202 protein-coding genes, 3 tRNA genes and 1 pseudogene (2 of these 206 cut by a window edge) are annotated in these 230,686 nt (G+C 32.3%); 82 read left to right on the plus strand and 124 right to left on the minus strand.

The features are described from left to right. The 3 genes in view from AC3IF2_RS00555 to mce are tightly spaced (at most 33 nt apart) and all read right to left on the minus strand, a layout consistent with a single transcriptional unit that may run on beyond the window. Positions 1-215, minus strand: partial view of a DUF3098 domain-containing protein gene (locus AC3IF2_RS00555; protein ID WP_489165057.1) — the 5' portion only. It extends 43 nt beyond the left edge of the window; the window shows 215 of its 258 coding nt (coding positions 1-215); the start codon lies at positions 213-215; its stop codon lies off the left edge, out of view. 4 nt (positions 216-219) lie between these two features. Beyond that, on the minus strand, positions 220-1,098 hold the full coding sequence (locus AC3IF2_RS00560; protein ID WP_489165058.1) for a cell division protein FtsX: 879 nt from the start codon (positions 1,096-1,098) through the stop codon (positions 220-222). Between the two features lie 33 nt (positions 1,099-1,131). Next, complete coding sequence (mce, locus tag AC3IF2_RS00565; RefSeq protein ID WP_489165059.1) at positions 1,132-1,539, minus strand: methylmalonyl-CoA epimerase; 408 nt, start codon at positions 1,537-1,539, stop codon at positions 1,132-1,134. Between the two features lie 98 nt (positions 1,540-1,637). Between mce and rbfA the strand changes: the two genes are divergently transcribed. The 3 genes from rbfA (at position 1,638) to AC3IF2_RS00580 (ending at position 5,717) form a co-directional block, all read left to right on the plus strand. Continuing rightward, positions 1,638-2,030, plus strand: coding sequence for a 30S ribosome-binding factor RbfA (gene rbfA / locus AC3IF2_RS00570; RefSeq protein WP_489165060.1), 393 nt, complete (start codon positions 1,638-1,640; stop codon positions 2,028-2,030). Beyond that, positions 2,031-3,230 (plus strand): ABC transporter permease, encoded by a 1,200-nt coding sequence (locus AC3IF2_RS00575; protein WP_489165061.1) that lies wholly within the window; start codon positions 2,031-2,033, stop codon positions 3,228-3,230. A gap of 99 nt (positions 3,231-3,329) precedes the next feature. Beyond that, positions 3,330-5,717, plus strand: coding sequence for a GAF domain-containing protein (locus AC3IF2_RS00580; protein WP_489165062.1), 2,388 nt, complete (start codon positions 3,330-3,332; stop codon positions 5,715-5,717). A 51-nt stretch (positions 5,718-5,768) separates the two neighbouring features. Here the strand turns inward: AC3IF2_RS00580 and AC3IF2_RS00585 are convergent, their stop codons facing one another. Continuing rightward, on the minus strand, positions 5,769-6,974 hold the full coding sequence (locus AC3IF2_RS00585; RefSeq protein WP_489165063.1) for a Pycsar system effector family protein: 1,206 nt from the start codon (positions 6,972-6,974) through the stop codon (positions 5,769-5,771). Positions 6,975-7,112: 138 nt separating this feature from the next. On the opposite strand from AC3IF2_RS00585, the gene AC3IF2_RS00590 reads away from it, so the two are divergent. The 4 genes from AC3IF2_RS00590 to AC3IF2_RS00605 are packed head-to-tail and all read left to right on the plus strand — an operon-like array spanning position 7,113 to position 13,196. Then, positions 7,113-7,295 carry a hypothetical protein gene (locus AC3IF2_RS00590; RefSeq protein WP_489165064.1) on the plus strand — a complete coding sequence of 61 codons (183 nt, stop codon included), beginning with the start codon at positions 7,113-7,115 and terminating at the stop codon, positions 7,293-7,295. A 57-nt stretch (positions 7,296-7,352) separates the two neighbouring features. Further along, positions 7,353-11,057, plus strand: a complete 3,705-nt coding sequence (locus AC3IF2_RS00595) for a metallophosphoesterase (RefSeq protein ID WP_489165065.1) — start codon at positions 7,353-7,355, stop codon at positions 11,055-11,057. A 31-nt stretch (positions 11,058-11,088) separates the two neighbouring features. Beyond that, positions 11,089-12,333 carry a cation:proton antiporter gene (locus tag AC3IF2_RS00600; protein WP_489165066.1) on the plus strand — a complete coding sequence of 415 codons (1,245 nt, stop codon included), beginning with the start codon at positions 11,089-11,091 and terminating at the stop codon, positions 12,331-12,333. Beyond that, complete coding sequence (locus AC3IF2_RS00605) at positions 12,333-13,196, plus strand: acyl-CoA thioesterase (RefSeq protein ID WP_489165067.1); 864 nt, start codon at positions 12,333-12,335, stop codon at positions 13,194-13,196. Before AC3IF2_RS00600 ends, AC3IF2_RS00605 begins: the two co-directional genes overlap by 1 nt. Here AC3IF2_RS00605 and AC3IF2_RS00610 read toward each other — a convergent pair. Genes AC3IF2_RS00610 through AC3IF2_RS00620 form a run of 3 tightly spaced genes read right to left on the minus strand, consistent with a single transcriptional unit; the run spans position 13,193 to position 15,533 of the window. Next, the gene (locus tag AC3IF2_RS00610; protein ID WP_489165068.1) at positions 13,193-14,044 is read right to left on the minus strand and encodes a hypothetical protein; all 852 of its coding nucleotides are present in this window, start codon (positions 14,042-14,044) and stop codon (positions 13,193-13,195) included. The genes AC3IF2_RS00605 and AC3IF2_RS00610 overlap by 4 nt on opposite strands. A gap of 1 nt (position 14,045) precedes the next feature. Continuing rightward, complete coding sequence (gene dusB / locus AC3IF2_RS00615) at positions 14,046-15,038, minus strand: tRNA dihydrouridine synthase DusB (RefSeq protein WP_489165069.1); 993 nt, start codon at positions 15,036-15,038, stop codon at positions 14,046-14,048. Positions 15,039-15,059: 21 nt separating this feature from the next. Next, on the minus strand, positions 15,060-15,533 hold the full coding sequence (locus AC3IF2_RS00620; protein WP_489165070.1) for a hypothetical protein: 474 nt from the start codon (positions 15,531-15,533) through the stop codon (positions 15,060-15,062). Between the two features lie 84 nt (positions 15,534-15,617). On the opposite strand from AC3IF2_RS00620, the gene AC3IF2_RS00625 reads away from it, so the two are divergent. Both AC3IF2_RS00625 and AC3IF2_RS00630 read left to right on the plus strand, forming a co-directional pair. After that, the gene (locus tag AC3IF2_RS00625; protein ID WP_489165071.1) at positions 15,618-16,535 is read left to right on the plus strand and encodes a cation diffusion facilitator family transporter; all 918 of its coding nucleotides are present in this window, start codon (positions 15,618-15,620) and stop codon (positions 16,533-16,535) included. 36 nt (positions 16,536-16,571) lie between these two features. Then, a complete protein-coding gene (locus AC3IF2_RS00630; protein WP_489165072.1) occupies positions 16,572-17,645 on the plus strand; it encodes a 2Fe-2S iron-sulfur cluster-binding protein in 1,074 nt (357 codons plus the stop codon). Here AC3IF2_RS00630 and AC3IF2_RS00635 read toward each other — a convergent pair whose 3' ends face one another. Then, positions 17,646-18,872: a M28 family peptidase gene (locus tag AC3IF2_RS00635; protein ID WP_489165073.1), complete on the minus strand. Its 1,227-nt coding sequence runs from the start codon at positions 18,870-18,872 to the stop codon at positions 17,646-17,648. It lies immediately after the preceding gene. A 36-nt stretch (positions 18,873-18,908) separates the two neighbouring features. Between AC3IF2_RS00635 and AC3IF2_RS00640 the strand changes: the two genes are divergently transcribed. Further along, the gene (locus AC3IF2_RS00640) at positions 18,909-20,015 is read left to right on the plus strand and encodes a TolB family protein (protein WP_489165074.1); all 1,107 of its coding nucleotides are present in this window, start codon (positions 18,909-18,911) and stop codon (positions 20,013-20,015) included. A 60-nt stretch (positions 20,016-20,075) separates the two neighbouring features. Here AC3IF2_RS00640 and metK read toward each other — a convergent pair whose 3' ends face one another. Further along, entirely contained in the window at positions 20,076-21,329 is a 1,254-nt protein-coding gene (metK, locus tag AC3IF2_RS00645; RefSeq protein ID WP_489165075.1) for a methionine adenosyltransferase, read from the minus strand. A gap of 285 nt (positions 21,330-21,614) precedes the next feature. On the opposite strand from metK, the gene trxA reads away from it, so the two are divergent. The 3 genes from trxA to AC3IF2_RS00660 all read left to right on the plus strand — a co-directional run bounded on the left by trxA (position 21,615) and on the right by AC3IF2_RS00660 (position 23,067). Then, positions 21,615-21,932, plus strand: coding sequence for a thioredoxin (gene trxA / locus AC3IF2_RS00650; RefSeq protein WP_489165076.1), 318 nt, complete (start codon positions 21,615-21,617; stop codon positions 21,930-21,932). 70 nt (positions 21,933-22,002) lie between these two features. Continuing rightward, positions 22,003-22,926: a DUF58 domain-containing protein gene (locus AC3IF2_RS00655; protein WP_489165077.1), complete on the plus strand. Its 924-nt coding sequence runs from the start codon at positions 22,003-22,005 to the stop codon at positions 22,924-22,926. Positions 22,927-22,993: 67 nt separating this feature from the next. Further along, a tRNA-Asp gene (locus AC3IF2_RS00660) sits at positions 22,994-23,067 on the plus strand. A gap of 445 nt (positions 23,068-23,512) precedes the next feature. On the opposite strand, the gene AC3IF2_RS00665 is transcribed toward AC3IF2_RS00660, so the two are convergent. The 19 genes from AC3IF2_RS00665 to AC3IF2_RS00755 all read right to left on the minus strand — a co-directional run bounded on the left by AC3IF2_RS00665 (position 23,513) and on the right by AC3IF2_RS00755 (position 40,949). Further along, positions 23,513-24,025 carry a RusA family crossover junction endodeoxyribonuclease gene (locus tag AC3IF2_RS00665; RefSeq protein ID WP_489165078.1) on the minus strand — a complete coding sequence of 171 codons (513 nt, stop codon included), beginning with the start codon at positions 24,023-24,025 and terminating at the stop codon, positions 23,513-23,515. 10 nt (positions 24,026-24,035) lie between these two features. Then, positions 24,036-24,914, minus strand: a complete 879-nt coding sequence (locus AC3IF2_RS00670) for a reverse transcriptase family protein (protein ID WP_489165079.1) — start codon at positions 24,912-24,914, stop codon at positions 24,036-24,038. Continuing rightward, entirely contained in the window at positions 24,895-25,185 is a 291-nt protein-coding gene (locus tag AC3IF2_RS00675) for a helix-turn-helix domain-containing protein (RefSeq protein ID WP_489165080.1), read from the minus strand. The genes AC3IF2_RS00670 and AC3IF2_RS00675 overlap by 20 nt, the downstream gene beginning before the upstream one ends. A gap of 750 nt (positions 25,186-25,935) precedes the next feature. Continuing rightward, positions 25,936-27,705, minus strand: a complete 1,770-nt coding sequence (locus AC3IF2_RS00680; RefSeq protein WP_489165081.1) for a hypothetical protein — start codon at positions 27,703-27,705, stop codon at positions 25,936-25,938. A 169-nt stretch (positions 27,706-27,874) separates the two neighbouring features. Then, on the minus strand, positions 27,875-28,186 hold the full coding sequence (locus tag AC3IF2_RS00685; protein ID WP_489165082.1) for a hypothetical protein: 312 nt from the start codon (positions 28,184-28,186) through the stop codon (positions 27,875-27,877). A gap of 14 nt (positions 28,187-28,200) precedes the next feature. Next, the gene (locus tag AC3IF2_RS00690; RefSeq protein ID WP_489165083.1) at positions 28,201-28,776 is read right to left on the minus strand and encodes a hypothetical protein; all 576 of its coding nucleotides are present in this window, start codon (positions 28,774-28,776) and stop codon (positions 28,201-28,203) included. A 162-nt stretch (positions 28,777-28,938) separates the two neighbouring features. Beyond that, positions 28,939-30,102: an RES domain-containing protein gene (locus AC3IF2_RS00695; protein WP_489165084.1), complete on the minus strand. Its 1,164-nt coding sequence runs from the start codon at positions 30,100-30,102 to the stop codon at positions 28,939-28,941. 135 nt (positions 30,103-30,237) lie between these two features. After that, positions 30,238-31,146 (minus strand): hypothetical protein, encoded by a 909-nt coding sequence (locus AC3IF2_RS00700; RefSeq protein ID WP_489165085.1) that lies wholly within the window; start codon positions 31,144-31,146, stop codon positions 30,238-30,240. Between the two features lie 82 nt (positions 31,147-31,228). Further along, a complete protein-coding gene (locus AC3IF2_RS00705) occupies positions 31,229-31,615 on the minus strand; it encodes a hypothetical protein (protein WP_489165086.1) in 387 nt (128 codons plus the stop codon). Further along, positions 31,596-31,901 carry a helix-turn-helix domain-containing protein gene (locus AC3IF2_RS00710; RefSeq protein WP_489165087.1) on the minus strand — a complete coding sequence of 102 codons (306 nt, stop codon included), beginning with the start codon at positions 31,899-31,901 and terminating at the stop codon, positions 31,596-31,598. The genes AC3IF2_RS00705 and AC3IF2_RS00710 overlap by 20 nt, the downstream gene beginning before the upstream one ends. Positions 31,902-31,976: 75 nt before the next feature. After that, a complete protein-coding gene (locus tag AC3IF2_RS00715; RefSeq protein WP_489165088.1) occupies positions 31,977-32,567 on the minus strand; it encodes an RteC domain-containing protein in 591 nt (196 codons plus the stop codon). 61 nt (positions 32,568-32,628) lie between these two features. Beyond that, a complete protein-coding gene (locus AC3IF2_RS00720; RefSeq protein WP_489165089.1) occupies positions 32,629-33,942 on the minus strand; it encodes a tyrosine-type recombinase/integrase in 1,314 nt (437 codons plus the stop codon). A gap of 35 nt (positions 33,943-33,977) precedes the next feature. Further along, a complete protein-coding gene (locus AC3IF2_RS00725; RefSeq protein ID WP_489165090.1) occupies positions 33,978-34,412 on the minus strand; it encodes a hypothetical protein in 435 nt (144 codons plus the stop codon). A gap of 434 nt (positions 34,413-34,846) precedes the next feature. Next, a complete protein-coding gene (locus AC3IF2_RS00730) occupies positions 34,847-35,365 on the minus strand; it encodes a hypothetical protein (protein ID WP_489165091.1) in 519 nt (172 codons plus the stop codon). Continuing rightward, entirely contained in the window at positions 35,362-36,540 is a 1,179-nt protein-coding gene (locus tag AC3IF2_RS00735; RefSeq protein WP_489165092.1) for a hypothetical protein, read from the minus strand. The genes AC3IF2_RS00730 and AC3IF2_RS00735 overlap by 4 nt, the downstream gene beginning before the upstream one ends. A gap of 2 nt (positions 36,541-36,542) precedes the next feature. Next, positions 36,543-38,633 carry a type II secretion system protein GspD gene (locus tag AC3IF2_RS00740; protein WP_489165093.1) on the minus strand — a complete coding sequence of 697 codons (2,091 nt, stop codon included), beginning with the start codon at positions 38,631-38,633 and terminating at the stop codon, positions 36,543-36,545. Between the two features lies 1 nt (position 38,634). Continuing rightward, positions 38,635-40,044: a GspE/PulE family protein gene (locus tag AC3IF2_RS00745; protein ID WP_489165094.1), complete on the minus strand. Its 1,410-nt coding sequence runs from the start codon at positions 40,042-40,044 to the stop codon at positions 38,635-38,637. Positions 40,045-40,046: 2 nt separating this feature from the next. Next, entirely contained in the window at positions 40,047-40,526 is a 480-nt protein-coding gene (locus AC3IF2_RS00750) for a prepilin peptidase (protein WP_489165095.1), read from the minus strand. Positions 40,527-40,538: 12 nt separating this feature from the next. Next, positions 40,539-40,949, minus strand: a complete 411-nt coding sequence (locus AC3IF2_RS00755) for a prepilin-type N-terminal cleavage/methylation domain-containing protein (protein ID WP_489165096.1) — start codon at positions 40,947-40,949, stop codon at positions 40,539-40,541. A gap of 242 nt (positions 40,950-41,191) precedes the next feature. Between AC3IF2_RS00755 and AC3IF2_RS00760 the strand changes: the two genes are divergently transcribed. From AC3IF2_RS00760 to AC3IF2_RS00850, 19 genes and pseudogenes are all read left to right on the plus strand, one after another. Beyond that, a complete protein-coding gene (locus AC3IF2_RS00760; protein WP_489165097.1) occupies positions 41,192-44,599 on the plus strand; it encodes an RHS repeat domain-containing protein in 3,408 nt (1,135 codons plus the stop codon). A 7-nt stretch (positions 44,600-44,606) separates the two neighbouring features. Next, positions 44,607-48,488 carry a DUF6443 domain-containing protein gene (locus tag AC3IF2_RS00765; RefSeq protein WP_489165098.1) on the plus strand — a complete coding sequence of 1,294 codons (3,882 nt, stop codon included), beginning with the start codon at positions 44,607-44,609 and terminating at the stop codon, positions 48,486-48,488. 3 nt (positions 48,489-48,491) lie between these two features. Further along, complete coding sequence (locus AC3IF2_RS00770) at positions 48,492-48,956, plus strand: hypothetical protein (RefSeq protein ID WP_489165099.1); 465 nt, start codon at positions 48,492-48,494, stop codon at positions 48,954-48,956. Between the two features lie 6 nt (positions 48,957-48,962). After that, positions 48,963-49,877: a hypothetical protein gene (locus AC3IF2_RS00775; protein WP_489165100.1), complete on the plus strand. Its 915-nt coding sequence runs from the start codon at positions 48,963-48,965 to the stop codon at positions 49,875-49,877. Positions 49,878-50,335: 458 nt separating this feature from the next. Continuing rightward, positions 50,336-51,046, plus strand: coding sequence for an IS1 family transposase (locus tag AC3IF2_RS00780; protein WP_489165101.1), 711 nt, complete (start codon positions 50,336-50,338; stop codon positions 51,044-51,046). 55 nt (positions 51,047-51,101) lie between these two features. Further along, positions 51,102-51,467: a hypothetical protein gene (locus AC3IF2_RS00785; protein WP_489165102.1), complete on the plus strand. Its 366-nt coding sequence runs from the start codon at positions 51,102-51,104 to the stop codon at positions 51,465-51,467. A 6-nt stretch (positions 51,468-51,473) separates the two neighbouring features. Next, entirely contained in the window at positions 51,474-51,938 is a 465-nt protein-coding gene (locus AC3IF2_RS00790) for a hypothetical protein (protein WP_489165103.1), read from the plus strand. A 16-nt stretch (positions 51,939-51,954) separates the two neighbouring features. Then, positions 51,955-53,223 (plus strand): hypothetical protein, encoded by a 1,269-nt coding sequence (locus AC3IF2_RS00795; protein WP_489165104.1) that lies wholly within the window; start codon positions 51,955-51,957, stop codon positions 53,221-53,223. Then, a complete protein-coding gene (locus AC3IF2_RS00800; RefSeq protein ID WP_489165105.1) occupies positions 53,208-53,555 on the plus strand; it encodes a hypothetical protein in 348 nt (115 codons plus the stop codon). Before AC3IF2_RS00795 ends, AC3IF2_RS00800 begins: the two co-directional genes overlap by 16 nt. Continuing rightward, positions 53,539-54,015: a PulJ/GspJ family protein gene (locus tag AC3IF2_RS00805; RefSeq protein WP_489165106.1), complete on the plus strand. Its 477-nt coding sequence runs from the start codon at positions 53,539-53,541 to the stop codon at positions 54,013-54,015. Before AC3IF2_RS00800 ends, AC3IF2_RS00805 begins: the two co-directional genes overlap by 17 nt. Further along, the gene (locus AC3IF2_RS00810; protein WP_489165107.1) at positions 54,005-55,132 is read left to right on the plus strand and encodes a type II secretion system F family protein; all 1,128 of its coding nucleotides are present in this window, start codon (positions 54,005-54,007) and stop codon (positions 55,130-55,132) included. The genes AC3IF2_RS00805 and AC3IF2_RS00810 overlap by 11 nt, the downstream gene beginning before the upstream one ends. 76 nt (positions 55,133-55,208) lie before the next feature. Further along, entirely contained in the window at positions 55,209-55,754 is a 546-nt protein-coding gene (locus AC3IF2_RS00815; RefSeq protein WP_489165108.1) for a GNAT family N-acetyltransferase, read from the plus strand. A gap of 34 nt (positions 55,755-55,788) precedes the next feature. Continuing rightward, entirely contained in the window at positions 55,789-56,730 is a 942-nt protein-coding gene (locus AC3IF2_RS00820; protein WP_489165109.1) for a helix-turn-helix domain-containing protein, read from the plus strand. 301 nt (positions 56,731-57,031) lie between these two features. Beyond that, on the plus strand, positions 57,032-57,394 hold the full coding sequence (locus AC3IF2_RS00825; RefSeq protein ID WP_489165110.1) for a hypothetical protein: 363 nt from the start codon (positions 57,032-57,034) through the stop codon (positions 57,392-57,394). Positions 57,395-57,559: 165 nt separating this feature from the next. Then, positions 57,560-60,865 carry an RHS repeat domain-containing protein gene (locus AC3IF2_RS00830; protein WP_489165111.1) on the plus strand — a complete coding sequence of 1,102 codons (3,306 nt, stop codon included), beginning with the start codon at positions 57,560-57,562 and terminating at the stop codon, positions 60,863-60,865. A 7-nt stretch (positions 60,866-60,872) separates the two neighbouring features. Next, positions 60,873-64,832, plus strand: a complete 3,960-nt coding sequence (locus tag AC3IF2_RS00835) for a DUF6443 domain-containing protein (protein WP_489165112.1) — start codon at positions 60,873-60,875, stop codon at positions 64,830-64,832. Continuing rightward, on the plus strand, positions 64,819-65,409 hold the full coding sequence (locus AC3IF2_RS00840; protein ID WP_489165113.1) for a hypothetical protein: 591 nt from the start codon (positions 64,819-64,821) through the stop codon (positions 65,407-65,409). Before AC3IF2_RS00835 ends, AC3IF2_RS00840 begins: the two co-directional genes overlap by 14 nt. Positions 65,410-65,661: 252 nt before the next feature. Beyond that, positions 65,662-66,120 carry a nucleoid-associated protein gene (locus AC3IF2_RS00845; RefSeq protein ID WP_489165114.1) on the plus strand — a complete coding sequence of 153 codons (459 nt, stop codon included), beginning with the start codon at positions 65,662-65,664 and terminating at the stop codon, positions 66,118-66,120. Positions 66,121-66,131: 11 nt separating this feature from the next. Beyond that, positions 66,132-66,368, plus strand: a pseudogene (locus tag AC3IF2_RS00850) (T9SS type A sorting domain-containing protein); the annotation flags it as partial. A gap of 100 nt (positions 66,369-66,468) precedes the next feature. Here AC3IF2_RS00850 and murI read toward each other — a convergent pair. The 8 genes from murI to AC3IF2_RS00890 all read right to left on the minus strand — a co-directional run bounded on the left by murI (position 66,469) and on the right by AC3IF2_RS00890 (position 74,617). Then, entirely contained in the window at positions 66,469-67,254 is a 786-nt protein-coding gene (gene murI / locus AC3IF2_RS00855; protein WP_489165116.1) for a glutamate racemase, read from the minus strand. 66 nt (positions 67,255-67,320) lie between these two features. Further along, the gene (locus AC3IF2_RS00860; protein ID WP_489165117.1) at positions 67,321-67,827 is read right to left on the minus strand and encodes an OmpH/Skp family outer membrane protein; all 507 of its coding nucleotides are present in this window, start codon (positions 67,825-67,827) and stop codon (positions 67,321-67,323) included. A 24-nt stretch (positions 67,828-67,851) separates the two neighbouring features. Then, positions 67,852-68,892, minus strand: coding sequence for an OmpH/Skp family outer membrane protein (locus AC3IF2_RS00865; RefSeq protein WP_489165118.1), 1,041 nt, complete (start codon positions 68,890-68,892; stop codon positions 67,852-67,854). A 61-nt stretch (positions 68,893-68,953) separates the two neighbouring features. Then, positions 68,954-71,545 (minus strand): outer membrane protein assembly factor BamA, encoded by a 2,592-nt coding sequence (gene bamA, locus AC3IF2_RS00870; RefSeq protein WP_489165119.1) that lies wholly within the window; start codon positions 71,543-71,545, stop codon positions 68,954-68,956. Continuing rightward, positions 71,538-72,290, minus strand: coding sequence for an undecaprenyl pyrophosphate synthase (uppS, locus tag AC3IF2_RS00875; RefSeq protein WP_489165120.1), 753 nt, complete (start codon positions 72,288-72,290; stop codon positions 71,538-71,540). Before uppS ends, bamA begins: the two co-directional genes overlap by 8 nt. A 7-nt stretch (positions 72,291-72,297) precedes the next feature. Next, positions 72,298-72,966 (minus strand): type IX secretion system protein PorG, encoded by a 669-nt coding sequence (gene porG, locus AC3IF2_RS00880; protein ID WP_489165121.1) that lies wholly within the window; start codon positions 72,964-72,966, stop codon positions 72,298-72,300. A gap of 115 nt (positions 72,967-73,081) precedes the next feature. Next, positions 73,082-73,954, minus strand: a complete 873-nt coding sequence (locus AC3IF2_RS00885; protein ID WP_489165122.1) for an NAD kinase — start codon at positions 73,952-73,954, stop codon at positions 73,082-73,084. Positions 73,955-73,957: 3 nt separating this feature from the next. Continuing rightward, positions 73,958-74,617, minus strand: a complete 660-nt coding sequence (locus tag AC3IF2_RS00890; RefSeq protein WP_489165123.1) for a CBS domain-containing protein — start codon at positions 74,615-74,617, stop codon at positions 73,958-73,960. A 78-nt stretch (positions 74,618-74,695) separates the two neighbouring features. Here AC3IF2_RS00890 and AC3IF2_RS00895 point away from each other — a divergent pair, with 78 nt between their 5' ends. The 7 genes from AC3IF2_RS00895 (at position 74,696) to dnaG (ending at position 82,098) form a co-directional block, all read left to right on the plus strand. Next, positions 74,696-75,409 (plus strand): pyridoxine 5'-phosphate synthase, encoded by a 714-nt coding sequence (locus tag AC3IF2_RS00895; protein WP_489165124.1) that lies wholly within the window; start codon positions 74,696-74,698, stop codon positions 75,407-75,409. Then, entirely contained in the window at positions 75,409-76,176 is a 768-nt protein-coding gene (locus AC3IF2_RS00900; protein WP_489165125.1) for an alpha/beta fold hydrolase, read from the plus strand. Before AC3IF2_RS00895 ends, AC3IF2_RS00900 begins: the two co-directional genes overlap by 1 nt. Before the next feature lie 50 nt (positions 76,177-76,226). Continuing rightward, positions 76,227-76,580 carry a phage holin family protein gene (locus AC3IF2_RS00905; RefSeq protein WP_489165126.1) on the plus strand — a complete coding sequence of 118 codons (354 nt, stop codon included), beginning with the start codon at positions 76,227-76,229 and terminating at the stop codon, positions 76,578-76,580. A gap of 83 nt (positions 76,581-76,663) precedes the next feature. Continuing rightward, the gene (gene tig / locus AC3IF2_RS00910; protein ID WP_489165127.1) at positions 76,664-77,989 is read left to right on the plus strand and encodes a trigger factor; all 1,326 of its coding nucleotides are present in this window, start codon (positions 76,664-76,666) and stop codon (positions 77,987-77,989) included. 163 nt (positions 77,990-78,152) lie between these two features. Then, positions 78,153-78,827, plus strand: a complete 675-nt coding sequence (clpP, locus tag AC3IF2_RS00915; protein WP_489165128.1) for an ATP-dependent Clp endopeptidase proteolytic subunit ClpP — start codon at positions 78,153-78,155, stop codon at positions 78,825-78,827. A gap of 60 nt (positions 78,828-78,887) precedes the next feature. Continuing rightward, the gene (clpX, locus tag AC3IF2_RS00920; protein WP_489165129.1) at positions 78,888-80,129 is read left to right on the plus strand and encodes an ATP-dependent Clp protease ATP-binding subunit ClpX; all 1,242 of its coding nucleotides are present in this window, start codon (positions 78,888-78,890) and stop codon (positions 80,127-80,129) included. A gap of 7 nt (positions 80,130-80,136) precedes the next feature. Further along, complete coding sequence (dnaG, locus tag AC3IF2_RS00925; RefSeq protein ID WP_489165130.1) at positions 80,137-82,098, plus strand: DNA primase; 1,962 nt, start codon at positions 80,137-80,139, stop codon at positions 82,096-82,098. Here the strand turns inward: dnaG and nadE are convergent. Then, the gene (nadE, locus tag AC3IF2_RS00930; RefSeq protein ID WP_489165131.1) at positions 82,095-82,892 is read right to left on the minus strand and encodes an NAD(+) synthase; all 798 of its coding nucleotides are present in this window, start codon (positions 82,890-82,892) and stop codon (positions 82,095-82,097) included. The genes dnaG and nadE overlap by 4 nt on opposite strands. 182 nt (positions 82,893-83,074) lie before the next feature. On the opposite strand from nadE, the gene gldB reads away from it, so the two are divergent. Together gldB and gldC are read left to right on the plus strand one after the other, a co-directional pair. Then, positions 83,075-84,034, plus strand: a complete 960-nt coding sequence (gldB, locus tag AC3IF2_RS00935) for a gliding motility lipoprotein GldB (RefSeq protein WP_489165132.1) — start codon at positions 83,075-83,077, stop codon at positions 84,032-84,034. 73 nt (positions 84,035-84,107) lie between these two features. Further along, a complete protein-coding gene (gene gldC, locus AC3IF2_RS00940) occupies positions 84,108-84,443 on the plus strand; it encodes a gliding motility protein GldC (protein ID WP_489165133.1) in 336 nt (111 codons plus the stop codon). Between the two features lie 86 nt (positions 84,444-84,529). On the opposite strand, the gene folK is transcribed toward gldC, so the two are convergent. Next, positions 84,530-85,663 carry a 2-amino-4-hydroxy-6-hydroxymethyldihydropteridine diphosphokinase gene (gene folK, locus AC3IF2_RS00945; RefSeq protein WP_489165134.1) on the minus strand — a complete coding sequence of 378 codons (1,134 nt, stop codon included), beginning with the start codon at positions 85,661-85,663 and terminating at the stop codon, positions 84,530-84,532. A gap of 140 nt (positions 85,664-85,803) precedes the next feature. Between folK and sppA the strand changes: the two genes are divergently transcribed. Then, a complete protein-coding gene (gene sppA, locus AC3IF2_RS00950; RefSeq protein WP_489165135.1) occupies positions 85,804-87,564 on the plus strand; it encodes a signal peptide peptidase SppA in 1,761 nt (586 codons plus the stop codon). A 4-nt stretch (positions 87,565-87,568) separates the two neighbouring features. Here sppA and AC3IF2_RS00955 read toward each other — a convergent pair whose 3' ends face one another. From AC3IF2_RS00955 to AC3IF2_RS01000, 10 genes are all read right to left on the minus strand, one after another. Then, positions 87,569-88,051 carry a dihydrofolate reductase gene (locus AC3IF2_RS00955; RefSeq protein ID WP_489165136.1) on the minus strand — a complete coding sequence of 161 codons (483 nt, stop codon included), beginning with the start codon at positions 88,049-88,051 and terminating at the stop codon, positions 87,569-87,571. Then, positions 88,048-88,434, minus strand: a complete 387-nt coding sequence (locus tag AC3IF2_RS00960) for a 2TM domain-containing protein (protein WP_489165137.1) — start codon at positions 88,432-88,434, stop codon at positions 88,048-88,050. Before AC3IF2_RS00960 ends, AC3IF2_RS00955 begins: the two co-directional genes overlap by 4 nt. A gap of 65 nt (positions 88,435-88,499) precedes the next feature. Next, positions 88,500-88,691: a hypothetical protein gene (locus AC3IF2_RS00965; RefSeq protein ID WP_489165138.1), complete on the minus strand. Its 192-nt coding sequence runs from the start codon at positions 88,689-88,691 to the stop codon at positions 88,500-88,502. Positions 88,692-88,783: 92 nt separating this feature from the next. Further along, on the minus strand, positions 88,784-89,236 hold the full coding sequence (locus tag AC3IF2_RS00970; protein WP_489165139.1) for a DinB family protein: 453 nt from the start codon (positions 89,234-89,236) through the stop codon (positions 88,784-88,786). 1 nt (position 89,237) lies between these two features. After that, positions 89,238-90,062 carry a thymidylate synthase gene (locus AC3IF2_RS00975; RefSeq protein WP_489165140.1) on the minus strand — a complete coding sequence of 275 codons (825 nt, stop codon included), beginning with the start codon at positions 90,060-90,062 and terminating at the stop codon, positions 89,238-89,240. A gap of 89 nt (positions 90,063-90,151) precedes the next feature. After that, positions 90,152-91,516 carry a NupC/NupG family nucleoside CNT transporter gene (locus AC3IF2_RS00980; protein WP_489166897.1) on the minus strand — a complete coding sequence of 455 codons (1,365 nt, stop codon included), beginning with the start codon at positions 91,514-91,516 and terminating at the stop codon, positions 90,152-90,154. A 674-nt stretch (positions 91,517-92,190) separates the two neighbouring features. Further along, on the minus strand, positions 92,191-92,802 hold the full coding sequence (locus AC3IF2_RS00985; RefSeq protein ID WP_489165141.1) for a bifunctional nuclease family protein: 612 nt from the start codon (positions 92,800-92,802) through the stop codon (positions 92,191-92,193). 83 nt (positions 92,803-92,885) lie between these two features. Beyond that, on the minus strand, positions 92,886-93,854 hold the full coding sequence (locus AC3IF2_RS00990; RefSeq protein WP_489165142.1) for an electron transfer flavoprotein subunit alpha/FixB family protein: 969 nt from the start codon (positions 93,852-93,854) through the stop codon (positions 92,886-92,888). Positions 93,855-93,880: 26 nt separating this feature from the next. After that, positions 93,881-94,627, minus strand: coding sequence for an electron transfer flavoprotein subunit beta/FixA family protein (locus AC3IF2_RS00995; RefSeq protein ID WP_489165143.1), 747 nt, complete (start codon positions 94,625-94,627; stop codon positions 93,881-93,883). A gap of 51 nt (positions 94,628-94,678) precedes the next feature. Next, entirely contained in the window at positions 94,679-95,623 is a 945-nt protein-coding gene (locus AC3IF2_RS01000) for a hypothetical protein (RefSeq protein WP_489165144.1), read from the minus strand. Positions 95,624-95,949: 326 nt separating this feature from the next. Between AC3IF2_RS01000 and AC3IF2_RS01005 the strand changes: the two genes are divergently transcribed. Then, positions 95,950-96,930, plus strand: a complete 981-nt coding sequence (locus tag AC3IF2_RS01005; RefSeq protein WP_489165145.1) for a pyruvate dehydrogenase complex E1 component subunit beta — start codon at positions 95,950-95,952, stop codon at positions 96,928-96,930. A 72-nt stretch (positions 96,931-97,002) separates the two neighbouring features. Beyond that, positions 97,003-99,516 carry a DUF5686 and carboxypeptidase-like regulatory domain-containing protein gene (locus AC3IF2_RS01010; protein ID WP_489165146.1) on the plus strand — a complete coding sequence of 838 codons (2,514 nt, stop codon included), beginning with the start codon at positions 97,003-97,005 and terminating at the stop codon, positions 99,514-99,516. On the opposite strand, the gene AC3IF2_RS01015 is transcribed toward AC3IF2_RS01010, so the two are convergent. From AC3IF2_RS01015 to AC3IF2_RS01175, 33 genes are all read right to left on the minus strand, one after another. Continuing rightward, a complete protein-coding gene (locus tag AC3IF2_RS01015; RefSeq protein WP_489165147.1) occupies positions 99,513-100,259 on the minus strand; it encodes a head GIN domain-containing protein in 747 nt (248 codons plus the stop codon). The genes AC3IF2_RS01010 and AC3IF2_RS01015 overlap by 4 nt on opposite strands. After that, on the minus strand, positions 100,259-101,356 hold the full coding sequence (locus tag AC3IF2_RS01020) for an acyloxyacyl hydrolase (RefSeq protein WP_489165148.1): 1,098 nt from the start codon (positions 101,354-101,356) through the stop codon (positions 100,259-100,261). The genes AC3IF2_RS01015 and AC3IF2_RS01020 overlap by 1 nt, the downstream gene beginning before the upstream one ends. Positions 101,357-101,389: 33 nt before the next feature. Further along, positions 101,390-103,474 carry a gliding motility protein RemB gene (locus tag AC3IF2_RS01025; RefSeq protein WP_489165149.1) on the minus strand — a complete coding sequence of 695 codons (2,085 nt, stop codon included), beginning with the start codon at positions 103,472-103,474 and terminating at the stop codon, positions 101,390-101,392. 35 nt (positions 103,475-103,509) lie between these two features. Next, entirely contained in the window at positions 103,510-104,085 is a 576-nt protein-coding gene (locus tag AC3IF2_RS01030; RefSeq protein WP_489165150.1) for an acyltransferase, read from the minus strand. A gap of 116 nt (positions 104,086-104,201) precedes the next feature. Continuing rightward, positions 104,202-104,945: an energy transducer TonB gene (locus AC3IF2_RS01035; RefSeq protein WP_489165151.1), complete on the minus strand. Its 744-nt coding sequence runs from the start codon at positions 104,943-104,945 to the stop codon at positions 104,202-104,204. A 105-nt stretch (positions 104,946-105,050) separates the two neighbouring features. Further along, entirely contained in the window at positions 105,051-105,770 is a 720-nt protein-coding gene (locus AC3IF2_RS01040; protein ID WP_489165152.1) for an energy transducer TonB, read from the minus strand. A gap of 54 nt (positions 105,771-105,824) precedes the next feature. Further along, a complete protein-coding gene (locus AC3IF2_RS01045; RefSeq protein WP_489165153.1) occupies positions 105,825-106,226 on the minus strand; it encodes a VanZ family protein in 402 nt (133 codons plus the stop codon). Further along, positions 106,192-106,572 carry a glycine cleavage system protein GcvH gene (gene gcvH, locus AC3IF2_RS01050; protein WP_489165154.1) on the minus strand — a complete coding sequence of 127 codons (381 nt, stop codon included), beginning with the start codon at positions 106,570-106,572 and terminating at the stop codon, positions 106,192-106,194. Before gcvH ends, AC3IF2_RS01045 begins: the two co-directional genes overlap by 35 nt. Before the next feature lie 40 nt (positions 106,573-106,612). Then, positions 106,613-113,869, minus strand: a complete 7,257-nt coding sequence (sov, locus tag AC3IF2_RS01055) for a T9SS outer membrane translocon Sov/SprA (RefSeq protein ID WP_489165155.1) — start codon at positions 113,867-113,869, stop codon at positions 106,613-106,615. Positions 113,870-113,873: 4 nt separating this feature from the next. Beyond that, complete coding sequence (gene ruvA / locus AC3IF2_RS01060) at positions 113,874-114,455, minus strand: Holliday junction branch migration protein RuvA (protein ID WP_489165156.1); 582 nt, start codon at positions 114,453-114,455, stop codon at positions 113,874-113,876. 122 nt (positions 114,456-114,577) lie between these two features. Next, positions 114,578-116,851 (minus strand): NADP-dependent malic enzyme, encoded by a 2,274-nt coding sequence (locus AC3IF2_RS01065; protein ID WP_489165157.1) that lies wholly within the window; start codon positions 116,849-116,851, stop codon positions 114,578-114,580. A gap of 66 nt (positions 116,852-116,917) precedes the next feature. After that, a complete protein-coding gene (locus AC3IF2_RS01070; protein ID WP_489165158.1) occupies positions 116,918-118,630 on the minus strand; it encodes a carboxypeptidase-like regulatory domain-containing protein in 1,713 nt (570 codons plus the stop codon). Positions 118,631-118,681: 51 nt separating this feature from the next. Next, a complete protein-coding gene (gene queG, locus AC3IF2_RS01075) occupies positions 118,682-119,605 on the minus strand; it encodes a tRNA epoxyqueuosine(34) reductase QueG (protein ID WP_489165159.1) in 924 nt (307 codons plus the stop codon). A 25-nt stretch (positions 119,606-119,630) separates the two neighbouring features. Beyond that, positions 119,631-121,043, minus strand: a complete 1,413-nt coding sequence (locus tag AC3IF2_RS01080) for a cytochrome P450 (RefSeq protein ID WP_489165160.1) — start codon at positions 121,041-121,043, stop codon at positions 119,631-119,633. Between the two features lie 3 nt (positions 121,044-121,046). After that, positions 121,047-122,120: a hypothetical protein gene (locus tag AC3IF2_RS01085; protein WP_489165161.1), complete on the minus strand. Its 1,074-nt coding sequence runs from the start codon at positions 122,118-122,120 to the stop codon at positions 121,047-121,049. Between the two features lie 5 nt (positions 122,121-122,125). Continuing rightward, the gene (locus AC3IF2_RS01090; protein ID WP_489165162.1) at positions 122,126-122,821 is read right to left on the minus strand and encodes a redoxin domain-containing protein; all 696 of its coding nucleotides are present in this window, start codon (positions 122,819-122,821) and stop codon (positions 122,126-122,128) included. A 12-nt stretch (positions 122,822-122,833) separates the two neighbouring features. Beyond that, complete coding sequence (locus AC3IF2_RS01095; protein WP_489165163.1) at positions 122,834-123,571, minus strand: ferritin-like domain-containing protein; 738 nt, start codon at positions 123,569-123,571, stop codon at positions 122,834-122,836. Between the two features lie 25 nt (positions 123,572-123,596). Next, complete coding sequence (locus AC3IF2_RS01100; RefSeq protein ID WP_489165164.1) at positions 123,597-124,649, minus strand: GNAT family N-acetyltransferase; 1,053 nt, start codon at positions 124,647-124,649, stop codon at positions 123,597-123,599. Between the two features lie 313 nt (positions 124,650-124,962). After that, positions 124,963-125,451 (minus strand): hypothetical protein, encoded by a 489-nt coding sequence (locus AC3IF2_RS01105; RefSeq protein ID WP_489165165.1) that lies wholly within the window; start codon positions 125,449-125,451, stop codon positions 124,963-124,965. 28 nt (positions 125,452-125,479) lie between these two features. Further along, positions 125,480-125,941, minus strand: coding sequence for a cupin domain-containing protein (locus AC3IF2_RS01110; protein WP_489165166.1), 462 nt, complete (start codon positions 125,939-125,941; stop codon positions 125,480-125,482). Positions 125,942-125,951: 10 nt separating this feature from the next. After that, the gene (locus AC3IF2_RS01115; RefSeq protein WP_489165167.1) at positions 125,952-126,422 is read right to left on the minus strand and encodes a hypothetical protein; all 471 of its coding nucleotides are present in this window, start codon (positions 126,420-126,422) and stop codon (positions 125,952-125,954) included. A gap of 10 nt (positions 126,423-126,432) precedes the next feature. Then, positions 126,433-126,891, minus strand: coding sequence for a lipocalin-like domain-containing protein (locus AC3IF2_RS01120; RefSeq protein ID WP_489165168.1), 459 nt, complete (start codon positions 126,889-126,891; stop codon positions 126,433-126,435). Between the two features lie 56 nt (positions 126,892-126,947). Then, on the minus strand, positions 126,948-127,607 hold the full coding sequence (locus AC3IF2_RS01125; protein ID WP_489165169.1) for a hypothetical protein: 660 nt from the start codon (positions 127,605-127,607) through the stop codon (positions 126,948-126,950). Between the two features lie 67 nt (positions 127,608-127,674). Continuing rightward, positions 127,675-128,643 carry an alpha/beta fold hydrolase gene (locus tag AC3IF2_RS01130; RefSeq protein ID WP_489165170.1) on the minus strand — a complete coding sequence of 323 codons (969 nt, stop codon included), beginning with the start codon at positions 128,641-128,643 and terminating at the stop codon, positions 127,675-127,677. Positions 128,644-128,661: 18 nt separating this feature from the next. After that, a complete protein-coding gene (locus AC3IF2_RS01135) occupies positions 128,662-129,705 on the minus strand; it encodes an alpha/beta hydrolase (protein WP_489165171.1) in 1,044 nt (347 codons plus the stop codon). A gap of 24 nt (positions 129,706-129,729) precedes the next feature. Further along, positions 129,730-130,794, minus strand: coding sequence for a class I SAM-dependent methyltransferase (locus AC3IF2_RS01140; RefSeq protein ID WP_489165172.1), 1,065 nt, complete (start codon positions 130,792-130,794; stop codon positions 129,730-129,732). Between the two features lie 65 nt (positions 130,795-130,859). Continuing rightward, complete coding sequence (locus AC3IF2_RS01145; protein ID WP_489165173.1) at positions 130,860-131,651, minus strand: alpha/beta fold hydrolase; 792 nt, start codon at positions 131,649-131,651, stop codon at positions 130,860-130,862. A gap of 245 nt (positions 131,652-131,896) precedes the next feature. Beyond that, positions 131,897-135,988 carry a hybrid sensor histidine kinase/response regulator transcription factor gene (locus tag AC3IF2_RS01150; RefSeq protein ID WP_489165174.1) on the minus strand — a complete coding sequence of 1,364 codons (4,092 nt, stop codon included), beginning with the start codon at positions 135,986-135,988 and terminating at the stop codon, positions 131,897-131,899. A gap of 166 nt (positions 135,989-136,154) precedes the next feature. Beyond that, complete coding sequence (locus tag AC3IF2_RS01155; RefSeq protein ID WP_489165175.1) at positions 136,155-136,832, minus strand: hypothetical protein; 678 nt, start codon at positions 136,830-136,832, stop codon at positions 136,155-136,157. 186 nt (positions 136,833-137,018) lie between these two features. Further along, positions 137,019-138,119 (minus strand): nickel-binding protein, encoded by a 1,101-nt coding sequence (locus tag AC3IF2_RS01160; protein ID WP_489165176.1) that lies wholly within the window; start codon positions 138,117-138,119, stop codon positions 137,019-137,021. Between the two features lie 248 nt (positions 138,120-138,367). Further along, positions 138,368-138,994, minus strand: coding sequence for a hypothetical protein (locus AC3IF2_RS01165; protein WP_489165177.1), 627 nt, complete (start codon positions 138,992-138,994; stop codon positions 138,368-138,370). A 133-nt stretch (positions 138,995-139,127) separates the two neighbouring features. Continuing rightward, positions 139,128-140,150, minus strand: coding sequence for a Holliday junction branch migration DNA helicase RuvB (gene ruvB, locus AC3IF2_RS01170; RefSeq protein ID WP_489165178.1), 1,023 nt, complete (start codon positions 140,148-140,150; stop codon positions 139,128-139,130). A gap of 73 nt (positions 140,151-140,223) precedes the next feature. Continuing rightward, on the minus strand, positions 140,224-140,622 hold the full coding sequence (locus tag AC3IF2_RS01175) for an SPOR domain-containing protein (protein ID WP_489165179.1): 399 nt from the start codon (positions 140,620-140,622) through the stop codon (positions 140,224-140,226). Positions 140,623-140,845: 223 nt separating this feature from the next. Here AC3IF2_RS01175 and AC3IF2_RS01180 point away from each other — a divergent pair, with 223 nt between their 5' ends. The 9 genes from AC3IF2_RS01180 to AC3IF2_RS01220 all read left to right on the plus strand — a co-directional run bounded on the left by AC3IF2_RS01180 (position 140,846) and on the right by AC3IF2_RS01220 (position 155,070). Next, positions 140,846-142,054: a c-type cytochrome gene (locus tag AC3IF2_RS01180; RefSeq protein WP_489165180.1), complete on the plus strand. Its 1,209-nt coding sequence runs from the start codon at positions 140,846-140,848 to the stop codon at positions 142,052-142,054. Positions 142,055-142,102: 48 nt separating this feature from the next. Further along, a complete protein-coding gene (locus AC3IF2_RS01185; RefSeq protein ID WP_489165182.1) occupies positions 142,103-145,168 on the plus strand; it encodes a TAT-variant-translocated molybdopterin oxidoreductase in 3,066 nt (1,021 codons plus the stop codon). A 22-nt stretch (positions 145,169-145,190) separates the two neighbouring features. Continuing rightward, a complete protein-coding gene (gene nrfD / locus AC3IF2_RS01190) occupies positions 145,191-146,936 on the plus strand; it encodes an NrfD/PsrC family molybdoenzyme membrane anchor subunit (RefSeq protein ID WP_489166898.1) in 1,746 nt (581 codons plus the stop codon). 2 nt (positions 146,937-146,938) lie between these two features. After that, positions 146,939-147,463 carry a DUF3341 domain-containing protein gene (locus AC3IF2_RS01195; RefSeq protein WP_489165184.1) on the plus strand — a complete coding sequence of 175 codons (525 nt, stop codon included), beginning with the start codon at positions 146,939-146,941 and terminating at the stop codon, positions 147,461-147,463. Between the two features lie 6 nt (positions 147,464-147,469). Then, positions 147,470-148,027, plus strand: coding sequence for a c-type cytochrome (locus AC3IF2_RS01200; protein ID WP_489165185.1), 558 nt, complete (start codon positions 147,470-147,472; stop codon positions 148,025-148,027). Between the two features lie 35 nt (positions 148,028-148,062). After that, positions 148,063-149,613, plus strand: coding sequence for a quinol:cytochrome C oxidoreductase (locus AC3IF2_RS01205; RefSeq protein WP_489165186.1), 1,551 nt, complete (start codon positions 148,063-148,065; stop codon positions 149,611-149,613). Between the two features lie 22 nt (positions 149,614-149,635). Next, on the plus strand, positions 149,636-150,679 hold the full coding sequence (locus tag AC3IF2_RS01210; RefSeq protein ID WP_489165187.1) for a cytochrome c oxidase subunit II: 1,044 nt from the start codon (positions 149,636-149,638) through the stop codon (positions 150,677-150,679). A 21-nt stretch (positions 150,680-150,700) separates the two neighbouring features. After that, the gene (locus AC3IF2_RS01215) at positions 150,701-152,473 is read left to right on the plus strand and encodes a cytochrome c oxidase subunit I (protein ID WP_489165188.1); all 1,773 of its coding nucleotides are present in this window, start codon (positions 150,701-150,703) and stop codon (positions 152,471-152,473) included. Between the two features lie 263 nt (positions 152,474-152,736). Continuing rightward, positions 152,737-155,070 (plus strand): penicillin acylase family protein, encoded by a 2,334-nt coding sequence (locus tag AC3IF2_RS01220; protein WP_489165189.1) that lies wholly within the window; start codon positions 152,737-152,739, stop codon positions 155,068-155,070. A 49-nt stretch (positions 155,071-155,119) separates the two neighbouring features. On the opposite strand, the gene katG is transcribed toward AC3IF2_RS01220, so the two are convergent. From katG to AC3IF2_RS01255, 7 genes are all read right to left on the minus strand, one after another. Next, positions 155,120-157,318 (minus strand): catalase/peroxidase HPI, encoded by a 2,199-nt coding sequence (gene katG, locus AC3IF2_RS01225; protein WP_489165190.1) that lies wholly within the window; start codon positions 157,316-157,318, stop codon positions 155,120-155,122. Between the two features lie 137 nt (positions 157,319-157,455). Further along, positions 157,456-158,193 (minus strand): nitroreductase family protein, encoded by a 738-nt coding sequence (locus AC3IF2_RS01230; protein WP_489165191.1) that lies wholly within the window; start codon positions 158,191-158,193, stop codon positions 157,456-157,458. A 12-nt stretch (positions 158,194-158,205) separates the two neighbouring features. Next, a complete protein-coding gene (locus tag AC3IF2_RS01235) occupies positions 158,206-159,246 on the minus strand; it encodes an alkane 1-monooxygenase (protein WP_489165192.1) in 1,041 nt (346 codons plus the stop codon). A gap of 5 nt (positions 159,247-159,251) precedes the next feature. Further along, positions 159,252-159,776, minus strand: coding sequence for a DUF4252 domain-containing protein (locus AC3IF2_RS01240; protein ID WP_489165193.1), 525 nt, complete (start codon positions 159,774-159,776; stop codon positions 159,252-159,254). Between the two features lie 209 nt (positions 159,777-159,985). Further along, a complete protein-coding gene (locus AC3IF2_RS01245; RefSeq protein WP_489165194.1) occupies positions 159,986-160,672 on the minus strand; it encodes an RluA family pseudouridine synthase in 687 nt (228 codons plus the stop codon). A gap of 1 nt (position 160,673) precedes the next feature. Next, on the minus strand, positions 160,674-161,279 hold the full coding sequence (yihA, locus tag AC3IF2_RS01250; protein WP_489165195.1) for a ribosome biogenesis GTP-binding protein YihA/YsxC: 606 nt from the start codon (positions 161,277-161,279) through the stop codon (positions 160,674-160,676). Positions 161,280-161,284: 5 nt separating this feature from the next. Further along, positions 161,285-162,049 (minus strand): alpha/beta fold hydrolase, encoded by a 765-nt coding sequence (locus tag AC3IF2_RS01255; RefSeq protein ID WP_489165196.1) that lies wholly within the window; start codon positions 162,047-162,049, stop codon positions 161,285-161,287. Positions 162,050-162,283: 234 nt separating this feature from the next. Between AC3IF2_RS01255 and AC3IF2_RS01260 the strand changes: the two genes are divergently transcribed. The 16 genes from AC3IF2_RS01260 (at position 162,284) to AC3IF2_RS01335 (ending at position 179,546) form a co-directional block, all read left to right on the plus strand. Next, a complete protein-coding gene (locus AC3IF2_RS01260; protein WP_489165197.1) occupies positions 162,284-162,757 on the plus strand; it encodes a division/cell wall cluster transcriptional repressor MraZ in 474 nt (157 codons plus the stop codon). Continuing rightward, positions 162,744-163,637 carry a 16S rRNA (cytosine(1402)-N(4))-methyltransferase RsmH gene (rsmH, locus tag AC3IF2_RS01265; RefSeq protein WP_489166899.1) on the plus strand — a complete coding sequence of 298 codons (894 nt, stop codon included), beginning with the start codon at positions 162,744-162,746 and terminating at the stop codon, positions 163,635-163,637. The genes AC3IF2_RS01260 and rsmH overlap by 14 nt, the downstream gene beginning before the upstream one ends. After that, complete coding sequence (locus AC3IF2_RS01270; protein WP_489165198.1) at positions 163,637-163,957, plus strand: FtsL-like putative cell division protein; 321 nt, start codon at positions 163,637-163,639, stop codon at positions 163,955-163,957. The genes rsmH and AC3IF2_RS01270 overlap by 1 nt, the downstream gene beginning before the upstream one ends. 5 nt (positions 163,958-163,962) lie before the next feature. Continuing rightward, positions 163,963-165,942, plus strand: coding sequence for a penicillin-binding protein (locus AC3IF2_RS01275; protein ID WP_489165199.1), 1,980 nt, complete (start codon positions 163,963-163,965; stop codon positions 165,940-165,942). A 3-nt stretch (positions 165,943-165,945) separates the two neighbouring features. Continuing rightward, positions 165,946-167,409, plus strand: a complete 1,464-nt coding sequence (locus AC3IF2_RS01280; protein WP_489165200.1) for a UDP-N-acetylmuramoyl-L-alanyl-D-glutamate--2,6-diaminopimelate ligase — start codon at positions 165,946-165,948, stop codon at positions 167,407-167,409. A 13-nt stretch (positions 167,410-167,422) separates the two neighbouring features. After that, positions 167,423-168,658: a phospho-N-acetylmuramoyl-pentapeptide-transferase gene (mraY, locus tag AC3IF2_RS01285; protein WP_489165201.1), complete on the plus strand. Its 1,236-nt coding sequence runs from the start codon at positions 167,423-167,425 to the stop codon at positions 168,656-168,658. Position 168,659: 1 nt separating this feature from the next. Beyond that, the gene (murD, locus tag AC3IF2_RS01290) at positions 168,660-169,994 is read left to right on the plus strand and encodes a UDP-N-acetylmuramoyl-L-alanine--D-glutamate ligase (RefSeq protein ID WP_489165202.1); all 1,335 of its coding nucleotides are present in this window, start codon (positions 168,660-168,662) and stop codon (positions 169,992-169,994) included. Continuing rightward, positions 169,995-171,200, plus strand: coding sequence for an FtsW/RodA/SpoVE family cell cycle protein (locus AC3IF2_RS01295; protein WP_489165203.1), 1,206 nt, complete (start codon positions 169,995-169,997; stop codon positions 171,198-171,200). Further along, positions 171,184-172,275, plus strand: a complete 1,092-nt coding sequence (murG, locus tag AC3IF2_RS01300) for an undecaprenyldiphospho-muramoylpentapeptide beta-N-acetylglucosaminyltransferase (protein ID WP_489165204.1) — start codon at positions 171,184-171,186, stop codon at positions 172,273-172,275. The genes AC3IF2_RS01295 and murG overlap by 17 nt, the downstream gene beginning before the upstream one ends. Then, the gene (gene murC, locus AC3IF2_RS01305; protein WP_489165205.1) at positions 172,272-173,621 is read left to right on the plus strand and encodes a UDP-N-acetylmuramate--L-alanine ligase; all 1,350 of its coding nucleotides are present in this window, start codon (positions 172,272-172,274) and stop codon (positions 173,619-173,621) included. The genes murG and murC overlap by 4 nt, the downstream gene beginning before the upstream one ends. Next, a complete protein-coding gene (locus tag AC3IF2_RS01310) occupies positions 173,618-174,337 on the plus strand; it encodes a cell division protein FtsQ/DivIB (protein WP_489165206.1) in 720 nt (239 codons plus the stop codon). Before murC ends, AC3IF2_RS01310 begins: the two co-directional genes overlap by 4 nt. Before the next feature lie 3 nt (positions 174,338-174,340). Continuing rightward, positions 174,341-175,645, plus strand: a complete 1,305-nt coding sequence (ftsA, locus tag AC3IF2_RS01315) for a cell division protein FtsA (RefSeq protein WP_489165207.1) — start codon at positions 174,341-174,343, stop codon at positions 175,643-175,645. 49 nt (positions 175,646-175,694) lie between these two features. Next, a complete protein-coding gene (gene ftsZ, locus AC3IF2_RS01320; protein WP_489165208.1) occupies positions 175,695-177,578 on the plus strand; it encodes a cell division protein FtsZ in 1,884 nt (627 codons plus the stop codon). A gap of 133 nt (positions 177,579-177,711) precedes the next feature. Further along, positions 177,712-178,161, plus strand: coding sequence for a GatB/YqeY domain-containing protein (locus AC3IF2_RS01325; RefSeq protein WP_489165209.1), 450 nt, complete (start codon positions 177,712-177,714; stop codon positions 178,159-178,161). 23 nt (positions 178,162-178,184) lie between these two features. Then, a tRNA-Arg gene (locus AC3IF2_RS01330) sits at positions 178,185-178,258 on the plus strand. Between the two features lie 502 nt (positions 178,259-178,760). Further along, positions 178,761-179,546 (plus strand): zinc-dependent peptidase, encoded by a 786-nt coding sequence (locus AC3IF2_RS01335; RefSeq protein WP_489165210.1) that lies wholly within the window; start codon positions 178,761-178,763, stop codon positions 179,544-179,546. Between the two features lie 7 nt (positions 179,547-179,553). On the opposite strand, the gene AC3IF2_RS01340 is transcribed toward AC3IF2_RS01335, so the two are convergent. The 17 genes from AC3IF2_RS01340 to AC3IF2_RS01420 form a co-directional block, all read right to left on the minus strand. Beyond that, positions 179,554-179,940, minus strand: a complete 387-nt coding sequence (locus AC3IF2_RS01340) for a VOC family protein (RefSeq protein WP_489165211.1) — start codon at positions 179,938-179,940, stop codon at positions 179,554-179,556. 4 nt (positions 179,941-179,944) lie between these two features. Further along, positions 179,945-180,409 carry a DUF1801 domain-containing protein gene (locus AC3IF2_RS01345; protein WP_489165212.1) on the minus strand — a complete coding sequence of 155 codons (465 nt, stop codon included), beginning with the start codon at positions 180,407-180,409 and terminating at the stop codon, positions 179,945-179,947. 5 nt (positions 180,410-180,414) lie between these two features. Next, a complete protein-coding gene (locus AC3IF2_RS01350) occupies positions 180,415-180,888 on the minus strand; it encodes a DUF4199 domain-containing protein (RefSeq protein ID WP_489165213.1) in 474 nt (157 codons plus the stop codon). Positions 180,889-180,993: 105 nt separating this feature from the next. Next, positions 180,994-181,404 (minus strand): response regulator transcription factor, encoded by a 411-nt coding sequence (locus tag AC3IF2_RS01355; RefSeq protein WP_489165214.1) that lies wholly within the window; start codon positions 181,402-181,404, stop codon positions 180,994-180,996. 9 nt (positions 181,405-181,413) lie between these two features. Continuing rightward, a complete protein-coding gene (locus AC3IF2_RS01360; protein ID WP_489165215.1) occupies positions 181,414-182,352 on the minus strand; it encodes a 2-hydroxyacid dehydrogenase in 939 nt (312 codons plus the stop codon). 96 nt (positions 182,353-182,448) lie between these two features. Then, positions 182,449-183,309 carry an ATP synthase F1 subunit gamma gene (gene atpG, locus AC3IF2_RS01365; RefSeq protein ID WP_489165216.1) on the minus strand — a complete coding sequence of 287 codons (861 nt, stop codon included), beginning with the start codon at positions 183,307-183,309 and terminating at the stop codon, positions 182,449-182,451. A 48-nt stretch (positions 183,310-183,357) separates the two neighbouring features. Then, positions 183,358-184,935, minus strand: coding sequence for a F0F1 ATP synthase subunit alpha (gene atpA, locus AC3IF2_RS01370; protein WP_489165217.1), 1,578 nt, complete (start codon positions 184,933-184,935; stop codon positions 183,358-183,360). 24 nt (positions 184,936-184,959) lie between these two features. After that, on the minus strand, positions 184,960-185,514 hold the full coding sequence (gene atpH / locus AC3IF2_RS01375; RefSeq protein ID WP_489165218.1) for an ATP synthase F1 subunit delta: 555 nt from the start codon (positions 185,512-185,514) through the stop codon (positions 184,960-184,962). A gap of 23 nt (positions 185,515-185,537) precedes the next feature. Further along, the gene (locus AC3IF2_RS01380; RefSeq protein WP_489165219.1) at positions 185,538-186,032 is read right to left on the minus strand and encodes a F0F1 ATP synthase subunit B; all 495 of its coding nucleotides are present in this window, start codon (positions 186,030-186,032) and stop codon (positions 185,538-185,540) included. A 78-nt stretch (positions 186,033-186,110) separates the two neighbouring features. Continuing rightward, on the minus strand, positions 186,111-186,350 hold the full coding sequence (atpE, locus tag AC3IF2_RS01385; RefSeq protein WP_489165220.1) for an ATP synthase F0 subunit C: 240 nt from the start codon (positions 186,348-186,350) through the stop codon (positions 186,111-186,113). A gap of 24 nt (positions 186,351-186,374) precedes the next feature. After that, positions 186,375-187,442, minus strand: a complete 1,068-nt coding sequence (gene atpB / locus AC3IF2_RS01390; RefSeq protein WP_489165221.1) for a F0F1 ATP synthase subunit A — start codon at positions 187,440-187,442, stop codon at positions 186,375-186,377. Between the two features lie 87 nt (positions 187,443-187,529). Next, a complete protein-coding gene (locus AC3IF2_RS01395; protein WP_489165222.1) occupies positions 187,530-187,913 on the minus strand; it encodes a hypothetical protein in 384 nt (127 codons plus the stop codon). Further along, positions 187,914-188,171: an AtpZ/AtpI family protein gene (locus AC3IF2_RS01400; RefSeq protein ID WP_489165223.1), complete on the minus strand. Its 258-nt coding sequence runs from the start codon at positions 188,169-188,171 to the stop codon at positions 187,914-187,916. It lies immediately after the preceding gene. Continuing rightward, complete coding sequence (locus AC3IF2_RS01405) at positions 188,116-188,541, minus strand: bactofilin family protein (protein WP_489165224.1); 426 nt, start codon at positions 188,539-188,541, stop codon at positions 188,116-188,118. Before AC3IF2_RS01405 ends, AC3IF2_RS01400 begins: the two co-directional genes overlap by 56 nt. Positions 188,542-188,582: 41 nt before the next feature. Beyond that, entirely contained in the window at positions 188,583-190,865 is a 2,283-nt protein-coding gene (gene porW / locus AC3IF2_RS01410; protein ID WP_489165225.1) for a type IX secretion system periplasmic lipoprotein PorW/SprE, read from the minus strand. Between the two features lie 109 nt (positions 190,866-190,974). Then, the gene (locus AC3IF2_RS01415; RefSeq protein WP_489165226.1) at positions 190,975-191,670 is read right to left on the minus strand and encodes an ABC transporter ATP-binding protein; all 696 of its coding nucleotides are present in this window, start codon (positions 191,668-191,670) and stop codon (positions 190,975-190,977) included. 17 nt (positions 191,671-191,687) lie between these two features. Continuing rightward, complete coding sequence (locus AC3IF2_RS01420) at positions 191,688-193,157, minus strand: DUF5687 family protein (protein ID WP_489165227.1); 1,470 nt, start codon at positions 193,155-193,157, stop codon at positions 191,688-191,690. Positions 193,158-193,305: 148 nt separating this feature from the next. Here AC3IF2_RS01420 and AC3IF2_RS01425 point away from each other — a divergent pair, with 148 nt between their 5' ends. Further along, the gene (locus tag AC3IF2_RS01425; protein WP_489165228.1) at positions 193,306-194,034 is read left to right on the plus strand and encodes a hypothetical protein; all 729 of its coding nucleotides are present in this window, start codon (positions 193,306-193,308) and stop codon (positions 194,032-194,034) included. 6 nt (positions 194,035-194,040) lie between these two features. Here the strand turns inward: AC3IF2_RS01425 and AC3IF2_RS01430 are convergent, their stop codons facing one another. From AC3IF2_RS01430 to pheS, 3 genes are read right to left on the minus strand one after another with little or no spacing between them, the layout of a single operon-like run. After that, entirely contained in the window at positions 194,041-195,219 is a 1,179-nt protein-coding gene (locus tag AC3IF2_RS01430) for an AIR synthase related protein (RefSeq protein WP_489165229.1), read from the minus strand. Next, the gene (locus AC3IF2_RS01435; RefSeq protein WP_489165230.1) at positions 195,219-195,656 is read right to left on the minus strand and encodes a retropepsin-like aspartic protease; all 438 of its coding nucleotides are present in this window, start codon (positions 195,654-195,656) and stop codon (positions 195,219-195,221) included. Before AC3IF2_RS01435 ends, AC3IF2_RS01430 begins: the two co-directional genes overlap by 1 nt. 5 nt (positions 195,657-195,661) lie before the next feature. Next, positions 195,662-196,681: a phenylalanine--tRNA ligase subunit alpha gene (gene pheS, locus AC3IF2_RS01440; RefSeq protein ID WP_489165231.1), complete on the minus strand. Its 1,020-nt coding sequence runs from the start codon at positions 196,679-196,681 to the stop codon at positions 195,662-195,664. Between the two features lie 210 nt (positions 196,682-196,891). Between pheS and gdhA the strand changes: the two genes are divergently transcribed. The 4 genes from gdhA (at position 196,892) to AC3IF2_RS01460 (ending at position 200,306) form a co-directional block, all read left to right on the plus strand. Further along, on the plus strand, positions 196,892-198,235 hold the full coding sequence (gene gdhA, locus AC3IF2_RS01445) for an NADP-specific glutamate dehydrogenase (protein WP_489165232.1): 1,344 nt from the start codon (positions 196,892-196,894) through the stop codon (positions 198,233-198,235). Between the two features lie 87 nt (positions 198,236-198,322). Then, complete coding sequence (locus AC3IF2_RS01450) at positions 198,323-198,721, plus strand: ACT domain-containing protein (RefSeq protein ID WP_489165233.1); 399 nt, start codon at positions 198,323-198,325, stop codon at positions 198,719-198,721. A 5-nt stretch (positions 198,722-198,726) separates the two neighbouring features. Beyond that, positions 198,727-199,821 carry a DNA polymerase IV gene (gene dinB, locus AC3IF2_RS01455; protein WP_489165234.1) on the plus strand — a complete coding sequence of 365 codons (1,095 nt, stop codon included), beginning with the start codon at positions 198,727-198,729 and terminating at the stop codon, positions 199,819-199,821. A 50-nt stretch (positions 199,822-199,871) separates the two neighbouring features. After that, entirely contained in the window at positions 199,872-200,306 is a 435-nt protein-coding gene (locus tag AC3IF2_RS01460) for a DUF6146 family protein (RefSeq protein WP_489165235.1), read from the plus strand. Between the two features lie 57 nt (positions 200,307-200,363). On the opposite strand, the gene pckA is transcribed toward AC3IF2_RS01460, so the two are convergent. Then, complete coding sequence (gene pckA, locus AC3IF2_RS01465) at positions 200,364-201,977, minus strand: phosphoenolpyruvate carboxykinase (ATP) (RefSeq protein ID WP_489165236.1); 1,614 nt, start codon at positions 201,975-201,977, stop codon at positions 200,364-200,366. An 82-nt stretch (positions 201,978-202,059) separates the two neighbouring features. Next, positions 202,060-202,434: a DUF423 domain-containing protein gene (locus AC3IF2_RS01470; RefSeq protein WP_489165237.1), complete on the minus strand. Its 375-nt coding sequence runs from the start codon at positions 202,432-202,434 to the stop codon at positions 202,060-202,062. Positions 202,435-202,508: 74 nt separating this feature from the next. On the opposite strand from AC3IF2_RS01470, the gene AC3IF2_RS01475 reads away from it, so the two are divergent. Together AC3IF2_RS01475 and AC3IF2_RS01480 are read left to right on the plus strand one after the other, a co-directional pair. After that, positions 202,509-202,730 carry a putative signal transducing protein gene (locus AC3IF2_RS01475; protein ID WP_489165238.1) on the plus strand — a complete coding sequence of 74 codons (222 nt, stop codon included), beginning with the start codon at positions 202,509-202,511 and terminating at the stop codon, positions 202,728-202,730. 64 nt (positions 202,731-202,794) lie between these two features. Next, the gene (locus AC3IF2_RS01480; RefSeq protein WP_489165239.1) at positions 202,795-204,165 is read left to right on the plus strand and encodes a saccharopine dehydrogenase family protein; all 1,371 of its coding nucleotides are present in this window, start codon (positions 202,795-202,797) and stop codon (positions 204,163-204,165) included. On the opposite strand, the gene AC3IF2_RS01485 is transcribed toward AC3IF2_RS01480, so the two are convergent. The 3 genes from AC3IF2_RS01485 to AC3IF2_RS01495 all read right to left on the minus strand — a co-directional run bounded on the left by AC3IF2_RS01485 (position 204,166) and on the right by AC3IF2_RS01495 (position 205,970). Then, complete coding sequence (locus AC3IF2_RS01485) at positions 204,166-204,879, minus strand: tRNA1(Val) (adenine(37)-N6)-methyltransferase (protein WP_489165240.1); 714 nt, start codon at positions 204,877-204,879, stop codon at positions 204,166-204,168. Further along, a complete protein-coding gene (gene rimM / locus AC3IF2_RS01490) occupies positions 204,872-205,402 on the minus strand; it encodes a ribosome maturation factor RimM (RefSeq protein WP_489165241.1) in 531 nt (176 codons plus the stop codon). Before rimM ends, AC3IF2_RS01485 begins: the two co-directional genes overlap by 8 nt. 61 nt (positions 205,403-205,463) lie before the next feature. Further along, positions 205,464-205,970 carry a 30S ribosomal protein S16 gene (locus tag AC3IF2_RS01495; RefSeq protein ID WP_489165242.1) on the minus strand — a complete coding sequence of 169 codons (507 nt, stop codon included), beginning with the start codon at positions 205,968-205,970 and terminating at the stop codon, positions 205,464-205,466. A 160-nt stretch (positions 205,971-206,130) separates the two neighbouring features. Here AC3IF2_RS01495 and kdsB point away from each other — a divergent pair, with 160 nt between their 5' ends. The 3 genes from kdsB to AC3IF2_RS01510 all read left to right on the plus strand — a co-directional run bounded on the left by kdsB (position 206,131) and on the right by AC3IF2_RS01510 (position 212,003). Further along, on the plus strand, positions 206,131-206,877 hold the full coding sequence (gene kdsB / locus AC3IF2_RS01500) for a 3-deoxy-manno-octulosonate cytidylyltransferase (protein ID WP_489165243.1): 747 nt from the start codon (positions 206,131-206,133) through the stop codon (positions 206,875-206,877). 102 nt (positions 206,878-206,979) lie between these two features. Next, on the plus strand, positions 206,980-211,290 hold the full coding sequence (dnaE, locus tag AC3IF2_RS01505) for a DNA polymerase III subunit alpha (RefSeq protein WP_489165244.1): 4,311 nt from the start codon (positions 206,980-206,982) through the stop codon (positions 211,288-211,290). Further along, positions 211,290-212,003 (plus strand): ion transporter, encoded by a 714-nt coding sequence (locus tag AC3IF2_RS01510; RefSeq protein ID WP_489165245.1) that lies wholly within the window; start codon positions 211,290-211,292, stop codon positions 212,001-212,003. The genes dnaE and AC3IF2_RS01510 overlap by 1 nt, the downstream gene beginning before the upstream one ends. 1 nt (position 212,004) lies before the next feature. On the opposite strand, the gene AC3IF2_RS01515 is transcribed toward AC3IF2_RS01510, so the two are convergent. Beyond that, the gene (locus AC3IF2_RS01515) at positions 212,005-213,084 is read right to left on the minus strand and encodes an SRPBCC family protein (protein WP_489165246.1); all 1,080 of its coding nucleotides are present in this window, start codon (positions 213,082-213,084) and stop codon (positions 212,005-212,007) included. A gap of 76 nt (positions 213,085-213,160) precedes the next feature. Between AC3IF2_RS01515 and AC3IF2_RS01520 the strand changes: the two genes are divergently transcribed. Further along, a complete protein-coding gene (locus tag AC3IF2_RS01520; RefSeq protein WP_489165247.1) occupies positions 213,161-214,471 on the plus strand; it encodes an amino acid permease in 1,311 nt (436 codons plus the stop codon). After that, the gene (locus AC3IF2_RS01525) at positions 214,468-215,346 is read left to right on the plus strand and encodes a dimethylarginine dimethylaminohydrolase family protein (RefSeq protein ID WP_489165248.1); all 879 of its coding nucleotides are present in this window, start codon (positions 214,468-214,470) and stop codon (positions 215,344-215,346) included. The genes AC3IF2_RS01520 and AC3IF2_RS01525 overlap by 4 nt, the downstream gene beginning before the upstream one ends. A gap of 59 nt (positions 215,347-215,405) precedes the next feature. Here AC3IF2_RS01525 and AC3IF2_RS01530 read toward each other — a convergent pair whose 3' ends face one another. The 4 genes from AC3IF2_RS01530 to AC3IF2_RS01545 all read right to left on the minus strand — a co-directional run bounded on the left by AC3IF2_RS01530 (position 215,406) and on the right by AC3IF2_RS01545 (position 223,415). Beyond that, a complete protein-coding gene (locus AC3IF2_RS01530) occupies positions 215,406-215,597 on the minus strand; it encodes a cold-shock protein (protein ID WP_480196770.1) in 192 nt (63 codons plus the stop codon). Positions 215,598-215,735: 138 nt separating this feature from the next. After that, positions 215,736-216,311 (minus strand): DUF1287 domain-containing protein, encoded by a 576-nt coding sequence (locus tag AC3IF2_RS01535; protein WP_489165249.1) that lies wholly within the window; start codon positions 216,309-216,311, stop codon positions 215,736-215,738. A gap of 6 nt (positions 216,312-216,317) precedes the next feature. Then, positions 216,318-216,950, minus strand: coding sequence for an endonuclease/exonuclease/phosphatase family protein (locus AC3IF2_RS01540; RefSeq protein ID WP_489165250.1), 633 nt, complete (start codon positions 216,948-216,950; stop codon positions 216,318-216,320). Positions 216,951-217,262: 312 nt separating this feature from the next. Further along, positions 217,263-223,415 carry an alpha-2-macroglobulin family protein gene (locus AC3IF2_RS01545; RefSeq protein ID WP_489165251.1) on the minus strand — a complete coding sequence of 2,051 codons (6,153 nt, stop codon included), beginning with the start codon at positions 223,413-223,415 and terminating at the stop codon, positions 217,263-217,265. 310 nt (positions 223,416-223,725) lie between these two features. Between AC3IF2_RS01545 and AC3IF2_RS01550 the strand changes: the two genes are divergently transcribed. Further along, complete coding sequence (locus tag AC3IF2_RS01550; protein WP_489165252.1) at positions 223,726-225,081, plus strand: UDP-N-acetylmuramate--L-alanine ligase; 1,356 nt, start codon at positions 223,726-223,728, stop codon at positions 225,079-225,081. 236 nt (positions 225,082-225,317) lie between these two features. On the opposite strand, the gene AC3IF2_RS01555 is transcribed toward AC3IF2_RS01550, so the two are convergent. The 6 genes from AC3IF2_RS01555 to rho all read right to left on the minus strand — a co-directional run. Beyond that, a complete protein-coding gene (locus tag AC3IF2_RS01555) occupies positions 225,318-226,325 on the minus strand; it encodes an NADP-dependent oxidoreductase (RefSeq protein ID WP_489165253.1) in 1,008 nt (335 codons plus the stop codon). Positions 226,326-226,337: 12 nt separating this feature from the next. After that, on the minus strand, positions 226,338-226,781 hold the full coding sequence (locus AC3IF2_RS01560; RefSeq protein ID WP_489165254.1) for a DUF1569 domain-containing protein: 444 nt from the start codon (positions 226,779-226,781) through the stop codon (positions 226,338-226,340). A gap of 12 nt (positions 226,782-226,793) precedes the next feature. Then, on the minus strand, positions 226,794-227,675 hold the full coding sequence (gene era, locus AC3IF2_RS01565) for a GTPase Era (RefSeq protein ID WP_489165255.1): 882 nt from the start codon (positions 227,673-227,675) through the stop codon (positions 226,794-226,796). A 17-nt stretch (positions 227,676-227,692) separates the two neighbouring features. After that, positions 227,693-229,174 carry a Na+/H+ antiporter NhaC family protein gene (locus tag AC3IF2_RS01570; protein WP_489165256.1) on the minus strand — a complete coding sequence of 494 codons (1,482 nt, stop codon included), beginning with the start codon at positions 229,172-229,174 and terminating at the stop codon, positions 227,693-227,695. An 87-nt stretch (positions 229,175-229,261) separates the two neighbouring features. Continuing rightward, positions 229,262-229,334, minus strand: a tRNA-Met gene (locus AC3IF2_RS01575). A gap of 118 nt (positions 229,335-229,452) precedes the next feature. Next, positions 229,453-230,686, minus strand: the 3' portion of a protein-coding gene (rho, locus tag AC3IF2_RS01580; protein ID WP_489165257.1) for a transcription termination factor Rho. It continues 323 nt past the right edge of the window; the window shows 1,234 of its 1,557 coding nt (coding positions 324-1,557); its start codon lies beyond the right edge, outside the window; its stop codon occupies positions 229,453-229,455.

Here is a 230,686-nt window from a genome sequence, read left to right on the forward strand (position 1 = left end):
ACAATAAGACCTATAATCACTAAAGTTGGAGCTAAGCGTATACGTCTAAAACTATAGATTTCTTCATTAAACACGTTTGGGTCATCACTACCGCCGCCGGCCATAAGAATAAAACCTAAAGCAATTATTAATAATCCGATAAGCATAATAATATAATTACGCTTTCCGAAAAGAAATTCACCTTGTGTTTTTTTTTGTTTTTTATCTTTTGCCATTGTTTTAATAGTAAAGTTCGTCTGTTCTTAAATTTAAGAATCGTTGGGTTGCAAAAAAGGCACTAATCCATGTAATAAGTAATCCAGCTAAAAGGACTGACCCAAATAAAATTGCCAGTGAAATTTTATCATCTAAGAGATTAAACTCCGGGAAATAATTATTGATATAATATACCGCTATAGCTAATGCAATTAAGGCTACCAATGCTCCAATAAGGCCAAGTTGAATACTACTCCAAACAAAAGGTCTTCTTATAAATCTTTTTGTAGCCCCTACCATTTGCATAGTTTTAATGGTAAAGCGTTTTGCATAAACGGATAATCTAATTGAATTATTGATTAATAACATGGCAATTAGTCCAAAAATACCACTAAAAACTAGTACCCAAAGGCTGATTTTTTTTACATTCTCAGTTAAAAGACCAATTAAAGGTTTATCATAAGAAACCTCAAAAACAGCATCATTTTTACTTAATTCTGCTTCAATTTCGCTCATTTTTTCAGGAGTTACATAATCTGCTTTCACAAATAAATCAAACGAATTTTTAAGAGGATTATAACCTAGAAACTCCATAAAATCTTCACCATTTTCTTGTTTAGCAATTTCTGCAGCTTTTTCTTTAGATATAAATGCCAAAGACTTAGTGTACTCTTTTTCTTTTATTGAGTTTTCAAAGCTTAAGCGCTCATCTTTTTTTACTTCATCTTTTAAGAAAACAGTTATAGAAGCTTGCTCTTTAAAATAGTCTGAAATTTTTTTAGTATTTAATACCAAAAGACCTAATAAACCGATTAAAAACAATACGAAAGCGATACTCATTATTACTGAAATGTAAGAAGATCTTAATCGTCGTTTTTGATATTTTTCAAAAGAAGTACTCATTAAAATTGCTATGAAAAAGTTGGTGCAATATACTTATTTATCATCAATATCTTGACACAATTCTATCAGTACACCATTAGTGCTTTTTGGATGTAAAAAAGCGACCAATTTATTATCAGCTCCTTTTTTTGGAGTTTCATTAAGAACTGTAAATCCTTCAGATTTTAAACGTTTAATTTCATGTTTTATATTCTTAACAGCAAAAGCTATATGGTGAATGCCTTCGCCTTTTTTTTCGATAAATTTTGCGATCGGGCTATCAGGATTTGTTGCTTCTAACAGTTCAATTTTGTTTGGACCTGATTTAAAAAAAGATGTTTTTACTCCCTCGCTAACCACTTCTTCAATTTTATAGTGTTTTTTACCTAAAAGTTGACGAAACAAATCATTCGAAACTTCTAAATCTTTTACAGCTATACCAATATGCTCTATTTTTTTCATCATCATCTAAATAAAAAATGATATTCCGCGAAAGCGAAACAATAAATAATCGTCAAAAATATAGAATTTATAATGGTTTTATAGCGTATTTTTGCCAAATGGAAACGAATAGACAGAAAAAGATAGCTGGGGTTTTACAAAAAGATCTGGTTGATGTGTTGCAAAGTGCAGCTAGGGGAGGCATGAAAGGTGTGATAATATCTGTAACAAAAGTGAATGTTACCTCAGATTTATCTCAGGCAAAAGTGTATTTGAGTGTTTTTCCTAATGATAAAAGAGATAAACTATTAGAAGGAATAAAATCGAACACTCCTTTAATTCGTCATGAATTGGCACAGAGAACAAGAGATCAGTTACGTAGAGTACCAAATTTATCTTTTTTTATAGATGACTCTTTAGATTATATAGAAAATATAGATAATTCTTTACGAGGTAAGGATGTTGATCCGATAAAAAATCCTGATGTTTTAGATAAAAGAAAGAAAATCTAATTGAACTTTCCTTTTTACATAGCTAAGAGATATTTATTTTCTAAAAGCAGTAATAATGCTATAAATATTATAACCATAATAGCAACTTTAGGTGTTATAGTTGGTGCTGCTGCACTATTTATTGTCTTGTCAGTTTTTTCTGGTTTAAAAAATTTCAGTTTAGATTTTATTCGAGTTTCGGACCCTGATTTAAAAATATCTTCTGTAAAGGGAAAATCATTTTTCTTTACTGACTCTATTGCTGATATTTTAAAAGATGAAGGTGTAGCTTCTTACTCAAAGGTTTTAGAAGAAAAAGCATTCTTTAATTATCAAGAAAAACAACATATTGCAAATATTAAAGGAGTTGATGATAATTTTTTAACTGTAAATAATATTGATACAGCTATTTATGTAGGGCAATGGATCGATAAAGAATTGTCTAATTCTGCAGTGATTGGTAATGGAATATCATCTTCACTTTCGCTTGGTACTTACGATGTGTTAGAATCATTAAAAGTTTATGTACCTAAGCCAGGTAAAGGTTATATTAATAATCCTCAAAATGCTTTTAATCAAATTAATCTGCAAACAGTAGGAGTTTTTAAATTAACAGAAGAATTAGATAAAAAATATGTATTTGCTAATTTAGAATTAACTCAAGTCTTACTTAATTATAAACCCAATCAAATATCAGCTGTAGAATTAAAGTTAAATACCAGTTTTGATAAGCACAAAGTAAAAGATAAGCTACAAACAGCTTTAGGGAACAATTTTAAGATTCAAACAAGAGAAGAACTAAATGCTGTTTTCTACAGGATGATTAATACAGAAAATATAGTATCGTACCTAATATTTACTTTAATCTTAATAATAGCACTTTTTAATGTAGTTGGGGCTATAGTAATGATGATACTAGACAAACGTGAAAATCTTAAAACATTATTTAGTGTTGGAGCAACAATAAAAGAGATAAGAAATATTTTTGTACTACAAGGGTTTCTATTAACAATTTTTGGTTTGTTTGTAGGTTTAAGTCTTGCTATAATTTTTGTATTACTTCAAAAACAATTTGGCCTTATTATGATCACCTATGATCTGGCTTATCCTGTTGAGTTTAAATTAATAAACGTATTCGTTGTTGTCTTAACTATAACTTTATTAGGGTTTTTAGCTGCGAAAATTGCAAGCTCACGTATTTCTAAAAAAATAATTCAGTAAAATTTAACATTTATAATTGTTACAAAATCAGTTAGGAAACGTCTGATTTTACGACATATATGTAATATTAACTAACTTTGCAATTCAAACCGAACGGTTATGAAAATAATAGAATCAGATATAACAAAAAATTTAGAGCTTCCATTACAGCTATTTATTAGCTTTAAACAGGTATTTGAATTTTATAAAAAATATGCAGAAGATAAAGATCATCCTTATTATAAATCTGCAAAGCAAGTAACAAAGCATTTAAGTCAGTTTCCTGAGTTAATAGATGGGTTTACAGATCATTCTTTACTAAGAAAATATGAAGATGAGGTTGATTTAATGTTAGAAGGGTTATTCCCTGAAATTTTAACACTTAATGAAATAAAAGCAGCTAGTGTTCCTTTTTCTTTTACTTCATTTAAATTCACTAAGCGATTCGAAAATATATTAGAAAATGCTGGTGATGATTATGAGTTTAAAATTCGAAATTTTGAAGAAGATCAAATGTACATTTTAGCATGTACAATGATTCTAACATTTTATTATCAAAGGCCAATCGACCTTAAAAGACCTTTCTTTTTCGATATACCTGATAAAAAAACAGGTGTAATGAAACATTATCGTGTGGCTTTTAATGGTGATTTTATGGACATTACACCTTCTGAGGATGCACCAAAGATTACAGATGAGGATATTAAGCTTTTACTTGATAATTTTGATAATATCGAAGTTTGGAAAGAAAAGTTTCCGCCAAACAGCTATATATTTAAAGGGTTTGGCTTAATGAGTTTGTTTGATGTTACAGCTGATGAAACTTTATCATCTATTAAAGAGAATCTTCTTAGAACTGATAATAACGTTGTAGCAGATTTACAGCAAAACCTTAGAGAATTCTACAACATTAAAGATTTAACATTAGGCTATTCTATTTTTGATGCTTTAAATGTTAAATTATGTGAGACTTCGGCAAAAAAATCTGAAAGTATCATATTAGGGGAAATAAATGGTGAAATTTCATGTAGTGAGGATTATTTCTGTAAAGGAGTTTTAGACACTGTATTTAACAAACATGAAATTTTAACTATTTCTGATGTAGAAGCCTATGGACGAGCAACAAATCAAAATCCTTTTTACTGGAATTTAAAATCGAAAGGTATTGGTAGTATTATTTTGGTGCCAATAAAAGCAACTTCTAACGAAGATTTAGCTCTGTTAGAGATTGCTTCTCCAAGACCATATGAGTTAAATTCTGTGAATCAACAAAAGCTCCGAGATATTATTCCAGTATTTAAGATGGCTGTAGAAAGAGCTGCAGAAGAAAATCAAAATGTATTAGAAGCTACAATACAAGAATATTATACTTCTATACATCCTACAGTAAAATGGCGTTTTTATGAAGCTGCAGAAAAATATCAGAATGAAGTATTTAATGGGGTGGAAGTTCCGCAATTAGATGATATTATTTTTCATGATGTAGTGCCATTATTCGGCCAGTTAGATATTAAGGGATCCTCTTTAGCTAGAAATACAGCCATTAAACACGATTTGACCACTCAATTGACCTTAGCTATTAATGTGCTTAAAGAGGCTAATATTAATGAGCCATTACCAATTTACGAAGAGTTAAAATTCCGCGTAAGCGAATATTTAGATGAAGTAAAAGATGGTTTAAAAGCAGGTGATGAGGTTAATATTTTAGATTTTCTAAAACGTGATATTTATCCTGTATTTAACCATGTTAAAAAAGTAAACACCAAATTAGCTAAACTGGTTAAAGTTTACATGGATCGTTTAGATAAGCATTTGCAGGTTGTTTATGAAGAGCGTAAATATTATGAGAATAGTGTTACACTATTAAACGAAAAACTAGCTAATTATATCGATAAGAAGCAAGAAGAGGCTCAGTTAATGTTTCCTCATTATTTCGAAAGATATAAGACTGATGGAGTAGAATATAATATGTATATCGGTGATTCGCTAGTTAAAAGAGAAGAATATGATCCTTTATACTTATATAATCTGCGCTTATGGCAACTACAGCTAACATGTGAAATGGAAAACTTAGCTTATAAGCTGAAAGACGAAATGGACCATGAGCTAAGAGTCGCCTCATTGATTTTAGTACATAGCAATCCAATGGCGATTAAGTTTAGAATGGATGAAAAACAATTTGATGTAGACGGTGCTTATAATATTCGTTATGAAATTATTAAGAAACGTATAGATAAGGCAAATATTAAAGGAACAAATGATCGTTTAACGGTGCCTGGTAAGATTGCTATTGTTTATTCACAAGATAAGGATGCCCAAGAATATTTAAAGTATATTAAATATTTACAATCTAAGAACTTATTAGGTGAAGTTGAACAGTTAGTGTTAGAAGATTTACAAGGAGTTTCTGGATTGAAAGCTTTACGTGTAGAAGTAATCTATCAAAAAGATTTTAATGAAAAATCAACTATTACAATAGATGAATTAATAGAAGATATTAAAGCATAATTTAATTACACTAAATAAACATAAAGCAATCTCAAAAAGAGGTTGCTTTTTTTATGGAGTAACGGGAGTTTGCATTTGAAAAGAAACTGCAAAGGCAATAACACTAACTACAATGCCTATTATAAATACTGTATAAGTTGTTCTAAGCAAATTATATTTTCTATTTAAGACTAGACCTAAAAAGTAAAGATCTTTAGTTAAAGAACTGTAGAGATAATCGCGATCTTTCATCATTTCATCCATTGCCCACTCAAAATCATCTAGCTTCATCTGATGGAAATTACCAAAGAACAATAAATTCACTTTTTTATTTTCAACATCTTCTTTAGTGAATTGCCCTTTGGTTACATTAGGCCTTGTAGCTAAAACAGATAATACAATGGAGGCTACAGTAAAAAGAACAAAAATTATGGTAGGTATAATCAAATATTGATTTGAAGGATTGTCTAGTTTCGATAATAAATTTGATAAAACTAACGATATAATAATAGCGTTGACCGAAAGCAAAATATTGGCCTTGGTATCTGCAATATCACTTAAAGTAATATGATTTCTTAAAGCTACGCGGAACATAGTTTCTATACCTCTTTCGGGCAATACTATCTTACTTTTCTTAAAGGCTAGTTCATCCTTTTTTTGTTTGAGCTTGGTGTTTTCTTGTTTTAACTTGTTTTGTGACTTTAATAACCGAGCTAGATTTTTCCCTTTCTGCTTATCCCATTTTGCGGAAGCAATATCAGAGTAAAATCGATGGTCATTTGTAAGAAAATCTATGTTTTCTTGAAGCCAATCACTTTCTTTAATTTCTTTATTTCTGGTAACTTCCCATTCTTTTTTAAGTAATTCACTATAGTCATTGTAATTTTTGCTCCCTAGATGAGAGCAGTCGGCATCGCAAATAATCTTTTCAAGCTCTGTTTGAGGCTTATATCCGACCTTTGTTGCAAGTATGAGCTTATTTATACTAGCTATATCTTCTTCAGAGACATTCTGAGTCTTTAAAAAAGCCGAAGCAATTTTTGTGCTTTCTTCTTCATGGCCATTTATCGTTTTTGAAAAACCTGTATCATGAAACCAACCTGCCGTAATCAATTGAAACTTCTCACCTTCAGTTAATTCACCTACTTCAATAATTTCTTTTAGTTTTTCTACAACGCGTTGTGTATGCGCTAAATTATGATATACAAACTTTGATTCTAGATTGTCGTTTAAATAATTAACAACAAAAGCTTCGGTAGCTTTTAATATGTTTTCCATGAAAAGGATTTTAACAAAAATAAAGATAAAAACAATATGGTATTGATTAAACAATAACTATGTAATTTTCAAAACGTTTTGTCGTACTAAACTTAGTTTAATTGCAATTGTAAATTTATCTTTACTTTTTTTAAATCAATGTATCCTTATCATAATAAAATAAAACAACGAATTAAAAATGGAGAACTCATTAAATATGAATATGTAGACAATTATAAAAGTATTTCTCCATGCTTACTACTCTATTTTAATACAGAACCATTTATACGCCCTATAAGAGAGCATCGATTTAAGGAATACGAACAAATTTTAAACTCATAATTTAGGTTTTTAAAAAAGCCTTAAATTTACTAGACATATTAATTAACTCTAAACCTCATGAAGCAGATTTTACAAATTTCCGCTTTGACTATTATATTTTTTGTATTAGCCTCTTGTGCTACCTACAATACCCATATTAAACAAGGAACAAATAATTTCAATTTTCCTAATAAAGAAATTGAACATTCTTTTTATTTGATAGGTGACGCTGGTAATTCAGATCTAGGAAATAAAACTGAGGCACTACATGAATTTCAGAAAGCTTTAAATAATGCATCAAAAAATAGTACTGCCTTATTTTTAGGAGATAATATTTATGAAAAAGGATTGTCTGGAAAGAATGCCCAAGATAGAAATTTAACAGAGCATCGTTTAAAAGTACAGGTTGAGTCCGTAAAAGAATTTAAAGGCAAAACCATTTTTATTCCTGGTAATCATGATTGGTATTCAGGCCTTAAAGGATTAAAACGACAAGAAAAATTTGTAGAGGATGCCTTAGGTAAGAATACTTTTCTGCCAGAAAATGGTTGCCCACTAGAACGTGTTACCATTTCTGATGATATAGAATTAATTATTATCGATTCAGAATGGTATATCACCAATTGGGATCACCACCCAACTATTAATGATGACTGCCAAATTAAAACCCGTAATAAGTTTTATCAAGAATTTAGAGGTTTAATTAAAAAAACCAGAGGCAAAACAACTGTTATAGCGATGCACCACCCGATGTATACAAACGGACCTCATGGTGGCCAGTTTTCATTGGGTAGTCATATGACCCCAGTTCCAATTTTAGGTACATTTAAAAATGTATTACGTAAAACAACTGGTGTATCACCTGCTGACCTTCAAAATAAACGATATAATGAATTCAAAAGACAAGTTGTAGCATTAGCGCAGCAAAATGATAAGGTGATTTTTGTTTCAGGTCACGAACATAGTTTACAATATATAGTTGAAGACAATTTGCCTCAAATTATTAGCGGATCTGGCTCTAAACTAACAGCAGTTAGAAATGTGGGGGGCGGACAATTTGCTGCTGGCAAAAATGGTTATGCTAGACTAGATATATTTAAAGATGGTTCTTCGAATGTTCGCTTTTATGAAGTCGGTAATACCAAACCAATTTTTAGCACGCAAGTTTTAAAGGCAGATGCCAAATTAGTGACAACTGAATTTGATACAAATATTCCAGCAACTGTTAAAGCTTCAGTTTACACTGACGACCAAACAAATAAGGGGGGCTTTCATAAATTTCTATGGGGAGATCGCTACCGTAAATATTTTAGTACTAAAGTAGAAGTGCCAACAGTAAATTTAGACACATTATTTGGTGGATTATCACCTGTGCGTAGAGGCGGGGGTAATCAATCAAAGTCTTTAAGGATGAAAAATTCTAAAGGTCAAGAATATGTAATTAGAGCATTAAAGAAAAACCCATCTCAATATTTACAGGCTATTTTATTTAAAGATCAATACGTAGAAGGTCAATTTGACAATACATTCACCGAGAATTTATTGTATGATGTATTTGCAGGTTCACATCCTTATGCTCCGTTAGCTATTGGTGATTTGTCTGACGCGGTTGGAGTATATCATACAAATTCTAAACTGTATTACATTCCAAAACAGAAAGCTCTAGGAGTTTATAATGATGAATATGGAGATGAATTATACATGGTTGAAGAACGTGCAGCCAACAATCATGGTGACAAAGCTAGTTTTGGCTTTTCTAATAAACTAATTAGTACTGATGATGTCTTAGAAAAATTACATAAAGATGAAGATTTTGTATTAGATGAGGTTTCTTATATAAGGGCACGCTTGTTTGATATGTTGATTGGTGATTGGGATCGCCATGATGACCAATGGCGCTGGATTGCATTTAAAGAAAATGGGAAAACAGTTTATAGACCAATGCCAAGAGATCGTGATCAAGCATTTTCTATCATGTCTGATGGATTTTTATTAGGGTCAGCTGTTACTTTAATACCAAGTGCTAGATTACTCCGTAACTATGGTGAAGATTTAAAAGATGTAAAAGGGGTTAATGTAGAACCTTATCCCTTAGATATGGCATTGATAAATCAATCAGATAAGACTATTTGGGATGCTCAAGTAAAACATATCCAAAGAGGGTTAACAGATGACGTGATTGAAAAAGCATTTCTAAATTTTCCTAAAGAAGTTAGAGATGAAACTGTAGATGAAATCAAAAGAAAATTAAAAGGAAGACGGAAGAATCTGCAAGCTATCTCAGATAGATATTATAATGTTATGAATAAATCTGTTGTTGTAAAAGGCACAGATAAAGATGATTATTTTACTATTGAATGTTCTACTAATCATCAAGTAACTATTACAGCCCAACGTATTAAAAAAGGAGAAAAAGCAGATGTTTTTCATAAAAGAACATATAATCCCGACGAAACAAAAGAAATCTGGATCTATGGTTTAGATGATGACGATGTGTTTGAGACTTCAGGTAAGAATAATAAAATAAAGATTAGACTTATTGGAGGTCAGAATAATGATACATATATTATTCCAAACGGAGGTAAAATATATGTGTATGACTATAAAAGTAAAAAGAATGATGTTTCACAAGCTAAAAAAGCCAATTTGCATTTAAGAGATGATTATGAAACAAATATTTATGATTTTAAGAAATTAAAAAATAATACAAATCAGTTTATTCCTAGCATAGGTTCGAACCCAGATGATGGATTAAGAATAGGTGTTAGTAATACATATACAGCATATGGTTTTGAACGTAATCCTTTTACCTCTAAACATACAATAGCTGCAGCATATTATTTCGCAACTAATGGATTTGATCTAAATTATAGTGGTGAGTTTGCTAATATTTTTCATAATGTTAATCTTGGCGTTGATGCTCATTTTAATAGTCCCAATTACGCAGTTAACTTTTTTGGTTTTGGTAATAGCACTCCTAATCCAGAAGCAGACGAAGATGATGGTTTTGATACAGACTTAGATTACAATCGAGTAAAGATTAGAACATTTAAAGGTGCACTGTCATTAGTTTTTAGAGGGCAGCAAGGATCTACTTTTAAGCTATCACCATTTTATGAGAGCAATGAAGTTGATAGAACAGCAGGTAGATTTATTGCTATACTTGCTCCAGACAATGTAGTTTTCGATAAGCAAGATTTTTATGGAGGCGAAGTTGAATATAAATTCGCTAATGCTGATGTAGAAGCATTTCCAACCTTAGGGATGCAAGTTTCTGTATTGGCCGGTTATAAAAATAATGTAGACACTTCTAAAGGATTTGGATATCTAATTCCAGAATTAGGTTTCGATTATAAATTAATTCCGAGTGGTCAACTAGTACTTGCTACAAAAGTTAGAGGTCATGTAAATTTAGGGGATGACTTCGAATTTTATCAAGCAGCGACTTTAGGTGCAAATACTGGTTTGCGAGGCTACAGAAATCAACGATTTACAGGTAAATCCGCATTTGTTCAATCTACAGATATCCGTTGGAATTTTGGCAATCTTAAAACCGGGTTTATGCCAATACATATTGGTATTTATGGGGGTGTAGACTATGGTAAAGTTTGGATTGATGATAGTATGGTTAATAACCCAGCTTTAAATAATATGAATGATTGGAATACTTCTTTTGGAGGTGGATTTTTTATTAACGTCGCAAACATGATGACGGGTAATATTTCTGCTTTTAATAGTGATGATAGTTTGAGATTAGCCTTTAAGTTAGGGTTTGGATTTTAAGCTAACTACATTTGCACATTAACAAAGAACAATGGATTATTACTTAATATTTACAGCATTAATTACTTTATCTGCCATTTTTGGCTACATTAATGTACGTTTTCTTAAACTGCCCAATACTATTGGTTTAATGCTCATTACTATTGTCTACACTTTAGTAGTGCTTGGATTGAGTTATTTTGATGATACATTATTAAAAGTTGAAGTTGAGTTTATACGGCAAATCGATTTTAAAGATTTGCTATTAGATCACATGCTAAGTTTCTTACTTTTTGCAGGAGCCATGCATACCAATTTTCAACAATTAAAAGTACAACGTTGGCCGATACTTCTATTTTCTACTTTAGGGGTTTTAACTTCAACATTTTTAGTTGGTGGCGCGGTATTTTTTCTTTTAAATGCTTTTGGGTTAGATGTGGCATTTATTTATTGTTTACTATTTGGTGCTCTAATTTCTCCTACAGATCCAATAGCAGTGCTTGGTATTTTAAAGAAAGCAGGAGTTCCTAAAAAATTAGAAACGAAAATTGTTGGTGAATCATTATTTAATGATGGTGTAGGTGTTGTTGTTTTTTTAACTATTTATCAGATTGCATCTGGTAGTGGAAATATATCATTTTCTGAAGTTGCTAAGCTTTTTGGTGTTGAGGTATTTGGTGGTGTTTTGTTGGGGTTAGCTTTAGGATGGATTACTTTTAGAATGCTACGTTCTATTGATGATTTTGATATTGAAGTGATCATTACACTAGCTATGGTAATGGGCGGAACCATAATTGCTCAAAAATTCCATCTGTCTGCTCCTTTAGCAATGGTAGCCGCTGGGTTAGTGGTTGGTAACGACACGGTTAGAGATTCGTCAATGTCTGAGACTACCGAACTCTATGTCGATAAGTTCTGGGAATTAATAGATATTTTATTGAATGCCATTTTGTTTGTGTTAATTGGTATGGAAATGCTAATTTTAGTATACGATGGTAAGTTTATTACTGCCGGACTCATAGCTATTCCGATTATTTTAGTATGTAGATATATATCCTTATTACTTCCTGTAAATCTATTTAAAAAGAAACTCGATTTTGTACCAAATACAAATTTGATTATGACATGGGGTGGATTGCGAGGAGGAATTTCAATTGCATTAGCTCTTGGTTTATCACAAGAAATGCATCGCGATTTGTTTTTAATAATTACTTATATAGTAGTAGTATTCTCAATACTTGTACAAGGGCTTACCATAGAAAAACTAGTAAAAAAACTACAAGTCAAAAATTCATAATGCAAAAAACTAAAGATTTAATTCAACTCTTAGAGCTTGAAAAAATTGATGATGTTACCTATTTGGGTAAAAGCAAAACTGTAGGTAGTCTGAATGTGTTTGGCGGTCAGGTATTAGCGCAAGCCATTAATGCAGCTCAAAAAACTATAACAAATAGTCGCATTTTGCACTCAATGCATAGCTATTTTTTAGAACCAGGTGATTTAACCTCACCGATTACATATCATGTAGAAATTATTAGAGATGGGGGAAGTTTCTCTACGAGAAGGATTACTGCGAAACAAAATGATATCACGATTTTTATTTTGGCCGCATCATTCCATAAAAGAGAGGAAGGGTATGAGCATCATATCAAAATAAAAGAAAATGTAAAACAGCCTGAAGAATTGAAAAGTTGGAATGATATGTTAGCTAATTATGGAGGATTTTTATCTAAAAGAGCTAAGACATTTTTAGAAATTCCTAGGCCTGTTGAATTTAAGCCAATTGAATTTTTAAATCCTTTTGACAAAAAGAACTTACCACCATATACTGATGTTTGGTTCAAATTAAAGGGAGATGTTTCCAATTTAAACTTAACTTTAAAACAGCAAATATTAACTTACATATCTGACTATAATATTTTATCAATTGCATTACATCCTCATGCAAGCAAAGCCAATTGGGGTAATACACAAACAGCTAGTTTAGATCACTCTATGTGGTATTTTAGAGATTTTGATCTTGATGATTGGTTATTGTATTCATTAGATTCACCAAGCACATCGAACGCACGTGGTTTTGCCAGAGGGAATATTTTTACTAGAGATGGAAAATTAATAGCTTCTGTAACTCAAGAAGGATTAATGCGACCTAAGGATTAATCAATTTTAAATTGATATAGATTCCCACCTGACCCATGAGAATTTTCATCGGTAATGTATAGAGTGGTGTCATTTTTAAAGCATACGCCTTCTTTTTGAGAAAGATCGGCTTCAAAAGATAATTCAGTTGCTTTTCCATTAAAGAAATCGTCATTTTTAAAATCAGTAAATAACCATGCTGATTTATGATTAATTAAAACAACTTTTTTGCCGTCATTTGAAATATCTGCAGCAGTAATCCAACACTCCATAGCAGAGCAAAATTCGAATGAATCAACATAAATAGCCGTATGATTTCCACTTTTAGCAGGCACTTTGTATAAGTTGGTTCTGCCAAATTTATTTTTAACACGGCTTTTAGTGAAAATGTACAAACTGTCATTATAAAAGAAAAAAGCTTCACTATCAAAATGCATTTGTTTCTTTTTTGGAGGAAATTTATTTTGATTTGGATATTTAAAATTGATACGTTCAATAGCAATTTTTTTATCAGAAACTAAATCAGAAGCCTTTACCTTTAATATCGTAAGATTCGTTCGCTTGTTAGCATTATTGCCAAAATCACCTATATATAAATTCCCCTCTTTGTCTGAAGTTAGATCTTCCCAGTCATGGTTTTTAGCATTAATTTTCATTACTTTTTGGATCTTTCCTTTAGTATTTACACTGTAAATTTCAGGAGCATTACCAGAATCATTTAACATCCAGATCAAATCGGGATCAGAAGTTGTTTCGATTCCAGAGACTTCTTTCAGTGTTATTGGTAAGTCGGCCAAGACTTTTAGTTGTCCAAAATTTGTACAACTATTTAATAAAAAAAGTATTAGAATAAAATAAAGGCTTCTCATTTTATACAAATTGATGATCGGCAAATTTCTCTAAAACTTCATCGAATACAGCATAAACATCTTGAGGGTCATCTGAAGTAACCATTTTTAAACGATACTCTTTAAAGTGCGGAATACCTTTAAAGTAATTTGTATAATGACGTCTAGTTTCAACAACTCCTAATCTTTCACCTTTCCAGTCTATAGACATTTCTAAATGACGACGAGCAACAGCAACACGTTCTGTAATAGTTGGTTTAGGTAAATGCTCACCAGTTTTAAAATAATGTTTTACTTCATTAAAAAACCAAGGATAACCTATGGTAGCACGACCTATCATTGCACCATCTAATCCATAATCATCTCGCATTTCTTTTGCTCGTTCTGGCGAAGAAATATCACCATTGCCAAAAACAGGAATATGCATTCTAGGGTTATTCTTTACTTTGGCAATAGGTCGCCAATCGGCTTCACCTTTATACATTTGAGCTCGAGTGCGCCCATGGATTGAAATAGCTTTACACCCTACATCTTGTAAGCGCTCTGCCACTTCTACTATTTTAATCGAATCATGATCCCAACCCAAACGAGTTTTCACGGTAACTGGCAAATGAGTTCTCTTAACCATCTCTGCAGTTAACTTTTCCATTAGACATATATCTTTTAATATGCCGGCACCAGCCCCTTTACTTACTACTTTTTTTACTGGGCAACCAAAATTGATATCGATAATGTCAGGATTTGTTTTTTCAACAATTTCTACTGAGCATAACATTGCATCTAAATCCGCACCAAAAATTTGAATTCCTACAGGGCGTTCTTTTTCGTAGATGTCTAATTTCATAACACTTTTGGCCGCATCGCGAATCAATCCTTCACTAGAAATAAATTCTGTATATACCACATCGGCACCTTGTTCTTTACATAAAGCACGAAAAGGTGGATCGGAAACATCTTCCATTGGTGCCAAAAGCAACGGGAAATCAGGTAGCTCTATATTGTCTATTTTTACCAAGACACAAATTTAATTTTTAAATTATTGAGATTGTTCTACACTAGTTACAAAATAATTAGTGTCTCCTTGCCATGGCATTGATTTATTAATTTCTTTGTAATGTAATATTACTTTTGTTCCTTGTAATTTTTCAAGTTGATCTACTACTTCTTCATTGGTTACAGAGAAACTCCAGGTATCACTCAAACCCTCATCTTCATTTTCCAAATCAATTCCTCCCAATTTTAATTGACCTTCATAGGTTTTAAAAATATACCCTTTTTTAGATATCTTAATTAAATTTCCGGCACGAGTACCTTCGCTATATGTATAATTAGCGTATAGAAAATAAGCCGCTACAGCAAGTAGGGCTAACAAGAGAATACCTTTGAATAATTTACCAAAGAAAGATTTCGTTTTTCTTACTCCAGAATCGATACTTTCTTTTATGGTGTCATCTATTTTTTCAATAGAGTCTCTCAAATTTTCTTCTTTTTTAATTGGCTCATTCTCCATAAAGGAACTTATTTTTGATTATTTTTAATAACTGCAAAGATAGTTAATTAGAGTTTTAGCTTTAACAGATTCAAACTGTAAAACATGTCAGAACACAATCATGAGGGTCATAATCATGGAGTATCTGATCTTTCAAAGATCAATAGAGCTTTTTACATAGGCATTTTCCTAAATGCTGCTTTCACAGCGGTTGAATTTGTTTATGGTTATATACATAATTCATTGGCACTTATTGCAGATGCTACTCATAATTTGAGTGATGTAGCTAGTCTAATAATTTCTTTAATTGGGTTAAAATTGACTCAAAAATCTGCTACAAGACTATATACTTATGGGTATAAAAAGGCTTCGATACTTGCTTCTTTAATTAATGCAATATTATTAATAATAGTAGTTTTTAATATTGCTAAAGAGGCCATTGAACGTTTTGACACTCCGCCAGAAGTTTCAGGAAAAGTTATAATAATGATAGCGCTAATTGGAGTTGCGATTAATACCATTTCAGCTTTTTTATTTTACAAAGGACAAAAAGAAGACATTAACATAAAAGGTGCTTTTTTACACCTTTTAGTTGATGCTTTAGTGTCAGTGGGAGTAGTGATTTCTGGAATTATGATTCATTATACAGGTTGGAATGAAATAGATTTGATTGTTAGTGTTGTAATTGCAATAGTTATTTTAGTTACTACTTGGGGTCTATTAAAAGAAAGTATTAAATTAACGTTAGATGGAGTTCCTAAAGGAATAGATATGAAGAAAGTCGAAGAACTTATACTTGCTAAAAAAGCAGTTCAGAAAGTACACCATACACATATTTGGGCTTTAAGCACAAATACAAATGCTATGACCACTCATGTTATTTTAGATAAAGACTATACGATAGATGAAATTTCAAAACTTAAAAGAGGCATTAAACATGATTTAGAGCATGAAAATATTCAACATGTCACTATCGAGTTTGAAACAGAAGAGGATCATTGTAAAAAACAGGATTGTGATTAAAAACACTTGTGTATTTTTGCGCTTTAAAATAAAATAATGAATAGATTTTTTCAGCTAGAAGTTGTTGAGGTAATAAAGGAAACAGACGATGCTGTTTCAATAGTATTTGCAATTCCACATGGTATGGAAAGTACCTTTAGTTATAAAGCAGGTCAATATCTTACATTAAAATTTAGTCTAAATGGAGAGGAAGTTAGACGTTCTTATTCATTAAGTAGTTCGCCTGTAAATGAAGAAACTTTACGGGTAGGGGTAAAACGAGTAAAAGGAGGTTTAGTTTCTAATCATATTAACGATAACATTAAAAAAGGAGATTTAGTTGATGTAATGCCGCCAGAAGGTCGCTTTATTGTCAACGTTAAAAAGGACAACAAAAAGGCCTATTATCTATTTGCTGCTGGTAGCGGAATTACGCCTATACTATCTATTTTAAAGACCATTTTATTAACTGAAGAAAAAAGTCTTATCTATATGATTTATGGTAATCACAATCAAGATTCCATAATGTTTAAAGAAGAGTTAGGCAAGCTTCAAGATGAATATAAAGGTAGATTTATTTTAGTACATTCTTTAAGTAAACCTAAAAGTAGTCTCTGGTCTAAAAAAGATAAGATAAAATATAATAAAGGGCGGGTAGATTTCGATGTTGTAAAACGGTTTATTAATGAGTATTCACAAAATGAGCTTAAAGCAGAATATTACATCTGTGGACCAGGAACAATGATTGAAGATACCAGGAAAACTTTATTAGATTTAGAGATATCAGAAGAAAGTATTTTTATAGAAAGTTTTGGAGATGGAAAAGAAGCAGAAGATAATACAGAAGGTATTTCTGAAGCTAAGCTAATTGCGTATCTAGATGATGAAAAGGTAGAGTTAACCATTTCAAAAGATAAAACAATTTTAAGAGCATTGTTAGATGAAGGATATGACCCACCGTATTCTTGTGAAGGAGGTGTATGTTCAACGTGTATTTGTAAAATAAAACAGGGATCGGCTCATATGCGTAACAATGTCGCTTTAACAGATCAAGAAGTAGAAGAAGGCTATATCTTAAGTTGTCAAGCTATACCAACATCCGAAATTATAGAAGTCGATTACGATGAGTAATTAAAAAGTAACTTGCTTTTCTACCTCTTTACCATTTCTATCCACCTTAACTTTAGTGGTATTTCCCTTTTCAAATGTAGAAAGAGCTTTCATATAATCCATCATATTTTTAATTTCAGTATCGCCGATTTGAATAACAATATCTCCTTTTTGTAGTCCAGCTTTTTGAGCTGGTTTATCTTGGCTTATGCCATCAATACGCATACCAACACCATCAAATAAATAATCAGGAATTACTCCTAAACCAACTTTAAAACGCGGTGTAGATTCACTTTCGTTTTTAGTTTTTCTAAAAGGTAATTTACCATTATCATCTAAATCCGAAATAATTGTATAGATATAATTAGATATAATTTCCATCCCTTTATAATTCAATTTTTCTGAATCATCTGATGGTTTATGATAATCACTATGTTGGCCTGTAAAAAAATGAAGCACGGGAATATCTGCGTTATAAAAACTAGTATGATCACTAGGGCCGACACCAGATTCTTTTTGTATCAATTTAAACTTGTCATTATTAGCTTTTAAAGTTTGTTTTAATATTGGTGAAGTACCAGTTCCATACACAGCTAATGTGCTATCAGCCTTTAAACGCCCAACCATATCCATATTAATCATATAATTTGCTTTTTTAATATCTATGGTCGGGTTTTTCACAAAATAATTGGAACCCAATAAACCCATTTCTTCACCAGAAAAAGCAATAAATAAATAGTTATTATTAGTGTTACTATTTTTTAATTTATTGACTAAATCGAGCATTACAGCAACTCCACTAGCATTATCGTCTGCGCCATTATGAATGGCTGCGATACTATCTCTATATAATGAACCATCACCACCTAAACCTAAATGGTCATAGTGAGCACCAATTATTATCGTTTTATCAGCTTTGTTGTCAATATAGCCAATCACATTTCTTCCAGTAATAGAACCATCTTCATTTTCGGTAAACTTGATTGATTCGTGTGGGTTGGTCTTTGGTTTAAAATTAAAATCTTGATAAAATTCATTAGTGCCTTTTGCTAATAACGAAAGATTTTCAAATCGTTTAGCAATATATTCAGCAGCTTTCACTTCTCCTTCGGTGCCTGTTGCACGACCTTTTAATGAGTCGTCAGCCAAAAAACTGACATCATCTTTAAGTGTTATACTATTATTTGAGACATCTTTTTTACATGCGAGTACGGAAATAAAAATCAAAAAGGCTATGAATCTTCTCATGTGAACTTTATTTTTGCACAAATTTAGCTAATTAACATGAAGCATTTATATATTTTTCTGGTTGTAAGTATTTTTATAAGTTGTAAAAAAGAAAAAACCAAAAGAGCCAATGAGCAGCAAAATTCTACTGAGGTTGTATCTAAAAAAGATAGCTTAATACATCCTGAAGAAGTGCATTTTAAATCTTTACGTCAAGTAACTTTTGGTGGTGATAATGCCGAAGCATATTGGAGCTTTGATGATAACCAGTTAATTTTTCAATCGAATAATACAAAATGGGGAGTTGATTGTGATCAGATGTTTTTAATGAATGTTGATCAGACTTTTGATAGTATTCCGCCGCCAATGATCAGTACTGGAAAAGGGCGTACTACTTGTGCATATTTTTTACCAGGCAATAAACATTTTGTATACGGATCTACACACTTAGCTCAAGAAAAATGCCCTGAAGCACCATTACGAAAAAATGGCAAGTATGTCTGGCCTATCTACGACAGTTATGACATTTTTGTGGCTGATCTTAATGGGAATATTGTAAAGCAATTAACGAATGAAAAAGGATATGATGCTGAAGCAACGGTATCACCTAAAGGGGATAAGATTGTATTTACATCTACGCGTAGTGGTGACTTAGAATTATACACAATGAATTTAGATGGTAGTGACGTAAAACAAATTACTAATGAATTGGGTTATGACGGAGGAGCTTTCTTTTCGCCTGATGGTTCGAAGCTTATCTTCCGTTCATCGCGCCCAAAAACTGAGTCAGCAATTAAAGCCTATAAAGATTTATTAGCGCAAGGTTTGGTAGAGCCTACCGAAATGGAACTCTACATTTGTAATGCAGATGGCTCAGATATGCGACAACTGACCGATTTAGGAAATGCAAATTGGAGCCCGTTTTTCCATCCATCTGGTAAGAAAATTTTATTTTCATCTAATTTTGAAGCTGAAAGAGGGTTTCCGTTCAATTTATACATGATCGATTTAGATGGTAAAAATTTAAAACGTATTACGCATGGAGAAACCTTTGATGCTTTTCCAGTATTTTCTAATGATGGTAAATATTTAGCGTTTTCATCTAATAGAAATAATGGCGGAGGTAGAGACACTAATTTATTTATTGCTGAATGGCAAGATTAGTTTCAATACTATTGATGATGAATAAATTTGTATAAGTGTTTTACTCAATTAAAAAATAAACTATAAGCTAAAAGCTTTTTTCACTTTATCTAAGTAATCTAGTTTTTCCCAAGTAAATAGTTCTACATCTAAAGTTTTAGATTCTCCATTGGGAGTGTAAAATGTTTTAGAAACAATTTCATTTTTTCGTCCCATATGCCCATAAGCTGCTGTTTCACTATACATAGGTTGACGTAATTTTAGACGTTCTTCTATAGAAGCAGGACGCATATCAAATAATTCAGCTACTTTTTGAGCGATTTCTCCATCAGATAAATCAACTTTAGAAGTACCATAGGTATCTACAAAAATTCCCATAGGTTCTACAACACCAATCGCGTAAGAAACTTGTACTAAAATTTCATCGGCGACACCTGCAGCTACTAAATTTTTGGCTACATGCCTAGTAGCATAAGCTGCACTTCTATCTACTTTACTTGGATCTTTACCGGAAAATGCACCACCGCCGTGAGCTCCTTTTCCTCCATAAGTATCTACAATGATTTTTCTTCCTGTTAACCCAGTATCTCCATGAGGGCCACCTATGACAAACTTTCCTGTTGGATTAATATGGTATTTAATATTATTGTTAAATAACTCTTGAATTTCTGGTTTTAATTTAACTTTAAGTCTAGGGATTAAAATTTCAACGATATCCTTTCTGATTTTAGCTAACATGGCATCATCAGAAGCAAAATCATCATGTTGAGTAGATACCACAATAGCTTCGATACGTTGTGGCTTATTATCATCAGAATATTCTATAGTAACCTGACTTTTAGCATCTGGCCTCAAGTATGTTATCAAATCATTTTCTCTACGTAGAGTAGCTAATTCGATAAGTATTTGATGCGAAAGATCTAAAGCTAAAGGCATATAATTATCAGTTTCTTTAGTAGCATAACCGAACATCATTCCTTGATCTCCGGCACCTTGTTCTTCTTTTGAATCTCTGTCTACACCTCTATTTATATCATCAGATTGTTCATGAATGGCTGAAAGAACACCACAAGAATTACCATCAAACATATATTCTCCTTTAGTGTACCCTATCTTATTGATAACATCTCTTGCTATCTTCTGTACATCTAAATAAGTATTAGATTTTACCTCGCCAGCAAGAACAACCTGCCCAGTTGTAACCAACGTTTCACAAGCAACTTTTGATTCAGGGTCAAAAGCTAAAAAATTATCAATTAAAGCATCAGAAATTTGATCAGCTACTTTATCAGGGTGGCCTTCAGAAACACTTTCAGAAGTAAATAAATATGACATAAATGTTCTTTTAATAATTGAAATTTGAGCTAATCGGTCGACTAAAGTAGTAGAAAATTACTGCTTTAGCATTTTTAACGAGGTCGCAATCAGTCAAATTTTTCCTCAAAATTCGGCTACAAAAGTACTGATAAAATTGTAACAAAAAAACACTAAGAATACTTATTGTAAGGAAATAACGTTTATAGATACTATTATAAACAAAAGTAATTGATCGCCAATTAAAAAGGTGAAATATTTGTTTACTTTTGTAACGAGAAATTTTAGAATTATAAATAAAAAAATATGGCATTAGAAATAACAGATGCTACTTTTGATGAAGTAGTATTAAAATCAGACAAACCTGTTTTGGTAGATTTTTGGGCAGCTTGGTGTGGACCATGTAGAATGTTAGCTCCTACAGTAGAAGAATTGAGTAATGACTTTGATGGGAAAGCTGTTGTAGGAAAATTAGATGTAGATTCTAATCAAGAATTTGCTGCTAAATATGGTGTTAGAAATATACCTACTGTGTTAATTTTTAAAAATGGAGAAGTAGTAGATAAACAAGTTGGTGTTGCACCAAAAGCTACTTATACTGAAAAATTAGAAGCTTTAGTTTAAACTCTGTTAAGTAATAATAAGTTAAAAGGTTTGGCAAATTGTCAAACCTTTTTTACTTTGTAAGAAGTATATGAAGCTGTCTGAAATTAGTAATATAAAAGAATTAGGTAATTTAGAATTACTAGCAAATCAAGTTGTAGAAGGATTTATTACTGGCATGCATAAAAGCCCTTTTCACGGGTTTTCTGTTGAATTCGCAGAGCACAGATTATATAATAAAGGCGAAAGCACTAAACATATAGACTGGAAACTATATGCTAAAACAGATAAACTTTTCGTAAAGCGATACGAAGAAGAAACTAATTTAAGATGTCATTTAATTGTTGATAATTCTGCTTCGATGCACTATCCTAAAATCAAGGATTTTTCAATTGAAAATTTGAATAAAATTAGTTTTTCTGTTGTTGCATCAGCAGCTTTGCTTGAAATGTTGAAGCGACAAAGAGATGCTTTTGGTCTAAGTGTTTACTCAGACCAAAACGATTATTTTGCTCCAGCTAAAGGAAGTGATAAGCATCGATATATGTTGCTAAATATCTTAGAAGGTATTTTAAAAAAAGATTCTCAGAAAGATACTTCAACTTATGATGTTTTGCACCAAATAGCAGATAAAGTACATAGACGGTCAATGATTTTTCTTTTTACAGATATGTTTCAGGCAGATAAAAAAGAAGCTGAATTGTTTGAAGCATTACGTCATTTAAAACATAATAAACATGAAGTTATATTATTTCATACAAATGATGGCAAGCACGAAATAAATTTTGATTTTGACAATCGCCCTAAGCGATTTATAGATGTAGAAACTGGGGAGCATATTAATTTATATGCCGATACAATCAAAGAGAATTACAAAGATGCTGTTAATTTGTACTTTAATAATTTAAAAATGAGGTGTATGCAGTATAAGATAGATTATGTGCCAGTTGACATCAATAATGGGTTTGATCAGATTCTGACGACATATCTAGTGAGTCGTAAACGTTTTTTGTAAAAAAGTGAAAAAAGGTGTTGCAGATTAGAAAAAACGCACTTATATTTGCAACCGCTAATTAAGCAACGGTTTGGTAGTTCAGCTGGTTAGAATACCTGCCTGTCACGCAGGGGGTCGCGGGTTCGAGTCCCGTCCAGACCGCTAAAAGAAAGTTGTGTTGTTTTTAGTAGTTTTTTATAAACTACTCTAACTGTTAAAGTTAGTCAATGGAAAGCTTCCCAAAATTGGGATGCTTTTTTTGTTTTAAAGAGATTTTTACTAAACATTTACTAGACATTTTAAATAAAAGGGAGCAAACAGTCAAAGGTGTTTTAGTGATATTATTTTGTGCCTAAGAAGTTTTTAAAATCACTATACTGCTTCGCGCGCGCGTAGAGACCCGAGAAAAACCTTCAATACCTTATCCTTTTATATCTACTAACTGAAAAAACGACGAGAGTTTTATCTTTTTTTAATTGCTTTTATAAAATAACGTATCGTTTTCATACCGTTTTTTTAATGTTAAAACGGTTAAGTTTGATGTTGCGCTTACTATGTAAGTATAAGACCCAAGCAATTAATTATACATGTTGTTACCTGCGGGCTTTTATTCATCCCATTTATACTGTAATCCTTTTCTTGTTTTGGTCAATTTAGTAATCGCAATTAAAATTCCATTTACTTTCATTTTATGAATGTGTTTGTCAACTATTAATGAGGTTACTTGACAGTCATCGTCAAAAGCAATTCCGTTTAGCGAGTCCAATACAGTTTTAGTTAAATTATCGACATCAACTTCCAAAAATCTTTTCTCCGTTAGTGAAAATGATAAGCTAACTTGAACCTTATCTGGCATTTTAATTCTGTCACTTTCTTTAAACTTACCAGCGGTTAATTCCTTAATAAATTTTTTAAAGTTTTGAATTGAAGCTTTTTCTGGTTTTCTTTGATAAAAATCTTTTAAAATTGTTTCAGCTCCATTTTTATCTATTGCGATTACATCAATCGGTTTAAAAGCATCTTGTTTAGTTGGTACTTGCATACCATCAAAATAGCCAAACAGAAAGTCAATATTCGGGTTTTGTCTATAAGTTACAAGTTTCTTTTTATCTTCTTCCATTCTTATTAGCTCAATTAATCTTGTTGGCTTTTTTCACCTTTGATTTGTTTACTTTCTGTATGCTATTCAAATAAATTGAATAAGGTCTTTTTTCCGTATCATTTTCTATTTCAAATTGTGACTTTTCTTTAATATGTTCGGGGGCTTCTATTTTGTTAAGAAATATATTAATACCTGTTACCGTTTGATTTCCTTTATACTTGGTTTTCCGATAACTTAAGTTAAAGTTGTTATTTCTAATAATATTCAAAATTTCATTTAATAGATGCTTGAAATCAAATGGCGAAGAAAATGTTAAATCATCAACATATCTGGTGTAAGTTATATTGTTTTCATTGCATAGTTGTATTAATTCGTAATCCGTTTTTAGGAATACTAAATTTGAAATATGAGTGCTTGTTGGTGTTCCTTGAGGGAGAGCATATTTCCAGGTAGTTAGTTTAGTCAATGTGTTTGAAAAGTGATGTGAAAAACCTAAACTTAAATAAGTCTCATGCACATAACTATGACTAATATTTGGATAAAAATTCTGTAAATCAGTAGTAAAAATATATTTATTTCCCTTATGAGGTTTAGCATTAGTAATATTGCTTCTCTTTTTAACTCCTCCGTGAACCTCATTAGGAAGTGGAATAGGAGCAAGAATATTTTTCTTAATTGATTTTTGAATTGCTTTCAATTCTTTAATAGAAGGATGGATTATCCTTTTTTTGATAGTTCCATCCTTATACTTTTTAACTTCTCCTGTTTTTTTATTTTTTTTTATTTCAACCTTTTCGTAGTAGTATTTATCAATATTTGAAATGACTTCAGTAATTATCGCTGGTTTAAAACCAATAAAAGCACATAATTTTTTGAATTCATTTTTTTTAAACTGCAAAGAATTCATTCACAAGAGATTTTACTGAAGGACTAATGATTTCAAAAGCCTCTCTCTTATTTTGTTGAACATCATCTTGGTCAAGTGATAAAAAAAATAAAATTGGCAATGGAACATTAAGTTCATTACTAATTAGCTTCAAAGTTGAAAGATTAGGTTCTCTTTGATTGCTTTCTATTTGAGAAAGATAAGTTTGAGTAATACCACAAGCAGAAGCAAACTCGCTTTGAGTTTGCTTTTTTTGCTTTCTAATATTTTTTATTGTTATACCTAAATCCATTTCTTTATTGTAAAAAATTAAGGAGTGTTCGGATTGTTAATTTACATTGTACTTTCATAACATTTAGTTTAAAGGAAAAATTTGGATAATAATTTAACGATTTTTACAATTTCCGTTAGGACTTGTTCATTCGTTCTACCCTTTTTTCTCTTAAGAATTGTTAGAATTTCTAATGCTTCATTTAAGACTTTTAAGTCTTCGTCCGAAAGAGAACACTGGCTCTTTCTAATAGTCTCAATACTCTGTATTAAGCTATCAATGTTTCGATTTTGTTTTAATCTAGACATAATAAAAAATATTTAGTTACAGGACAACACTATTGTTGGCCCTGCTCCTTCGCCTAAATCTTGCCTGTTACTAAATGTGTAAACAATGTTCTCTTACACTCACTTAAAATTCCTTGCTCCTCATAAAATGAAAAAACAATGATAACAGCATTAATAATCCTCTCTTATTGTATCAGTTTGATATATAGAGCGGGATATGTGTGCCGTTAAAATACCCAATTGGGTTGCCCTTACAGGCTGTCAAGTGAACTCCATTTAGTAATTTGACATCAAAACATCTTTTCAAAGAACTATTTAATGATGCAAATATATATAAAATATAACTGATAGTTAATAAAAAATACAATTATTTTTATTATCAGCGGTAAAAAAATTGCAATTAATTGAATATGAGTGTATTAAATATTTATAGTGTTTTGTTCAGCTTGCAGGTAATAGAGCGCTATGCGTAGTTCTGTATTTTTTATTTTTCTGTTTTCAGGTTTGTCCAATTCTTAAGTATGCTCAATATCACATGTAAATTGTCCACACAAGTAAAAAGCATTTGATAGCCTTGTATAACTGCTGGCTGATTTCTATCTATTTTAATAAGCTTGAATGATTCTTCAATTTCACTACTTGGTAAATGGGCATCTCCATGCCTCAATTCATATATGCCTACAAATGGACTCATTATTTTACGAGCTTCATTCTTAGGTATTTTTGATGCAAGTAGGTTTTCAATGCTCTTTAGTGAACCCCATTTCGTTTTCTTAGGCGGTGTAACAATTTTCTGAATAGAATCAATATCAATATCGTCAACAATAATTCTTGCCAAGTCTTTTGAAAGCGAGTAAAGACCATTGGTATCTATTGCTCTGAATCTGTGAATTGATGATGCTATTTCCTTAATTGAGCTATGACCTCTGAAAAATTGGATTTGTAAGTTTTCATTAGAAGCTTCATTTATTTCTTTGATTACTTTCTCAAGGAAAGCTTCTGGTGCAACGGTAGATGCTGGTTCAGCCTTAACTTGTGAAGCGTGAAGCTCTTTGGATATTCCACCATCTGGGGCGACATTATAACTCGCCCAAATTTGTTGTTGCCATAAAGGTAATTGTCCAATATCCTTTCCATAAACGGTAATCAAACCTAAACCATTAACGCCAAAATGAACTCCCCAAGCTGGTGCACATGCAACATTACCTGTGTCTTTAGTATACCAATTCAAAAAACTACCTCGCTTAGACAACAGGGCTGATATCAATTCAGGCTTAAACCAAAGCCATTTCCCGCCATTTGTTAGTTCCTTTCCACTTTCCTTATTTCCTGTGGCATCAACAATGTAGAAAATGTCAATTTTTTCTTCGTGACCTAATGTTATTGGGCTTGAATTCGCAGGATTAATCCATTCGTATTTCCAAAGTTCCGCCATAATTCTAAACAACTTCTTTCCTTCGAAACCCTTCTCATAGAATTCAGACTTCACATTATCGTCTGTTGGAAAAGATGTCATGTCTGGAACATCCTCATCTTCATCAACATCAATTCTACTAACATGTGAAACGGCTATCTTTTCTCCAAAAGGAAAACCACCTTCATGTATTTCTAAAACTCTGCACTCCCAAATATCTTTTCCATCTTCAGATTGTTTTGATTCTTCATTCCAAGAAAGAACTGAGCGGTCTTCGAATATTTCATCTCGACTAAAAAATGAAGTCATGTAGAGACCGCAATCTCTTGCGTTCAAATAGTCTTTTAGAAATTGATTCTTTATTTCGAGAACAACAGGACTGTCATCTTTGTCTTTTTCAAGTCTTGCTACTATTTCATATCCTCTTCTTGGACAAACCCAATTATCGCCTTCCCTTTTTAAGCCTAAACTGATAACTAAATCCTGGTGTAAATGCCACACATGATTATCATAGTTATTATCAAAGGTTTGGTCTAAGACCAAATGAATGCCTTTAAAGTCATCGGTTTCGAATAAATCAGCCTGTGAATATTCTTCAAAAACAAAATTTAGTCCTTGTGAGTGGCTTATTCCAATGTCAGACCAACTCAAGTTTTCTGTTACTTCTTTTTTGTCAATGGGAATCATTATCGAACCATGACCCAAGAATTCTTCTTGATAACCAACCTTTCCGTGCGGAATTTGATTCCGAATAGTCTTTTGAGAACGAAGAGGAATCCATACGGATTTATCTAACTTCTTTTTCCTCAAATCGAGCATTTCAAACCATTCTTGAGTCATATTCTATTTCGTCATTTTTATATTGAGCCCAACGTGTTTGTATATGGTTTGTTGCGTGGTTAAGCAACTAAGTTAACAAATAAAAATCGAATATAAAATCCGCGAGGATTTTCGTAAGTAGACTAGAACCAAGCAATAAATTATATACGTTGTTGTAGTGCGTTATTTTTTAAATTTCTCTTGATAAAACAAAAATATAATTGCTTAAAGGGTCTCTTGAGTTAAATCCCTCGTGTGAGTCAAATAAAGTTTGTTCTAATTTCCAACCAAGTTTGATACAATAATTTAACGCTGCTACTTGTGAAACAAATTGGATGATTTTTCCATCTTCATTTCTGATTAAATCTTCGACTGTTTTGTCAGGTCTCCTATGTGATGAATTATGTTTTCCAATATTCAATCGAGCAGGACCAGATTCATTCGGTGCTGTTCCAAAAGATATTCCGTTTGCAGTGTAAGTTAAAATAGCGTATTCTTTCATATTTTTTAATTTTATTATTCAATCATTTTAGTAACTTGTTCAAAACCTTCACTTAGTTGATTGTAGATTTCATGAACTATAGTTTTGTCTAATACTTTTTTAAAAGTCAAATCAATAACTTTCCCTTTTAAAAGTTGAAACCAATTTTTCTTTCCGAGATTGAAATGATTTTTTAAATCTTCAATTTCCTCAAAAATAATTTGTTGTCCGAAACCTTGTTTTTCCAATTTTTCAAGGATGTCATTTAGTTTATTATGTAATTCGGACTCTTGTTCAACGCTAAATTTATCATTGCTTCTAGGTTCATATGTGTAAAATCGATTTAAATCATCAATTTCTTGGTCGATAGCGAAAATTCCAAAATCCCTTTCTTCTCCATAAGGACATCCCGAACAGGATTTCATATGTTCTTCTTTGTCTAGAACTGTTTTTTGTCTGATTATTTTAAGAAAATCAAGTTTATCTCTATCTCGATTAAAGTCATATAGTTTTGTTGTAATATGGTTTTTTAAATTTTCAAGATTATTAATTTTACCATTATTGTAAAGTCGTTTATAAAATCTTTCAGCTTCTTTTTCTACTATATTCATTTTAATTCCTGATTTCGGTAATGCACTACAACGGTTTGTGTATGATTAGTTGCGGGATGGTTCGTGAGAAACATTCCGCTGTTGGCTAAGATAATTAATGCGTGTGATTTTCCGAAGTGAAAATCCGCAGCAATTAATTATACACGTTGTTACCTGCCGTTATTAATATTTTGTTATTTTACATTTTCCTTGGTCAATATCAGCTTTAACTTTCTTGTATTTAACATTGTTAATTCGTTCTCCATTTTGGTAAACTACATTTATTCTGTCATTTCTTCCGAGTTTTCTTCTAATTGTGACTTGTTTTTCTTTTTTGAAATCAGGTGGTGTACAATTAAAGACTATATTTTTCGGCATTCCTTCGTGTTCATATCTTACTTGTTTTCCTCCTCCAGTTTGTAGTCTTCTAAATAACTCAAATGCCGTATTTGCTTTATCTGTGTCATATAAAATCTTACCTGTTTCAAAATCAAAAGCTTCTGTTCCAAATGAGCCAATTAATTGGTCTGTTGTAACTTCTTCTGTTGTATGATCTAGTTCGGCATATTCGTCTAGTATAAATCTAGTTTCAACTTCAATTAAATTATAACGCTCTAAAATTAATTCATTACGAATGGCAAAATTCCAACCAAATTTTTTTCTTTGGACGCTCGGATATAAAATCGCTTCAAAATTTAAATCTGAAACTACAGGATAGAACAATTGGTCGGAGGTAATTTGTCCGCTAAAAAGATAGTCTCTCGGTCTATCTCTAAAAACTCTCAAACTATAAATCTCTTCGAAAAATTCTTCCAGTAAGTAATAAATTTCTTGAAGTTTATTTTCGATTTTAGGATTTTTAGTTTTCTCTTTCCGAACTATAAAAGTATTTACTTCAGTGTTTGGTTTTAATTCAAAATGCGATATCGTTATAACATCTCCGTTTTGTGGTCTAGTTTCCCAATATGCACCAGCTTCAGTAGTCGCACAATACAAAACTTGTTGCTTTGGAATATTACATCTTCCGAAATTGCAATATTCGATAGGTGGTGCTAGTAATTGAGAAATATCAGTAAAATAGCTTAATTCCTTTCCTTGTGCTTCCAGAATTCTATTATTATTGGATATTCTAATTAGTCTTTTAGGGGGCTCATTTGTAATTGAGCCTACTTTCAATGTAAAGAACTTCGAAATGTCTTGTCTTAATATTTCAAATTCTTCGTCTGATAGGTCTTGAATTTTTCCAAAATGAGAACGATAGTAATCTAATTTTTCGACAATTTTTTTAATTGGATGTAAATCGGGGTCTCCTAAATTGTCTTTGTTTTTAGTTATTTTCTCTATCATTCTTTGGTTGCTCCTAATGGCAGGTAACGTAGATATATAGTTATTGACTATATATCCATTATAGGACTAAGATAATAAATAGATAGTTTAAAGAGTGTTATTGTAGCATATTTAACTCTATACTAGAACTGTTAATTATGCTACAATTAGAGTTTTAGAAAGGCTGTTAATTATACTACACTTTTCAATAATTTCATGCCTTATTTTTAAGTGTAAATTATCTGAATTTTTTAGAGTAATTTCAAGAAGTCTTTGTTTGTGTCTATATCTTAAATTAGGTTGTAAATCATTAACCCAAAATCTAGGGTTTGAATAATTGCTTTTCCATTGCTTTTGACGTTTGCTAAGACTTTTTTTGCGAATAGAATAGTCAAAGTGCATCACCTCATCAAACCGCTTTAGAAGCATAACTTTAGCCTTATTAAGCGTGATTGCATTTATATCGTTAAAGGTGATTATTCCTATTTTTTTAAGTTCAACAGTCTTGTTAATTTTAAGTTCCAAACGTAATACATTATTTTTCATTTTATATTGTTTTGATTTATTATAAATCTTTAGTGAGAATCGCTGGTGTTGTGCCTGTGCAAGATTGCCTTTAAATCTATATTCAAATAGAGTTCCATTATGGTAGAGCAGCCCTTTTAAATATAATTTAGGGTCAAATTCAAGTATTGTATTAACTCCAAACTCTATATTTTGAAATATCATTTGTTGAGGTGAGCAATCAAATAGGTTCTGTAAATTTGTTCTAACTTCCAAAATATTATTGATTGTAAACTGATTACCATTAAACCCTTTGTATTTCTTTACTTCTTTATAGTTTGGTGCTTTTATTTGATTTAGTGAATTCCAAAGTTTATGAACGCTGCCAGTAAATAATACTATACCACTATCGTATATTGTAATTTTACAAAAGTGATATTCTGCAATTTTTTTAGTCGATAATTCACCTGTCTTTTCTGATACTTCAGTCTTAAACTCAAGTTTATTTAAAAGGGTTGAAATATCAATCTCAAACAGCAATATTTTAATATAGTCTATCAACTTTATTGTTATATTTGCTGTGGTATTGCGTTGCCGCTTACCACATTTGAACAAATAAAGAGGGCTTTGAACACCCTCTTTTTTATTTCTTAGTGAAAGGTAAAATCTTGCTTAAATCTTTGGTGTAGTAGTTCTCAAAGTAAAGGATAGTTAATATACTTGCATTACTTGAGAATTTGAATATTATTAGATGTTGTTTTCGATTAATATCGCCTTTGAAACAATCACCAATATGTGTTTTAAAAAGCCCTGTAAGGCATTCACTCCACTTCTTACCCTGTTTTATCTTTAACCAATAATCTGGCATTGATAAAGCGCAGTTTTGATTTTTACTAATGTTAATTTGATTTGATAGTAAAGTAGTTCCGTTTAGAACTTCTTGAAGTTCATAGTGTCGTGTAGTCTTATATTTACCCTCGTTTATTTCCTTGAACACGTGAATAACTGGGTTAGGTATTTGCGTTGCCATTACTTTGATTATTAAGTTGAACAATCGCTTTTTCCACCTCATCGCGTATATACAATACACGACCGCCAATCGCATATTTTGTAAGTATGCCCTTAACTGTTAGATTATGTACTGTGCTTACATCACAATGAAGCATTTCGTCTGCAACATAAATACGAGTAACATACTTCGTTGGCTCTTTAGGTTGAAACTCTTTTTTTAGGTTATCTAAACGTTTTTTAACTGCTTCGTCTATTAAGTTGACTAATGCCTTGGGACTGGTTGAAATAAATTGTACTGTTTCCATTTGCTGAAATATTTTAAATTAATACTTCGCAAAAATCCTTTACTTTAAATTTATTTGGGGGTTACTAACGTACGCCTAACGTATCTTTTCTTTTGTCATGTAGTTTAATAAACTAGTTTCTAATTTATTAATAAAAAGTGTTTCACTTCCGTTATTACGTTTTTTAATATCACTTATTAACTTGTTAGGATTTTTAATTTTGATATTAAAGAATTTTGAAAATTCTTTAATAATATCTTTTTGCACACCTTTTATACTTTGATTTTCAATTAACGCTTTAATAAGCTCTATTAATTCGGTTTGAGTTCCTATCCAATTTATTGGTGTTATTTTTTTTTCAGTATCGACATCTATTGGAATATTTAGCAACTTTTTATATTCAATATAGTAGTGTAAATGTTCCAAAAACAAAGGCTGATTTTTTAAAATATAAGTATCATTTCTTTTGGAGTTTTCCAATCCTCTTAAAACACGATTTCTAAAGTATGATACTGCTTCTTTTATTGTATTATTTAAATTTTCTTTTTCTATTTCAAATTCAACATTTAAAAGTCTTCTTTTTATTTTGATAAATTTAATCTTACAACCTCCAGTATTATTATTTTTTATATCCTCGGAAATATATTTTGAATATTTTTTAACTAAAGTGTCTATTTCCTTTTCCATTTGAACATTTATTTTACGTTGCCTTGTTAATTATTTTAATTGCATCACAATTTGTGATAGCCTATTCGTTTGATGCTTTTAATACTTTTAGTTTTGCTTTCTTTTCTGTCTTTTCTTTTGCTTTGTAGAAGTCTAAGAACGTATCTATATGACTATTGTCTGTTTGGTTGATATATGTTAAAAAGGTTGATTCTTTAGAGTGTCCCGTTACTCTCATAATTATTGGAGTAGGTATTTTTCCGTAGTGGTTAGATGCAAATGTACGCCGTCCTATATGGGTGCTAATATATTTATATTTAGGACGTAATTTTTTAATGCCTCTTTTTCCTTTTGTATTGGATGCTTCAATAATTCGACCCATTGTAGGGACGTTTATTTTTGCTAGTTCTCCAATGGTTTTAAAATGTTTGTTTAGTTTTTGAGTAGAAACGATATAAGGCATTCCGTTATCGTAAATCTCTTTTACTTTGGGTAATACAGGTATAATTACGGCTTTATTACCTTTTTTCTGTCTAATTTTTATGATGAGGTCGTTACCGTATTGCTCAAAATTACTTTCTTTTATTCTTGTGGTTAATGCTTCGCCTCTTTGCCCAGTATAACAGGCTAATATTAACCATTTACGAGCGTTAATAAGTGCTTGTGTTGATAGTTCGGTTTTCTCTATCTTTTCTATCTCATTGGGTGTTAAGATAATAACATCCATATCATCATCATAAGCAGAAATTTGCCTTGTTTTTATGTCGTTTATTTGAGTTGAGGTTTCAATACCGTTTTTTCTAGCATCTTTACAAACTGTTTTTAAATCGGATAATTTTTTTAATGCGTAGGTAGGTGCATAATTCTTTTTGTCAAGAAGCCACGTTTTAAAATTATCGAACAAAGTTGTATCTAATTCTTTTATCTTATAATTACTCTTGCCTTGAAATTCATTAAAGAGTGTTTTAAGGCGTTTGTAAGCGTTTATTCTACATTCGGTAAGACCAATACCTTTTTTTCCGTTATCCCTTGTGTGTGCTGTATCAATAATGTATTGAATGTTATCTGTAACTAACTCACTTTTGTTATTATCAGCAATTCGACCAAAATACAAATCTATATTATAACTTAACCAGTCTCCTGTAACCTCAACGCCTTGACTATTCGAATTATTCAGTTTATCAAAGATAAAAGTTTCTAATTTTTTTAATTTGGTAGTTAGGTTTTTATTAGATGGATTGTTTTGTAATGGCAATCCTGTTCTACTGCTCCAATCTTTGGAATTAATAGATAGACCAGTTTTTCTAAACAAAGTTTTCCCTCTACCTGCTGAAAGTATAATGTGAATTGATGAGTTTTTTGATGTGCTTTGAAGTTTGAAATTAATAGTTGCCATAAGTTGAACATTTGAACTAGTAGTAAATTTAAATATTACTTTTTCTTTTTCTTACCGAATACTTTTAATACTTGCTTTTTTGTTAAATATCTTGTTAGTCCAGCAACCTCTGTTTTTTTGTTAAGGTGAATAATTTGGACAGAACGAACTCCCATCATTTTCACAAACTTAATAGACAGCATAAAAGTATCGTTTTCAATTTCAATATTCTCTTTAGGTATTTCGCTCATTCCCTTTTGAATAATTTCAAAAAGCTGGGTAAATTCTTCTTTATTTAAAATAAAGCTTTTAAAGTCGGTTATCTGGGTAAATTTTAAATCATTATAAGCGATTATATATCTATTATTACTTTCGGTAATTTTAAAATGTTGAACTTTTCCTATTAAATTCTCTTTTTCAACTTTTTTAAATTGAGAAAAGGAATAGGATGATAGTAGTAACGTGATAAAAAGAACTGTAATTTTTCTCATAGTAATTTATAGGTTTTATATTATTAATGTTTAAAACACCCAAATATAGCAACATTTTATATTTTACTAAACATTTACTAAACATTTTTTAATACTTATTCTATTTTATTCTATTTCATTAAAACGTTAATATGCTTCTGTGCGCACTATAAATATTGAGTTTATAAGAGTTATATCATGTTTTATAGCAATTAGAGGAGTTTTAAAAATTGATAGTTTCAAGTCCCGTCCAGACCGATAAAAGAAAGTTGTGTTGTTTTTGGCAGTTTCATATAAACTGCTCTAACTGTTAAAGTTAGTCAATGGAAAGCTTCCCAAATTGGGATGCTTTTTTTGTTTTTGGATAAATTGTGACTCAATTGTGACTCATTTTTAAATAGAACTTACTTAAGGATTTTGAGTCAATGTAAGTGAATAGATCAAAATAAATCACTTTAAGAATTTATCCGTTGGAGTAAAATGGTACATTCTAAATAATCAGAACGTCTGTGATAATCTCGTTTTTTAAGGTAGTTAACTGAGATGATCTTCCCCAATTTAAACTGTTCTTCTAGCTGATAAATGAGTTGCGTGATTTGATTAAAAGGCCCTCTCAAAGTAAACGAGTAGTTGAGAATTTCTGCATCATCCTGCTGAAAAACATGCGGATTCTGAAAGGAGACCACCTTGATATTTGTAGAGTCCGCATATGTATTGATCGTTGACAATAAATTATTCTGAAAGGATTTATCCGTAGAAATTCGTTTTGATTTTAAAATCGAATCATAGTACCGATTCTCTTTTTGTAATTGCAGTAGCTTTTGCGAGCTGTTTTCAAACAATAAGACTTCTCCTTTAAGATTGGCATGTTGCTTTTTAAGGTTTAGGGTTTTGGAAAAAGACAGCTGATAGGCGATCCATAGAAATAAGATGAACCCAACAAGCAATGCGATATTTTTTTGTTTGGGACTCATGACTTAAAGGTAATTTCCAATTCAAAAAATGTCTTTATTTTTTTACCCGACCCATAATCATTGATAGCTACTTTTTCTACCCAATCCAATTGCTCTAAAAAGGATAACCAGTTTGAGAAATCGTCGCCTTTCGTGGAGACACCTTTGATCAATACGATTTGCTGTTTCGTTTCAATGGGCTTATCTTCTTTAATACTTTTTGTTAGTGGCTGCCACTGAATTTCTGAAAGAGTGATTGTAGAAGGCACTGCCTTCCCGATTTGATCTAAATACCAGGAGGCTTTGGAAGAAGCCAGGGAAAAGTCTTTGATCAATTTTTCTTTTTTCTGAACTTCATTCGTTAATTTTAACAAGGAAGTTTTCTGAGTTTTATTTAATGCCAACGTTGTAGTTAACTCTTCTATTTTTGTAGTATAGTTGGTAAATACTAAAAAACTAAAAAGCAGCAACACAAAAATTGTTGCTAGACTAATCTTTAACCCATGGTTAAATATGTGCTGCTGCTTATATTGTTCTTTCAAATCAGTGAGTACCTGACTGAAGTTTGAGACTGTTTTTGAGGAATTGGTATAATAATTCAAAATACCTGCTAAGGGTAGTATAGAATTATTCGTTAGTTCCAATCCATTGATGTTGAATTTCTCTTTAAGAGACTTGCTTATGGAAATATCAGCTACTTTTTGGTTTTTAAACTGAATCGTGGCATTAGAAGAGATTAATTCATCTTGATTTACAAAGTTTTCAAGTGTAGAAATTGAGAGATTTCCTAAGGAGAATCGAATAACGGAATATTGCTTTTCTCGATAATTGTCTAATAGCTTTTGGGCATCTTCTTTTCTACAAATTACTACAAAAGTCTTCTCATGAGATGTATATGTTTCATAATAAAAATCATCGAGTGTTAGATTGGGGAATGCCTGTTGTACCGCTTGTCGAGATTCTAGGACATTATCTATACTTTTAAAAAGGACTTTATTCGTATTGATGACCAAAAATAAGTGTTGCTTTTGTAAGATGTGATCACTTAATTTCTCAAGAGTGTCAATTTCAAATGAACCGTTGAGAATGAGTTCTTGTTGTTTTTTTGTTAAGATCAATCCATTGATGTGCTCCTGACCATCAACAGTAACATGCTCAATTGCACAGAATGTTTTACCATATGTAAGTCTATCCAACACTATTTGATGATGGTAGGTTTGATTAAAATAGTTAATTTTTTCTTGGTGTCTTCTCGTTTCTTCTTACTAAAGAGCCATTTGATTACAGGTATTCTAGCTAATAAAGGCACTCCTGTCCCAGAATCATTCTTGATCTTTTCTTCCAAACCTCCTAACACTACAACATCCTGATCTTTCACACGTATAATGGAATTAAACTCTCTGGAGTTGACTCCTGGAGGGGCATCTTCAGCCACACGAGACCCATTAAAAGTGGATTGAATCACATTAATGTCTAAGGTAATTTGTCCATCCCCAGAAACCAATGGTTTGATATTAATAGCAAATTCTGCATCGATGGGTTGGTAATTGGTAATGGTGGATGTTTGCGGGTTTTGACTTCCGATGATATCTCGTTGCGTAACGGCATAGTAGGTGGTCTCACCTATGGATAAATTGGCTCGGTGTCCGTTCAGCGCAGAAAGCTTTGGTGTCGATCTAATCTTCACATTTCCATTGACCTCCATCGCTTTGATTTTGGCAAAGAAATTTGGTACGACTTGCCCTATATTAAAAGACCCGAAATTGTTAAAGTTGCCAATAACCCGGTTTACCGTATGCGCCCCTAAGGTTAAATCTGTAGTTGGATAAATATCTCCCCGAGTTTCGACAGGTTGATCACCTAAACCCCATTCTACACCTGTCTCAACCGTAGCGGTTTTATTTACTTCCAAGAGCATCACTTCGATTAAAATAACAGGAACTGGTTTGTCGATGTATTGGATAAACTTTTTAAAACGTTCAATGTTTTGACTGGGGCCACTGACAACGAAACTATTGAGCTCAACATCAACACTTACTTTGAGGTCTTTTATGACATCTTCAGGCAACATATTGATCAAGGACTCCGCTTTACTATCACGTTGTGAAAAAGTGTCAGTTCTATTGGTATTCAGGTTTTGGCGATTGTTGTTAAAGGTATTTGCTCTATTGTTGGGTGTATTAACCCCAAAGTTTTGGTTATTGATGGTTGACGTCCTTCCTGCTCTTCTACCTGAGCCACCATTACTGGTCATAAACTCTATGGAACGATGCATTAAGGGCACTAAAACGGCATCTCGTAAAGACACTTGATCTTTCTTCCCGAAATAATAGATCAAATCCGTTTTTTTATAAGTGAACTCTGTGTTTTCTAGAATTTTATCCAAAAGATGGTCATAGGTAACATTCTGGGCTTTTACTGAAGTTGTGCCTGCTTGATCCAAGGGATTGGCGGTAAACATACTTTTATCCAATTCATGGCCTATGTCATAAATAAGACTTGAAATAGAAGTGTTTTCAAAGTCGACTGTAATGTTCTTGGTTATAGAATCAATCTCAAAAAAGAAATTAGAACTACGTCTTCGTTGTGGGCGTTGCTGTCTTTTTTCTCCGCTTTTTGGTTGTGAATTATCAAAAGCAACGATGTTGCCACTTTCAAAGAGGTAATAATTATCTCGTGTTTTTGTAATGGTTAAGTTGTTAGCAAAGGCCAGTTTGTCTAAGGCTGAATCAAATGGCATATTTTGGATATACCCAGAAAGGAGTTGCTTTCCCATTCCGGGTGCGAACACCAGATTCTTACCTGTTTGTTGCATGAGTTGCTTAAAAGCTACATATAGTGTGTCGTTTTTTAGGTCAACAGTCAGAAGATCATTTTCGTTATTATATGTGATTGGAATAATACGATGCAGAACAATTTGTTTTGGCCTGATGGTTTTATGGATAGAAAGAATGTTTCCCGTAAAATCTATAGCTAAATCATATTGCTTGCAGACAAATACCAATACATCAGCAACAGTAGCGTTGGAGAAATTGTTATTGATGGTGATGGATTGTAAATCAGGATGGATATTCAAATTGACTTGATTGGCTGTTGCTAATGCCTGTAAGAAATCAGCTAATGAGGTATTGTTGACATTAATGTTTGCCTTTTTGGACAAGCCAGGAGCAGTAGATTTGATACTATCAAGTTTAGATCTGATTTGATCTATATTATTTTGAGCAACTAGTAAGGAAGAAGTCAAAAATAATATTGAAACCAAGAGATATTGAATAGTTTTTCTTTTCATCTTATTCTAGTAATAATGGATAGACTTCTTCCACAGAAGTCACTCCTGATTTAACTAATGCTATGGCGTTCATTTTTAAGGTTGCAATTCCTTTTTCTTCCAGATACTTGTCAATTTCTAGTTGATTGTTTTTAATGGCTTCAGTTAATTCTCGAGTAACTGGTAAGATTTCATAAATGGCTTTTCTTCCTGAGTATCCCGTATGGTAACAATCTTCACATCCGACCGGAATGGAATGCTCTTTAAAATCCTTTGAAACATCAATATGTTCAGGAAAAGTGTCATTTGAAATTTCTTGGGATGCTTTACAGTTATCACATAATTTCCGTACCAAACGCTGTGCAACACTTAGCTTTAAAGTACTTGCAATCAAAAATGGAGGTACACCCATATCAATTAATCTTGAAATCGTCGCCCAGGCAGAATTGGTATGTATGGTAGATAAAACCAAATGCCCAGTTAACGAAGCTCTAATAGCCATATTCGCCGTATCCACATCCCGAATTTCACCTACCATAATAATGTTAGGATCTTGGCGCAAAAAAGTGCGTAAAGACTTTGAAAAATCAAGCCCTATATTTTCCTTGAGCTGTACTTGATTGATACCTTCTAAGGTGTATTCAATGGGGTCTTCAATAGTTAAAATATTGACATCATCAGTATTCAATAATTTTAATGTGGCATAGAGCGTTGTGGTTTTTCCTGATCCTGTAGGCCCTGAAATTAGGACAATGCCTTGTTCGTTTTTGATGCTTTGATTGTAACGTATGAGTTCTTCATCGGTAAACCCTAAGGAACTCAAATGAATATTGGTGGCATCTTTAGATAATAATCGCATTACTAGCTTTTCACCATGCAATGTTGGTAAAGAGGATACACGGATGTCATATTCTTCGTGCTGAGTGCTTATTTTAATGCGTCCATCTTGAGGCAGGCGTTTTTCTGCGATATCTAACCCTGCTTTTACTTTTATCTGATTGATAATTTTTGGATACTCCTGTTGTGGAATGGTATATCGTTCTAATAATTTCCCATCAATTCTGAACCGTACACGTCGAACGTGTTCAAAGACTTCAAAATGAATATCGCTGCTGCCTAAAGATTTGGCTTCATGAATAATATTTAAAAGTAAATCTGTTGAATCGGTGAGTCGTGTTTGTCTTTTGGATTCTTGCTTTCGATAATTTAATGCTAATGTTTTTTGAATGACTTCAGTTGATTCATTTACCAAAGAAATTTCTTTTCCAAAAATAATTTGGAGCTCTTGAGATAATATATCTTTATTTGAACTATCAGTTTTAAAAGTAATACTTCCATTATGTTGTTCACTCGGAATAATACGATAATGGTATGCTTGCTCAGCACTGATTAATTGCTGTAATTCTGTAGGAATGTTGAACTGTCCTTGCATAATTATTGATAGAGATTTACAATATCCAACATCCAGTTCACACACAAAACCATTACTAAAAACAAAGCCTGAAAGCCAGCTAATGGAACCGTTTTGTTTTTCAATTTTGACTTAATTATTAAGAATAAAATCAATGAAAAAACTAAAGAGCTGACAAAGAACACTACAAATGTACTTGTTGGGAAACCGATAGCTAAAACCAAAAAGAACAATACATCACCTAGACCAAACACTTCGAATAATGGTTGCTTTAATTTAAACCAAGTATAGCCAATTAAAATTCCAATGATTATTGAAACTAATGCAAGATTTGTAATAATGTTTACTAAGAACTCAGATGAGCTTGTTATTCTGTAATATAGTATTGATGTAAATACCCAGGCAAACAAAAAAAGGTACAGAGACACTTTACGTTCCTTAAGATCTTGATACGTAATGGCTAGTAAGCTTAAAAGACTGCCTATTTTTAATGTTAATTCCATAGTGAAATAGCTTTAGTCTTTAATAACTTCTTTCGGTAAACCGTTTTGATCTATTTCCCAAACATTAAAAATTCCATCTGCGTCAAAATCAGTTATAGCTATTGCTTTGGCCTTAAAGCCAATATTAGAAGCTTCAATGATTTCATATGAGTAATTGGCACTGCCATTTTGTTGTACAGTTTTTGGAGCTTCGAAATCAATGCTGTTGAAATCAGCACTATACTTTGAGTACATAAAAAAATACTGCTTTTCTAGGTTAGCAATATGTTTTAATTGTGTTTGTGCCTCTAGACTTTTGGTTTTAGATATAAGCGGCATGAGATTAGGCAAGGCCAATAAAAGCAGGATGCCGATAATGACCAATACGATCAATAACTCTTGAAGATTGAAAGCTGAAACTTTCTTAAAGATTAGTTTTTTCATGTCTATGAATTTTAGCAACAATTCAATCCAAAACTAATTTTTCTCTCCAATTCGCGACATCACATTTATAGTAATAAGTTGACAAAAATCTATCATTTTTTACCGTTTGTTAGAAATTTTGAACTGTTTATGTCTAAAAGTATCACTCAAATTTTTTTCGAAAATATAGCTTGAAAGATTGAAATACTTTTAAGCTTTATTAGTAAAAACTGAATATAAATTCAAATACTTTGAGACAAACTATGAGATTTAAAATTAAACTAATACTACTTCTTTTTCTAGGAGTTTTATGTGCATTTTCACAATCTGATGACCTAAAATTACCGCAGGTAATCCCACCTTCGCCAAATACTGCTGCGTTGGGTAAGTATGGCGACATTCCTATTGGTTTATTTACCGGGTCACCACAAATTAATATTCCATTACATGAGTTTAAAACCATCAACTTGTCAGTGCCTATTACGCTTCGCTATAGCTCGAATGGTGTGCGGGTAGACGAATACTCATCAAATGTGGGTATGGGTTGGGATCTCAGTACCGGAGGGGTTATTACCCGTCAGATTCATGATGATCCGGATGAAAACCCGCAAGTAGTTATGCCTGACGTTCAGACGCAGCTAATAACTCCGGTAATGGAAGGTTTTTTAATGTCACAAACCACAGGCGGAGGCAATGGAGAACCGGGGAGTGGTGATTATCAACCCGATATTTATTCATTTAATTTCAATGGCTTCTCAGGTAGTTTTTATCTGGATACGAATAGCACATCAATCGTAAATAGAACACCCATTTTTCTAGAACCCTCTCCGCTCAAAATTGAAATCATGTCTGGATTATCGGGCTTTACTATTAAAGATGCCAATGGCATTGTCTACACATTTAATAAAAAAGAAGAAAGTATGAGTCGATCTTCATGTGTTGCATTGCCATCAGCGTTATTAAATTATAGAACTACCAAGGCCTGGCATTTGACAAACATAAGTCATCCAAATGGAGATAGTATAACGTTCGTTTATGAAACAAAAATGACCTATTATGATAATGGTGTTGCACAAAGTATTACTAGAGAAAGTGCTTTTAATACGGGTACCTGTAATATTCCCGGAGACCAGATTTGTTTGTACGGTTCATCAAATAACACTCCGTATTTAAAAGAAATTCAGACCGCTGGTTTTGGAAAAGTAACATTTACGTATTCGCACAAAGCCGGAATGCCTGCAAACATGGATAAGTTAGATAAAGTTTCTGTATATGATAAGAGTAATAGTTTGCAGAAAGAATATCTTTTTGAATATCTGTCTTATGGAGGAGGTAGTTCAAATTTAATACCAACTTTACTTCAACAAAATTATCACGGTAAGCGCTACTTTTTGTCTAAAGTCACCGAGAAGAGTAAAACAGGTGTTTTAAAACCCGCGCATCAATTTGAATATTATAATCCAGAGCAGTTACCACCCAGATTTTCTGCATCTCAAGATTATTGGGGGTATTATAATGGAAAGCCCAACATTAACTTAATCGATGAAAAAACAATTGAAACCGCCACGGGTGGAAATGGTGTTTTGGCGAACGGACTAAATAGCTTTCAGGCGGCCAACCGAGACCCTAATTTCTTCTATGGTATTAAAGGCTTACTAAAGGAAGTTACCTATCCAACAGGAGGTAAGAATGAATTATTTTACGATCCACATTCTTATGCAGGTTCAACTACTGTATTACCTGCCATCACGACAAAAACAGCATCAGTTTTTAATCCAAGCACCTCAGGGTCATCGACATATACAAGCCAGGTAAGTATACAAAATATTCCATTTACCCAAGATGTTGATCTACAATTTATTGTTGATATGGATGAAATGCTTGGTGGAGGCGGTCCCGGAGGCCCAACAACAAATCCCCTTACCTTTTTGGTAGAGGTTAAAGATAATACCACGGGCCAATCAGCTTACATTTATGAAAAAATAAATAGTACCACATACCCAAGACCAAATCCGTTTACGGTAACCACCAGTAACTTTAGTAAAGACTATTATGTGCAATTAGTAGGGGGGCATTCGTATACTCTAAAGGTGATGGTAAGTAGGCCACAGACTACAGGTACAGCCAAAATTCATTATTATGCAACAGCACCAACGACTACAACGACAAATATAGAAGTAGGCGGTTTACGTATTGCCAAAGTTGAAACTGATAATGGTAATGGAAACGTACAAACTAAAAATTATCATTATGGTACCTTAGATGATCTCACTTTATCATCGGGTAAAGTAGTGAATCGTAATTCTGACCCCACAATAACGCATTATGAAACACTTACTCCTGGAGGCGGTGGAGCAGGCGTCTATTTTTGTAAAACAGCAACGCTATCGGCTAATTCAGCATTTTCGATTTATGGGGTCTATCATATAGGCTATGGCTCTATCATTGAAGAATATGGAGACAATTTTGAAGGCGGTGGTGTTATAAATCTATACAAAACTTCCTATACCGGCTTCATACCAAACGAGGCATCAGGAATTTATATACCGGGTACTCCACTCGCAAATATCTTTGGTTTTGGTAGAGAATTAGAAAAATCTATCTTCAAAAAGATAGGGAATAATTATGTTACTTTAAATAGGACAGAAAGTTTTTACAATTACGATCATCAACTTGACAAAGAAATTCAGGCCTATAATGTTCGAGTGAACTCAAAATTAGAGGGGGCTCTGATCATGGAAAACCTGGCCACTAGAATTGGGCGCTATGACATCACCGGTTATATAAAAAGTCGGCAATGGCATTATTTAGACAAGACCATATATACCCAATATGATCAAGATGGTTTAAACCCGGTAATGACCACAAAAGAATATTTTTATGATAATCCGGGTCATTTGCAAGTCACACGAACCAAAACTACGGTTAGTGATGATGATCCTATAATAACAAAGACATATTATCCCGACGATGTAACATCTACAAGTTCATTGGGCTACGACGCACTGACGTCTTCAGAAAAATCTGCGATTGATCAATTAAGGACAAAACATCGTATTTCAGAACCTATTCAAACGGAAAGTTATAAAGATTTGGATGATGATGGTGTAGCTGAAACTAATGAATTATTAAATGTACAGCGTACCAATTATAATAATAATACTAACCCTTTACCCAAAGACATCCAAACTTTAAAAGGAGTTTATAATAGCAGTACGAATAAATTGCAAGACCGAGTACAATTTCATAGTTATTATACAAATGGTAATATAAAAGAGATCAGTAAAAAAGATGGCAGTAAGATAGTTTATATCTGGGGTTATAATGAGCAATTCCCCATAGCAAAGATCGAAAATGCTACCTACTCAGAGGTATCGAGTCAGGTTTCGAATTTACAGACAAAATCAAACAATGATAATGACAGAACCTTTGGTACTTCAGGAAATGAAGGTGCTTTGCGGGCGGCATTAACTACGTTGAGAAATACTTCAGCACTTTCTGATGCTTTAGTTACTACTTATACCTATGATCCATTAGTAGGGGTTACTAGTATGACAGACCCTACAGGTCAGACGGTCTATTATCATTATGATGATTTTAATCGATTAGAAATGGTAATAGATAAAGACAATAAGGTATTGAGTAAGAATGCATATAACTATAAAAACTAACAGAGCCATGAGAAAGTTACTATACATTTTAATAGCCTTGCCTTTATTTGCAATCGCTCAGACACCGAGTCAAAATCAAAATTATATTCTAACGACTACTTATCAAAAAGGTTATGTAAAAGGTCAAGAGCAAAATGCTACAGATATAGAGAAGATTTCTTCAATACAATATTTAGATGGCTTAGGAAGGCCTATACAAATGGTTGGTGTAAAAGCCGGAGGCCAATCACAAGACATCATTAATTTTATAGAGTATGATGTTTTGGGTAGACAGGCTAAAGACTATTTGCCTTATACGGCAACGAGTAATGGTGGCGCTTATAGAACCAATGGCTTAAGTGCTACCAATAGTTTTTATAATATTGCTAAGTATGGTAATACTTCAAATCCATATTCAGAGAAACATTTTGAGAACTCACCTTTAAACAGAATAATTGAGCAAGCAGCACCTGGCGGCACTTGGTTATTAAATAAGAGTAGCAATTCAGACCATACCATAAAGTTTGACTATAAAACTAATACAAGTTCAGATGTAAAGAAGTATTCAGTTGGTTTAGTATATTCAAGTACAAATAAAATCTATACACCAACTTTAAATGGAGGTTCATTAAATTATGGAGTAGGTGAATTGTATAAAATGATCACTAAGGATGAAAATTGGGTAAGTGGTACAGATAGAACAACCGAAGAGTTTAAAGATAAGCAAGGTAGAGTTGTATTAAAAAGAACTTATAATAGTGGTGCCCATGACACCTATTATGTCTATGATGATTATGGTAATTTAACTTATGTGTTACCACCTAAAGTTATACATGATAGTAGCATCTCAAGTACAGAGATGTCAGAATTATGTTATCAGTATAGATATGATGATAGAAACAGGTTAGTAGAAAAAAAGATACCCGGTAAAGGTTGGGAAAATATAGTTTATGATAAACTAGACAGGCCGGTAGTAACTCAAGATGTTAAGCAATCGCAAAATAATGAATGGTTGTTTACCAAATATGATGCTTTTGGACGAGTTGTAATGACTGGTAAGAGTTGGGATAATGCGACAAGAAATGCTGTTCAAAGTTGGATAGCGAGCAGTTACCCAAAAAACACTAATACACGGCAAAGTTCAGCATATAATGTGAATGGAGTTAGTGTTTATTATGACTATAATCAAACCTATCCTGGTGGGGGTTCCGAAGAATTACATACAATAAATTATTACGATACCTATACTGATGTATTACCTACAGGATTATCAAATACAGTTACAACATATTACGGTTTAACAAGTAGTTCAAATGTTAAAGGATTAGCTACGGTATCAAAAACCAGAGTTTTAGATGTTTCACCAACAAAGTGGATTATTACAGTAACTTATTATGATGACAAAGCACAACCAATTTATGTTTATACCAATAATGAATATTTAAATACTATAGATATAGTAGAGAATAAATTAGGTTTTGACGGTAGAGTATTAGAAACCAAGACAACTCATAAGAAAACGGGCAAAGCAGATATAGTCACTATTGATCGATTTGAGTATGATCATGCTGGTAGATTGTTAGTTCAAACACAAGATATAAGCAATGCTGTATCTAGACGATTAGCAAAAAATAATTATGACGATCTTGGTCAATTAGAAAGTAAATTAGTAGACAATGGTACTCAAGATGGGTATAAAGATATTGTAGGGGTTTCGGTAAGCAATGATATAATTACCAAAACAGCTGGTAATGGTTGGGGAAGTGGTGGCTTGGCAACCAAAGGTAATTTCTCTGGAGACGGTTACATAGAGTATCAAGTTACTTCTACAAACGCAAGATTGATGGTTGGTTTGTCAAATACCAATAGTAATGCTCATTATAATTCGATAAGGTATGCTATTTATAATACAGGGAGTAGCACAGTTTATGTCTATGAATCTGGAAGTTATAAAGGTAATTTTGGGTCATTTACTACAAACGATGTTTTTAAAGTGGAGCGTATAGGTAGTACAGTAAACTATAAAAAGAATGGCGAGGTTTTTTATACTTCTACAATATCTTCAACAGGTACTTTATACGGAGATGCATCTATTTATTATACCAATAAACAGATAAAAGATCTAAAAATAGTAGATAATACTAAAGGCTTACAAAAAGTAGATTATAAGTACAATGTTAGAGGTTGGTTGACTAAAATTAATAATACCGCTAGTTTAGGTACAGATTTATTTGCATTAAAAATAAATTATGATGATGTAGATCATGGAGCTACAGAGCTTTATAATGGTAACATCTCAGAAATTGAATGGCGTACCAATAATGTAGATGATAATAGTCTACACTGGTATAAATTTCAATACGACGCATTAAATAGAATCACCAATGCTACAGATAATCTAAATAGATATAGTGTAAATACAATAAGCTATGATAAAAATGGTAACCTACAAACTTTAAAACGTTTAGGGCATAAAGTTGCTAATCCCAATAGACTTTATAGTTCGCATTTTGGGATAATGGATAACTTAGATTATAATTATTATCCAAATAGTAATAAGTTACAAAATGTACAAGAAGTATCTGGAGGAAATACGACCTATGGTTTTAAAAATGGTGCTTATAACTCAATAGAATTTGGCTATGACGCTAATGGCAATATGACCCAAGATTTAAATAAGGGCATCTCAGCTAATGGTATTACATATAACCATCTAAATTTACCAACACAGGTTACTATAGATGGTCAAAATATTTCGTATGTTTACGATGCTTTAGGAGGTAAATTACAAAAAACAGTTGGCAGTACTACTACAGATTACGCAGGTAATTATGTGTATGAAAATGGTAATCTGCAGTTTTTTAATCACCCAGAAGGGTATATAACCCCAAGCGGAAGTTCTTTTAAATATATACACCAATACAAAGATCATTTAGGTAATGTACGCTTAAGTTATAATGATGCTGATGGTAGCGGCACAATGAGTTCTTCTGAAATTATAGAAGAGAACAACTACTATCCTTTTGGCTTAAAACATAAAGGGTATAATACAGTTGTTGGTGCTGGTGGGAATAGTGTGGCACAGAGATGGAAATTTGGGGGTAATGAACTGCAGGAAGAATTAGATTTAAACTGGTATGATATTACAGCTCGTAATTATGATCCTGCTTTAGGTAGATGGATGAATTTAGATCCATTGGCAGAGCAAATGCGTAGACATTCGCCGTATAATTATGCGTTTGATAATCCTGTGTATTTTATTGATCCTGATGGGATGGCACCCGAAGGACCTGAAAGTGTAATTTTACCTATTGAATATGAAAAACCAGATTGGTTGAAAGGTATAGACCTCAGTTCTTTTACCATGCCATCAGCTAAGGAAGAACCAGATAGTGAAGAGAAATCAGAAAAGAAAGATGTAAGCGAATTATCTACAAGTGATAAGGGAGTCGACTTTATTAAAAGTTTTGAAGGATTTGAAAGCGAGTTATATAATGATGCAGCTGGTCATGCTACGATTGGGTATGGACACCTATTGCATAAGGGTAAAATAACAAAAGAAGATAAAGAGGGAGAATACGGAGACGGAATAACAAAAGATGAAGCTACAGAACTTCTAAAAAAAGATATCAGTAGAGTCTCTGAGTCAGCTATTAAATCTAATGTTACTGAAAAATTATCTCAAAATGAGTTTGATGCACTATCTGCTTTTGTTTTTAACGTTGGTGGTGGAGCATTTAAGAAATCCACACTATTAAAGAAAGTTAATTCAGGTAATGCCACAAGTCAAGAAATAACAAAGCAGTTTGTTAGATGGAATAAAGCTGGAGGAAAGGAATTAAAGGGTTTAACTAAAAGGAGAAAAGCTGAAGCGAAAATTTATACTACTGGAGAATATAATAACAATTAGAAAATGATTAAAATATTAAATAAAGTTTCATTTATGATTTTGATGCTAGTCGTAATAGCATGTTCGTCAATGAAAGAAAGTAATAAAGAAAAATCAATTTATGGAAATTGGTATGTTTATAAGCATAAAGCAGGGTTTATTACTGAGTTAACAACAAAGGAAGCTGACAAATTCGTTGGAAAAGAGGTTAGAATTGATGCTAGCGGTCATATTTCCGTATTTAACGAAACAGCAAAAGGATGTCAGTTCAATGAAAAGAGGATATCATCTGAAGATTATTTTGACACATTTAAAGTTGATTATAAAGCAATGGGTATAAGCGATAATGAAACTATTTTATATTCATTTATATGCCCAAAATCAGAAGTAAACAATGAAACTGCATCTTTTGATTTTGTAAAAAATGGTGATGAGCTTATTTATAACACAGGAGGTTTCTTTTTCTATTTTAGAAGAAAAACAAGTTAAGATGTTATGAAAAAAACTTTTCTTCTTTTTATTACGGCTGCATTTTATTTTAATTGTTTTGCTCAAAGTTCTTACAATTTTATTTCTGATTCAACGATAAATGTTACCCCTTTTTGGAAGAAAGGATTAACCAAAAAATTTAGCTATTCTAAGAGTAAATATTCATTACCTTACGGAGCTGAAGAATTAAGAAAAATAGATTCAATAAATTATTTAGCAAAGTTTGAAGTTCTTTCTTCCGACAAAAAAGAATATAAAATAAAATGGTCACCATTAAAAAAAGGCTTAAAACCTGATAAAATAGAGATGTTAAAATCTTTAATTTATAAAACTGATAACTATGGTGAAATTGTGGAGTATGAGAATATTGAAGAAGTTAAAACTTTTTGGCACAATTCAATAAACTCTTTTTTTAATGAGCATTATAACAACAATATTGAAAGAAACCTTAAAAAAGTATTAACTTCAGATCAAGTTGTTGAATCATATTTTTTACCTCCAATTAATATGTTACATCAAATTATAGGATTTCAATATAAAAGACAGGGAGATAAATTTAATGATATTGACCTTATTGATTTGGGTATTATTAAAGATACTTTAAATACAAATGAACATTATTTTTTTACAGATGTTGATAAAGAAACAATGAGTTTTGTTTATCATCATAATACAAGTTATGATAATGAAAGTTCATTGAAGTTTTTCAAAAATTTAAATAGAGGCATTTTTCAAAATAAAAACGCAGATTCTTTTTATTTAGATAAAAAAACTGACGTTAAGCTTTCTACAATAATCTTTTTTGATCTAAAGAATTGTTTACCCAGAAAAATAATTTTTACAAAAGACATTAAGTTGTTTGATAGTAATGATACAATAATTTTAAATTACTTAGAAAAGCATTATATTAAAGAGATTTAAATTTGTCTAAACTCTCAACAGCAATCTTCACCGATTGCTGTTTTTTTTATTCAATAATAGAAATACTATTTTTTCACTTGTTTTTTGATACTGTACTTTTTTGAAGTGCTTGTTGTTATTTTGGTTATTTGATAAAAAGTAATTGTGAATCATTATGTTGGTACTGGGCTAAATTAGGGGTTAATTAATTTTTATAATCTAAAACGTTAACAATAAGCAATTTATAAATTTTACTTTTTGTTTTTCGTCTAAAATTTATCCATGCTTGCTTAGTTAAAAGTTTCTTAAGGTACTTTATTTAAGCTTTGTCAAAAGTAGCTGGTACAGAATAGTGGTTGCGAAATCTAAGCTATTCATTAGAAAAATAAAGCCATTTATTTTTAAAAAGTACGCTCAAATTAAATGAGCTCTTCACTAATTGTCTCATTTAGTTTATTTGTTGTTTAATTTTTAAAACAATGAACTGTAAAAGGTGCAATAATAGATGTATTAAAAATGGTTTTCAGTACAATGATCGTCAAAGGTATTATTGTAACAACTGTGGTTTACATCAACAGAAAGAATACAGCTATAAAGCATATCTGCCAAAAACAAATACTAAGATTGTAAAACTGTTGGTAAATAGTTGCGGTATAAGAGATATTTCTAGAATTCTATCTATTTCAAAAACCACTGTATTAGATAGAATACTAAAAATTGCTAAAGACTTTCGTTGGCCAGTGATCTATGAGTATGATCAGGTTTATGAGGCAGATGAAATGAATGTAAAAATGAAAGGATATGATCGTTACGCTATTTCTTATATTATTAACAGAAGAACCAAGAAAGTAATTGGTTTTAGTATTGGTAATAAAACAGCAAATAATTTACACTCAATGATTCATAATGTACTTAGCCTAAAGCCTAAACGTATTTATACTGATAAATTAAAAACATATCAAAGTTTAATACCTAAGCAAATTCACAGTACAAGAAATTACCAGACCAATACAATAGAAAGGTTTCATTTAAGTATTAGAACTCATTTAAAAAGATGTTCTAGAAAGACAATTTGTAGTTCTAAAAGCAACAAAGTTTTAAAGGCAATTCTAAAGATTTATTTCATTGCTTTTAATGCAAATTATTTTAGTAAAACTCAAGATTTTTCAGTAAATTTAACCTGTTGCTAAATTTATTAATTACCTAATCTTTACCCATATTTTTTAGAATTTAAATCTTATAAAAATGAAAAAATTTATATTCATTTTTCTATGGGTGTTTTTTGTGCTTGCTTGTGAAGAAATTATTAATGAAGAAAATATTTCAAACAATGTGGTTATTGCTGTTGCACCTATCGAAAATACAGCACTTAAAACAGGTGAACAAATAAATTATAACTGGCAGAGTGTAGTAGGTGCAAGTAATTATAAGCTACAGATTGCAAGCCCTAACTTTGGTAGTACTACGCAAGTACAATTAGATACTCTAATTCCAACTACCTCTTTTTCAATTGATTCTTTAAAGTCTGGCAGTTACGAATGGCGTGTAAGAGCGTTAAATAGCGCTTTTTCAACATCTTTTACAACAAATGGTTTTACTGTAGAAAAATAGTAGGGTATGAAGAACAAAAAGAACATTTATTTTTTACTACCAGCTGTTTTAATCATTTGGGGATTGTTAGGTTACCGCATTTTTTCAACAGTACAACCCAATAATACCAGTAATAATCTAACAACTTCTCAAGTAGTATTTAAACCAAATGAGTTTAAAGAGTCTAAACCATTTATCGTTAATTTAGATTATAGAGACCCATTTCTGGGAACTACAGCAACGGTTAAAAAAACTAAAAACAAGCTTAAAATAAAAGCAAAGCCCCAACCGAAAAAGCCATTTCCTCAAATAGTATATAAAGGAGTTGTATCTGGTACTACTAACCAAGTGTTCATTATTAGTATTGATGGGAAGCAGTATTTTTTTAAGAAAAATCAAATGCAAAACGAAATCAAGTTAATTAGTGGAACTTCAAAATCAGTTTCATTGAAGTTTCAAGGGCAACAACAGATATTTCAGATAGCTAAGTGATTTAACAACAAACAACATGACAAAACTCTTTGACATAAAATTAAAAGCGGGGGCATTACAATACGTCATTTTTATTTCTGTAGTGATTGCTTTATTAGTTTTTACTTTTATAGGGTTAACTTTTGTAAATCAAAAACTGAAATTAAAAAATGTTGTTTTTGCAGAAGTTGTATCACACAATGATTTCACGTTTCAAAAACTAAAAAGTGAATCTAATCTAGATTTAAAAGAGCCCTTAACTGAAAATGGAATTTCCACTAGTTTTAGAAAAAAACAATGGGGTGTCTTTGATGTACTTTCAATTACCACTAAAAAAGGAAAAGAAGAAGTAACCAAAACAGCATTTATAGGGGGCAATCAAAAAGAAAAACCAGCACTCTATCTGCAGGATATGAATCAACCTTTAGTAGTTGTTGGAACTACCAAAATAGAGGGTACTACTTTTCTACCTGAACAAGGCGTGAAGCAAGGTTCAATCGCTGGGCATTCTTATATAAATAATAAGTTGATATTTGGCAATATCCTTAAGAGTAATGCTCAATTAATAAAATCACACACCCTAGAAAAGTTACAGCAATTTAAAGATTCTATTCTAGCTCAATCTGATACTAACTTTTTAGAATTACAAGAAAACCTAAAAATTATAAACGCATTTAGCAAACCCGCTTTAACACTAAGTGTTACATATCCGCTTGATTTGAGATCAATAAATATTACTGGAAATGTTATTATTCAATCAACCACCAAAATAACAATCCATAAATCAGCGAAATTAAATGATGTTATTTTAATAGCGCCAGAAATAGAAATAAAGGATAAAGTAATAGGCAGTTTTCAAGCTTTTGCTCATGAAAAATTAATAGTTGGTAAAGATGTAAAATTAAATTACCCAACAGCACTAGTTCTTTTAGAAAAGAAAGAATCAATTATAACTCATAATCAAAATAGAGAAAATTTCAATCAAATAATGATGGGAGAAAAATCAATAATAAAAGGAATAATAGCTTTTTTATCAGAGAATATCGAAGGAAACTATAAACCACAAATTGTAATTGCAGAAAATGCTGAAATTTTAGGAGAAGTTTATTGCAATCAAAATATTGAACTAAAAGGAACTGTAAAAGGCAGTGTTTATACCAGAGCTTTTATTACAAATCAATATGGTTCAACATATATGAATCATATTTATAATGGACAAATTTTAAATTCAGAATTACCTGAACAATATGTGGGCTTAGGCTTTAAAGACTCAAAACGAAACGTGGCAAAATGGGTGTATTATTAAAACATATTTCAAAGAAAATAAAAGGATCTACTATGGTAGAAGTGTTGATAGCTTCTATACTTATTATTATAATTTTTGCGATAGCTTCTTTGTCATTAAACAATGTTTTTAAATCAACTATTAAAAATAACAGTAGAGCAATAGAAGCAGAACTAAATAAAATTCAATACCTGTATCAACATCAAAAAATTACAGATAAATATCAAGATGACTTGGGGGAATGGGAGTTTTCAATTAGTAGGCAAAAAGAGAATCGGGCTTTTTTGCAAGCAAAAAACGCACAAACCAATAGAACAATAACCAGAGAATTGATAAATGAAACCCTTCAATAAAAAAATAAAAGCATTTACTATTTCAGAAATGCTAGTTGTGCTTATCATTTCTAGTATAGTGGTTGGTTTATCATTAACAGTTTTGAATTTGGTTCAGAAACAGATGAATACTATAAAGAACACTTATGTAAGTAATACAGAAGTACGCTTATTAGAAAGGACTTTGCTGCAAGATTTCAATAGATATAACTTGTTTTACAATAATTATACTAATGAGTTAATAGGGTTTTCCATAAAGGACACTGTTGTTTATAGATTTACCCAGACACAGGTAATAAGAAATCAAGATACATTAGGTGTATATATTTTTAAAAGTAATTTTTATTTAGATGGAAATAAAGTTGACAGAAAATCAATTGATGCGGTCGAATTACAATTATCAAAACAATTTCCTGGGAAAAAATTATTTATTTCAAAAAATAAGGATGCATCTTTTTATATGAATACAAATGGCATTTAATTTAGAGAACATACAAGAGCAAATTAGTACGTCTAAAAGTTTTGATCTTGATAAACTTTTAAAAACAGAGATATCTTTTGGTAAATCATTTACTAATAAAAAGAAAGAAGCTTTTTATACAGAATTGAGTGTGCTTTTAAATGCAGGGATTAGTTTAAAAGAAGCTCTATCATTAATTGCTAACGAACAAAAAAAGAAAAAAGAGAAACAATTATTTCAAGGTATCATAGATGCAATTTTAATAGGTAGTAGTTTTTCTGATAGTATTAAAAAGAACAAAGACTTTACAGAATATGAGTATTACTCATTAAAAATAGGTGAAGAAACGGGGACATTACAAAAGGTAACGAAGGAGCTAGGATTATTTTTTAAAAGAAGAAATGAGCAAAAAAGAACAGTACTTAGTGCACTATCTTATCCTATTGTGGTGCTAATTACTGCTTTATTAGCGGTTTTATTTATGTTGCGGTATGTAGTACCCATGTTTGCAGACATTTTTAACCAAAATCAGGTTGAGCTGCCTTGGCTTACTAAAATGATTATAAAAAGTTCAGCGATCTTTCAACAATATTTCTGGCTTTTAACTTTATTTATGGTAATACTTTTCATTCTTAGAAAACTGGTATCAAAAAAAATATGGTATAAGAGTTTTAGTTCTAGATTTCTACTTAAAATTCCATTTGTAGGTGAATTATTACGCAAAATGTATGTGGGTCAATTTACCCAAGCTGTTGCACTATTGACTTCAGCCAAGGTACCAGTATTAAACAGTGTCCAGCTCACTAAGAAGATGATTGATTTTTATCCACTTCAAAATGCCCTTTATGATGTCGAAGATGATATTTTAAGAGGTAAAAATTTGAGTGAAAGTTTAAAAAAGCATGACGTATTTGATAGAAAAATGATTTCTCTTATAAAAGTTGCAGAAGAGACAAATCAAAATGAATTCATATTTGAGCGATTAACATCTCAGTATAATGAAGAAATACAATATAAGTCTAAAATGCTAAGTACAGTTCTAGAACCAGTGATTATCATTTTCTTAGGAGCTCTAGTGGCTGTTATTTTGATTGCTATGTACTTGCCAATGTTCACGCTGAGTTCAGTTTTGGGATAGAAGTCGAAATAAATTTGTTATTTTTTCAATTTTTCCTAACCTTTATAGTCATATAGGAGTTTCTTACTGTTACATTATGCTTAAAGCAACCTTAGCTGATAAAGGTATTGTTATTGATATTCTTTTAAAATCATTTAACAATAATCAATCCATCAATTTTGTTGTAAAACAAGATAGTAAAAGAGAAGACCGTATTCGCTTTTTAATGGATTATTCCTTTTATTATGCTACTCATTTCGGTAACGTTTTCTTATCTGAAGATAAAAAAGCTTGTTGTTTGCTATTATATTCAGACAAAAAAGAAACTACTCTTCAATCATTGAAGTGGGATATTAGACTTTTCGTTAAATCCATTGGACTAAGAAAACTTAGACAAGTACTAAAGAGAGAGAACGAGCTAAAAAAGTATCATCCTAAAGAACCATTTATCCATCTTTGGTTTATAGGGGTAGACCCTGATTTTCAAGGCGAAGGTATAGGGAGTGAATTACTAAAGCAGGTTTTAAACTATTACAAGTTGTCTAAAAAATCTATTTATTTAGAGACTTCGACATTAAAAAATATTCCTTTCTATAAAGAATTTGGTTTTATTGAAATAGGTAAAGTTTCTAATCTGGGCTAAACACTATATGTAATGGAAAAGAAAAATTGAAAATATGGTTTTTGGAACAGAAATGCATTGGATAACATTTGTGATTATTGTATGCCAAATTTTAATTTTGTTTTATCAGTTTATTCATTATTTAACTAAACCTCAAGATAAGTCGAGATTACGATTTTTACTTTTTACTATTGTATTTCTACAGTATAATTTTTTTTCAGGCGTTTTGCCTGATTCACAGATTAACATCAATCTTATATTACAAAATGTTATAGCATACCTAGCTGGTGTTATATTAGCCTTATATTTTTTGTATTACATCTATAAAGAGTTTCATATAGTGCCATATAAATATTATGATTTAAAATTTTTAGCAGGGCTATTGCTCTTTCTACTAATTTTTGCATTTGCATTACCATACTATGTTACTAACGATTTAAACTTTTCGAGAATAGTATTTATGGTACTTCCATTATTATTAAGTATTGCATATGTACTGAGAACTTTTATAGAACTCCTTAATAAGTATGATGGAGTATCGTTAGGCGACGAAATTAAATCACATTTTAAATCTAGAATATTGGCCTCGCATATAGGGTTGTTGTCATTTTTTGCGTTGCCAATTATGGTTTTCATCGGTGATTATCAAATCATAGAACAACCATTGGTAAATTTTGGTTTTTTTTGGATGGCTGCTACTTATGTTAAAAATTCAATTTTTCAGGATAGAATGGAACACCAACTTCTTATTAGGTATAAGAAAGAATTAGAAAAGGATACTATTTCAGAATTTTTTATCAACTATAACCTTACTAATAAAGAAATAGAAATAGCGAGCTTAGTATTAAAAGGGTATAAGTATAAAGAAATTGCAGACGTAATTTTTATAACAGAAAAAACGGTTGGTAAACATGCGTCTAATATTTTCAAAAAAGTTAATGTTAAGAATAAAGAATCTTTTATAGATATCTTTAACGATAAGAGTAAAAATGATTAATACGTATTAAAATACGTACTATTTTTTAAAAGATTACCTTTTAATTTTTCATATTTGGCTTAATGAAAATTTAAAAATTGCTATGAGATAGAATTACCTTTTTTAAGAGTATGAGTTCATTTTCTTCTCTCCTTTATATAACTCATTTAAATAATTTTATTTTTCTATTTACACTTATTAATTAGTATAACTTAAAATACTTTTTAGTTTGTATATAGTTTTTCTGGTATTTCAGTGAAAATATTCTCCCCCTTTTTCACTTCGTAGCATTTCATTTTAGTATTAATTTAAAACTAAATGAATGACGGAAGAATATTTTCGTAAGGGGAGAAATTACGAAGTTTTAATACGTAGAGCATTTAATTGTGAAAAAGGAAGAAAATACGGAGCTGATTCAGAATTATATCTTCAATTGGTAAAGTTAGAGTTTGAAGATCGTAAATCTATCACGTATCGTTATCGTTTCCAAAAGTTAAAAAATTATTTAGCCAAAGCTTTGAGTAAATTGAGAAAGAGAAAGCGATACTTTAATTCAGATGATGAGTTTTCAGTAATACTTTTTAAACTAAATAAGGCTGAAAACGTAAACGATTTAGCCAAAATTGCAAGCCTAGGTTTAGCTAAGATCATTGAGTGTGAGAATCGTTTGAGAGAGAGTGGATAGGCACTCAAAATATTAATAATTTTTCACCATTTATTAGAAAAACTTAACTGTTTATTTCAAAAAGTATCACTCAGATTTTTTTCAAAAAAATAACCTATTAGAATCTTTTAATTTCGGTGACTTGTAAATCAATTTACTCAACAACCACAACTTAAAATTTCTATAATGAAAAAATTATTTACTACTCTTTTTTTGGTTTTTAGCTTATTAGTTCATTCACAAGAAGTTCCAAAAATTATACCCGCAAACCCAGAAGTTGCAGCTTTTGGAAAACACATGGATATGCCAGTAGGAGTTGAAACAGGTGTTCCTAATATTTCTATTCCTTTAGTAGAACTCAAAGGAAAAGATATCAATGTGCCGGTTTCACTAAGCTATCATTCAGGGGGTATTCGCGTTAATGAAATAGCTTCGCGTGTTGGCCTTGGATGGAATTTAAATGTAGGAGGAGCAGTAACTAGAAGTGTTCGAGGTAATCCTGATGATAGTAGTGTTGGGTATTTTAACCCATTGTTTACTGTACAAGAGTTTAAAGACATGAATCATCAACAGAGAACAGATACGGTATTTTCATATAAGGTTGAAAATTTTGATTTAGAATCAGATATATATTCTTTTAATTTTTTAGGGCAAAGTGGCAAATTTTTTTTTAGACAGATACCCGGAGGAAACAAAGAGTTAGTTATGGTTCACAAAAAAGATGTGAAGATTGAAATTATTGGGAGTCAAAAAATTCTGGGCTGGATTATTACTGATGCAAATGGAATAAAATATTATTTAGGGAAGTCTAAAGATAACTCTAGGGAGTCCATTAATACATCTACAACGTATTATCGATCCAATGGAACTTTTACAAATCTTCCAACTCTAGCAATGAATAATTATACTTCTGCATGGCAGTTAATGGAGATAGAAACTCCCAATGGAGAATTAATTACATATAATTATTCTTCACCTACGGGAGCATTCTACACAAATTTAGCTAGCCAAGATAGGTATTTGACTACTGGGACTATTGGAGAGCCTGTCAAGTATGTACGTAATGAAGATTATTCTAGAAGACTAACATCAATTTCTAGTTTACTTGGAAGGATAGAATTTGTTTATGATAATATTCAAAGACAAGATTTAAAATTAGATTATGCACTAAAAGAAGTAAAACTACTAGATGATCATAATACATTAATTGATGCCTACAAATTAACACATGGTTATTTTATATCAACTACAAACAATAATCCTGTTACTCTTTTTGGAGATTTAGATCAACGAAGAAAACGACTGTATTTACAAACTGTTAAGCAAACTATAAATAATGTTACTAATAAAGAATATGCTTTTGAATATAATACCACAAATATTTTACCAGATAGGTTTTCGTACGCTCAAGATTTTTGGGGTTTTTATAATGGCGAAAATAATAGTGTTTTTTATCCTACTGTAAAATGGAGAACTGGGTCTGGGGTTTTAACATATATAAGTGGTGCAGAAAGAAGAGTAAATGAAAGTTATGCCAAAGCATGTATGCTTAAAAAAATAATATATCCTACTGGTGGTTCAGTGGAATTTGAATTTGAATCTAATAGAGTCTTTAATTTACCTTTCTTTGGTACTACAGATATGGTAAGTCAAGTAATCGAATCCTTAAGTTCAGTTGGACTTCCTGACAATATTTATCAAAAAATATTCACTGTAAACCTAGATAATTATCCAGGTGGCCTTGCATGGTTTGCAAATCTTACTTCGAACTGTACCAACCCTAATGGTTTTGATTGTCCAAAAGCTAAAATATATGAATATGATAATTCAACTTCTCAATATGTTTTATTATCACAAACAAATGGTCAAGATTTACAACAGGATATAGCTTTATATAAAACTAGTGGCACAGTACAACTGAAAATAGAAATAATTGACTTTTCCAGTATGGGAGGTGGTGGATTCGGTGGAGGAACACCAAATGATGTAGTAATAACTGTCTCTGGTTATACCTTGCCACCTAACTCTGGTGTCGGTTCGTATACAGGTGGTTTAAGAGTGAGTAATATAAAAACTAAAGATAGTGACGGTACAATTGTTCTAGAGAAAGATTATGAGTATACCAAATTTTCAAATACTAATGAGTCAAGTGGCTTTGCGTTAAACCCACCAACATTTATATATAAAAATGTACCTAATTGTCATAATTCCCTTATTGGAGATAAATTAAGCTCAAATAGTATTTTTGCATTAACAAGTGGTAGCCCCTATACTACTTTTTATACTAATGTTACAGAATTATTAGATAGTGGTAACGGTGGGAAAACTGAGCACACGAATAAGTTTGAATTTGATGGTCAAGAGGTTCAAACTAATGTTTTTGTGAATGGTGGCGATGGAGGAGATGAAGGGGTCAATACCCCAGCACATGATTTTGCACATCGTAGAGGGTTGCCGCTAGGAGTTAAGCATTTTAATTACGATTCAGGAATTTTTAACCCAAAGCAAGAAAACGCCAGTATATATAATCATGGAGGCAAGGAATATGGCAAAAATTTTGTTTTTATGCAAGGAGAATGCCATAAACCTGCTTGGGCTGAATATACAACTCATGGCGAACGATATTTTAAAACTCAAGATGTACAAAAAGTGTATGATGGTTCCAATACTTTAACCCAAACGACAACTTATACCTATGATGTAGGTTACTTTGGTCGTTCTTTTCCTATAGAAACCAAAACTACGGTTAGTGATGATGATCCTATAATAACAAAGACATATTATCCCGACGATGTAACATCTACAAGTTCATTGGGCTACGACGCACTGACGTCTTCAGAAAAATCTGCGATTGATCAATTAAGGACAAAACATCGTATTTCAGAACCTATTCAAACGGAAAGTTATAAAGATTTGGATGATGATGGTGTAGCTGAAACTAATGAATTATTAAATGTACAGCGTACCAATTATAATAATAATACTAACCCTTTACCCAAAGACATCCAAACTTTAAAAGGAGTTTATAATAGCAGTACGAATAAATTGCAAGACCGAGTACAATTTCATAGTTATTATACAAATGGTAATATAAAAGAGATCAGTAAAAAAGATGGCAGTAAGATAGTTTATATCTGGGGTTATAATGAGCAATTCCCCATAGCAAAGATCGAAAATGCTACCTACTCAGAGGTATCGAGTCAGGTTTCGAATTTACAGACAAAATCAAACAATGATAATGACAGAACCTTTGGTACTTCAGGAAATGAAGGTGCTTTGCGGGCGGCATTAACTACGTTGAGAAATACTTCAGCACTTTCTGATGCTTTAGTTACTACTTATACCTATGATCCATTAGTAGGGGTTACTAGTATGACAGACCCTACAGGTCAGACGGTCTATTATCATTATGATGATTTTAATCGATTAGAAATGGTAATAGATAAAGACAATAAGGTATTGAGTAAGAATGCATATAACTATAAAAACTAACAGAGCCATGAGAAAGTTACTATACATTTTAATAGCCTTGCCTTTATTTGCAATCGCTCAGACACCGAGTCAAAATCAAAATTATATTCTAACGACTACTTATCAAAAAGGTTATGTAAAAGGTCAAGAGCAAAATGCTACAGATATAGAGAAGATTTCTTCAATACAATATTTAGATGGCTTAGGAAGGCCTATACAAATGGTTGGTGTAAAAGCCGGAGGCCAATCACAAGACATCATTAATTTTATAGAGTATGATGTTTTGGGTAGACAGGCTAAAGACTATTTGCCTTATACGGCAACGAGTAATGGTGGCGCTTATAGAACCAATGGCTTAAGTGCTACCAATAGTTTTTATAATATTGCTAAGTATGGTAATACTTCAAATCCATATTCAGAGAAACATTTTGAGAACTCACCTTTAAACAGAATAATTGAGCAAGCAGCACCTGGCGGCACTTGGTTATTAAATAAGAGTAGCAATTCAGACCATACCATAAAGTTTGACTATAAAACTAATACAAGTTCAGATGTAAAGAAGTATTCAGTTGGTTTAGTATATTCAAGTACAAATAAAATCTATACACCAACTTTAAATGGAGGTTCATTAAATTATGGAGTAGGTGAATTGTATAAAATGATCACTAAGGATGAAAATTGGGTAAGTGGTACAGATAGAACAACCGAAGAGTTTAAAGATAAGCAAGGTAGAGTTGTATTAAAAAGAACTTATAATAGTGGTGCCCATGACACCTATTATGTCTATGATGATTATGGTAATTTAACTTATGTGTTACCACCTAAAGTTATACATGATAGTAGCATCTCAAGTACAGAGATGTCAGAATTATGTTATCAGTATAGATATGATGATAGAAACAGGTTAGTAGAAAAAAAGATACCCGGTAAAGGTTGGGAAAATATAGTTTATGATAAACTAGACAGGCCGGTAGTAACTCAAGATGTTAAGCAATCGCAAAATAATGAATGGTTGTTTACCAAATATGATGCTTTTGGACGAGTTGTAATGACTGGTAAGAGTTGGGATAATGCGACAAGAAATGCTGTTCAAAGTTGGATAGCGAGCAGTTACCCAAAAAACACTAATACACGGCAAAGTTCAGCATATAATGTGAATGGAGTTAGTGTTTATTATGACTATAATCAAACCTATCCTGGTGGGGGTTCCGAAGAATTACATACAATAAATTATTACGATACCTATACTGATGTATTACCTACAGGATTATCAAATACAGTTACAACATATTACGGTTTAACAAGTAGTTCAAATGTTAAAGGATTAGCTACGGTATCAAAAACCAGAGTTTTAGATGTTTCACCAACAAAGTGGATTATTACAGTAACTTATTATGATGACAAAGCACAACCAATTTATGTTTATACCAATAATGAATATTTAAATACTATAGATATAGTAGAGAATAAATTAGGTTTTGACGGTAGAGTATTAGAAACCAAGACAACTCATAAGAAAACGGGCAAAGCAGATATAGTCACTATTGATCGATTTGAGTATGATCATGCTGGTAGATTGTTAGTTCAAACACAAGATATAAGCAATGCTGTATCTAGACGATTAGCAAAAAATAATTATGACGATCTTGGTCAATTAGAAAGTAAATTAGTAGACAATGGTACTCAAGATGGGTATAAAGATATTGTAGGGGTTTCGGTAAGCAATGATATAATTACCAAAACAGCTGGTAATGGTTGGGGAAGTGGTGGCTTGGCAACCAAAGGTAATTTCTCTGGAGACGGTTACATAGAGTATCAAGTTACTTCTACAAACGCAAGATTGATGGTTGGTTTGTCAAATACCAATAGTAATGCTCATTATAATTCGATAAGGTATGCTATTTATAATACAGGGAGTAGCACAGTTTATGTCTATGAATCTGGAAGTTATAAAGGTAATTTTGGGTCATTTACTACAAACGATGTTTTTAAAGTGGAGCGTATAGGTAGTACAGTAAACTATAAAAAGAATGGCGAGGTTTTTTATACTTCTACAATATCTTCAACAGGTACTTTATACGGAGATGCATCTATTTATTATACCAATAAACAGATAAAAGATCTAAAAATAGTAGATAATACTAAAGGCTTACAAAAAGTAGATTATAAGTACAATGTTAGAGGTTGGCTAACTGATATTAATAATGTAAACAGTTTAGGTAATGATCTATTCACTTTTAACATACGCTATGATAATCCAAATTCTGGTACAGCTTTATACAATGGTAGTATTAGCCAGACCTACTGGAGGACTAAGAATACAGACCAAAGTTTACGAAATTACCGTTATACTTATGATGCATTAAATAGAATTGTTAAGGCTCAGGGTAATGTAAGTAGTTATAACTTATTTAATATTCTATATGATAAAAATGGTAATTTAACTAGACTATATAGAAATGGACATTTGAATGCCAACGCTACCTCATTTGGGTTAATGGATGCTATTTTGTATACATATGAGACTAATAGCAATAAGTTGAAGAAAGCTCAAGATTTTGGCAACGATGATTATGGATTTAAAGATGATCATGCCTATAGTACTGAGTATACATATGATGCTAATGGTAATATGAAAATTGATAGAAACAAAGGGATTACTAATATTAACTACAACCATCTAAATTTACCTACTCAAGTGACAATAAATGGTCAAAATATTAATTATATTTACGACGCAATAGGAGGCAAAATTAGAAAAACAGTTGGCAGTACTACCACAGATTACGCAGGTAATTATGTGTACGAAAATGGTAATCTGCAGTTTTTTAATCACCCAGAAGGATATGTAACCCCTAACGGAAGTTCTTTTAAATATATTTACCAGTATAAAGATCATTTAGGTAATGTACGTTTAAGTTATAATGATGCAGATGGCAATGGTACTATTAGTACTTCAGAAATTATAGAAGAAAACAACTACTATCCTTTTGGCTTAAAACATAAAGGGTATAATACCGTTGTAAATAGTGGTGGGAATAGTGTGGCGAACAAGTTTAAGTATAATGGGAAGGAGTTGGAGGAAGACTTGAATTTCAACGTGATGGATTATGGCATGAGAAGATATATGCCAGACTTAGGACGTTGGATGAGTACGGATGCATTAGCTGAAAAATATGAATCAGTAAGTCCGTACAATTATGTACTTAATAACCCTATCAATGCAATTGATCCTGATGGTAGGCTTGTCATTTTTGTAAATGGACTTTTATTTGATGAAGCATTGGGTTATAAAACTATCGGCTTTTCTGGGGGCAAATATGTTGGACATTATGCATATCCTCCTCCAAGAAACTTCTTTTATGATCAAGAACCCACAATGTTTGGACAAAGGGTTCAATATTGGGGGGCAACAAGAACCATAATAAATGAGCATTATGATGATTATAATAATATTTTCATAAATGCTACAGATGATTTTACTTCTCAAGCGTCTGATAGATATGCACAAGGTAAGACAAGTGGTTTAGAATTAGTAAGTAAATTACAAAACGGTGAAATAGAATTAGCTAATGAAGAAACTATAAAAATTGTTGGGCATAGTCAAGGAGCTGCATTTGCTGCAGGAATGTTGTCAGCCTTAGCAGATAGTGAATATGCATCTAGAGTAGAATTAGGGTTGTATTTATCCCCACATCAACCAGGAGATTTTGAACATCCAGAAGGTATTGCGGGTGCTCAATTCTCAACACGCTCAGATTGGGTTTCTTCTGGAGCACCAATTGGAAAAGCAGATGGTAAGCATATTTTAAAAGAGTTAATGAATGTATTTAATGGAAGTTCAGAGTTAAAAGAAATAAAAGGAGTAGATTTTCTGTTTATAAGACCAAACCATAAAGGTGGTAAAGGAGGTCATAATATTGAAACTTGGAATGATATTTTAAATAGAATATCCGATTTCTTAAAGAAAGATAATGAAAAAAATTAAGAACATATTTAAGGCGCTAGTTTTAATGTCTTTACTATATAACTTAAGTTGTGTTAAAGATCTTACTAATGTTGAGAAAGGTTGGAATCCATATAATAAAGACGAAATTTTAATTTTTAAGTCATCTGAAAATGAATTAGATTCAATTAGAATAAATGAAATAGTAGATGACGCGATTTCTTCTGGACCTACCCCAAAATTATACAGAAATACTCATTTAATTGTTTATGGGAAGAAATTAAAACTTAAGAATAGTAAATTCTCCACAAAAAGTATTTTAGAAATATCATCAAAAACTCCTGAAAAACCTTCAGAGGTAAATTTTACGTTAGGGTTTTATAATGCAAGATTTGCAGGCTGGGGCTTAAAAATTGAGGATTTAATCAATTACCCAACTATTTCTATTTCAACTAAGGCAGGAAAATTTGATGATGTTATAAAAGTTAAACCTGTTATATTTCGACCAGAAAGAGAGAATGCTGTTGAGACTTTATATTGGAGTAAAAATGAGGGTTACATAAAGTACGAAAGAAAAGATGGTTTGACATGGGAGTTAATTGAAAAAATTTCTCCATAAAATAAGTTCTACAATAATATATCAAACAGTAATCTTTACCGGTTGCTGTTTTTTTATTAAATAGTGTAAATAATCTTTTTTCACTTTATTTTTGATAGGGTGCTTTTTTGAAGTGCTTGTTGATATTTTGGTTATTCGAAAAAACAGGAAAAACACTCCATCAGAAACAGGGTTTTTCCTGTTGACTAATATGTATTCGTGAACATACCTTAGTTGATTATCTAAAATACCCTACTAACCTAAACTCTTTTTATGAAAGTCAATTATGATTTAACCTCTTTAGAAATTAATGAAGCTATTGTCCACGATATACCAAGAAGAAAAAAAGATGACTTTAGTGTAGAGCCCACTTTTAGTGAACAAACGAGCCTATTAAACGATGAACTTAAAATTTTCTTTAAGGAGAATATTATTAAAGCTTTAGGACGAGACAAGTCTTTCAAAATAGTGTATAATGAAGAAAGAGAATCTCCAGTTCATAATTGCATCAATAATATTTTAAATGGGAATGAAAAATTTGTAGAAGAATCTAAAAAAATAGGACGTCACTTATTTAGTATACAGAAAGGGTATAATTCTGCAGGTATATTATTTATACTTAGATGCTTACTTTCAAATCATAGAGTGTGCATTATTATGAAGTTAGAGAGAGATGATGGAGCGATGATAATAATGAAGAAGGAGAAGAAAGAGATTATAAAACAACAGTAAAAGTTTATCCTAACCCTGTTCGAGAAAGAGGTGTTATTGAGTTTAATAATGACAATTTCAAAGGCGAAAGAATAGTTGAGTTATATAACCATATGGGGCAAAGAGTTGGTATCCTTTCTAAAAAGAGGTCAGTTAATTCTTATGGCCAGTTAGAGTATAATGTTGATGAATATAAAAACGGATTATATTACCTTGTGATTTATGAAGGTAAAAATATTTATAGGAAAAAGATATTTATTAAAAAATAAAATTAATCTATATCCACAAATAAAAATCCTAATTGTATAAATAGTCACCAAAAGCATCTCATATCCGAGATGTTTTTTTGTTTTTGAGTATAATTAAGTGCTAAAAATTCAAATAACGTAGTTTTGAATTCAAGTTTTTGTTTACATATTGATCCAATACTTTTATGTCTGAGTTTGTAAATAATTGATGGTTGTTTTTATTTATTAAATTATTTAGTAATTTATTTTTTTGAAGAATAGCTTTTGTTTGTTTGGCAACGGCTAAACCAGAATCTATAATTGTTACTTGCTTACCTATTATCTTTTTTATTTTAGAAACTAAGAAAGGATAATGACTGCACCCCAACACCAAATAATCAATATTTTCTTCTAACATTGGGTGCAGATATTTTTTTAATAATAAATGCATTTCACGACTATCCAATTTCCCTTTTTCAATTAATGGCACCAAACCTTCTCCAACCTGTTCAATAACAGTAATATTAGATGCAAACTTACTTGAAGTATAATTAAATAATTCGCTAGATAATGTTCCCTTTGTAGCTAAGATTCCGATGGCGTTTGATGTTGTTTTTAAAGCTGCTGGTTTAATTGCAGGTTCAATTCCTATAAAAGGCACATTATAATTATCACGTAAATAAGATATAGCATTAGTAGTGGCTGTATTGCAAGCAACAACAATAACCTTACATCCTTTTTGTAGAAGTAATTCAGTATTTTTAATACAAAGGTTGATAATCTCTTGTTTAGATTTTTGACCATAAGGAGCATTCTTGCTATCAGCTAAATAGATAGTATTCTCGTATGGTAAAACAGAAATAATTTCTTTCCAAATAGTAATACCACCAACTCCAGAGTCAAAAATACCTATAGGTTGATTATTCATAGATAGCAAAAATAAAAAATCCCGCTTTTTAAAACGGGATTTAGTAATAAGTTTTAAAAGCTTCTATTAGATACCTAACTTAGCTTTTACAGCAGACATTAAATCTTCACCTTGGTAAACTATTAACCCTTTACCAGGAGAGGCGTCGAAGACATATTGAACTCCTTTTTCAGCAGCAACATCAGCAATTGCTTTTTGAGCTTTTTCTGCTATTGGTTTATACAGATCAAATTCTTTTTTCTGTAACTCTTGCTGAGCTGTTTGTGCATAAACTTGTAGTTTCTTTTGAAGATCTTGAACTTCCTTACCTCTTTTGGCATTTTCAGTGTCAGTTTGCGTTGAAGCTTCTGCATCATACTTCTGTAACTTTGCTTGTAAAGCACTACCTTGAGATTTATATTCTGTATCGTAAGTCTGTGCAATTTTTTTAAGTTCCTCTTGCATTTGCTTAGTTTCTGGCATTGCAGCAACTAAAGCTTCAGTATTAATATGTGCTATTTTAGACTGTGCATTCACTGCCGTAAATCCTAAAAATAATACACCTGCTAATAATAGTGTTTTTAATGATTTCATTTGTTTTAAGTAAATTTATTAATATTAATTTTTGTTATTGTTTTCTTTTTCTTTTTTACGTTTTTCTAACTCTTCAAGCCTTTTTTTTCTTTTCTCTTCTCTAGCTTTAATAAGCTCTTGACGTTTTTTCTCTTTAGCTTCCTTAGCTAATCTAGCGCGTTCTAAAAGAGCAGCGCGTTTAGCCACTTTAGCACTGTCTAACTTCTTTAAAGCGACAGTATCTTTAACTCTACTTGGAGTAGTAATTGCTGTTTTCTTTATTTCAGTTATATCTCCACTCTTTTCAGAGGTAGTTATACCTTTTACTTTAGCCTCACGTTCTTTTCTACGACGTTCAATTTCTTCTAGTCGTTTTTTCCTTCTTTCGTCTGCAGCTTTTTTTAATGCTTCTCTTTTTTGAGTTTTAGCTTCTTGCTGCTGTTTTATTCTAGCCTGTAAAGCATCATTCTTGGCTTCTTTTATTTCTGCTTTAGTTTCTAAGGTTTCTTCTAATTCAGATTTAGACTGTAAACGTCCATTTCTTTTTTCTTCAATAGCTTTTACTTTTCTACCTTTTACTATTCTATTCAGAACTTGCTCACTAACATCAAATTTGCTGTTTGTATATAACATGATCAAATCACTAGATTTATCAAGGATCATATCATATTTTCTTCTAACAGCTATCTCTTGAACTGCATTATAAATCTGATCTTGAACAGGTTTTACGAGTTGTTTCCTTAATAAATACAAATCGCCAGTAGGGCCAAAATATGCTGTTTGTAAATTTTTTAGGTCTAATTCTTTAATCTTAATATCTTCTTCACGTTCTTCAATCAAATCTGATGTTAATAGAGCTTTTTCATTAGTCAAATCTGTTTTTAAAACTTCAATTTCACGTTTAATATCATCTAGTTTTTTTTGCCAGTCTTGTACTTTAAGATTTAGTCTTGATTGTGCATCGGCATATTCAGGAACATTCTCTAATATATATTCCATATCTATATAAGCAATCCGTTGAGGCTTTTGAGCTGAAACGGTAAGACCCATTAATAAAACAGAAATAATTAGAATATTACGAATCATGATATTGAATTGAGAAAAAACCATGCCAAAGTGCTAATTGTCTGCAAATGTACTAATTTAGTTAGAATTGCTGTCCTATAATAAAATGTGTTTGCCAACCAGATTTTATACCCGGCTGACCAGGTATATCATCAAACCCGTGACCAAAGTCTATACCTAATAGACCAAAAGCAGGCATGAAAATTCGAACACCTAAACCTGCAGATCTTTTTAACTTAAATGGTTCAAAATTACTGAAATTATTAGCGGTGTTACCCCCTTCTAAAAAGCCTAGGGCATAAATAGATGCTGATGGTTTTAATGTTAAGGGATATCTTAATTCGAATGAAAATTTATTATAAATGGCACTTCCAACGGATTGACCAGTAGTTTCATCTACCGACAAACTTGAATTTGGATATCCTCTAAGACCTATAGTTTGTCTTCCGTCAAATTGTCCTTGACCTAACCCATCACCTCCCAAGAAAAAACGTTCAAAAGGCGATACACCTTTGTCCTGATTATAAGCTCCTAAAAAGCCAAACTCTGCACTAGACAATAATACTAGTTGACTTCCTGGTTTTCCAGTAATAGTGTTATACCATTTTCCTGAAAAATTAAACTTATAGAATTCTAAAAGTTTAATTTTTTCTTCTTGAGTTTCGTTTGAGAAATCCTTACCGCTTAATAAAGAATATGGAGGAGTAAACTTTGCGCCAAAATTAAACTGGGAACCTATTGTTGGGAATATAGGGTTTGGTCCAGCTGAATTTCTTCCAAAATTTATTGATAAGGCCAAATTATTTGAAATCCCGTTGCCATCTTCGATATCCAATAATGGACCACCTATTCGATAATTTTTTAATGTAAAACGCTGATAACTTAAAACAGTAGATAAAGTAAAGAAATCATCAGGCCATTTTAACCTTTGACTTAACCCAATAGTTGCACCAAGTATACTTAATCTTTGATCCTTATCTACATCGCGTGTTAAAGGATTGAAACTAAATTGATTAGAATTAAATATTGAAAATGAAAAGCCTCTGGGCTTTTTACCACCCAGCCAAGGTTCTGAAAAGGATATACTATATGTGCTTGAAAAACGACTTGCTTGAGCACGTAGTGAAACACTTTGCCCATCACCTCTAGGTACAGGCTTATACTCACTGCCATTGAATATATTTTTAATGGAGAAGTTATTAAATGATAAGCCTAAAGTACCAACAAAAGAACCGCCGCCAAATCCACCTTGTAATTCTATTTGGCTTGAACCTTTTTCTGCTATACTATATTCAATATCAACAGTTTTATCGTTATAATTAGGTTGTACATCTGGAACAATATTCTCTGCATCTATATATGGTAATTGCCCTAGCTCTCGAATAGTTCTAATTATATTTTCTCTACTAAATAATTGACCAGGACGAGTTCTCATTTCTCGATACAAAACATGGTCATTTGTAACTTCGTTACCGACTAATCCAATTTTTCTTATCGTAGCTGGATCATCTTCACGGATTCTGATTTCAATGTCAATCGTATCATTTTCAACCTTAGTTTCAACAGGAACAACTGAACTAAATAGATAACCATTGTTAAGATAAGTATTGGTAATATCTTGAGAATCTGGGGTACCATCACCTTTAACACGCTCATTTAATAATTTACCATTATAAACATTACCTTTTTCTAAACCTAAAAAACTTGATAGTTGGTCATCACTATAAACACTATTTCCTAAAAAACGAATATCGCCAAAATAGTACCTGTTACCTTCATTCAATGTAATATCTAAATTGATAGTGTTGTCATCATTCCAAGAAATAGAATCTTTTATAATTTGAGCATCACGATATCCTTTTTCACGATATTTTTCAACTAATCGTTCTAGATCCTCTGTGTATTTTTCTTCAATATACTTTGATGGAGTGAATATATGTAATGGATTTTTCTGCTTAGTTTTTTTAAGTAATTTTCTTAATCTCTTATCCTTAAAAGCTTCATTTCCATGGAAGCGTAAATTTTTAATTTTGATTTTATCACCTTTATCAACTATTACTAGTGCTTTTTCTGTATTATTATTTGAAGTATCAATTTTGGTAGTTATAGCTGCCTTTGCTTTTAAAAATCCTTTATCAACATATTTTTTTTCAATATAGTTTTTAGTAGTCGTTAACAAGTTTTCAGTTAACATTGCGCCTTTTGTAAATTCAGTTTCTTTTTGAAGGTCACTAGCTTTACTCTTCTTTATTCCTCTCCATTCCACGTCAGATAACTTAGATAATTCTTTAACTTCGAATTCTAAGTAAATAGTTTCGCCATTTAATTTTGTAACAAAATATTCTACATCACTAAACAATTTAGAGTTCCATAATTTTTTTAATGCAGATGTTAATTTGTCTCCAGGGATTTTAATAGGCTGACCGACTTGTAACTCAGAAAAAGTTGTAATAGATTGATCACTAAATTGTTGATTTCCTTTTACAGATATTCCACCTAAAATATATGTTTTAGGTGTACTAAACATTTCTTTAGAAAGTGGTTGAGGTTTTTGTGGAAGTGTATCGGTTATAACAGTATTAGCTGAATCTTTGACTATGTTAGTTTCTTGAGCTTTGGCTTGTATTATAAAAGCAAAACCTAAAAGTAATAGACAGATTTTAAATTTATTCATTCTTATCTTCTAATTGTTCACTTGTTTTCCCAAAGCGTCGTTCTCTTTTCTGATAATCTAATATTGCTTCGAAAAAATGTTCTTTTCTAAAATCGGGCCATAGTACTTCGGTAAAGTACAATTCTGCATAAGCAATCTGCCATAATAAGAAGTTACTTATGCGTTTTTCGCCACTGGTACGTATCAAAAAATCAACGTCGGGCAAAGTAAATGTATATAAATGATTATTTATAATTTTTTCATCAATTTCTTCTGTTAAAAGCTGCTTATTAACAACTTTTTTAGAAATTTTTTTAAAAGCATTAACAATTTCTTCACGAGATCCATAGCTTAATGCCAAATTGAGTATCATGTGATCATTATTATTGGTTTTTTCAATTACTTCCTTTAATTCTTTTTGAGCTCTTTTAGGAAGACTTTCGATATTACCAACACACTGAAGCCTAATTTCATTTTTTTGAAGAGTCTTTAATTCATTCTTTAAAGAACTTACTAATAAGCTCATTAAAGTATCGACTTCTTTTTTTGGGCGATTCCAGTTTTCAGTAGAAAAAGCATATAAGGTAAGGACTTGAACATTAATTTCTGCCGCCGCTTCTACAGTTTCTCTAACAGCTTTTACACCATTTTTATGACCAAATACTCTCGCTAAACCTTTTTTCTTTGCCCAACGACCATTGCCATCCATAATTACGGCAACATGTTTTGGGGTATTTTGGGGAGTTATTTGAGTTTTTATAGCCATTGATCAATTAAAAGAAACCTTTGTAACAGCCAGGACGACCAAAGCCATATGTTATCGTAAAGCCTGTAAAAACATACCAATCATCACTATTAGTATTACCAGCACCGATGTTTATAGTTGAGGTTTCATCAATATCATCTTTTAAAGTATATCTAAAACTTGACTCTAATGCTAATGCCAAATTTTCAGTCAATCTCATTTTATAGCCAAGACCTAATGATGGCATTACGGCAAATTTTCTTTTACTAAAAATACTATTATCTCTTATAAAATATGTTCTGTAATTTACTACTGTGCCTTGTATAAGTATATATGGTGTTTGGCTAAACCCTATCTGATTCATACTATACTTAAAGAAATTAAATTCTAGACCACCCGAAGCTTCCAGAATAGCATTACTCATATTAAGCCCTCTTTGAACTCTAAACTCAGAATCTGACTTTGAGTCTTGAGCTCTTAATTGTGTATAAATTAATGAACCTCTAAAATTTATTCTTGGTGTAAAATTGAATTTAGCAATACCTCCAATGGCAATTCTATTAGGGTTAATATAATTGGTTGAACCTATGTCACCAATATAATTACTACCACCAGCAAAAATACCAATTTCATAAAGCTGAGCAGTTAATGTGCTAGTAGCTAGTATAAATATGTAAACTAAAAACTGTTTTTTCATCTTAAAAAAGGGTTTGCAAATATAAATAAATCTATTTGTTTGGAGAGTTGAAATAAAGGTCTTTTTTGATAAACAGTTTTTAAAGTAAAATATTGTTGGAAAGTAGCTTAACTTATTAATTTCTTTTGTCTTCCCCCCAAAGTAATTTTTCTCTTAAGGTCTTTAAAAAGGTCTGATTTTCTAGTTGGATAGTTTTTATAGTATAAGACGCTTTTTTTATAGTAACCTCAGTTTCATTATCAATGGTGAATATTCTAGAATCTAATGAAATCAAGGCTTGCTTTTCTCTACTTGTCACCTTAAGTTTAATTATCATGTCATCAGGTATAATTAAAGGTCGAGCATTTAAGTTATGTGGTGCAATAGGTGTCAATACTAAACTCTTGGCTTGAGGTGTAATTACTGGGCCGTCACAACTTAAGGAATATCCTGTAGAACCGGTTGGTGTTGCAACTATTAATCCATCAGCCCAATACGAAGTAAGATACTCATTATCTAGATGGGTATCTATAGTGATCATCGAAGTTGTATTTCTCCTAGCTACAGTTACTTCATTCAAGGCAAAATTCAATTCTTCAATTTCAGAATGTTTAGAAGATGTTTCAACAGTTAGAAGAGAGCGTTCTTTTATAGAATATTTTTTATTTAGAATATCTTTAATAGAGGCTTCAATATTTTCTTTTTGAATAGTAGCTAAAAAACCTAAGCGACCTGTATTAATACCAACAATAGGAATATTTAAATCTCTAACAAAGGTTACAGCTCTTAGAAAAGTACCATCACCACCTACAGTAAATAGTACATCAAAAGAAGAATTTAGGTCATTATAATGCGAAAAAGTATGGTATTGTTTTTTAGAATTAATGAGTTTAAAAAACTGTTCTTCAATATAGATTTCTGCATGATTATTTTCTAGAACAGAAAGTAATGTTTTAACATAATCTACTGCTTCACTTTTATAATATTGACCATAGACAGCTACTTTCATTACCTATATATTTAAGTATTTTTGAAGATATTCAGAGCGCTCTTTCAAACTCTTTAAATACTCATCTTCATGAATCCCTGTTAAGATTGTATACTCATATCTGCGAAAAGATTGTATAGTATTATTAAGGTCTTGGCCGTTTAACTTTATAGTAATTTCGGCGATTTCATCTTCTATATTAGAAATAAAAGCTCCTAATAATTTTCCATTATTAGACTCGATTATCTGAGCAATTTCACTAAAAGAATAATCTTTTAAAGCTTTAGATACGACTAAAATTGCTCCTGCTTCGTTTAAAAAAGGAGTATGATTAAAAACATTTAGAATATCAGATAACTCAAAATAGCCTACATATTTTTTTTGCTGATTGATAGCAGGAATAATACTTGTTTCGTTAGCGGCAAAATCCTTTAATAGATCAAACCAATTAGCATTCTCATCTGCAAAAAAAGTGTCGAATAGATATTTATAATCAGCAATTTTTTGCTGATTATCATCAATAGTTTGAATATCAGACTCTGAAACTGAACCCAAATAAATACCATTTTCTACTACAGGTAAATGTGTAAATGTCAATTGCTTAAATAGCTTTTGAGCTTCAATAACAAGGTCGTTTGGCGATAATGCTTTTACGTCTTTAGATATGTAATCTGATGTCTGCATAATAAGTTGCAAAATAGTTAAAATACAAATACAAATACATTAATTTTGTCACCAAAGATGGTTAGATAAAACTGATTTATGACTAAACTAAGTGTAAATATTAACAAGATTGCTACCTTAAGAAATGCTCGTGGAGGAGATACACCAAGCTTAGTGCAGATGGCTATAGATATTCAGGAATTCGGTAGTCAAGGAATAACTGTACACCCTAGGCCAGACGAACGACATATTAGATACCAAGATGTTTATGATCTAAAACCAATTGTTATCACAGAATATAATATAGAAGGTAATCCGATCAAAAAATTTGTTGACTTGGTAATAGAAAATAAACCAACCCAAGTTACTTTGGTACCAGATGCTGTTGATGCTATTACCTCTAATGCTGGTTGGGATACCGTTGCCAACGAAAGTTTTTTAACAGAAGTAATTTCTGAATTTAAAAATAACGGAATTAGAACTTCCATTTTCATGGAAAACATTCCAGAATTTATTGAAGGAGCTAAGAAAGTAGGAGCTGATAGAATAGAATTGTATACCGAAGAATATGCAACACAATATGGTTTAGGAAATAAGGACACTATTAAACCTTATATTGAGTCTGCAAAATTAGCCAGTGAATTAGGTTTAGGTGTAAACGCTGGTCATGACTTAAGTCTTGATAACATCAAATTCTTTGCAGAAAATATTCCTAATCTTTTAGAGGTTTCAATTGGTCATGCGTTGATTTCAGAATCTTTGTATTTAGGACTGCAAAATGTGGTTAATATGTACCTTCACAAATTGAGTTAATGGGAGTGCTTCATTCAAAAATATTAGGCAAAGGTGAACCCTTATTAATTCTTCATGGTTTTTTAGGGATGAGTGACAACTGGAAAACACTTGGTAATAAATTTGCCGAAGATTATGAAGTTCACCTCATAGATCAACGAAACCACGGGCGCAGTTTTCATTCAGAAGAATTTAATTATGAAGTTTTAGCTGATGATTTACTAAACTATATTGAGCATTATCAGTTAGAAAAAGTTAATCTTATTGGACATTCAATGGGAGGTAAGACGGCGATGTTTTTTACTGTTTCTCATCCCGAAAAGGTAAATAAATTGATGGTTGCAGATATAGGTCCTCGTTATTACTCTGCACATCATGAAGATATTTTAAATGGATTAAATGCTATAGATTTTTCTAAAGTTAATTCTAGAAAAGAAATTGAAGACCAACTGAGTAATTATGTTTCTGAACTGGGCGTTCGTCAATTCTTATTAAAAAATGTATATCGAGTTTCAAAAGATGAGTTTGGATTTCGTTTTAACTTAAAATCACTCACCGAAAATTATGATGAAGTAGGTGTCGCGTTACCTTCCTTAACTCATTTTAACGGTGAAACATTATTTTTAAGAGGAGGTAATTCGGGTTATATTGATGATAACGATCGAAATTTGATTGAAGCTCACTTTCCAAATTCAGAAATTGTAACTGTCAAAAATGCAGGACATTGGCTGCATGCCGAAAATCCTACCGATTTTTACAACGAAGTTGTCAGTTTTTTAGCCAAATAATCATTTGGCATACTTATAGATAGAATTTTACCAACTATAAGTTATTGTACATGAAATTAATTTTAAAAATGCTGTTAACCGCCATTGCGGTGGTTATTTTAGCTCAAATATTACCAGGAGTTCAAGTAGACGGTTATACATCTGCAATTATCGTTGCTATTGTATTAGGTTTATTGAGAATTTTTGTGAGACCATTATTGATACTTTTTACTTTACCTATTACCATCCTAACATTAGGGCTGTTCCTTTTTGTTATTAATGCAGGTATTATATTATTAGCCGACAAATTAATAGATGGTTTTTCCGTTTCCGGATTTTGGTATGCGTTACTATTTAGTTTGTTACTATCCTTTTTTCAATCAATACTATATTCCTTCTTAAAAGAGAAAAAAACAAAAGCATAGTTAAATTGTTTTATAACAGAAATTTACTAATTTTGCGCCCTCAAAAGTCAACAGAGTTTACGAAAGAAATAATAGTTTAGAAAATGAATATTACAAAAGAAAAGATTGACGATTTAAATGCAGTTGTAAAAATTGATATTACTCAAGACGATTATCAAGATAAAGTAACTGAGATTTTACAAGATTACCGTAAAAAAGCAAATATACCTGGTTTTAGAAAAGGACATGTGCCGATGAGTTTGGTAAAAAAGCAATATGGTAAGCCTGTAATGATCGATGAGGTAAACAAATTGTTACAAGATTCTTTAAGTAAGTTTTTGGTAGAAGAGAAGTTAGATATTTTAGGTAATCCGTTACCTAAAGCACAATCTGATGATTTTTCTTGGGATGCTGATAAATTTTCTTTCGAGTTCGAATTAGGCTTAGCGCCAGAATTTGAGGTAAACTTAAAGCCGAAAAAAGCAATTACACGCTATAAGATCGTAGCTGATAAAAAGATGATTGACGACCAGATCAAGAATATTCAAGATCGATATGGTAAAATGATCACTCAAGCTGAAGTTGCTGAAAATTCTAATGTTACAGGAATTTTTGTAAATGAGGAGAAAGAGATTGAAAAGAAATCGACTTTTAAACTTGATAAAGTAAAAGGTAAGCCAAACTTAAAAAAGTTTGTAGGCGCTAAAGTTGGTGATGTAATTGAGTTGAAAACAAAAGGATTATTTACAGATGATCATTTACTACAGAATCATTTAGGTGTTTCACATGATGATGCTCACGGATTAGATATCGTTGTAAAATTTACTGTTGAAGAAATTACTGAAACTGAACCAGCTGAATTAAATCAAGAATTATTTGATAAATTATTTGGTGAAGGTGCAGTAAAGAATAAAAAAGAATTTGAAGCTAAGTTGAAAGAAGATGCAGAAAAGCAATTCGAGCAACAATCAGATCAGCAATTATTAAATGCGGTTACAGAAAGCCTAATTGAAAACACAAAGTTCGAATTACCAGCTGAATTCTTACAAAAATGGTTAGCTGTTGCTGGAGAAAAACAATTATCTACAGAGGAAGCGACTGAAGAATATAATCGTTCTGAAAAAGGCTTGCGTTATCAATTAATTGAAGGTAAGATCGCAAAAGAGAACAACTTGCAGGTAACATTTGATGAACTTAAAGAATTTGCTAAAGGATTTATTAAAGGTCAAATGGCTCAGTTTGGTAATACAAATCCAGAAGAAAAAGAATTAGACGAAATTGCAGGTAGAATTTTAGGTAATCAAGACGAGGTAAAGCGTTTATCAGAACAATTAATGAGTCAGAAATTATTAGACTTCTTTAAAGAAAATGTAAAATTAAAAGAGAAAGAAATTTCTTTTGATGATTTTGTAAAAGAGGTTTACAAATAATACATAAAAATTGTCACCCTGAGCGCTGTCGAAGGGTCATAAATAGTTAAAACCCGAAAATTACTTTTCGGTTTTTTTTGTTAAATATTTAGTAAATTACTCAAATACAACATTAGAATAATGTTAGTATATTTACTGCTTAAACATATATTAAAAACTACCAATGAATTACGGAGACGAATTTAAAAAATACGCAACCAAACATCACGGTATCAATAGCATGTATTATGATAAAATGATCAGTGCTATGTATCCTGTTGGATTAACGCCAAACATTATAGAGGAACGTCAAATGAACATCGCTGTTTTCGATGTTTTTTCACGTTTAATGATGGATCGTATCATTTTCTTAGGGACAGCTATTGATGATTATGTAGCAAATGTTGTACAAGCGCAATTATTGTTTTTAGAAAGTACAGATAATTCAAAAGATATTTCTATTTATATTAATTCTCCAGGTGGAAGTGTATATGCTGGTTTGGGTATGTATGACACTATGCAATTCATTAAACCAGATGTAGCTACTATCTGTACGGGTATGGCAGCTTCTATGGCGGCGGTATTAATGTGTGCTGGAACGAAGGGAAAACGTTCCGCATTACCACATTCACGTATTATGATTCATCAACCATTAGGAGGTGCGCAAGGTCAAGCTTCAGATATTGAAATTACCGCTCGTGAGATCTTAAAATTAAAGGATGAATTGTATCAGATTATTGCGAAGCATTCCGGGCAAACCGTTAAAAAAGTGCATGATGATTCTGATAGAGATTACTGGATGAAAGCTGAAGAAGCGAAAGCATACGGGATGGTAGATGAAATTTTAACTAGAAGTTAATAAAATATAGCAAGGTATTTTGAGTTAAGAATAAAGTAACTTAGTACCTACAAGTAGATTATGGCAAAGAAGGAAGAATTAGAATGTTCGTTTTGCGCTCGTAAAAAAGCTGAAACTAACTTATTGATTGCAGGTTTAGATGCACATATATGTGACAGATGTATCGAGCAGGCTCATGGCATTGTTTTAGAAGAAATTTCAGAAACAGATTCAACTGGCTTGTCTGGTGAATTGGTTTTAAAGAAGCCGCTGGAGATCAAGAATTTTTTAGATGAATATATTATTGGTCAGCATCAAGCTAAAAAAGTATTGGCTGTTGCTGTATATAATCACTATAAAAGATTATTACAAAAACCCAGCAAGAAAGAAGATGATATAGAGATCGAAAAATCTAATATCATGTTGGTGGGAGAAACAGGTACTGGTAAAACCTTATTAGCGCGCACAATTGCTAAGATGTTGAATGTGCCTTTTGCTATTGTCGATGCAACTGTTTTAACCGAGGCAGGTTATGTTGGGGAAGATGTTGAAACAATCCTTACACGCTTATTACAAGCAGCTGATTATAACACCCAAAAAGCCGAAAAAGGAATTGTTTTTATTGACGAGATCGATAAGATTGCGCGTAAAAGTGATAACCCATCAATTACACGAGATGTTTCTGGTGAAGGTGTGCAACAAGCACTACTAAAACTATTAGAAGGAACTACAGTAAATGTACCACCCAAAGGAGGTCGCAAGCATCCAGACCAAAAATTTGTTGAGGTAGATACACGCAATATTTTATTTATTGCTGGTGGCGCTTTTGATGGTATCGATCGAGTAATTAGCAGACGATTAAACATGCAGGCAGTAGGTTATAGTGCATCAAAGAGCGATGAAAGAGTAGATGAAGGTAACTTGTTACAATATATTGTGCCAAAAGATCTAAAAGATTTCGGATTAATTCCAGAAATTATAGGCCGTTTGCCAGTATTGACATATATGAATCCTCTTGATGCAGGTACACTTAGAGCTATATTAACTGAGCCAAAGAATGCTATTATCAAGCAATACGAAAAGTTGTTTGAAATGGATGGTATTGATTTTAGTATAGACGAAAAAGCACTACACTATATTGTAGATAAAGCAGTAGAGTATAAACTAGGTGCACGTGGTTTACGCTCGTTATGTGAGGCAATTCTTACTGATGCTATGTTCGAATTACCTGGTTCTGAAGAAAAATCATTAAAGGTTACTAAAAAATACGCTGAATCTAAACTTACAAACTCTACATTAAGTAAGCTAAAAGCGGTATCATAAATTATCTATGATTACCAGAAACACCATAGACAAAGTTTTTGAAACGGCTCGTGTAGAAGAGGTTATTGGTGATTTTGTGCAGCTTAAAAAAGCAGGCAGTAATTTTAAAGGATTAAGCCCATTTGCAGAAGAGAAGACACCTTCTTTTATGGTGTCACCCGTTAAGCAAATTTGGAAAGATTTTAGTTCGGGCAAAGGTGGTAATGCCATTTCATTTTTAATGGAACATGAGCACTACACATATCCTGAAGCGATTCGTTATCTCGCTAAAAAGTACAATATAGAAATTGAGGAAACCGAGCAGTCTGATGAGCAAAAAGAACAGGCTAACGAGCGCGAAAGCATGTATTTGGTTTCTGAATATGCTCGTAATTACTTTCATGATATTTTACTGAACACCGAAAAAGGCAAGTCAATTGGCTTAAGCTATTTTAAAGAACGTGGTTTTACTGACGAAACCATCAAAACCTTCGAATTAGGATATGGCTTAGATGATTGGAATGCTTTTACGGAAACTGCACTAAAAAAAGGATATCAGCTAGAGTTTTTAGAAAAAACCGGATTAACCATAGTTAAAGAAGAAAAACAATTCGATCGTTTTAAAGGCCGTGTATTGTTTCCTATCCATTCTATGAGTGGTCGTGTATTAGGTTTTGGTGGTCGTATTTTATCTAACGAGAAGAAAGCAGCTAAATACCTAAACTCCCCAGAAAGTGAAATTTATCATAAGAGTAAGATTCTATACGGTATTTACCATGCCAAACAAACTATTGCCAAAGAAGATAATTGTTATTTGGTAGAGGGTTATACTGATGTAATTTCGTTTTACCAATCTGGTGTTAAAAATGTGGTGGCGTCTTCAGGTACCGCATTAACACCCGAACAAATCCGTTTGGTAAGTCGACTAACCCAAAATATTACGGTATTGTTTGATGGTGACGCTGCTGGTATTAGAGCTTCGCTTCGCGGAATTGATTTAATTCTTGAACAAGGCATGAATGTAAAGGTAGTCGCTTTCGCGGAAGGAGAAGACCCAGATAGTTTTGCTAAAGCACATACTGAAGAAGAACTGAAAGAATATCTTAATGCCAATGCGCAGGATTTTATTCAGTTTAAGGTATCGCTGTTAATGGAAGAAGCGCAGAATGATCCTGTAAAAAAAGCAGGATTAATTCGTGATATAGTAGTGAGCATTTCTAAAATACCTAATAATATTCAGCGCGAGATCTATGTGCAAGAGTGCGCTAAGATCATGGAAATTTCAGAAAAAGTACTGTTTAGTGAATTAGCACAATTAGCAAAGCGAGAATTACGAGATGTTTCTAAGCGACCACAACAACAAGGTTCATCTTTCGAAGTAGTAAAAGCCAAACCACAGCAACAACAATTAGAGAAAGTAGATCAGTTAAATCGACTAGAAAAAAAACTGATCGAAATTTTATTACTCTATGGCAACCAAACAGTTGACTTTGTAGATTATGTAGAGCAAGAAGATGAAGAAGGCAATATAAAAATTGTAAAAGAAGAATATAAAAATACGGTATCAAACGAAATCTATTTGCACCTACAAGATGACGAAATAGAATTTAGTAACGAGATATTCAAAAAGATCTATTACGAAGCGATTCATCAACTAAATCAAGATGAGCAAATAAATATTGATGCTTTTGTAAACCATGAAGATGTAGAAGTTGGTAAAGCCGTTACAGATATTTTAATGGATGATGAAAAATACGTCTTAAGTGATTGGATACGAAAAGAAATCTATGTAAGACAAAAAGACAAGAATCTTACCAAATTGGTAATGGATGCCATTTTAAATTTACGCCGTATTTTAATTGAGCTCAAAATTAAAGAATTGCTAGACGAATCTACAGAGGAAAAGGAAAAACAAGTTATGTTAGAGATGGTGGTAAATTATACTTCACTTAAAAAACTGTTATACGAAAAATTATATAGAGTGGTTTAGCTCATTAACTCTTTCGGTATCTCACATACCGGTATAGCTACCATTTTATGTTTATTGGCTTTATTACGCCATAGATAAATTTCTAGAACTCGTTTTTCTCTACCTTCAAAATCATTGGCAGTTTTACCATTATCGACTTGTACCATAGCCCATTCTAACTCATCATAGCTAGCACCAATCTGGTCTTCGTCAGTTCTGGCATCACCAAACAATCCATCAGTTGGTTTAGCTACTAAAATAGACTCTGGCACTTTTAAGTAGTTGCCTACTTGGTAAACTTCAGATTTTAAAAGGTCTGCTATTGGGCTTAAGTCTACACCACCGTCTCCATATTTTGTAAAGAAACCTACACCAAAATCTTCTACTTTGTTACCAGTGCCGCAAACCAAGTATCCATTTATACCTGCATGGTAATATAAGGTTGTCATTCGTAAGCGTGCGCGTGTATTTCCTAAAGAAAGATCAATCTTATCTTGGGCAACATTGTTGTCTTTAGTTAAAACAGATTTCATTTCATCAAATGTTGAGGTTAAATCTACATTCAGTGAACTAACATTGTTATAACGCTTTTTTAATTGAGCAATATGCTCTTGAGCTCTGTTCACTTGATTTATCCCTTGATGAATAGGCATTTCTAGGCAGAGCACATCAAAACCTGTTTCTGCGCAAAGCGTAGAAGTAACAGCAGAGTCAATTCCGCCAGAAACACCTACTACAAAACCATTTACCTTGGCATTTGTAGCATATTCTTTTAACCATTTAACAATATGTTTTGTGACTTTTTCGGTTTGCATTGAGAAACAATTTAGTAGTTTTGTCGCATTATTAATTCAAAGAAATTTAGTTAATATTTAATTCTATTTTAAGAATGTCATGCTGAACTTGTCGAAGCATCTTTTAGATTCTTCACTGTGTTCAGAATGACACTAACTAATTTGTTTTTTGAATAAAACGAAAGTACAAAAATTACAATAAAGTGTATAGAGACCTTATCCTTTTTATAGTTGCATTACTAAGTTTAAATTGCGTAAAAAAAGACAAAGAAGCAATAGATATTTCTAATATAGAAGCTGAAGTTTTAGTAAAACGCTTTGAGCAAGATTTTTACACTGCCGATAGTTCAGATCTAGACGGGTTAAAACAAAAATATCCTAATTTATTTCCTGCAAATGTACCTGATAGTGTCTGGGTAGCCAAGATGCAAGACAAAGATGAACAAGAATTGTTTAGAGAAGTAAATACCAGATATGTAGATTTTCATAAACAATCGAAACAGTTATCAGACCTATTTAAACATGTAAAATATTATTACGATGGCTTTAAAGAACCTACGGTTTACACAGTAATGTCTAATGTAGACTATCAGAATAGTGTTATTTATGCTGATAGTTTGTTGTTTATTTCTTTAGATGTTTTCTTAGGTAAGGATAGTAAAGTTTATCAAGATTTTCCAGATTATATCAAACAGAATTTTACTAGAGATTATATGGTCGTTGAGGTTGCCAAAAAATTTGCTGAAAGAGAATTACCTAGGCCAAAAAGCAGAACATTTATTTCCAAAATGATTCAGCATGGTAAGTTGCTTTATTTGGTAGATTCATTTTTACCTAAAACGAAAGATGCACACAAAATTGGCTATACACAAGAGCAACTAGATTGGGCATCATTTAATGATGAGGGGGTTTGGAAGTACTTTGTAGAAAACAAGTTATTGTTTAGTAATGACCAAGAATTAAATAGAAGATTTATTGATAATGCACCGTTTTCTAAATTCTACCAAGCAAATGATAATGAAAGCCCAGGGAGGATAGGAGTGTGGTTAGGTTGGCAGATAGTAAAGGCTTATATGCAAAATAATGATGTGTCTTTACAAAAAATGTTGCAAACTGATAACGAAGAAATTTTTAAACAATCAAAATATAAACCAACAAAATAGCTGTCATTCAGAGCTAAGCGAAGAATCTAATTGAGATATTTCGACTGTACTCAATATGATATAAAATTATACTATGTCAACACACACTTCAGAAATAAAATTTACCGTAGAGTTAGATGAAAATAAAATACCAGAAAAGTTATCTTGGGATGCTCAAGATGGAGGTATTTCTAACGAAGACACCAAAGCTTTTTTAATCTCGGTTTGGGATCAAAAAAAGAAAGAAACACTTAAAATGGATTTGTGGACTAAAGACATGCCTTTAGAAGAAATGAAACATTTCTTTCATCAAACATTACTATCCATGTCAGATACTTTTTATCGTGCTACGAACGATGAAAAAATGACGGCTACCATGCGTGATTTTTGTGATTATTTTGCTGAAAAGCTTGAGTTGTTAAACAAGTAGTTTTGTCATTCCGCACCCGAAGCAGAATCCAGAAACCTTGCAAAAACACTTTGGATTCCTGCCTACGCAGGAAGGACATTGAGGTGTTATTTCAACTCAAAATCATTGATTTGTTTAATGATTTGATTATAGTCTTCAGATTTATTTACAAAGTCAAGCTCAGAAACATCAATAATTAACGTATTTAATTCTTGTTCTGTTTTTATAAATCCAGAATAGCCTTGATGGATCTTTTCAAGATAATTAGCCCCTATATTTTGTTCGTAATCACGACCACGTTTTTTAATATTTTCAAGTAATCGCTCCGTATTTTGATACAGATATATATAGAGATCTGGCTTGGTAATTTCTTTGTACATAATATCAAACATACGTCTGTATAAAACATATTCTTCTTTTGCTAAGGTGACCTGAGCGAAAATGAGTGATTTAAAAATATAATAATCAGAAACTATAAAATTTTTAAAGAGATCAAACTGAGCTAAATCATCAGAAAGTTGTGAGTATCGGTCAGCTAAAAAACTCATTTCTAGCGGAAAAGCATATCTGTCATTATCCTCGTAAAATTTTGGTAAAAAAGGATTGTCAGCAAAACGTTCTAATACCAATTTTGCATTAAAATCATCACCTATTTTATGTGCTAAAGTTGTTTTGCCAGCACCAATATTACCTTCAATCGCTATATAATTATACTTTTCTACTAAAGATGTAGGCCGATTCAAAACTAAATCTGTTTTATCAATTTCAGTCGCATCGTCACAACCTTGTAAACAAATTAGAATTGTCTTTTTAGCTATTGGATGTTGTGTATTTGGAGCAATCTCCGCTAAAGGAACTAGTACAAATTTGCGATCCAACATTCTAGGATGTGGAACTTTTAGATCTTTATAAAAAATAACCTCGTCTTCAAAAAGTAAGACATCAATGTCTATAATACGAGATTGATATTCGTCTGAATTATTTCGCTCTCTACCTAATTTCTTTTCAATTTCTAGAGCGTTTTTTAATAATATTTCAGGATTTAGATTTGTAGCAACCTCGACACAAATATTCAAGAAATGTTCACTTTCAAACCCCCAAGAAGCAGTTTTATAAACGGAAGAAATTTTTAGAACATGTCCTACTTTTTCGGCAATAAGATCAATAGCTTTTTGTAGATTTTCGAGCTTATTTCCTTGGTTACTGCCTAAAGATAAATATGTGATTCTTTGTATCTTCATAAAGGATTACAAAGAAACTAAAAACAGGGCATAAAAAGTTATATTTGTAAACGCAATTTATGAACATTTTGCGTGTCGGTTGTAACTTATTGCAGTAAGCAGAGACTGATAGAATAACAAAAAAATAAAACAACAACAAAATGACATTTTTAAGAGAACTATTAGCGGCAATACTAGGGTTTTTTATAGCCTTTGGCATTATGTTTCTAATGTTTATGATTATTGGCTCGGCATTTGGCGATGCTGATAAAGTAGTGGTTAAAAAAGATTCTGTTTTAGAATTGAATTTAGCTGAAAAAGTAAAAGATGATTATAGTGTAACCGATCCATTTGCTGATCTAATTGGCGAAGGAGATTCTGACGTATTAGAATTACACGAAATTATAAACGCTATAGAGAATGCCAAGACTGATGATAATATTAAAGGAATTAGTATTAAAACTACCGGTGTTAATGCTGGTTTGGCACAAACCCAAGCTATTCGCGATAAGTTGTTAGATTTTAAAGAATCTGGTAAGTTTATTACTGCGTATGCCGATTATTATACTCAGAAAAATTACTATGTAAGTTCAGTAGCAGATTCTTTGTATTTGAACCCTGTAGGGATGATCGATTTTAAAGGATTGTCTAGTGAGGTCTTATACTTTAAAGATTTTGAGGATAAATATGGTATTAAAATGGAAGTTATCCGTCATGGTAAATACAAAAGTGCAGTAGAACCATTTTTAACTAATAAAATGAGCGATGCCAATCGTGAACAAATGGAATCGTTCTTAAAATCTATTTGGAGTAAAATGACAACTGACATAGCTACAAGTAGAAATAAATCTGAAGCAGAAATTAATACTATTGCAGATGATCTATTAGCTAGAAATCCTGAATTGGCTATTGAAAACAATATGATTGATGATCAATTATATGCTGATGAGTATACAGCCAAATTAAAATCCGAAATTGGAGTTAAAGAAGATGGAAAGTTGAATGTTATATCGTTAAAAGATTATGTTTCTTCGGGTAAGGGTCGTATAAAATCTACATCTAAAAATAAAGTCGCTGTAATCTATGCGCTAGGCGAAATTATGTATGGCGAAGGCGATGAAAATTATATTGGTCAAGAATCTATTATAAAAGCACTTAAAAAGGTTAGAAAAGACAAAAATGTAAAAGCAATAGTTTTACGTGTAAATTCTCCAGGAGGTAGTGCTTTAGCTTCAGAATTAATCTGGAGAGAATTAGAATTAACTAAAGCAGAAAAGCCGCTAGTGGTTTCTATGGGTAATCTAGCTGCTTCTGGAGGCTATTATATTGCTTGTAATGCAAATAAGATTTTTGCTGAACCATCAACAATAACTGGGTCCATTGGTGTTTTTGGAGCTATACCGAATATTAAAGGATTTGCAGATAATATTGGTATTAATGCAGAACAGGTAGGCACCAATAGACAATCGAGCGGATATAGTGTTTTTGAACCTATGAGTGAAGAATTTCATGGTTTTGTAAAAGAAGGTATCGAAGATATCTATAAGACCTTTGTAACTAGAGTTGCAGATGGTAGAAATATGACTTTTGCTGAGGTTGATAGTATCGCACAAGGTAGAGTTTGGTCTGGTAAAGAAGCAGTAGGTAACGGATTGGTAGATGAGCTTGGCGGATTGGATGATGCCATTAAAGCTGCTGCTGAATTAGCTGAAATTTCAGATTATAAAACCACCAATTACCCGAGATTTAAAAAGAATTTTGAAGATGCTTTTCAACCATTTTCCTTTGCAAAAGCAAGCAAAGAAAATATCTTAAAAGAAGAGCTAGGTATAGAAAATTATAAAGTTTATCAATCAGTAAAAAGAATTTCTAAATTAAAAGGGATACAAGCCAGAATGCCTTTCGAAATTGAAATAAAGTAATTGATTACTTTCTAATATAGGTTACAAAACTATAATTGTATTGATGCTTCTCGTCAGCTTTAAAATCTTGGCGAGAAACTTCTTTCCATATAGACATATCTACAGTAGGGAAAAAAGCATCAGCTTCTAGTTCTGCATCTACCAAAGTAAGATCTAATACATCAGCAACTTCTATAGCTTGTTTGTAGATTTGTGCTCCACCTAAAATATAAGGATTGTCATCAGCCCTAGCAGCTTCAATCGCAGCCTCTAAAGAATTTACAACAACACAACTTTCTGCAGTATAATCTTTATTTCTGGTAATAATAATATTGGTACGCTTAGGTAATGGTTTGCCTAAAGATTCAAAAGTTTTTCTACCCATAATCACATGATGACCAGAAGTAACTTTTTTAAAACGCTTTAGATCATTTGGCAAGTGCCATATAAGATCATTGTCTTTACCCAATTCACCATTTTTACCAATAGCAGCAATTAAAGTAATCACTGATCTAGATTTTTTTTTTCTGAATCGGGTAATTCATCTTCAGGGGTAATAATCCCTTTTTTGATGAGATTGTCTTCTAATTTCTCAAGCTTCCTGTTGTGTTTTTCTATCAAACTCTCAGTTTGAATTCGTTCCCAATCCTTTCCAAAAAAACGTTTTGTAAAAAACACATTAATAAAGTGCAATAACCATAAAAAGAACCATATAGCTACAGCATATTTAAACCATTCACCAAAATTTTCACCAACTTTAAAGAAAAGGTTTAGTACAATTAAAAATACAGAACCTAATAAAAATATTATAAAATGATAGTATAAACGCTTTTTTTGTTGAACGCGTTTTCTGGCTTTTTCATAAACCTCATGTTGATCTTTAGAGTCCATTAGTTGATTATATTTCTAATGATAACGAAAGTACTATTTTTTAGAAATTTTTTTAATGAAAAGGATTACATATTCTTAACCCATTCTTTAATATAGTCGTTAAAATCTTCCTTTTCTAAGGCTTCATTTACATCGCTAAAATCGATTTGTTCGTTTTCTAAAGAGTTTAAAATAGACTGTATTGCATTGAGTACATTAACATCATCAATTCGCTCAATTCTTTCTGTTAAGTGAAGTTTTAGCTGTTCTTTTTCCATTATTTTCCCAATTTTGTTTTTTTGATTGCTCTAAATTACTGCGTTAATAAGTAATATCAAAGTTATTTGGGTTAAAAGAGCGTTAAATAAAATTAAGTAGTTAGTATTTGTGAAGCATGATGATCAAAATGTTTTATAAAGTCATCAGCAAGAAAAACAAAACTATAGACTTCTTTTTCTTTTTTAGAAACATTTACTTTTGCATCTAGTTTATTTTTTGGAAAACGCTTCCAAATATTTAAAATTTGAGTATTAACAACTCGCCAGAGATCTAAAATATCTTCGACTCGTGTGTCTTGCCAATTTTGAGCTCTAACCCACTCATTTTGCTCATAAGCTATATGCGGTATGTCTTCATATTGTACCCTAATATACCGCTGTAGATTATTAAGTGCAGAATCAACCAAATGCCCTAAAATCTCTTTCTTACTCCATTTTAGAGCTGAAGGTTTGTGCTCTAATTGTTCAAGATTAATCTTTCTAACTTTTTCTGGAAAGTTATTGATGAGTAATTCTAAATCGAGTATGTTGCTTTGCAAACTCATACTATACTGCCACCACACCTTTAATATGTGGGTGAGGATTATAATCTACCAATGTAAAATCTTCGAAAGTAAAATCTTCTATATTTTTTATTTGGGGATTGATTATCATTTTTGGTAACGGACGAGGATCACGAGACAATTGCAAATCTAACTGCTCTATATGATTATTATAGATGTGCGCATCACCTAAGACATGAATAAATTCTCCAGCTTCATAACCACAAACTTGAGCCATCATCATAGTAAATAAGGCGTAGGAAGCAATATTAAAAGGAACGCCTAAAAAGATATCTGCGCTTCTTTGATATAATTGACAGGATAGTTTACCATCTGCAACATAAAATTGAAAAAAAGCATGACAAGGGGGTAATGCTGCTTTTCCATTTGCAACATTTTCACCAAAAGAAATAGAAGTATCGGGTAGCACAGAAGGGTTCCAAGCTGAGACCAACATTCTGCGACTATTAGGATTATTTTTTAAAGTATTAATTACTTCTTTTAATTGATCGATATCATCACTATTCCAATTGCGCCACTGGTGTCCATAAACAGGTCCTAAATCACCATTTTCATCTGCCCACTCATTCCAGATGCGTACTCCATTCTCTTGCAAGTATTTTACATTAGTATCCCCTTTTATAAACCACAATAACTCATAAATAATGGACTTTAAATGTAATTTTTTAGTAGTCACCATAGGGAAACCTTCACTTAGATCAAATCGCATTTGATGACCAAATACACTCTTAGCACCAGTGCCGGTTCTATCTCCTTTTTGATTTCCGTTTTCTAAAACATGCTTTACTAAGTCTAAATACTGCTTCACTTTAATTCATTTTCGTGGAAATAAAAGTAAAAAAAAGCTTCAAATCATATCGATCGAAGCTATAAATTGTATAAAAAGTTATTAACTGCTTATCCGATAATCATACCAGCAATAGTAGCAGAAATCAAAGAGGCAATCGAACCTCCAATTAAGGCTTTCATACCAAATTCTGATAATGTTTTACGTTGCCCTGGAGCCAAAGAACCAATACCACCAATTTGAATACCAATAGAAGCAAAATTTGCAAAGCCACAAAGCATATAAGTAGCCATTATAATTGATTTATTGTAAGTTAAATGTGTAGCATTTGCAACTTCTTTTAAGTCAGCTAATTGAATATAGCCTACAAATTCACTAGCAGCCAATTTAATACCTAATAATTGTCCCATTAGCATCATATCCTCTCGAGCAACGCCAATCAACCACATTAAAGGAGCAAAAATGGTTCCGAGAACGGATTCCAATGATAGTTTTGGATACGGTGTATTTGCCGCCATCCAAGTGTTTAACGTTGTAAAATCTCCTAACCAGCCAAATATTCCATTAATCATTGCTATAAAGGCCATAAAGACAAGTAGCATGGCACCAACATTTATAGCAAGACGCAAGCCTTCAGTAGTACCGTTTGCAATTGCATCTAAAATATTAGAACCAATTTTTTCCTGCGAAACTTTTACATCTGTATTTACAGCTTCAGTTTGAGGGTATAAAATTTTAGAAATTACAATAGCACCAGGCGCTGCCATTACAGATGCCGCTAATAAATGCTTTGCATATACCAATCTTAATACAGGATCATCACCTCCTAAAAAACCTATGTAAGCTGCCAATACCGCACCAGCTACGGTAGCCATACCACCAATCATAACTAATAGCATTTCAGATTTATTCATTTTTTCTAAATACGCTTTTATTAATAATGGTGCTTCTGTTTGACCTAAAAATATATTACCAGCAACAGATAAACTTTCTGCTCCAGAAATACCTAGTATTCTTGTCAATACCTTGGCCATGAATTTAACTACCTTCTGTATAATTCCTAAATAAAACAATACAGAAGTAAGAGCAGAAAAGAAAATTATTGTAGGTAAAACTTGAAATGCGAAAATGAATCCAAATGAATTAATGTCCATAACGCCACTAAATAAGAATTCACTACCCGATCTAGTAAAGTCTAAAATGTTTACAAAAATTTGCCCAACAAAATCAAATGCCTTTTGGATAAAAGAAACTTTTAAAACTCCAATAGCAATAAGTAATTGAAAGGCAAGCCCTAAACCTACAGTTTTCCAGTTAATGGCTTTACGATTACTGCTAAACAAAAATGCAATAAATAGAAGTGTTAGCATTCCTAAAACTCCTCTCCAAAGGCTGTTCAATGTAAATCCTTTACTAGGAATAATTACATCTTTACTTTTTTCTTTATGAAAATAATTAGGATGATTATCTGAAATATAAACTAGCACCTCGTTTCCATTCTTTAATTTTAAATGGTTGTCCGACTTTTCGATAACTTGATAATAAATATCAACAGCTAGAGGAATTTTTTGTTTAAAAATAATCAGGTTATTATTTTGCAACCAATAACCTTTGTTGAAAAGGTTTTTATTTATAGAAGTATATTCTCCATTAAGATCAAGAGATAGAAATTCTTTTCCCTTTTCAAAATCTAATTTAGTTTTTATGCTATCAGGATAGCTTTCATAAATTATATGCTCATAAAGTTGCCAATAATTAATTTTTGAATCATTTGATTTCTGTAAAATTTTTTGCGTGCTTTTAAATTGATAATTAACGTTGTTTTCATTAAAACTTAGGGTAGAATCAGTTAATTGAGAAATTGTATAAGTCCTAATAGTATCTTTAGGTTCTTTATAATAAAATACTAAAACATCATCTCTATGGATATAATCTCCTGATGCGTTTAAGTTATTTTTCGAAGCAAGTTGATATTTAAACTTTCCCTTATCAATAGATAAGACATCAGAGTCAATAATTTTAAAGAGTGATTCATTGTTTTGGTTAGTAATAGCCTCAAATTGCCATTTTTTTTCAATTTCTTGAGCAGAAATACTCAAAGCTATAAAAGCAAATACAATACAAAGTAAATTTCGCATATTGATAGGGGTTATTTTTGACGTTTAGAAATTTCGTCTCGTAATTTTGCTGCTAATTCGTAGTCTTCGTTAGCAACGGCTTCGTCTAATTTGTTGTTGAGTTCTACTAAGGTAAAATCACTATAAGAAGTCGTAGAAGTATCTTCTGATATATCTGTAACTAATTCTTCTACTTCTATATTTGCAGGATCTAAATCAGGTTCTTCTTTAGATTTTAGGAAAATACCAGCTTTATCTAAGATGTTTTCGTAAGTAAAGATAGGTGCATTAAAACGAGTAGCCAATGCAATTGCATCTGAGGTTCTGGCGTCGATAATTTCTTCAATACGATCGCGTTCACAAATTAAACTAGAATAAAATACACCATCTACCAATTTATGAATGATAACCTGTTTCACTTTTATCTGAAAACGATCTGAAAACGTTTTGAATAAATCGTGTGTTAAAGGTCTTGGTGGCTTAATCTCTTTTTCTAAGGCTATTGCTATAGATTGCGCTTCGAAGGCACCAATAATAATAGGCAATGTACGTTCGCCTTCAACTTCATTTAAAACCAAAGCGTAAGCACCACTTTGGGTTTGACTATAAGATATTCCTTTAATATTAAGGCGCACTAAGCTCATAAAACTAATATATAAAAAACTGTCTGACTAAGGACTTTTATGTACAAAATTAGACAGCCTTTAGAGGCACAATTTATAAAAAATTATGCGTTCTGAGCTTTAAACTCTTTTAATTTTTCTATTAGTTGAGGCACTACCTCAAAAGCATCTCCAACGATACCATAATCAGCTGCTTTAAAGAAAGGAGCCTCAGGATCAGTATTGATAACTACTTTTACTTTAGAAGAATTAATACCTGCTAAATGTTGAATAGCTCCCGAAATACCGATAGCAATATATAAATTAGATGCAACAGGTTTACCTGTTTGTCCAACATGTTCACTATGAGGTCTCCATCCTAAATCTGAAACAGGCTTAGAGCATGCTGTAGCTGCACCCAAAATTTCTGCTAATTCTTCTACCATTCCCCAATTTTCTGGGCCTTTTAATCCTCTGCCTCCAGAAACTACAATATCAGCATCAGCAATGGTAACTTTGCCAGTGGCTCGATCGACAGATTTAGAGTTTACCCCGAAATCACCTTCCGCGAAAGCTGGAGAAAAATCTTCTTCTGAGGCAGAAACATTATTTTCTATAATTCCGAAAGAATTTTTTGCCAATCCTAAAACCTTGTTAGTAGTTTTTATTTCTGTATGATTAAATCCTTTATTAGAAAAAGCTTTACGTTTTACAACAAATGGTGAAGTTGAACTCGGTAAAGCAACTACATTAGATGCATAACCAGCTTGCAAGTTAATTGCTACCATAGGAGCTAAATACAAGCCATCTGTACTTGAGTTAATTATAACCACATCTGCACTTTCTTTTTCAGCAACCTGTTTAAGAACATTTGCATAAGCCTTAGCGTTAAAAGTGCTTAGCTGAGTATCTGATACTTTTACAACTTTTTCGGCGCCATAGTTTCCTAATTCAGAAACATTGTCAGCATTTATAGTTAGAGCAACTAGATTTGTACCTAATTGTTCCGCTACTTTTTTTCCGTATGAGACCGCTTCGAAAGCGATTTTTTTAAATTTTCCATCCGTTGATTCGGCAAAAACTAAAACAGACATATATATTTTTTAAGTTTTATTATTAATTAGATAACCTTAGCTTCATTATGCAATAAATTAACAAGCTCGCCAACATTAGAGGCATCTACCAATTTAACAGCGCCTTTAGCTTCAGGTTTTTCAAAAGAAGATGTATTTGTAGCAGCATCAACACTAACTGGCTCTACAACCGAAAGAGGTTTTTTGCGAGCCATCATAATACCTCTCATATTTGGTATTCTTAGATCACTTTCTTCTACAATTCCTTTTTGCCCACCAATTACTAAAGGTAGATTTGTCTCTAAAGTTTCTTTACCACCATCTATCTCTCTAGTTGCTGTAGCATTATTTCCATCTACTTCTAAACCAATACATGCATTTACAAAATTGTAGTCTAAAGTTGCAGCTAACATGCCAGGTACCATTCCGCCATTATAATCTATTGATTCTTTACCCGCAAGAACAAGGTTGTAATCACCATTTTTTACAACTTCTGCTAATTGTTTTGCAACAAAAAAACCATCAGTTGCTTCTGCATTTACACGGATAGCATCGTCAGCGCCAATAGCTAAAGCTTTGCGTAAAGTAGGTTCTGTAGTTGCATTACCTACATTTACTACGGTTACTGAGGCTCCTTGCTTTTCTTTAAACCACATCGCGCGAGTTAAAGAGAACTCATCATAGGGATTGATTACAAACTGTACACCATTAGTGTCAAATTTGGTGTTATTATCTGTAAAATTGATTTTTGAAGTTGTATCTGGCACATGACTTATACAAACTAATATCTTCATTTTTATTATATTTTTTCTTTAGAATTTATATGCTAAAAAGCGAGAGCGAAGTTACCACTTTTTTTTGAAAATACTATGCGCGCATAGTATTTTTTTATTACTTATTGCTAGAGTTAAGATAGCAAAAGGTAAGATCATTCCTAAATAAGAAATATCAAAAAGATTACCATACAAACTCGGTTTAAACCCCTCTTCATAAATGTTTAAAACAAAAGTAATCATTAGAAAACTAGAAAAAAGGTAGAAAGAAAAAATAATTACTGAATTAATATTTTTTACTTTGAATGATAAAAAAAATGGAAGTATTAGTACTAATATTTGTAATAGTTTAGGAGCATACCTTGTTTGATGATTAAATGGGTTGTGCTCAAGTATAGTTTCAAGGTTGGGAAATGTGATCAGGATTGGTAACGATATTAAAATTAATGAAATAAGAGCACCTACAATAAAGAATAACTTCGTTTTTAAATCAGTAAAAATAAAATCTTTAAAAAGTAATATGGCTAGTGGAATTAAAACTACACCTCTAGTTAAAACAAAGAATGAGCAAAAAAATGCCAGAAGTATGGGGTTTTTAAAATAACCCCCTTTGTATTTATTATGCCAGTAATAGATAAAAAGTAACAGTATTAAAATGTTACTCATTAGATCGCTTTTAGCAAATATTTCCCAATGATAAGAAGGAGATAGAAGAAATAAGGTTAAAATAGTTAGTTTATCAGTTTGACTAATACTTTGTCTTAAGAGAAATAATCCTCCCAAAAGAAAAACAAAGGGTTGTAACAATCCGATATTTCCAAGTAAGTAAAATGGTAATCCTAAATAAAAAAGTGCCGGTAAATTTGATGAGGTTTTACCTAGATGATCTTTTACATTGTAAGGATAAACTTCATTAAGCGTACTTTCTACTGTAATCTGTAAAGCAGACCACCTATCTGTATTAAGAGAATTGCCATCAATTAAATAATTTACTACTATAAAAACAATAAAAAACAATAATATAATTATGAGATAAAAGAGCTTAAATTTTTTAAAATTATCAATTACAATTCTATTTTTATTGATAATATATAATATTATAAAAGTTGATATAATATAAATTAGAAGTAAAATATATTTAGAAATATATTCTTGTCTAGCCCCATATTTTAATACAAAAAGTATATTAATTAACAGGTAAACTACTAAAGCCAAACCTCTAATCGATTTAAAATAATTATAGTAGCTAAACATTAATATCTCATATTGATTAAAGCACGTTAAAAGTACATTTTTTTACTAGTAATTTTCTTACTTTTGCTATTCATTTTTAAATAACTCAAATGAGAACAATTCAGTTTAGAGAAGCTATCTGCGAAGCCATGAGTGAAGAAATGCGTAGAGATGAGAGCATTTATTTAATGGGTGAAGAAGTTGCAGAATATAATGGTGCTTACAAAGCTTCTAAAGGAATGTTAGACGAATTTGGCGAAAAGAGGGTAATAGATACGCCTATTTCTGAACTAGGTTTTGCAGGTATTGCAGTTGGTTCTGCAATGAATGGTAACAGACCTATTGTTGAATTTATGACATTTAATTTCTCTTTAGTTGGTATTGATCAAATTATAAATAATGCTGCCAAAATGCGTCAGATGTCTGGTGGGCAATTTAATATACCAATTGTTTTTAGAGGCCCTACAGCTTCTGCTGGACAGCTAGGAGCAACGCATTCACAAGCTTTTGAAAGTTGGTATGCAAATACTCCTGGATTAAAAGTAATTGTTCCATCTAATCCTTATGATGCGAAAGGTTTATTGAAAGCAGCTATTCGAGATGAAGATCCTGTAATTTTTATGGAGTCTGAGCAAATGTATGGTGATAAGGGTGAAGTGCCAGATGGTGAGTATATTTTACCTATTGGAGTTGCAGACATAAAAAGAGAGGGTAATGATGTAACCATTGTATCTTTTGGTAAAATTATCAAAGAAGCTTATAAAGCTGCAGACGAATTAGAAAAAGACGGTATATCGGTTGAAATTATTGATTTACGTACAGTGCGTCCGATGGATCACGATGCGATATTAAAATCAGTTAAAAAGACTAATAGATTGGTAATTTTAGAGGAAGCTTGGCCGTTTGGTAGTGTAGCTTCTGAAATCACTTATCAAGTACAAGAACAAGCTTTCGATTATTTAGACGCACCTATACAACGTATCACAACTGCTGATACTCCTGCACCATATTCGCCGGTTTTATTACAAGAATGGATACCCAATGCTGATGATGTAGTTAAGGTAGTAAAATCTGTGATGTACGTTAAATAATTGGCACTAAAATTGTATTAAAGGTTCCTTTCATTCGTTATATGAAAGGAATTTTATTTTTCAAAGAAATTTATGTCGAATAAAAATATCTTCTCATTATTACTTTTCTTCTTTACGGTAATAATGACTGCCCAAGTAAAGGTTAGTGGAATTGTAGTGGATGATAGTGATCAACCTGTGCCTTTTGCAAATATTGTATTCAAAGGATCAACTACTGGTACAGTTTCTAATGAAAATGGGAAGTTCTATTTAGAATCAGATAAGACTTATAAAGAATTGGTTGTTTCATTTTTAGGATTTGAAACTAAGACCATTCAGCTTAAAGCGAGAAATTTTGATTTACGTATTGTTTTATCTGAAGGAACAACCCTTAAAGAGGTTGTAATTTATTCTGGTAAGCAAAAGAAAAAAGGAAATCCTGCCATAACTATTTTACGAAAAATCTGGGCTAAAAAGCGCCAGAATGGTGTCTATTTGCATCCTCAATATGAGTATGATAAATACGAAAAAATAGAATTTGACCTCAACAATATTGATGAAAAGTTTAAAAAGAAAAAACTATTCAAAGGGATGGAGTTTATCTTTGATAAGGTCGATACTTCAAACATTACTGGTAAGCCATACTTGCCAATTTTCATCAATGAAGCTGTTTACAAGTCTTATGGTAAAAATAGGCCAAATAAAAAATTCAGAGAAGAGCTGGTTGCTAATAAAAATTCTGGTTTTGATAGTAATCAAGAGCTGATAGAATTTATTAAACAGCTATATGTAGATTATAATATTTACGATAATTATCTAAAATTTTTCGATAAAAGTTTTACGAGCCCTTTATCAAGAACTGGTGTGTCTGTTTATAACTATGTACTTACAGATAGTGCTTACTTAGATAATAAATGGTGTTATAATATTTTGTTTTATCCTCGGAGGAAAAATGAACTCACTTTTAAAGGAGACTTTTGGGTAAACGATACCACATTTGCAGTTAAGCAAATAGAAATGGATGCCACAAAAAGCGCAAATATCAATTGGGTAAAAGAAATCCATATCGAGCAAGAATTCAATGTTTTAAATGATTCTGTGTTCCTGTTAAAGAGAGATCATATGATGTCTGATTTTGCTTTTAGAAAAAAGGATAAATCTAAAGGTGTTTATGGTAGAAGAACAACTTTGTTTAACAATTATGAATTTGAAAAAGAGCATGATGAAAAATTCTATGCTGTTAGAGTAGAGGGCTATAAGGAAGAGATTTTTAATAGGCCTGATGATTTTTGGAAAGAAAACAGGATGGAAAAGCTGAATGATGATGAAGTAGGTATCTACAAAATGCTCGATACATTAAAAACAGTTCGAAAATTTAAGCAACTCTATAATATAGGTACCATACTTGCTTCTGGTTATTGGGAAATGTTTGAAGGCTTTGATTATGGACCTATTTTCTCAACTTTTGGCAACAATGATGTTGAAGGAACTCGGGTAAGAATAGGAGGGAGAACTTATTTCAATCAGAATGATCCATGGAGAATTCAGGGGTTTATGGCTTATGGTTTCGATGATAAAAAAGTAAAATATGGCATAGGTGGTAAGTGGATGATTAATAAAAAGAATCGTATTATTATTTCTGCTGGTAATCGACGAGATGTAGAACAAACAGGAGTAAGCCTTACAACTGCAAATGATGTTTTAAATAGAAGCTTTGCTTCGGCAGCCTTTTTTACAAGAGGCGAAAATTTTAGATTAACAAATCTAAATCTAACCAATGTAGCTTTTGATATCGAACCCGCTCGAAATTTAAATTTTAGATTAGGAGCTACTTATAAAACATTACGTGCTGCTGCACCAGATTTATTTGATCTCACTTATTTAGATTCTAATGGTGAATTACAGTCAGAGGTAAAACAAACTGAAGTTGATTTTGCCATCAACTATACTCCTGGAAGAAAGACTGCTGGATTTGGTGTTGAACGTGCCGTAAGTAATGCAGGACGTTACCCAACAGTATATCTGAGTTACACTAGAGGACTAAAAGATGTTCTTAATAGTGATTTTGATTATGATAAATTACAATTCTTTTATCGCCATCGCATCTTAATGGGAGGTTTTGGTAAGTTGCGATATACTTTTGAAGCTGGTAAAACCTTTGGCAATGTACCACTTAGCTTATTAGACGTTGTACCAGGTAATCAAACGCCATTCACAGCTCCGCGTGTTTTTGATTTGTTAGATTATTATGAGTTCGTTACGGACGAGTATGCGTCGTTACATTTAGAACACAATTTTAATGGACGGATTTTTTCAAGGATACCGCTATTGCGGAAGTTAAATCTTCGTGAAATTATTGGCGTAAGAGGGATAGTTGGATCATTATCTGCAGAAAATAGAACAATGAGTAATTTCTTTTCAAGGGAAATTGATGCAGACGGTAACTTACCAGCAGGAGCTCCCACAAAACCTTATTATGAATATAGTTTTGGTGTAGATAATATTTTTAAAATTCTACGTATTGATTTTGTATTTAGAGGTAACTATTTAGATTTACCTGGAGCAACAAAATTCGCTATTAAAGGAGGATTTGGATTCTATTTTTAATTCCTAAAAATTAGCTTACCAGTATAATACTCTTCAACATCTATAATTGGAGGCTTATTGATTGAAATCACATTACCAGTTCCACGAATTTCACCTTTAATTTCATTAACTGGGTTTACATATAAATCATTTGTACCTCTATGGAATACAAATATATTTTGAGCAACTAACTTATCTGCTACTAATTTACCTTGACCAGAGGCAAAATTAATATTGAAGTTTTCAGTTTTTCCAGAAATTGAAAAGTTAGATACATTGTTCGTAATAATAGATAAATTTTGATTATTCATTAGCAGCTCAAAATCACCAACGTTTACTTCTTTTTCATTAAAATCTTCTGAAATAATAGTTAATGACTCATATCGTAAAGTGTCTTTACTTCTAATTGTATATTGAGAAGCATTTCTAATTTCTGTAATATTATTTGCAGTTAGTGTAATCTTGGCAGGCTTAAAGCCATTAAAATATTCACAATTATTATTATTGTCAATATTTAATCTACCATCAACAATATTGGTTGAAATATTATCGATGTAGTTTTCACCATACGTTATTTCTAAACTATTTTCTAATCCTTGTTTTATTTCTAATTCGATTCCTTCTCTAACAATTACTCTAGAAAAAGAATCTAAATTGATTGTTTTTGTTATTTCATTTCCTGAGCTTTCAAAACAATCAGAGACATCAGATATTGCGCAACTGCTAATCAATACTATTATTAATATGTAAGTTAATTGTTTCATTATAACCTAATTCCGATGCCTAAATCGATAGATTCTGCTAAAAATAAATGAGCTTTTATAGATGCACTAGCAAACCATTTATCACCAAAATATTTCTTAACACCTATACGTTCATAATAGCGTTTGTCTAATTCGTAAGGATAATATACATAGTATCCTACCTGAGTTAAAATTGAAAAATTATTTATATCTAATTCGTGACCTATAATCAAACTTACACGCTTATAATCAGCATCGCCACTTTCTCCTTTTTCAGGAAAAGCAATAGCATTAAATTTGATTAACTCCTTTAAATAATTAGAAAAGAAAACCTCGCTACCAAATTGTAGAATACTTTTACTACTAATTCTTTTATCGGCATACACAGTTCCAACATAATAAGGAAATTGTTTACCTCCAATATTTGTTGAGCTATTGATGCCTCCGCTAAACTGTAAATTGAATTTCATAGGCTCTTTTTCAACAACTTCAACACCGTCATCAACAGGAGTTCCTGTATAATCGATAGGATTTTCGTAATCAAAATTATAGCTAATACCTGTGTTAAATGAAAACAAATTTAAACCCACGTTTGGCGATTTAATTGAACCATTCGAGTAATGATTTAATAGCAAGCCCAAATTTGCATCAAGCCCTTGTGTTAGCCTCCTTTTATAATTAAACCCTATAGTTGTGTTTGCTAATAAATGAGACCCTAGAGAAACATTTTTATTATTTGTTTCATGATTAAAAGGGTCAGTGTTATAAGCAATACCTTGCCCCAATCTCAAATAAAATAAATTCTTATTCGATTTCTTTCCAAAATAAAAAGTATAGTTAATATTAAGCGCGTATGCTTTTCCTAAAATAGGATTCTGAAAATCATGGTATATAAATGAGAAGCCATATTCTGGATAATTATAACTACGCATCGTTGTAGTATTTTCACTTTTTTTATTCCAGTTAAGTATAAATCCTCGCGGGAACGAAACAGCCAAATGCGAAATCTTATCTTTATGTTTTATAACATTTCCATAAAAATAATCTAGCTGCAGCGAATAATGGTTCTTTTTCTCTTGTTGAGAAAATAAGGTAAGACAGAAAAGTAAGGGGAGCATAAAAAGTATTTTTTTTATACAATTCATGCCATTTTAAAAATCAAAATACCAGTTAAACAAATCTGTTTTTAAACCAACGGTAAACCAAGTGGTATTGTTATTATTGAAATTAGTTGTTTCTAATAAAGGGTCAAAATTTCTAAAAGTAAAACCCGCAAATAGTTTTAGATTGGTAGTTGGATTTATGGTATAGCCCACTTGAAAGTCTCCAATAAAAATATCTGTTTTATTTCCTTGGCCAATTTCTACACCAGTATTACCAGTTCTATTATCATTAGATGCATAAATATCACCACCATAACTAGTCGATAGATTTTCTATGTCAAATCCTTTTTGTCCTAAAATTAATTTTGCATTAGCAAACCAGCGATCTTTTCTGTATTGAGCAATACCAATGGCCTCCCAAAAGTTACTACCCCACAAATGTCCTAAAGGTTGATTAAAGTGTCCATAATTTAATGTACCGTTATCAAAATGACTGAAAGTATATGGGCGTGCTAAATTAAATTCACCTTGTAAGAAAAGATTATCTACTTTAAAAGCATTGTAATATTTAGCACCTAGCTGTACTGCAAACTTATTACCCCAATAACCATCACCATCAAAGAAACGCCCAACAGTTAACTCATCTAAAATAAATTGCCCATATAACGATATATTATCGGTTAATTTATATTTAGAATTTAGACCAATCAATGCATTGCCACTTTCAGAACCTCTGGTAAATTCTACTGCTCTATAAAAAATAATTGGGTTAAAAAAGTTAATATCGAAACCATTGCCACCTTCGTTATTAGTAATAACTGCTTCAAATAATCCTAGATTTAAGCGTTTATTTACATTCCAACTTAAATGGTGAATGGCAATATATTTGCGAAGTCGTGCATTATTTACACTAACCTCAGGACGAACATCATCAGTCCACATCCATAAATTTGTATATTTTATTTTCCAAAATTTGGTATTAACTTTTAAAAAAGTGTAAGGGGCAGCGACATCAGATACCATAAAAGAACGATACCCATCACCTATAAAATTCTTGCCATTACCAAACTGAAAATTAAATATTTTGTTAGGGGTATACGATAAGTATGCTTCTGCTATTGGGTAATCAAAACCTCTAGTTTTAAATCTTTTACCCTTTCCCCTACCTGGTACAGTTCCAGAAGAACCCAATGGTCTATTTTCGTTTGCAAAACGATTGACATAACCTGCAAAACGTCCTTGACTTTCGTAAAAAGAAGTATTAAAGCTTAGTTTCTTGCCAATACTACCTTGTATTTGAATTCCTCTAGTGTTGTTATATGTGTAATCAATATTATCAGAATTATCTTTACCTATTTGTAAATCAAAAATTGGGTTTACAGTAAACCAAAAATCTTTTTCTTGAACAGAAAATAAATGTTCATTCCAAACCTTCTTACCAGCCCATGAACTTTTATTCTTAAATAAAGGTTCTTTTAGATTATCTAAATTAAGATATTCACTTGCATCAGTATAAATATAGGGTTTAGATGCTGTATGAGAATTATTGTTTTTATGATAATAATAATCTAATTCGTTATAAGTACTATGAACTAATGGAATATTGAGACTACTTCTATGTTCAGGAAATAAACTCTTTTCAACGGCTTGAGAAATATCTTGCTTAGGCTCTTCTTTTATTTCTGGAGTTACTGTGGCAACAACTTTAGTTTCTTTTGGAATGGCTTTAGGTATAGAATTTGAACCTAGAGGAATATTTATTGGCATACCAAATCGCATGTCAATCGCTCTGCCATTGTAAGTAGCAGGTTTTATTTTTGGAAGATTTGAAAAAACACGTCTTATCTCGTTTTCTAATTCTTTATAAACAGAACGTACATAAATTACATCAAAACCACCCTCTTTAGTCACTAAAAATACAACATTAAGAGTGCCTCTATAATTATCAGAAATTACTTTTTTGGGAACTTTTAACTCAGACAATACTCGTTCTGTTAATTTTTGATTGAAACAATTTTCTAATTCAACACTAGATGTGTTTTCACAACCACTGTAAACAGGGTAAATATCTTGTTGAGCAAAAAAAGTAGTTGAAACAAATAGAAAAAGGATAAATACCGAAAGTTTTTTCATTGAGATGAGCTACAAATTATTTGGCAAAAATAGAACTATATTTTAGTTACTTTATTATTTTTTAATTGATATTTTTCTTGACTCTCTGGGCAGGTAGCTAACCCGTTTTCATCGAATTCTAATCGATGTCCATATTCGCTAATCCAACCGATTTGTTTTGAAGGATTACCAACAACTAAAGCATATGAAAGAACTTCTTTAGTGACTACACTTCCAGCACCGATAAGAGCAAACTCACCGATATCATTTCCGCAAATAATAGTAGCATTAGCGCCTATACTTGCACCTTTTTTTACAACAGTCTTTTTATATTCGTCTTTACGAATTACGGCACTTCTAGGATTGATAACGTTGGTAAACACCATTGATGGTCCTAAAAAAACATCATCTTCACAAATCACGCCTGTATAAATAGACACATTATTCTGAACCTTTACATTATTACCTAAAACAACATCTGGAGACACCACTACATTTTGACCAATATTACATTTATTACCAATAGTACAATTAGGCATTATATGGCTAAAATGCCAAATTTTAGTACCTTGTCCGATAACACAACCATTATCTATCACAGCTGTTTCGTGTGCAAAATAATCAGTATTCATAGCTTAATATTTTGAGCTTCCGTTTAAAAGCCCAAGATAATCATTTTTGTAGCATTTTATTAATCTTGCCCAAAATGATTAGCTAAAAAAACCTGCCAGTCTGCAGGTTTTTTTTATTAGTGTATCTCAAAACTAATGGGTAATGTATATTTGACAGGTACAGGTCTTTTACGTTGCTTGCCAGGCGTCATTTTCGGAAGTTTATTCATTACTCTTTTTGCCTCTTTTTCTAAACCTTTATAAGACGAATTTGTTATAATATTACTTACGTTACCTTCCTTATCTATTATAAATTGCACAAAAATTTTCTGTTTACCACTTAAACCTAAATCTTCGGCGATACCTGTATTGAATTTTTTATTGACAAATTTTGAAATTTGCATTGTAAAGCAAGCTTTAGAGGCTTTTTCATCTAAATTTTCACAACCAGGGAAAATGGGTGCTTGTTCTATAAGTACAAATGGCTGAGGTTCGTCTTCAGGTTCTTCTGTAGTATTAGGTAAACCCTCTATGGCTTTATTTAATTCATTTTTGGTTGGGTTTTCTGGTTCCAAAGCTTTAGGAGTAACTTTAGTCTCATTTTTAACCTTCTTAAATACCTCTGTAGACGGTTTTTGAACTTTTGGTTTTATAACCTGTATTGGTGTTTTTCGCTTAATTTTAATTTCATTTGGAACATTAGGTATTATAAATACGTCTGGATCTGTATATACATTATCTAACATTGATAAAGTTTTCTTTTCAAATCGTAATTCTAAGACCCCATAGGTGAATAATAATGCAAGGATTAAACCTAATTGCATAAAGAGAATTGAACTTTTTTGTAACTTGTCATTTCGGTGATGTTTTTTTTTGTTCATAATATTAAAGTTAAGATGTTAAAATTATGTTAACAACCACAAGAAACATACCAAAAAAAATCCCAGCCAACTGGCTGGGATTTTGAAATTATATATAAAATATATCTATTCTACTAATAAAGTTACAGGTAGAGTATATTTAACACCTACTGGTCTACCTCTTTGTTTACCAGGTATCATTTTTGGTAATAAGTTAACCACTCTAATTGCTTCTTTTTCTAAACGTTTATGTGGTCCACGTGCTCTTACATCTGTAATTGTACCCGTTTTACTAATCTTAAACTGAACATATACTCTTTTCTTACCAGGGTCTAATCCTAGATCACCCGCTAAGCCAGTATTGTACTTTTTGTTTACGTGTTTTTTTATCTTGTCTTGTAAACACTGTTTCTTTTGTGCTTTAGTTCCTTTACAACCAGGAAATACTGGAGCATCCTCAATAATCGCAAATGGCACATCTTCAGCAACTTCTTCTTCTTCTACAGCTTCTTCAATCTCTTCGATTTCAATTACTTCATCCTCATCAGTTTCAGTTGATTCTAAAACAGTTTCTTCAACTTCTTTTTCATCCTCTACAACTTCAATTTTTTCAGGAGCAGGAGGAGGAGGAGGAGGAGGCTTAATCTGTTCAATACGTTCTGTAATTGGAATTTCTTCTTCAATTTCTTCTTCGCCAGCAATACCAGCTAGATCAGAAAGACTTCTATCAAACGTCTTGTATTCGATGCCTAAATAGATAATTAATAAAGCTAAAACTAAGCCAAGTTGTAAGAATAACTTACTATAGTTTTCTAGATTTGCTTTTGGATTTTTTTTAACTTCCATTTGTAAAAGAGATTTATTTGTTCGCTAATTTAATAAATAAAAAATTACAAGCAACTATTTTAACATAGAATTAAACCAATTATTGAGAGGTTTAAATAAAATTGTTGCGAGTAAAACTCCTAAAGAATTTGCCAAAGCATCATTTAAATCGGCTTGTCTATAGGTTGTCAATCCTTCTTGTAATACCTCAAGAATTATGCCGTAAATAATAAGTAAAATAGCTAAAAAAGCCTTTTGATTAAAAGACTTATACCGTTCTTGTGTGGCATAAAACCAACTTAAACTAAGTATAAAATATGAAATAATATGAGCATACTTATCTGAGTTTTTAACCTTTATTAGGCTAATGCCCAGACCAGAAATCGAAATTAAACTAGAAACAGCCACTAAAATTGTAAGCGCAATGGCAATAGCATATGCATTACGCTCCAACAAGTTCTTTATAAGCATCTGCATCTAACAATGAATCTATTTGCGAAGAGTCACTAATATTAATTTTAATCATCCAACCATCTCCATATGGATCTTGATTAATACTTTCTGGACTATCTTCTAGATTTTCGTTAAATTCTACAACTTCGCCTGTTAATGGCATAAAAAGATCAGAAACTGTTTTAACGGCTTCTACTGTACCAAAAACTTCATCTTTATCAACTGTTTCATCTATAGTGTCTACATCAACATAAACAATATCACCTAATTCTCCTTGAGCAAAATCAGTGATGCCAATTGTAGCAATGTCACCATCAATCTTAATCCATTCGTGATCTTTAGTGTACTTTAATTCGGAAGGAATATTCATTTTTAATTTTGTTTAGTATTGCGAATTTAATTGTTTTGAATTAATTTCCAATAGTATATCGCAAACTTATTCCAGCACTAATAGAATTTCTTGGGAATGTATTTGATATTAAGAAACGCGAAGAGTTTTGATCGTAAAAGAAGGATGCTAACAAATTGCTATTTAATGCCCAATCTGCATTAAACTTAATAGATAGTAATTTTTGACCACCAGTTACTTGATTATTTTCAATATCAATTGACCGAATTACAGTTGAATTATCTCTAATACCGATATCTGCTTTTAGGTTAATATCACCCTTAAAACGTGTAGTGGTTGGCCCTGTTTTTATTTTAAGCTTAACATCTTTAAAGCGATATCCTAAACCAAAAACATATTCTTTTCCTCTAACTTCGGTAATAGTGTTGTTATTTAAGTTGAGACTTAATGCTTTATCTCGTTTAATTTCTGCTCTAAGTGAGAAATTATTACGCATTTTCATATCAACTTTAATCAATGGCGAAAATTCTTCTATTAGATTAACACCGGTAAACAATTTTTCTGGCTGATAGTTGCCATTTAAATCCTCATTTGCTGTAATATCGACAGGACTATAAAGGAGGTTGTTGGTGAAACCTAAGATAGAATAAGTAGACCGATAACGATGTTCTACATTAAAACTTCTAAAATGCTTTTTAAACCATTTAAATTGCATTAAACCTTTGTAATTGAGCCTCCAATTAGGGATAGGAATGTTTCTAAAAGCTCCAGTCTTTACTTTAGTTGCACTTTGCCCAGAATATGCCGATAAAAACGCAGGTAAGAGAACTTGTGAACTATTTGGGCCATAACCTGTTGAAAAATTACCATTGGGGTTAATAGGATCACCACCTAAACGCTGAGAAATAATGATTCGATTTTCTTTAAATTTTTCAAAAGTTGCATTGCCATTACCATCAAAAGCGGTTGTTAACATAAAATAGCTAATACTGAAATTACCTGATTCGCTCAAAGGAGATTCATTAAAAGTACCCGGTATTGGTCCAATACTATCAATATCTATAACATCAATTAATTGAGAACGACTTCTAGTAAAAATTTTGTTTGCAGATAGTTCAATACTTAAATTTTTAAAGGGTTTCACATCAGCATTGATATCTAGTTTTTTGAAATGTGTATTACTAAAAGTACGACTATAATAAGCAGAAGAAGAATCTCTTCTTGAAATTAACCAATTATTAGTTAAAGCAATATCTTTTATATCACTTTGATTTCCAAAGACAAAACCAAATGTTGGTGCAAGTGCACCATTAAAATTGTCTCTACCTAAAAAACCTATTTCTGGCCTATATCCAGGTAAAATAGTACCATTATTCTCAGCATAAGCTATTTTAATATTTTTTACAGATGTAACAACATCTACTAAACCTTGTACTACTTTTCTACCTGTAGACATGTTCTTTTTATTACGCTGTTGTGTGGCTCTATTACTAGAAATAGATGGTGCATTGTTTGCTTGAACAGTCTTAGTTCCTTTAGAATTTTTTGTTCTTTTCTTCTTCTTTTTTGCCAAATCTAATATGCCTGTTTTTCTGTAGAATTTAGTCATATTTAAAGTTGCATTCAGTGAATGAGTATTGGCATTTTGGATGATATTACCTATATCACTAACATAACTTTTTGATGGAGCTTGCCAGTCGAAATCTGCAGTGTAACCATAAGTTGCATCAATAAAATCTAAAATAGGGATCTTATTAAAAGGTATTTTATAATTGACATCTAGTGTTTGATGATAATTATTAGGACGACCAGCATTAAAAAAATTACTAAATAATGTTGTGCTTAAAAATTCTTCTCTATTTTCTGTAAAATCATCGTAGATATAATTGTTAGCAGCTCTAAAAGTAAATTGTAAAGATTTGGTAAGATTGTAGGCAATATTATAATCCCAATCAAAGAAAAATCTGTGCTGTATTAATTCAGGTAGTTCAGGTAGTCCAGAAACTAGTGATCTTGATTTTTGAAAGTTATAACTCCTATTAATATTAGAATTAACCGATATTGAAGTTGGTAATAGATTAATGTTAAAGTCTTTTAGAAATTTCAAGTAACGTCCTTTATCTAAAAACTTCCAATTCTTTAAAGGTTCTAAAGAAAAAGGTTTAAAATTGTAATTATAAGTTGCACCAGCTCTAACATTTTGGTCTAAAAACTGTTCTACATTATAATCACGATGATATGTTTCGTTAAAAGAATACGAAACAGAGAGATTTTCTACATCATAAAATTTCTGTTTCTTTTCAGGGTTAGTCCTTTCTTTACGAACATTTATTAAATTAATACTCTTCCTCTTAGTATAATCTCTCGAGTTTTTACTATTATCGTTAGCTTCAGTAGCATCTTCAAATAATACATCTTGAAATTGAGGATCCCATTTTGGATCTCTAAACTCTTCAGAAAAACTATAATTAAAAGGTATTTTAATTCCTATTTTTTTAGGCAATAGTTGCCCTAAGTTCACATTAGTAACAATATCATATTGTTTTACATCTTCTTGGCTACGTTCATTTACACGTTGATCAACAGAACCAAAACCTTGAGAGTTGGCTCTACCAGCAATTGAGATATCTGCAAAATCAGCAAAGTTTGCATCAGCGTTTACGACTGCTGCCCAGCCACCTTCATTATCGAAATCAGTTACTCTTAATTCGTTAAACCAGAGCTCTGAAGTCTTATCCGTATTTGCGTCATTTCTAACACCGATCATTAAAGTACGAATGTTCGAAAGATTTGGCATTCCTTTAATTCGGATTTTTGCATTAGGATCGGATGCAACACTAGGATAGATTTCGTTACGAGCTAAACTATTAGATTCTCTCTCTAATTTTAGTTGTCCTAATTGTTTTAAGCTAGTGTCTAAATTATTTTTCCAAATACTATCGGCAGATGATTCACCAGATTGAGTAATATTTAAAGGTAATTCTATTTGATAAAAATTATCATTTGTATCGCTACCTAAACGTAAAACAGCAGTTAACTCACCATTATTGGTAACTGGTTGAGCAGGGATATTTGCAGCATGAATAAACATTTTAATGTTGTTAAACATACGCATATCAAAAGAGGTGTTCTTAAACACTGCACGAGTTTGTCCTGGTTCTAAATTGTTAATCTTTACTAATAACGATTGTTCATTTTGCTCTTGCACAGAAGTACTACCTTGTAAACGTTCTCTGCGTACACCTGGTGGTAAAACATAGGGGAATGGCGATTTATTTTCGTTCTCTTGAATATTAACAACACCTACTTCAAAGTCTCTATCTTCCTCAGGTGTTAAAGGTTGAGGAGGAGTAACAGTATTTGAATCATCTATTGTAAATAAGTAACGACGCCAATCACCTCGAACTAATTCTAATTCACCAAAACGTAAAACTACAGGTACTTTAAACTTAGTTAAAAACATCCGCATAAAGCGAATAGAATTAAAACCTGAAATATTATTAATTGGAGTTCCAGTAGTGATAGGAATTCTGAATTGATACCAAGTTACATCTTCTGTTTGACCATTTGCTAATGTTACTGTAACATTTTTCTCGTCGACAATATTGTTTTGACCTTTAACTAGGTCAGCAGGATTTAAAGATACTTTATACTGATAATAACTTTCAACATCACTCATGGTTTGATCTTGATTGATATCTTCTATATCAGGAAAAGAAGTTGCAGATGTAGGAAAAGATTCTGTCGAATTATTTATAGTGGGTGAATTTCCTTGGGTATTATTGAAGCGCTTGTAACGCTCTAAAATACTGGCATTAGCTGCATCAAGTTCACCACCTCTAAAGAAGGAATAATCATCATTAGCAGGATCATCACCAAAGTCTGACCCAAACTGTGTGAGCTCCTCTTGATTATTTCTACCATCTAATCCAACATCTTGATTCGGGCGCTCACCATCTTCTTCAGTAAAGGCATAAATTAATGATTGATTTTTTGGGATAATTGAATAGGCTAAATCCTCTGTATTGTTATTATTCTTAATACCATCTCCAGGTAGCCCATTTTCGAACATTCTACGATTGTCATCCAAAATGTCTTCTGAAATATTTCCTAAATTAAAATATAACTCACCACCAAAATCTGTAGGATTTACATTTTGAGCACCTTCACTTTGAGTTATGGAATAATTCTCATAAGGATTCATTAACCAGAACTGAATATATTCAATATTTGCTTGTTGAAAATCGGTAGTTGTTAAAGATCGCATAATTCCCGCCCATTTTTCCTCAGGCTTGCTATCATAAGGTATAATACTATTTTCTGTTGCTTCAGAATTAAAATTATAAGGCCCTCTTTCTTCAGGATAATAAGCAAGATCAAACGTATTTATAATATTAGTCTGTGTAATATCTAGCTGTAGTTGAGGAAATAACTCTTCAAAACCAACGCGACGAACTTCAGCTCTAGAAATTTCATTATCATCAATATTACTAGGTTTTAATGTAGAGCCATAAAAGAGTCGATCGATCGTATACCAAGCTAATTGTGAACGTTCGGCACCTATACTTAATTGATCTCTTTCTTCAGAAGTTTTCCCTATATTTCCAGGTACAGATTCATTAGTAAAATCAAGATCAGGATCAGTTTGATTTTTAGGCACACTTGCCAAAAACCACTGTCTTGGTGAGCTAATATCTAATGGTATTTGAGAACCTTCAAAATCATCAATATATGAAGCTGCTTCACCATTTAAGTTAATTCCTTTTGGAGAACCAGGAAAAAGGTAAGCCGCTTCTGCACGTATTGAAAAATTAGATTCAACATCAGTATCTATATTTGGTAATTTATTTACCCATTTGGTAAACTTAGGAACTTCAGTTTGATAGTTTAAATTAAAACCAACTATGGTATTATTGACAGGCTCAGCACCAAATTGTGGTTTTTGTGTAAAAGGACGTTCATTTAAATTTACAACGGTTCCACCAATGGCAAAATTGTCATTGAAAATATGCTGAATGTCTAGCCCAAGAAAACGACGACGTTGCTGGTTAAAACCATTGTTGTTTTCGACAGAAACGTTAATAGGAGCATTTGAGGCTATTAAATTGGGATTAATGATTTGCACATTACCAATTTGATAATCAACAACATAGTCTACACCTTCAATCAATTCTCTACCGCCTGAAGTTACCTTTACAGAACCACGAGGTACATTAAAAGCTCCCAATGGAATACCGTTTCTCGATTCAGATTTAAAATACCCTTTCAAAAAATATTTGTCCTTATTTTGAAACAGATTTTGGGCAATTGCTTTAGTGTTGGTATATAATTCATTAAATACAAATTTATCATCCGCTGGATATGTAAGTATCTTATCTAGCTCACCTGATTCAAGAGGATTAGAACTTGGAGGCGTATTTTCTCCACCAAAAGGCTCTACCGTAGGAAAAATCACATATCCATTTTGTGAATCAATAGTAATGCCTTCTACAAAATCAAAATAACCATCACCACCAGTAATTGTGGTATTTGTTCCGTCTAAAATGTCTAGACGTAAAAGGTTTAATAGTGGTTTTTCATTTATTGCGTCGGGAGTTCCAAAACCAGTTTGCGCATTTTGTAAGAAATTAATGGGTACACCTGTTTCATCATCTTGATACAGAACTTCAAGCCTAAATCCGTCTTGCTGTAATTGAAAAGCTCCTGGCAAAGCATATACATTTTTCATCATTAGGTCCCATATAGGTATAGCTGGATTTAAAATCTCACTTCGCAATAATTTTACTACTAAATTATCTGGTGCGGTAATACCATCACCACTTAATTCACCTACTCTAAACACAGATGGATTACTTGTATTATCAGGATTAGAATTATTAGTGTCTGTATACTCGAAAGCAACTGCTAAAATATCGCTGTCTGCAAGGCGTCTATTTAAAGTAATATAACCTAGTTGAGGATTTAAGGTGAAATCAACACCCAAAGTTAATTTTCGAGCATTTTCTAAAATAGAATAACCACTGCCTTGATCTAAGTTATAAGTAGATTTTAATAAACCATCAACTCCCGAAATATTGCGTATTGGGCTCGAATCAGTTAATTCATTAACCAAATTATTAGCGCCATTTCTTGGGCCTGGACCGCCATTAGTTGTAACCAAACCAGTAGGGCCCAAAATGTATTTATTTTCATCTGTTTCGCCAAGATCAGACAATGCTACTATATTTCTAACGTCTTCTGTTGTAGAGTTTCTATTAGTAATCCAAACTTCTACTCGAGTAACATATTTAGAACTATTAATAAGAGGCAAGCGTGATAGAGCATTGTTATAATCATCTCTAAATTGTTGCGCTAAAAAGAAGTGTCTATTGTCGTCATAATTACTGGCACGTAAATCAAATTCATTAATGGTGGCGCCACCTTGGGCTGCTACAGATCTTGTTTGTGAATTTTGTTGAGAAAAAACACCTGTAATAGTTGTTTTACCAAATTGCAATTGCGTTTTAACACCAAATAAATTTTGAGCTCCAGAAATTAAAGAACTCTGCACGGGCATACTTACATTACCAACTTCAATCTTTCTAATAATATCGTCTTCTGTTGGTGTATACTCTAATTTTATTTGATTTTGAAAGTTAAAAGTCGATTGTGTATCGAATGCTGCCGAAACACGTAAACGCTTACCAACTTTTGCATTTAAACTGGCTGTTATTTCTTGGTCAAAATCAAATGTTGTACTAGTTCTATTACGTTCAGAAAGTTGAGGGTTATCAACTTTTTGATAAAGAATACCCATTTTAACCAATACAGAACCTTGAGGGTTTACTTCGATTTCATTTCCGCCAAATATATTTTCAAAGAATTCAGATTTTACATAATACCTTGGTAATAAATTTTTTTGAGCTGCGTCCTTGTTTTTTTGTAAGCTAAAAGCACTAGATTTCTCTTTAAAATACTCCGCCATATCTTTTTGTAAGCGGTACTTTTTATATTGCTCTTGAGTCATATAAAAAGGATGCTCTATGTAATAATTTCCTACTTTTTCAAGAAAAATATATTGCTTTCTATCAGGATCATATATTACTTCTAAATTCTTAAGTTCGTTTAGAAATAAACTACCATTTTGTTTAGCGTTGAAAGGATATCTTAAAGTTGGCTTTACCGTATCTCTTTTAACTGAGTCTAATTTTGATACAATAACTTTAGTAGAATCAGTTTTCTCAGGAGTTTTTGGAGGTACTTGTGCATGTATTGTAGAAATAAAAAACAATACAATTACAAAAAGGGAGTAATATGTTCTAGATAAATTGAATTTCAATTAGTTACAAGTTTTTAAGTGCTTGCTTAATAATAGCTTCAAGACTTATACTTGGTGATTCTTGAATAATCTTTTGAACTATCCTATCTACTTGTTTTCTAGAGAACCCAAGAACCTCTAAAGCAGATAACGCTTCTTCCTTTATAGTATTGTTAGATTTAACATCATTTTCAGAGATTTCGTATGTTTTTAAGATTTTATCTTTTAGATCTACAATTACACGTTGCGCTGTTTTAGCACCAATACCTTTAACAGATTGAATTACAGCAACATCTTCTGATGCTATAGCTTGTTGAATTTGTTCTGAAGTCATCGATGACAACATGGTTCTTGCTATACTAGGGCCTACACCAGAAACGGACACCAGTAATTTAAAGATTTCACGCTCGGTTTTATCTGCAAAACCAAACAGGGTATGGGCATCTTCTCTAATCGATAAATGCGTGTAAAGCATTACTGCTTCACTATCGGGAATATTCGAATAAGTATTTAGTGATATATTAAGAAAGTAACCAACTCCATTACATTCAACAATAGCATAAGTAGGATTTTTTTCAACTAGCTTTCCTCTTAAATGAGTAATCATTAATCAGTAAAATTTAGCAACCAAAAATTGTTTAATTAAATTTTTAGTTAATTAGAAAAGTAGTTTTATGCCATATATGAGTTTTGAATAAGTTTATGCGTTACAAATAAAACAAATTTAAATTAAAGTTTAGCCTTTTCTTGAGCATCAATTACTGCAACTGCAGTCATATTTACCATTTCGTCAACACTAGCACCCAATTGCAAGATATGAGCAGGCTTTTTTAACCCCAGCATAATAGGTCCAATTGACTCAGCTTCATACAATTCTTTCATCATTTTATAGGTGATGTTTGCCGAATCTAAATTAGGAAATATCAACACATTAGCTTTTTTGCCGACTAGCTTTGAAAATGGAAATTCTTTCTTTAAAAGTTCAGAATTTAATGCAAAATCTGCTTGGACTTCTCCATCAACAACAACATTAGGGAAATTCTTATGAATATATTTAATTGCTTCTGCAATTTTTATAGAATTTTCAGTCTGTGAAGCGCCAAAATTAGAATAAGATAACATTGCTATGTTTGGTTTAATGTTAAATAATTTTGCAAGAGATGCTGTCAACTGAGATATTTTTGCTAGCTGCTCAGATGTTGGATTAATATTTATTGTTGTATCTGCTAAAAAAATTGGTCCTTTTTTTGTCAGCATTAAGTTAGAAGCTGCTATTCTAGTAACCCCTTTAACCATGCCAATTAATTCTAACATAGGCTTTACAACTGTAGCATAATTACGGGTATAACCAGTTATCAATGCATCAGCCTCTCCTTCATTCACCATCATAGCTGCAAAATAATTACGCTCTCGCATCCATTTTTGAGCATCTAATAACTTAATGCCTTTTCGTTGACGTGAAGCCCAGTATTTATCTGCAAAACGATTTCTTCTATCTTTTTCTTCTGATGTTTTAGGGTCGATAATTTCTACTTCACCACTAAAACTAATTTCTTCTTTTAGCTCTAAGATTGTCTCTCGATCACCTAATAAAATAGGAATGCCTATGCCTTCATCGTATACAATTTGTGCAGCTTTAAGCACATCTAAATGATCAGCTTCAGCAAAAACTACTTTTTTAGGATTAGCTTTTGCTCTATTATGTAATAAGCGAACCACTTTACTACCAGTGCCTAGACGCTCCATAAGCTCATCTTGGTACGCAGTCCAATCTTCTATTGGTTCAGTAGCTACTCCAGATTCCATTGCTGCTTTAGCTATAGCTGGAGGAATTTCGTAGATCAATCGTGGGTCAAATGGTTTAGGGATTATGTATTCTTTACCAAAAGCCAGACTTACTTCATCATATACAATATTTACTTGTTCTGGTACAGGGTGTTTCGCAAGATCAGCTAATGCATGTACTGCGGCTAACTTCATTTCTTCGTTAATTGCTGTTGCACGTACATCTAAAGCTCCTCTAAATATAAATGGAAAACCTAAAACATTATTTACCTGATTAGGATGATCAGATCTACCAGTTGCCATAATGATATCATCTCTTGTATTGATGGCCAAATCATAGGCAATTTCAGGATCAGGATTTGCCATAGCAAATACAATAGGGTTCTTTGCCATAGATATTATCATCTCTTGAGTTACAATATTTCCTTGCGACAAGCCGATAAAAACATCAGTACCTTTCATAGCTTCATCCAGGGTGTCTACATTTTTGTCGGTTGCAAATTCTGCTTTTGACGGAGGTAGATTTTCTCTATTGGTTCTAATTACCCCTTTGCTATCAAGCATCACAATATTCTTAGGGTCAGCACCAATACTAATATATAATCTAGAACATGAAATTGCAGCCGCACCAGCGCCACTAACAACAATTTGTACTTTAGAAATATCCTTTTTAGCAATTTCACAAGCATTTTTTAAAGCAGCAGCAGAAATAATTGCTGTGCCATGCTGATCATCATGCATTACAGGAATATCTAATTCTTCCTTTAAACGCCGTTCAATTTCAAAAGCCTCAGGAGCTTTTATGTCTTCAAGATTTATTCCACCAAAAGTAGGAGCAATGGCTTTAACAGTTTCAACAAACTTATCTACATCAGTCGCATCAACTTCAATATCAAAAACATCTATATCGGCAAAAATTTTAAAAAGCAACCCTTTACCTTCCATTACTGGTTTTGAAGCTTCAGGGCCAATATTCCCTAAACCTAATACAGCTGTTCCGTTAGAAATTACAGCTACTAAATTACCTTTAGATGTATATTTGTATACATCTTTTTTATTATCGGCAATGGCTAAGCAAGGTTCAGCAACTCCAGGAGAATATGCTAGGGATAAATCACGTTGGGTAGCATATTTTTTTGTTGGTAATACCTGAATTTTTCCTGGTTTTGGTTTAGCATGATATTCTAAAGCCTCACGTTTCTGCTTGCTATTGCTCATTGAAAAGTATTAGAGTTAGTAATACAAAGGTAAAAGGTTTGTTGAAAATAAATATTGATTTCTAATTTATTCTACAGTAATAGATTTACTTGATATATTAAAAAGATGCACTTTTTCGTATTCACCAACTATTAGGAAAGTCTTTGTTTCGTTATGTTGATTTTCTTTTCCCCAGTTATAATAGCAGGTTGCTCTAAAATATGTAGCTTTCTTTTTATCTCCAAAATAGGTCAAATTTATATTCCAATCTTCTTTACCAATCTTAGAAATTAAAAATTCTTCAATTGTAAAAATTTCTTTTTCAAAAGATTCATTATTGTTACGTTGGTAAACCATAGGACCTTCTTCTTTATTATCGAATTCTACATTAAATGAAATATATGGATTGTTCCATTCTAAAATTAACCTCACATCTTTTCTAAACTCTCCTCTAGATTTATTATAAGGAATAAAATTATATTTGGAGAAAAAGTCATTTTTTTTATTAAAGTATATCCATTCTAGTTCATTATAAATTATTTTATCTATATTTTTTTCAGAAAAAGAATTACTAGTTTTTAGATAATCTAAATATAAGCTTGAAGCATTTTTAAATTCTTTGTTTTCACTAAAAGCATTTGCTAAATCTCTATATGATTGAGCTTCTTTACCTATTTTATTAAATATAGCTTTATATACTTTTATAGACTCATTTTTCATTTTTTGTGCTTGTAATTCAAATGCCAATGCCTTGAGAGCATTTGTACTTTGATTATACTTCTTTAAATAAATTTCTAATAAATCCTTAAAAAGATTAATTTGTTGATAACGCTTTAAAAAAACAACTATTAATTGTAAATCATCATAATAAACATTCTTTTTCTTATTTAATATTTTATTACAATAATTAAATGCTTTTTTTGTATCATCTATTTTTCTAATTGTTTTAAGATAGAGACTATTGTATTTTTCTGTTTGATTAGTATTTTTAATACTACTTAATATCTTATTAATTCTATTTTTTCCTTCTTGATCAGACTTTCTTTCATCTGCTTTTTTCATTTTTATGACTATTATTCCTCCACAACCTGCTAAACTACCTATTCCTCCAGTACCTTTACATTTCATTCCATAATTAACAGCTGCTGAGGGACCAAGAATACGAATATCTTTTATGTTGGCTAAAATCAAGGGAGGTTCAGTATCAGTTACAAACCCATCAATTTCCCAAAGCACCGGCAATCCTCTGATAAAGCCCTGTTTAACCCCATCACTATTTGTTTTTACTTTATAACTAGGAGCTCGAGCTAGTATGGCATCTACTATTGATGTATATGAGTTGACTTCATTGTTTTTTACATAAGAAATATTATAGCTAGCAGACCGGGGGTCTATATTTTCTTTAGAGGTTTGAAATGGCTTGTCAGCTTCTCTTAAATTTTCTGATTTCCTTTTTACTTCTTTTAGCACAGTTTCTTCAAGCACATAGGTCTCAGGAGTCATTTCAATATTTATTTTACTATCGTTCTTTATCTTTATACTAATTGTTGAGTAGCCTATATGACTAAATTGTAATACATCATCTTTGCGAACTTTTAAAGAAAAGTTTCCATTCTTGTCTGTTTTAGTACCAGTATTTCGACTCTTAATTATAACATTAACATTTTCCAAAGGAATACTTTTATGAGTTACTATACCACTTATTTTTACTTGTTTGTTGTTACTTTCTTGTGCGTTTGTAGAAATTGGAATAAGAAATAGTAATGAAAAGTATATGAACAAAAGTGAGAAATACTTCATTATATGATAATTTGATTAAAGTTACAAAAAAGACTTGTTATTGTTTTTTGGCTATTTCAAAAATTGAATATTTCGTTTTAAACCAGAAAATTTTGTTCGCTTTACTGCGGATTTTTTGAAAACTTTTTTAAACACATCTTCTGTTATTTCTTCCCAGTCATTTTTAGACATAGAAAGTAATTCTGGATGCGGATTGAATAGAGGCTCATTGTGAGGTTTTGAAAAACGATTCCAAGGACAAACATCCTGGCAAACATCACAGCCGAACATCCAGTTATCAAATTTATCTTTATAGGATGTAGGTAATTCTTCTTTTAATTCAATGGTGAAGTAGGAGATGCATTTAGACCCATCCACTACAAAAGGTTCTACAATTGCTTGTGTTGGGCAAGCATCTATACAAGCTGTGCAAGTGCCGCAATGATCTGTAGTTGGTGTGTCATACTCTAACTCTAGATCAATAATTAACTCTGCAATAAAGTAAAAAGAACCTACTTGTTGCGTAAGCAGATTACTATGTTTACCGATCCATCCTAAACCAGATTTTGCTGCCCAAGCTTTGTCTAAGACAGGTGCAGAATCTACAAAAGCCCTACCGTGTACTTTACCAATTTTTTCTTGAATAAAATTGAGTAGATTTTTTAATTTGTCTTTGATGACAAAATGATAATCAGTTCCATAAGCATATTTTGAAATTTTAGGTGCAGCTTTATCTTGCTGTTCTTGAGAAGAATAATAATTGTATAGTAAAGAAATAACCGACCTTGAACCATTAACCAATTTAGTAGGGTCAAGTCGTTTATCAAAGTGATTTTCCATGTAGCGCATTTCGCCATGCATATTTTGACTCAACCATTTTTCTAAGCGAGGAGCTTCCTCTTCTAAAAACTCGGCCTTGCTTATACCGCAAGACAAAAACCCGAGGCGTTTGGCTTCGGATTTTATGATTTTTGTGTTTTTAGTTTTAATGCTCAAATTTTGTTAGTTGATATATGCTAATTTATGATTTTTGGTTTACCTTTCGCATAATTAACATAATTCCATCCTTAGGTTTAATAGTAATGTTCGGCACAATTATAGGCTTATATCCTTTTGGAACATCAAATTCAAAATCTTTAAAAATGTGACTTATTACAGCTTGTATAACGATTGTTGCAAAATTGCTTCCTATGCATCGTCTTGGGCCACCTCCAAAAGGAAGATATACAAATGATGGTCGCTGTTTTATAGCTTCAGCTGTGAATCTTTCGGGATTAAATATTTCAGGATTTTCCCAATATTTGGGATGATGGTGCATGCCATAGATATTGATTAAAAGATGTGTTGATTTCTTAAATTTTAATCCTTTAATTAAATCTTCTTTGTATGGTCTACGCTGTATCGCACTTATAGAAGGATAGTGCCTCATCCCTTCTTTTATAACTTTATTTGTATAATTTAATTTAGATATGATGTTAAGATTAAGTGATTTTTGGTTTAATAATTCTGTTAACTCTGTTCTTAGTTTTCTGCTAATTTCCTTATTTTTAGCGAGTTCATAGAATATCCAACTTAATGTTTGTGCAGTGGTGTCATGACCAGCCATAAACATTGTAGTTATATCGTCTCGCAATTTCCTGTTTGCTTTTTCTTGAGGAGTATCGTTGTCAATATCATCCAAAAGCATATCTAATAAATCATGATGTGGTTGGAGCCCGCTGTTCTTTCTATAAGTTCTTCTTCTTTCGATTATTGTAAAAACTAATTGATCATACCTTTTACAGTTCTTATGGAATCTTTTGTTTGAAGATGTAGGCCAGCTTATAGGTATTTTAATGGGGCGCTTCATCCATTGAGTAGCATAGTCGGTAAGGTCTTCTAATACTGATACCATAGTTTCCATCTCTTCCTTATTATTATGGCTGAACAGAGCCCTATTAACTATGGAAACATTTAATTTTAGCATTTCTCGACTTATATCTATTTCGCTACCAGATGGTAATTTATGAAAGAGTTGAATAAGATCAGTTGTTTCCTGATTAATGATATCAAGAATGTGTACTATTCTTTGATGATGAAAAGCTGGTTGAATAAGCCGCCTTTTTCTTACCCATTTTTCTCCATTACTAGTTACCAATCCCTCACCAAAAAAAAGTCGAAGTATCTTAGTTATCCCAAATTTATTATAGATTTTTTGATGATCTAATAAGACATGCTTAATAAAATCTGGATCTTGTAGAATCACATATTTTTTTCCGATAATATTTATTTGAACTACAGGACCGTATTGCTTTACGATAGTTCCTAAAAAATTGACAGGGTTTTTCAAAATAAGACGCGTGTTACTAAAAAAACCTCTTTCTCTTAGGCGCTCAATCCTAGGATGTTCATTTTTTTCAGATATCATTGGGGTGTCGATATTAGAAATTTTCATAATTTATTTCCATAGTCCTTTTGAATTATAGAAAGGAGCTATTCTCAACCCATGTTTTATGCTCATGGCATAAATTTTATCAATTTTCTGATTGGTTATTTTGCCTTTCCCGCTCGAATAGTTTTCAAATTTTTCTTCAAATGCTAATACAATAGCTTCTAATATGCAACCATGCCCAATATGTGGTGAAGGATATTTGTAAAAGTATTTCGTATAATCAGGAATGAAATCATAACCATAACCTATTTGTCCCATTCCCCCATGAAATAGATAAATTCCCGACTCATTATTAATTATTAATTCTAAATTCTTTGGGTAACCAGCATCACAAATTAGTACAGGGTTTTTATAATTTTTAATTTTAATATTGTTTGAACTTGCCACACTAATAATTATATCAGCATTAGATGCTAATTGATTTATATCTGTGTTGTATTCTACTGAGTAACCTTCTTTTGAAATTTCATTTGAGAAATTTTTCAATCGTCGCTTATTTCTTGCGCATAACAACAGTCGTTTTATATTTCCTTTCAAATAATTTGTACAGGCAATTCCAATATCTCCAGTTGCACCAATGATTAAAACATTACTATTTTCTAATTCAATATTGATTTTTTTAGAAGCTTTTAGAATTCCCTTTAATATATAAGCGCATGTGAGAGAATTTCCTGTTGTGATTTTTGCCTCTGATGTATTGAAAGCATTTAAATTACCCTCTAATACAATAGACGTAAAACCTCCTAGAGCAATAATTTTTGCTTTAAGTTTTTGAGCAACTGCTATTGCATCATTAACTTTATTGATATTAGCTCTTAAATAGCGGATATCTAATTTATCGGGTTCGATAAAAGTCTCAATGTATATGCCATTTATTATTGCGCCAGTCTTTGATTGTACTTTCATTCTAAAAACACCTCTTGGAGGTATATAACCAAAGGTGCTTTTTATTTTTTCAAGAGATAGAGATTCTGCTTCAATATGTCTTATGCCATTAATAAAAGATTCTATAGTAGACCAACTATCTTGATGACCAATAACAGCGAAATCTAATTGTTCAGTATTTTGAAGCTCAGACATTAAATTTATAATAATTTGTGGCCATATTCTAATAAAGTACTGCTGCCTAAAAATCGTTGCCCAGGAAGAATACTATTAACTTTACGTATATCATTAAATACTAAAACACCATTTTTATCAAAGAGGAAAACGGATTCATGTGGTAAATTACGCCCCCAAGTATGTTCAATCCATGAATCAATCTGTACTCCAAATTTTTTAAATATCTCTCCTTTTGAATCTACATACATCGGTATCTCAATACCTTTAGAATGCCACCATTTTTGATCTGAATAAGCTGTAATAGCTAATAATTTAATGCCCGCATCATCAAACTTATTTTTATTAGACATAAAATCAGCTAGATGCAGTCGTGAATAAGAACACCAGCTACCACGAACAAAAATTATTAAAAGCGGTAGACCTATATATTCTTTGAGTAGATACGTTCTTCCATTTAAAAAATTTAATTCCACGGAGGGTATTATATCTCCCTCTTTTAATTTTGACTTAACATCTAATCGATGAATACTATCCGGTTTTTCTGTTAAAGGCAATACAGCTCTGTTTATTGATGAGTCTAATTTTGTTAGAAATTTAGAGTTTATACCAATTGCCTTTACTATATAAAGAAAAGGTGAAATAATAAATTTTATAATGATATAAATAGCACTTATACCTAAATGTAAAGGCAACTCTAAAACGTTATGTTTATAGATCATCTTAGATTTATTTTAGGCTGGTAAGTTAGCAATCCATTGAATTGATTTTTCACCGGGAATACCAATGTTATCTAAAGCCCTGGCATATAGTGCAAGAGCATTACCGCGCATGTTAGTGACATCTAGATCTATATGATTTAAAGAAGTTTTTAAACAATCTCCCTGGCAGACACCGCAGCTAGTTTCGCATTTAGAAGTTGCAGAAAATTCTGCCAAAATAGTCATACAATCATAATGAATTTCTTCAAACTTATTTAAGAATTCTTGAGGGTTCTTTTCTAACTCTTCACGTAGTATTTCTGTAGAATGATCCATGTGCTCTTTTTCTTCATCAGCAATTGATCGAAATAATTTCCCGGCATCTTCTTTTAAGGCATTCCCAACATCAGAATACATAGCAACGGCGTATGCTTCTAACATTACTTCCTGAATTATAAGGCAAGCTATGAAATCATTCTGTTGGGCATATTTTAAAAACACTTTTCTAACGCGTCCCCAATATTCACCTTTTAAATTAATCTTAACGTTTAAACCTAATTTATTTGCATATGCTAGAAACCCTTCTGCATGTTGTCGTTCACTATCGGCATGTTCAACTGCTTCCATTTTTTCATGAGGATCATCTATTGTTCCGGATAAGGATGCAAAATTGGACATACCAATAAGTTCTCCAGTTATTGCTTGTGAAAAAACATCTGAAATTACATTAAATTCTTCAATGCTTTTAAAATGATTATTAATTGTTTCCATAGTTATTAATTTAAAAATTTTGTTATTAGACTGAAGAATAATCTCGAAATATCATTCCCTTTTTTATTAAGCTCATTAGTTTATTGCTGTCTTTCATACTTACTAGCATTCCTACAGATTGAAATTTGAACCTTATAAACTTGGGTAATTTTTGAAGTAAGATGTCGTTTTTATGTGCACTTATTGAAATAAACGAATAAGACTTATCATAAGTGAGTTGTTTTGTAAATGAAAAAATAGTTGATAGTAGGTTTTTATCATATTCTTTCAATGCAAGATATTTTATGTACAACATTTTTATAGGCTCATTTTCTCTCGGAAGCTCTGATAGTTTAAGAAATTTACAAAATATATTAATGCATGCAACAGTCCATTTTAAATGCCATGGCATTTTTAGTACCACATTTTGCTTCAAATTCATAGTGTCAATAATAGATATTACTGCAAGTATTCGGTTTTGTTCTTTAACAATATATAAATCTGTGTCTTTAATTTTATTATTTGTTATGACATCAGCCAATTCGTATTGTGAATAATAATCATTTAAAAATTCAATAATCTCGCTCGTTATTTTAGTTAGTTCAATCTTAAATTTTTTATTGCGAGGTTTCCTGTTAGATCCGATATATTGATAAGTTGTGAATGTTCCTATATTTTGAAAATCAGGATAATGGCCTCTGTTACTAAAAAACACAAAAGGTCTTTTATTTCCTTTTGATACATTCAAAAAAGCGAAATCGGCATTTTGAGTTTCTAGATACTTAACAACCATGTTGGTTAACTCTAACCCAATACCAAGATTTCTGTGCGATTTTGCAACTTTAAAATCACTTATATAGTAAAGCGGATACTTTTCTTTACTTATAAATGTTCTTTGAGCCGAAACACAAATAGAGCCAACTATATTGTTGCCTTCGAGAGCTATATAAACTTTGGTTTCTCCTCTTAGGTTATTTAGTTTAAAAAAATCTGGATGACGATCAATACGCAACGTCATTTTTCCTGCCATACCAGTCGAACTAGTTAAATTTAATAGTTGCTCATTATCTTCAAATGTTGCTAGTCTATATTCTATCATAAAAGTGATAATTTTTCATTGGATAGTTCTTGTAGCATTACAATATTCATCTCCAACTTCATAACTATCGCTTGTAATAGTATCATACCTAACTGAGCCATCACTAAGTTCTACTGTTAGATGGTAAGAAATTATAGTACTAATTTGACTATAACTAATAGAAATATCCGTTATAGTTCCACAAGGAATATCAGAATCTTTTGAGCATCCGAAGCATATAATTATGCAAAAAAATATTCCAGATATAGATATTATTTTAGTTTTCATAATAGATGACTGTAAAAGAGTGTAATCAATAAATGCTTTTTTTAAACTAAAAACCAACATTTACTCCAATATTAATAGAAGAGGCATTATACCAGCTATCACTAAAATTAATATAAGAAGCAGTAAGGGCCAACTTTCTTCTTACAAAATACAATATTATAGGTTTAAAATAAAAAGCACCACTACCAGCTACATCTGTTGAGTAACCAATATCAGCACCCAATAAAACTTTTTCACTAAGGTCAATTCTTCCTGCCAAGGCGAAAGGAATATACACATCTGGAATTTCTGAAAATAAACCTACTTCTTCAGTTCCTACTCCGGTGAAGATTGCAGCGCCTGTAGTTAAACCTAAATCTAGGTGCTCTGAAATCCTCCATAAATAATAAATACTACCTTGAATATTCAAACTAAATAATTCGCGGGTTTCACCAATGGTTGGCCCTATGCTTACCTCTACACTAAATCCTTTTTGAGCGTTTATAGTAGTGGTAAATAGTAAAAATATAATGGCAAAACTTTGGATACTTTTCATAATAATTGTTTTGTTAATTGAGGAAAATTCAATCTTTAGACTCTGAAATTATTTTATTAATGTCCTTAACTAATTTTACCATTTCTTTTTCTGGGCTAAAGTCAATAATACGAATGTCTTCTAACGCAATGCCCGTGTGTCCTGGAGGTAAATAAAACACTTCACCTGCAACAATAGTTTTTTCGGATTTGTCTTTAAGAATTATTTTTAATTTTCCTTTTTCGAGATAACCCCAATGTGGTACTTGACATAAACCGTCTTTTTGACTTTTAAGCAATGGGGTGAAATCTGTATCTGCAGGAATATTATTAATGGCTACAGCCATACCATTCCAGCCCTGCAAAAGATTGATTACATTATCTTTTGGAAAATCTTGCTTTGAAACATTAATAACTTTTGAATTCTCTTTTATTTCACTCTGAGCACCTACAGTAGTGTAAATAAAAATGAAAAATATTGCTATACTAAAATTTTTTATGATTGTTTTCATGGTTCAATTATTAGTTTAAGTTGTTATATAATTTTTTAAATTCATTCCATCTATCAATTTCCCCATTAATAGAATAATGATTTGATTTCTTAAAGAGAGAACTTATTCCACCAACGGCTGCTCCAATGCCACTGCCAAGAATTCCAGAAACTAGAGGGAGTTGTCTTTTAATTAAAAATACATCATCTTTATTACTTTCAGCTAACCCTACAACTACTCCAATTACAGCTCCGCTAGAAGCACCAATAAGAATATTATTGCCAGTTGAACGTTTCGTTTTGATGTAGTTTATTTTATCTACTGTAATTTCTAATATGTTTTTACCTTTTTTAAGTTTTAAAATACTATCTGAAAGCGATAGTATTTTTCCTTTTGCTATTTTCTTTCCTTGAAAATCATATACCCTTAAAAACTTACTTTTTTCTTGAGTGAAACAGCTAAAACTAATTAAAAGACTACTTATAAAAATGGCTATCTTCATAATATTGATTTTAATTGATCTTAATATATTCTTTATAAAAATAAGATGATGTGTTATCACTTCCACAACTAAGGTCATTATCAAATTGACCAACTTTTAAAGAATTCTCATTAATTTCAAAAAAAGTTATTTCTACTTCTCCAAATCCACTATCTTCAACAAATAACTTTCCATTTTCTATTCTCCACGTACCATTATCGGTACCATCTTCTTCACATTCATTATTAAAATTCTCATAAAAATAAGTTTCGTTCCAAGTACCGTTAGGATTAATAGTTAATCTTCCAGTTTGTTCACATGCTGTATAATTTTCAGTTTCGCTACCAACATTGGTGCATACTACTACAAATTTTAAAGGTTGCCAGACACCTACAATGGGTTCTACCATAACTTGAGAATCATCATCTGAATTACAACTAATTATCAATGCTAATAATGCAAGAACTGCTAGTTTTTTAAATTTTTTCATAATTAAGTTTTTTAAAGAGAACCCAAGAAGGGTTCTCTTTATTAAAATTATCTAACTTAAAGGACACGATGCAATGCAGCTTCAAAATCTACACAATCTCCTACAGATTCGAAATCACCACTAAAAGGCGGTATTGCTGTTGAACCTGGTGTACAACCACCTAAGTAGGTATTGATTTGGTCATTAATAATACCCGGAATTGCAGGGCCGTGGTCTCGTAACACTGCATGAATTTCTGCGTCAAAAGTATTGCCTTTCAATAATCCGCCAGCGCTAGGGAGGCCAAAAACATCTTCGTTTACTGAGCCTGAAGTATCCCCGGCTTTCAAGTGTGCTGAGAAGTTGCCTTTACCACTATTACCGACTACATGGCCAGAACCATAAATTACCTCTAAACCTACATTAACAAAATTTGGAAAATCTTGATCAATACAAGATCCTGGTGTTATACAATTTTCAGGGTTATTCCAAACTACCAGCCATAACGTATAAGCATTTCCTGGCTTTAACCCAGTAGTTTTATAATTTACTGTTACACCATTATTACTACGGTGAATTGTAGAAGTACCTCTTATGGCACCATCATACCTAAAAATATCTTCGGCAGATTTGTTTGCCTTTTTAAGGCTAGGAGAAGTGTCAATTACGTCTTCTTGAGTACAAGAAAAGAACAATAAGGCCATTATTAGTGTACCTAGTTTCATTAAATTTTTCATAATAATAAGTTTAAGATTATATTAGTTTAAGGGTCTTATCAAGAAACATAAAGTTCCAGGTAAAAGATCAATTTTTAATTATTGGGTGTTTATTGATAAAGTCAAGAACTATTCTGTTAAACTCGGCGGGATTCTCATACTCCAAACCATGCGAAGCGTTTGATAGAATTTTTAATTCACCATTGTTTACACAGGATGCTAGTACATCAGTTATAGCAGTTAAAAATTTTGGAGATCTATCGCCTTTTATAAGTAATGTTGGAATCTTTAGTTTTTCAATGCCTTCACAACTTAATGGGGGAAAAGGATTTTCGGTTAAGATGACACCTTTAAGACCAAAAGCATTATCCATCATTAAATCTTTTTGTTTTTGAGACGCTTTTGAAAAATAAAGGCTATCATTTAAAACACCGCCTATGAATAGTTCTACAGCCTTTTCGTCATGATTATTCTTAAAGGCTTCAGCAGTTGGTATTAGAGTATTCGCAATAAAATTATTTCCAATTTTTTCTCCATCAGGAACATTTTGCAAGAGAGACATAACTGGGGGTTCGCCAAGGGTAAGACTACGTATCAATTCTGGATGCTCAAGAGCTGTCATTAAAGACGTGAAAGCTCCATATGAATGTCCGACTAGATGAACAGGGCCAATATTAAGTGTTTTTAAAAACTTTGTAAGATCTTTTGAATGAGGAGTAACACTATAATCATTAAAATCACTGGCTTCTTGTTTGTTCGGATGGGCGTAACGTCTGCTATAAGCAATAACACGATGCTTTTTAGAGAAATCCTCCATCTGTGCCTCCCAAGTGCGATAATCTCCTACGCCACCATGCACAAAAACTACAGGTTCGCTTTTCCCAATATCTAAATAGTTAAGAGTGTAATCGTTAATTAGAACAGATTTTAGTTCTTGTGTAGTTGTTGTTTTCTCTATCTGCGTGTCTTTTTCAACAGCACTTTCTTGCTTTTTTTTGCAACCAACCATAAGTACTAATAGCCCAAGTATCAATGTAGCAATCAATTTTGTTTTCATAATTGAATAGTTTGAGTTTTAAAATTTTAAATAGGTATCAAAAAAAGGAAGCATGTCATTTAAAATTCTTCCGTCATCTGTCGATAGTTTATTTCCATGGGCGCCGATGTATTCTTCTGCATAATGATTGACACCTAAGTTCTCCAATTTTTGACTTAATTCTCGACAACCAAGTTTGACAAAATCAAACTCATCATTCCTTCCCCAATCAATTTTTATAGCTGTTAATTTTTTAAGATTTTCAGTATATTCATCCGCTAGGTTAACTAGAAAATTCTTATTCCATAATTCCATTACTTTAGAATTTACAATCAAACTGTCTGATTTATAAGAATATGGTAAGCCAGCATAAAAAGGCGGTTTGTTTTTATTCGGTGAAAATGCTTGCCCTAGAGCGACTAAGAAATTCTCTAAAAAATGATCATAACCTTTAGTTAGTTTTTCTCTTGAATCAATTTTTTGCAAGTTTTTATATACTCTTGATTTAACTCCTAGTTCTTTATAAAAACCAATTCCTCCAGATAGTGAATATGTAGTGCTAAAAGTTTCAGGAAACAACATAGACAATTTTACAGCACCATAACCACCCATTGAATGTCCGGCAATTCCACGACTTTTACTGTTTTTAATTGTTCTATAATTAGTATCTATGTATCTAACCAAATCTTTGGCAGTAAAATCGGCCCAATTTCCTGTAAAAGTTGAATTGGAATACAAACTACCCCTATAAAGAGTGTACTGATTAGGAACGACTACTATTACAGGTTTTATTTTTCGAGTGGCTATGGCCTTGTCTAATAGCTTATGAAAACCTTTGTATTCAAACTGACTTTTGTCTGTTCCTCCAAAACCATGTAAATAGTAAATAACCGGATAGCTCTTGCTACTCTTTTTATAATCTGGAGGAAGGTATATGTGGATGCTCCTTGTGGGATTTTCACCAGCAGTATTCTCCAATGATTTTGAATATAAGCTATCTACTTTTACTAATCCTTCAGGGTATTGAGCATAAGCTATAGGTTCTATAAAAAATAACAGGATGATTAAAACAAATTTTTTCATGATATTTCTATAATAAATTTGTTATTATGGTTTTGCTTCCAAAATCAAATTAAATGGCGTTTCTGTAGCTCTTCTAAAATGATTGAAGCCACCGGTTATAGCCACTTCTCTTAATCTTTTTTCGCCTGCTTGAGCACCGAGTGCTAAACCTACTTCTTGACTCATTGAGCTAGGTGTACATAGCAATGTTGAGAATGAATAGAATGCTCTTCCAACAGGATTTATATTTTCCTTTAAAGTGTCATTTGCAAAAGGTTCAACAATCATACACGTACCATCTGGTTTCAAGGCATTTTTAACATGTCTGCAAGCTCCTTCAGGATCTCCCATATCATGTAAGCAATCAAAAAAGCATACTAAATCGTAGTCATTACCAGGAAAGTCTTTGGCAGTAGCTACTTGAAAAGAAATATTTTTTAAGCCTGATTCTCTAGCGTGGGCCGTAGCATGATCTATAGAGCCTTGATGAAAGTCGAAACCTATAAATTCTGAATTAGGAAAGGCTCTTGCCATAATCATAGTAGAAGCAGCATGACCACAACCTACATCAGCTACTTTTGCGCCTCTCTCTAATTTTTCGATAACACCATCTAAAGCAGGCAGCCAGGTTTGGACTAAATTAGAAGCATAAGATGGTCTAAAGAATTTTTCTGTACCACAGAATAAACAGCTATGATGATCACCCCAAGAAACTCCATTGCCAACTTTAAAATCTTTTTCCATAGTCGGTACATCGTGGTACATAGAAGAAATAGCATAATATGCTCCAGTCATTAAAACAGGGCTGTCTGAGTTACTAAACACAAAAGCTTGCTCGGGTGAAAGTGAGAACATTTCATTAGCTTCATCGTATTCAACATAACCAGATGCAGCATGAGCTGACAACCATTCTCTTAAATATCTTTCATTAACACCAGATGCAGCCGCTAATTCGGTAGAGGTAGCCTTGCCCTCTTTTTCCATAATTTTATAAATACCCAATTTATCTCCAATAATAATTAGTGGGCCGATAGCAGCGGCTCCCATCTCAGTAACCATTTTACCTAATAAGGTGTTTAACTTGTTTTCGTTTAGTTCTAATGTTTCCATATCGTTTTGTATTTAATTAGTTGCATGATGTTTTGTAAATAACACTCTGCTATTGGTTAAAATAGTTAATCTTCTTTATTCCATTTTCCAGTTAGAAATTCGAGTGATACCCTTATAAATTCAAATTGAAAATCGGAATTTAAGTGTGGTGTATGCCCACCTTTAGGAACAATCCAAAGCCGACTATTGAGTATGCCTTGATGCATTTCAATTCCAAGTCGTAACGGAACAAAAGGGTCGTCATCACCCAGTACCACCAACCAATTAGCCTTGATAGTGTTCAACTTATCTGGAGTAAAGGATGGGTCACTTTCGGAAAGTTTTAGTGTATTCCAGAACGCTTTTACCAAATAATCCTGCCTTTCAGGACCATGATATTTAGTCTCTTTCATAAATTTGTCCTTTCCAATTTTTGCTATCAACTCTCGGGCTTGCGTACTGTAATAAATATGTCCCCCAATTGTAATAGCCGATTTAAATCTATTGGGCTGCATTACATTGAGATAATGTAGTGTAGTACCGCCACTGCTTGCTCCAATAGCATTAACTTGCTCCAACTTTAAAGAGTCGAGCAATGCAAGTATCATCTTTGCGTACTCCTCATGTTTAAAATCTAAATCGTCTTTATTATAAATATCAGAGCGGCCATGCCCCATCATGTCTATCGCAATTGTCCTGAATCGCTTTGAATAAACTTCCACATAAGGTTTCCAGTTATTCGCAGTACCAAAAAACTTATGCAGTAATAAGAGTGGTTCTCCGTCACCAGTGTCTTCATAATAAATTTTGGTACCGTTATAGTTAAAAAACTTCCCGTTAGAATTAACTTTTACTTGCCCATATGTGGTGAGGCACACGACGAAAACTAATATTAAAATTGCGAATTGTTTCATGTTCCTTATTTTTTTAAGTCAGTGTTGGATTGATGTTAGCAATAGGATTAACAGATTAATGTTAAATTTTACTGCAAGCTATATATGGTAGCTAAGAAGCGCTTTTACCTATTTATTAATTTGTAGAAGTATTTGTGCAAGAGATATAAATGTCTAGCACTATTTTGTCATGATAACAAAGGAGGTGTATTTAACTATCTGATTGATAATTATTTGTGTATTGCACTTGGTGAGTGGCCATATTCTTCTTTAAAAGCTCTGCTGAACCATGAAGGATCATTAAAACCTACCTCATAAGCGACTTCTGAGATGGTTTTATCTGTAGACTGAATGATTTCTTTGGCTTTTTCAAGTCGAACAGAACGAATAAATACGGCTGTAGATTTGTCTGTTACAGCTTTTAGTTTCCTATAAATTTGAGATTCGCTTAATCTTAGCTTTTGAGCTAAATGACGAGAGCCAAAATCAGGATTTTCAATTTCAGAATATATGCTTTCAATTACTTTTTGTAAAAACTTGGTTTCGGGTTTGTCTGACTCTGTATGCAATAATTGAGAGAAATTATTGGAAGCTAATGACTGCTTCATTCGTTTACGAACCAGTATCAGTTGATCTAATCTAGTTAATAATTCAGCTTTTAAGAATGGTTTTGTTAAATAAGCATCAGCACCGTGCTTAAGTCCTTTAATTCGATCTTTTTTATTTGCTTTTGCGGTCAATAAAATAATAGGGATGTGATCTGTTCTATGATCATTTTTTAACATGTTACAGACTTCATAACCATCTTTTTTAGGCATCATAACATCACTTATTATAATGTCAGGTATTTTGTCAAAAGCTTTTGCAATTCCCTCCTCTCCATCATTAGCAACAAGACATTGGTATTTATCGAGTAGGCAAATCTTTAAATAATAGATTACATCTTTATTGTCCTCAATAATAAGTGCTTGAGGAAGATTTTGGTTATTATTTAATGAAGGAAGTGACCAACTGGAATCATTCCAATTTGAATTTATAGTTTTTTCCTCTTCAGGGTATACCTTTGATAAAGTTGCTGCTTTTTTAGTAATGGGTAATGTTAAAATAAACGATGAACCTTTATTTACTTTACTTTTAGCCGTTAAAGAACCGTTCATTAATTCTGCAAGTTCTTTAGAAAGTGCTAAGCCGATTCCAGTACCTTTACCTGTTTTTGAAAATGAATTTCTTACTTGATAGAAGCGATCAAAAATATGGGGCAACGCTTTTTGCGGGATACCAATACCATGATCTTTAATTTTAATTTGCAAAACATTATTATCATTAATATTTTCTTCATTAATGTGTACTATTATTTTTTCTTCGGGAGGAGAAAATTTAATAGCATTAGACAGTAAATTGTTCATTATAGTTTGTAGTTTTCCATCATCAAAATCCATAATTAATTCGTCAACCTCAGAATAAATCATTACATCTATATTAGCAGTTTTGGCTAAAGATTCGGCACTTTCACATATATACCTAAGGAATGGTATAACATCTGCCTGAATCATATTCAATTCCGTTGAACCACTTTCCATTTTGCTTAATCCGAGTAATTGATTAACCAACTGTAGTAATCCTTTACCATTACGTTCAATGATTTCCATGGCATCTTTTGCTTTTCTGTATTGATGTTGGCTGAGGTCGGTTTTAACCGTATCGGCCAAGCCTAAAATAACTGTTAGAGGAGTTCTGAATTCATGTGTGATATTGGTATATAGGTTGCTTTTAAGAATATTCAATTCTTTTAGTTTATTACTTTCTGCAATTGCTAATTTCTTTGACAATTGAAAGCGATAAAAGGAATACCCTAATACTAACAATGCAGCAGCATAAAAAGTATAAGCCCATCTAGTAGCCCACCAAGGTGGTAAAACTTTAATACTCATTTCAAGAGGTGGCTGGTTCCATTTTTTGCCACGAGAAAAACCATTTACCTGTAGTTTGTGGGTACCGTTCGGTAAATTTAAAAATTGGATTTCACGATCTTTAAGGGCCACCCAATCATCATTCCCGGGGAGTAAACGGTATGCAAGTTGAACGTTTTTGTGAATGCGATAATCTATAGAAGACACTTCTAAATAAAAAGGGAGCTGTTTATGATTAAGCTTAAGCTCTTTAGATACAGATAAAGGGTTATTTAATATACCTTTTGAAGCATTGGTATATTTTATTTTTTGATTTTTAACTCTTAATTGCGAAAAGTAAAGTGGCTTGGGTTTGTCAATTTCATTAAAATTATTAGGATTAAAATAAGTGAGCCCTTTAATACCACCTAAGTAAACAGTTCCATTATTATCACGGTACCTAGCATGAATATCAAATTCTTTACTTTGTATACCGTCTTTAACGTCATAGTGAGAAAATACATTTTGTTTTGTGTCGAACTTTACTAAACCATCATTAGTGCCAAGCCATAAGTTACCATATTCATCATCTTGTACAGCATAAACAACAGCGTTAGGAAATTGTTTTTGTTGAGCCCAAGATTCAAATTGGTTGTGCCCTAAGAATAAATTTAAACCATTTCTTGTGCCTAGCCAAACACGATTTTCTTTATCAATTAAAATATCATAAACAGAGTTATGTGAAAGAGGTTTCTCGGTATTAGAATCACGGTAGTAATTTTTGAATACCGCTACCTCATTATCCGTAAAATTTAAACTTGATAGTCCACCTTGAGTGCCGATCCACACCGTATTTTTAGTATCTATTTCTATACAATGTACATAGTCATTTCTAAGCGAGTTTTGGTTATTGATTTCATTCTTATATCTGACAATATCTACATCACCATTTTCTAAATATTTAAGTTTAAAAATTCCGTGGCCATAAGTAGATCCCCATACATTCATGTCTTTATCAAAGGCTAGATCTTTAATAAAATCACCACTGATAGAATTTAAGTTGTTAGGATCGTGTTTAAATAATAAAAATTTTGGATGATCAGGATCAAAGGTTTTTAGGTTAATCAGGTAAAGACCTCGTGTTGTAGCTAGCCATAAACGTTCATTTTTTTCATCTTTTAAAATTGATCGTACTACTCCCGAAATATTGGCTTCTTTTTTAGATTTTCTGTCAAAAAAATATGATTTATTATTTCGTAGAAGATTTAAACCACCATCAGATGTGCCAATCCAAAGATCATTTTTGTCTTTTAAAACTGAAAAAATCACATTGTCATTAAGTAGGTGGGCACCACGTTGATCTTTTGAAATATTGTTAAAGTAATTATCATTAAAGTCTAAAAGGTTTAAATAATTGGCAGTTCCAACAAGTAACTGTTGGTTAGGCAGTTTAAGAAGTGATTGAACAGTTCCGTTACTTAATCCATTTTTATCTTCTGCAGATATACTTATTAGTACTTTTTTCTTTGACCAATCGAATAGGTAAAGTCCATTGCCAGTAGGTACCCAAACAGTTGAATCATTTTCTTTTAAAAAATCTATTACATGCTTGGTTTCAAAACTACCAGTTTGTTCAAGTTCTATTAATGTAATTTTTTTACTTTGAAAATCATATAAATGAAAGCCAAAGTCGCCTCCTATTAGTAGACTTTTACCTGTGTCGTAGATTGCCTGAACATTTCCCTTTACAGTAAATTCTGGAGTGTTATCAAAAAAATGTTTGTTTTCTTGCTTAGATTTATAAACAGAACCATCTAGTTTACCAACCCAAAGCGTTCCGTTATCACTATAATGCAAAGCACTTAGAGGCTGATTTTTAAAATAATGTTCTTGGGTGTAATTATTTGCTTCTTTAAGTTTGAGATGATGCAGTCCGGAAATTCTTGAAGCTACCCAAATAGCGTCATTATTATCTTTTACTAGTCCAGAAATAATTTCATTTTCATCTTTTGAATTGGTTAGTTTAATTCGACGAAAAGTTTCAAGTTCTGAATCAAAAAGATTTAAACCGTTACCGATTGTACCTACCCATATTTTATGAGAATTATCTTCGAGAAGTTTATTGATTAAGTTTCCGGAAACACTTGTAGAATCTAGTTCATTATGCTTAAAGTGTTTGAATAGATCTCCGTCAAATTTATTTAACCCGTCTTGAGTGGCTATCCATACAAAGCCATTGCGATCTAATAAAAGATCATTGGTTGATACTTGAGACATGCCATCTTCTAAGGTGAAATATTTAATTTTAGGAGTTTGAAATTCTATTTGACCGAAAACTATAGGAGAATGTATAATAACTAAGAAGATAGTTATCAATAGGGAGATAAGTTTTTTCTTTTGAAAATCATTTGTGCTATGATCAATAATCACCATGATTTCAATTGGTTAATTCTCATTAAAGTTACTAAATTTTTATTTGTATAGTTTAAGAATTAATTTAGATGGGTTACTTAACATACAATAAAGAAAAATCCGAAGCCTAACGCTTCGGATTTTATTAGTTGTGTATAATCTTGTTTTAGGATTCAATTACCCATATCTAAATATGTACTGACCATAAGAATTCATAACAAGGTGGGTCTGGATCTGGACCATCACCATTGCATCCGCCTTCTAATTCACTTAATTGTTCATTTAAAATTGCAGGGATTGCTTCACCATGAGTTTTTGCAATAACTAATAATACAAAGTTTTTGGCATCTTTTAATGGAATGCCATACCAGAGATCTTTTTCTTGCCCTACATTCACTCTACCACCAAAATTCACTTTTCCATTATTACCAATCACATGCCCGTTTATTCGATACATTGAAGCGATATTTTCTTCTTTAATTTCTACACCTGGATCAAAGAAAACTGCCCAGAGTGTTACAGCGTGTCCAGATGGATCAAAATGCGGAATACCTGAGGCTTTATAAGTAAAAGTTACTCCTGAATTATTTGTATTGATGGTCGAGCTTCCATCTGATTGATATGTAAATGTTTCATCAAAAACTGGAGCAGAGTTTTTATAGTTTTTTGATGATTTAGTATTTATGTTATTGATATAATTCATGATTACATCACTATCTATACTAACGGTTGTATTGTATTTAAAGGTTAGATTATCTTGAGTTACAGTTGTTGTATCTGTCGGTTCTATGGTGTCATTTTTTGAGCATGACGTAGCTATTATTGTTGTAACACAAAGACACCATATAAAGATTGACTTTTTCATATTATTGATTTAAAAATTAATAAAAAGATAGGCTAAAAACGAATTTATTTTTAGTTAAGATATCACAAAGCGCTTAGGTGATAATCAGTTCGTAACTATAGTTTTTATAAATCAAATATAGTTAGTTAGTCTATGAAATAATGGTACAAATAATTCTAATACTTGTAAAAAAAAGTCAGAATTATATTAGTTATTCATGAAGACTTTTGGCTGAATACCAAAGCGTTTATGGAAGCACTTGGTAAAGTAGGAAGCACTACTGAATCCACTATCAAAAGCAGTTTCTGCTATACTACTATTGTTTTTTAACAACTCTAATGATTTCTGCAACCGATATTCTTTAAGAAGTCCATTAATTGACATGCCTGTAACTGTTTTACTCTTGCGATATAATTCTGATTTGCTCATAGACATATTCAAACAAAAGTCATCAATGCCAAATATAGGATTGCGCCAATTTTTAATTAAAGTATGCATCAATAATTCTAAGAATGTTTCCTCTGAAGAGTTTATAGGTCTAATGGTGTTAACGGTATCAGTAAATTTTTGATACTCTTTTTTATATAAATCTCGCACAACAGGAGATATTACTATTTGCCCTACTTGACATATTGAGCATAAGTATTTTCCTAAACGAACAACATCACCAAAGAATACTTGATCTTGTGTAACTGGCATCCCAGCATGAATACTTATCCTTAAATTCATTTGTTTAGACAAATCAGACAAGTTTTTTTGAACGTTTAAGCAACATTGTACAGCCTGAAATACTGATTTGAAAGAAGCTAAATACCGCTCACCTTTAATCTGCATACCTTTATGTTTCTTTAGTTGCTCTTTTACAGTTTTGTTATAAGTTGATAATAATTGCTCAGTTTTTTTAGATCCATGAGTTAATTGTAAAAGGTGATCATTCATTATTTGTGTTACAACTATAACTCGAAATGCAGGATCATCAAAAATTTTTAAATCACTATAAACTGCATCGTCGAAAGATTGAGCAACTTTTGGGTCTTGAACTCGTCCTAAAAATGATTTAACAGCGTCTCTATTAACCTCAACTATCTCTAAAGGTTCAGTGCCTAAAGTTCTTTTATGTAATCTATTAATTGCCTCTTTGTTTGGAGCTTCAATTAAACAAAATGCACGCCCTCTATCAACATCTACCCAATATGTAATACAATGGCAATTAAAATCTTCTTGAGCTTTTAGATCTTCACGATGTGCTTTTGCAACAGCTTCTGCTGTAGCACCTGGCACAACATGTAAATCCATAAATAAAGGCATAGCAAAAATTATTTTAATAAAGATACAATAAATGACTTAAATTGAATTAATTAACTCAAATTTAAGGATGTTTTTACCTCCATTATATAAATTTTGATTCAAAGACTTGTAAAAATATTTCAGCCTTAAAAATTTGTTATTAAGGAGTTTTTTTAATTCAATGTATAATAAAAGAGAGCTAAAATTTTAGCTCTCTTTTATACTAACTCAAGAGGATATTTATTTTGCTAGAAAATATATCTTGAAATTTAGTTTATTGTAGGGTTACTCGCAGGTACTAAAGGATTTGTGTGGTGAAAAACACCCATAGGATTTTCTAATCCAACCCAAGCATGTAATGTATAACCACCAGCCTCACAGTTTGCAAACCACACGTCTTGATCTCCAATAAATCCTTCAGGTACTGGAACTTCCTCGTTATTATTACAAAATGGAGGTTCGGCTCCTGGTATTGGAGGATGAAAATCTGGTATAGGAACTAGATATTCTGCAGCACCAAAAATCATATTACCGTCTTCATCTCTATGATACACTAAAATTTCGGGTTCTAGTAAATCAAACTCACCATTAACTTTGTTTGGATTAAGATAATGATACCCCATGTAAGGTACGTACATATCTGGCGGTGGTCCTACTAGTTGTGTGTAACCCTGCGCCTGAGCTACCTGAAAATTGTGAAACTTCCTCATCTTTTTCTTTAAGAAATCTACCTGTTCTTGCCTGGTTGTTAAGCGATCGATGTTTGCTCCTTTTTCTTCAGTTAAAATTTCACTTTCAGACTCTGAAGAACATGATGTGAATGTGAAGCTAATTAACATAATTACGATTACACTAGTAATCAATTTTTTTAAACTGTTAGTTTTTGAATTTTTCATAACATGAGTTATTAGTTAATAAAATAGTTATGTCAAAATTCTGAAGAATGTTTCTGTATGGGTAGAACCAAGGTCTCAAATGCTAACACCTACGTTGCATTAAGCATTAATTGGATCGATTAACACATAAAAGTTAAAACAATCCTCCTTGTTTTCCTGTTTTGATTCGCCCTAAATGTTTGTAGGCAGATTCAGTAGCTTCACGACCACGAGGTGTACGCATAATAAACCCTTCTTGAATTAAAAATGGTTCGTATACTTCTTCTATAGTTTCGCCATTTTCACCAACAGCAGTAGCAAGGGTAGAAATCCCAACTGGGCCACCTTTAAACTTATCAATAATAGTGGTGAGGATTTTATTATCCATTTCATCTAAGCCATGAGCATCAACATTTAATGCCTTTAATGCATATTTAGCAATCTCAATATTGATGTTTCCATCGCCTTTTATCTGAGCAAAATCGCGCACTCTTCTAAGTAGTGCATTGGCAATTCTAGGTGTGCCGCGACTTCGTCCCGCAATTTCAATAGCCGCTTCCATTGAGATAGGCACATTTAGAATCTTAGCACTACGCTGAACAATGGTAGTAAGTAAATCAGTTTTATAATAATGTAATCTACTACTAATACCAAAACGAGCACGCATGGGAGCAGTCAATAATCCTGAGCGGGTAGTGGCGCCTACTAAAGTGAAGGGTTCTAAGTTTATTTGTACCGTTCTAGCGTTTGGCCCAGACTCTATCATGATATCTATCTTATAGTCCTCCATGGCAGAGTAGAGATATTCTTCTACAATTGGACTCAAACGATGAATCTCATCTATAAAAAGAACATCACGTTCTCCAAGGTTGGTAAGTAACCCTGCAAGATCACCTGGTTTATCTAAAACCGGACCAGATGTTACCTTGATATTTGCATTTAATTCATTACTTAGAATATGTGCCAAGGTGGTTTTACCTAGTCCGGGAGGTCCATGAAACAGTGTATGATCTAACGCTTCTTCACGTTGATTTGCTGCTTCGACAAATATTTTTAGATTTTCAATAACCTGATCTTGACCTGTAAAATCATCAAAATTTAATGGTCGTAATTGTTTCTCAATATCTAATTCTTCATGTGATAATGATTCACCTGAAGGATCTAAATGCTCATTCATAAAACAAATATAGATGAAAATAAAAAAGCATCCTTATTAAATAGGATGCTTTTCAGTGATGGTTTAAAATATTTTAGATCTTAACTTTAGCAGGAATAATAATAGCACTCGGAAAGCCTTCTTTTATTTCTACTAAAGATCGATCTGCTTCTAATCGAGTTTTATATGAACCTACCCAAACCTTCCAATAAGGTGAATGAAATTTTAATTCAGAACTTATATCAATAAATGATGTTCCAAATTTATCTCTAACATCTATGGCAGCATTTTCTGAACCATAGAATAATTGTATTTTATATCCTTTTATATATTTCAGGTTTTTGTTATAAGCTCTCTTTTTAGCAATTAATTGCTTGATGTTTTGACTACTTTCAATTTTTATAGTTCCTTCACTTTGCGCAAAGCAATAATTACCAAAAATCAATGAAAACATTGTTAAAAGGAGCGTGTGTTTAAGAGTTAACTTTCTCATTATGAATGATTATTTATGCAAAAATAAAACTTTGATTTAAGCTATTTAAAAAAATAGCTTATTTAGAATTATTATAAATTACATTTAACATTATTTTTAGATTTTGTATACTATTTATAAATACTATTTTTGTCAAATCTTTTGACCAGACCTAACTGTGTTTTAATGTCAATGGTTTTAAAGAAAAAATCGTACCAAACAAGACAGAAATATACATTATAATATGAAAAGTGTGCATAAACACAATCAAATCTTAAGATTATTCCTTTCAAGTCTTACACTACTTTTACTTTTTACATTTCAACTTTCGGCACAAGAAATTGATTCTACTCAAGTTAGAACAGGTAAGAAAATATTCAATGCTAATTGTGCTTCTTGTCATAAATTATCAGGAACTTTAATAGGTCCAGAATTAGGTGATATAGAAGAAAAAAGAACAAATGAGTGGTTAAAAGCTTGGATAAAAGACAATGCAGCTTTAAGAGCTAGTGGAGATGCAGATGCGATTGCAATCTTTAATGAGTATAATGGCTCTGTAATGACAGCCTTCCCTCAATTATCTGATGACGATATCGATGCGATTTTAGCATATACAACTCATGGAGATATAGATAAGAAAGTAGTTGCTGGAGGTGGTGAAGAAGTTGTTAAGGAGAAACCTTCTACAGCATGGATGACCTATGTGGTTCTTTTTGTATTATTATTACTAGTTTTATGGGTTTACTTTAAAAGTAATAATGAGTTCTTAAAGTTAGTAGCAACAATTGCACTGTTATTAGCAACTGCTTATTTTGGTTATAAAGGATTAATGTCTATAGGTGTTGATGAAGGTTATGAACCTATACAACCAATAGCATTTTCTCATAAAATACATGCTGGTGATAATAAAATAGATTGTCAATATTGTCACTCTTCCGCTAAGCATAGTAAAACTTCTGGTATTCCATCTGTAAATGTTTGTATGAACTGTCATAAATCTATTCAAGAAGTTGCTGACGGTATAACAGTAGAGTTTGATGGACAAACTTTAGGAAAACCTGAACTAGATGCAGAAATTCAAAAGATATATGACGCGATTGGTTTTGACAAAGATAGATTAGCATATATCGAAGGGTATGAGCAAAAACCAATTAAATGGACACGTGTACACGCATTACCAGATTTTGCATATTTTAATCACTCACAACATGTTACAGTTGGAGGATTGAAATGTCAGCAGTGTCATGGGCCAGTAGAAGAAATGGATGAAATGCGTCAGTTCTCACCTTTAACTATGGGCTGGTGTATAGAGTGTCATAAAGAAACAGAAGTTGACCTAAAAGGTAACGAATACTATGCTAAGATTCATGAAGAATTATCTAAGAAATATGGCGTAGAGAAAGTGACAGTAGCTCAGATGGGTGGTAAAGAATGTGGTAAGTGTCACTACTAAAATTAATTTAAGAATTAGACATTAGTCAATATAAATAGTCAATTTAATATGGCATCAAACAAGAGATACTGGAAAAGTGTTGAAGAGCTAAAAAAAGATAGCTCTATTGTTGAAAAGCTGAGACAAAACGAATTCGCTGAAAGTATACCTACAGACGATTTTCTTGGTGATAAAGAAACTTTAGAAAATTCTGATACTTCACGTAGGGACTTTTTAAAATATGTGGGTTTTACAACCGCTGCTGCTTCGTTAGCTGCTTGTGAAGGCCCAGTAATAAAATCGATACCTTATGTGGTAAAACCAGATAATGTGACTCCTGGTGTGCCAGATTATTATGCATCTTCTATTGCAAATGGTACTGATTTTGCAAGTATTTTAGTAAAAGTTCGTGAAGGCCGTCCTATTAAAATTGAGCCAAACAAATTGGCAAAGACTAATGGAGATACAAACGCAAGAGTTCAAGCATCGGTTTTAGATTTATATGATAATAATCGTTTAAAAGGCCCAAAAGCTGCAAAAAACAATACAGATTGGGCTACATTAGATAGTGAAGTAAGTGCTAAGTTAAACGCACTTAAGGCTAGTAACGAAAAAATAGTTTTCCTTACGGGAACTTTAGCTAGTCCATCAACTGCTAAATTAATTCAAGATTTTACAGCGCTATATCCAAATACAGAGCATATATCTTATGATGCTATTTCAGACTCTGCTGCGTTAGATGCTTTTGAAGCAATGTATGGCGAAAGAGCCTTACCTGATTATGATTTTAGTCAAGCTGACATAATTATTTCGGTTGGTGCAGATTTCTTAGGAGATTGGCAAGGGGGTGGATTTGAAGTTGGATATGCAAAAGGACGCGTTCCTAAAAAAGGAAAAATGTCTCGTCACATTCAGTTTGAGTCTAATATGACATTGACTGGTGGTAATGCAGATAAGCGTTACATGGTAAAACCATCGCAACAAGCAAAGGTATTACATGATTTATACAGTGCTGTTGTAAATGGTACTACTCCTTCTGATGAAAATGTTGCCAAAGCTGCTACTCAATTAAAGAAAGCAGGTAGTAAGGCAGTTGTTGTTGCTGGTGCTAATGATAAAAACGCTCAATTAGTTGCTTTAGCAATAAACAAGGCAATTGGTAGTAAAGCTATAGATACTTCAGCCCCTAGATATGTTAGAAGTGGTAACGATACTAAAGTTACACAATTAGTAGCTGACATGAAAGCAGGTAAAGTTGGTGCAGTATTAACTTATAACGCAGATCCAGCTTATACCTTATATAATAGTGCTGATTTTGTAGAAGCTTTAAAAAATGTAAAACTTTCAGTTGCATTTTCTTCAAGTGATGATGCTACAGCTAAAGCTTCGCAATATGTGGCTACAACTCCTCATTATTTAGAAGCTTGGGGAGATATGCAAGCAAAGAAAGGTCATTTTGGTTTAATGCAACCAACAATTAGACCTTTACACAATACAAGACAATTTCAAGATAGTATTTTAAAATGGATTGGTTCAGGCCAATCTTATTATGACTATCTAAAATCATATTGGGCATCAAATGTACTTGGAGGAACTTCTTGGAATCAAGCATTGCATGATGGTATACATACTTCAAGTGCTGCTCCAGCTACAGTTGAAGAAGGAAGCACTTCAGAAGGTGAAGAAACAGCTCCAACTGTAAATATTGCTGCTGCTGTTTCAGCTCTAGCGAATGTACAGTCTGCTGATTTAGAATTAAACTTATATACCAAAACTGGTTTAGGTGATGGTAAGATGGCAAATAATCCTTGGTTGCAAGAATTGCCAGATCCAATCACAAGAACCTCTTGGGATAACTATATTACAATTTCTGCACCTGATGCTGAGAAACTTGACTTAGAAAACTGGACAGTTTCTAACGGAGCTTTAGATGGTAACTTGGTAAATGTTACTGTTAATGATGTAACCGTAGAAAATGTTCCAGCTTATATTCAACCTGGTCAAGCTCAAGGTTCAATTGGTCTTGCTCTAGGTTATGGTAGAGTAGACGGTGTTAATGAAAACATGAAGGTTGGTGTAAATGCGTATCCTTTATATCAGAATTTCTCAACGAATCAACCTGTAAGTATTGAAAAAGTTGCTGGTAAGCATGAGTTTGCTTGTGTTCAATTACAGCATACGTTGATGGGTAGAGATGAGATCATTAGAGAAACTACTTTAGCTGATTTTGTAAATAAACCAAAACATGATTGGAATCCTGCACCGCACGTTCAGTTAGAACACCAATCAGTTGCATTAGAAAAGGTTGACCTTTGGGACAAATTCGAAGATAATATTGGACCTAAATTCAATTTATCGATCGACTTAGCATCTTGTACTGGTTGTGCGGCTTGTGTAGTGGCATGTCATGCAGAAAATAACGTACCAGTTGTTGGTAAAGAAGAAATAAGAAGAAGTAGAGATATGCACTGGTTGCGTATTGATAGATATTACTCTTCTGAAATGACTGAAGAAAGAGGTAAAGAAGAAGGAATTTTTGGTACAGGCAAATATTTTAATGCACAAACAGTTCCATCTGATAATCCAGACGTAACATTTCAACCGGTAATGTGCCAACACTGTAACCATGCTCCTTGTGAAACGGTATGTCCGGTAGCGGCAACATCGCATGGTCGTCAAGGTCAGAATCAAATGGCATATAACAGATGTATCGGTACTAGATATTGTGCTAATAACTGTCCTTATAAAGTACGTAGATTCAACTGGTTTAAATATTTCGACAATAACGAGTTTGATTATAACTTGAACAATGACTTAGGGAAAATGGTGTTGAATCCAGATGTGGTAGTACGTTCTCGTGGAGTTATGGAAAAATGTTCAATGTGTATTCAAATGACTCAGGCAACTATCCTTAAAGCAAAACGCGAGGGTAGACCAGTAGAAAAAGATGAATTTGAAGTAGCATGTGCAAATGCTTGTAGTACAGGTGCTATGGTATTTGGTGATGTAAACAACGAAGAAAGTAAAGTAGCACATCTAAAAGAAGATGAAAGAACATTCCATCTATTAGATTTTGTAGGTACACAGCCAAATGTATTCTATCAGTTAGATGTGAGAAATACAAACGAAGCATAATAATAATTAAGAATTAGATATAATTATGGGTCATTACGAAGCACCTATTAGAGAGGCGATTATTACAGGAGATAAAAGTTATCACGATATCACTGTAGACGTTGCGGGTCCTATAGAACGCAAAGCCAATAAAAAATGGTGGATTGCCTTTATTATTTCACTTGCCGCTTTCCTTTGGGGATTTGGAGCTATTGCTTATACCATTGGAACTGGTATTGGTGTTTGGGGATTGAATAATAGAATTAACTGGGCTTGGGATATTACAAACTTCGTTTGGTGGGTTGGTATCGGTCATGCTGGTACACTTATCTCAGCAGTATTATTATTATTCCGCCAGAAATGGAGAATGGGTATTAATCGTTCTGCAGAAGCAATGACCATTTTTGCGGTAGTACAAGCAGGTTTATTTCCATTAATCCACATGGGTCGTATTTGGGATGGTTTCTATACATTACCAATACCTAATCAATTAGGCGCATTGTGGGTAAACTTTAACTCACCATTATTATGGGATGTGTTCGCAATCTCAACATATCTTACAGTATCATTAGTATTCTGGTGGACAGGTTTATTACCAGATTTCGCAATGATTCGTGATAGAGCTACAAAACCTTTTCAAAAGAAAATATATAGTTTACTAAGTTTCGGGTGGACAGGTAGAGCAAAAGACTGGCAACGTTTTGAAGAAGTATCATTGGTTTTAGCCGGTTTAGCAACACCATTAGTACTTTCTGTACATACTATTGTATCATTTGACTTCGCCACTTCTGTAATACCAGGATGGCATAGTACTGTTTATCCTCCATATTTCGTTGCTGGAGCGGTATTCTCAGGATTCGCAATGGTTCAAACGCTATTGTTAATTATGCGTAAAGTATGTAATCTAGAAGACTACATTACTAGAGTGCATGTTGAAAATATGAACAAGGTAATCTTGGTTACAGGTGGTATTGTTACCGTTGCTTATTTATCAGAGTTTTTTGTTGGATGGTATACAGGAAGTAGTTATGAAGATTTTGTATACTTATCTGTTGGTGCAGCTACAGGACCTTACTGGTGGGCATTCTGGTCATTGATTATTTGTAACTCTGTAATTCCGCAATTATTCTGGTTTAAGAAAATTAGAACAAATTATGTTTGGACTTTCATTATTTCAATATTCATTAATATTGGTATGTGGTTTGAGCGTTTTGATATTATTGTAATCAATTTAAGTAGAGGGCACTTACCTTCTTCTTGGACGCAATTTTCGCCAACATTTGTTGATATAGGTATCTTTATAGGTACACTAGGGTTCTTCTTTGTATTATTCCTTTTATACGCTAGAACATTCCCAGTAATTGCCCAAGCGGAGGTAAAATCAATCTTAAAATCTACAGGTAATAACTATAAGAGAGCTAGAGAAACAGGTGAAGCTGTCATACTGGGTGGCGCATCAGCTAGTACTACACATTCTAATGTAATTGAAACAAATGAAGCTGAAGAAGATTCTTCAATTATCGATGATATTGCAGATAAAGCAAGTAGCTTATTAAGTAGCATAGGGCTATTTGATGCTGATACGCAAACAGCTGATGATTTGAAAAAGATCAGTGGTGTTGGGCCTAAAATGGAAGAAACTTTAAATAAGATAGGAATTTTCACATTCGATCAGGTGAGTAAAATGACTAAAAAAGAATATGACTTGTTAGATAGTATTACAGGTTCTTTTCCAGGAAGAGCAGAACGTGATGATTGGGCAGGTCAAGCTAAAAAACTTAAATCATAATTATGAGTTCAAAAGTAATTCACGCTTTGTATGACGATGATGATGTGCTAATGAAAGCCGTTAAAGATGTTCGTGCGGCTCATCACCATATAGAGGAAGTTTATACACCTTTTCCGGTGCACGGTTTAGATAAAGCAATGGGCTTAGAACCAACAAGAATGGGTATTACCGCCTTTATGTATGGTATTACTGGTTTAGGCTTTGCTTTTTGGTTTTTAAATTATACTATGATTCAAGATTGGCCACAAAATATTGGGGGTAAACCAAGTTTTGCATTTTATATGAATATGCCTGCGTTTGTGCCAGTATTATTTGAAATGACAGTTTTTTTTGCGGCGCATTTAATGGTAATTACTTTTTATATGCGTAGTAAAATATGGCCATTTAGAAAAGCTGAAAATCCTGATCCAAGAACTACTGATGATAAATTCTTAATGGAAGTAGTAATAGATGGAAATGAAGATGATTTAACATCTTTGTTAAAAGATACAGGAGCAATTGAAATTAACGTAAAAGAAAAGCACTAATTATTTATGAAGAGCTTTGTAAAAATAACAGTAGTATTTGTTGCAATTTTAATGTTGACATCTTGTGCTGATAAAAGAAAGAGGCAAGTACAATATATGGCAGATACAGATATGTATAATGCTGTTCCTTATGATACATATGCAGCTGATTCAGTATTTAAAGATGGAACTTCTGCTCAGTTACCAGTAGAAGGAACTATCGCTAGAGGAAAAGTGCCTTTCGATTATGCAAATTCAGAAACCGAATATTTAAGATCTAAAGATTCTTTAATGTCGCCTTTAAAAGTTACTGCAGCTAATTTAGAAAATGGTAAGAAAATGTACGATATCTACTGTGCAACTTGCCATGGTACAACAGGAGATGGGCAAGGGCCACTTGTGCAAAATGAAAAATTTTTAGGAATACCTAATTATAAAGATAGAGAGATCACTGCAGGGAGTATTTATTATGTAATAATGCATGGTAGAAACTTAATGGGCTCTCATGCTTCACAACTAAATGATACTGAACGCTGGCAAGTAGTACAGTATGTTGAGAAGTTAAGAAATGATATGTTAAAATAAAATATAAAAACGGTTTACCCGGAATATTATAAGATATGTACACATTTTCAAGTAGATTAAAAACCTTAGCACTAGCGTTCATGATTTTGGGTGCTTTAGGTATAGGTTATGGTTTTCTTACTACGCCAAAAACTACCGAAGAGGTAAAAGAAATGCTTCATAAAGACGATGGTCATGGTGGAGGTCACGCTTCCGTGGAATCACATGACTATGAGGCTCATCCTGTAAAAGCAATTAATGAACAAATTGCTGCTGTACATAAAGAGGATGTTAAAGAAGTTGTAGAGCATGTAGCTGAAGTTGTGCAAGATTCAACTCATGCCGTAGAAGTTCAAGATACTACACATAGTGATTCAAAAGGAACAGAAGAGCATAAAGAAGAAGCACATGCAACAGCAGCTGATACACATGGAGCGAAAAAAGATGATGGACACGGAGGTGGTCATGGTGAAGTTGACGAACAAGCACATTTAGAACACGAATTAACATTTGCTAAAAATAGACCTTGGACAGCTATATATGTGGCTATGTTATTTTTCTTATTAGTAAGTGTATGTGCATTTGTATATTATTGTATACAAAGAGCAGCCACAGCAGGTTGGTCTCCGGTAATCTTTAGAGTAATGGAAGGCGTTTCTGCTTACATAGTACCAGGTTCTATTTTTGTATTGGCATTTTTGATCTACTCTTCAGTGGGTCATGGTAATCATATGTTTGCTTGGATGTATACTAGTATTGATCCAACAGCTGAGAATTATGATTATGCTATGGAAGTTAAAGACTGGTGGTTAAACATACCAGGTTGGTTGATTAGGTCAGTTATTTATGTACTTATTTGGATAGGCTTCAGACACTTTATAATCAAAAATTCTAGAGCTCAAGACGAAGCTTCAGATTTAAAACCTTACAAAAGAAATTTTACACTGTCCGTAGTATTCCTAGTAGTATTCTTAGTAACAGAATTATTTATGGCTTTTGATTGGTTAATGTCTATAGACCATCACTGGTTTAGTCAATTATATCCTTTCTATGTATTTGCAAGTATGTTTGTGTCAGCAATTACAGTAATTGCTTTTGTAACAATTTACTTAAGAGCAAAAGGATTCTTACCATTTGTAAATGATAGCCACATACACGATTTAGCAAAGTACATGTTTGCATTTAGTATTTTTTGGACATATTTATTCTTTGCACAATTTATGTTGCAGTGGTATGCAAATATTCCAGAAGAAACAACATATTTCTATCCTCGTTTGGTAGGCACATATCAACCATTATTTATTGGTATGTTAATTATGAATTTCGTATTCCCAATATTAGTATTAATGAATAGTGATTATAAAAGAGTACCATGGTTTGTTGTATTAGCAGGTTTGGTTATTCTAACAGGTCATTATTTAGACTTATTTGTAATGGTTGCTCCAGGTACAGTAGGTAGCAATTGGCATTTTGGAATTCCTGAAATAGGAGCATTATTATTCTTTTTAGGCTTGTTTATTTATGTGGTATTTAATGCATTAACAAAAGCACCATTATTAGCAAAAGGGAATCCATTAATGAAGGAAAGTGAAATATTTCATTATTAAAGAAAATTATCAACTATAACAGATGAAGGCATTATTTTTTATTATAATTTTTGTAGCAATAGCAGTTGCATGTTGGCAATTTGTAAAGTTATTGGGTTTAACCAAAGCGGAGAACGCTACAGCTACACCTAGAGAAAATAATATTAACGGATGGTTGATGTTAGGTCTTATGGGCTTTTTATATGGCTTGATGTTGTGGAGTATGTATGGTGCAAAAGATGTATTGCTACCACAATTATCAGCTTCGGCAGAAGGAAAACACATAGATATTTTATTTAAAATAACTATGACCCTAATTTTAGTGGTTCAGTTTATATTACAATTTTTAATCTTTTTCTTTTCTTGGAAATATAGAGGTGTCGAAGGTAGAAAAGCACATTTCTTTGCTGATAGCCATAAGTTAGAATTATGGTGGACGGTTACTCCAGCCGTAGTTTTAACATTTTTGATCATTTATGGGTTATGGACTTGGAACCAGGTTATGGACGCTTCAGACGCTGAAAACCCACTCATTATAGAATTGTACGGTAAACAGTTCCAATGGGATGCACGTTATGCAGGTGAAGATAATGTTTTAGGTGCTGCCAACGTTCGTTTTATTGAAGGAACAAATACAATGGGTGTTGATATGTCTGATAAAAATGCTGCTGATGATATTCCATTAACAGCTGACCCTACATCATTTGTTAAAGAATTACACTTACCAAAAGGTAGAAAAGTGATTTTCAAATTACGTTCGCAAGATGTATTACATTCAGCTTATATGCCTCACTTTAGAGCTCAGATGAATTGTGTACCGGGTATGACAACACAAATTGCATATACACCTACACTTACAACTGAAGAAATGCGTGAATATCCCGATACGAAAACCAAGTTTGATAAGATTAATGAATTAAGAAAAGCTAAAGGAGAGGATCCTGTTGAGTTCGATTATATTCTCTTATGTAACAAGATTTGTGGTGCTTCGCACTATAATATGCAGTTAAAGATTGTTGTAGAAGAAGAAGCAGACTTTAATAAGTGGATCGCAACTCAAAAAACGTTAGCACAAAGTTTAAATTAAAGATAATAAAGTAGTAGAGATATGTCAGATCACCATCATCATAAAGAAACTTTCGTAACAAAGTATATCTTTAGTCAAGACCATAAGATGATCGCAAAACAGTATTTAATTACTGGTATGATCATGGGTATTATTGGTATTTTTATGTCAATGCTATTCCGTTTACAGTTAGCATATCCAGAACAAGAATTTAGCATTATAGAAGCCTTTTTAGGTAGAGGCGGAGAAGGTGGAGTTATGACACCAGATATGTATATGGCTTTGGTTACTATACACGGTACAATAATGGTATTCTTTGTTTTAACTGCTGGTTTAAGTGGTACATTTAGTAACTTGTTAATTCCGCTACAGATTGGAGCACGAGATATGGCATCTGGTTTCTTAAATATGTTATCATATTGGATGTTCTTCTTGTCTAGCGTAGTTATGGTAATTTCACTTTTTGTGGAAACAGGACCTGCCTCAGGAGGTTGGACAATATATCCTCCGTTAAGTGCATTGCCTCAAGCTATGTCTGGTTCAGGTGTAGGTATGACGTTATGGTTGGTGTCTATGTCTATTTTTATTGCATCCTCGTTATTAGGGTCATTAAATTATATAGTAACTGTATTAAACCTACGTACAAAAGGAATGAAAATGACAAGATTACCATTAACAATCTGGGCATTTTTTATCACAGCTATTATAGGTGTTATTTCGTTCCCAGTATTATTATCGGCAGCATTATTATTAGTGTTTGATAGAAGTTTCGGCACATCATTCTATTTATCAGATATTTTTATATCCGGTGAAGTGCTGCATTATAAAGGTGGATCTCCAATCTTATTTGAACACTTATTCTGGTTTTTAGGTCACCCTGAGGTATATATTATTTTATTACCCGCTTTAGGATTAACTTCTGAAGTTATTGCCACAAATTCACGAAAACCTATTTTCGGTTATCGGGCCATGATCGGTTCTATTATAGCGATTGCATTCTTATCGACTATCGTTTGGGGCCATCATATGTTCGTAACTGGTATGAATCCTTTCTTAGGATCGGTGTTTACATTTACAACATTATTAATTGCGATTCCTTCTGCGGTTAAAGCATTTAATTATATTACAACACTTTGGCGTGGAAATCTGCAACTAAACCCCGCAATGATGTTCTCTATCGGATTGGTATCAACATTTATTTCTGGAGGTTTAACAGGATTAATCTTAGGGGATAGTGCACTTGATATTAATGTGCACGATACAATGTTTGTAGTAGCGCATTTCCACTTGGTAATGGGTATTTCAGCAATGTTTGGTATGTTCGCAGGGGTATATCATTGGTATCCAAAAATGTACCGTAGAATGTTGAATAAAGATTTGGGTTATTTACATTTCTGGTTAACTGCTATTTCAGCTTATGGAGTATTTTTCCCAATGCACTTTACAGGTTTAGCAGGTCTGCCACGTAGATATTATAATAATACAGCATTTCCTATGTTTGATGATTTATTACATATCAATCAGGTAATAACAGTATTCGCAATTATAGGTGGTGTAGCACAGCTAATTTTCTTAGCTAATTTTTTCTTTAGTATGTATAAAGGACCAAGAGCACCTCAAAACCCTTGGAAATCTAATACTTTAGAATGGACAGCACCAATAGAACATATACATGGTAACTGGCATGGTGAAATTCCTCATGTACACCGTTGGGCTTATGATTATAGTAAGACAGATGAAAATGGTGAATTATGGGGTGGACAAGACTTTACACCACAGAATGTTCCCATACGAGAAGGTGAAGAAGAGTTTTAGATAAGAACAAAGTTTTATATAATAAAAGCCTCATAGAAATTCTATGAGGCTTTTTTATTTCTCCAGAAAAGCACCCAAAAAAGAATATTTGGGCGCTAATAAGTCGCGGTTATAAATCCCCTTCCGCTTCTCGAGACTAAAGTAAATAAAAATGAGGTGAAACTTTTCCTGTTAATTATGTATTTTTAAAAATATTATAAACAACTTATTCACTAATGAAATTTCTGAAAAGTTTCCTAAAAATTCTCCTAATTTTAGTCGTCTTGGTAGCACTAGCTCTTTGGTTATTTTCTAGAACATTAAAGCCAGATTATAACGGGAGTCTTCAATTAAATAACTTGCAAGATAAGGTTGAAGTTTTCTATGATGATTACGGTATACCACATATCTATGCACAAAACGAATTAGATGCTAGACGAGCTTTAGGTTATGTACATGCGCAAGATAGACTTTGGCAAATGGAAGTGATTCGTAGAATAGCAGCAGGTAGACTTTCAGAATTATTTGGTGAAAAGTTAGTGCGAAATGATAAATTTTTCTCAAGTCTTGGTATTGAAGAAGCAGCAGAAAAAACAATTCAAAATTTAGATACAACTACCAAAGCTTATAAATTATCTATTGCCTATTTAGATGGTATTAATCAGTTTATAAAAGAAGGATCCACTCCAATAGAGTTTTATTTAGTTGGTTTAGATAAAGAAGAATATACTTTAAAAGATGTATATAATGTGATTGGTTATATGGCTTTTAGTTTTGCTATTGCCCATAAGACTGAACCGGTTTTAACCGAAGTTAAAGAAAAGCTTGGTTCGGATTATTTAAAAGAATTAGATGTTTTTATTGATAGCACTACAACACTTATTAAAAATGAGAAGAACCCTGTTTTCGAAAGTGCTTTGGCAAGAGCCGTTAACGATATTTATGAAGCTTTACCTATTTCACCATTTATTGGGAGTAATAGTTGGGTGATAGGCCCAGAAAAAACAAAAAATGGCAAGGTGATTTTTGCTAATGATCCTCATATAGCATTTGCCCAACCAGCAGTTTGGTATCAATCTCATATTGTTACGCCAGATTATGAAATATATGGGTATAATTTAGCCTTAACACCATTTCCTTTATTAGGACATAATAGAGATTATGCCTATGGGTTGACCATGTTTGCTAACGATGATGTCGACTTTTATTTTGAAGAAAATAATTCAGAAAATGACATGCAGTATTTAACTCTTGACGGACCGAAAGATTATCAAATTAGAAAGAAGCATATTAAAGTTAAAGATGGAGAGTCGATTAGTTATGGTCTACGTGTAAGTGAACACGGACCTATAGTAAATGACGTGATAGAACAAATAAATGATGACAGGCCAATAGCGATGGATTGGGTTTACACCAATTTTGAGAATAAAATGTTAGATGTGTCTTATAGAATGTCACATTCTAAATCTTTGGATGAGTTTAAAGAAGGAACGTCATGGATTCATGCCCCAGGTTTAAATGTAATGTATGGAGATGCACAAGATAATATTGCGTGGTTTGCGTCTGGTAAATTACATAAGTTTAAAAATAGTGTTAATTCTAAACTAATCCTTAACGGAAATAGTGCAGATGACGAAAAAGAATATTTAGACTTTGATAATAATCCTCAAGCGATTAATCCATCATGGAACTATGTATATTCGGCCAATAACCAACCTGATTCAATTGCAGGTATGTTATACCCTGGTTATTATCAACCTGAAGATCGCGCAAAGAGAATAGTTAATTTATTAGAGGCTAAAAATGATTTTACAAAACAAGATGTAATGTTAATGATCAACGATGTAACCAGTTCAATGACGCCTACTATGATACAACGTGCTTTTAAAGATATTGATGATAATGCATTTTCTGATAAGGAAAAAGAAGCGCTAAATATTTTAAAAATATGGGATGGAAATTATAATTTAGAAAGTATTGCGCCTACCATTTATAATCGTTTTTTATATGAATGGTTAGAAAATACTTATTTAGATGAAATGGGTACTACTTTTTATACTTTTTTAAATACCTCACAGCAAAAGAAAGTAGCAGCTAATCAAATGGCTAGGGATTCATCTATTTGGTGGGATGATATCACCACCAAAGACAAAGTTGAAACTAAGAAAGATATAGTTGTTAATTCTTTAAAAGAAGCTATAATTTTTTTAGAAAAACAGTTAGGCAATGATATAAATACCTGGACATGGAATCGCGTACATACTATAGAACATAATCACCCTATGGGTAAAGTTGCTGCTTTACGAAAATATTTTAATGTAGGACCTTTTCCAATAAATGGAGGAAAAGAAGTAATTAATAATTTGGCTTTTAATTTAGATAGTACAGGTTATTATAAAGTAAAATCAGGACCATCAACACGAAGGGTGATTGATTTTTCTGATGTTGAAGGAAGTATGAGTATTTCGCCAACAGGGCAATCAGGCAACCCTTTAAGTGATCACTATAAAGATCAAGCACAAAAATATGTAGATGGAGAGTTTGTGCCAATGTTATTAAATAAAGAGCAAATTCGACAATCAAAGAATAAATTAATACTAGAGCCAGCACCAAAATAAAAAAGGTGGTTTGTTTACAAACCACCTTTACCATTATTTATGTTTTAAATTAATTTAGGTCAAAACGATCTAAATTCATCACTTTAGCCCAAGCAGCTACAAAATCATTTACAAATTTTTCTTCTCCATCATTAGCTCCATAAACTTCAGCGACTGCTCTTAATTCGGTATTAGAACCAAAAATAAGATCTGCTCTAGTTGCCGAAAACTTCATGGCGCCAGTGTTACGATCACGACCAATAAATTCTTTATCTTCGGAAGTAGCAGCTTTCCAAGTAATAGAAAAATCCAACAAATTTGTAAAGAAGTCATTTGTTAAACTACCAACATTGTCTGTAAATACACCATGCTTAGAACCGTCATAATTTGCTCCTAATACACGTAAACCACCAACTAAAGCTGTCATTTCTGGAATGGAAAGTGTTAATAAATTTGCTTTATCTACTAATAGATCTTCAGCAGCAACATTTAGATCTGGCCTCATATAATTCCTAAATCCGTCAGCTAAAGGCTTAAGATAACCGAATGATTCTAAATCTGTTTGCCCTTGTGATGCATCTCCTCTTCCTTGAGTGAAAGGAACTTCTAAATTGCGACCAGCATTTCTAGCAGCTTCTTCAATACCAGCATTTCCAGCTAATACAATTAGATCAGCCATAGAAACTGTTCCATTAAATTCATTTTGAATACCTTCTAATACATTTAGAACTTTATTTAATTCTGTAGGGTTATTTACTTCCCAACTTCTTTGCGGCTCTAAACGTAAACGTCCTCCATTTGCACCACCTCGCATATCTGAACCTCTAAACGTAGAAGCTGATGCCCAAGCTGTTGTTACTAATTGAGATACCGTTAAACCAGAAGCTAATATCATTTTCTTCAATGAAGAAATATCGGAATCACTCAATGTATAATTGACTGAAGGAATTGGATCTTGCCATATTAATTCTTCTTTCGGTACTTCTGGGCCTAAATAACGATCAATTGGCCCCATATCTCTATGCGTTAGTTTATACCATGCTCTGGCAAAAGCATCTTCAAAAGCTTTATGATCTTTATGAAAACGCTTAGATATCTCTAAATATGTAGGATCCATTTTTAAAGCCATATCAGCTGTAGTCATCATTAAAGCTTGCTTTCCATTTGGGTCACCAGCTCTTGGAGCCATTGGTGCATTAGAAGCTGCAGTTGGTGTCCATTGATGTGCACCAGCAGGACTCTTCGTTAATTCCCAATCGTTATTTAATAAGACATCAAAAAAATCATGATCCCAACGTATTGGATTGGGTGTCCAAGCGCCTTCTAAACCACTTGTAATAGCATCATCTAAAACTCCTGAGCCATAAGTGTTTTTCCAACCTGTGCTCATTTCTTCTATTGATGCACCATGAGGCTCAACACCTACATATTTATCTGGGTCTGCTGCACCATGTGCTTTACCAAAAGTATGACCACCAGCAACTAATGCAACAGTTTCTTCATCATTCATTGCCATACGACCAAAAGTAATCTTAATATCATGTGCCGATTTTAACGGATCAGGGTTTCCATTAGGTCCTTCTGGATTTACATAAATAAGCCCCATATGTACAGCTCCTAAATGGCCTTCTAAGTCACCATCACTTGTGTCATAACGCTCATCATTATCTAGCCAACCAGTCTCAGAACCCCAATACACATCTTGTTCTGGTTCCCATACATCTTCACGTCCTCCAGCAAAACCAAAAGTTTTAAAGCCCATAGATTCTAAAGCACAATTACCCGCAAGAATCATTAGGTCTGCCCAAGAAATTTTATTTCCATATTTTTTCTTAACTGGCCACAGTAATAAACGAGCTTTATCTAAATTTCCATTATCTGGCCAGCTATTTAAAGGGGCAAAACGATGCGTTCCAGTACCAGCTCCTCCTCTACCATCTCCAACTCTGTATGTCCCAGCACTATGCCAAGCCATACGTATCATTAATCCCCCATAATGACCATAATCTGCTGGCCACCAATCTTGAGAATCTGTCATTAAATTAATAACGTCTTGTTTTAACTCATCATAGTTAATACTATTAAACGCTTTCGCATAATCAAAATCTTCACCCATAGGGTTAGATTTTACTGCATGCTGACGTAAAATGTTTAACTTCAATTCATTTGGCCACCAATCGCGATTTGATGTTCCACCACCTGCATTGCGCTTCAATTCACCACTCATAAAAGGGCATTTGCCAGCGCTGTTAGTTGTATTATTTTCCATTTTTATAGATTTATAGATTGCTAAATTTTGTCCTATCAAATTTAGAGAATCTTTAGCTCTAATTCGATAAATTCAATTTATAAATCTTATGCGTTTATAAGCGTAATTTATAGAAAGAATAGATATGGTTTATTTTACTAAATCATTTTATATACTTCTGTAAAAGGAATTCTAAATCGATCACCATAGATACCTTTTTCAGTTCTAATGCCGCAACCAATGGCCATATTTATTTCTGCACCTAGGGGTAATTTTAAAGTGCGTTTTATGCGCCAAGTATCTGAACCTTCCATAGGGCAGGTATCATAACCAATACTAGCCATGCTTAACATAAACGTCTGTGCAGCCAAACCCGCACTTTTGTGAGCAACAATTCGCATATCAGAATTTCTTACTTCACGATATATAGGCCTTAATAATCCTGTAATAACAATTATTAAATATTTTAGAAGTCCAAAGATTCCGAGAAAATCAGCGTAAGCGAAAGGAATCAATCTTCCATAATAAGTTCTGATTTGTTTTTCTCTATTACTCTGTTTTTCTTTTGGAGTGTCATTCCCATAAAGGCTATTTATATAATTTAAGTTTTGTTTTGCGCGTCTTTTCCATAAATCTTTACGTACAACTACAATGACCAATTGTTGAGCGGTTTTAGCAGCATTTTGATTAAAGCAATAAGGCGCAATTTCTGCGAGTTTTTTTTTAGAAGTAATATGATAAAATTCCCACAACTGCATATTGCTACTATTGGGAGCTAAAACAGCTTGCTCGATACATTGCTTTACTTTTTCTGTATCTAATGGTTTATCTGCATTAAATATTCTAACAGAACGCCTGTAGTTTACAGCTTCTGAAACTGTTTTTTCTTGAGTCATATTTTAGGAAAGTTAAGCGTTAAATTTTACTACTTTAGGATTCATATAACGAAACCAAAGCGGTGGAATTAATGAAAGGATCATCATGCCAGGATACCCAGTTGGCATTTGTGGACTTTCGGGTAAAGATTTTAAAACTTGATATGGTTTACTTCCGTTATAATGATGATCTGAATGCCTAGATAAATTAAATAACATTAACTTACCAATAATGTGATCAGAATTCCAAGAATGTGTATGTCTAACTTGTTCATAACCTCCAAAATCATTTTGTTTACGGAGCAAACCATAATGCTCTATATAGTTTACAGTTTCGAGTAATAAAATACCGACAACCGCAGCAAGAACAAAAGCTAATAAAACGAACCATCCATAAAAATAGGAGATCAAGGCCAATACTAAAATAGTTGCAATTGAATATTGAATCATTCTATTTTGTAATGAAAAATTTGATTTATTTTCACTTGACATTCGTTTATTTTCAAGCTGCCATGCCTCTGCATAACTCATAAAATGAGAACGAATCCAAAAGATATAAAGTGGCTCATTTTTTCTGGCAGTAGCAGCATCTTTACGAGTAGCTACATTAAGATGATGACCTCCGTTATGATATGGTAAAAAATGGGTGTTTAATGAAGTTAAGAGTAAAAGCTCTCCAAAAAATTGATCTGTTCTATTAAGTCGATGGCCTAATTCGTGCCCAACATTAATGCCAATAACACCACACATTAATCCCATAGCTAAAATGCGTCCAATATAATCAACCAAGGTTAAGTTAGGTTCTTGAATTACTTTAAAAAAGAAAAATAACATGACAAATTGAACAGGTAGAGTTAGATATAATATCCAACTGTATAGTGTATTTTCTTTTTCTAATTGAGCGGTTTCTTTGTCAAAATTTCTAGCATCAGCTTTAAAAAAAAATTCTAAAACAGGAACTAAACCAAAAAACACAAAAACAGGCAAAAAAGTCAAGATTCCCTTAGATGTAAATGAAATATAAACAGTTATTGGTAATACATAAACCAAAAAGTATTTAACTCTTCTTAGCATAGCAATTAATTGTTTTCAGAAACTTTAGGCTCTAAATTATATTGTTGCATTAGCGTATTTGTAAGTTTATCAAAATTACCCTCTTTGGCATATTTTCTAACTGTGTTAGGGTTAAAGTTTCCATTCATGTAAAACACAGAACTGTTTTTTGGTGCCGTTTTATAAACCATTATTTCTTTTACAACATCTTTGTTTTCTCTAACACTAATTAAAGTCCTTATTGGGTCTTCATTTTTTCTAAAAACTTCAATAAAACTATCTGTTGTAAGATTACTTATTTGGTTACTAATAGCTGTGCTTTCGATTTTATTTTTTGGTGCTAATTGAATAAATCTAATATCTCTAACATTACCCATAAAATTATTCATTTCTGGAGAAGCGTTACGTAGTAAACTCAACATAAATTGAGGGACCCTAATAGCGGTTACATTAGCATCATTTTTATGTTGATTGTAAAAACTATTGATAGAGTTATAACTTCCGCAAGAGGTTATTAATAAAAAGGCAAAGGCAAAAACTATTTTTTTCATACAAATTGAATAAGATATAAATCTACGAAAAATTAAATTTTATGATTAGTAAAATCTTTGATTATTAACAGGATGACTTACAACGTTTTCGTAATTTCTTTTTAATTAAACATCATTTATTTTTTAAATAAGCGAACTTTATACCAATTAAACTTCTACGGTATAAAACTAGTAAATCAAATTTTGTAAGTACAGATTATATTTTATAATTAGTTGCAAGAATTCCAAATAGGATCGCTTGGTAGAGGCGCCTCTAAACTAATTTGCTCTTTAGAAACAGGATGAATAAATTCAATCTTTCTTGCATGAAGGTGTATGCCACCATCTTTATTACTTCTTTTAGAACCGTATTTTAGATCACCTTTAATAGGTGAGCCTATTACTGAAAGTTGCACTCTTATTTGATGATGTCTACCTGTTTCAAGATCGATTTCTAATAAGAAATAGTTGTCTAATTCTTTAATTATTTTGTAGTGTAAAACAGCTCTTTTACTGCCCTCAGTTTCTTTGTTAAAAACTGTTGATTTATTATTTTTCTGATTTTTTTTCAGGAAGTTAACAAGCGTATCGTGATTCTTATCAGGCTTGTTTTTTACAACTGCCCAATAGGTTTTTTTAATCTGCTTTTCGCGTAGCATTTTATTAAGACGTTCTAAAGCTTTTGATGTTCTTGCAAAAATAATGATACCACTTGTTGGTCTGTCTAGCCTATGAACTACTCCTAAAAACACCATACCAGGCTTATTGTATTTTTTCTTAACGTAATCCTTTACTATTTCACTAAGTGGAGTATCGCCCGTTTTGTCACCTTGTATAATATCGCCTACTTTTTTATTGACAATAATTAGGTGATTATCCTCATAAAGAATCTCTAAATTAGAAATAGTTGAAGCCATTTTAGTTAGCTTTTATATCCTGATTTACTCCATCAATAAAATCTAGTAGTTCTTCTCTACCAACTTTAGAAGATGCGGAAGTAATAAAGTATTGTGGCATTTCTTCCCAGTTTTTTAAAATTTCACGTTGGTAGTCCTGTAAATTTTTATTTAGCTGAGAAGGTTTTAATTTATCTGATTTTGTAAAAATAATACAGAAAGGAATACTATTTTCACCTAAAAATTGCATGAATTCGAGATCGATCTTTTGAGGTTCATGGCGTGCATCAACAAGTACAAAAGAGCAAGTGAGTTGCTCACGTTTTAAAAAATAATCTGTAATAAATTTCTGAAATTTAGCACGTTGTGTTTTAGAAACTTTGGCATAACCATAACCAGGTAGATCAACTAAGAACCAATTCTCATTTATTTTAAAATGATTTATTAGTTGTGTTTTACCAGGTCTTCCAGAAGTTTTAGCAAGATTCTTATTATTAACTAACATGTTTATTAGAGAAGACTTACCAACATTAGATCTGCCAATAAAAGCATATTCTGGTATAGATTCTTTAGGACATTTAGCAACATTGGTGTTACTAATGATAAACTGTGCCGATTTAATTTTCATAATAACTAAAGATCTTCTTTAGTAAGCCAGTCTTCGAGTAATTCATTAAAAGTATCTGGGTGTTCCATCATTGGTGCATGCCCACATTTGTCAATCCAATATAACGTAGATTTTGGCAATAGTTTATGAAATTCTTCAGCAACATCTGGTGGAGTAACGGTGTCATTTTTACCCCAAATTAAACCAGCTGGCATCTCCATAGCAGGCAAATCTTTGGCCATGTTATGTCTAATTGCACTTTTGGCGATTGCTAAGGTTCTAATTAATTTGTTACGATTGTTAACCGAATCAAATACATCATCAATAATTTCTTTAGTTGCTATTTCTGGGTTGTAAAATACATCTTGAGCTTTCTTTTTAACATATTCATAATCACCACGCTTAGGATAACTTTCACCCATAGAATTTTCATACAATCCAGAGCTTCCGGTCAAAACAATACCTGCAACTTTTTCAGGATAATTTTTTGCATAATACAAAGCAATATGACCACCTAAAGAATTACCTAAAAGTATGTAATCTTCTAGATTTTTAAATGCTGTAAACTCCTTAATAAATTTAGCTAAACTCTTTACATTGGTTTTTAATAATGGTAAAGAATAGATAGGTAGTTCTGGCATAAGTACCATGTAACCTTTACTAGAAAAATAGTCAAATACACCATCAAAATTGCTAAGGTTCCCCATCAAACCATGTAAAATGATAATAGGTCGCCCTTCGCCAGATTCTAAATAAGAGAATTTCCCTTCTTTTTTGTAGTTGTTACCCATTAAATGTTTCTCGGTTTATAGCTAGTTGCAAAAGTAACTAATTTGATTCAAAGTACTGATTTTCTTCAAAATTCTAAAACCTTTTCTTTTATAAGAATTCAAAAATACCTTAAATAATTAATAATCAATACAATAATTCTCAGTGGGGAAAGTTATTAACAAAGTGGTAAAATATGGTAAAAAGTGGTAAAAATCTTTATATTTGTCATTAAAATCTTTCAAAGCTGTAATTAAGTGGTAAATCTTGTGGGCACATATGAATGCAAAGCCGATGTTAAAGGTCGGTTAATGCTACCTGCTGCACTTAAAAAACAATTAGCCGCAATATTACAAGAAGGTTTTGTTTTGAAAAGAGCTGTTTTTCAGACTTGTCTGGAACTATACCCAATGACTGAATGGAATAGGAGGATGCAAAAAGTAAATAAGCTCAACCCATTTGTAAAAAAGAACGATGAATTTATACGTCGATTTACAGCTGGTCTTAAGATAATAGAATTAGACGCTTCAGGTCGTTTACAAATACCTAAAGATTTACACTCATTTGCTGGAATTTCTAGAGAAGTAACATTGACTTGCGTAAGGGGAATTGTTGAAGTTTGGGATAAACAGCGTTACGAAAAAGCTATAGATGATGCCGCAGTTGATTTTGCTGAATTGGCAGAAGAGGTTATGGGTGGTGAAAATATGATGGATGATGAGTTATCATGATCCAGTTTTGCTCTTTGAAAGTGTTGATGGTTTAGAAATTGATCCGAAAGGAATTTATGTTGATGTCACCTTTGGTGGAGGAGGGCATTCAAGAGAAATCTTAAATCGATTAAATGATCAAGGAAAGTTATTTGCTTTTGATCAAGATAAGGATGCTTTACAAAATTCGATAGATGATGAGCGCTTTACATTAATCAACGAAAATTTTAGATATATAAAAAGATTTTTGCGATTTCATGGTATTAAAAAAGTTGACGGTATTCTAGCAGACTTAGGTGTTTCATCACATCAATTTGATGTCGCTGAGCGTGGTTTTTCTACTCGATTTGATGCAGAATTAGATATGAGGATGAATCAACAAAGTGAGACTTCTGCATACAACATCATTAATGAGTATGAAGAAGAAAAACTGAGCAATATTCTATTTCAATATGGTGAATTAAGAAATGCAAGAACTCTTTCTAAAACAATTGTTGAAGCTAGAAATGAAATAAAGATTGAGTCTAGTTTTCAGCTAAAAGAAGTTTTGAAACGATTTCTTCCGAAAAGTAAAGAGCATAAAATTTTGGCTCAAATCTTTCAAGCTATTCGAATTGAAGTGAATGAAGAATTAGAAGCGTTAAAAGAGTTTTTAGAGCAAACAATAGATCTATTAAGAGAAGACGGAAAGCTAAGTGTAATCTCCTATCATTCTTTAGAAGATAGATTGGTGAAAAGATTTATTAGAAGCGGATTATTTGAAGGAGAGCCTGAAAAAGATTTTTTTGGAAATGTAACAGTTCCTTTTAAAAAAGGAAAGCTCATAACACCATCAGCAAAAGAGATAAAAGAAAATAATAGAGCACGAAGTGCGAAACTAAGAATAGCAACCAAATTATAATGGCGAATCTAAAACAAATAGTTTACGATCTTTTAAAAGGAAAATTTCTAGTAGACGAAGACGCGCCAAAAAACTGGAGACTACTCATTTTCTTAGCGTTATTAGCTCTTATAATGATCGCTAGTTCACATAGCATCGATAATAAAGTTCAAAAAATTGCAGAATTAAACAAAGAATATAGAGAATTAAGATCAGAATTTACAGCAACACGATCTGATCTAATGAAGTTAAAGATGGAGTCTACCATCACCAAAAAATTGGCAGAAAAAGAATTATACATTTCAGAAAATCCACCAAAAAAAATCAAGGTAAAACAATAGAATAATTGGCTACAGAAAAAAAGAACATACTCAACAAACTCTATTTGTTAACTGGCTTCATGTTCTTGTTTGCGCTAGCAATCACCTATAAATTAATTGATATTCAGTTTGTTAAAGGTGATTATTATAGGCAGCAGGCAGAAGAAGGTACAGTAAGAAATTTTGAAATTCCTGCAAATCGTGGCAATGTGTATACTGCTGATGGAAGTTTGTTGGCAACCTCTGTTTCTAAGTTCGATATCAGAATGGACGCCGTTACAGTTTCAAGTGAAAACTTCGAAGAAGGTATCAAAGGTTTAAGTAAGGAACTTTCGAAAATGTTGGGTAATACTTCTGGCGCTTGGGAATCTAAAATTAGAAAAGCCAGAAAAATTAAGAATCGATACCTGTTTATTACTCGAAATCTTAGCTATAATGAATACCAGCGTATTAAGAAGCTTCCAATTTTCAAGTTGGGTGCTTATAAAGGTGGATTAATTGCAGAACAACGTACAGTTAGAGAACATCCGATTGGAAAAATAGCTGAACGCTACGTTGGGTACGATGATTATCGCGGACGTGTAGGTATCGAAGGAAATTTTAGAGAATACCTTAAAGGTAAAAACGGTAAGCGTCTTAAGCAAAAAATAGCGAAAGGTCAATGGAAACCTTTAAACGACAATAACGAAATAGAACCTTTAGATGGTAAGGATGTTTATACTACGATCGATTTAAATATTCAAGATATTGCTCATCATGCTTTACTAGAACAATTAGAAAAATACAGTGCCGATCATGGAACGGTAGTAGTGATGGAAACGAATACGGGTGAAGTAAAAGCCATATCAAATCTTGGTCGGAATAAAGAAGGGAAATACTACGAGCGTTTAAATCATGCAGTCGGTGAATCTCATGAACCAGGTTCTACATTTAAACTGATGAGCATGATCGTTGCTTTAGAAGATAAAGTAATTGATACTGGAGCTGTGATTGACACCGAAAATGGTACATTAAAAGTTTACGATAGAACAGTAAGAGATTCTCATAGAGGTGGTTATGGTAAAATTTCTGCTGCTAGAGTATTTGAAGTTTCTTCTAATGTTGGCATAGTAAAAATTATAGAAGAAAATTATAAAAACAATCCTAAAAAATTTATTGAAGGTCTTCGCAGAATGAACATTGGCGAAAAGCTAAATGTGCCAATCAAAGGAGAAGGCTCTCCAATAATTCCAAATCCAGAAAATAAAAAGCGATGGTACGGTACTTCATTAGCATGGATGACTCATGGTTATGGTGTGCACATAACGCCTTTACAAACACTGGCTTTCTATAATGCCATTGCAAATAATGGTGAAATGATAAAGCCCCGATTCATTAAAGAAGTTCGCTCTCAGGGTAAATTAATAGAAAGTTTTGATCGTGAGATTATAAATCCTAAAGTCTGTTCTCAAGAAACCATTAATAAAATGAAAGTAATGATGGAAAATGTGGTAAAGAGAGGTACTGCAGAGAACATCTACGATAAAAACTATTCAATGGCGGGTAAAACAGGCACTTGTCAAGCTGAATATTGGACGGGTAAAACACAATATATATCCTCTTTTGTAGGGTATTTTCCCGCAGATACTCCTAAGTATTCATGTATTGTAGTAATTCATAAACCAGATAAGAAAAAAGGATATTATGGCAATGTAGTTGCAGCTCCTGTGTTTAAAAAAATTGCAAAGAAAATCTATACAGATACTCCGCTGTTAGAAGAAATCAGAAAAGATGAGTTTGATTATCAGATGGTGAATACAGATTTCAAAAAACACAATGAGAGACTAAGAAAAAATTATGTGGCTATGCCAAATCTTAAGAATATGTCTGGTATGGATGCAGTTGCACTACTAGAAAATTTGGGATTAAGAGTTAATTCTGATGGAACAGGAAAAGTGAAAGGACAATCGATAAAACCTGGTAAGAAAATAGAAAAAGGATCAATCATAAAATTAAACCTGTCTTAAATCTTGAAAAGTTTAAAAGATATATTGTATAAAGTAGCAATTGAATCAGTGTACGGTAGTACTGATTTAATGGTAGATGCGATTGTATTTGATTCTAGAAAGGTTACAAAAAAGAGTGTTTTTGTAGCAATAAAAGGTTCGGTTATAGATGGACATAAATTTATTGATAATGTTATTGATAAAGGAGTTAAAGCTGTTATATGTGAAAATCTTCCGTTAAAAAGAAACAAAGATGTTACATATATAATTGTAGATGACGCTAATAGAGCGTTAGCGATTTCAGCTTCTAATTTTTACGAAAATCCATCAAATAAATTAAAACTGATTGGTGTTACAGGTACTAATGGTAAAACAACTATTGTTACACTTCTTTATAATTTATTTAAAAAAGCTGACTATAAGGCAGGATTACTTTCAACAGTTAAAATTTTAGTAGACAAACAAGAATTTCCCGCTACTCATACAACACCAGATTCAGTTACCATTAATGAGTATTTAGATAAAATGGTTAAGACAGGTGTTGAGTTTTGCTTTATGGAAGTGAGCTCTCATGGTATAGACCAGAAGCGTTCTGAGGGATTAGAATTTGCAGGAGGAATTTTTACGAACCTTTCTCACGATCATTTAGATTATCACAACTCTTTTGCAGAATATAGAGACGTAAAAAAATCATTCTTTGATAGCTTGCCTAAATCTGCTTTTGCATTAGTAAACATAGATGATAAGAATGGTAAAATAATGCTGCAAAACACACAGGCAAAGCAATATACATATGCTTTAAAAACCGTTGCAGATTATAAAGTAAAAATTCTTGAAAATCAATTAACAGGTTTACTACTGATAATAAATAATAATGAAGTTTGGACAAAACTCATAGGTAGTTTTAATGCTTATAATTTACTGGCAATTTATGCAACTGCCGATTTATTAGGTGTTGAGCAAATTGAAAATTTACGTTTACTAAGTGGTTTAGAGAGTGTAAGTGGTAGGTTTCAATACATAGTTTCTGATACTGGCGTAACAGCTATAGTAGATTATGCACATACACCAGATGCTTTAAAGAATGTATTAGAAACCATCAATACTATAAGAACTTATAATGAAAAAGTAATCACAGTAGTAGGTTGTGGTGGAGATAGAGACAAGTCTAAGCGCCCTAAAATGGCACATATTGCCTCAGAATTATCAAATCAAGCAATTTTCACTTCCGATAATCCAAGAACTGAAGATCCTCAATCTATCATAGATGATATGGAGGCAGGTGTAGAACCTCAAAATTATAAAAAAACCATTTCAATTGTTGATAGAAGACAAGCTATTAAAACAGCTGGTAAAATGGCTGAAAAAGGAGATATCGTGCTCATTGCAGGTAAAGGACATGAAACTTATCAAGAAGTGAACGGAGTTAAAACTGACTTCGATGATTATAAAATAGTAACCAAAATTCTTAAAGAATTAGAGAAATAACTCGCTAAACCATATGCTGTATTATCTGTTTGAATACTTGGAAAAACATTACGAATTAGCTGGAGCAGGATTGTTTCAATACATCTCTTTTCGCTCAGCTCTAGCTTTTGTTTTTTCAATTTTAATATCAACCATCTTTGGTAGACGTATTATAGATAAGTTACGTCGTCTTCAAATCGGCGAGTCGGTTCGTGATCTTGGTTTAGAAGGTCAAAAAGAAAAAACAGGTACACCAACTATGGGTGGTGTTATCATCATTTTGGCAACTGTAATTCCGGTATTACTTTTCGCAGAATTAGGCAATGTGTATATCATCATATTATTAGTTTCTACACTTTGGATGGGGCTCATAGGGTTTATTGATGATTACATAAAAGTCTTTAAAAAAGATAAAGATGGACTTAAAGGAAGGTTCAAAATTTTAGGACAAGTAGGATTAGGAATTTTTGTAGGATGTATGCTTTACTTTTCACCTAGTGTGGTGGTTAAAGAAAAGAAACAATTACCAGCTTCTCAACAAGTTCAATTACAGACTGTAAATCCTTCAGAGCTTTTCGAAAAAGAACATAAGTCGTTAAAAACAACAATTCCTTTTGTAAAGAATAACGAATTTGATTACTCATCATTGGTTAGTTGGCTAGGTGATGGGATGAAAGAATACAGTTGGATTCTTTTTGTACTTATTGTGGTATTTATCATTACTGGAACATCAAATGGTGCTAACCTAACTGACGGTATAGATGGCTTGGCTGCAGGTTCTTCGGCTATAATTGTTACAGCTTTGGGTGTCTTTGCTTGGGTATCTGGTAATATCATTTTTGCAAATTATTTGAATGTAATGTACATACCCTATTCTGGTGAAATGACAGTGTTTATCAGTGCATTTGTAGGAGGTTTAGTGGGATTCTTGTGGTATAATACTTATCCAGCACAGGTGTTTATGGGTGATACAGGTAGTTTAACTATAGGTGGAATTATAGCAGTGTTGGCAATAGCAGTCCGTAAAGAATTTTTACTGCCAATTCTCGCAGGAATCTTCTTCGCAGAAACACTTTCTGTAATGATGCAGGTAAGTTATTTCAAATATACACGAAAGAAATATGGTGAAGGAAGACGCATTTTTCTCATGTCCCCGTTACATCATCACTTTCAAAAGAAAGGATATCACGAAAGTAAAATAGTAGCAAGATTCTGGATTGTGGGAATCATGCTCGCAGTACTGTCGATAATAACATTGAAAGTGAGATAGTATGAAAAAGATTGCTGTTTTAGGCGGTGGAGAAAGTGGTGTTGGTACAGCAATTTTAGCTAAGAAAAAAGGATATAAAGTTTTTGTTTCAGACAAAGGAACAATTGCTAATAAATACAAAGAAGTTCTTTTACATAATGATATTGCTTTTGAAGAAAAAAAGCATTCTGAAGATCTAATTTTTGATGCTGATTTAGTAATGAAAAGCCCTGGTATTCCCGACAAGGTAAAGTTGGTTCAGCAACTTGTAGAAAAAGGAATAAAGGTGATTTCTGAAATTGAATTTGCAAGTAAGTATACCAAAGCAACTATAGTTGGAATTACTGGAAGTAATGGTAAAACGACCACGACGTTGTTAACCCATCACATTCTTAAAAATGGAGGATTAAATGTTGGAGTTGCAGGAAATGTTGGTGATAGTTTTGCATTACAAGTGGCTGACAATGAATATAAAAACTATGTATTGGAGTTGAGTAGTTTTCAATTAGACGGCATAATAGATTTTACTCCACATATTGCAATTATAACAAATATTTCACCCGATCATTTGGATCGCTATGAATATAAATATGAGAATTATATCAATTCAAAATTCAGAATAACAATGAATCAAACTGAAGATGATTTTCTCATTTATGATGCAGATGACGAAGCAATTTCAGAATGGTTTAAAACTAATTCAACAAAAGCGCAATTACTGCCTTTTTCGATTACTAAAAAGTTAGAAAGAGGTGCATATATAGATAACAATAACATAATAATACAAACTGATTCAAACAAATTTACAATGGGTATAACAGCGTTAGCATTACAAGGAAAGCATAACACTAAGAATGCGATGGCCTCGGCTATGGCATCTACATTATTAAAGGTTCGAAGTGAAGCACTACGAGAAAGTTTAGAAAATTTTGATAGTGTAGAACATCGTTTAGAGCCTGTATTAAAGATAAATGGGGTTCAATACATAAACGATTCAAAAGCTACAAATGTTAACGCAACTTTTTATGCTTTAGAGAGTATGAAAACAGACACGATCTGGATTGTTGGAGGTGTAGATAAAGGAAATGATTACACAGATCTTTTGCCTTTAGTTCATGAGAAGGTAAAAGCTATAGTCTGTTTAGGTGTAGACAACAGAAAAATACACGAGGCATTTAATAATGTAATTGATTTAATAGTTGATACACAAGGAGCTGAAGAAGCGGTAAAGGTAGCTTATAAAATTGCTGATAAAGGTGATTCAGTTTTGTTATCGCCAGCATGTGCAAGTTTCGATCTTTTCGAAAATTACGAAGATAGAGGTAGACAATTTAAAGAAGCTGTTAGACAATTGTAAATGACTAAGATCCTCAAAAATATAAGAGGTGATAAAACCATTTGGGCTATTATTGCTTTATTGGCAATATTTTCCTTTCTCCCTGTTTACAGTGCTAGTACCAATCTTGTATATGTTGTGGATAATGGGACCACTCTAGGCCACTTACTAAAGCATGCGGTATTATTATTATTAGGCTTTGTAATTGTATACGCTACGCATAAAATACCGTATCGATATTTTAGCGGATTGTCAGTTTTATTAATACCTGTTGTTATTGTCTTGCTTATTTATACCCTAATGCAAGGCACTCAAGTAGGTGGCGTTAATGCAAGTAGATGGATTCGAATTCCTTTTGTTGGTATTGGTTTTCAGACATCTACTTTGGCAGGAGTTATTATAATGATTTTTGTAGCGAGATACCTGTCTAGAAATAAAGATAAAGAAATTAAGTTTAAAGAAAGTTTGTGGCAATTTTGGTTACCCATAGGAGTAGTTTTGATACTAATTTTACCAGCAAATTTTTCGACTACCGCAATCATTTTTGCTTCAATTTTAATGCTGACTTTTATTGGAGGATATCCATTTAAATACCTGGCATCTATTGTTGGAATAGGAGTTTTAGTTTTTGTCTTATTCATTTTAACAGCTAAAGCTTTTCCTGATGCTTTTGAGGGAAGTAGGATAAATACTTGGGTAAGCAGAATAGAAAATTTTGCCGAACCAGATGCAGAAGCTAATTATCAGGCTGATAAAGCAAAAATTGCAATTGCTTCAGGAGAAATTCAAGGCAAGGGTCCTGGTAAAAGTGTTCAGAAAAACTTTTTACCACAATCATCATCAGATTTTATTTATGCAATAATAGTAGAAGAATTTGGCCTTTTTGGGGCATTCTTTTTAATGATTCTGTACTTAGCACTATTGTTCAGAATAGTTATAGTAGCTACAAAAACCGAGACAATATTCGGCACGTTAGTAGTACTCGGGGTTGGAATACCAATTATTTTTCAGGCTCTAATTAATATGGCAGTAGCTGTGGGGTTATTTCCAGTAACTGGTCAGCCATTACCATTAATGAGTGCCGGTGGCACTTCTATATGGATGACATGTTTTGCTATAGGTATTATTCTTAGTGTTAGTGCAAATAGAGAAGTAGAGATAGCCAAGAGTAAGAAAAAAGAAGATGAAGATAATCCACTAAATATATTACATGAAGCAATCGGTTAATATATTGATAAGTGGAGGAGGCACAGGTGGTCATATCTATCCTGCAATAGCCATAGCTAACGAATTAAAAGAGCGATATAAGAATGCAAAATTTTTATTTGTGGGAGCTAGTGATCGTATGGAAATGGAAAAAGTGCCACAAGCTGGTTACGAAATAAAAGGTTTGTGGATATCTGGAATTCAAAGAAAATTAACGCTTAAAAATTTGATGTTTCCATTTAAACTGATGAGTAGTTTATGGAAGGCTAGTGGTATTATTAAAAAATTTAAACCTGATGTTGTGATAGGTACTGGAGGTTTCGCCTCAGGACCAACATTGCAAATGGCTAATAGAAAAGGAATTCCAACTTTGGTACAAGAACAGAATTCATATCCTGGAATTACAAATAAAATCCTATCAAAAAAGGCAGATAAAATATGTGTTGCCTATGATGGACTAGAGCGTTTTTTCCCAAAAGATAAAATTGTAAAAACGGGCAATCCGGTAAGGCAAGATTTATTAGACGTTTCTAATAAACGAAAAGAAGCTCAAGAATTTTTTAAGCTAGATGAAGACAAAAAAACTGTTTTAGTTCTTGGTGGAAGTTTGGGAGCTAGAGCAATCAATAAGTTGATAGAAAGTCAAGTAGAGTGGTTTAAAAAAAATGATATTCAACTTGTATGGCAAACAGGTAAATTATATATAGAAGAATACAAAAAACATGGCGGCACAGGAGGAGTACAAACGCATGCTTTCTTAAACAATATGAACCTAGCCTATGCTGCGGCTGATGTTATTATAAGTAGGGCAGGCGCTGGGTCAATCTCAGAATTATGCATAGTTGGTAAGCCTGTAATTTTTATCCCATCACCTAATGTTGCAGAAGATCATCAAACTAAAAATGCAATGGCAGTAACTTCTAAAAATGCTGCATTATTGGTGAAAGAAAGTGAGCTTGAGATCTTTCAATCACTAATGGAAATGTTGATCAATGATGAAGAACAACAAGAGGAGTTGAGTAAGAATATAAAACAATTGGCATTGCCAAATGCTACAAAAGATATAGTAAACCAAATAGAAGTTTTGATTAATTGAATTTAAAAGAAATACATAGCATTTATTTTATAGGAATCGGCGGAATTGGCATGAGTGCCTTAGCGCGTTATTTCCATAAGAATGATATACATATTTCTGGTTACGATCGCTTTCATTCAACAAATACTACAGCACTAGAAAATTTAGGAATTGATATTAATTATAAAGATGATGTTTCTTTAATCGGTCAAGATTTTCTAAATAATAAGAATTCAATTGTGGTTTATACTCCTGCGATACCTAAGGATCATAAACAGTTTAATTATTTTAAAAATAATGAATTTAAGATTTTTAAACGCGCCGAAATTTTAGGAGAGATTACTAAAAATACTTTTTGCTTTGCTGTGGCTGGGACACATGGTAAAACAACTACATCGACCATTTTAGGTCATATCTTAACGGAATGTGGAATTAATGCAACGTCCTTTTTAGGTGGAATATCAGAAAATTACAACTCTAATTTAATCCTTGGTGGGGATGAAATTAGTGTTGTAGAAGCAGACGAATTCGATCGTTCATTTTTAAAATTATCACCAAATATTGCATGCATCACTTCTATGGATGCTGATCATTTAGATATTTATGGCGAATCTGATCAATTACAGCAATCATTTAGAGATTTCGCTCATAAAGTTTCAGATACTCTTTTTGTAAAAAAAGGATTACCTATTGATGGAATTACCTATGGAATTGAAGAAAGCGCAGATTATGATGCGCAAAATATTTCAATTGAAAATGGCACTTACATTTTCGATGTAAAAACGCCTTCAGATATTATAAAAAATATAGAACTCAATTTACCAGGAAAACATAATGTGCTAAATACTGTGGTAGCTTTGGCAATGGCTAATAGATATGGAGTTCCACTCCAATCCATTGCCAAAGCTTTAAAAACTTTTAAAGGAGTACAACGCAGATTTACGTACAAGATTAAAAACGATGATTTAGTATTGATAGATGACTATGCACATCATCCTACAGAAATTAATGCTGTTGCAGAATCGGTTAGAGAGTTATATCCAAATGAAAAAATATTGGCTGTTTTTCAACCTCATTTATTTAGCAGAACGAAAGATTTTGTAGATGATTTTGCGGAAAGTTTATCAAAATTTGATGCTTTATTATTGCTAGATATTTATCCGGCTAGAGAATTGCCAATTGAAGGAGTAAATTCTGATTGGTTATTGAGTAAAATAGCCCTCCATGATAAAAAAGTGGTTTCAAAAGAAGAACTAAATACACATATTTTAAAGACTTCAGCAAAAGTGATAGTTATAATTGGCGCAGGAGACATCGGTGAATTGGTTAATCCTGTTAAAGAAATTCTATTAGAAAAAACGGTATGAAAAAATACTTAAAACATATTAAAACACTTGTATTTATAGGCCTTTTGGTGTTTTTATTTGGTTTTGCATCTTATAGAAATGAAGTAAAAAAAGTCAATGAAATTGATGTGAAATTTGTTAACGGAGATAACCTTTTTATAACTTATGAGACGGTTAATAAATTGTTAATACAAAATTATGGTCAGCTTAAAAGTCAGCCAAAAGAAAATATAATTTTGAGCAGTTTGGAGTCAACTCTGCAATCTAATGAAATGATTGAAGAGGCTGATGTTTTCTTAACGGTAGATGGAAAGCTCTGTGCTTCATTAAAACAAAAAACACCAATTGCTAGGGTTAATGATGAAGGTATTGCTTACTATATTGATAGTAAGGGCTTTAAAATGCCATTATCATCAAATTACTCGGCAAGGGTTCCAATTGTTAGCGGTGTTAAAGGCGCCGATGTATCGAAAGTGTACAAACTAGCTAAACTAATTTATAATGATGATTTTTTACATCAGCAAATTATTGGAATCGATCAAAAGTCAGAAAATGACTTTGTTTTAAAAACAAGAGTAGGAGGGCAGCAGATAGAATTAGGAAATTTAAATAGAATAGAGGTAAAGTTTAAAAAACTAAAAGCCTTCTATCAAAAAAAACTAAAAGATAACACATTAGATAACTACCAAACTATCAACTTGAAATTTATAAATCAGGTTGTTTGTACAAAAAAGTAAATTATGGAGCACGAAAATATAGCTGTTGGTTTAGATATTGGTACAACTAAGATTGTTGCAATGATCGGTAAAACTAACGAATATGGCAAAATAGAAATGCTTGGCATGGGTAAAGCCAAGAGTTTAGGTGTTCATAGAGGTGTGGTTAATAATATCACACAGACAATCCAATCAATCCAACAGGCGGTAGAAGAAGCTGAAAGCATTTCAGATTATAAGATCAAAGATGTAGTAGTAGGTATTGCGGGTCAGCATATTCGTAGCTTGCACCATAGCGATTATATTACACGTCCAAATTCTGAAAAAGTAATCGATGAATCTGATATTGAAAAGTTGATCAATCAGGTTCATAAATTGGTAATGCTGCCTGGCGAAGAAATTATTCATGTACTACCTCAAGATTATAAAGTAGATGGTCAAGGTGAGATAAAAGAGCCGATTGGTATGTATGGAGGTCGTTTAGAAGCCAATTTTCATGTGGTTGTTGGCCAAGTTTCATCTATTAGAAATATTGGTAGATGTATTAAAAGTGCAGGTTTAGAATTGTCTAATATCACATTAGAACCTCTTGCTTCCGCTGATGCGGTTCTAAGCCAAGAAGAAAAAGAAGCTGGTGTTGCTTTAATAGATATAGGAGGCGGTACAACTGATTTAGCGATTTTTAAAGATGGTATCATTCGCCATACATCGGTTATTCCTTTCGGAGGAAATGTAATCACAGAAGATATAAAGGAGGGTTGTTCAATCATCGAAAAGCAGGCCGAACTTTTAAAAACAAAATTTGGTTCAGCATGGCCAGGTGAAAATAAGGAGAATGAGATTGTTTCTATACCCGGCTTACGAGGTAGAGAACCAAAAGAAATTACGCTTAAAAACCTTTCTAAAATTATTCATGCTAGAGTAGTTGAAATAGTCGAACAGGCATATTTAGAAATTAAAAATTATGGTCACGAAGAGACCAAAAAGAAATTGATTGCAGGTATTGTATTGACAGGTGGTGGTGCAGAATTAAAGCATATTAAGCAATTGGTTGAATATATTACAGGTATGGATACCAGAATAGGTTACCCGAATGAGCATATTTCGGGTAGTTCAGATGTAGATATGTCAAGCCCTTCTTTTGCAACTGCTGTTGGGTTGCTTATGAAAGGATTGAATCAAAAAACTAAGTCTAGAAAACAAGTAGCTGCTGAAGCAGTTGATAGTTCTGGAGAATATACAGCAAGCCCAAGACAAGAAATTGAAAAGAAATCAATTTTTGAAAAATGGGCTGATAAATTCAGAGAATTTTTAGATAACGCAGAGTAGATAATAAAAGAAACCAAATAAAGAAACAAATCCCAAAAAACAAAAAGATATGAGCAAAGAAATTGATAGTCTTTCGTTCGATTTACCAAAAAATCAATCTAATGTCATTAAAGTAATTGGTGTTGGTGGTGGCGGTAGTAATGCTGTTAACCATATGTACCAAAAAGGTATTACAGGAGTTGATTTTGTGGTCTGTAATACAGATGCACAAGCATTACAAAATAGTCCAATACCTCATAAGATCCAATTAGGAGTTTCCTTAACGGAAGGATTGGGTGCTGGCGCTAATCCAGAAGTTGGTGAGCAAGCTGCTATGGAAAGTATGGAAGAGATTAAAGCGATGCTAGGCACCAATTCTAAAATGGTATTTATTACTGTTGGTATGGGTGGTGGAACAGGTACTGGAGCTGCACCTGTTATTGCTAAAGTTGCTAAAGAAATGGATTTGTTAACTGTTGGGATTGTTACCATACCATTTTCTTTTGAGGGTAAAATGAGAAATGAACAAGCTCAAAAAGGGATTGAAAAAATACGTGAGCACATTGATTCTTTGGTGGTTATAAATAATAACAAGCTAAGAGAAGTTTACGGTAATTTAGGATTTAAAGCAGGCTTTTCTAAGGCAGATGAAGTATTATCTACTGCGGCTTCTGGTATAGCAGAGGTAATTACACATCACTATACTCAAAATATAGATTTAAAAGATGCTAAAACAGTACTTTCTAATAGTGGTACTGCAATCATGGGTTCTGCAAATGCCTCAGGTTCTAATAGAGCACAAGAGGCAATTACAAATGCTTTAGATTCTCCATTATTAAATGACAATAGAATTACAGGTGCTCAAAATGTATTATTACTAATTGTTTCAGGTACCACAGAGATTACAATTGATGAGATAGGAGAAATTAATGATTACATACAAAGTGAAGCTAAGAGCAATGTAGATATAATTATGGGTGTTGGTGAAGATGAGACTTTAGGTGAGGCAATTTCTGTAACGGTAATTGCTACTGGTTTCAACATCGAACAGCAAATGGAAATTAGCGCTACAGAGTCAAAAAAAATTGTTCATAACCTAGGAGAAGATGCCAAATTTGAACCAGCTTTTACTCCTAAAAAGGAAGAAATTAAAGAAAAGGTGGTAAAATACACACTAGAAGAAATTGAGGATGAGGTTAGCGAGCCTTTGAATAACTTGATTCCTACAACAGAATTGATCAATAATATTGATGTTGTTTATGAAGAAGTAAGTGTTGAAAATATAGATGATTTTATTATTACACCTATAGTGCAAGAAAATCCTATTGATCAAGATGAAATTATAGAAGAAGAAGAAGAAAAGCAGGTTACACTAACTTTCGATCTTCCTTTGAACCCTAGACAAGAGGTTAAAAAAGAGGAAACGAAAGTTACCACACACGAATTGATTTCTAAAATCGATGAGATTAAAGTGGTAGATGTAGAGCATGTTGAGCCAGAATATACTTCAGATGGAAAGATAAAGTATGGTTTAGAAGATTTCATGCAAAATGAAGAAAAAGAGATTACTAAAGCTACAGATAAACCAATAGAAGATGAAGAATTAAAGTTCGACGTTCGTGTTGAAAATAATGTTGGTAGGTCTAGTGTTATTGTAGATGGTGAAGATGCATCTCCTTTAAATTTAACGATTGCAGAATTGCAGCAAAAGGCAGATGAGAGGAGAGAAAAAATGAAAGAATTCAATTATAAATTTACTAATAGATTAAATCAGAATATAGAAGAGATAGAAAATCAGCCAGCTTACAAACGTATGGGGGTAGATTTAGAAGATGTTGAGCCGTCTTCTGAAGTATCTTCTACAAATCAGTCTAGAACTACATTAGATATAGGTGAAGATAACGATATACAATTACGATCTAATAATTCGTTTTTGCATGATAATGTAGATTAATACTACTATTTAGTTTTTGTTTGTTGATAAAAACCCAAGCTTTACCCTTTTTAAGCTTGGGTTTTTTCTTTATCTAAATCGTATTTTTTTCATGCTGGGTTTTGCTATCTTTGTGTTCTTAAAATTTTGAGGTATGAGTTTACAACAAGAAGTAATGACTAAGTTAAAAGATGCAATGAAAGCTAAAGATGCAGTTGCATTAGAATCATTACGTGCTATAAAGTCTGCGATATTATTAGCACAAACAGAAAGTGGAGCTAGTGATGTATTAACAGAAGATCAAGAGTTAAAGTTATTGCAAAAACTAGTAAAACAACGTAAGGATAGTGCCTCAATATTTATTGAACAAGATAGAGAAGATTTAGCACAGCCTGAGCTAGATCAAGTTGCTGTAATTGAACAGTTTTTGCCAGAGCCATTAACAGAAGAAGAAATTGAAAAAGTGGTTGTTGCTACCATTGCTCAAGTTGGTGCAGAAAGTATGAAAGACATGGGTAAAGTTATGGGCATAGTTTCTAAAGAATTAGCTGGTCAAGCTGATGGAAAAACCATCTCTACTATAGTTAAGAAAAATTTAATGTAAAATTTCTTGCTTTTGCAAGAAAGGGCCCCGTAGTTCAACTGAATAGAATATCAGATTTCGGCTCTGATGGTTGCAGGTTTGAATCCTGCCGGGGTCACAAATAAATAGCTCAAATAAAAAAACGCCAAGCTTAATTGAGTGTTTTTTTATTTGAGCTATTTTCAAAGCGGAGCTTTGTAGGATAGACGAAGTCAATCCTTGTTTCTTTTAAATGGTCATTATGCAAGCAAAGTATAAAGCTTGCTTTTTTATTTTTGTGGTTTTTCTATTTTCAAATCAGAACTTTGTAAGGATCAGCAAGTGAAACGAAACTAATCCTTTATTATATAATGAGTTGAATAGTCTTTTTTCATCCTAAAAATGGATTTTTTGGAATCAAGGTAAAATGCATTTAATCAATAAAAAAAGTTTTAATTCACCAATTTTGCTATATTTGAGGTGAAATTGCTATGGTTTCACATATAATTTTGGGGTAAATTGTAAGGCTTTTAGTACAAAATGGCTCATTTTTTGTGCTATAGATGTTAATAATCAAAAAAATAGACTACTTTTAAAAGGTAAATAATACCTTTTACAGTATTCTAGAATTAGTATAATTTATGCTTAAACTATTAAACATATGGGTTAAAGGAACTGATTTAGCTGAGAGAGCTATCAATCAGCGAGAGCTTAATGAGTTCCAACGTGGTTTAATAGTTAGACACTTTACTTTTTATAAACGCCTTTCATTTTCTGATAAAAAACGATTTGAACATAGAGTAAAAAAGTTTATAGACAAGCATAACTTTGTGGGTAGAGAAGGGGTTGTTATTACCCAAAAAATGAAATTGTTAATTTCTTCTACTGCGGTAATGCTCACTTTTGGAATGCGCCGTTATTTATTCTCTGAGTTTGATAATATTATTATCTATCCGAAAAACTACTTTTCCCAGGTTACCAAATTGCAACATAAAGGAGAAACAAACCCTAAGTATAGGACGATTGTTTTCTCTTGGGACGACTTTATGGAAGGTGTTAAAATAGAGGATGATAATTTAAATTTAGGCTTGCACGAATTGGCACATGCATTGCATTTTACTTGTTTAAAACGCAAGAATTTCTCCTCGAAATATTTTATCAATAAATTTAATGAACTACTTTTTATTCTCAGAAATAGAGAATTACAAAGAAGAGTAGTTAAATCTGGTTATATAAGACCATATGGATTTAAAAATCAATATGAATTTTTATCTGTACTGGTAGAACATTTCTTTGAAACACCAGAAGAATTTAAAGAAAAGTTACCTGAAATTTACGCAATTGTTCGTCAGATGCTAAATTTAGATCCAGCTGAATTTTCTAAAAAACCAGCTTTGTTTAAAAGCATCGTGTTGAGTTCTGCTTGAAAGAAGCTTACAAAAATGCTGCGTCTTTAGGTTCCCACAATTCTATTTTATTACCGTCTAGATCTACGATCCAACCGAATTTACCATATTCATATTCTTCAACTTTATCAATTACGGTAACCCCTTCTTTTTTAAGTTCACCTAAGAGCTCAGTAAGATTTTCCACTCTATAGTTGAACATAAAATCTTTTTTAGAAGGCTCGAAATAACTGGTATCTTTTGTAAACGGACTCCATTGAGTAGAACAATCATTTCCTTCTTTATCTTTCCACCAAAAAGTACATCCCCAGTCATCTGTATTAAACCCTAGATGGTTTTTATACCAATCTTTAGTAGCTTTTGGGTCTTTAGTTTTAAAAAATAAGCCACCAATACCAGTTACACGCTTTTTCATATTTTTACTTTTTTCTGTTTTTAACTGCACTTTCGTAAGTTTCTATCCATTCATCAGTTGTTACTTTAGACACTAACTCACCAATCAAATCATAAGGAATATCATCTATATGTTTAAAACGAATACAACTTTTGCCCATGTCTAGCTTACGATTACTATGCTTAGGAAATTCACTTACAAACCAATCAAGTAGTTTCTTATCTGCATAAATACCACTATGATATAAGTTAATAGAATTCTTTTGTGATGCTACATTCATAAAAGGTAATGGTAATTTTGGGTCGCAATGATAACCATCTGGGTATTTAGAATGTGGTACATAATAACCTATCATTTTGTAATTAATACCTTCTTCAAAACCTTTTGGTAAGTTGTCTAAAATTACTTTTCTCAATTTACTTACTACAGCTTTTCTTTCTTCAGGTATTTGCTCTATGTAATTGTCTACAGATGTGGCTTCGTATTGCATGATATTTAATTTTTAGGTTGTTTGCGTTGTAAAATAAGCCCAGAAATTAAAGATATAATAAATCCGATTAATGTTACAAGAACAAGCATAAACAATGCTGCTGTGGTACTTGTCATTTCTATAATTTCGTCTTCTCTTCCTTGTTCTTTAAGCATTTGTTCATAATTACTAAAGAATGATGGATCAATAAATTTCGTATAAATAAAATCTGCGATAGCTATACCTATACCAACTAATAATGAAATTAGAACACCAATAATAATTGCCTTACCTAGTGTTATAACACCATTATTAACAAGATCTCTATAGTGTTTTATGCCAAAAAAGATAAAAGAAAGTGACAAGAAAATAGAAACGTATCCAAGTATTTCGTTTGTAGAATAATCTAAATTATTAATGCCAAAAACTAAGTGCAAAGTAAAAATTATAAACCCAGTAATAAGGCCATAAGAACCATACTTTAAAACAGTATTTTTCATAATTAGAGAAATTATTTATTGTTAGACAAAAGTAGTTCCTACATTGTGTTTTGTGTTCATACTAAAGTACCAAACCACTCATACTTTAGTCTAAAAATAATGAAATTAAATAATTTGAAGTGATTTAGCTATCTGTATGGCCTGGGTACGTCGTTTAGCATTTAATTTTACTAATAAATTAGAAACATGCGTTTTTATAGTGCTTTCTGATACGAATAAGCAATCTGCAATCTCTTTATTTGATAAACCTTCAGCTATTTTTTGAAGGACCTCATATTCTCTAATACTAATTTCTAAATCTTTAATTTTATTATGATCTATATTATTTGAAGATTTATTTTGGTTTTTTAGACTCTTTTTTTTTATATAAATACCAACAAAAAAGAATACAATAGCAATAAAAGCAATGATTAATTCTATTTCTAGATTATCTGATATTAAGGCATATTTGCTAAAATGAAATAGTAGTAATAATGCAAAAATAAGTAAGCTAAAAACTAGAACTGTCTTTTTCATTATAGCAATTTAGCAAAATTTTGCTTTTATTTTATCAACAATAGTTTGAGCAAGTTTTTGTTTACTTTCTACAGTCCAACCAGCTACATGTGGGGATAATAATACCTTGTCAGACTTAATTAAATATTCAAATGCTTTGGGTAAGTAATTATCAATAAATAAATTTTCAAAAGACGATTTTTCATATTCAAGTACATCTAGACCAGCGCCTAAAATTTTACCAGACTTTAGTGCTTCGACCAAATCTTTTGTTACTACGGATTTACCACGAGCAGTATTTAGTAGCCAAAATGGTTTTTTTAAAGTATTGATGAACTCAGAGTTTACCATATGAAGAGTTAGTTCAGTTTGAGGCGTATGCAGACTTAATACATCGGTTTTTTCTTGTAATTCAGATAAAGTAACTTGTTTACAATTATCATCACCTACGTTAGGTTTTATATCATAGCACAATACTTCTACTTCAAATCCTCTCAATTTTTTAGCAAAGGCTTTACCCATATTACCATAACCAATGATACCAACTGTTTTACCATCTAATTCAATTCCGCGATTATCTTCTCGTAACCATTTGCCTTTTCGTACCTCTTTGTCAGCTTTGTTTAATTTATTAAACAACGACAATAGCATACCTAAAGCATGTTCACCAACAGCATTTCTATTGCCTTCTGGTGCAGAGAGTAACTCAACTCCTTTATTTTTAGCATAATCACAATCAATATTTTCTAAACCTGCACCAACACGGCCAATAAATTTTAAATTTGTTGCTTTATCAATAAAACCTTTATCGATGATAAACCTACTTCTAATAACAATGCCCTCATAACTTGCTATTTTTTTCTCAATAACTTCTTTAGAAGAATTATAATCTTCATCACATTGAAAACCTAAATTTTCTAATTCTGATTTTAAGATAATATGATTGGTATCGAGTAGAAGTACTTTCATGAATTGTTCTAAATAAAAACACCCAAAGTTAAAAAACTTCGGGTGCTTATAATATTTTTATTTTTAGATTCTTCGCTATGCTCAGAATGACATTTCTTATCCGTTCAAGGCCTCTGCACCACCAACGATCTCAAGAATCTCATTGGTAATTGCAGCTTGACGTGCTTTGTTGTATGTTAATAGCAAGTCATCGCGTAATTCGGTAGCATTATCTGTTGCTTTGTGCATAGCGGTCATACGAGCACCATGTTCAGCAGCAAAACTATCTCTAACAGATTTATATAATTGTGTTTTTAAAGATTTTGGAATTAACCCTCTAACGATCTCTTCTTTTGAAGGCTCAAAAATATAATCTAAATTAAGATTAGCATCTTTTTTTGCCGGTACTATTGGCAAAAATTGCTCAACAGTTTCTATTTGCGTAGCAGCATTTTTAAACTTATTATAAACGATAACTATTTTATCATAATCACCTTCAGCATAATACCCCATTAATTCCTCCGCAATAGCAGCAGTATTATCAAAAGTTAACTCATCAAAAAGTGAACTTTTATTGGCAACTACATTATACTCTTTTGATAATAAATCATTTCCTTTTTTACCAATTGCTAAAATATCAACTTGTTTACCTTCAAAGTCATTTGTAATAGTTTCTATCGATTTTTTGATAACCGACGAGTTAAACCCACCACAAAGACCTCTATTAGAAGTAATCGCTACAAGCAATACTTTGTTAACTTCACGCTCATTTGCATAAACACCACCCGAATCTCCATCTAAAGTGGCACTTAGGTTTTGCAACAATTCAGTTAACTTATTTGAATATGGACGCATAGCAGTAATTGCATCTTGAGCCTTTTTTAACTTTGCAGCAGATACCATTTTCATAGCACTGGTTATCTGCATCGTTGAGCCGATAGATGTAATTCTGTTACGTATTTCTTTTAAATTTGCCATTCGTTCAAATTATGATATTTCCACTTTCGTGGGAATTACAATTATTTATTAAGCGAATTTCGCTGATAATTCTTTAGCTGCGTTTTCTACAACTGCAATAGCCTCATCAGTTAATTTACCTGATTTTAACGTATCTAATGTATCTCTATGTTTTGCATTTAAATAAGCTAAAAAGTCTTTTTCGAACTCTTTTACTTTTTCTACAGGAACATCTTTTAACAAGTTTTTAGAACCAGCATAAATAATTGCAACTTGATCTTCTACTGTAAACGGATCGTTTTGAGCTTGTTTTAAGATCTCAACATTACGTTTACCTTTTTCAATTACATTCATTGTCGCAGCATCTAGATCAGAACCAAACTTAGCAAAAGCTTCTAGTTCACGATATTGAGCTTGGTCTAATTTTAATGTACCAGCAACTTTCTTCATTGATTTAATCTGAGCATTACCACCCACACGAGATACCGAAATACCTACGTTAATTGCAGGACGCACACCAGAGTTAAATAAATCTGATTCTAAGAAAATCTGTCCGTCAGTAATCGAAATTACGTTAGTTGGAATATATGCAGATACGTCACCAGCTTGTGTTTCAATAATCGGCAGTGCAGTCAAAGAACCGCCACCTTTTACTTTTCCTTTTAAAGAATCTGGTATATCGTTCATTTGCGCAGCAATAGTATCATCATTAATGATTTTTGCAGCACGCTCTAATAATCTAGAGTGTAAATAGAATACGTCGCCAGGATATGCTTCACGCCCTGGAGGTCTTCTTAATAATAAAGATACCTCGCGGTAAGCTACAGCTTGCTTCGATAAATCATCATAAATAATTAAAGCTGGTCTACCGGTATCTCTAAAATATTCACCAATTGCAGCACCTGCCATTGGAGCATATACCTGCATTGGAGCAGGGTCTGATGCATTTGCAGCAACAATAGTTGTATATGCTAATGCACCACGCTCTTCTAACATATTTGCAATAGCAGCTACAGTAGAACCTTTTTGACCTATGGCAACATAGATACAATATACAGGTTCACCAGCATCATAAAATTCTTTTTGATTCAAAATAGTATCTAGAGCAACAGTTGATTTACCAGTTTGACGGTCACCAATAATTAGCTCACGTTGACCTCTACCAACAGGAATCATAGCATCAATAGCTTTAATACCAGTTTGTAATGGTTCGGTTACAGGCTCACGATAGATAACACCTGGAGCTTTACGCTCTAAAGGCATTTCGAAAGTTTCACCTTCAATAGGACCTTTACCATCTATTGGTAAACCTAAAGTATCAACAACTCTACCAACGATACCTTCACCAACTCTTAATGATGAAATACGCTCAGTACGTTTAACAGTAGCCCCTTCTTTAATATCTGTAGAAGTACCTAAAAGTACTACACCCACATTATCTTCTTCAAGGTTTAATACCATTCCTTCCAATCCGTTTTCGAATTGTACTAATTCACCGTATTGTGCATTGGCTAAACCATAAACACGTGCAATACCATCACCTACTTGTAATACTGTTCCAACTTCATCAAGTGTTGCGTTGCCTTCGAAACCTGATAATTGTTGTTTTAAAATTGCTGAAACTTCAGCTGGTTTTATTGTTGCCATCTTATTGATTTATTCTATTCTATTTTAAAAATTTGGTACGTATAAGTTATCATCAAACTCTCTACGCAAATTGTTCATTTTTCCTGAAATACTTGCATCGTATTGTTTATCACCTACTTTAAGAATGAATCCTCCTATAATTGAAGGATCAATGATATTCTCTAAGGTTACTTTTTTACCTACAATGTCTTTTACTTTATCAAGTACTTTTTCTTTCAACTCATCTGTTAAAGGAATTGCCGAAGTCACTTTTGCAACTTGAGTACCTTTATGATGATCGTATATTATAGTGTATTGTTTAGCTATGTTCTCAAGAATAGCCAATCTTTTGTTTTCTACTAATAGATTGATTAATCCTTTAGAAACATTATTAAGATTACTAAAAATTACTAATAATGTATCCTTTTTAGCACTTGCCTTAATAATAGGGCTATTTAACATGACATGTAAATCTTTGGTTTCTTCTATAGTAGAAGAAATATCTAACATATCTTGATTTACTTCATCAGTTTTATTAGTATCGATTGCTAAATTAAGTAAAGCTTTAGCGTATCTTATGGCTGCTCTAGTTCCTTTCATGAGATCATCAATCTAAAAATCAATTAGTTTAATTTTATATCACCAAGCATTTCTTCTACTAAATCTAATTGTTTGTCTTTTGTAGAAAGTTCTTTTTTAACTACTTTTTCTGCTATGTCGATAGAAAGTTCTGCTACTTGATTTTTTAAATCAGTAATTGCAGCTAATTTTTCGTTTTGGATAGTAGTTTTTGCTTGCTCGATTAACTTGCTAGCTTGGGTTTTTGCCTCTTCTTTTGCTTCAGAAATCATATTGTCTTTGATTTCACGAGCATCTTTTAACATAGCATCTCTTTCGGCTCTAGCTTCTTTTAAAATCTTTTCGTTATCAGATTTTAAATCTTGCATTTCTCTACGTGCTTTATCAGCTTCTTCTAGCGCATTTTTAATAGAGTCTTCTCTATCATTAACTGCTCCTAAAATAGGTTTCCAAGCAAATTTTCCTAATATAAAAAGTAATATTAGAAATGAAATTCCTGTCCAAAAAATAAGCCCTAACTCAGGCGTAATTAAATCCATATTATTTTTATTTAACTAACTAATTTTAAATTTAAATCAAGGTGCAACCAACCGTTACACCTTGATTTATTTTGTTGTTTATCCTGCAACAAGAAAAGATACAACCACACCAAAAAGTGCTACCGCCTCGATAAAGGCAATAAGTACGATTGCTGAACCTTGTAATTTTCCTTGCATCTCTGGTTGACGAGCCATAGCTTCCATAGCTGCACCACCAATTTTACCAACACCAATTCCACCACCAATGGCAGCTAAACCAGCTCCGATAGCTGCGATAGGGCCATAATTTACTGCGGCTTCTTGTAATAATCCTAACATAGTTTAAATATTTAAAATTAATTATTAATGTTCTTCTTCTAATGCTTGACCAAAATACAATGCTGATAACATTGTAAATATGTAAGCTTGTATTGCTACTACCAATACTTCAATAACACTTATAAATACAACAAATATTACCGAGCCTACACCAACAAAATAATTTTTGAAAATAAATGTTAGTGAAATTAAACTCAAAACAATAATATGTCCTGCTGTTATGTTTGCAAATAAACGTATTGTAAGTGCTATAGGTTTTATAAACATGCCCATGAACTCAATTGGAGCCAAAAATAATTTCATTGGCACCGGCAATCCAGGCATCCAAAGCATGTGTTTCCAGTAGTATTTTTTACTACTAAATAAGGTGATAATAAATGTTATTGCTGCTAATGTTACAGTAAAAGCAATGTTACCACTTAAATTACTGCTAAATGGAAAAAATGGTATTAATCCAAATATATTATTTAACCAAATAAAGAAAAATAAGGTTAATAAAAATGGCATATATTTTTTATAATGATGTTGACCAATATTAGGTATGGCTACCTCATCTCTAATAAATAAGATAATTGGTTCTAAGAACTTACCAATACCAGTTGGCAAACCATTAGCTGATTTTTTGTAAGAACGTGCAGCAGTTAAGAAAATTAATAATAATACTGCCATCGATAAGAACATTGAAAAAACATTTTTAGTAATAGAAATGTTTAATGGTTTTACAGCATTAACAGCATGATGTTCTTCATCAAACTCAACAGCTGTTGCGCCGTCGTTCAATTGATATATTTTTTCGTGAATGTTTACAAATTTATGGCCTTTTTTCTCAACGATTGTTTTTCCCTCAACATCATGATGAAATTCACTCGACATAAAAGTAACCAGGCCATTGTCTGTCCATAAAATTACAGGTAGGGGTATCGACAAATCTCCGGCAACATGAAAACTATGACTATCTTTTATATGATGAAAAATAAGTTCTTTAGTATCAAAAGGTTTGTCTTCTTTTGGTTCTTTTTCAGTAGCGTATCCTAAAACAGATATTGTTAAAAAAAAGCTAAATAAAAGTGTCTTAAAAGTATTGATTTGCATCAGTTTGTCTAATTAAAAATACCTTGTCTAAAATTCGGTGCAAATGTACATACATTATATTAATTAACAAACTAAATATTACAATGTTTATGTTTTTTCTAGAAATTTATTTAAGCTAAAAATTTCGAAGGTTAAAAAGAGAAAATATGGTATAAAAAAATTACAAACTTCTAACACTGTATGGTCAGATTTTTTCAGAAAAAGTGGTAATAATAAGATGAGTATTAAAACCATTTTAACACCAGTGAGAATTAAAAACAAATTCAGAATATTTTTGTCTTTGTCTTTTGCTTGATGTTGAATAACCGAAACAACAATAAAAACCATGATAGCATTAAAAGCATAGATTAACCATAAAGGAATAGAAAGTTCTCCTTCAAAAAACTGAAGTAGTATATAATAGTGTAACCCGAATAATATAACAGTAAAACCTAACAACTTTAAAATAAAGCTGACACTACTTCTCTCCATTTATGATTGGTTATTTTTAGAAGGTCTATTTACCTGTTTTATTACATAATACATAGACATAGCAACTGCTAATAATGAAATAACAATTGTATACAGGTGATACTTATTAGGATATTTTTCATCTAATTTAACCCCAGCATATGCACCAATAGCTATAATTGCTATCATTTGAAATGCAATTCCAGAAAAGCGAGCATATTTGTTAAGCTGTCTGCTCGGCTTCTGGTTTGGCGACGGTTGGTCTTGGTCGTTGGTCATTTTTTAGGGCTTTTACTGAACCTTTCATGTTACATGAAGCATTAAATGTAGCGCCCGGTTCAACCGAAAGTTTACCTAATACAACTTCACCAGAAATATTTGCTGTCGATTTTAATGATAATAATTGATCTACAGAAAGGTTACCAGAGAATTTACCTTCTACATCTGCATTAGTACATTCTACTGTGCCATCTATAGACCCGGCTTGACCAATAACAACTCTACCAGTAGTTTTTATAGTTCCTTGCACATTACCGTCAATTCTAAAGTCACCATCAGATTTTATATCACCTACAAACGAAGTATTTTTACCGATAATGTTTCTTTCTAATGTTTGGCCTCCTGGTGTTGATCTTTTTTCAGAAAACATAATTTTAAATTTAAAGTTAGACTCCTATTTTTACTCTATACTTAATTCTTTTTCTTTTGGGGAGTTACTAAACTTTTCTTTTCTATAGTATTATTTTTGTTTGTTTCGGATGGACTCTTATTAAAACCCGACAAAATCTTTACAGCATGTTTGCCCTCTTCTGTATTTGGATAGTTCAATGCCACAAAATCTAATGCCTCTCTAAAGGCATCTTTACCTTGGGTTTTCATTAAGAGATACGCCTTAAGCAATTCAAATTTAGGAATAATAGGCAGATCCTCAAACTGTTTTAATGCTTTTTCTGTTTTTTCTAGTGCACGATCGTAATGTTCGTAATCATAATCACAATAAACATCATTATAAAAACCTTCTGGTGTATTTTTTTCATCAGTAAATGCAAGAACTTCATCCGGGTTCAAAATAATTTTAGAATACTTTGAACCTGGATAGTTACTAACGATTTCATCTTTATATTTATTACTCTTTACAGGATCTATATTTTCATAAATTTTATAAAGATGATATTTGATCGGCACTATTAAGTTTTCTTTAGGAGGAAAAGTTAATAGTTTTTCTAAACGTTCAGCTGCCAAATCATATTCATTAAATTGCTCTTTATAAGATAAGCCTAATTGATAATAGGCATCATTTCTAATGTCTTTAATACTGTCCAATGTAGCGGTTTCTTTAGGGATGTTATTTAGATAATAATCAAGGTCAAATTTCTGAGAATCATCAATAGTATTTTGAGTAATTAGATTATTGTTTTGAGTTCCAATATTAATTGAGCTTTTATCTGATAAACGCCAATTATCTTCTAAAGCTCGATTACCCCAGACTTTTCTGAATTCTTGTTTGCCAAAACCAGCAACACGAACATTGTAAAAGTAAAACTTATCGTTGCCAGAATTACTATCTTTTGAACTATCATCGGCAATATTTCCAAATCCTGAATTTTGAGCTAAAGCTTCTTCTCTTTGTTTGGCTTCTTCAGCAGCAGCTTTTAATTTATCAATATGGTCTTGGTAATATTTTTTTTGGTCATCATTGCTTAAAGAAGCTACATATAAAATACTGTCGTTAGTTTGGGCAATATTCTCAAAAAGAATGACTTCATCTAAACTTTTTCTTTTACGGACAAGACGACGGATTCTTTTGGTATTCTCATTTTCGGCGATATTCAATACACTATCATAATAAGAGCCCGCTAGTTGAAATTGCGCCTCATCGAAATATACATTACCTAGTGCCTCATAGGTCAATTCTTGTTGATAAGGTTTGGCATCTTTAGCTCTTAAAGATTTATTAAAATTATCTATAGCTATAGAATCAGTACTGCTAGCCAATTCAATCAACCCAGTTTGATAATATAACTCATCTAAATAAGGACGGTTATCTCTATCTTTAATTAGTTTGTATAAATTTTTAAGAACTAATTCTGTACTATCTGTAGCACTATAATTTTTTGCTCGATCTATTTCTGCATGAATTTTATATCGATAAGGAGCTTTCTTAAAATTGATCAAAGCTTCGAAAGCTATGTTAGAAGAATCAATTTTTTGCTGTTGTCGATATAATTGCCCTAGTATAAATAGATTTCGAGCTTTTTGTTTTGGATTTACCGAAAAGAAAACAGCGCTATCTAAATGTTTAATCACTAAATGTGTACTATCTAAAGATTGATATGCTTGAGCCATAGCAATATGAGCATCTTCAATAATATTTAACGGAGCATTATCGTTTTTTAACAGGATACCTAAAGTTTCTAAAGCTAGCTTTTCGTTTTGTAAACGAATTAAAGTCTTTGCTTGCCAAACTTTAGTCTCATCTCTCAATTCAAAATCGGTATATGTACCTAAAATGAAATTAAAAGCTTCAAGCGCAGGGACAAATCTTTGAGAGTAGTATCTAGTTTTACCTAATAATAAGTATGCGTCATCAATCTGTTTATTACGCTCACGTCCATTAATATCCATCGAATGCTTTTGAATGGCCTTAATGGCTTTGAGCTCGGCTTTTTCGAAACCTTGAACATTTTCTTCTTTAATTTCTTTTTTTTGTCCTGGTAAAACAGGAGCTTCTAGTTTTTCTTCTTCAATTTTTAGAGGTTCAATTGGCAGAATTTCCCAAAAATTATCATTGTACTGGTCATCTATTTGTTGCTTTGCTTGGTTATAAGCAACTTGACCATTATATAAGACATTATATTTAGTAGTAAGCGAGTGAAAACCACGATTTAAAAAGGCATCTTTTTTTGCAGAACAGCCAACTATGAGTAGCAAAATGCTACTCAAAATAATACCCGACCAAAGACCTTTCTTCAAAATATTGAGTTATTTACTTCTTTAACTGAATTCGCTAAGAATTATTGCTGTTAAGAGGGTAAAAGTACAAATAAAAACGAAGAAGTTTTTGTTAAATGTTTCTTGACTTTTATACCGTAAAATAACTTTCTAATTCCTTTAACGTTTCAGTCGAGGTTTTAATATCTTTTACCACTTCGCCTTTATCTAAAACAACAATACGCTCACATACTTCTGTAACATGACTTAGATCGTGGCTAGAGATTAAAACTGTTACTTCTTTATTATCAGTTAAAGTCTTGATAATTCTTTTTAATCTTATCTGTGTTGTAGGATCCAAATTAGCAAAAGGTTCATCTAGTATTATCACTTCAGGATTTCCCATCATAGCGGCAACGATACCTGCTTTTTTCTGATTTCCTTTTGATAGATCACGCAGATATTTTTTCTTGCCTAAAATTTCTCCATTAAAGAACTCCTCGAATTGTGCTAAAAATGATGATACATCTGCTTTATTCATCTTTCTGAGATCACCGATAAAGTCAAAATATTCTTCGGGAGTTAAATAAGTGATTAAAAAACTTTCATCTATAAACGAACCTGTAAAAGATTTCCATTCTTCACTTTTATTTACTGTAATATTGTTATTAATTACCTCGCCAGTAGAAGGTCTAATAAGATCTAGCAATAGATTAAAATAGGTAGTTTTTCCTGCGCCGTTGTTACCTACCAATCCAAAACTTTGCCCTTTAGGTATTTCTAATGATTCTATATTTAAAACGGTTGCTTGTCCGTATCTTTTTGTAATATTAGTTGTTTGTATCATGAGTTGTTTTTGTTTGATTATGACTTCTGCTCGAAAGCATTTATTGCTTCGTATTTATCACGTATATATTTTTTTTCTATCAGGTCCATAAAGTAATTTCTAAAGATCAATCCAGCTATTCCAACAATTGCTATTGCAGCTACACCAGCATTAAAATTGATTAGCTTACTAAAAAGCCAAAAAATCAAAACTGGGAACAACATTAATGGAATAATAATAATAAATTGCGTAGCACTGGTTCCTTGCATGTTAGAAAAGCCACTTTTTTCTAAATCAATACGCTTCCTGTTAAAAGAGCCTGCATATAGCAAGAACAATGAGTTAAAACCTATGTTGAATATTGCACCCGCTGTAATCATTAAAAAGATATTTAAACCATAATACAGATAGGGTAAGCTTAAAAAATAAAGAATGCCAGTCATAGAAACCATTAAAAACCATTTGCTTTCTAAGAATTTTCGATAACGGATATTTTGACTCATTAACATTTTGTAATGAGAGCTATCCCATGCTGGTATAAACTGTCCATAGTTTAAAGCAAACCCACCAGTAACAAATAAGGCTGCGAATAATAAAAAGCCAGGCATTTCATCTCTGTATAAAGGGTTATCGAAAAAGATCAATCCATAAAACAGAAATATAAAAGACATAAAGAACAATGTTTTAGTTCTCTTATTACGCCAAATTAACCGAATGTCATTTTTTATAAACGGAGCAACATCACCTAGTTTGTCTGCCCAAGCTAATTCTGCAGTAGTTGCCTCTTTAGCTTTAGTGGCAACAGCATCATCTAAATAAACTTTTGTTTTAAGTAATTTATAGTTTATAAAATATAAGGTAATAGCTAATAGTAAAGGAATAATAGCTAGTATAGGATTATCTACAAAAGCATTGAATATTTTACTACTATAAATAGTGCTATCGAAAATGTTATAATTTTGTAATGCTATAAGCGCCACTGTAGCAACAGCAATTATCCAAAAAGCAATATTGTTTTTATTGATTAAGAAGTTTAAAAAATTAATTGATTGAATAATAAAAAATATTGCAAATAACCACCCTAATACACCATTTACATCATAACCTTCTTTAATTAAAACAAAAGCAAAAGGAACATAAAAGAATAATCCTAGAATATTAAAAAAGGAAAAGCTCGATTTAGCTAACACATAATGAACCAGCTTACTTTTCTTAATTGGCAAGGCTAAAAAAGGTTTAATATTCATTATAGGTAATTTTTGCATTAGATAACGAAAAATTAAATCACCTAAAAGCGCAAAAATTAAAAATGAATTGACTATTTGAAATGGATCTTTATCTGGAAATTGTTCTTTAATTAAATAATACCCTCCAATACCAATTGCCAGAAAAGAGATAATAAAGTAAATGGCAAAGAACCCCATAAGGATCTTTAGCGCAATACCTGTTTGCCAATATGATGAACGGAAATATTGTTTCCACTCTAATCTAAGAAATTGTGAAATCATTTGAGTTGTTTTGAGATATTAGTAACACAGTTCTGGATTTTGTTACATTATTTTCTTTTGTGCTATTTTTTAGCGTTGTAATTTCTCTGTAGCCATTAGAAAATTATATCTTTCGAATCATATTAAAAATTGTTTTGTAATTCTGATAATGAAAGAAAAAGAGTCAATATTAAATGCTATTATTACAGCTTACAGAAATGTGATACTAGAAAAGTATGATTATGGCAATCTTAAATTTATAAAAGATATTCCTGATTGCTATACAGAAGAATTATCCATAAAAATTAAGAATTACTTTTTAAGCTATTCTTATCCTGATTTAGAAAAAAGAAAAGATCTAAATGATGCTTTTAGAAGCTTAGATCATTATTTAAAAAATCCAGAAAAATTATTTAGAATACTTATAGACTCTACTTCTGTTATATTAAAATATGGGAGACATTTACCTAAAATTTTAAATGCAGGAATCAAAACATTAAAAGCTTTTAGAAAAGCAAGTAAGCTTGAAGAAGTTTTGGTAAAAAAAGCTAAGCTATCTAATAAACAAACTCCTTATTCAAATAAAGACATCAATGAGTTTATAAAAAAAATACCCAGAGAAGAACTAGAAAATTATCTAGATAGTATTTATAATTTATATGAGATTTTATGCGATGCCGAATTAACTTCAAAAGTTAAAAAAATATTAGAACATCTTATCAGAAAGATGAAAAGTAGACCAAGTACATATTCTCAACAAGAAATTAAAGGATTGGAAATTGGTCAGGAAATAATTGTAGAAGCTGATGCAGTTTTCAATAAATTAAAAAAACACGAACAACAACAAGTATTCGATTTTATTATAAAAATGGAAAAGCAAATTGTTGAGTTATCTTAAAGCTAGTTAATATATAAACTCCCCAAACTCACTTGTAATAGTTAGTTTTTTCTTATTGGAAGATTCGACGCGTCCAACAATCTGTGCATCGACATTAAAATTTTTAGAGATGCTGATAATATCTTGTGCAATTTCTTGAGGAACATACAATTCCATTCTATGTCCACAGTTAAACACTTGATACATTTCTCGCCAATTTGTATTTGATTGTTCTTGTATTAATTTAAATAAAGGAGGTATCTCAAATAGATTGTCCTTTATAATGTGAAGGTTGTCTATAAAATGTAAAATCTTGGTTTGAGCACCACCACTGCAATGCACCATGCCATGAATTTCTTTAGGAGAATATTTAGATAGAATCTCTTTAATAATTGGCGCATATGTACGCGTAGGAGAGAGGACTAATTTACCCGCATCAATCGGTGAATTCTCAACATTATCTGTCAATTTTGTGTTACCAGAATACACCAAATCTTCAGGAACGGAGGCGTCAAAACTCTCAGGATATTTTTCTGCTAAATAATTGTTGAATACATCGTGACGAGCTGATGTTAATCCGTTGCTTCCCATGCCGCCATTATATTCTTTTTCATAGGTAGCTCGTCCAAAAGAAGCCAAACCAACTATTACGTCGCCATTTTGAATATTAGCATTGTCAATCACATTACTTCGTTTCATTCTGACTGTAACTGTAGAATCAACAATAATGGTTCGTACTAAATCGCCTACATCTGCTGTTTCACCACCAGTGGAGTGAATTGTAACTCCAAATTTTCTCAAATCCTCAAGTAATTCTTCGGTTCCATTAATAATTGCAGATAATACCTCACCTGGAATCAAATTTTTGTTGCGTCCGATAGTAGAAGATAGCAAAATATTATCGGTAGCTCCAACACATAAGAGGTCATCAATATTCATGATTAAAGCGTCCTGAGAAATACCTTTCCAAACAGATAAGTCACCAGTTTCTTTCCAATACATATAGGCTAACGAAGATTTTGTACCCGCACCATCAGCATGCATAACAACACAATGTTCTTTACTGCCAGTTAGGTAATCAGGAATTATCTTACAAAATGCTTTAGGAAATAAGCCCTTATCTATATTTTTAATAGCATTATGAACGTCTTCTTTTGCAGCAGAAACGCCACGAAGTTTATAACGATTATCTGCTGAATTGCTCATTATTTAGAAAGGTATAATCTTTTTTTATTGTAATCGATAATGGCTTTTCCGCGCTCTAAAATATCAGCACCTAAAATACCATTAACAGGTTTGGCTTTTTGTTTTACCAAAGCATTATTTATATGTGATAGATCAAGTAAAACTAGATTTACTTTTTTTAGCTTAAACCCATCGATACTTACTTTATTATTTTGAGATAACTGAGTTTCTATTTCAGCATTGCCAGCGCCAGTGGCTTTATGTTCTGATTCTTCGGTTGCGAGATCAAAAAGCTCAGCTTCCTCAAAACCTACGCAAGAATTTGATGCACCAGTATCAATAATAAATCTACCTTTATTACCATTGATGTCAGCTTTCAATTCAAAATGATTGGTTTTTGTTTTTTTTAACTTAATAGAATGATACCCTTGTTTCTCTAAATGTTTTTTTAAAGCCATTGTCTTTAGATAACAGATTTAAACTGACTTAAAAAACGCACATCATTTTCAAAAAACATTCTAATATCTGGTATTTGATACAGTAACATTGCGATACGCTCGATACCCATACCAAAAGCAAATCCGCTATACTTTTCAGGATCAATATTACAGTTCTGCAAAACATTAGGATCTACCATACCACAGCCCATAATTTCTAACCAGCCCGTACCTTTGGTAATGCGATAATCTGTTTCAGTTTTTAGCCCCCAGTAGATATCAACTTCTGCACTAGGCTCGGTAAACGGAAAGTACGAAGGGCGTAAACGAATCTTAGATTTACCAAACATTTCTTTGGTAAAGTATAATAACGTTTGCTTTAGGTCTGCAAAAGAAACATCGGTGTCTATATATAAACCTTCTACTTGATGAAAAATACAATGTGAACGCGCAGATATATCTTCATTTCTAAATACTCTACCTGGCGAAATAGTTCGTATGGGAGGTTGATTATTTTCCATATACCGAACCTGTACTGATGAAGTGTGTGTGCGTAATAAAATATCTGGATCTTTCTCAATAAAGAAAGTGTCTTGCATATCTCTTGCAGGATGATATTCTGGTAAATTTAATGCAGTAAAATTATGCCAATCATCTTCTATTTCTGGACCTTCAGAAACAGTAAAACCAATTCGAGAAAATACATCTATAATTTGATTTTTAACAATAGATATCGGATGGCGAGAGCCTAATTCAATAGGTTCAGAAGGTCTGGTTAGATCACCATAAATAGCTTTCTCTCCTGTAGCATTTTCTAACTCATCCTTTAAAGTATTAACTTTTTCCTCGGCAGCTTTTTTAAGATTATTTATAGTCTGACCAAATTCTTTTTTTTGATCGTTAGGTACATTTTTAAATTCAGCAAATAGATCTTTTAAAATGCCTTTACTCCCTAAATACTTTATTCTGAATACTTCTACTTCTTCTTTCGAAGTTGCTTTAAAAGCATTTACTTCATCAATTAGTTCCTTTACCTTATCTAACATCAGTTAAAGTCAAAATTTAAACGGCAAATTTACGTTTTTTTGTTTACAAAAAATCTATTTTATAGAATGATTTATACCTTCTAGAGTATTAGATTTCAAACGTTTTCGTAACTGATAAATAAATTTATTTTTTGAATTGTGATATTACGAATTTAACTACATTTGCATTCATAATCTGATAAAAAACACTATAAATAATCATATTAAATTATGGAATCGAAAATAAATGCTTTTATGGATTACGTGAAACAAACGAATCCTAATGAACCTGAATTTTTACAAGCAGTTCATGAAGTAGCAGAAACGGTTATTCCGTTTATCGAGGATAATCCTAAATATCAAGGTAAGAAATTATTAGAGCGTATGGTTGAACCTGAGCGCGTATTGTTATTTCGTGTACCTTGGATTGATGATAATGGCGAAACTCAAGTAAATAGAGGTTATAGAGTTGAGTTTAACTCGGCGATTGGCCCTTATAAGGGAGGACTTCGTTTTCATCCTTCAGTAAACTTAAGTATCTTAAAATTCTTAGGATTCGAACAAGTATTTAAAAACTCATTAACTACATTACCTATGGGAGGTGGTAAAGGAGGCTCTGATTTTAACCCAAAAGGAAAATCAGATAACGAGGTTATGAAATTTTGTCAATCTTTTATGACTGAATTAGCTCGTCATATTGGAGCGAACACAGATGTACCTGCAGGTGATATTGGAGTAGGAGGTAGAGAGATTGGTTTTATGTTTGGTCAATACAAACGTTTACGTAATGAGTTTACTGGTGTTTTAACAGGTAAAGGTATTACTTGGGGTGGTTCTTTAATTCGTCCAGAAGCAACTGGTTATGGAGACGTATATTTTGCTGAAAATATGCTAAAAACTAAAGAAGATTCTTTTAAAGGAAAAACTGTTGTAATTTCTGGATCTGGTAATGTTGCTCAGTTTGCTGCTGAAAAGGCTGCAGAGTTAGGCGGTAAAGTAGTAACGATGTCTGATTCTTCAGGATATATTTATGATGAAGATGGTATAGATGCTGATAAACTAGCATTTATTATGGAATTGAAAAATGTTAAAAGGGGAAGAATCAATGAGTATGCAGAAAAATATTCTTCAGCTAAGTTTTTTAAAGGAGAAAAACCTTGGGGAACAAAATGTGATATAGCCTTACCATGTGCTACACAAAATGAATTAGATGGTGATGCTGCTAAAACTTTAGTAGCTAATGGATGTATCTGTGTTGCTGAGGGCGCTAATATGCCATGTACGCCAGAAGCGATTACTGCTTTTCAAGATGCTAAGATATTATTCTCACCTGGTAAAGCATCTAATGCCGGTGGTGTTGCTACTTCTGGTTTAGAAATGAGTCAGAATTCATTACGTTATAATTGGACGCGTGAAGAAGTAGATGCTAAATTACATCAGATCATGAATGATATTCATGCTTCTTGTGTACAATATGGAACTCAGGCAGATGGCTATGTAGATTATGTAAAAGGAGCCAATGTTGCAGGTTTTGTAAAAGTTGCAGATGCTATGATAGATCAAGGAGTTGTTTAATTAAACTTCAATTATTTTATAAGAAGCGTACCAATTGGTGCGCTTTTCTTTTTTGTATTTTTGAGATGACAATTATGATATTTCTATATGAGTGGTGAAATAAATTTAAAGGCCTTGATTAAGGATATGAATCCTATTCTGAATAAAGGAGAATATGTTTTTGCAATTGTAGAAAATAGCAATATCGTTTCGGAAGAAGCTATAATTGGAAAATTTGTTGAAAAAGAAGGAATAACATTGATTTTAGAACGAAGTAAGGCTGACAAATTAGAGCTATCTTATACTTATGTAGCAGCTTGGATTACTCTAAAAATTCACTCATCATTAGAAGCAGTTGGACTTACTGCTGCCTTTTCTACGGAACTTGCAAAGCATAATATTAGCTGTAATGTTATGGCAGGCTATTATCACGATCATATTTTTGTAAATAAGAAAGATGCTAGTAAAGCTATAGATGTTTTAAAAAATATATCAAATAATATCTAATAAGTTTGGATTTTTTACAGCCTCCATATCGAAAGATTATTCATGTAGATATGGATGCATTTTATGCATCGGTAGAACAGTTAGATAATCCAGAACTTAGAGGCAAACCAGTTGCAGTTGGTGGCGGCGGTAAACGAGGCGTGGTTTCTGCGGCTAGTTACGAAGCGAGAAAATATGGAGTTAGATCTGCAATGAGCGGAGTCTTGGCAGAAAAGAAATGCCAACATTTAATTTTTGTTCGCCCTCGCTTTAAACGTTACAGTGAAATTTCTAATCAAATTCGAAAGATCTTTTTTGAATTTACAGATTTGGTAGAACCGTTATCATTAGATGAAGCTTATCTAGATGTTACAGAGAATAAAAAAGGACATCTGTCAGCCACACTTTTGGCGGAAGAAATAAGAAGAGAAATTTATAATAAAACAGGATTACGAGCTTCCGCAGGAATTTCTATTAATAAATTTATTGCTAAAGTTGCCTCAGATATTAATAAACCAAATGGTCAAAAAACAATTCCTCCAGAAGAAGTAATTGAGTTTTTAGAAGAATTAGATGTAGCTAAATTTTATGGTGTTGGTAAAGTTACTGCTGCAAAGATGTATAATCTGGGTATTTTTAAAGGAAAAGATCTTAAAACTAAATCTTTAGAGTTTTTAACTGAACATTTTAAAAAATCTGGAGGTTATTATTATAATATAGTTCGAGGAATTCATCGTAGTAGAGTTAAAACTGATAGAATTCGTAAATCAATAGCTGCCGAGAGAACTTTTATGGAGAATATAACTTCAGAAATCTACATGCTTGAAAAGTTAAATGGAATTGCTGAAGAATTGGAGAAAAGGTTAAAAAGTTCTAAAGTTTCAGGAAAAACGGTAACTTTAAAGATAAAATACAGCGATTTTTCTCTACAAACACGTAGTAAAACTTTGCCGTATTTTATTACAGATAAGAGTTTATTACTAGAAACGGTAAAAGAGTTATTGTATCAAGAAAAAGTAAAGAATTCTGTAAGATTATTAGGTATTTCAGTTACCAATTTAAATACCAATACTAAAGAAAAAGAAAAGGTAATGGATGTTCAATTAAAATTTGATTTTTAATGTAATTTGGAATGTTTTTTGTTGACTAATTATTATATAACTTATTTATTATGAAAAACTTAATATACATTTTTACCATAGTAAGCTTTTTAATTTTTAGCTGTGGTACTCAAAATAAAACAGTTGCTTCTACAGATAATGCATCTGAAAAAGAAGAACCTGTACGCATTGCTAATGATAGTTTAGAATATGAGGTCATCATTTTTGATATTGGCTTTAATAATTTTTTGAATACTCGTGCCAGACCAATGAATTTTTATTCACAAGAATTTTTAGAATCACGTAATAGAATTTATGTGACCGAATGGAATATTAGGGCGCAAAACCCATCTAGATTTAATTCTAATATTTATGAAAACATTATTGACTATCAACCAAACATAGATTACGGACTCGAGGTAAATTATAAATTATTTTGGTATTTTCAGTTTGCCCAAAGAAAGTATAATATGAGACTTGGTAATTTTCGAGTCTACGGTACATAAATTAAAAAACCTCAAAACTTAACGTTTTGAGGTTTTTTAATTTAATATATATTTTATTTACGAGAATCTTTGTGGGCCACCACGTCTAATTTCTTCATTTGCAAAAGCTTCAAATTGAGCAAAATTTTCTCTAAAAGCATTAGATAATTTAAAAGCCATCTTATAATAAGCTTCATCATTATTCCAAGAAGTTCTCGGACTCAATACTTCTGACGGTACACCAGGGCAATGTCTAGGTTGCGCAACACCGAATACTGAATGTAAATGATAATTTTCATAAGAGTATTCTCCTAAATCACCATTTAAAGCGGCGTTGATCATTGCACGTGTATATTTTAACTTCATACGTGTGCCAACACCATAAGGTCCTCCTGTCCAACCTGTATTAACTAACCACACATTTACACCAGCTTCTTTCATTTTCTTACTCAACATTTCAGCATATTTAGCAGGATGTAAAGGCATAAATGGAGCTCCGAAACAAGCAGAAAAAGATGGTTGAGGTTCAGTAACACCAGCCTCGGTACCAGCTACTTTAGCAGTATAACCAGAAATAAAATGATAAGCTGCCTGATTTGGTAATAACTTAGAAATTGGAGGTAATACACCAAAAGCATCTGCAGTTAAGAAAAAGATATTTTTCGGATTTCCTGCTAGAGATGGTTTTTGAATATTATTAATATGATAAATAGGGTAACTTACTCGCGTATTTTGTGTGATTGAAATATCCTCAAAATCTACTTCGTTTGTTCCTTCTTTGAATATAATATTTTCTAATAAAGCTCCTGGCCTGATTGCGTTATAAATATCTGGCTCATTTTCTTTTGAAAGATTGATCACTTTTGCATAACAACCTCCTTCAAAATTAAATACTGTATTTTCATTTGTCCAACCATGCTCGTCGTCACCAATTAATTTTCTATTTGGATCTGCCGACAAAGTAGTTTTACCAGTACCTGATAAACCAAAGAAAATAGCAGTTTCACCATTGTCTCCAACATTGGCAGAACAATGCATTGGTAATGTATTTTTGAAAACAGGTAATATAAAATTAAGAGCAGAAAAAATACCTTTTTTCATTTCTCCTGTATATCCTGTTCCACCAATTAAAGCTATTTTTCTAGTAAAATCTAAGATGGCAAAATTGTGTTGACGCGTACCATCAATTTTGGCATCAGCCATAAAATTAGGCGCATTAACAACTGTCCATTCAGGCTCGAAATTTTCTAACTCGTTTTCTTCTGGTCTTAAAAACATATTATATGCAAACATATTAGACCAAGGTAATTCGTTAATCACACGAATATTTAAACGATAATTTTCATCCGCGCAAGCATAAGCATCGCGTACATATAATTCTTTATTAGAAAGATAGTCGATTACCTTATTATAAAGTCTTTCAAATTTATCTGAATCAAAAGGAATATTAATATTACCCCACCAAACCTTATCTTCGGTAATAGCGTCTTTAACAATAAAACGATCTTGAGGTGAACGACCTGTAAATTCACCAGTATTAATGGCTAAAGCACCAGTGTCGGCTAATTTACCTAAACCTTTTTCTACTGTGATCTTTGTTAAAGTTTCGGGCGAGAGATTCCAATGAGTAGTTGCATTCTTAATACCGTAGTTTTCTAGGGTTCTATCTACGGTTTTGGCAATTTTTTCCATTTAGTTGTGTTAATGTAAATAGGGGTCAAAAATACACATTATTTTATAACGAAAACGTTTGAAATCTACTTTTATTAACAATTTAGCTAGATTTTTTTATGAAAGAAATTAGCATGAAAAACCATCCTAGAATGAATAATAAACCACCTAACGGGGTAACAAACCAGATAGATTTTGCAGAGATGTTACCAACCGTTATTAAATATATTGACCCAGAAAAGAATAAAATTCCGATAAAAAATAAATTGCTAATTGTGCTTTTTGCTTTCGTAGAAAATCCTTGGTAAGTATTTACAAATAGCAATACTATTACATGGTACATTTGATAGCGAACTGCAGTTTCAAAGCTTTTTAAGGCTTCAGGCTCTAGGCTATCCTTTAACGCATGAGCGCCAAAGGCTCCTAAAATAATTGTGAGTATGCCTAAAACAGTTGTTATAATCAGATTGTTCTTCATTTTATAAGCAAAATTGAATTCCAAAATTAATATAATTGTTAAGTTAATATTTTATATTTACTAAAAGTTGTTCGATGGACCAAGATAAAAGCTTAAAAACTGTATTTACTTCAACTTTTTTGCACGAAGTTCATTTAGCGAGAACTAAACTTGCGAGTAAAGGCATAAATAGCTTTATAGCTGATGAGCATTTAAATTCTATTATTGGCACAGCATTTATAGAAGGGTATAAATTAAATGTAGATGCTGCTGATTATGAGGAAGCAAGAACTATACTGAGTTTGTATAAAACTTGAATAACTTTTTTGACCAATAATTCTTCAAATTTTATACATTCGCTTCGATAATTTTAAAGTCGAAATGAGAAAAATCTTAATCATAGGAGCGGGTCGTTCATCTTCATCATTAATTAAGTATTTATTAGATAAATCTACTGAAGAAAATTTTCAAATTATAGTTGGTGATGTTTCTAAAGAAGCGGCTGAAGAACGTATTGATGATCATAAAAACGGAATTGCAATTGAGTTGGATGTTTTTGATGAAAAGGCAAGAAAAAAAGCTGTTCAAAATGCAGATATAGTTGTTTCTATGTTACCAGCTAGATTTCATGTAGAAGTAGCTAAAGATTGCGTTGCTTACGGTAAACATATGGTGACAGCATCTTATATTTCTAAAGAGATGAAAGCTTTAGATACTCAGGTAAAAGATAAAGGTCTAGTATTTATGAATGAGATAGGGCTCGATCCTGGTATAGACCATATGAGCGCTATGCAAGTGATCGATAGGATAAGAGATAATGGTGCCGAAATGTTATTGTTTGAATCTTTTACAGGAGGATTGGTAGCGCCAGAGAGTGATACAAATCTTTGGAATTATAAGTTTACTTGGAATCCTAGAAATGTAGTATTAGCTGGTCAAGGAGGTGCGGCGATGTTTATACAAGAAGGCACTTATAAATATATACCTTATCATAAATTGTTTAGAAGAACTGAATTTTTAACTGTAAATGGCAGCGGAAAGTTTGAGGCATACGCCAATAGAGATTCTTTAAAGTATAGAAGTATTTATGGGTTAGATAACATACCTACCATGTATAGAGGTACTATTCGTAAAATAGGATTTTCTAGAGCGTGGAATGTCTTTGTTCAATTAGGTATGACAGATGATACTTATACTATTGAAGATTCAGAGAATATGACCTATCGCGATTTTATAAATCTATTTTTGGCTTACAGTCCTACAGATTCTGTAGAATTAAAATTAAGATCATATTTAAAGATAGATCAAGATGATATTATGTGGGGTAAGTTAGAGGAGCTCGATATTTTTAATCCGAATAAAAAAATAGGGATTAAAAATGCTACACCAGCGCAAATGCTACAAAAAATACTAATGGATAGTTGGACATTGGAAGAAGATGATAAAGATATGATCGTAATGCAGCATAAATTTGGTTATAAATATAAAGGTGAAAAGAAACAAATAGATAGTAGTTTGGTTGTTATTGGTGAAGACCAAACATATACAGCAATGGCTAAAACTGTTGGTTTGCCTGTAGGGATTGCGACATTAAAGATATTGAATGGTGAAATTAAAACACCTGGTGTTCAGTTACCAATTTCTAAAGAGGTTTACGAACCTATTCTAAAAGAATTAGAAGAATATGGTATTAAGTTTATAGAAAAGCATGTACCTTATTTAGGTTATAATCCAGAGAGTGTAATAAGTTAATTACATTTTTAGGTAAAAATCTTCTACCAGATCAATATACTGTTTAGTGTATTGATGCCTTTTAATTTCTATACTTAATTCTTCTCTTTTTATTTCACTTTCGTGGAAGGAAAATTCTAATAAACTGCGTTTAACTTCAGATTCAACATTACCTTTTATATGACAAATTCTTGCTGGGTATAGATTTTTAATTGATGCCAATTGAATAAAATTTTCTTCCTCTTTAAAAGGAATAATTGTAGCAAAAACTCCATTTTCTGATAATAATTTTGAAGTTGAATTGATTAGTTCTTCAAAGGATAAAGAAGAGGTAAAACGCGCTTTATTTCTAGATTCATTCTCAGTTTCAAATTTGTCCCTGTAAAAAGGAGGGTTACTAATTATCAATTCATATTTATCATCGATTTCTTCGGTAAATTCTTGCAAAGAAGTATGGTAACAAAATAATCTGACTCCCCAATCTGAATTTTCAAAATTTTCTACGGCTTGTTCGTAAGCATTGTCGTCAAGTTCTATAGCATCAATAAGTTCTGCATTGCTTCGCTGTGCTAATTGCAATGCAATAATGCCAGTACCAGTGCCTATATCTAAAATGGAATTTGGGTGTTGTTCTAGTGAAGCCCAAGCGCCTAATAATACGCCGTCGGTACCAATTTTCATGGCACATTTATCTTGCAGAATAGTAAATTCTTTGAATTTAAAAGGTTTACTCATTAAGATACATATCTATTAAACCTTCTGGTGTTTCTATAACTACAGTTTTATTTTTTCTATCAACTTTTTTAATAAAATCATCAATCATGGGAATTAACAATTCTATTTCTCCTTTTTTAATCTCAAATAATGGTTGAGCAGTAAAATCATTAATTCCAACAATTTCACCTACTTCACCATAGTTAATATCATCAATAGTAAAACCGATTACTTCGTGATAATAAAATTTATTTCCTTCTAATTTAGGTAAAAGGTCTAATGGAAGATATGTGTCGCGTTTTAGAATCGATTCAGCATCTTTCTCAGAATTTACATCCTCAAACTTAACGCGTAATTGATTTCCTTTTTGTAGCAGGCTTTTTTCAATAAAGAATGGCAAAAGGTTTTTGCCCATGTCTACAAATACAGCATCAATATTAGCATATAGTTCAGGTTCATCGGTATCTAAAGCGATTACAACTTCACCTTTAAAACTATGTTTTCTCGCAATTTTCCCTAAAAAGAAACAATCCTTTTTTTGCATAAATTTTTAAATAAAAAAGCCTGACTTATAAGTCAGGCTTCAAAAGTATAAAAAGTAATTTTTATTCTTCTTCGTTTGAAGCTTCAGTATCAGTAGCAACTTCTTCAATAGCATCTTCTACAACAGTTGCAGCAGCTTTACGCGCTTCATTTACTTCTTTTTCAGCTTCTAAAACTTTGGCTTTAGCATCAGCTTTGGCTTTAGCTAATCCATCAGCTTTGGCAGAAACTTTACCAGTTTTTTCTTCTAACCAAGCTTGAAATTTTTCTTCAGCTTGTTCTTCTGTTAAAGCACCTTTACGAACACCGCCAACTAAATGATTCTTTAATAAAGCACCTTTATACGATAATATTGCTCTAGCAGTATCTGTAGGTTGCGCTCCATTTTGTAACCACTTTACAGAACCATCAACATCTAAATCAATAGTTGCAGGGTTAGTATTGGGGTTATAAGTACCTAATTTTTCTAAAAATTTACCATCTCTTTTTACTCTTGAATCAGTAGCAACGATCCAATAAAATGGTTTTCCTTTTTTTCCGTGTCTTTGTAGTCTAATTTTTACTGACATTTTTGTTAATTTTTAAGGTTCACGACCTTGATTATTAAAAATCTTACCATCTCGTGATAAGTGGGCGCAAAGATAACAAGTTTTTTAAATATAACTAACTAATAATCTATTATTTATTTGGTGGAATTTTATTGATATTTGCCATTACAAAAGTTATTGAATGAATGCTTTAGGAATCATACCTGCACGCTACGGTTCAACGCGATTAGAAGGTAAACCATTAATAGATCTTTGTGGTAAGCCAATGATACAACGTGTGTATGAACAAGTAAGTAAATTACTAGATCATGTTGTTGTAGCTACAGACGATGAACGTATTGTTGAAGCTGTCAATACTTTTGGAGGAAATGTTGTAATGACTTCAACAAATCATAATACAGGGACTAATAGATGCTTAGAAGCTTATCGTGTTTTTTCTAGACAAATTGGGAAGGAGTTTGATATTGTTATTAATATACAGGGTGACGAACCATTACTTGATCCTGAACAGATTCGATTACTAATCTCTTGTTTTTACGAAGATGCAACAGAAATGGCAACTTTGGTAATTCCTGCTAAAGAAAACGATGATCTCAAAACTGGTGTGTTTGTAGTTATTGATCGATTTAAAAATGCCTTATATTTCAGCCGTTCTATAATTCCATTTGTTCGAGATAGTGAGAGAAGTGATTGGAACAAGAAACATACTTTTTATAAGCATATTGGTATGTATGGTTTTAAACCAAAAGCATTGAATGAATTTGCTAGTTTACAACAGACTTCTTTAGAATTAGCAGAATCTTTAGAACAAAACCGTTGGTTAGAAAATGGTAAAAAGATCAAGGTAGAAATTACCGAATCTCAAGCTATTGGTGTCGATACACAAGCTGATGTTGAGCGAGTAAGAAAGCTCCTGAAATCTCAATAAACTTTTTAACGGACTGTTGATAAAAAGACTACGTACAGTAGTACTTAAAAGTACCTATTTATGTACTTTTAAATTCTCATTTTTTTATTCAAAAATTCTTAGATGTATTTAATATTTGATACCGAAACTACTGGTTTGCCAAAAAGCTGGAATGCACCAATTACCAATACAGATAATTGGCCTCGTTGTGTGCAAATAGCATGGCAATTACACGGAAAACACGGTGAATTGATAGAACATCAAGATTTTTTGGTACGACCAGAAGGATTTAATATTCCGTATGATTCTGAGCAAATACATGGTATTTCTACAGAATTGGCTGAACAAAAAGGTGAACCTTTAGATTATGTTTTAAGTCTATTTAATGATGCGTTGTCTAAAACAGATTATGTAGTTGGTCAAAACGTAGAATTTGATTTAAATATTATGGGTTGTGAATTCTACCGAAAAGGAATTACAAGCAAACTTAACGATCTACCAATTTTAGATACCTGTACTGAAACTACGGCTGAATTATGTCAGTTGCCAGGTGGTCGTGGAGGAAAGTTTAAACTACCAACACTAACAGAATTACATCAACATTTATTTAACATACCATTTGCTGAAGCTCATAATGCAACTGCAGATGTTGAAGCCACAACGCGTTGTTTCTTTGAATTGATCCGTAGAGAGATTTTCACAAAAGATGAATTAGATGTCTCGGATGATTATTTTAAAAAGTTCCAAGAAGAGAATCCAGAAGTAATCGAATCTGTTGGATTAAAACATACCAATCTAAAAAAGGAAAGTGACAAACTTAAAAAACAAGTTGAAACAGTTTCTGCTACTATTTCTTCAGAAGTAAATACAGATTTAGCAAACACCCAATTTGCACATTTACATAATCATTCTCAGTTTTCCATCTTGCAATCAACAGCTAGTATTTCTAAACTGGTTAATGCCGCTATTGAACATAAAATGCCAGCCGTGGCTCTTACCGACACTGGTAATATGATGGGCTCATTCAATTTTGTGAAGGAAATTTTAAAACATAATCAATATGCCGATCATCCTATCAAGCCGATAGTGGGTTGTGAATTTAATGTTTGTGAAGATCACACCAATAAATCTGTTAAAGACAATGGCTATCAGATAGTTTTACTAGCCAAGAACAAAAGAGGGTATCACAATTTGGCAAAAATGTCATCCATTGCCTATATCGATGGGTTTTATTATGTGCCTCGTATTGATAAAAAGATTGTTGAACAATACAAAGAAGATGTAATCGCTTTAAGCGGAAACATGTATGGTGAAATACCAAGTAAAATTCTAAATGTTGGTGAAAAGCAAGCAGAGGATGCTTTGCTCTGGTGGAAAGACACTTTTGGTGATGATTTTTATTTAGAGCTAAATGATCATGGTCAGGCGAACGAAGCGAATGCAAATAGAACGTTACTCGAATTTTCTAAAAAACACCACGTAAAAGTTGTTGCGGCAAATAATACTTATTATGTAGATAAGGAAAGTGCGCAAGCACATGATATTTTATTGTGTGTAAAAGATGGCGAAAAATTAGCAACACCCAAGGGAAGAGGTAGAGGATTCCGTTACGGACTACCTAACGAAGAATATTATTTTAAGAGCGCAGATGAGATGAAGGAGTTGTTTAAAAACACTCCTGAAGCTATTATTAATATTCAAGAAATTATAGATAAGGTAGAACCTTATGAGTTAGCTCGGGATGTTTTGCTGCCTAAGTTTGAAATTCCTCAAGAATTTATAAGTGAAGAGGATGCAAAAGATGGTGGTAAGAGAGGTGAGAATGCCTATTTAAAGCACCTAACATTTGAAGGTGCTAAAAAGCGTTGGGGAGATGAAATTAGCGATGAGATTAATGAACGTTTAAATTTTGAATTGGGCGTTATCGAACATACCGGCTATCCTGGTTATTTCTTAATAGTTCAAGATTTTATTGCTGAAGCTCGTAAAATGGATGTCTCGGTAGGGCCAGGGCGTGGTTCAGCAGCGGGTTCAGCAGTCGCATATTGTTTAGGAATCACGAATATAGACCCCATTGAATACGATTTACTTTTTGAGCGTTTCTTGAATCCTGATCGTGTATCGTTACCTGATATTGATATTGATTTTGATGATGAAGGTAGAGGCAAGGTAATGGATTATGTAATTAATAAATATGGTGCAAATCAGGTAGCTCAAATTGTTACGTATGGTACTATGGCAGCAAAGTCTTCTATTCGAGATACAGCTAGAGTACTCGATTTACCTTTGCCTGATGCAGATAGAATTGCAAAACTCATTCCGAATACGAAGCTAAAAACCATTTTTGGGGAAGATGAAAAGAGTATTCAAAAAATTGAAGAGCTTCGCAAAGATGAAATATTGAGAGTAAACGAATTACGTAATCTTGCTGACGGAGAAGGTATTGAGGCGCGAACAATACAACAAGCAGTTCAGCTAGAAGGTTCCTTGCGTAATACAGGTATCCATGCATGTGGTGTAATCATTACACCAGAAGATATCACAAATTTAATTCCTGTTGCAACAGCCAAAGATTCAGATTTATATGTAACCCAGTTTGATAACTATGTAGTTGAAGATGCAGGTTTATTGAAAATGGATTTTCTTGGATTAAAGACATTAACCTTAATCAAGGACACATGTAAGATTGTAAAAGCATTGCATGGTATAGAATTAAACCCTGATTCTTTTCCGCTTGACGATATTAAAACATATGAACTATTCCAGCGTGGTGAAACCGTAGGGATTTTTCAATATGAATCACCTGGTATGCAAAAGCATATGAAGCATCTCAAGCCAACAGAATTTGCTGACCTCATTGCTATGAATGCTTTGTATCGTCCGGGGCCTATGGAATATATTCCGCTTTTCATTCAGCGTAAGCATGGTATTGAAGCTATTGAGTATGACCTCCCAGAAATGGAAGAATACCTCAAAGAAACTTATGGTGTTACTGTCTATCAGGAGCAAGTGATGCTACTATCACAAAAATTGGCAGGTTTTACCAAAGGTGAAGCAGATGTTCTTAGAAAAGCGATGGGTAAAAAGATTTTTGCTTTACTACAAAAATTAAAACCTAAGTTTATTGAAGGCGGTAAAAAGAACAATCACCCAGAAGAGATTTTAGAGAAGATTTGGAAAGATTGGGAAGCCTTTGCTGCATATGCATTTAATAAATCACATTCTACCTGTTATGCTTATATTGCTTATCAAACAGCTTATTTAAAAGCGCATTATCCTGCCGAATATATGGCTGCAGTGCTATCGAATAACATGAATGATATAAAGCAGGTTTCTTTCTTTATGGATGAATGTAAACGTGCTGGTATAGAAGTATTAAGCCCAGATATTAATGAATCATTCTACAAATTTGCCGTAAATAAACAAGGTGCTATTCGTTTTGGTATGGGAGCCATCAAAGGAGTAGGAGCAAGTGCTGTTGACGCTATTGTTAGAGAGCGTAAAGAAAATGGAAATTATAAGTCGATTTTTGATGTTGCTAAACGTATCGATCTAAGAGCTGCCAATAAAAAAGCCTTTGACGGATTAATCCTAGCGGGAGCTTTCGATTCGTTTGATTCTAATAGAGCACAGTATTTTGAGATTGACGAACGAGGACAAACATTTATAGAAAAAGCGATTCGTTTTGGTAATAAGTATCAGGAAAATAAAAATTCTGCACAGGTGTCCTTATTTGGTGAAGCGTCTGAAGTTCAATTTGATGAACCTATCATTCCAGATTGCGAACCTTGGGGAATCATGGAAAAATTAGCCAAAGAAAAAGAAGTAATCGGCATGTATATTTCTGGCCATCCGCTTGACGACTACAAAACCGAAATAAAATATTTCTGCAATGCTCCTATTAGTGCTTTTGCCAATGAAGATGATTTGTTAGGTAAAGATTTAGCCATAGGTGGTATAATAACAGATGTACAACATCGTATTTCTAAGAACGGAAAAGGGTGGGCCTCATTTATTATTGAGGATTATACAGAAGCGCATGAATTTAGAATGTTTGGTGAAGACTATTTAAAATTTAAGCATTTCTTAATACCAAATTCTTTCTTACATATTAAAATGTCTGTGAGACCAGGATGGCGTGAGGGTGATGTTAGAATTCAATTTAATCAAGTGCAAATGTTGCAAGATGTATTAGAGGTTATGGCTAATAAGTTAACCTTGCAATTAAATATTGATGAATTGAATGACGATAAAATAGATAGAATAGAAAAAATTGTTGGAGATCATAAAGGAAAGGATGTACTCAATTTTGTAGTGTACGATATTGAGGACAAACTAAAATTACATATGCCGAGTAGAACATCTAAAGTTAAAATATCTCAAGAATTGTTAAGTACTTTAGAAACTCAGCAAGTATTATATAAATTGAATTAATGAATAAAGTTTCTTTAAGTAGAATTGTAAATGATCCTAGCTCGAAGTATGGTCGAATTTTCGCTATTTTTATTCAACTACTGATTATTATTTCGATTATTACATTTTCAGTAGAAACCATTCCAGATCTGAAACCTCAAACAAGGACCATTTTACAAAGTATAGAGATATTTTGTATTATTATTTTCACTATTGAATACCTATTAAGAGTTTTTGTTGCTGATAACAAATCAGGTTTTATTTTTAGTTTTTTTGGTATTATAGACCTGTTAGCTATTCTTCCTTTTTACTTGGCTTTTGGCGTCGACCTGCGTGCTTTGAGGGCTTTACGCTTTTTACGATTATTTAGTATTCTAAAAATGGCACGATATAACAAAGCTATTCGACATTTTTTAAGAGCAATTTCGTATGCTAGAGAGGAAATATTACTGTTTTTATTTATTACGCTTATATTAATTTACCTTGCAGCTGTAGGTATTTATTATTTTGAAAATGCAGCACAACCTGAACAATTCTCTTCAATATTTGATAGCTTATGGTGGGCAGTAATTACGTTAACTACAGTGGGTTATGGTGATGTGTACCCTATTACTGCAGGAGGTAAAATATTCACTTTTTTAATATTATTGATTGGGTTAGGCATAGTAGCGATACCCACAGGAATTATTTCGTCTGCCTTAACGAAATCTATAGACAGTAAAGAAGCCAAATAATTTATTTATTTAGAAATTCTGCTAATAATCTATGAAAGTGATGTACTCCTTTCTCTCGAGTAGGTGAGAAGCGACCAGCTTTATAAAATGAAGATCGTACACCTTTTTGTACATTTTCAACCACAAATTCATCTTCACGCTCTACTTTATCGATAGCGGCACCAGCGCCTTTGTCTAGTTTTGATTCATCATAAACATAAGAGATAAAAGAAACTTTAGTTTTATGAATGCTTATAGGCTTTACAACATTTACAGATAATCCCCAAGGATAAAAATTGAACATCATATTTGGGAACATCCAATAGTAGTATGCAGCAACATTTTTACCATAATCAGGATGATCTTTTGGGAGATCAAAGACTTCAGTAGCATCGTTAGTATACCCTATTTGTAAATTACAATAATCATACACCTCAGTTGTATAATCACCATAATCGAGTACTTTATTTAACCCTTCATGTACAAAAGGTATATGGAATCCTTCTAAGTAATTATCACAATACAATGCCCAATTCGCATGCACCAAATAATCTTTCGATAATGTGGTATTTAATGAAAATTCATTTAAAGGCAAGAAACCGACACGTTCATTCATCTTATTGAGGACCTTTTCAAAATCAAAAGATGGATTTAATCCTGCAAATAAAAAAGGACCCCACTTTTCAAAAGGGAATTGATATAAATTATCACAAGGTCTAGGGAAGTCTTCTGCCTCTTTAAATTCTGGCATATGTTCAAATTCACCTTTTAAATTAAACCGACGCCCATGATACATACAGGTTAATGTTTTAGATTTTCCAGGATTTAATGCTACCAAATTCCCTCGATGTGTACAAACATTTGTTAAGCAATTAATTTCATCATTTTTATTTTTAGTTAAAAGCATTGGTTCTGTTAAAAAACCATTTAATAAAACAAAAGGATAGACCGATTGAGGAAGTTTCACCAAATTTTCATCACCTATCCACTGCCAAGATTTTAAAAACACCTTTTCTTTAATCATTTCAAAAACAGCATCATCTTTATAAAAAGAAGCCGGCAATGTTTCTGCTTTTGTAATATCGGGATCAATTTTAAACATAGGTAGGTGTTAATTATTTAATGGTATATTTACAAATATCCATAAAAGTATTAATTAAAATTTAATTTTCCTCTTAATGCCTTCTAAGCCTCAAAAAATAGGCCTTATCACTGCAACATCCCTGGTAGTTGGTAATATGATTGGGGCTGGAATTTTTGTGCTTCCTGCTACATTAGCAAAATATGGAAGTATTAGTATTTTAGGATGGATTTTCTCTGCAGCTGGTGCTTTAATTTTGGCGAAAATATTCAGTAATTTTAGTAAGATTATAATTAATAAAAGTGGGGGTCCGTATGTGTATTCTAAAGCTGGATTTGGAGATTTTATAGGTTTTTTGGTGGCATGGGGCTATTGGATTTCTATTTGGATTACCAATGCAGCTATCGCTATTGCGATAGTAAGTGCATTAAGTTTTTTTTTACCTTCATTAACAGAAAAACCTATATATGCCGTTAGCTTAGGTCTTGCATTTATTTGGTTGTTTACATGGATAAATTCTAAAGGTGTTAGAGAATCGGGCAAAGTTCAAGTCATTACCACAGCATTAAAGATACTGCCTTTGGTTTTTATAATTTTTGCTGGCCTATTTTTTTTTAAAATAGAAAATTTTCCTGCTTTTAATTTAACAGGGAACAATGATTTTATAACACTAACAACTGTAGCTACATTGACCTTATTTTCTTTTTTAGGTATTGAAAGTGCTACAATTCCAGCTGTAAACATCAAGAATTCAGAAATAACAATTCCAAAAGCAACGATGCTAGGCACTATAATAACTACATTGATTTATATTTTAGGCACTGTTGTGCTATTTGGAATATTGCCTACTTCGGTTTTTCAAAACTCACCAGCTCCTTTTGCTGAAGCTGGTAAATTAATTGGTGGAGGTTGGACAGGTTACTTGGTTGCTGGCGGTGCTGCTATTGCTGCAATTGGCGCTTTAAATGGTTGGATATTAATGGTAGGACAAATACCAATGGCATCAGCAAAAGACAATTTATTTCCAAGAATATTTAAAAAAGAGAATAATAAGGGAGTACCAATTGTTGGCCTTATAATAGGAAGTATATTGTCATCTTTAGTGATGATAATGAACTATACTGAAGGATTGGTGAAGCAATTTGAATTTATGATCTTGCTATCAACGCTAACTGTATTAGTCCCGTATGCTTTTACTGCCGCTTCATATGTTTTAATAGTATTAGAAAAGAAGTTAAAAGCAAAAAATATTCTTCAAACTATTGTATTATCTGCTCTAGGTTTTGTGTTTTCTATTTGGGCAATTTACGGCTCAGGATCTGAAACTGTTTTTTACGGATTTTTACTTTTGTTGCTAGGAGTTCCTTTTTATGTATTGATGAAATGGAATCAAATAAAGAGTAAATGAAAACCACTTCACATTCAGAATATCTAAAACTACAATCAGTTTATTTGAAATCAGCGAGAAATGCCTTTATTTCTAATATTCATATTAGTGAACAATGGCGGGATCTAAATTATTTATCGAGCCCAGATTTTGATACAGCATTAAAAGAATATGAGATTTTTGAAGACATACTTCAAACTAATGAAGTAAAAATTCACCATTTTCCATATGATAAAGAAGTTACGATTGATTCTATTTATTGCAGAGATGCAACAATAGCGACGGATTTTGGAATGATATTGTGTAATATGGGAAAAGAAGGAAGGATGAGTGAACCCAATTCTCATAAGAATGCATATGCTGATAATGGTTTAAAAATTTTAGGAGAAATTAAATCTCCAGGAACTTTAGAAGGCGGTGATGTAGCTTGGCTAGATAAAAAAACATTAGCTGTTGGTCATACCTATAGAACAAATGATGAAGGAATTAAACAATTAAAAGAATTATTAGAACCGAAAGATATAGAAGTAATGGTTGTAGAATTGCCACATTATAAAGGATCTTCTGATGTTTTTCACTTAATGTCAATATTGAGTCCAGTTGATAAAGACCTAGCTGTTATTTATTCTCCTTTAATGCCTATAAAATTCAGAAATCAATTGTTAGAAAAAGGTTTTGATTTTGTGGAAGTTCCCGAAGAGGAGTTTGAATCTATGGGCTGTAATGTGTTAGCCATAGCGTCTAGAAAATGTGTGATGGTTGACGGAAATCCAATAACTAAAAAGCAATTGATCGACAATGGTTGTGAAGTACTTACTTATAAAGGTGATAATATTAGTGTTAAAGGAGGTGGAGGACCAACATGTTTGACTAGGCCATTACTAAGAGAAGTATAAAAAGTAAAAAAACCCCTTAATTGAGGAGCTTTTCTTAAAATTTAACTAGTAATATATATTTAAATAACTTTTACATTTACTGCGTTTAAACCTTTTCTGCCTTCGGCTAAATCGAATTCTACTTCATCACCTTCTCTAATTTCTTCGATTAAACCAGACACGTGAACAAAATGTTCTGTGTTTGAACCTTCTTCTGTTATAAATCCGAATCCTTTAGACTCGTTGAAGAATTTTACTGTTCCTTTACTCATTTTTATTATAATTTAAAATATTAATTACTAGATGATAGTCAAGAAGTGTGCCAAGAATATTTGTCATCCTAAACTTGATTCAGGATCACATTATGATTTGCTGGATTCCGTATCAAGTGCGGAATGACATAGAAGATATTAAAGTCTGTAATGCCCAATAATCTTAAAATCAAACAAACAATCTTCGAGTACTTGTCCGACACCAATATTATGTACAATTAAATGACGTTTTCCGTCACGAGATTTTTTATTAACTACAATGCCAATATGGGTGAGACCATTCGCTAATCGCCAAGCAACTATATCACCGGGTTTATAGTCACTAGCAGTTTTGGTAATTGGTTTTGAAGCACCTTTTCGTTTAAAGTAGGTCATTAAGTTTGGTACACGTCTGTGATCGATATTTTTATCTGTAAACTTTAAACCCCAAATTTTTGGGTATTTGCTAAAGTTAACTTTCATATCTTCATGCACTTCCTTTTGTAAATCAATACCTAATTTTCTATATGCTCTAATCACAACATCGGTGCAAACTCCTTTGCCTTTTGGCACATCTCCATTTGGGTAATCTATGGAGAAATAACTACCATCATAAACTACTTTATCCTTTGTAAGCTCTAAAGCAGCATCTGATAAGGATAGTTTTTCGGTAGTAGTTTGAGAATATCCAAATTCTATAAGAAACACTAAAAAATATATAATTAATTTATTCATATTCAATTAATCTTTAATTCTGAATTCCATGTTGATTGGTAAATGATCTGAACCGATATTTTCTCCAACCTCTCGGTTAAGAATTACGATATTTTTGCCAATTAAAAAATGATCTAAAGTTGTTTTCATAAATGAAAAATTTGCAGGCCAAGAGTGAAGTAAACCAAAACCATTTCGCGAATCTTTTAAGTCGGTTTCTCTTTTGAAACTTTTGAAATGTTTTGAAAAAGAAGAAGTATTTAAGTCTCCAGCTACTATTAAGTTTTCAGATACCCCTTTAAATTTATTGGCTAAATTTTTTAGGTGTAAATTTCTAGCTTCAAATCTATTTTGTCCCACAGGAGGAAACGGATGCGTTGCAATAATTGTTAAAGAGTCATTATTAAACTTTAAATTAGATTTAATCGATGGAACTTGAGTGTGATCAAACCTAATGATTGATAATTCAGATTCAATTTTACTGAAATATCCTATTCCAAAATTATCTGTTCTAACTTCAGTTTTATAAAACTGATATTCTTTTGTAATTGATTGCAATTCTTTTTCCCACTTTGGATTATATTCTAGCAAAACCAATATGTCTGGGTTCTTATTTTTAATATAATCTATAACCTTTACAGATTCTTTATTACTCGACAAAAGGTTAACACAGGTAATTGATATTCCATTTAGTTTAGTTATTTCTCCAAATTTGCTTGGGATATATAGGTTATAAAAAAAAGATACCTTCCAAACTATTAGAATTATTGAAATTATTCCTAGAGTTTTACTTTTTCCTATAAAAAGGTTTAATAGAAAAATCAAAATAAGCACTAAGACCAATTGTACCTTAAAATTGGACAGAATATCAATAATCCAAACGTTTGGAAAAATGCTCGGCAAAATTGAAAACAGAGCAATAATTACTACTCCTAGCTTGAGTAAAAAATTGATCTTTTTTTGCATGTCTTTTTAATCAACTTTAACTCTTACCCCTTCACTATGACTACTAAACTCAGGTGCATACATACTTTGTATAGTGGTAATACCATTAGAGAAATCACCTTTGTTATTTACACGTAGATCATACTCAAAAACATAGACTCCTTTTGGTAAATAGTCAAAGAAGAAATTAGTCGCCGCATCTTTAGTACTTTCGTAATAGCCTAAGCCATCTTGCCATTTGTATTGCGATAAGACATTTATGGGTTCAAATCCTGACGCACGCATATCTTTCATATGAACAAATTCCATCGCTCGGTCTGCACGTAATTCTATACGAACGCGAACCAAATCACCTAAATTTAGATTGGTATTAGCATTAATTTCAGATAGTTCTTCACCTTTGTCTGTGTTCTTTTTTAAGAAGAGTTTCTTCTTTAATTTCAAAGGTGTTTCTGCTGAGGTAATTCTATCTAAATCTTCAAAATACTGCCAGTACAAAGCACCCCAAGCAATACCATCTGACTTTTTAGATAGTTTAACTTCAGCCATTTCTGGTTGTATTTCATTGCCTTTCCATGACGTTTTAAAGTAACCTGTGCCAGCTTCTACTTTTGTATCCTCTAAAGCTAGCGGATCAATTTTTTGGTTGCCGATTTTCACATCAACAAAGTCATTAACTTCTAACCAATCTGATCCTTGTAATAGTAAAGCATATACCGCTTCAGTTGTGGCTTTGGTAGTTTTCCATCTATTGGTTTGCTTATTTTTTAATAACCAAACTTTCAATTCATCCACTACCTTGGCGTCACCAGAAATTTCACTAAATGCTTCAATCAATAAAGCTTGCGTTTCAATTGGCGCTTGATACCAATACCAGCTAGCTGTATTTTCCTTCCAATACATACCTAGCTCTTCGCTGGTTATTGAACTTTCTTTTAAAGAAGCTAGAATCTTCTCAGCAACAGCATCGTCATTTCTTTTGGAAATCAAAGCAATCATACCTTTGGTATATAGGTTTCTATCTAACCAGAATGTATAAGCCTGATTTGTATAGTAATCGACTGCCATTTGAACGTTATCGTTCATGGTAATGTCTTTATAAAAACTACGCATGTACAAATATTGAATCTGATAATTGCCTGTATGATTTTGTTTCCAAAATTCGGCTTCTTTTTTAGCACCTTCAGTTTTGTTTTTTGCGCTTTCGCGGATGCGTTTTGCCTGTTTTTCTAGCTTGTGGTAGTCTTCTAAAATTTCATCGTCTAAAAATTTCACTGCTTTTTGAAGCATAGACTTCTCTTCTGCGCTCGAAGTGATACCGAGCTTATTTAAATGACCAAAACCAGAAGCAATATGTTGAGTGATATATCTGTTTGGATAACGAGCCCCTTTAAACCACGGAAAACCACCATTGCTCATTTGCATTTGTTTCAACTTTCGTAAAGCTGAAGATAATTCATTATTCATTTTGTTCAAATCGAATAATAAGGCAATACGTTTTTTCTGCTCCGTTTCAGATTGCGCATCACGAACCCAAGGTGTTTCTTGAATAATTAATGACTTCAATTCTTGGTTCTTTTCCAGGTTAGAAAGCAAAGCATCACTCGTCTTCCATTGATTAAATACTTCCTGAATTCTAGGGTTTGAATTTGCAATATAGCTACCCAAAGCATTCGCATAATATCTAGAGAATGTTTGCTCAGCACACTCATATGGATATTCCATTAAATAGGGCAGTGCCTGTACCGCATACCATGCAGGATTAGAAGTAACTTCCAACGTTAAATTATGATTCTTCAACGTAGTTGAGGTATTATTCTTCAACTTATCTAAGGTGAATGTTTTTGTTTGTCCTGAATGCAACCACATAGGTAATGTTTCGGTCACCAACATTCTGTTGGATAATACAGGTAAAGCATTTTCTTCACCATCTGTAAAGTCACCTGCTTTGGCAACAATCTTATATTTTACCGCTTGAACATCATCAGGTATTTGTAAATTCCAGCTAACATTTGCATTTCCTTTAGCGTCAACAGTAAAAGATTTTTGATTTTTAGTATTGTCCAGTTTACTGTCAATAGGTTTATTCGTCAAAGCATCATACAACTGTAATTCGCTTACTCCACTTAAATTCTTATCAGATAGATTCGCAATTTTTGAAACAAAAACTATACGATCTCCTTCCCTAAAAAACCGTGGCGGGTTTGGTAATACCATCAAGTCTTTCTGCGTAACAGCTGATAATTGTTGTGTTGCTGTTTGTAGGTCTTTGGTGTGTGCTAATAACTGTAACTTCCACTTTGTCAAACTTTCAGGAATCGTAAAATTAAAACTCAAATTGCCCTTTGTATCGGTTGTTAAATGTGGGTAGAAAAAAGCAGTTTCTTGTAGGTTTTTACGTGCTACAATACCTTTTAAATTTGCTTTATTAGCTTCAATTTGAGAAGCTTCTTTAGAATTTGCTAATGATTCAATTCCAGCAGCTTCTGCTTCAACTGCTTCATCAGCCATTGCTTCGACTTGAATTGCTTCTGGTTTAGACACACTTTTTAGCTCAAGCCTATCTCTTTTTTGCTCGCCAGCAACTCCAGTTATTACAACTTCCTCTAGTGCCCCATCAGTTTTAAAATATGCTCTGTTTTCTCGAAAACTAAAACCAAACCAATTCAATCTATCATACCTCTGTCTAGTAAAGCTTGAATGTAAATTATTGAGATTCTGAATTCTAAAATTAGCAATACCAAAACTATGATTAGCGTTGCTTCTATTATACGAATAATAATATCTATAGTTAATTGGATTGATACCCCATTGATGAGCTCTAAATTGATCTAAAGAAGCATCATACATCGATGCCAAAATTTCGGCAGCAACTTGATCACCTTTGGAGCCTTTGATTTTAAAACTCCATGTTTCATCTTGCCCAGGTTGTAATTTGTCTCTAAACGTAGAAGTTTCTATCTGTAATTCATGCTTTGGATATGGTACACTAATAGTTAATGTACCACCAACAAATGAATTGTGATTTACAAAGTGGTAATTGATGGCAAAGCCGCCAAAGTCCTTTTCTTTGACAGGTATTGTAATCGATTTAATATCATCTGATAACTGAATGATCTTGGTATCAACAATACTATAATTTTTTTCTACAGTTAAGGTAACAGTAACATCTTTTGAAGCAGAACCCAAGCGGATTTTTACAAACTCATTTGGTTTGTATTCAGCTTTGTCTGTTTTGATAAAGAATAATTGATTGTCGGCTACTTTTTTGTCGTATTTACTAAATGCATCAAAGCGTTGTTCATCTCGAACTTCTTGATCGAATTTATCTTTGCAAACAAACTCAGCAACGTATTTGCCTGAAATCCATTTTGAGATATTTTTTAAAGTAACTTCTTTTGATTTTTCAGTATCTACTTCGGTTTCAAAAACCAATTCGCCTTTTTCCCAAAATTGTGGATTATCTTCAACATCATAAGCATCATTCGGAAATAGTTTGTTGAATTCATCTTTAGAAATATCCTGATAATCTGGAGCTTGCCAAGGACGAGATCTTAGTACATTTTTAGGAACGGTCAGTTTATATATTTTAAGAACACCTTTTGTAGGAACAAATTCTCCATTCAAGTTATTTGTGTTAACTGTAATCGTATGTTCCTTTTTTGATTTATCTAATTTTTCCATTATGGAAATAGAAGCAGTTAAAGCATGATACCCAACATTTACAATCGTTTCTGCACTTCGTGTTTCTCCATTAATATCAGTTACATCTGCTATCACTTTATAATTAAAAGTTGGTTGCGTTGACGGACTTACTTTTAAATTGGGAATCGCTTTAAACGTTATACTGAAATTACCTGATGCGTCTGTGACGCTTTCACCATGTGTGATTTCCTGACTTTCTGATGAAATTTGAGGTCTATAATACCAATACCATTTTGGGTATTGTGCAGTGCGATATACACGATACACTACTTTAGCATCAGTAATATTACTTCCGGCGAAAGCCTTTGCGAATCCGTTTACAGTAACACTATCGTTTAGTTTATAAGTCTCTGTTACTGGTTTAAATTCGGTTTCAAACTTTGGGCGCTTGTATTCCTCTACAGAGAAATACGTACTTCCATTCATATTTCTATTAAATAAGCCACTGTTACCTTGTGCTTCAATGTGAAAATTACCAGTTAAACCAGAATTTGGCAGTACAAACTCACCGCTAAACGATCCAAATTCATTTGTTTTAAAATCAAGTGTTTTTATATCTTGATAGTTTACATCTTTCAAGGTGACCTTTACATTTTTGCCTTCAATCACATTCGATTTATTAGCTTTCTTTGCTAGAGCAATTCCTTTAAAGTGTACTGTTTGCCCTGGGCGATAAATACTACGATCAGTAAATAGAAAAACTTGTGCTTGTGTTGAATTATCGTATTTAGGCTTGTACCCTTTATTTAGATAATAATCACCAAAAATAGCCTTGTCTTTATTGTGAGTTATAGTGGCTACTATATTGCTATAGCGCTGACCTACGGTAAAAGATACTTGTCCTTTTTTATCAGTTACTAAAGTGTTTTCGTAAAACTTATTATACCTACCTGTATTGTAATTTTTTATATGAACTGTGGCGCCTTGAATTGGTTTTCCGGTAGTTCTATTTACTACTTGGTAAATATATTTTCCAGAAATTTTATTTTCAATCAAAGCCAAATCTGTAGCTTGTAAGAAGCTGTAAGAGAAAGTTTGATCTTTGTTAAGATCTTGTGACGTTGATGCTAAAATTAGGTATTGGCCTTGATCTAATTCTGGAACAACTACTTCTGTTTTATGATTTTGATAATCTCCTTCATTGCGAAGTTTTGCTTCCCAGTTTTTGACTTCTTTTAGTTTGTTGATAAAAGCAACTTTAGCGGAATCATTATAAATCTCGTTCAGTTTTCTTAGTTGCTTTTGATCAATTTCTAGTGTTTTAAAATACAGTTGATCTGTGTTTTTATAACTCACCAGCAAGCGTGAAGGTTTACCAATGGAAACAAATTTTTCATTGGTAATTTGTAATGCTTTATTAAGAATTTGCTGTTTTAAAGATGCACACTTTTTAGCTCCAGATGATTTCGGAAATTTAGTAATAGCTGTATCACAAATTTCTAATGCTTCTTTGTTATTCCAACGATGTGTTTCGTTTTCAGTTGGAACATATGTATTTGCTTGTTGATGTAAGGCTAGCCCAATTCTATAGGCTATTTCTGTAGATACTTCATGGTTTTTATGTTTTTCAAAAAGAACTCTTAGGGTAGTTAGATATACATCTTCTTTATCGTTAAAAATTGCATTCGTTTTTACAAAATCTAGCCTGCCCAAGGTAAGATCAACCAAGGCAGCTGGGTCATTATCTTTAGAATGTAATAAGGTTAGATTTTTATAAAGTTTTAAGGCATGTAATTGTTGTGAAAGACTATCCTTAGCACTTAATTGTTCTTTAATAAATGCTGTATTATCACCTAATAATTTTGGATTGTCAATTTCGAACTTATAGGCTGGTCTTTGTAAATTTCTTTCATTGGTTTTATATAAGTTAATAGCTCTATGTGCTAAAAAATCATAGAGTGTTGGTCTGTACTTTTGTGAATCTTTTTGTAGCGTTAATATTTCGCTGTACTGATTAAGGTTCGTTTGTTGCAACAACAAAGCATTCTCTAATGATTTTTGATAATATGTATGGGTTTCTTCTAATAGAGCCTGTAGGTCCCATGTCCTAAAATCATTTGGGTCAACTTTCTCAGCTGTATTGGTTCGATTGTAGAATTTCCATCTGTTTTGCTGAAAATATTGCCAGTACAGATCAGCTAAAATACTCTCTAAAATATTCTTTGTAGGATAAGAATTTTCAGTTATTTCTTGTTTTAACTGATTGATTACTTTTAATTGAGCATCCTCTTCTAGTGTTAATGCAAATTTTGATTTATAGAGTAAACTCTTAATGATCTGCGGATGATTCTTTTTTTTCTTTGCTTTTTTATAGATCTTTTCAACTTCCGCTAAAGCAGATTTTGGCAATCCTTTTAATTCAAATTGCTCAACTTTTTTCCATTGATCTTCACAAGCGTCATACTTGTTAGATTGTCCAAAAGAAATAGTTGAAAAGAGGATGATCATTAAAATAGTTGAGATTGATTTTTGCATAACATATTTTTTATTCTACTCAAATTACTTTTAAATAAACACCAAAAACAATCAAAAATGAGGGAATGGTCTGTATTTATAAGTAAAAGATGCATTTGGTTGAGTTTGTTTAAACCGTCATTTCGAGTTTTCTGATTATATCAGAAAGTATCGAGAAAAAGGTTTTCATTCTAAATTGTTTGTTTTCGATACAAAATTCTTGAAAAGAATTTCACTCAAACTGACACAATTTTTGATTGTTTAATTCCATTTAAAGATACCGATTTTATTGTGTTCTGATTTTGTATTTTTACACGTCTAATTATAGTCAATGAATATACATTTTATTGCCATTGGAGGTGCTGCCATGCACAACCTAGCATTAGCTTTACACCAAAAAGGATACCAAATTACGGGTAGTGATGATACAATTCATGACCCTTCAAAATCACGTTTAGATGCTAAAGGCTTATTACCTGAAGAATTCGGATGGTTTCCTGAAAAAATAACCAAAGATTTAGATGCTATTATTTTAGGAATGCACGCTAAAGCGGACAACCCTGAGTTGTTAAAAGCGAAAGAATTAGGACTGAAGATTTATTCGTATCCTGAATTTTTATATGAACAATCAAAGGATAAAACCCGTGTCGTTATTGGTGGTTCTCATGGTAAAACTTCTATTACTTCTATGATTTTACATGTATTACATTATCATGAAAAGAATGTTGATTATATGGTAGGGGCACAGTTAGAGGGTTTTGACACCATGGTACACCTTACTGAAGATAATGAATTCATTGTTTTAGAAGGTGATGAGTACTTAAGCTCACCGATTGATAGACGCCCTAAGTTTCATTTATACAAGCCTAATATTGCTTTGTTAAGTGGTATTGCTTGGGATCATATCAATGTGTTTCCCACTTATGAAAATTATGTAGAGCAGTTTAAAATATTTATAGATTCTATTACCAATGGTGGAGCAATGGTTTATAATGAAGAAGATGCTGAGGTGAAGAGAGTGGTAGAGGAAAGTGCAAATCATATTAAGCGATATCCATATCAAACACCGGAATTCACTATTGAAAATGGAACAACTTTTTTAGACACTTCTGATGGTAAATTGCCATTGGAAATTTTTGGCAAACATAATTTACAGAATCTGGCAGGAGCTAAATGGATTTGTCAACACATGGGTATTGATGAGGATGATTTTTATGAAGCCATTGCCACTTTTAAAGGAGCGAGCAAACGTTTAGAGAAGATTGCTGAAAATAGAGCAACCGTAGCTTTTAAAGACTTTGCACATTCGCCAAGTAAGGTTGAAGCAACTGCTAAAGCAGTTAAAGAACAGTATAAGGATCGAACCGTATTGGCTTGTTTAGAATTACATACCTATAGTAGTTTAAATGCCGAGTTTTTAAAAGAATACAAAGGTGCATTGGACACAGCTGATAAAGCTGTGGTATTCTACTCACCTCATGCAGTTGAGATAAAAAAACTAGAAAAAGTAACTGCGGAACAAATTGCTAATGCTTTTGAACGAGATGACCTTATAATTTATACAGATTCTGAAGCATTTAAAGATTTTTTATTTTCTCAAAATTTAAAAAATACGGCTTTGCTACTTATGAGTTCTGGTAATTATGGTGGATTGAATTTTGATGAGGTGGTAAATCTGATTAATTAGATTTGTCATGCTGAAGATGTAATCCTGAGCGCAATCGAAGGACTAATTAAGTATCTCATTAAAGTAGTGGATTCCTGCTTTCGCAGGAATGACAAAAAAGAATGTCATTCTAAGGAGGTGAAGAATTTATTCTAAATGGTCATTGCGAGTGAAACGAAGTTGAGCGTGGCAATCTCACTATTTTTAGCAGACAGCCACATCCTGATTGTTTAGGGTTCGTAGTAATGTTTACTCTCTTAATCTTCACTAACTTTTAAAACAAGTTTTCCTAGTTTTTCTCCTGTAAATAAACGTAAAAAGGTGTCGTAAAAATTTTCGATACCTTCATACACATCTTCTTTAGATTTTAACTTGCCTTGCATCATCCATTGCCCCATTTGCATGGCTGCTTTTTGGTAATCTTTGGCATAATCAAAAACAACCATTCCTTTCATAGAAGCTCTACTAACTAATAAAGACAAATAATTTGATGGTCCTTTTACAGGAGTTGTATTGTTGTATTGAGATATAGCTCCACAAATTACAACTCTGGCGTGCATTGCTAATTTGCTTAAGGCTAGCTCTAAAATATCGCCACCTACATTATCAAAATAGACATCAATCCCTTTAGGGAAGTATTCTTTAAGTTTAGTAGCTATATTATCATTTTTATAATCAATAGCGGCATCAAACCCAAGTTCTTCAACAAGGTACTTGCATTTTTCCGCCCCGCCTGCAATACCTACTACATTACAATTTTTGATCTTAGCTATTTGACCTACAATACTACCAACTGCCCCAGCAGCACCCGACACAAAAACATGATCACCTTCTTTTAATTCGCCAACTTCTAAGATGCCGAAATAAGCTGTCATACCAGTCATACCTAATGTGCCTGTATAAATAGGTAAAGGAGCTAGGTTAGGATCAACCTTATGATAGCCTTTTCCATTTGAAACCACATACTGTTGTACTCCAGTTTGTCCGTATACAAAATCACCGACTTTAAAATCTGAATTATTTGATTCAATCACTTTTCCAACACCGCCAGCTCGCATTACTTCATCAATTTGTACTGGTGGAATATAAGAGCGCCTATCGTCTAACCAACCGCGCATGGCAGGATCTAAAGAAATATATTCACATTGAATAAGAAACTCTCCCTCACCAGGTTTTGGAATACTGGTTTCAACTAATTGCCAAGTATCTTTTTCAGGAAGCCCTTTGGGTCTTATTTTTAATAAAATTTGTTTGTTTAGTTTCATGATTCTAAGGTTTTATACTCCAAATTGTCTTAAGTGATGATCTAAATGTTTATACTGCATTTTCCCCCATTGTTCTTTGGTAAAATGTCCAAATGCTGGATGCGGCCCCCAATCGTTTTTTTCTCGCTGTGAGCCAAATTCACCCAACAATTCCTTCAGTTGAACCTTTTCTTTGTCAAAATCTTTTGATTCTTTAGCTCTTAGGATAGGAACAGTAGGTAAATTTTTCTTCCAAGGTTTATCATTGTGAAATGATTTTTTAAACAAAATCCTCAAAAACCAATTTGGTTTTAAACCATAGTCATTCTTTCCAAGTATAATGTTTAACGGGCCTTGTGTATGCCAAAGCATTTGCCCGACATCCATTTTACCCCATAAGGGTTTAGTTTCTGGCGAGAGTTTTTCTATTCGCTGATTAATTTCTACGAAAGCGTTATCATTAAAAAGTGATTTCATAGTAAAAAGATTCTATTCTTGATATCCAAATCTACGAAGTTGATTTTTATTTGATCGCCAGTCTTTGTTAACTTTTACATAAAGTTCTAAGTAGATTTTTTTGTCAAAAAATTTCTCTAAATCTTTTCTAGCTTCAGCTCCAACTCGCTTTAAAGCAGAGCCCTTATGACCAATTATAATACCTTTTTGAGAATCACGTTCAACCATAATAACTGAACGAATCTTAATAATCTTGTCTTCTTCAAAAAATTCCTCGGTTTCTATTTCCACTGAATAAGGTATCTCTTTTTTATAGTGCATTAATATTTTCTCACGAATAGCTTCATTAACAAAAAACCGTTCAGGTTTATCCGTTAATTGATCTTTAGGGTAAAAAGCAGGTGATTCTGGTAGTAACTCAACGATCCTGTTAAAGATGTTTTGAATATTAAAATTTTCTAACGCCGAAATAGGATATACTTCAGCATTGGGCACTTTTTCTTGCCAGTATTCAACCTGTTCTACTAATTTTTCTTGAGTGGTTTTGTCTATTTTATTCAACAATAATAAAACAGGTATTTTGGTATTTGTTATTTTATTAAAAAAAGCTTCATCCTTTAATGCTTTTTCGCCAATCTCAACCATATAAACTAGAACATCTGCATCTTCGAAAGCTGACTTTACAAAATCCATCATCGAAGATTGTAATTCATATGCAGGTTTTATAATTCCAGGTGTATCTGAAAATAGAATTTGAAAATCATCACCATTAACAATACCTAAAATTCTATGGCGAGTTGTTTGCGCTTTAGACGTAATAATTGATAACCGTTCACCCACAAAAGCATTCATAAGTGTAGATTTTCCCACATTAGGATTACCAATAATATTTACATAACCAGCCTTGTGTTTCATACTACAAAAGTACGGTTTTAAATTAGGGTTAATCCTAGAATTAGATATAAAATCAATGCAATGCTTCCACCTATAAGAGCATAAGGTAATTGCGTTTTTACATGATCTATATGATCACTTGCAGATGCCATTGATGAAATAATAGACGTATCTGAAATGGGTGAACAATGATCACCGAAAATTCCTCCACCCAGCGTAGCTGCAATCACTAATGTTAAAGGTGCATTGTGAATTTCAGCCATAGGAATAGAAATTGCTAACATAATAGCAAAAGTTCCCCATGAGGTTCCGGTGGAGAAGGCAATAAATGAACTTATAACAAATATAACTGCCGGTAAAAAGCTTGGTGATAGCCAATCTTTAGACCAATTAGCAACGAACTCTCCAGTTCCTAAAGCTTTACAAGCATCACCTATTGCAAATGCGAAAAGCATTAATAATGCTAATGGCATCAACTCACTAATACCTTTTAAAGTAATATCAACCATTTCTTTGGTTCTGATAATTCCTTGAATTTTATACAATACAAATGAAACAATGATAGCTGTAATAACAGCATATAAAACTGCTGAAGACCCTGAACCTTGGCTAATGGATTGAAATAAATGATCAGAAAATGAAGAATAACTTACTACTTCATTCCACCCTGTGTAAGCTAAATAAACAGGCATTAAAAAGACCATTGTTGCTAAAGGGATAATCATATTTCTAGCTTTAGCAGGAATGCCTTCTTTTGGCTCTAAAGAGGTTACTGTATCTGATAACATAGGTTTAGACCCATCGTTCATTAACTTACCCGTTTCTTTTGTTCGTTTCTCAGCTTTAGCCATAAGACCAATATCCTTTTTAAAAACGATGGTTAAAAACAAGATAAGGATTGCTAGAATAGGATAGAAATTATACTTAATCGAAGACAACAATAATCCAAACGGATTTTCTAATCCTTGAGTCAATAATAATCCCATTATAAATGCACCCCAAGCATTAAAAGGTATTAGTATTGAAGTAGGTGCTGAACTTGAGTCGGCAATATATGCTAATTTTTCTCTTGGAATTTTAAGTTTGTCAAATACAGGACGAAACAATGTACCAACCGTTAATGAACTAATTGTAGTTTCTACAAAAAGTAAAACGCCAGTTAGTAATGCTAATAACTGAATAACAACTCTACTATAACCAGCTTCCTTTTTTTCAAAGTATTGAATGACTTTATTTAGTTTAAGGATGAACCCTTCCACACCTCTTGAGTATTGAATCAATAATAGTAATGCTCCAACTAAAGCACTAAAAATAATAGTTCTTGTATTTCCTGCTGATTTAAAAACATTTACCATTGCTTCTATAGCTGATAGTGTTCCAGTAAAGAAATTCCAGTCATTAATGATAATCCATGCAAACCAAATTCCAAATAATAAAGAAATGTATACTTGTTTTGTTCTAAGTGCTAAAATAATTGCAACAATAGGAGGGAGAATAGATAGGAAACCGTAATTATCCATAAATATATTTGAAAAGCTAAAGATATTAAAAAAGAAAGTGTGGTGTAGAAATAAAAAGCCTCTTGAAAAATCAAGAGGCTTTCTTTGTAGCGGGAACTGGACTCGAACCAGTGACCTTCGGGTTATGAGCCCGACGAGCTACCTACTGCTCTATCCCGCGATTTTGAGGTGCAAATATACACATATTTAGCAATCTAATACAAGTTTTTGGTTAAAAAAGAAAGCCAAACACCAAGGGCATTTGACTTTCAGCTATTTGAATTAGTAAATTTTAAAGTTTAGCCATTCATTGAGACAATAAACTCATCATTATTTTGAGTGTACTTAATCTTTTCACTAATAAATTCCATGGCTTCAACTGGGTTCATGTCTGCTAAATATTTACGCATAACCCACATACGTTGAACTGTTTTTTCATCTAATAATAGGTCATCTCTACGAGTGCTCGACTTAACAAGGTCAACAGCAGGATAAATCCTTCTGTTAGAAATGTTTCTGTCTAATTGTAATTCCATATTACCAGTTCCTTTAAATTCTTCGAAGATTACTTCATCCATTTTAGAACCAGTATCGGTTAATGCAGTAGCAATAATTGACAACGAGCCCCCATTTTCAATTTTTCTAGCTGCTCCGAAGAAACGTTTTGGCTTGTGTAATGCGTTAGCATCTATACCACCAGATAAGATTTTACCTGAAGCAGGAGCTACGGTGTTATAAGCTCTAGCCAATCTAGTAATTGAATCTAATAAAACAACTACATCATGCCCACACTCTACTAATCGTTTTGCTTTTTCTAAAACAATATTAGCAACCCTTACATGCTTTTCAGCCGGTTCATCAAAAGTTGAAGCAACAACTTCTCCTTTTACATTACGTTGCATATCCGTTACCTCTTCTGGACGTTCATCTATCAATAAAACAATCTGATAAACTTCTGGATGATTTGCTGCAATAGCATTTGCAATGTCTTTTAATAACATTGTTTTACCAGTCTTTGGCTGAGATACGATCATACCTCTTTGCCCTTTTCCTATTGGAGAGAATAAATCTATTATTCGCGTAGAAATTGAACTTCCTTTTTCTGCTAAGTTGAATTTTTCTTTAGGAAATAAAGGTGTTAAGTGTTCAAAAGCAACACGATCTCTAACTATACTAGGATTTAATCCATTTATTAACGAAACTCTTATTAACGGGAAATATTTTTCACCTTCTTTTGGAGGTCGAACATTACCACGAACAGTATCACCGGTCTTTAAACCAAATAACTTTATCTGCGATTGAGACACATAAATGTCATCAGGCGAACTTAAATAGTTATAATCTGACGATCGTAAGAAACCATACCCATCAGGCATTATCTCTAATACCCCTTCACTTTCTATAATACCATCAAATTCAAAATCAGGATCACGATACTTACCATGACGCTTACCATTGTTACCTTTTTGATGCTGATTTCGATTATCTTTTTTAGGATTAGGGCTGTTACTACGATTATTTTGAGGGTGTCGG

It is taken from the genome of Maritimimonas rapanae (assembly GCF_057837205.1).

What these genes read in the sequence shown, in the direction of transcription:
- AC3IF2_RS00560 (WP_489165058.1), bottom strand. Translation starts at nt 1,098, where the DNA reads ATGAGTACTTCTTTTGAAAAATATCAAAAACGACGATTAAGATCTTCT.
- mce (WP_489165059.1), bottom strand. Translation starts at nt 1,539, where the DNA reads ATGAAAAAAATAGAGCATATTGGTATAGCTGTAAAAGATTTAGAAGTT.
- rbfA (WP_489165060.1), top strand. Translation starts at nt 1,638, where the DNA reads ATGGAAACGAATAGACAGAAAAAGATAGCTGGGGTTTTACAAAAAGAT.
- AC3IF2_RS00580 (WP_489165062.1), top strand. Translation starts at nt 3,330, where the DNA reads ATGAAAATAATAGAATCAGATATAACAAAAAATTTAGAGCTTCCATTA.
- AC3IF2_RS00585 (WP_489165063.1), bottom strand. Translation starts at nt 6,974, where the DNA reads ATGGAAAACATATTAAAAGCTACCGAAGCTTTTGTTGTTAATTATTTA.
- AC3IF2_RS00590 (WP_489165064.1), top strand. Translation starts at nt 7,113, where the DNA reads ATGTATCCTTATCATAATAAAATAAAACAACGAATTAAAAATGGAGAA.
- AC3IF2_RS00595 (WP_489165065.1), top strand. Translation starts at nt 7,353, where the DNA reads ATGAAGCAGATTTTACAAATTTCCGCTTTGACTATTATATTTTTTGTA.
- AC3IF2_RS00600 (WP_489165066.1), top strand. Translation starts at nt 11,089, where the DNA reads ATGGATTATTACTTAATATTTACAGCATTAATTACTTTATCTGCCATT.
- AC3IF2_RS00605 (WP_489165067.1), top strand. Translation starts at nt 12,333, where the DNA reads ATGCAAAAAACTAAAGATTTAATTCAACTCTTAGAGCTTGAAAAAATT.
- AC3IF2_RS00610 (WP_489165068.1), bottom strand. Translation starts at nt 14,044, where the DNA reads ATGAGAAGCCTTTATTTTATTCTAATACTTTTTTTATTAAATAGTTGT.
- AC3IF2_RS00620 (WP_489165070.1), bottom strand. Translation starts at nt 15,533, where the DNA reads ATGGAGAATGAGCCAATTAAAAAAGAAGAAAATTTGAGAGACTCTATT.
- AC3IF2_RS00625 (WP_489165071.1), top strand. Translation starts at nt 15,618, where the DNA reads ATGTCAGAACACAATCATGAGGGTCATAATCATGGAGTATCTGATCTT.
- AC3IF2_RS00630 (WP_489165072.1), top strand. Translation starts at nt 16,572, where the DNA reads ATGAATAGATTTTTTCAGCTAGAAGTTGTTGAGGTAATAAAGGAAACA.
- AC3IF2_RS00635 (WP_489165073.1), bottom strand. Translation starts at nt 18,872, where the DNA reads ATGAGAAGATTCATAGCCTTTTTGATTTTTATTTCCGTACTCGCATGT.
- AC3IF2_RS00640 (WP_489165074.1), top strand. Translation starts at nt 18,909, where the DNA reads ATGAAGCATTTATATATTTTTCTGGTTGTAAGTATTTTTATAAGTTGT.
- metK (WP_489165075.1), bottom strand. Translation starts at nt 21,329, where the DNA reads ATGTCATATTTATTTACTTCTGAAAGTGTTTCTGAAGGCCACCCTGAT.
- trxA (WP_489165076.1), top strand. Translation starts at nt 21,615, where the DNA reads ATGGCATTAGAAATAACAGATGCTACTTTTGATGAAGTAGTATTAAAA.
- AC3IF2_RS00655 (WP_489165077.1), top strand. Translation starts at nt 22,003, where the DNA reads ATGAAGCTGTCTGAAATTAGTAATATAAAAGAATTAGGTAATTTAGAA.
- AC3IF2_RS00665 (WP_489165078.1), bottom strand. Translation starts at nt 24,025, where the DNA reads ATGGAAGAAGATAAAAAGAAACTTGTAACTTATAGACAAAACCCGAAT.
- AC3IF2_RS00670 (WP_489165079.1), bottom strand. Translation starts at nt 24,914, where the DNA reads ATGAATTCTTTGCAGTTTAAAAAAAATGAATTCAAAAAATTATGTGCT.
- AC3IF2_RS00675 (WP_489165080.1), bottom strand. Translation starts at nt 25,185, where the DNA reads ATGGATTTAGGTATAACAATAAAAAATATTAGAAAGCAAAAAAAGCAA.
- AC3IF2_RS00680 (WP_489165081.1), bottom strand. Translation starts at nt 27,705, where the DNA reads ATGACTCAAGAATGGTTTGAAATGCTCGATTTGAGGAAAAAGAAGTTA.
- AC3IF2_RS00685 (WP_489165082.1), bottom strand. Translation starts at nt 28,186, where the DNA reads ATGAAAGAATACGCTATTTTAACTTACACTGCAAACGGAATATCTTTT.
- AC3IF2_RS00690 (WP_489165083.1), bottom strand. Translation starts at nt 28,776, where the DNA reads ATGAATATAGTAGAAAAAGAAGCTGAAAGATTTTATAAACGACTTTAC.
- AC3IF2_RS00695 (WP_489165084.1), bottom strand. Translation starts at nt 30,102, where the DNA reads ATGATAGAGAAAATAACTAAAAACAAAGACAATTTAGGAGACCCCGAT.
- AC3IF2_RS00705 (WP_489165086.1), bottom strand. Translation starts at nt 31,615, where the DNA reads ATGGCAACGCAAATACCTAACCCAGTTATTCACGTGTTCAAGGAAATA.
- AC3IF2_RS00710 (WP_489165087.1), bottom strand. Translation starts at nt 31,901, where the DNA reads ATGGAAACAGTACAATTTATTTCAACCAGTCCCAAGGCATTAGTCAAC.
- AC3IF2_RS00715 (WP_489165088.1), bottom strand. Translation starts at nt 32,567, where the DNA reads ATGGAAAAGGAAATAGACACTTTAGTTAAAAAATATTCAAAATATATT.
- AC3IF2_RS00720 (WP_489165089.1), bottom strand. Translation starts at nt 33,942, where the DNA reads ATGGCAACTATTAATTTCAAACTTCAAAGCACATCAAAAAACTCATCA.
- AC3IF2_RS00725 (WP_489165090.1), bottom strand. Translation starts at nt 34,412, where the DNA reads ATGAGAAAAATTACAGTTCTTTTTATCACGTTACTACTATCATCCTAT.
- AC3IF2_RS00730 (WP_489165091.1), bottom strand. Translation starts at nt 35,365, where the DNA reads ATGAGTCCCAAACAAAAAAATATCGCATTGCTTGTTGGGTTCATCTTA.
- AC3IF2_RS00740 (WP_489165093.1), bottom strand. Translation starts at nt 38,633, where the DNA reads ATGAAAAGAAAAACTATTCAATATCTCTTGGTTTCAATATTATTTTTG.
- AC3IF2_RS00745 (WP_489165094.1), bottom strand. Translation starts at nt 40,044, where the DNA reads ATGCAAGGACAGTTCAACATTCCTACAGAATTACAGCAATTAATCAGT.
- AC3IF2_RS00750 (WP_489165095.1), bottom strand. Translation starts at nt 40,526, where the DNA reads ATGGAATTAACATTAAAAATAGGCAGTCTTTTAAGCTTACTAGCCATT.
- AC3IF2_RS00755 (WP_489165096.1), bottom strand. Translation starts at nt 40,949, where the DNA reads ATGAAAAAACTAATCTTTAAGAAAGTTTCAGCTTTCAATCTTCAAGAG.
- AC3IF2_RS00760 (WP_489165097.1), top strand. Translation starts at nt 41,192, where the DNA reads ATGAGATTTAAAATTAAACTAATACTACTTCTTTTTCTAGGAGTTTTA.
- AC3IF2_RS00765 (WP_489165098.1), top strand. Translation starts at nt 44,607, where the DNA reads ATGAGAAAGTTACTATACATTTTAATAGCCTTGCCTTTATTTGCAATC.
- AC3IF2_RS00770 (WP_489165099.1), top strand. Translation starts at nt 48,492, where the DNA reads ATGATTAAAATATTAAATAAAGTTTCATTTATGATTTTGATGCTAGTC.
- AC3IF2_RS00775 (WP_489165100.1), top strand. Translation starts at nt 48,963, where the DNA reads ATGAAAAAAACTTTTCTTCTTTTTATTACGGCTGCATTTTATTTTAAT.
- AC3IF2_RS00780 (WP_489165101.1), top strand. Translation starts at nt 50,336, where the DNA reads ATGAACTGTAAAAGGTGCAATAATAGATGTATTAAAAATGGTTTTCAG.
- AC3IF2_RS00785 (WP_489165102.1), top strand. Translation starts at nt 51,102, where the DNA reads ATGAAAAAATTTATATTCATTTTTCTATGGGTGTTTTTTGTGCTTGCT.
- AC3IF2_RS00790 (WP_489165103.1), top strand. Translation starts at nt 51,474, where the DNA reads ATGAAGAACAAAAAGAACATTTATTTTTTACTACCAGCTGTTTTAATC.
- AC3IF2_RS00795 (WP_489165104.1), top strand. Translation starts at nt 51,955, where the DNA reads ATGACAAAACTCTTTGACATAAAATTAAAAGCGGGGGCATTACAATAC.
- AC3IF2_RS00800 (WP_489165105.1), top strand. Translation starts at nt 53,208, where the DNA reads ATGGGTGTATTATTAAAACATATTTCAAAGAAAATAAAAGGATCTACT.
- AC3IF2_RS00805 (WP_489165106.1), top strand. Translation starts at nt 53,539, where the DNA reads ATGAAACCCTTCAATAAAAAAATAAAAGCATTTACTATTTCAGAAATG.
- AC3IF2_RS00810 (WP_489165107.1), top strand. Translation starts at nt 54,005, where the DNA reads ATGGCATTTAATTTAGAGAACATACAAGAGCAAATTAGTACGTCTAAA.
- AC3IF2_RS00815 (WP_489165108.1), top strand. Translation starts at nt 55,209, where the DNA reads ATGCTTAAAGCAACCTTAGCTGATAAAGGTATTGTTATTGATATTCTT.
- AC3IF2_RS00820 (WP_489165109.1), top strand. Translation starts at nt 55,789, where the DNA reads ATGGTTTTTGGAACAGAAATGCATTGGATAACATTTGTGATTATTGTA.
- AC3IF2_RS00825 (WP_489165110.1), top strand. Translation starts at nt 57,032, where the DNA reads ATGACGGAAGAATATTTTCGTAAGGGGAGAAATTACGAAGTTTTAATA.
- AC3IF2_RS00830 (WP_489165111.1), top strand. Translation starts at nt 57,560, where the DNA reads ATGAAAAAATTATTTACTACTCTTTTTTTGGTTTTTAGCTTATTAGTT.
- AC3IF2_RS00835 (WP_489165112.1), top strand. Translation starts at nt 60,873, where the DNA reads ATGAGAAAGTTACTATACATTTTAATAGCCTTGCCTTTATTTGCAATC.
- AC3IF2_RS00840 (WP_489165113.1), top strand. Translation starts at nt 64,819, where the DNA reads ATGAAAAAAATTAAGAACATATTTAAGGCGCTAGTTTTAATGTCTTTA.
- AC3IF2_RS00845 (WP_489165114.1), top strand. Translation starts at nt 65,662, where the DNA reads ATGAAAGTCAATTATGATTTAACCTCTTTAGAAATTAATGAAGCTATT.
- murI (WP_489165116.1), bottom strand. Translation starts at nt 67,254, where the DNA reads ATGAATAATCAACCTATAGGTATTTTTGACTCTGGAGTTGGTGGTATT.
- AC3IF2_RS00860 (WP_489165117.1), bottom strand. Translation starts at nt 67,827, where the DNA reads ATGAAATCATTAAAAACACTATTATTAGCAGGTGTATTATTTTTAGGA.
- AC3IF2_RS00865 (WP_489165118.1), bottom strand. Translation starts at nt 68,892, where the DNA reads ATGATTCGTAATATTCTAATTATTTCTGTTTTATTAATGGGTCTTACC.
- bamA (WP_489165119.1), bottom strand. Translation starts at nt 71,545, where the DNA reads ATGAATAAATTTAAAATCTGTCTATTACTTTTAGGTTTTGCTTTTATA.
- uppS (WP_489165120.1), bottom strand. Translation starts at nt 72,290, where the DNA reads ATGGCTATAAAAACTCAAATAACTCCCCAAAATACCCCAAAACATGTT.
- porG (WP_489165121.1), bottom strand. Translation starts at nt 72,966, where the DNA reads ATGAAAAAACAGTTTTTAGTTTACATATTTATACTAGCTACTAGCACA.
- AC3IF2_RS00885 (WP_489165122.1), bottom strand. Translation starts at nt 73,954, where the DNA reads ATGAAAGTAGCTGTCTATGGTCAATATTATAAAAGTGAAGCAGTAGAT.
- AC3IF2_RS00890 (WP_489165123.1), bottom strand. Translation starts at nt 74,617, where the DNA reads ATGCAGACATCAGATTACATATCTAAAGACGTAAAAGCATTATCGCCA.
- AC3IF2_RS00895 (WP_489165124.1), top strand. Translation starts at nt 74,696, where the DNA reads ATGACTAAACTAAGTGTAAATATTAACAAGATTGCTACCTTAAGAAAT.
- AC3IF2_RS00900 (WP_489165125.1), top strand. Translation starts at nt 75,409, where the DNA reads ATGGGAGTGCTTCATTCAAAAATATTAGGCAAAGGTGAACCCTTATTA.
- AC3IF2_RS00905 (WP_489165126.1), top strand. Translation starts at nt 76,227, where the DNA reads ATGAAATTAATTTTAAAAATGCTGTTAACCGCCATTGCGGTGGTTATT.
- tig (WP_489165127.1), top strand. Translation starts at nt 76,664, where the DNA reads ATGAATATTACAAAAGAAAAGATTGACGATTTAAATGCAGTTGTAAAA.
- clpP (WP_489165128.1), top strand. Translation starts at nt 78,153, where the DNA reads ATGAATTACGGAGACGAATTTAAAAAATACGCAACCAAACATCACGGT.
- clpX (WP_489165129.1), top strand. Translation starts at nt 78,888, where the DNA reads ATGGCAAAGAAGGAAGAATTAGAATGTTCGTTTTGCGCTCGTAAAAAA.
- dnaG (WP_489165130.1), top strand. Translation starts at nt 80,137, where the DNA reads ATGATTACCAGAAACACCATAGACAAAGTTTTTGAAACGGCTCGTGTA.
- nadE (WP_489165131.1), bottom strand. Translation starts at nt 82,892, where the DNA reads ATGCAAACCGAAAAAGTCACAAAACATATTGTTAAATGGTTAAAAGAA.
- gldC (WP_489165133.1), top strand. Translation starts at nt 84,108, where the DNA reads ATGTCAACACACACTTCAGAAATAAAATTTACCGTAGAGTTAGATGAA.
- folK (WP_489165134.1), bottom strand. Translation starts at nt 85,663, where the DNA reads ATGAAGATACAAAGAATCACATATTTATCTTTAGGCAGTAACCAAGGA.
- sppA (WP_489165135.1), top strand. Translation starts at nt 85,804, where the DNA reads ATGACATTTTTAAGAGAACTATTAGCGGCAATACTAGGGTTTTTTATA.
- AC3IF2_RS00960 (WP_489165137.1), bottom strand. Translation starts at nt 88,434, where the DNA reads ATGGACTCTAAAGATCAACATGAGGTTTATGAAAAAGCCAGAAAACGC.
- AC3IF2_RS00965 (WP_489165138.1), bottom strand. Translation starts at nt 88,691, where the DNA reads ATGGAAAAAGAACAGCTAAAACTTCACTTAACAGAAAGAATTGAGCGA.
- AC3IF2_RS00970 (WP_489165139.1), bottom strand. Translation starts at nt 89,236, where the DNA reads ATGAGTTTGCAAAGCAACATACTCGATTTAGAATTACTCATCAATAAC.
- AC3IF2_RS00985 (WP_489165141.1), bottom strand. Translation starts at nt 92,802, where the DNA reads ATGAGCTTAGTGCGCCTTAATATTAAAGGAATATCTTATAGTCAAACC.
- AC3IF2_RS00990 (WP_489165142.1), bottom strand. Translation starts at nt 93,854, where the DNA reads ATGTCTGTTTTAGTTTTTGCCGAATCAACGGATGGAAAATTTAAAAAA.
- AC3IF2_RS00995 (WP_489165143.1), bottom strand. Translation starts at nt 94,627, where the DNA reads ATGAAGATATTAGTTTGTATAAGTCATGTGCCAGATACAACTTCAAAA.
- AC3IF2_RS01005 (WP_489165145.1), top strand. Translation starts at nt 95,950, where the DNA reads ATGAGAACAATTCAGTTTAGAGAAGCTATCTGCGAAGCCATGAGTGAA.
- AC3IF2_RS01010 (WP_489165146.1), top strand. Translation starts at nt 97,003, where the DNA reads ATGTCGAATAAAAATATCTTCTCATTATTACTTTTCTTCTTTACGGTA.
- AC3IF2_RS01015 (WP_489165147.1), bottom strand. Translation starts at nt 100,259, where the DNA reads ATGAAACAATTAACTTACATATTAATAATAGTATTGATTAGCAGTTGC.
- AC3IF2_RS01020 (WP_489165148.1), bottom strand. Translation starts at nt 101,356, where the DNA reads ATGCTCCCCTTACTTTTCTGTCTTACCTTATTTTCTCAACAAGAGAAA.
- AC3IF2_RS01025 (WP_489165149.1), bottom strand. Translation starts at nt 103,474, where the DNA reads ATGAAAAAACTTTCGGTATTTATCCTTTTTCTATTTGTTTCAACTACT.
- AC3IF2_RS01030 (WP_489165150.1), bottom strand. Translation starts at nt 104,085, where the DNA reads ATGAATACTGATTATTTTGCACACGAAACAGCTGTGATAGATAATGGT.
- AC3IF2_RS01035 (WP_489165151.1), bottom strand. Translation starts at nt 104,945, where the DNA reads ATGAACAAAAAAAAACATCACCGAAATGACAAGTTACAAAAAAGTTCA.
- AC3IF2_RS01040 (WP_489165152.1), bottom strand. Translation starts at nt 105,770, where the DNA reads ATGGAAGTTAAAAAAAATCCAAAAGCAAATCTAGAAAACTATAGTAAG.
- AC3IF2_RS01045 (WP_489165153.1), bottom strand. Translation starts at nt 106,226, where the DNA reads ATGCAGATGCTTATAAAGAACTTGTTGGAGCGTAATGCATATGCTATT.
- gcvH (WP_489165154.1), bottom strand. Translation starts at nt 106,572, where the DNA reads ATGAATATTCCTTCCGAATTAAAGTACACTAAAGATCACGAATGGATT.
- ruvA (WP_489165156.1), bottom strand. Translation starts at nt 114,455, where the DNA reads ATGATTACTCATTTAAGAGGAAAGCTAGTTGAAAAAAATCCTACTTAT.
- AC3IF2_RS01065 (WP_489165157.1), bottom strand. Translation starts at nt 116,851, where the DNA reads ATGAGCAATAGCAAGCAGAAACGTGAGGCTTTAGAATATCATGCTAAA.
- AC3IF2_RS01070 (WP_489165158.1), bottom strand. Translation starts at nt 118,630, where the DNA reads ATGAAGTATTTCTCACTTTTGTTCATATACTTTTCATTACTATTTCTT.
- AC3IF2_RS01080 (WP_489165160.1), bottom strand. Translation starts at nt 121,043, where the DNA reads ATGAAAATTTCTAATATCGACACCCCAATGATATCTGAAAAAAATGAA.
- AC3IF2_RS01085 (WP_489165161.1), bottom strand. Translation starts at nt 122,120, where the DNA reads ATGTCTGAGCTTCAAAATACTGAACAATTAGATTTCGCTGTTATTGGT.
- AC3IF2_RS01090 (WP_489165162.1), bottom strand. Translation starts at nt 122,821, where the DNA reads ATGATCTATAAACATAACGTTTTAGAGTTGCCTTTACATTTAGGTATA.
- AC3IF2_RS01095 (WP_489165163.1), bottom strand. Translation starts at nt 123,571, where the DNA reads ATGGAAACAATTAATAATCATTTTAAAAGCATTGAAGAATTTAATGTA.
- AC3IF2_RS01100 (WP_489165164.1), bottom strand. Translation starts at nt 124,649, where the DNA reads ATGATAGAATATAGACTAGCAACATTTGAAGATAATGAGCAACTATTA.
- AC3IF2_RS01105 (WP_489165165.1), bottom strand. Translation starts at nt 125,451, where the DNA reads ATGAAAAGTATCCAAAGTTTTGCCATTATATTTTTACTATTTACCACT.
- AC3IF2_RS01110 (WP_489165166.1), bottom strand. Translation starts at nt 125,941, where the DNA reads ATGAAAACAATCATAAAAAATTTTAGTATAGCAATATTTTTCATTTTT.
- AC3IF2_RS01115 (WP_489165167.1), bottom strand. Translation starts at nt 126,422, where the DNA reads ATGAAGATAGCCATTTTTATAAGTAGTCTTTTAATTAGTTTTAGCTGT.
- AC3IF2_RS01120 (WP_489165168.1), bottom strand. Translation starts at nt 126,891, where the DNA reads ATGAAAAAATTTAAAAAACTAGCAGTTCTTGCATTATTAGCATTGATA.
- AC3IF2_RS01125 (WP_489165169.1), bottom strand. Translation starts at nt 127,607, where the DNA reads ATGAAAAATTTAATGAAACTAGGTACACTAATAATGGCCTTATTGTTC.
- AC3IF2_RS01130 (WP_489165170.1), bottom strand. Translation starts at nt 128,643, where the DNA reads ATGAAAACAAAATTGATTGCTACATTGATACTTGGGCTATTAGTACTT.
- AC3IF2_RS01135 (WP_489165171.1), bottom strand. Translation starts at nt 129,705, where the DNA reads ATGAAAAAATTTGTTTTAATCATCCTGTTATTTTTTATAGAACCTATA.
- AC3IF2_RS01140 (WP_489165172.1), bottom strand. Translation starts at nt 130,794, where the DNA reads ATGGAAACATTAGAACTAAACGAAAACAAGTTAAACACCTTATTAGGT.
- AC3IF2_RS01150 (WP_489165174.1), bottom strand. Translation starts at nt 135,988, where the DNA reads ATGGTGATTATTGATCATAGCACAAATGATTTTCAAAAGAAAAAACTT.
- AC3IF2_RS01155 (WP_489165175.1), bottom strand. Translation starts at nt 136,832, where the DNA reads ATGAAAAAGTCAATCTTTATATGGTGTCTTTGTGTTACAACAATAATA.
- AC3IF2_RS01160 (WP_489165176.1), bottom strand. Translation starts at nt 138,119, where the DNA reads ATGCCTTTATTTATGGATTTACATGTTGTGCCAGGTGCTACAGCAGAA.
- AC3IF2_RS01165 (WP_489165177.1), bottom strand. Translation starts at nt 138,994, where the DNA reads ATGAAAAATTCAAAAACTAACAGTTTAAAAAAATTGATTACTAGTGTA.
- ruvB (WP_489165178.1), bottom strand. Translation starts at nt 140,150, where the DNA reads ATGAATGAGCATTTAGATCCTTCAGGTGAATCATTATCACATGAAGAA.
- AC3IF2_RS01175 (WP_489165179.1), bottom strand. Translation starts at nt 140,622, where the DNA reads ATGAGAAAGTTAACTCTTAAACACACGCTCCTTTTAACAATGTTTTCA.
- AC3IF2_RS01180 (WP_489165180.1), top strand. Translation starts at nt 140,846, where the DNA reads ATGAAAAGTGTGCATAAACACAATCAAATCTTAAGATTATTCCTTTCA.
- AC3IF2_RS01185 (WP_489165182.1), top strand. Translation starts at nt 142,103, where the DNA reads ATGGCATCAAACAAGAGATACTGGAAAAGTGTTGAAGAGCTAAAAAAA.
- AC3IF2_RS01195 (WP_489165184.1), top strand. Translation starts at nt 146,939, where the DNA reads ATGAGTTCAAAAGTAATTCACGCTTTGTATGACGATGATGATGTGCTA.
- AC3IF2_RS01200 (WP_489165185.1), top strand. Translation starts at nt 147,470, where the DNA reads ATGAAGAGCTTTGTAAAAATAACAGTAGTATTTGTTGCAATTTTAATG.
- AC3IF2_RS01205 (WP_489165186.1), top strand. Translation starts at nt 148,063, where the DNA reads ATGTACACATTTTCAAGTAGATTAAAAACCTTAGCACTAGCGTTCATG.
- AC3IF2_RS01210 (WP_489165187.1), top strand. Translation starts at nt 149,636, where the DNA reads ATGAAGGCATTATTTTTTATTATAATTTTTGTAGCAATAGCAGTTGCA.
- AC3IF2_RS01215 (WP_489165188.1), top strand. Translation starts at nt 150,701, where the DNA reads ATGTCAGATCACCATCATCATAAAGAAACTTTCGTAACAAAGTATATC.
- katG (WP_489165190.1), bottom strand. Translation starts at nt 157,318, where the DNA reads ATGGAAAATAATACAACTAACAGCGCTGGCAAATGCCCTTTTATGAGT.
- AC3IF2_RS01230 (WP_489165191.1), bottom strand. Translation starts at nt 158,193, where the DNA reads ATGACTCAAGAAAAAACAGTTTCAGAAGCTGTAAACTACAGGCGTTCT.
- AC3IF2_RS01235 (WP_489165192.1), bottom strand. Translation starts at nt 159,246, where the DNA reads ATGCTAAGAAGAGTTAAATACTTTTTGGTTTATGTATTACCAATAACT.
- AC3IF2_RS01240 (WP_489165193.1), bottom strand. Translation starts at nt 159,776, where the DNA reads ATGAAAAAAATAGTTTTTGCCTTTGCCTTTTTATTAATAACCTCTTGC.
- AC3IF2_RS01245 (WP_489165194.1), bottom strand. Translation starts at nt 160,672, where the DNA reads ATGGCTTCAACTATTTCTAATTTAGAGATTCTTTATGAGGATAATCAC.
- yihA (WP_489165195.1), bottom strand. Translation starts at nt 161,279, where the DNA reads ATGAAAATTAAATCGGCACAGTTTATCATTAGTAACACCAATGTTGCT.
- AC3IF2_RS01255 (WP_489165196.1), bottom strand. Translation starts at nt 162,049, where the DNA reads ATGGGTAACAACTACAAAAAAGAAGGGAAATTCTCTTATTTAGAATCT.
- rsmH (WP_489166899.1), top strand. Translation starts at nt 162,744, where the DNA reads ATGAGTTATCATGATCCAGTTTTGCTCTTTGAAAGTGTTGATGGTTTA.
- AC3IF2_RS01270 (WP_489165198.1), top strand. Translation starts at nt 163,637, where the DNA reads ATGGCGAATCTAAAACAAATAGTTTACGATCTTTTAAAAGGAAAATTT.
- mraY (WP_489165201.1), top strand. Translation starts at nt 167,423, where the DNA reads ATGCTGTATTATCTGTTTGAATACTTGGAAAAACATTACGAATTAGCT.
- murD (WP_489165202.1), top strand. Translation starts at nt 168,660, where the DNA reads ATGAAAAAGATTGCTGTTTTAGGCGGTGGAGAAAGTGGTGTTGGTACA.
- AC3IF2_RS01295 (WP_489165203.1), top strand. Translation starts at nt 169,995, where the DNA reads ATGACTAAGATCCTCAAAAATATAAGAGGTGATAAAACCATTTGGGCT.
- murG (WP_489165204.1), top strand. Translation starts at nt 171,184, where the DNA reads ATGAAGCAATCGGTTAATATATTGATAAGTGGAGGAGGCACAGGTGGT.
- AC3IF2_RS01310 (WP_489165206.1), top strand. Translation starts at nt 173,618, where the DNA reads ATGAAAAAATACTTAAAACATATTAAAACACTTGTATTTATAGGCCTT.
- ftsA (WP_489165207.1), top strand. Translation starts at nt 174,341, where the DNA reads ATGGAGCACGAAAATATAGCTGTTGGTTTAGATATTGGTACAACTAAG.
- ftsZ (WP_489165208.1), top strand. Translation starts at nt 175,695, where the DNA reads ATGAGCAAAGAAATTGATAGTCTTTCGTTCGATTTACCAAAAAATCAA.
- AC3IF2_RS01325 (WP_489165209.1), top strand. Translation starts at nt 177,712, where the DNA reads ATGAGTTTACAACAAGAAGTAATGACTAAGTTAAAAGATGCAATGAAA.
- AC3IF2_RS01335 (WP_489165210.1), top strand. Translation starts at nt 178,761, where the DNA reads ATGCTTAAACTATTAAACATATGGGTTAAAGGAACTGATTTAGCTGAG.
- AC3IF2_RS01340 (WP_489165211.1), bottom strand. Translation starts at nt 179,940, where the DNA reads ATGAAAAAGCGTGTAACTGGTATTGGTGGCTTATTTTTTAAAACTAAA.
- AC3IF2_RS01345 (WP_489165212.1), bottom strand. Translation starts at nt 180,409, where the DNA reads ATGCAATACGAAGCCACATCTGTAGACAATTACATAGAGCAAATACCT.
- AC3IF2_RS01350 (WP_489165213.1), bottom strand. Translation starts at nt 180,888, where the DNA reads ATGAAAAATACTGTTTTAAAGTATGGTTCTTATGGCCTTATTACTGGG.
- AC3IF2_RS01355 (WP_489165214.1), bottom strand. Translation starts at nt 181,404, where the DNA reads ATGAAAAAGACAGTTCTAGTTTTTAGCTTACTTATTTTTGCATTATTA.
- AC3IF2_RS01360 (WP_489165215.1), bottom strand. Translation starts at nt 182,352, where the DNA reads ATGAAAGTACTTCTACTCGATACCAATCATATTATCTTAAAATCAGAA.
- atpG (WP_489165216.1), bottom strand. Translation starts at nt 183,309, where the DNA reads ATGGCAAATTTAAAAGAAATACGTAACAGAATTACATCTATCGGCTCA.
- atpA (WP_489165217.1), bottom strand. Translation starts at nt 184,935, where the DNA reads ATGGCAACAATAAAACCAGCTGAAGTTTCAGCAATTTTAAAACAACAA.
- atpH (WP_489165218.1), bottom strand. Translation starts at nt 185,514, where the DNA reads ATGAAAGGAACTAGAGCAGCCATAAGATACGCTAAAGCTTTACTTAAT.
- AC3IF2_RS01380 (WP_489165219.1), bottom strand. Translation starts at nt 186,032, where the DNA reads ATGGATTTAATTACGCCTGAGTTAGGGCTTATTTTTTGGACAGGAATT.
- atpE (WP_489165220.1), bottom strand. Translation starts at nt 186,350, where the DNA reads ATGTTAGGATTATTACAAGAAGCCGCAGTAAATTATGGCCCTATCGCA.
- atpB (WP_489165221.1), bottom strand. Translation starts at nt 187,442, where the DNA reads ATGCAAATCAATACTTTTAAGACACTTTTATTTAGCTTTTTTTTAACA.
- AC3IF2_RS01395 (WP_489165222.1), bottom strand. Translation starts at nt 187,913, where the DNA reads ATGGAGAGAAGTAGTGTCAGCTTTATTTTAAAGTTGTTAGGTTTTACT.
- AC3IF2_RS01400 (WP_489165223.1), bottom strand. Translation starts at nt 188,171, where the DNA reads ATGACCAACGACCAAGACCAACCGTCGCCAAACCAGAAGCCGAGCAGA.
- AC3IF2_RS01405 (WP_489165224.1), bottom strand. Translation starts at nt 188,541, where the DNA reads ATGTTTTCTGAAAAAAGATCAACACCAGGAGGCCAAACATTAGAAAGA.
- AC3IF2_RS01415 (WP_489165226.1), bottom strand. Translation starts at nt 191,670, where the DNA reads ATGATACAAACAACTAATATTACAAAAAGATACGGACAAGCAACCGTT.
- AC3IF2_RS01420 (WP_489165227.1), bottom strand. Translation starts at nt 193,157, where the DNA reads ATGATTTCACAATTTCTTAGATTAGAGTGGAAACAATATTTCCGTTCA.
- AC3IF2_RS01425 (WP_489165228.1), top strand. Translation starts at nt 193,306, where the DNA reads ATGAAAGAAAAAGAGTCAATATTAAATGCTATTATTACAGCTTACAGA.
- AC3IF2_RS01430 (WP_489165229.1), bottom strand. Translation starts at nt 195,219, where the DNA reads ATGAGCAATTCAGCAGATAATCGTTATAAACTTCGTGGCGTTTCTGCT.
- AC3IF2_RS01435 (WP_489165230.1), bottom strand. Translation starts at nt 195,656, where the DNA reads ATGGCTTTAAAAAAACATTTAGAGAAACAAGGGTATCATTCTATTAAG.
- pheS (WP_489165231.1), bottom strand. Translation starts at nt 196,681, where the DNA reads ATGTTAGATAAGGTAAAGGAACTAATTGATGAAGTAAATGCTTTTAAA.
- gdhA (WP_489165232.1), top strand. Translation starts at nt 196,892, where the DNA reads ATGGAATCGAAAATAAATGCTTTTATGGATTACGTGAAACAAACGAAT.
- AC3IF2_RS01450 (WP_489165233.1), top strand. Translation starts at nt 198,323, where the DNA reads ATGAGTGGTGAAATAAATTTAAAGGCCTTGATTAAGGATATGAATCCT.
- AC3IF2_RS01460 (WP_489165235.1), top strand. Translation starts at nt 199,872, where the DNA reads ATGAAAAACTTAATATACATTTTTACCATAGTAAGCTTTTTAATTTTT.
- pckA (WP_489165236.1), bottom strand. Translation starts at nt 201,977, where the DNA reads ATGGAAAAAATTGCCAAAACCGTAGATAGAACCCTAGAAAACTACGGT.
- AC3IF2_RS01470 (WP_489165237.1), bottom strand. Translation starts at nt 202,434, where the DNA reads ATGAAGAACAATCTGATTATAACAACTGTTTTAGGCATACTCACAATT.
- AC3IF2_RS01475 (WP_489165238.1), top strand. Translation starts at nt 202,509, where the DNA reads ATGGACCAAGATAAAAGCTTAAAAACTGTATTTACTTCAACTTTTTTG.
- AC3IF2_RS01480 (WP_489165239.1), top strand. Translation starts at nt 202,795, where the DNA reads ATGAGAAAAATCTTAATCATAGGAGCGGGTCGTTCATCTTCATCATTA.
- AC3IF2_RS01485 (WP_489165240.1), bottom strand. Translation starts at nt 204,879, where the DNA reads ATGAGTAAACCTTTTAAATTCAAAGAATTTACTATTCTGCAAGATAAA.
- rimM (WP_489165241.1), bottom strand. Translation starts at nt 205,402, where the DNA reads ATGCAAAAAAAGGATTGTTTCTTTTTAGGGAAAATTGCGAGAAAACAT.
- AC3IF2_RS01495 (WP_489165242.1), bottom strand. Translation starts at nt 205,970, where the DNA reads ATGTCAGTAAAAATTAGACTACAAAGACACGGAAAAAAAGGAAAACCA.
- kdsB (WP_489165243.1), top strand. Translation starts at nt 206,131, where the DNA reads ATGAATGCTTTAGGAATCATACCTGCACGCTACGGTTCAACGCGATTA.
- dnaE (WP_489165244.1), top strand. Translation starts at nt 206,980, where the DNA reads ATGTATTTAATATTTGATACCGAAACTACTGGTTTGCCAAAAAGCTGG.
- AC3IF2_RS01510 (WP_489165245.1), top strand. Translation starts at nt 211,290, where the DNA reads ATGAATAAAGTTTCTTTAAGTAGAATTGTAAATGATCCTAGCTCGAAG.
- AC3IF2_RS01515 (WP_489165246.1), bottom strand. Translation starts at nt 213,084, where the DNA reads ATGTTTAAAATTGATCCCGATATTACAAAAGCAGAAACATTGCCGGCT.
- AC3IF2_RS01520 (WP_489165247.1), top strand. Translation starts at nt 213,161, where the DNA reads ATGCCTTCTAAGCCTCAAAAAATAGGCCTTATCACTGCAACATCCCTG.
- AC3IF2_RS01525 (WP_489165248.1), top strand. Translation starts at nt 214,468, where the DNA reads ATGAAAACCACTTCACATTCAGAATATCTAAAACTACAATCAGTTTAT.
- AC3IF2_RS01530 (WP_480196770.1), bottom strand. Translation starts at nt 215,597, where the DNA reads ATGAGTAAAGGAACAGTAAAATTCTTCAACGAGTCTAAAGGATTCGGA.
- AC3IF2_RS01535 (WP_489165249.1), bottom strand. Translation starts at nt 216,311, where the DNA reads ATGAATAAATTAATTATATATTTTTTAGTGTTTCTTATAGAATTTGGA.
- AC3IF2_RS01545 (WP_489165251.1), bottom strand. Translation starts at nt 223,415, where the DNA reads ATGCAAAAATCAATCTCAACTATTTTAATGATCATCCTCTTTTCAACT.
- AC3IF2_RS01550 (WP_489165252.1), top strand. Translation starts at nt 223,726, where the DNA reads ATGAATATACATTTTATTGCCATTGGAGGTGCTGCCATGCACAACCTA.
- AC3IF2_RS01555 (WP_489165253.1), bottom strand. Translation starts at nt 226,325, where the DNA reads ATGAAACTAAACAAACAAATTTTATTAAAAATAAGACCCAAAGGGCTT.
- AC3IF2_RS01560 (WP_489165254.1), bottom strand. Translation starts at nt 226,781, where the DNA reads ATGAAATCACTTTTTAATGATAACGCTTTCGTAGAAATTAATCAGCGA.
- era (WP_489165255.1), bottom strand. Translation starts at nt 227,675, where the DNA reads ATGAAACACAAGGCTGGTTATGTAAATATTATTGGTAATCCTAATGTG.
- AC3IF2_RS01570 (WP_489165256.1), bottom strand. Translation starts at nt 229,174, where the DNA reads ATGGATAATTACGGTTTCCTATCTATTCTCCCTCCTATTGTTGCAATT.